This window comes from Brevundimonas sp. FV1ps31S (assembly GCF_058681265.1).
Genome location: NZ_CM178735.1, coordinates 392,175 through 619,572 on the forward strand (window position 1 = coordinate 392,175; position 227,398 = coordinate 619,572).

Below are 227,398 nucleotides of genomic sequence, written 5' to 3' on the forward strand. Positions count from 1 at the left end.
TTGGCGTAGCTGATGCTCTGGGCGCCGACGGTCAGGGCGCCCCAGACGAAGGCGGCGGCGTAGAAGGCCGGGAGGGTCGAGACGACGCCGGCGATGACCAGAAAGCCTGCGACCAACGCGAGGATCGAAGGCAGAAGGACGCGACGCACCCCGAACTGGTCCAGCAGCCATCCGACCGCCGGCGACGCGACGACGCCCGCGACGTTGAAGAAGGTCAGACTCAGCATGATCTCGCCGCGTCCCCAGCCATAGGCCTCGATCAGATGCGGCGCGAACAGGCCCAGCGATCCGAAGATGACCGGGCCCGGACTGAAGGCCATGCCGAGCACGGCTGCAAAGAGCACCCACCAGGCTTGGCGGGGCGTCGGGGCCCCTGGCAGGGCGGGTGACGGGGCGGGCGTCGCGGTCATGGGTTCGTCCTGGAGATGGGTCAGAGGTCGAGGATCAGCTTCGGGGTCTTCGACCGCGAACAGCAGATGGCCATTTCCTCGCCGGCCGCGTGCTCCTCCTCGCTGAGAAACATGTCGCGGTGGTCGGCTACGCCTTCGAGAATGGGGGTGATGCAGGTGCCGCAGACCCCCTGTTCGCACGAGAGCGGGACGTCGACGCCGCCGGCTTTGAGGGCCTGGGCGATGGTGTTGCCAGGGCGCACCTCTACGATCACGCCGCTGCGCCGCGCCTCGACCTGGAAGACGTCGCCCGCTACGTCCACGGCGGCGCCGAAATGTTCAAGGTGGATGTTCGTGTCGGACCAGCCGAGCGATTTCGCTGCAGCCAGCACGCCGTCGATGAAGCCGCTCGGCCCACAGATGTAGAGGTGCGTTCCATGCTGCGCCGGACCGAGCGCCGCTTCGAACGGCAGGCGCGACGGCGCGTCGTCAAGGTGGAGGGAGACACGGTCCGCAAAAGCCTCGGCGGACAGGTCCTCGGCGAAGGCTGCGCGGGCGCGGCTGCGGGCGTAGTAGTGAAGGCTGAACTGCGCTCCGGCCCGGTTCAGCCCGTGCGCCATGGCGTAGAGGGGGGTCAGGCCGATCCCGCCGGCCATGAGCACGGACCGTTCCGCCGGGGCGTGCAGCGCGAAATTGTTGCGCGGCCGTCCGATCCGGATGGTCGCGCCCTCATGGAAGCGCTCGTGGATCCCCGAGGATCCGCCTCGCGACGCGGGGTCTCGAAGGACCCCCAGGACATATCTGTGCGTCTCGGTCGGATCATTCAGCAGCGAGTAGTGGCGAATGCACCCGGGGGCGACCTCGACCTCGACATGGGCGCCGGCCTCGAACCGAGGCAGATCGCCGGAGGCGGCGTGGATCTCCAGGGAGATGATGTCGTCGGCGACGCGCCTGCGCGCGCCGATCACCACTTCGAGCCAGTCGTCCTGAGCCACGTCAGCATGTTCCAGATTTAGATCGTTGTCTCATATGCGAACAATATTTCCGCGCCTGTCAATCCGTGTTCCGATCTTCCGTCAGAGATTTCTGCACTTGACGGCCTGATCCTGGCGATCGAATATCTCAAAACTGAGACGGTGTTTCGTATATAAACCATTAGGTTGACGTATGGCCCTTGAATTGAACCCTTTCCTCACGCCGGCGGCCGCCGGATCAAAGGGGGGCGGCTTGTTCACAGAAGCGCCCTCTGCCGTGGAGAACATCATTTTCCAGACCCGCGGCGCGTCGCTCACGGCGTTCGAGGATCGTCTGGCTGATCAACTGATGTCCGCGTTCAGTCAGGGTGCGGTCGAACTGGCCGAGGTGGTCGAGACAATGAACCGCGAGGGGGGGCTGGACGATCAGGGGCGGGCCTGGACGGCCGACAGCCTCGAAGCGGTCCTGAAGACACTGGGCGGGCAACTGTTCGGAGTTACGGAAGTGCAGGCATGAACCCGGCGGCCCCGAACCCCATCGACGCCCGTCTGAATGCGGGCATCCGCGACCTCTGGTATCCCGTGTCGCCCAGCTGGATGGTGCGCGAGGCGCCGGTGGGCCTGACGCGCCTGGGCGAGCGTATCGTCCTTTGGCGCGACGAGGCCGGCCGGGTGCAGGCCATCGAGGATCGCTGTCCGCACCGCGGAGCGCGTCTGTCCATGGGCTGGAACGTCGGCGCGCGCGTCGCCTGCTGGTATCATGGCGTCGAGGTCGATGGCGAAGGCTGCATGGCCAAGGTTCCGGCGATCGAGAATTCGCCGACGGAAGGGCGCAAGCTCAATCGTCGATACGAGGTGATTGAACGGGCGGGAACCCTTTTCCTGTGGTTCGCCGGCGAGACCGGGGCGCCGCCCGCGCCGCTTGATCTGCCGGAAGAGCTCAACGGCGGGGACTGGGAGGCCATCCTCTGCACGGCGCAGTGGAACTGCAACTATCGGTACGCCGCAGAGAACGTGATGGACCCGATGCACGGGGCCTATCTTCACGCCGTGTCCCATTCCATGGCTGAGGGCGACAAGACCGCGACCATGCAGGCGCGCAACACCGCGTCAGGCTTCATCTTCGAAAAGACCAGTCAGAGCGGCGTCAATTTCGACTGGACGGAGTTCGGCGCGACCGGCGCCTATTGGCAACGGCTGTCGATCCCGTATCGCCAGTCCGCCGGCCCCGGCGGATCCTTCTTCATCGTCGGCATGGTGACGCCCGTCGATGAAACCCGTTGCCGGGTCTTTTTCTGGCGCTGCCGCAAAGTGCAGGGCTGGCGGCGGGACGCCTGGAAATTTCTCTATCGCGCCCGTCTGGAGAGCCTGCACTGGGACGTGCTCGAACAGGACCGGCTGATCCTGGAAGGCATGGCGGACGACGCGCGCGACCATGAATCTCTCTACGCCCATGACGCTGGACTGGTGCGCTTGCGCCGGATCATGCGGGCGGAGGCCAAGCGGCAGGTCGAAGCCGCTGCGGCGGAACCGGACCGGACGGCCGCGAGCGTCTGATGTCGGTTCCCGCGCTCAACCGAGGCATATCGATCCTGAAATTGTTCCGGCGCGGACGCCGGGCCCTGTCGGCGCCGGAGATCGCGAACGAATTGGCCATACCGCGATCCACCGTCCACAGACTGCTGGTCGAACTGGCCGCCCTTGGCCTGGTGCGGCGGGAGGACGAGGGCCGGTTCGCGCTCGACGCCGGGGTGCTGACCCTGGGATATGAATATCTCGCCGGCGCCGACCTGGCGCCTCTGGCGGAGCCCCTGCTGGAGCGGTTGAGGGACGAGACCAATTGGTCGGCTCACCTGGGCGTGCGTCAGGGGCGAGACGTCATCTATCTCAGCCGCTGTCCAAGCCGGGCGGCCTTGCAGCGCAACGTCGGGGTGGGCAGCGTCCTTCCGGCGCGACAGACCCTCATGGGGCGGATTCTGCTGTCGGATCTCGAACCCACGGAACTGCGCGCGCTCTACGCCGACGACGAGGATCGGCTGTCCGAAGCGCAGATCCACGACCTGCAGCACCTGATCGAGGACGATCTGAAGCGAGGCTTCGTCGCGGACACCGGCTATTTCGAGGCGGGCGTCCAGGCGGTGGCGGCCCCCGTCCGCGATGGTTCGTTGAAGATCGTGGCCGCGATCAACGCCGCCGCGCCGATCGGCCAGTCGGACGTCGGCGTCGCCAAAGCCGTATGCGCCGCGGCGGAGACCCTGTCTCGGATGCTGGGCGCTCCGGAGAATATTCACCAGACGGCGCCGATCGCGCCAGGAGAAGCAGTATGGCGATGACCGGCGTCGAGGCCGTGACCTTCGGGGTCGAGGACATGGATGCGGCCGAACGTTTCCTGATCGATTGGGGACTGGAGCCTGAAAAGTCGGCCCAGGGCGAGGCGCTTCTGTTCCGGACGCGGGATGGATCCGAGGTGCGGGTGCGGGCGATCGACGATCCCGCCCTGCCGCCAGCCATGCAGACGGGGCCGACCCTTCGCGAGGTCACCTGGGGCGTGGACGGGGTTGCGGTCGTCGAGGCCCTGGCCGCGCGTCTGGGCGAGGCGGGTCGGCGGGACTCCGACGGCGGGCTTCGGACCGTCGATCCCAACGGACTGACCCACGCCTTCCGTCCGACGCGGCGGATCGCGGTGGTGGCGGACCCGCAGGACGTGAACGGGCCGGGGCTGCCGCGTCGGCAGGACCAGAGGTCAAAGGTCTATGATCGCGCAAGGCCGATCTCGATCGGCCATGTGGTGCTTTTCGTCGACAATCTCGAGTCGAGCCTGGCATTCTTTGTGGACACGCTCGGCTTCAAGGTCAGCGACAGCTATCCGGGCCATGCGGCCTTCCTGCGCGCCCGCACGCCCGGCCCCCACCATGACGCCTTCGTACTGCAGCGGCCTGGCGCCCCCGGCCTCAATCACGTCGCCTTCACGGTCTCGAACATCAATGAGGTCTTCGGCGGCGGCCTGGCCATGAGCCGGGCCGGATGGGGGACGGACATCGGGCCGGGGCGCCATCCGATATCGTCCGCCTATTTCTGGTACCTCAAGAGCCCCTTCGGCGGTGCGCTTGAATACTACGCCGACGACGACTGGTGCACCGAACACTGGACGCCAAACGAGTTCGAGCGTCGCCCCGAACTGTTCGCCGAATGGGCGATCGCCGGCGGCATCGACGGCGTGACGCGCCGCCAGGCCCGCTCCGCCTGAATCTGATCCCATGAAGGACCCGACCCCATGACCACTGCAGAAACGGCGCCGCTCAAGAACCGGGTCGTCCCCGAGGGCAAGAGCCTGGCCGAATGGATTGAAGCGCGCACGGCCCGGTACGAGACGCGCAAGCTCGATTGGAACGCCCTGAAGTTCCAGGCCGACTTCGATCCGAAATATCGGAGGGCCCAGATGCGCTATGTCGGCACCGGCGCGACCGGCGTCGCCTCGGACGACGGCGCCGTACAGGCCGAACATTTCACCTTCTCGACCATGGTCCTGCCGGCCGGTTGCGAGGGGCCGCTGCACCTTCACGACGATGTCGAGGAGGTCTTCTTCATCCTCAAGGGATCGAAGGTGAAGCTGATGTTCGAGATCGACGGCGAATATCACGAGACCTATGTGCGCGAGCGCGACCTGGTGTCGGTGCCGGCGGGCGTCAATCGCGGCCTGGTCAACGAGGGGCTGGAAGAGGCCCTGATGATCGTCTGCCTCGGGACCAGCGTGCCGGAGACGCCGACCTATCCGGACTATCATCCGCTGTCCAAGGTCAAACGTCCGAGACCCGGCGCGTGAGCCGATGAGCGCCCCCTATCTCGTGCCGCCGTTGCAGACGGCGACGACCGCGGGGCGTCGCATGGCGTGGCGTGAGCTCGGACCTGAACACGGTCTGACGCCCCTCGTCCTGATGCACGGGATCGGGTCCAGCTCTCGCGCCTGGGGCGGTCAGTTCGCCGCCTTCGGAGGGGAGCGTCGGGTGATCGCCTGGAACGCGCCGGGCTACGCCGGCAGCGATCCGCTGGCTCAGCCGGCCCCCGGTCCTGCGGATTACGCGCAGGTCCTGCTCGGGTTGGTCGATCATCTCGGGCTGGACAGGATCGTTCTGGTGGGACAGTCGCTGGGTGCAATCATGGCGGCGGCGGCGGCCCTGGCGGCTCCGACCCGCGTCGAGTCTCTGGTCCTTGTCAGTCCGGCCGGCGGCTACGCGACTCCGTTCGGTCAGCCGCTTCCCGCCAGCGTTCAATCCCGTCTCGACGATCTGGCCGACCTTGGCCCCGCCGGACTGGCCGCCGCGCGATCCCATCGGCTGTTGACCGACAGGGCCGGCCCTCTTGCGCGGGACATCGTCCGGCAGGCCATGGCCGAGATCAGGCCCGACGGCTATGTTCAGGCGTCTCGGATGCTGGCGGGAGCGGACCTGCCGGCCATGATGCCTGACGTCAGGGCGCCGACCACCGTCATCTGGGCCGCCGAGGACGTCATCACCCCGCCGGCGGGGTGCCGCCGCGTCGCCGACAGTCTTCCGGGAGCGACGGCGGTGGAGCTTCCGCGGGGCGGTCATGCGGTGGCGACGGAATATCCCGGCATGTTCAACGCCGCTCTCCGCGCCGTCCTTGAGGCGGTCAAACCCGCCATGGAGTCGACATGGATCTGAAGCTTCGTGACCGCATCGCGGTCGTCACCGGCGGATCGTCGGGAATCGGTCTGGCCACGGTCCGGACCCTCCTTGAGGAAGGCGCGCATGTCCTGGCCTGCGCGCGCAACGAATCCGGGCTTGAGAAGGCGCGCGCCGAGCTGGCCGAGGGGGGCCTGACGGACCGGCTGGTCACCCAGGCCTGCGATGTGCTGGACACGGCAGGGATCGAGCGTCTGGCGACGACGGCGCGCGACCGGTTCGGCCGCGTCGATATTCTGGTCAACAATGCTGGGCAGGCGCGGCTCAGCACCTTCGCCACGACGACGGACGAAGACTGGGAGGCCGAGCTCAAGCTCAAATTCTTCAGCGTGGTCCGTCCCATCCGCGCTTTTCTGCCGCTGCTGCGCGACAGCGACGCGGCCTCGGTGGTGATCGTCAATTCGCTGCTCGCGCGTCAACCGGAGCCGCATATGGTCTGCACCTCGGCCGCCCGGGCAGGGGTGCAGAATCTCGCCAAGTCGCTGAGCGTCGAACTCGCGCCGGACATCCGCGTCAATTCCATCCTGCTGGGCACGGTCAACAGCGGTCAATGGGAACGGCGTTTCGAGGCGCGGGCCCAGCCCGGCGAGACCTTCGACGGCTGGATGGCGGATCTGGCGCGCGAAAAGAAAATTCCCCTGGCCCGCATGGGGCGCCCGGAAGAGCCGGCGGCGGCCATCGTCTTCCTCGCCTCGTCCGCCGCAGCCTATATCACCGGGGCGGCGCTGGAGGTGGCGGGCGGGGTGTCGCGCTTCGCCTGAGGTCGACACCGGCGTTCGACCGCTCTGACCTTGGCCGGTTTCAGCCGGCCCAGGGCAGGGGAGCGGACGCGAGGCCCCAGTAGAGGCTCTTCTGCTGCATATAGGCCCGGATGCCTTCGCGACCCTTTTCGCGGCCCAGGCCGCTTTCCTTGACGCCCCCGAACGGCGTCGAGATGCTGAACTGCTTGTAGGTGTTGATCCACACGGTTCCGGCCTGGATCCGCCGCGCCAGCCGGTAGGCGGCGGCGAAGTCGCGCGTCCAAATTCCGCAGGCCAGGCCGTAGACGCTGTCGTTGGCCATGGCGACCAGCTCGTCTTCGGTCTCGAACGGAAGGACCGCCAGGACGGGGCCGAACACCTCCTCCTGGCAGATGGCGTCCCCATTGCCGACCCGATCCAGGATCGTCGGCAGATAATAGGCGCCGGCGGCGTGTCCGGACGCCAGGTCGGGGCCGCCGCAGAGCAGACGGGCGCCGCCGTCCAACGCCCTGGCGACATGTTCGGCCACCTTGTCGCGATGCGCGAAGGCGACCATCGGCGCGACCTGGGTCGCGGGGTCGTCGCCGCGTCCGACGCGCAGCGCCCGCGTGCGTGCGACCAGGGCCTCGAGGAAGCGCGCGTGGATCGACGCGTGAACGAACAGGCGGGTTCCAGCGATGCAGGACTGTCCCGTGGAACTGAAGACACCGAAAAGAACGCCGGCGACGGCGTGGTCGATGTCCGCATCGGCCAGCACGATGGTCGGCGACTTGCCGCCCAATTCCAGAGACACCGGCATCAATTTTTCGGCGGCCGCGCGCGCGATGGCGCGTCCCGTGACGGTTCCTCCGGTGAAGGCGATCTTTCCGACACCGGGGTGTTTGACGATCGCATCGCCTATGATCCGGCCTGGTCCCGGAAGAACCGACAGAAGGCCCGCAGGCAGACCCGCGACCTCTGCGATGCGCGCGAACCGCAAGGAGACGAGAGAGGTCCATTCGGCGGGTTTGAGAATGACCGCGTTGCCGGCCGCTAGGGCGGGCGCCGCCTTCTGGGCGTCGCTGGCGATCGGGGAGTTCCAGGGCGTGATGGCGCCGACCACCCCTATGGGCTCGTGGACCGACAGGGTCAGATAGGGCCCCCGCGGCGTGGTCAGGCTCTCGTCCAGCGTCTCCAGCGCGGCGGCGGTGTATCGGAAGGTGTTGGCGGCGGACAGAGCCAGGGCGCGGGTCTCGTGGCGGGTCTTGCCCGTGTCGCTGGTCTGCAGCGCGGAGATGGCTTCGGCCTCGGCCTCGATCGCGTCCCCGATCCGGTACAGGATCCGGGCGCGCTCGTGCGGCAGGAGGGCCATCCAGGCCGGATCAGCCGCCGCCCGCGCGCCGGCCTCGACCGCTTCCTCGACGTCGGCGAGGTCAGCCAGTCCGAACTCCGCCACGGTCGAACCATCGGCCGGGTTGATGCTGACGGCGGTTCCTGCGCCGCCTGGACGCCAGCGGCCGCCGATGAAGATGTCCTGGAACATGACGCCTCTCAGATGACGACGGGCGAGGTCATGCCGATCAGCAGGCGCGAGACGCTGCGAGCGGTCAGAGCCGATGTCTTGGGATTCAGTCGCGACGGCTCTCCGGCCATCAGGATGTCGTAGCGCCCGTCTGGGCCCTCGAACGACAGTTCATGAAGGTTGCGGCTGACGGAGGGGTCGGCGATCAGTTCGACCTCGGTGCGGGCGAATCCCAGGCCGGCCAGGGCGATGGTGGCGGCGACATTGGCGTTCTTGGGATAGAGAAGCGCGGCCTCGCGCGCGTTCCCTCGATAGAAGACGGCGGGTTCGCTCAGGGCGTCGAGATCAAGCAGGGTCTCGGCCTGGGTGCCCCGCCAGGCCGAGGGCGGCTTGCGACCGGTATAGCGGACCTGGGTCAGGCCGCCGAGGCGGGCGGCGCTCAACGCATCGATCCCGGCCAGGGCGCCGGGGGCGAGGATGAGTCGGCTGTGGCCCTCGATCGCGGCCGACTTCAAGGAGTCAAAAAGGGCGTCGTCCGCCAGCGAACCGACGGAGACGAGAAGAACGGGCACCCCCGCGCGCAGCAGGGGCGGGCCGAACGCGCTGACTGCATGATGGCCGGCGCACTCCAGAACGACGTGCGGGCGCGCCTGGAGCATCTGCCCCACGTCATGGACGCGGGGCAGGGCGGGATCCATCTCGCCCTGGCTTAGGATGGCGACAAGTTCATAGGAGTCCGGCGCGGCCTGATCCAGGGTCGCGCGCACGTCGCGGGAGATGGCCCCGTCACCGATGACGCCGAGCCTCAGTTTCATTTCGTCAGTCTCGGAGGGCCGGCGAACCGTTGCGGATAATGACCGATTGCGACCATGTCGACTTCGATCACGGCCGCGCCGGGCGTGGCGCGAGCGCGCGACAGGGCCGCGCCGAAGTCGGCCAGGTCCGTCACCTTCTCATGCCGCAGGTTCAAGGCGGCGGCGACGCCGCCGAAGTCCGGGACCAGGATGTTGGAATAGTGTCGACGCCCCCCGTACTCGACGTCCTGGATGTTTCGGATCACGCCGTAACCCGCGTCGTTCATCAGGATCAGGGTCACGCCGGGCTGTTCTTCGGACAGGGTCGCCAGTTCGCCCAGGCACAGGTTCAGGCCGCCGTCGCCGCTCAGGGCGATGGCGCCCTCCGGGCTGGCCAGGGCCGCGCCGATGGCCATCGGAAGACCCTGGCCTATGCCGCCGCCGACGGCGTGTACGCCTGCGCGGGAGTTCCCGACCCGAAGATAGCGGTTGCCCCACATGGAGTTGGAGATGGTGACGTCGCGAACCCATGCGGTCTTCGGACCGATCTCGGCCTGGATCGCGTCCACCATGTCGGCATAGACGCCCAGACCAGCGCGCATGTCCGCGTGCATGACATCGCGGGCGGCGCCGATCTCTCGCCCGAAGGCCGGGTCGACGGAGAGGCCGCCCGCCGCCCGCCGCGCCAGCCCCGCGAGGACCGCCTTGACGTCGCCATGGAGGAACTGGTCGTTCCGGTAGGTGCGGCCATTGGCGGTCGCGTCGCAATCGATGACCGCCAGGGACGCGGGGAGACGCAACTTGTAGATCCAGGTCTCGTTGCCGCGCAGGCGCGATCCGGCGACGATCATCAGGTCGCTCTGATCATAGAGCGACTGAACCTGCGCCGTACAATTGAAGGCGCCCAAGGACATCGGGTGGGTTTCCGGCACGATGGCGCGGCCATTGGTCGTTGTCACGACAGCGACGCCCAGATTAGCCAGGGCTGTCGCTTCGGCCTCCGCGCCGCGTGCGCCGCCGCCGAGCATCAGAACAGGGCGTTTGGCGGCCTTGAGACGGGCGAACAGGGCGTCGATGTCGGCTTCGTCGGTGGCGGTCCTTTGCGGGGCCAGCGTCGGCAGGACGGCCGGCATGGCCATGGGCGCCGCCTGGACGTCGACGGGAATCTCGATGCTGACCGGGCCGGTCGGCGCCGACAGGGCGGCTTCGGCCGCCTGTTTGAGCACCTCGACCACCTGGTCGGGCGAGGTTATGCGGAAGGCCGCTTTCGAGATCGAGTTCAGCATGTCGAGCTGGGCGGGCGCCTCGTGAATATAGGCGCGGTTCTTGTCGAGGTGGGCGAGCTCGACCTGGCCGGTGATATGGAGAACTGGCGATCCCGCCGTCAGGGCTTCGACCATGCCGCCAGCGGCGTTGCCGGCCGCCGTGCCCGTGCTGGTGAAGGCGACGCCCAGATGGCCGGCGACGCGCGCATAGGCGTCCGCCATATTCAGAGCGCCTGCCTCGCCGCGTGCGGGAATGTAGCGAATGACGCCCCTTTCGCCCATTGGGTCCAGGATCGGCATGTTGTGGATGCTGATGACGCCGAAGGCGTGCGTCACACCCCAGTGCTCCAGCAGGGCGACAATCACTTCGCCGCTGGTCGAGTCGATCTGTGGCGCCGGGTCCGGCGCCGGGGCAGGGTGAGCCAAGGCGGGGGCCGAGGCGGCGAAGGCAGTCATGAGGAGGACTTTCTGGAGGTCAGCGGTAGGACAGGCCGAAGCCGTGTCGGAAAAGCGTGTGAGGGAAGTCGAACGGCGTGTCCGACTTCTGGGATTCGACGGACGCCTGATCTGCGGGGAGGTCGAACGGAAGCTTGGCCTGTGGCGCAGCGTCTCCGGTCAGGATCGCCGCGAGGGCGTCGTCGCCCGACCCGAAGGTCGCGAGGACCGCGGCCGTATCGTCGATGAACTCGGAGAGGACGGCCGGACGCTCCATGCTGACCGCAACGACGACGGGCTTGCCCGTGGCGACGGCCGCCTCGACGGCGCGAAGCTCGGCTTCGTTGTCCGAGCCCGTGTAGATCAACGGGCCTTCGTGCGTGTTTGTGAAGAAACTCTCGCCGGTCTTGTTCACGGTGTAGGGGGCGTTGATCTTGACGATTACGACGTCGGCGTCCGCCGCAGCCTCGACCGTTCGTCCGGCCAGGGCCGCCGGCGTCTGGCTGAAGCCGCGGAGCAGGACGCGGTCGGCCGGCTTGAGCGGAAGAACCGCATTCTCGTTGCGAAGCAGGACGATGGACCGGCGCTGGGCCTCTTCCCCCAGGGCGTTGAACGCCGGTGAGGCGACGATCCGCGCTGCGGCCTGAGGGTCGACATAAGGGTTCTCGAAAAGCCCGATCGCGAACATCGGCTTCAGGATGCGTCGTGCAGACTCGGTCAGCCGCGCCTGGGAGATTCGGCCGTCGTTGACGGCCTGGATCAGGTACGAGGTCTGATGCTCGCCGCCGAACTGGTCGACGCCCGCATCGACCATCAGAGCCTCGCGCTCGCCCTTGGACAGGGTCTCGACCCCCCAAGGCATGGCGTGCAGCCAATCGGAGACGACGATCCCGTCAAATCCCATCTGGTTGCGGAGCAGTCCGGTCACCACGGGTTTCGAAAAGGAGGACCCGACCGTGTCGATCCCGTCGGGGACGCCATAGCTGGTCATCACCGCCGCAGCGCCCGCCGCCAGCCCGTCGCGGAACGGTTGGAGATGGTAGTCCAGCTTGCCGCCCGGGAAGACCAGATGTTGGCCATAGACGTTGTGGGGGTCCAGGCCGTCTTTGACGGGGCCGTCTCCCGGGAAGTGCTTCAGCATTGTCAGGACGCTGCTGGAAGAGAGGCTTTCGCCCTGAAAGCCGCGTACATAGTCTGCCGCCAGGGCGCCGCTCGTCGAGGCGTCTTCGCCAAAAGTTCCCGGAATGCGGTTCCAACGTGGTTCGGTGGATAGGTCGACCATCGGGTTCAGGATCATCCGGAACCCGAGCGCGCGATATTCCGCCGCCGCGACCTCGCCGAACCGCCTGACGAGGCTTGGGTCGCCGGTCGCGGCGAGACCGATCTGATCGGGCCAACTGGACGTGATTTTGCGGCGATCCGGAGGGGGCAGGGCGCCGCCGGGCATCCTGTTCGTCGTCTGAACGGGGTCCGCGGTCAGCATCACCGGCACGCCCAGTCGAGTGTCGGCGGCCATGTCCTGTAGCGCATTGGCCCATCGCGCGGCGTCAGCGGGCGTTCCGCCCGGCGATGTGTTGATCCAGCGGACGTTCTGGATCTGGATCAGATTGCGGGGAGACGGCTTGTCGGACCTGTCGAACCCGGGCACGCCGGTGACGTTGACGGGCGAACGAAGCGCGCCGGGCGGCGGCGGCGCCAGCGCGTCGAGCACGACCCCGCCTGCGCCGAAGAAGCCGGAATGGGCGGCGTGCATCATCAGGCCGGCCTTTTCGGGCGTGGTCATGCGTCGCGCCAGGTCGCTTGCGCGCGCCTCTGCGGACAGACGCCAGTCCTCATAGGGAGTGAGGCGGCCGTCGCGGTCGAGGTCGCGGAAGCGTAATCCGTCTAAGGTGATTTCAGGGGCGCCGCGGCGAGGCAGATCGGGTTGAGCGGATGCTGCGGGCGCGCTCACCAGGCCGGCGACCATCGCCGAGGTCAGGAGGATGGATGTCATGGACGCCGCTCCGTCTGCATACGTCGCCTTCCAGGTGCAACGGCTGTTGGTTTTTATGTGAAGCAATGATTTATATACGCATCAAGACGTCTCGTTCAGCGAGAGTCAAGGTCGATGATCTAAGAGAAACGGCGCACCGCGTTTCGGCAGGCGCCTGGAGGGAAGTGAACCATGGCTGGTGGGATTCGTCTGGACGGACGCACGATCGTCATTACGGGGGGCGCACGGGGGTTGGGCGCCGCATTCTCCAAGGCCTGCTGCGACGCCGGCGCCCGGGTTCTGATCGGCGACGTGCTGGAAAGCGAGGGGCAGGCGACGCGCGACGCCCTGCGGCGGGAGGGAGCCCAGGTAGAGTTTCGTAGGGTCGATATCGCCGACCCCGCCTCCGTGCAGGCGTTCGCCGATTGGGCCGTATCCCTGGGCGAGGTCGATGGTCTGCTCAACAACGCGGCCCTGGCCACGGGCATCGGCGGCAAGGGCTTCGAAGACCTCGACGTGGAGACCTGGGATCGCGTCATGGCGATCAATGTGCGCGGGCCCTGGCTGGTGACTCGGGCTTTCGCACCGGCGTTGCGGCGATCAAGGGCGGGCGGCCGCGTCGTCAATCTCGCCTCCGATACGGCCCTCTGGGGGGCGCCCCGCCTTCTTCACTATGTCGCGAGCAAGGGCGCCGTGATCAGCATGACCCGTTCGCTGGCGCGAGAACTGGGCGTCGACGGCATCGCCGTTAACGCCATTGCGCCCGGTCTCGTGCGGGTCGAGGCGACCGAGTACGTGCCGGAAGAACGTAAGCAACTCTATGTGGATAGGGCCGCCATCAACCGGCCTCAGGCGCCGACGGACACGGTCGGCGCAGCGGTGTTCCTGCTCAGCGACGCCGCCGGCTTCATCTCCGGACAAATCCTGCCCATCAACGGCGGCTTCATCTGAAGTCGAGGCGATCGGCAAGCATCCCCATTGACAGGGGGGGTGAACGGAGCGTTTGTATTGAAAGCGACGATTTATATACGAACAATCGCATAGAGGGGATTTAAATATGATGCGTTCCAGACTGCTGCGTTTCACGTCCGCCCTGGCTATCGGGAGCTCGGCTCTTTACGCCTCGACCGCCCTTGCTCAGGCGGCTCCGCAACCGGCCCAGGACGCCGTCGCGCTCGATGAGGTCGTCGTCACCGCAGAGCGCCGGGAGACCAGTGCGCAGCGTACGCCGGTCGCCATGTCGGTCTTCAACCAGGAGACCCTGACCGAGAACGGCGTAGGGGATGTGGCCGGTCTGGCCACCATCTCGCCCAGCCTGAATATCGGCGCCTCCAGCGGGGCGACCTTCATCGCCGTTCGCGGCGTGGCCAGCCGCGACTTCACCGAGATCGGCGACTCGGCCATCGCGGTCAGCGTGGACGACATCTATCTCCAGCGTCCGACCGGCATCAATGCGGGGTTCTACGATCTGGAGCGGATCGAGGTCTTGCGCGGGCCGCAGGGCACGCTTTACGGCCGCAACGCCACCGGCGGCGCCGTCAACATCCTGACGAGGAAGCCGAGCTTCGAGCGTGGGGGCTATGTCAACGCCGACGTCGGCAACTATCAATCCGTGAACCTGGACGGCGCCGTCAACCTGCCGTTCGGCGACAAGCTGGCGGGGCGCGTCTCGGCGGTCCGTCGCTACAATGAAGGCTATCGGGACAATGGCGCGGCCGGTCGCGGCGACGACACCGACGTCTGGGGCGTGCGGGGGCAACTGCTCTACACGCCGACCGAACGCCTGACGTTGCACGGCGGTCTGGACTATATGACGCTGGGCGGCGTCGGCGCGGTCTACAACGGGGTGCCGATCACCACCGTGGGCGGCGTGGTGACCACGACGCCGCGCACCGACGCCGACGATACGGAAAGCTTCGCGCTCAGCTACGCCGGCAAGTACGACGTCGACATCCTGCGGGCGACGGGTCGGGCGACCTACGACTTCAACGGGGCGACCTTGACCTATATCGCCGGCTATGTGGAGCAGCAGCTCTATCACAGCTGGGACAACGACGGCCGTCCCGACCGGTTCTTTGTCTATACGCGCGACGAGGTTTCGAAGGACTACAGCCACGAACTACGGCTGGCCTCGAGCAACACCACGGGCTTCGTATGGCAGGTCGGCGCCTATTATTTCAAGGAAGACCTGGCGCTAAACAACTACTTCGACCTCAATCCGCTTGGCCCGCTGATCAATGTTCGTGAGTATCATTACGACGTCGAAACCGAGTCACAGGCGGTCTTCGGCCAGGCCTCCTATGACCTGACCGATGCACTGAAGCTCACCGGAGGCCTGCGCTACACCAAGGACAGCAAGAGCCGGATCGGAGACAGCTACGTCGGCGCCCTGAACCAGGACGTGACCGACGGTGTCGCCGAACGGACCTACGCCACGGACGATACCCAGGCCTCGTGGGAACAGACGACCTGGCATCTCGGCGCCGATTACCGCCTGAACGACGCCCAACTGCTCTACGGAAAAATCAGCACGGGCTACAAGTCCGGCGGCTTCAACAATTTCGGTCTCGGCGCCTATGACCCGGAAACCCTGACGGCCTACGAGATCGGCTCCAAGAACCGGTTCCTAGACAACGCGCTCCAGGTCAATCTGAGCGCATTCTTCTATCAGTACGACGATCAGCAGGTGTCCCAGTTCGACGCCGCGTCGGCGTCCACGGTCATCGTCAACGCCGGCGAATCCGAAATCAAGGGGATCGAACTCGAGACCATAGCGGCCTTGTCTTCGGCCGATCGCCTCGACTTCGCCGTCACCTATCTGGACGCCCAGTACACCAACTTCCAGGTTGCGAACGGCGCGTCGAACCTGGATCTATCGGGCAATTCGATGATCCAGACGCCGGAATGGGCTGTCATCGCCGGCTATGAGCATGTCTTCCGCCTGGCGGGCGGCGAGCTGACGCCGCGCATCCAGACCCAGTACCAGTCGGAACAGTGGATGTCGTTCTACAACCGGCCGTCGGAATATCAGGAAGCCTATACGCGCACCGACCTCAGTCTCGCCTATGCGCCTGACGCCTATCCGGTGAAGATCCAGGCCTATGTGCGCAATATCGAGAACAGCGTCGTCCTGACGGAAGCCAGCCTGAACACCGGCATCTATTCGGCGATCCGTTCGATGTATGCGCCGCCGCGCACCTATGGCCTGCGTCTGACCTATACCTGGTAGGCCGGCGATACCGTTCTCCCTGAAACGACTGGACCGGCGGGATGTTCTCCCGCCGGTCTTTTTTTGGATCATCCGGCGCGATAGCCCAGTCCGCGTGAGATCTCGGCGGCGGCGTTTTCGACCTGCTTCTTGATGCGGCCCTCAAAGACCGTCTTTTCGAAGGTGTTGATCGGGCAGCTGATGGAGATGGCCGCCTCGAGGCCGCCGGATGCGTTGCGAACCGGGGCGGCGATACTGGCCACGCCGGGGTCGTAGAAGCCCCAGCTGACGACCAGCGGCTGCTTGCGGTCCTGTTCGACCAGGCTGACCAGGGCGCCCATATTCGTCGGGGTATGTTCGGTATAGCTCTTGAACTCGAACCCGTCATACAGGGCGACGACGTCCGCCAGCGGAAGACCTGAGAGCAGCACGCGGCCCGGCGCCGTCGCATGCAAGGGCAGGCGCGACCCGACGCTGACCGCGCTGATCAAGCTGGTGTTGCCCTGGAAACGCGCGATGTAGACGGCGTTTCGTCCTTCGCGGATGATGAGGTGGGTCGAGGTGCTGGTCTCGTCTCTCAGACGGTCGAGCACCGGATTGGCGACCTCCGTGAGGTCCTTGCCCGCGAGGAAGCTGTAGCCCAGTTCGAGCACCCGGCTGCCCAGGCGGTAACGGCGCGTGTCCGGCACCTTGTGAAGGAACCCGGCGGATTCGAGCGTGTAGACGAGTCGGAAGGCCGTCGAGCGGTTGACGTCGACCAGACGCGCCAGATCCGCGACGGTGAGCTCCTGTCGATCCTGCGTGAACGCCTGGAGGATCTGAAGCCCGCGGATCAGTCCGGGGACGATGTACCGCGTTTCTGTCTCTGATGATTTGTCCAACTGCATCCTCGCAAACAGCCGCGCGTTTTGTATACGAAGCGCTGGTTTGCTGGACCTAGGTGAGTTGCAGACAACTATCAATACAGATCAGGTGCATCCCACCCCTCAGCCCGTCGACTGTCCTCTTCGTCGCCCCTTCGCAAGGAGATGTGGCAGCTGAAACAGAGCCATCGGAATCTGGCCTTGGTCATCTCCACGATCCCAGCGGAGGTTTACGATCCTCCCCTCAAGCTGTCGCAGACAGCGGGTATGCCGGGACCTACGTTATGAGCCAGCGCCTCCGAGGTTATGCCTTGAGAGCGTCTGTCGTAACGGCATCCAAGTTGCGCAGCACCAAGCGCTCAATTGGTTTGTAATATTCTAGGTTCAGGACGCACAGCCAGACGAGCACGTCCGCTTCTCTGCTGCGAACCAATGTCTGTTGTTGGCGCATTTCTGACGAGCGGCTCGACGCTTTATTGGGGAAGCGAACCCAAGCCCCGCAAATGACGGGGAGGGATGCCCGGTTTTGACTCAAACAAGCGGTTGGGAGTGTCTGCTTTCGGACAACCGGCCTCCGTGATCGCATCTCACAGAACCAACGACGATCTCCGACGACGATTTCGGTGCACACGCAGGTGCGCGTTCCGGGCTTTATTGGCTGATGGTGGCCGCTAGCCGTCGCCTGCTCTCAAGTCCGGCTCCTCGGCGCAGATCGCTGCGAGGAAATCGATGAAGTTCCGCACGCGTGAGGGCATGCGTCGGCCGGCAGCGGTGACGGCGTTGATCGGAAAAGCGTGCGGCGCGTGCTCTTCCAGAATTTGGATGACCTGACCGGAGGCCAGCTCATCCGTGAACAGCCAGCTCGCGTGGTGGGCGATGCCGAGGCCTGCCAAGACCGCGCCGCGGACATGCTCGGCGTCATTGGTTCGAAACGCGCCGCCGCCATCCACCGTCACCAGCCTGCCGTCTACATGGAACCCCCATCCGACGATGTCGCCCTGGTAAACATAGCCAATGCGTTGGTGGTTGCGGAGCTCGTCCAACGATCGCGGCGCGCCGTGCCGGGCGAGATAGCCGGCTGAGGCCAGGGTAATCATTCGCATGTCGCCGATGCGCCTGGCGACGAGGCTTGAATCCGAAAGCCGACCGATACGGATCGCGACGTCAATGCCTTCCTCGATAAGGTCGACATGCCGGCCGGAGACTTCCATCTCGATCGCGACGTCGGGAAAACGGGCACGGAAGTCGAGCAGCCGGGGAATGACGAACATCCTCCCGAAGGCCGGCGAGAGGGTCACGCGGACCAGACCTGAAGGGGCCGACTGACCCTCAAGGACTCGCTCTTCGACTGAGTCGAGATCCTGCAGGATCCGCACGGTGGCCTCGTAATAGTCCTGTCCTGCGGGCGTCACGGCGAGGGCGCGAGAGTTTCTCGCGAGCAGTTGCGTCCCAAGCCGCGCCTCAAGCGCGGCGAGCTGTTTGCTGACCGTCGGCTGGCTGACATTCAGGTCTCGCGCGGCTTGTGAAAAGCTCCCGCTTTCGACGACGCGCACGAACATTCGCATCGCATCCAACTTGTCCATCGCTGATATTCCTGGAGAGGATAGAAGGCATAGCGGGTCCCGGTCTTACCAGAACCTACCTATATTCTAGAGATGAGGCCGAAAGGACGGCGCTCGGAGCGCCCGGCCTGAACAGCGTTTGGACCTACGAGACGCCGCTGGACGCGGTCGCCGACATCGCGGGGCGCCTCGCCTTCTATTCCGATCGCGTTTCCATCAGCCTGCAAGACTAGCTAGCGCCAGCGCGGTGCGCCCCCACCGACATATGCCTCAGAAGAATATAAGTCATTCATTTTGGCTCAATAGCATTCCCAAATGGCATGCATCATCTTCGTTTCGAACGCTCCTCCCAAGGAGTCAAAACCAAGGTGTTGCTATGACAATGAAGATTTACGGCGATCCCGGCTCGGGCAGTCTGCGGCGCGTGACCACCGCCGCCAGGATCATGGGCGTCGACCTGGAACGCGTGAAGGTTGATCTGTTCAAGGGCGAAAGCCAGACGGACGACTTCAAGTCACGGCTCAATCCGCACGGTCTGACGCCGGTCCTGCAAGATGGAGATTTTGTTCTCTACGAGGCCAGCGCGATCAATCTGTATCTGGCCGGCAAGGTCAATTCCCCCCTCGCCGGAACCACGGAGAAGGAGCACTTCGAGGTCCTTCAATGGATGTTCTGGTCCGGCGAGCAGTGGCGCATTTTCGCGACGGCCCTCTTTGACGAGCGGGTCGGCAAGACGGTCATGGGCCTGCCGAAGGACGAAGCCGTCATCGCCTTCGCCGAGGGCAAGATGCGGGCCGCGGCCAAGGTGCTCGACCAGCACCTTGAGGGCCGCAGGTTCATGGTCGGCGATGCCTTGACCCTGGCCGACATCGATATCGCGGGTCCCTTCTCCCAGATCGATCGTTCAAGGCCTCCCCTGCGGGACTATCCGAACCTGATGGCCTGGCACGACAATCTCCTGGAGTCAGTCCCGGCCTGGGCCGAGACGAAGGCCGAGGTCGACAACCGCATCGACACCTTCCTGGCGGGCGTCGGCGTCACCCTCTGAACCGGAAACCGCCAGTCGGCCGAAGTCGCGGCCCCGTCAGGGGTACGCAGCGACAGAGCTGGCTGGCGCACGCATCCGCAGACTTCGCAATTCACCTGACGAAAAGTGGTCGAGACGATCAACCGCGTGCTGGCCGGCGGACAATGAAATCATGAGCGCGGATATGCCGACTGTGGAACACGAACTCTTCTGGATTAGCGGCAGCCCCTATGCGTGGCGGGTGCAACTGGCGCTCGGTTACAAGGACGTGCCCTATGTCTCCCGGCGCATGGACTCGGCCAGGCAGGAGAACCGCTCCCCTGAATTCCTCGAGCTCAATCCGCGGGGCAAGGCGCCGGTGCTGAAGACGGGCGAGACGGCCCTCTACGAATCCGTGGCGATCATCGCCTTCCTGGATCGCACCTATCCCGCCGTGCCGCTGTTCGGTCGGACAGGGGAGGAGCACGGCCGCATCTGGCAGCGGGTCAACGAGTTCGAGAACTATACTCGCGATCTCCTTGACGTGGAGATCATCCGCCCGCTCTTGCGCGGCCACGCCAAGGACGATCCCGAGGGGATGCGCGCGTCCGCCGCGCGTGCGATCGATGCGCTTGGCTGGATGGAGCAAGCCCTGTCGGTCGCGCCTTACCTGGCCGGAGAGGTCATCAGCGCGGCGGACATCGTGGCGCTGCCAAACATCCAGATGCTGCGGCGGGTCGGAATGCGTGCGGAAGCCGTCGAGATGGCGCTTGGCCTCGAAGACCTGGGCTCCCGTCTGCCGGCTTTGGGCGCGTGGCTCTCGAGAATGGAGACAATGCGGGGCTATGAGGCCGCTTATCCTCCGCATTGGCGGAGTTGAGCCGGGCGCCCCTTGATCAGACGTCGATCGTCATCTCTGCGGCTCTCTGAGTTCGCGCCGCGTCGCGTGTCGCAAGCCGGTCATCGGCAGGGTGTCATCCCCGGCGGACGCGAGCCCTGCCTGGCGACGGCCGCGAACAGCGGGATGCTGAAGCGCCCGACTCCGGCCGCCCCCACCAGTTCAACAGGAATTGCGTCTGACCGGACCCGTGGTCCGGGGTGTCCGCGCCCGGGGAGAAAGCTTCGCGCGATTGGGCCGTGGCCCGATAGAAGGTCGTCAACTGGACGGCCATCCCTTCAAGGCCTGCCGGGCCACCGCTTTTAGTGTCTCGACTTCGAATCCGGCCTTGGCCTGAACCGCGATGCCATGGGCCACGGCCAGGACGTAGGCGGCCAGGGCGCTACAGTCCGCGTCGGGGGGGAGGTCGCCTTCCTCCCTGGCCCGTTCGAATCTCTGCCGGAGCGAAGCTTCGCCCTCTGCTCGCCACGCGACCAACGCCAGGCGGGCATGCTCGGCGTCGTCGGAAGCCGCAAGCGCGCCGTTGATGCCAAGGCAGCCCGTCCGGTCAGCAAAGCGGGTGCTGAGTTCGACCGCGCCCAGGAGGACGTCCTCAGCGACCTCTCGCGCCGTGGCCCGTCCCAGCGCGGCAGGCACATAGTTGGCGTAGTGAGTGTCGTATCGCTGCAAAGCACTCCGGAACAACGCCTCCTTGTTGCCGAAGGCCGAATAGAGCGCCGGCCGCTCCACGCCGGTCGCGGCGACGAGGTCGGCATACGACGTTCCTTCGTAGCCCTTGCGCCAGAACACCGCGAGCGCCGCCTCGAGGGCCTCGTCCACGTCAAAGCTTCGCGCGCGTCCCATGAGGCGTCCCGGGTTCTTTCATAATGAGCATTATTAAACCGCTTGACCGCCCGGGTCCATGGCCATAATGATCGTTACGTAACAAGCGTTATGAAAAAGGATCCGCAGATGAGCACCTCAAACCGCCAGTTCACCCTGGCGAGACGGCCAGACGGCATGGCCAGGCTGAGTGACTTCAGCCTGGTGAGATCCCCGGTTCCGACGCCGAAAGACGGCGAGGTGCTGCTTCGCAACACGCTTTTCTCGATCGACCCCTACCAACGTAACCTTATGGGCAATGGCTCGTCCGAGTGGCCGACCATCGATCTCGGTGACCCGATGGGCGGGCCCACGGTCGCCGTGGTCGAGGATAGCCGCAATCCGGACTTCGCCGTGGGCGACCACGTACAGACATGGACCGGATGGCAGGACTACGCCGTGTCGGACGGGTCCGACCTGCGCAAGCTCGACCCCGACAACGTGCCGCTTTCCACCGCCCTGGGCCCGCTCGGCCTTCCCGGCTTCACCGCCTGGTATGGATTGACCAGGGTTCACGACTTCAAGCCGGGCGGTACGCTGCTTGTCACGGGGGCGGCGGGATCGGTCGGGTCGATGGTGGTGCAGTTGGCGAAACTGCGGGGCCACCGGGTGGTCGGCGTGGCCGGCGGTCCCGACAAGGCCGCCTGGCTGATCGACGTTCTCGGCGCGGATGCGGCGATCGACTACAAGGCCGAAGACGTCGAGGAACAGGTCAGGCGCGCGCTGCCCAACGGCATCGACTCCTTCTTCGAGAACGTCGGGGGGCCGATGTTCCCCATCCTCATGGAGCACTTCAACACCGACGCCAGGATGACGATCTGCGGCACAATCTCGGATTACAGCGACACCGGCTTGCCCTCGGGAACAAACTATCTGCCGCGGCTCATCACGCTGATCCACTATCGCTTCGTCAACATCAAAGCCTTCGCGACGCCCTACGTGATGGACACGCTGCCGGAGTTCCTCGCCGAGGTCACACCCCTGGTCGCCGAAGGCAGGATCAAATACGGCGAAGAGTTCGTCGACGGTTTCGAGAAACTGCCGGAGACGCTGCTCAGGCTCTTCGACGGCTCACACAGCGGCAAGAAGCTGATCGTTCGCGCGGACTGACCCCGGCGCCGTGCCGCGAACAACGCGCGGCGCGGCCGCCTCCCGGCGCGCCCCGGCGAACGCCCGCGCGCCCAACGGAGACCGACTTCATGAGCATCGAGGACAACAAGCGACTGGCCTCCACGCCGCGCTGGACGGCGGGCTGCGGATGGAGGTCGTCGGCATGACGGCGGAAGGCGAGCAGGTGGCCGCGGAACTGCGCGCCCATGCCGTCACAAAGGAAGGCCGCCTATACAACAACGACTACCACATGCTCTACACCATCCGGGGTGGCCTGATCGTCGCGGTCAGAGAGTATACTGACCTGTTGGCCGTCGCGGAGGCGTTCGCCCTTCCCGGCGTGGGGGGCGGGCCAGCCGAGGGCGGTTTCAGGAGTGAAGACGTCCGGCGGGCGTGGGAGGGCGGACTCGACCGCGCGCCGCTCACCGCCAACAAGCGCAGCGTCTTGGATTTTCTCGCCGTCTTCGAAAAATCGGACGTCGACGCCCTGCTCGACGCGATGACGGACGACGCGACCTGGTGGGTCAACGGACGCCCGGACCTCTTCCCGGACGCCGGCGTCAGGACCAGGGCCGAGATGGGGGAGGCATGGAGGCGCATGTTCGCCACCCTGGACCAACCCTTGCGGATTCAGGCCGAGGAGATGGTGGAGGAGGGGGATAGCGTCGTCGCCCAGGTCCGATCCCACGCCGTCACCCGCAGCGGCAAGATCTACCAGAACGGCTTCCTCATCCGTTTCACCCTCCGCTCCGGCAGGATGGCGGACGTGAGGGAATACACCGACCTGCTCACCGCAGCAGACGTCTTCGGCTGAATCGCCAATCGAACAGCCCTTCACTCCGCCGCCCCTCGGGACCCCGGCGCAACAAGGATTCCAACATGACCGACCTCACGGGCAAACGCGCGCTCATAACCGGCGGCTCTCGCGGCATTGGCGCCACGATCGCGCTGACGCTGGCGGCGCGCGGCGCCGATGTGGCGATCAGCTACGAACGCTCCGCGGATCGCGCCGAAGCGGTCGTCCGCGCCATCGAAGGCGAGCGCCGACGCGGCCTGGCGATTCAGGCCGATGGCGCCGATCCAGCCGCCGTAACGCGCATGGTGGACACGGCGGCGGAGGCGCTTGGCGGGCTGGACATACTGATCAACAACGCAGGCACGTTCCGCCACGGGCCCATCGCGGAGCTCAGTCTTGAGGACATCGACACGCTGCTTCATGTCAATATACGCGGCACGGTCCTGACCACGAAAGCGGCCATCCCCCATCTGAGCGATGGCGGCCGCATCATCACCATCGGGTCAAATCTGGCGGAGCGCGTGCCCTTTCCGGGTTTGACCCTGTATGCGCTGACCAAGTCAGCGCATCATGGCTTCACACGCGGCCTCGCGCGTGAGTTGGGGCCGCGGAACATCACCGTCAACCTGGTTCAGCCCGGGCCGATTGATACCGAGCTGAACCCCGCGAACGGCGGTTCCGCCGACATCAATCGTTCGATGATGTCGATCGCGCGCTACGGCGAATCCGAGGAGATTGCCTCTGTCGTCGCGTTCCTCGCCAGCCCGGCGACCGGCTTCATGACGGGCGCGATCATCACCGCCGATGGGGGCTTCAATGCCTGATCCAGGCTCGGACGCAGGTCAGGCGATGGAAATCGGGATCTGCCGCAGCCGAGATGGGGAGCACATAGGCACTCGGCAATACGCACGCCTGGTCAATGCTTGGGTGAGATAGTCGATCTGAACCCAAGCGCGTATGGCGCCAACAGCCTTCGACGGACAAAGGTGGCGTTGATCTACAAGAAGACCGGCAACCTTCGCGCCTGCCGGCTACTGCTCGGCCACGGAAAGTTAGAATGCACTGTTCCAGTATCTCGGCATCGAAGTGGACGACGCGTTGGAGCTCTCCGAGCAGATAGACCTGTAAGCTGGCTTGGGGCAGTCCGCCGAGAACGGGCTGCCCCAATGTCTCCGAGGGATGGTGAGCAGACCTCGTCGACACGATCGGCCGTCGATCAATGGCTGGTCGCCGAAAAAAGCGGCGATCTCAGCCCTTTGCGGCCGCGGCGTTGCCCCGAAACAAGCGCTGCGGTTCATCGAGGCCATGGCGAGGCGGCGGGGATGAGTGGCTCACTGTCTACTGGTCTGCGGAACTGTTGTCGTAGGCAAGCTGCGCCTGCTTGATCGCATGCAAGTGGCTGATGGCCCAATCATAGGCAGCACCGAGGGGCACCTGCAGCGTGCGCCCTAGGTCCGTGATCGAGTACTCGACCGCAACCGGCGACCTCGCTAGCACTCTCCGGACGATCAGGCCATTGCGCTCCAGGCGCCTGAGCGCCTGGGTGAGCGCCTTATGAGTGACACCCTGCAATCTGCGCCTGAGCTCATTGAAGCGCGTCGGCTTCTCGTTGAGCAGTGTCAGGATCATGACAGACCACTTGTTCGCGACCTGATCGAAGAACGATCGTGCTGCACAGTCCGCGAAGAACAGCGGTTCCACCCCGAGTCTCCCAGTTTCACCAGCTTGAGGAGGCATCCTGATATCCTGTCGTATATCTGCGCACCTGCAGGTGCGTAATTGATCCTAGATGGAAGATGTATACCTACGACCCTGTCTTCAACGTGAAGACGAGATCGGAATCGCGGTTTGGCTGAATGGCCGCGCGACCCACAGGCCTAGGAGAAGTCTAATGGGGTCCATGAAGTTTGATCTATCCCGACGCGGCCTGCTGAAGCTCGCTGGGGCAACCGCCGCCGTCACCACTGCGGCCGTGCCCGACCAGGGGACCGCGTCTGCCAGCTCGCGCACGGCAGAAATCTTCTACACCGAGACCGGAAGCGGCAAGAACGTCATGCTCCTGCATGGCTGGACATGCGATTCCAACGACTGGATCACCCAGTTGCCCGTGTTCGAGAGCAAGTACCGTGTAACCGCCCCTGACCTGCGCGGCCACGGCCGATCCGAAGTGATGCAGTCCGGTGCCTATATGCCGGCCGACTACGTTGCCGACATCGAAGCGTTGATCTTATCGAAGTCCCCCAGCGAGAAGTTCATCATTGTCGGTCACTCGATGGGCGCGCAAATCGCAGCGCGCCTCGCCTCGAAGAGGCCCGATCTCGTCAGCGCAGTTGTGTCAGTCGATGGCGCGCTCGGCTTTGACGGCAACGTGGGGCAAGCCTTTCATCAGTTCGCGGGCGAGCTCGACGTCGGCGATGTCGACGTCCTCGTCCCGGCGTTCTTCATGTCGGCGTACGACCCGGCGACCAATCCCATGTTCAAGCGTTGGCATGCACGCCGAGTCATGGGGATGCCCAAGCACGTCGTGCGTGAGTCCTTTGCCCCGCTGTTCTTCGGACCCGAACAGGTCGGCATTGGGGAACAAAGCGCCGAATTTCTCAAGTCTCTGAGCGTCCCATTTTACCACCTATGCCGCGATCAGGTGCAGGCCGCGCGCATGCGGCCATGGTTCTCACATCCGAAATCGAAGGTCGATGTGTGGTCCAACGCGGGCCACTGGATCATGCAGGACCGCCCGAACGACGTGACCGCGGCGATCTCCGGCTGGATCGACACAATCTGACCAGGCTGGCCGCGGAGGCGCAGCTCGTGGCAGGGGGCGGGGGCGGCGCGTGGTGGTAGTCATCTATGTTGGGATGCGGTGACCGGGATCAAACGTCTGCAACGGGTCGATACCGTTGAAAAAGTCCTGCAGGCGCTGAAGCCGCGCAAATTGCGTGCTGATCACGAAATCCGGATCCAACAAAATCAATCGGGTATTCGTTCATTGCGGCGCCAGATCGGGCCGAGAAGGCCGATCATGGCATGCCCACGGGCTTGTTCAACGGTAGTCATGCTAACGAAGCGCCCCCGCGAGCCTCAGCAGCATCTCGGTGACTACCTGAGGATCAAGCGGGGGCCACAGCGCGTTCGGCAAGATCGTGATCAACCTCCAGGCAAGGGGCTGAGAGTTTCGCGATCGGCTATGCACAGAAATGTCGTGCGATCAGCCGAGCGCGGCTCACGAGCAGGGCCGATGCGACGGATCACTGAATGTCGTGTCAGCGTCCGACACGACGAGTCCGGTCGTGACGCGTAGCCGCCGCTTCCGACCTTCAGTGCAGAAAACCAAAAGTGCGAGAGCCTAGTAATTTGAACCAGGGACGGACGCCCGACCGCTGTCGAAGTTCCTCTGAGCGACCCACCATGCGAGTTCAACTTGCGATGTTCGGCGACGTGCCCGAGCTCAGGACCGGCGAGAACGGAGCCCTCTACTACCGCACCCCGACCCCGGTGCTCCTGACCATCGACCAGCAGTACGGCACGAACTGGCTGCCGGTCGACGCCGCGATCCTGGCCCTGCCGCAGGCCGGGCCCGTCTCCTACATTCCGATGAACTCCGCCGCCTTCGTCCGCACGGCCAATGACGTCTCGTTCAGCGACGGCGTCATCGCGAGCTGGACCAATGAGCGTCCCAGCGAATTGCTGGAGTTTGTGCGCCTTCCGGTGAAGGTCGCGCAGGCGCTGATCTCCGTACCGGCCCAGCTCCAGCAGTTGCGGGTTAACTACAGCAGCCAAGCCGAGGCTTTGGCGTCCGGACAGCAGTCGGAGATCGCGGCCCGCGAGCAGCTTGTGGCCCTTCAGGCCTGCGTCGCCGCCGAGGGCGATGACGTGGTCGAACGCTGCATAGAGGAGAAATAGGCCGCCCGCCGCCGGACGGGGGCCGTCAGGCGGACTGGCCGCCGTTCGTCACGGGAACGCTGAACGTCCGTTGTTCGGCCGCCACTGAACGTCCGCTCCTGGCGCCGAACCGACCTCCTCGTCACGCCGGAACATCCATAGTTCCGCTTATACTACGGTAGCCGGTGCGAGCTCCCGCACCCAAGATTTAACCCGCTATTCCAATAGGATAGCGGGTTTTTCTTTGCCCAAATTCCGCGCCCCAAATCCTCCCTGACGTGACCCGCGTTTCTCATCCAGCCATAACGAGAGTCCTTTGGTGATCTGAACTGGGGTTGGTGGGGTTGGCAAGAGGCCGGTCAGCGCAGCCTTCAACCAGCGCAGCGGACCGGCCGATCTGTCCGGTGAGCGCATCTGCATAAGCCTGCGGCGTCAGCCACCCGAGCTTCGCGTGCGTACGCCGCTCGTTGTAATCGCGCCGCCAGGCCTCCAGCACCGCGCGGGCGTGCGGCAGGGATCGGAACAGCGTCTCGTTCAGCAACTCGTCCAGCAGGCGGCCGTTGAAGCTCTCGTTGAAGCCGTTCTGCTGAGCCTTGCCCGGCGCGATGTAGTGCCAGCCCACACCGGCGTCGTCGGCCCAGGCCAGGATGGCGTTGGACGTATATTCCGTGCCGTTGTCGCTGATGATCGTCTCGGGGCGCCCGCGTCGCAGGATGATGGCGTCCAACTCGCGCGCCACCCGTCGCCCTGACAGCGAGGTATCGGCGACGAGCCCGAGGCACTCGCGGGTGCAATTGTCGATCACCGTCAGTATGCGGAAGCGCCGCCCGTCGGTCATCTGATCGGACACGAAGTCCAGCGACCAGCGCTGGTTCGCGACCAGAGGGATCTCCAGCGGCCGCCTTATGCCCATCGCGCGTTTTCGCCCGCCGCGCCGGCGCACCGTCAGCTTCTCCTCACGGTAGATCCGCTGGACCCGCTTCTTGTTGACCGCATGGCCCTCGCGCCGGAGCATCACGTGCAGACGTCGATAGCCGAACCGCCGACGCTCCTGGGCCAGGGCCTTCAGCCGATCCCGCAGGGCGCCATCGTCCGGTCGCTTCGCCTGATAGCGCACGCTCGTCCGATCCACACCCAGCAACCGACAAGCCCGCCGCTCGCTCATCGCGTAGGCCGACTGCAGGTTCGCCGCCGCCGCTCGATGCGCTGCGGGCGTCACCACCTTTTTCCCAGCAAATCCTTCAGCGCGACGTTGTCCAGCATCGAGTCCGCCAGCATCCGCTTCAGCTTAGCGTTCTCCTCTTCCAGCGCCTTCAGACGCCGGGCCTCCGACACGTCCATGCCGCCATACTTGGCCTTCCACTTGTAGAAGGTCGGAGAGCTCAGCCCGTGCTTCTTGCACAGGTCCGCCACCGGAACACCGGCCTCCTGCTCGCGCAGGATCCCGATGATCTGCTCTTCCGTGAACCTTGATCGCTTCATTCTGTCCGTCCTTTCGAGGGGCGGACTCTAGCTATTCTTGGAGGAGTTTCAGGGGGGTCACGTCATGCCTCAGAGCCGCCGCTTCTTGGGACGAGAGCGGCAACAACCCCATGGCGTCGTTCAGATATTCGTCCAACGGCCCAGAGAACGGCCAGTCCGAGCCCGGCACAAAACGCTCAACGCCGATGCCCCTCATCGCCTCGACCAGTCGCGCCCGGCTTTCCGGCGTTGTCTCAGCATCGAAGACCTGAGCCAGGTCGAAAAAGAGATTTTGCGCCGTGTCAGGCCGTTCCGCCAGAATTTGCCGAAATCCCTCCAACGCGTCCCAGGTGTTCGCGTCCAGCCCGCCCCAGCCGCCGGAATGCGCGATAACGACGGGGATGTTGCGGGCGTGGGGCAGTATCTCTTCGACAAAGATATGGACGTCTCGCGCACCGTAGTCCTCTGCGCGGGTGCGCATGTGGATCATAATGGTCAGTCGGGCGTCGGACGCGGCGTCGAAGACGTCCGCTAGGCGACGGACGTGGGCGGGATTGCGCAGATCGACACCCGAGTTGGTCAGGTGCAACTTCAGTCCGTCGGCGAAAGGCTCGTCCCTCCACGCTTCGATCTCAGCCAGAGCATCGGGCGCCACCGGGTTGACCGACACGAAGGCGACCAGTCGCCCTGGATGCGCCGCCGCCGTGGCCACGGTGAAGGCGTTGGCGTCGTGAACCCGCGTCGCGGCGTCGGCCAGCGGGGGAACCATCATCGGGCTTTCAGCCAGATAGGCCGTGGACATCATCCAGGCCGTCTGCACTCCGGCTTCGTCCATGTCCGCCAGCAAATCTTCAGCCGTCCGCGGTTCGACGAAGGCCGGATCGCAAGCGCCGATACGCCCAGGACTGTGACAATAGGCCGGCAGGATCTCGAGAATGTCGGGGGAATGGACGTGGACGTGATGGTCGGTGTGAACTGGCGTGCTGACTTGCGCCGTCCCGTGAGTCGGCATGAGCGCAGCCAAGGCCGCGCTCGCCGCAACGATGCGCTTGAAATTCATGAATGACGCGCGGGGTTTAGCGCGAGGCTTCGCCGAGCAGCGTCTGTTCCCAGAACAGCAGGCTGGTCCAGAAATAGTAGTCTTCGTTTTCCTTCTTGTGGAAACCGTGGCCTTCATTCTGCGCCAGCAGATGCCAGGCCGTACCGCCGTTGCCGCGGACCGCGCTGACGATCTGGTCGGCTTCGGACGCCGGCACGCGTGGATCGTTGCCGCCTGTGGCGACCAGCAGCGGAATGGTGATCTTGTCCACGCTGGTCAGGGGCGAGATCGCCTGCAACTGGGCGCGCTGGACCGGATCACGCTCGTCGCCATATTCCACCCGACGCAGATCTCGGCGGTAGGACTGCGTGTTTTCCAGGAAGGTAACGAAGTTGGAGATGGCGACGTAGCAGTTCGCCCCCTTCAGCCGGTCGCTGTAATGCACCGCCGTGGCGTAGCACATATAGCCGCCGTACGAGACGCCGGTGACGGCGAAACGCCCGGCGTCCAGGGTCGGATCGACCTCCAGCGCGTCGAGGAAGGCGCCGATGTCCTTGACCGAATTCTCGCGCTGGAACGGGCCGTTGTCCAGGTTGACGAACCGCGTGCCGTAACCCGACGACCCCCGCACGTTCGGGAAGAATAGGGCCACGCCCAGTTCGCTCAGCAGATAGTTCTGAGGCCCCAGAAAGTCGGGGCGGGTCTGGCCTTCCGGCCCGCCGTGGATATCGACGATCAGCGGGCGCTTGCCGGGGAATTTGGTCGCGTCGGGCCGATAGAGGAAGCCGGAGACCGTCTCGCCGTCGAAGCTCTTAACCTCGACCAGCTGGGGCTCGATGTTGGCGACGGGATCCAGGCCGCCGGTCTCGCTGTGCGTCCATTGGGTGACCGCCAGGGTCGTCGGATCGATAGAGAAAGCGTCGCCGGACACACGTGCGGACGATAGGCTCAGGCCGATTGCGCCCCAGGGGGCGATGTCGATGGCCGGACCGATGCTGTAGGGGATGACACCCTGGGGCAGGCCGGTGACGACACGCACGGCGCCCGTGGCGATATCCATGACCTTGAGCCGCGAGACGCCCGCCTCGTTCACCGCATAGGCGATGAAGCCTCCGTCGGGCGACAGGGCGTAGTCGCTGACGTCCCATTGGGTCTCGATGCTGACAGGCATGAAGCCGCCTTGCCCGATCCGCCCCAGGCGCAGGAAATCTGAATCCTTGTTCGACGTCGCCCAGACCGTCCCGTCGGCCGCATATTTGGGGTCGACATAGGAGACCTGCGCCGCCGGATCGGTTAGCGGCTTCATACGGCCGGACGCCAGATCCAGTTCATAGACCACGGCGTTGTTGATCGACATCCGGTTCAGGACCAGGGCCTTCGTCCCGTCCTTGGAGAAATCGGCGATGTTCCAGCCGCCGCCGGAAACCTGTGCGACCAAGCGGTCGGTCGAAGGGTCTGCGGGATCGACGACATAGAGGTCCATGTCGGCGCCGTTGCGGCGCGACGAGGCATAGCCGACCCGCTTGCCGTCCGGGCTCCAGGCGCCGAACCAGTTTCGGCTCTTGCCATCGGTGATGCGCGTCAGCTGCCCGGCGGACAGGGTGTAGAGCTGATAGAATTCGTCCCCGCCATTGTCTTTCTGGACCAGAAGCGTCTCGCCGGAAGGCGACAGGGCCCCGGCCAGGATCGGCTCCGCCTCGAAACTGATCTGGGTGCGTGCGCCGTCCGGGCCGGCGACGACATGAAGCTGATCCGTGGCGCCGAACCGGGTCTTGACCAGCATAGACCGGTCGGCGGCGTTCCAGCCCAGGAAGGCGGCCCGGCGCGCCTGGAGATAGGGCTGGGTCGCGGCGACCAGGCCGTCCGGCACCGCCGGCAGGCCGTCCGCCACGATGGCGGCGGGCTTGGGCGCCTCAGCCAGGGCCGCAGGGGCGGCGCTCAGGGCGAGCAGGAGGGCCATCGGCAGACGGGTAATCATGGAACAGACCGTGTGGTGAATGGGGGAAGCAAAGGGAGGAGATCGCCGGCTCCCTTGGAGGAGCGGAGCCGGCGACCGGGAGCGCAGACCGAACTAGAAGCGGTACCGCGCGCCAACCGTGACGTACCGACCGATGACGTCGTAGTACGGCGAGTAGAGCGACCCGACCGGCGGATCCTTGTCGAACAGGTTGGTCGCGTTGGCGTACAGCTCGAGCCCATTCGCGCCGTAGTGCGCGAGATCGGCCGTCAGCCCCAGATCGACATAGGTGAAGGCGTCGATGTGGCCGTTGTCGATGCGGACGGTGCTGTTGTACTCGCCCGCCGAGATGTAGCGGGCCCGCAGGTTCGCGCCGAACACCTCGCCCTTCCAGCCGAGGCTGGCGTTGACGCGCAGCTTGGGCACGCCCAGGCCGAACGAATAGCCCTGGGATTCGACATATTCGATCTCGGTCATTCCGTCGTCGGTAGTCAGGCTGTTCACCCAGGTGCCGACCAGACGCATGGTCACCCGCCCCGTGGCGCCCGGCACCCAGAGGTCAGCGTCCGAGGCGTAGGACGCCTCAGCGTCGATCCCATCCGTGTGATACTCGGCCAGGTTCACATAGGTGGACAGGGTGCGGACCAGATTGCCCGCCGAGTCGCGCTCGACCTTGGAGCACAGGTCGAGGTTGCCCTTGAAGCAGCGGGTGACCAGGTCCTGGGCTGCGATGGTCGTGATCACGTCATCGATCTTGATGTCGTAATAGTCGAGCGACAGGTTGAGGCCGGGGATGGACGGCGGCGCATAGGTGACGCCCAGCGTCAGGGTGTCGGCCGTCTCCGGACGAAGATCGGGATTACCCCCGCCGTTGTTCAGCACATAGACCAGGGCGCCGTTCTTGGCCGGATCATTGAGGTTGTTCCATCCGGTCGTGGTCGTCGTGAACAGTTCAGACAGGTTGGCCGAACGGATGTCGCGCGACTGGGTCACCCGGCCCCGGAAGCCCGGGAAGAACTCGTTCGTCGCACCGACCTTCCACGACCAGATCGAACCGGTGGTGTCGTAGTCGGAGATGCGCGCGGCGGCGTTGAACTGCAGATCTTTCAGAACCGGCAGATCGCGGACGATGGGAACCAGGATCTCGCCGAAAGCCTCCTTGACGCTGAACTCACCGGACATGGCCGAGAAGCTGAAGGTCTTGAAGGCCTTGGCCGCGTCCAGTTCGCCGACGCGCTGGTCGGTCTGCTCCTTGCGGGCCTCAAGACCGACGGCGATCGAGACGTCGCCCGCCGGCAGGCTGAAGGGCTCGCCGCGCAGGCTGATCCCGGCCACGTCCAGCTTGGTCGTTGTGCGCTGCTGCGGGGTGCCGGTCACATAGTCGATGGCCTCCTGCGACGGCGCCCCGAGGCCGAACAGGTTAATAGGCACGCAGCCGGAGTTGGCGTTGGTCAGGGTCACGCGGCAGACGGCCTGGCCGGTCGATGGATCGATGACGGAATCGACGGCGTTGGCGAACTCGGTCTTCAGCAGGAAGCCAGGCGTGTCGATATTGTTCTCGAATTCGCCGTGGCTGTAATAGGCGCCCCAACGCCAGTTCTCGCCGAACTCACCGTCCACGGCCAGGGTCGCCTGGGTCGTCACCCGCTCGAAGTCGATCGTCGAATACGACAGATCGGAGTTGAAACGACCGAAGGTGAAAGACGTCTGGCCGGCGGCCGCCATCTGCTGCTTGATCGTGGAAGACAGGAAGGCGTTGTCAATGCCTATGGTCAGGTCGCCGCGATCATGGTCGCCGAACCACACATAGTTGTTCCACATGCGCGAATGACGGACATCGGCCGTGACCCGCAGCCTGTCGTTGATCTCGTAGACCGCACTGGCCAGACCCGTGTAACGCCTCTGTGGCGTGACCAGGGGGCTCAGGTCGTCATTTGACGGACCTTCGCCGCCGATCGAATTCGTGCCGCTGACCGTGCCGTAGTCGAAGGCGCGCAGCGTGCCGTCCGAGTTGAACACCTTGCCGGCGTTTACGCCCGACAGGATCAGGCCGCCATAGGCCGCGTTTGCGAAGCCGACGTCCGGCTGCAGGGCGTAGTTGACCGTGGCCCACCGGCCGATGTTCGGGCGCGAGGTCTTCGGAATGACGCCTTCGTTGTCGAGATATTCGCCGCCGATAACGAAGTGACCGCGGCCGTCGGCGAAGTCCGTGCCCCAGGCGCCTTCAAACCGTTCCTGCTCGGCATCGTCATAGGACGAGATGCCGTATTCGGCGCCCAGCTTGCCGCCGGTGAAATAGCGGTCGATGCCGATGTTGACGACGCCGGCTACGGCGCCCGATCCCCAGGCGGCGGAGGCGCCGCCGGTGACCACGTCGACGCTCTTCACCAGCACCGACGGCACGGCGTTGAGGTCGTTCTCGCTCGACACCCGACGTCCGTCGATCAGGACCAGGGTTCGGTTGATGCCCAGGCCCCGAAGATCCACGGGCGCATTGCCGGCGCCGGTGTTGGTGCCGGTCGTCTGGGCCGAGGTGGTGGCGCGGAACTGCGGCATGTCGTTCAGCGCGGCCGCGATATTGGGGCGCGCGCCGACCGACAGGTCTTCGGCGGACAGATGGATGGTCGGGGTCGGCGCCTCGAAACCGGCGCGGTCGATCCGCGAGGCGGTGACGACGATTTCATCGACCGAAGAGGCGGCGTCGGCAGAGCCTTCAGCCTCTTGAGCGTGAACCGAAGTGGCGCAGGCCAAGAGCGCAATAGCGCTGCAATAATGGGTCAAGTGGCGGTTAAGACGAGACAAAGCAAGATTCCTCATGGCGACGACGCCCCTCCCCAGGGATGCCCAATGCGACTGACGCTCTTCGGCGTCCGTTCGCCCCCGCTGTCATTGGGCCTGAGAGTTTCGGGCCGTCGCCGACCCTTTCTCCTTCGGCGAGGCCGCATCCCCCGGATCCGGCCTTCTCTCCAGCGTTCCTTCAGCAAGACGGTCCGTTTGCCTGAGCGTTTCCGGGGCGGTTGCGCCTTCGGCGTCGGCTGGAGCCGATCTCTCCCGCCTTGCTGAAGCCGAGTAAGATCGACCCTCTCGCTCGTGTCAAATACGCCGATTTTGCAATTTTATTGCCCAAATAGGCGCAATATTCGCCTATCGTTGCTATGCGCGCGTAGATCCCATCGTCCAGATCCGCCGCCCGCTTCGCGGCGCCGGCCGCCATGACGGCGTCGTGACAGAAAGTCGGGATTCGGATCTTTTGGAGTTATCCACAGGAACGATCACGGCGCGGCCGGATCTGAAGGCGCCCTGACGCCGTCCCGCATCGCTTCGCCCCATCGGGTAAGCAAGGTCGCGCGGCGCGCTTGATCCAGATTGGCCAGCAGGGCCGGCCCCACCCGGACAGGTCGAACACCCGGCGCGGCGGGACGCATGGGCGCATCCACATCGTCGCGGACTGGTCGAACCCCCAGGGCGCCGATCACCCGCTGCCCTTCTCTGGACAGAAGGAAATCCAGAAACAGCCTCGCCGCATTCGGATGGGCGGCGTTGCGCGGGATGAAGGCCACGCGCGAAACCGACAGGTGATAATCGTCCGGCGTGATCAGTCCGATCTCTGGCGCGCGCCCCGCCCAGGACGCACCGTAGGACTGGTTCATATTATAGGCGAACGCCATCCGCCCATCGGCGATCTGGCCCATCATTCTCTGTCCCGAAGTGTCCAGCCGCGGACGTTGGGCGCCCAGCGCCTCCATCAACGGCCAGGCGTCAGGATAGATCTGCACGTCCGCCGACAACTGCATGAGAGCGACGCCGCTCCGTTCGGCGTCATAGAGGGTCACACGACCGTCAAACACCTCTGGCCGGCTTCTCAGCAGCCGGAGCAGATCCGCATGACTGCGGGGCGCCAGATCGGGCGCGAGCCGGTTTCGATTATAGGCGAACACGATCGGCTCCGCCGTCAATCCATAGCCTTGATCACGCCATACCGACCCGTCGGGCATGGCCGCGCGGTGCGGCGATCTATAGGCTTGGGCATAGCCGTCGTTGATCAGCTTGACCTGCACGTCCATCGCCGTGCTCCAGACCAGATCCGGGCCATCCAACCCGCTGTCCGCAAGCCGCCGCACCTCCTCGGCGATCCGAGTGGAGTTTATGTCCTCAAGACGCACCCGGATCTCGGGCCAGCGACGACGAAAGGCCTCCAACACAGGGCCCATCAAGCTTGTGTTGGTCAGGATGTGCAGCGCCTCTTCTCGCCGCGCCAGCCAGCGCACCCGCGGCGCCGTCCCCGCGCCTTCCGGTTCCGGCGAACAGGCGGCGGCGCTTAACCCGGCCAAGCCGAGAAGCAGATGTCGTCGATCCGTTTTCACCGCTCCGGCTTTCTGGTTATGTGTCACGCATGATCCGTCGCCCCCTCTCGTCGCCATGAGAATACTCGTCGTCGAAGATGACAAGGCGTTGCGGCATTCGCTCGAAGCCAGTCTTCACGATGCGGGTTTCGACGCAAGGTGCGTCGAAAGCGGCGAACAGGCCCTGCAGCTCGAGAGCGCTGAGGTTTTCGACGCCGCCATCCTGGACATCGGCCTTCCCGACATCGACGGCTTCGAAGTGTTGAGGACCCTGAGGCTTCGGGGATCGTCGACGCCGGTGCTGATGCTGACAGCGCGCGATGGCCTCGGCGACCGGGTTGCGGGCCTGGACCTTGGGGCCGACGACTATCTGGTCAAGCCGTTCGCCCCGTCGGAGTTGGTCGCCCGTCTGCGCGCCATCGTGCGTCGACGCCAGGGGCAGGCGGCCGGCGCCGTTGTGATCGGAACCCTTTTCTGCGACTGGCGCACCGGCCGCGCCCACGTCAACGATCGCGACCTCGCCCTGCGTCCCCGCGAATGGGCGGCGCTGCGTGTTCTGGCGTCCCGGCCAGGACAGGTGGTCGACCGCGACCTGCTGGCCGCCGAAGTCTTTCCGCAGGACGAGGCGCCCTCGCTGAATGCGCTGGAAATCCATGTCGGCCGGTTGCGGCGCAAGCTTCAGCCTGACGGCCCCGCCGTGACCAACATCCGTGGCCGCGGATATCGTCTCGACCCATGAGCCGCGCGCCGCCTGCTCGTTCCCACAGTCTGGTCATACGCCTGTTGATCGCACAGGTGGTTCCACTGGCGATCTTGGCCATTGTCGTCCTGGCGGTCGGCGCTTGGACGGCCCAGCGGGTGGTGGCGAACAATGCTGACCGCCTTCTGGCGGGCGCACTTCAGACCATCCGCGAGACGGTGTCGGTCGCCGACGGCCGTATCACCGTGGACGTCGCGCCCTGGGCCCTGGCCCTGCTGGACGGCCCCGAACGCGACGCCGTCTTCTACAGCGTCCGCGAAGGCGACCGGCTGGTCACCGGCTACGCCGAACTGCCAAACCTTCCTCAGGCCCAGGCGGACCAACCCGTTTTTTCAGATCTGTCCGTCAGAGGGGTTTCGGTGCGCATGGCGCAACAGACCCTCATCATCCCCGGTCGCGACGCCCCCGTGCGCGTCTCGGTCGCACAGAGTTTGGATTCTCGCCGGGCCAGTCTACGCGAGCTTTACCGCAGCATGCTGCTTCTGCCGGCCCTGCTGGTGGTGCTCGCCGCGCTTCTGGTCTGGCCTGCCCTTCAGTGGGGCTTGAACTCGCTCAAGCGTCTGATTGACGACCTCACGCGCCGCCCCGGCCCCTCGGCCGACTTTGCACCGGCCAATGTCGATCTGGCGCCCCGCGAGCTCTGGCCGGTTCTGACCGCCTTCAATCATCTTCTTGCGCGGCTGGAGACCTCGACCTCCGGCATTCAGCGGTTCGCCGCCGACGCCTCGCATCAACTGCGCACGCCACTTTCGATCGTGTCCGCCAATCTCGAACTTCTGGCAGGCTCGCCACGAGCCTGGACTCCTCAGGAGAAGCGGCTGATCGCCGACTCTCGCGACGCCGTCAGCGGCATGACGCGCCTCGTCGGACAACTGCTTTCCACGGCCCGCGCCGACGGCGCACGGATCTCGTCCTCCGCCGACCTTGGCCGCGCCGCACGCCGCGCCTGTCAGGCCGCCAAAGAGCGCCGCGCCTTTCCCGACGGCGCCCTGCGCCTCCGCCTGCCGGCCGAGTCAGTCGCGGTTCTCGGCGCCGAAGACCTGATCGCCGAACAGATCCTCAATCTTATCGACAACGCCTTCCACCACGGCGCGCCGCCCGTGATGGTTCATGTGCAAACGACGGGTGCGGTCTGCGTCTGGGATCACGGGCCAGGCGTGGATGAGGCCACGCTTCCCCACCTCACGGACCGCTTCTTCCGCGCCAACTCATCCCAGGCGTCCGGCTCCGGCCTCGGCCTGGCGATCGTTCACACGCTGGCCGAAGCCCAAGGCGCGCAATTTAGAGTATCCAATCGCAGCGGAATACGAAGCGGCCTAGTTGGCCGAATTATTTTCCAACTTAGTGTGGAGGGGAAATTTGTTGAGGCGAGCCCTTCGTATGATTGACTTGGTTGACTAGGACTTGAAGCGGCTTTGTCCACATTCAGCCGATAAGCGGACATTCCTAACCGCCGCTTTGAGTCAAAAAGCGCTGTAGCGAAGCGGACCATCTCACAATGGCGAAGCTACATTTATGCTGGTGCTCAGACGCCGACTGTCAGAATGTGTGGACCTCGGACGGATCGCCCTCCCGCACCCAAGATTTAGCCCGCTATCCCAATAGGATAGCGGGTTTTTCTTTGACCAAATTCCGCGCCCCCAAATCGCCGTGGAAGCCTCGTGGAAGCACCCGGCGCGCAAACCCGGGCACAGCAGGGGTTTGGATCACGTAAGGGGAAGGTCCTCGGCGTTGGCGGTTGCCCCGTCGCAGGCGCGCCTTCCTATTGAAGCTCACATGAAGCGCAGCAATGGCGGCGGCCTCGAGCGCGACACGCGTCGCGGCTGAAGGTCCCTCCGGAGTGTTGTTGGGCTTATGGAAGGCGGCAGGGGACGCCGTCGGACGCTCGAATTCGGCGAGGGTCGGTGACACATCCCCGTCGCCTGCGCTCGTCACTGGCCTAGATCAGCCCCGCCGAGGCTGAACGCAGAGCGGCTTAACCCCGTCCACTTCTGCAGGGGGACGATCACTTTCGGCAATACGGGAGCTCAACGGATCGCGCCGTGACCGTAACCGGCATTAAATGCCTCGCGGCATCAGCCAACTGATCATGCCGTCTCGCCTACGGGACTTGAAAAGTTATAACTTCGGGGCTGTCAGTCGACGAGGAGAGAGTCTCCAAACAATCTTCAGGCGTAACAAATCCACGACCGGGCACCCAAGAGGGGTGTTCGTCGCCGTCTAGGATTAGCATTGCGTTGCGAAATGAGGCGGGGAGGCGCTCGATGAGCGCTTTGCGATCCTGCTCCCACCAAACGTCGGAGCTGTTGACACGAAAACGGCTCATCCACTGCGGCCCCACGATCAGTAGAGCGGGCCCACTTGGGGCGCATGCATAGTTCGTGCGCATCGCCAGTGTGCGCATCACTTCTGCGAAACGGGTTGCATAAGCCTCATCCTTATTGACGTCAGCGAAGTACTGGACTTCCGGGATCACAACGTCACGCACATGGGCTGAAAAATCGCGCTGAAAGCCGAAGAAGGTCTCAGGTTCAGCCATAAGTTGCTCTACCGTTTTGCCTGAGGCCACCCGGCGCGCTTCGATATATTCGAACAGGCCACGAGGTGGGGTGCCGTGAAGGACGATCACAGAGCCCTCGGTCACGTGCAGCTTACGGTGTCCCAGCGGCGCGAGATAGTTGCCGCAGGATGAAGAGCACTCCCCATCCACCACGATCTCAGCCTTATCGCGAAATAGTCGGCGACCAATCCTCATCGCGGCCGCCATATCTCCACCAGCCGTGTCCAAGACGACCACCTTGATCGGCTCCGAAGCGCCCTCGATCGATGCCGCTAAGTCGGGCGTAATCTCTTGCCTAAGGCACACCGTGCCTTCCGCGATCTCGAAGCCTTTGCCTTGACACTGTGCCACAGCGGTCGAGACTATAGAGGACACATCCTGGCCTCTCGCCTCGCCAGCAAACATTGGGGACGTTAAAACGCCGAGCGCAAACAGGGCGGCAGGTCTCAAGATCAACGGGATATCCTTTTAATCACGGTGAAGTTAGGAGGCGACCGAGATCGCCTCCCCCGATCACTCGATCACGAAGTGGTTTCTTGCTGAGGCGGCGGGGAGGTGTCGCGCGTGCACGACCAAGACCCCGATCCGCGTGAAGTACAAGTCCACGATCCGCCCATTAGGCCTTCCACATACTCTTCCATCACTCCTGGATCATCGGTGTTGGGCGGCCCATCAGCACCGGCGACAATTTCGATTTCATCTTGATTGAGATCACGCATGAGAAATCTCCCCTCTCCAAAGACGCCAGACCAGCGTCAGCTTAAGGTTGACATAAATCCCTCTTTGGTTGTCAAGCTCCTTCTGTAACGTCGTTTCCCGGCTGCGTCGCGATGACGCGATCGCACGGACCGGGCGCGTCAGGGGAATAAGAAGACCATGAGTTCGACAGAGGCGGCTCCGACAAGATCACGGCTGTTCCGAGATGAAGTGCTGAACATCGGAAGAGCTCGCCTTGAAGGTTCCGTCATTCTCAGGTCGCCGCCTCGGGTCCGAGTTTTCACAGCAATGATCGTGGCCTCGACTTTCTCAATCGGCACCCTGCTATTGTGCGCGCCGCTAGCGCAGAGAGTCACTGCGCAAGGCAGCCTCGTTCCTTCAGGCGGCCTGGTTCGGATCGCCGCAACCTCAGCTGGAGTGATAGACGCAGTCCATGTCGGTGAAGGTGATGATGTTAGAGCAGATCAGCCAATCGCGACATTCAGATCCACTACCGCAATCGATGGACGAGGTGTCTACGAGCAGGCCGCAACACTGATACGGACCCGTCAAGCAGCAGAGCAGGACCGCTCTGGTGGGGAGATCAGCGCTCTTGAGAACGAGCGCCAAGGCTTGAAGGAACGGCGCCGCTTGCTGGTGCTTTCAATGGATCAAGCGCGCGTGCGTCAGCAGGTGCATGCAGAACAAATGGCTGTCGCTCAGGAGGGATTGGATCGCGCTGAGCGCATCGCTGAAAGAGGCTTTCTTCCGCTATCCGATCTAGATGCTCGCAAGAACGCTGTCCTCGGCCTTAGGCAGACGGCGACGAACCTCAGAGAGCAACGTCTATCGCTCGACCGCGAACTTGTTGAAGTCGATTCGAGGCTGACGGCGATTCCAATGGAGATGGACGCTGTCAGGGCTGCGGCAGTCTCGACCTCAACTCAAACCGCACTTCAGGAAGTCGATTTAAAAAGCGCTTCAGCCTACGCTATCACTACGCCTGTCCCTGGACGAATAGCGGCGCTGTCGGTCAAGCCTGGCGAGGCAATCACGGCGAGTTCTGCATTGGCGTTCGTCGTGCCCGAGGGCGACGCTATGGAGGTCCAGCTTCTGGTGCCGAGCCGCTCTATTGGTCTGATTGAAAACGGACAGAAGGTGCGGATCCGATACCACGCCTTTCCCTTCCAGCGGTACGGATCAGGCGAGGGCGCGGTGTCCTCGATCTCCCGATCAGCTATTTCAGTCGCTGACCTTGGGCAGAACGTCGATGCTGGCGCCATGAACGACGAGCCCATGTTCCGCGTAACGGTGAAATTGAACAGCCAATCTATCCGCGTAGGAGAACGCGATATCGCCCTGCTGCCCGGCACTCTGCTTCAAGCAGACATCGAGGTTGAACGGTCATCGCTCATTCAACGACTGCTCCGGCCTAGCAAACTCGCGCAGGACTAGGCTTAATGACCGCAGAGAAGATCGGCCAAGCCACAAGACGTCTTCCAATAGTTCTGAGCAGCGAGGCCGCTGAGTGCGGTCTCGCCTGTATTGTCATGATCGCAAATGGTCTTGGCCATGACATCGATCTGGCGTGGCTTCGGCGGCGTAGACCCGTCTCACTCAGCGGCCTGACTTTGCGGGGTGCCATCGACATCGCAGCTGGGCTGGAACTTGCCGCTAGACCGGTGCGCGCTGATCTTGAAGAGCTAGTCGATCTGAAAACGCCAGCCATTCTGCATTGGGACCTCAATCATTTCGTTGTCTTGAAATCAGCCACACGCCGGGGGATTGTCATCCACGATCCGGCGCGGGGTGTTCGGCGGATGTCACTTTCAGAAGCCTCGCCTCACTTCACCGGAGTAGCGGTCGAGTTCAGTCGATCGGCGAACTTCAGCGCATTGTCTTCCCGCACGTCCATCCGATTTAAATCCTTGTGGTCGGATAGCCGAGGCATTGGTGCAGCCGCAGCCCAAATAATAGGACTCGCCGCTGTTCTTCAGGTGCTGACCTTCGCACTGCCCTTCCAAGTGCAACTCGCGGTCGATGAAGCGATCGGCAATGCGGACCTTAATTTTCTAACGGTGCTCGCTTTCGCCTTCATCGGCGTCGCCGTCATGAGAACTGGCGTGGATATACTCCGCTCTATGCTGCTCCAAGTATTCAGTGCCAGCGCAGGCTACCAAATCGTCGGAAACGTCGTCGCCCATATGATGCGACTTAGAACGGAGTGGTTTGAGAAGCGACATGTCGGCGATATCCTTTCCCGATTGCGGTCTGCTCAGGTTGTCCAGGACATCGCGACAACGACCGTCGTCATGTCGATCTTGGATGCGGCTATGGCGACCGTGGCCCTCGCATTGATCGCCCTGTACTCGCCCATGATCGCAGGGGTCGCGATAGGATTCACCGCCGTTAGCCTAGGGCTCAGTTGGTGGGTCGCTCGTCCTCTCGCGGAACGTGGCCGCATCGAGATTTCGGAACGCGCCCGTGAACAGACTCATCTGATGGAGACGATCCGAGCTGCCTCGACCTTGAAGTTGATGGGGCACGAGACAATCCGGGAGGTGGAGTGGCGTAATCTTTTTGTACGCGCCGTCAACGCTAGTCTTGGTGTTGGTCGTCTCCGCGTGATGCTAGCAGGCGCTCAAAATCTTCTGTCAGGTCTCCAACAGGTCGTCGTGGTGTGGTTTGCGGCCACACTTGTAATCGGAGGCAAGGGCCTGACAGTCGGGATGATGTTCGCGGTCCTGTCCTTTCGTCAAACCTTCTCAGATCGAATGGCCGCGCTTCTCTCCCAACTTGTTCAGATCAGGTTAGCAAACCTTCACCTCGACCGCTTATCGGACATCGTCACAGAACCCCGAGACGGGAACGCGGGCATGCTGATGACTGGGGCTACCGCTCCATTTCGAGGCGGGATCGCCTTTGACAAGGTATCTTTTGGATACGGCGCAGATCAGGAACCTGTCCTGCGGGATGTATCGTTCACTATCAGCCCTGGAGAATTTGTCGCGATCTCGGGCGCCTCAGGTTCGGGCAAATCCACCCTGCTCAAGCTTCTGCTCGGTCTGCTGCAGCCGACATCTGGCCAAATCCTTTTGGATGGCGCTCCAGCCAACGATGAGAGTTGGCGTCGTTTCCGTCAAGCTGCAGGGGTTGTCGTACAAGACGACCGACTGTTCTCAGGGAGCATCGCTGACAACATCAGCTTCTTTGATCCTGAAACCACCTTTGACAGCGTGGTCTCTGCCGCGCGCGCAGCCAGCATTCACGACGAAATTATGCATATGCCGATGCAGTACGAGAGCCTAGTTGGCGATATGGGTAGTTCGCTTTCTGGTGGGCAAAAGCAGAGGGTTTTGATCGCGCGGGCGATATATCGTCAGCCGAGCGTTCTGGTGCTTGATGAGGGTACAGCTAATCTAGACCCAACTAACGAGCGGGTTATCTCCGAAGCAGTCGCGGAAATGGGAGCGACTCGAATCGTCGTTTCTCATCGTTCTGAGCTCATCACATATGTGAACCGAATGCTTGTGGTTGCAGCCGGCGGGATCACTGACGTCGAGACGGTCGTGGCAGCGCGCATGCGGTCGCAAGCCGTTTCTGAACCACCAGAGCCTCCTGAACATACGCGCTACTCTCCGGGATTGAGTGCATAATTTTCAGCCTTATCAGACTTGAACGAGCCGCAACTTGATGGCCGCCTGAGGCGTTGGCTGCTGTTTGACATGACGTGCCCCCACCCCACTCGTCCCCAGATCCTCTGAGACCAGCCTGAGCCGACCTCTGCGTCGAGCTCGTAGTATTGCATGGACCGTTACGCGGCTGCTTCGAGCATCAGGATACGTGCGTGCGCCTTACGCGTAAGACGGAATAGTGTTATGATTTCACGAATACACCATCTAGGATGTATACGGTTAGTATTGCCGCCGTATTCGGGCTCGGCGATCCACCAGTGGCGGCCGGGTTTCAGCGGCCCGGTCGCGGCGCCAAACTCCCGCCAGCGGGCGAAGTCCCTCGTCCCGCCCTGCGCAGGAGGAGATCAGCCGTGGAGCATTTTGCCGGTCTGGACGTGTCGATGGAGGAGACGGCGGTGTGCGTCGTCGATACCGAGGGGACGGTGCTGATGCGCTGCTCCGTTCTTACCGATCCCGAAGCGATCGCGACGGTGCTGGCGCCGTTCGCGCGGACTTTGCGCCGCGTCGGGCACGAGGCGGGTTCGTTGTCGCCGTGGCTTCAGCCCGGTCTGAAGGCCCTGGGCGTGCCGGTGGTCTGTCTGGAAACCCGCCATGTCCGCGCGACAATGGCGGCCCAGCGCAACAAGACCGACGCCGCCGACGCGCTGGGCCTGGCCCATCTGATGCGCACCGGCTGGTTCCGCCAGGCCCATGTGAAGACCGACCAGGCCTACCGGCTGCGGCTGTTGCTGATCCAGCGCCGTAACCTGAAGCGCAAGTTCCTCGATCTGGAGAACACCATCCGCCACTCGTTGAAGAGCTTCGGCGTGCGGTTGAACAAGGTCGGTCGCGGCGGCTTCGATGCGGCGGTGCGCACGGCGTCGGCCGACGATCCGCTGACCGCCGAGTTGATGGACTGCATGCTCGAAGCCCGCGCCGCGCTGTGGAAACAGTACCTCAAACTGCACGATCTGGTGGTCAAGATCGTCGCTCAGGACGCCCTGTGCCGACGGCTTATGGCGATCCCCGGCGTAGGGCCGATCACCGCCCTGACCTTCGTCACGGCGATCGACGATCCGGCCCGGTTCCGCCGCTCGCGCAACGTCGCCGCCTACTTCGGACTGACGTCCAAACGTTGGCAGTCCGGCTCGTCGATCGACATCCAGGGCCGCATCAGCAAGGCCGGCGACCCCGATGTTCGACGCGCGCTCTACGAGGCCGCCAGCGCCATGCTGACGCGCTTCAAGGGCACGACGGCGCTCAAGACCTGGGGCATGAAGCTCGCCAAACGCTGCCACAAGAAGGCGGTCGTGGCGGTCGCCCGCAAGCTCGCGGTGATCATGCACGCCATGTGGCGCGACGGCACCGAGTACCTCGACCGACCTGCCGACAGCACCTCCACGACCACGACCTCGGCCAAGGACCGCAAGCTTCTCGGAGCCTGTGCATGACCGGGATCATCCCCATACGCGACGCGGCTGCGGCCGCCTGAACGCAAGGAGATCCGCTTCGGCGGAGAGAAAGGGCGCAGACCATGGAATGCGGGAAGCACGATATCTTGCCTGTGGCCGGAGTGATCCAGGACCACGCTCGAGTGCCTGTGACGATGCCCCGCGAGTCCGATAGCAGCATGTGCCTCGACGGCTCGACGACCGCTCAGACGGTCCCAAGCCCGCCGTCGATGAGCCCGGAAGAGTGCACGGCGCGCCTCGACTTCTCCCAAGAAACACGGATCCAACCTCAAAGCGTCGATTCTCGCGTCTACTCGTCCATCGGAGTACACTGGAGACCATCAGAGAAAGGAAGACGGTCATGCCGAAGAAGAAAGAGAAGAGCCCGATTAAGAGGGCAAGATAAAAGCCGCCTTCGCCCGCGCCGACCGCCTCCAAGCCGAGGCCAGAACGGCCCTCGCTCTAATCGACAGGCTCGAAGCCGCGATCCTGGCCAAGGCGTTCCGGGGCGAACTGGTCGCGCAGGACCCGAACGACGAACCGGCCGCGGTCCTGCTGGAGCGCATCCGCACCCGCCGCGCCGCCGAGCCCAAGGCCAAGCGCGGCCGACGACCGAAACTGACGTCCTGAGACGGCAAGGGGGAAGCATGAACGAGGCGGGTTTCAGAGAGATGCTGCTGGCGCGTGGAAACGCGCCGACCGGGGTCGAGACCCGGATCAGCTATCTCAAGACCATCGAGAAGAACCTGTCGGGCCTGGGCCTGCCCTTCGCCGATCTGGATGCGGCGTTCGAGGCCGACGGGCTGACCTCGGTCATTCACGCGGTGCGCGGCCTGATCGCCGACCACAAGGCGGGCGGGATGGATTATCGCCTGCTGTTTCCGCAGTCGATGAACCCTCGCAATCGTCTCGCGAACCTGCCCACTTTTCTGAAACACTATCGCGATTATCGATCGGGAGGCGGCATGGCCGACAGCGACGCCGGCCGCATTCGCCAATATGCGCTGAAAGACTTCGTCGAGCCGGCCCGTGAGCGGGGCGAGGCGAGCGTCACCATTCGGGCCGGCGACCTGCACAATGCGCTGGGCCTGAGCAACGCCCACGCCAATGTGTGCCAGGCTCTGCGCGGTCGCCTTTTTCGCAGTCTGGCGGGCGTCGGCGAGCCGACCGTGACCGGACCGGAGAACAGCTCGACCACGACCTTTGTCTTCAACCTGGCGTCACAGGTCGCTGCGCCGCCTCCGCAACCAAGGCCGTTAGCGAAAGTCATGAGCCAGACGACGCCCCCCACCAACCTGATCCTCTACGGCCCGCCCGGCACCGGAAAGACCTTCGCCACGGCGCGCGAAGCGGTGAAGCTGTGTTCGCCAGGCGTGAACCTGGATGACCGCGCCGCTGTCGAGGCCGAGTATCGGCGGCTGGTCGAGGCGCGACAGGTGGAGTTCGTCACCTTCCACCAGTCGTACAGCTATGAGGACTTCGTCGAGGGCCTGCGCCCGCCGGTCTCGAGCAAGGACGGGGAGGGGGACGAGGACAAGTCGGGCTTCCGCCTGGAGGTCAGCCCCGGCGTCTTCCACCGCATCGCCACCCGCGCCGCCGCCAGCAAGGGCTCGACCGGCAAGAGCTTCGACCTGACCGGACGGCAGGTGTTCAAGATGTCCATCGGCGAGGCGGCCAATCCCGAGGACGCCTATCTGTTCGAGGAGTCGCTGGAGAACGGCTACGCCCTTCTCGGCTTCGGCGAGATCGACTGGAGCGATGATCGGTTCGCCAAACGCGACGCCATGATCGAAGCCTGGAAGGAGGAACAGCCCGACGCCGAGCCGCCGACCCCGCGCAGCGCCTCGGTTCAATGCCCGGACATGTTCCGCAACTGGATCAAGCCGGGCGACATCGTCATCGTCTCCAAGGGCAACGGCAGTTTCCGCGCCATCGGCGAGGTCGCCGGACCCTACAAATATGCGCCCCGCGAGGATGGCGGCTATTTCCATCGACGCGCCGTCAACTGGCTCTGGAGCGACCGAACCGGCGTCCCCGTCGAGGAGATCTACGCCAAGCGGTTCAGCATGCGCACGCTGTACATGCTGACGCCGTCGGACCTGAATATGGTCGCCCTGGAACGTTACATCACCAGCCAGGAGCCCGGGGGTCCGCCCGAGCCCTTCGTCCTGATCATCGACGAGATCAACCGCGCCAACATCTCAAAGGTCTTCGGCGAACTGATCACTTTGCTGGAGCCGGATAAGCGGACCACGCCGGAGGGCGGTGGCCTGACGGTGCGTCTGCCCTATTCGAAACAGCCGTTCGGCGTGCCCGCCAACCTGCACGTCATCGGCACCATGAATACGGCGGACCGATCCATCGCTCTGCTCGACACGGCTCTACGTCGCCGCTTTGAGTTCCGCGAACTGATGCCGGACCCGGACCTGCCCGAACTGAGGGCGGCCAGCGCGCGGTGCGGCGTCGATCTGAGCAAGCTGCTTCGAACCCTGAATGACCGGATCGAGTATCTGTTCGATCGGGAACATCAGATCGGCCACGCCTATTTCATCAAATGCGCCTCGCGCGAGGACGTGGACGCCGTCATGCGTCACAAGGTGATCCCGCTGCTGGCGGAGTACTTCTACGAGGACTGGAGCAAGGTCGCTCTGGTGCTCGGTGATGCGGCCGCGAGCAAGCCAGGCCGGTTCCTGGATCGCACGGAGCTGAAGCCCCCGTCCGGTTCCGAATTTGAGGGCGGCGATACACGCTGGCGCTGGACGGTGCGGACTACTTTCGCAGCCGACGCCTACGCCGAATTTCAGTGATCCGCCGTACGATCCTCGAGTGGGGGTCGCTTCCGTACGGGGAGGGCGATGACGCAATCCCTGAGGGCGCGGCCGACCGCCTGATGGCCGTCGTCCGCGCCTCGCCCCTGGGCGGCAAGGACGGCGGCAGAATTCTGACGCATGGTCGTCGTGCCCTGGGCGCACGGCAGGTAGTTGGGGTGCTGGCCGCCGACGGCGTCGCTCTGGAGATCCTGCCCAAGATCGACGTACCTGGAGCGGACGGCGCCGCAGCTTACGGCCAAATTCGTCAACGCCTGGTCCATATGCTTGCGGTCGCCCTTGATCTCGACATCGCCGCCGGCGCCATGGCGGAATTGAGTTGGCAGAAGGAGACCTTGCTCGAGATCCTGATCGGGCTGTTCGCGCGCAAGCTGGCCGATGAGGTGCGCAAAGGTATGCCGCGTCGCTACCTGGCCCACGAAGACGATCTGACGTCCGTGCGGGGGCGACTGGACATCACGCGTCAGTTCACCGCTTTGACCGCGCGGCCGGACCGGCTCGCCTGCCGCTACGATGATCTGTCGCCCGACATCGTTTTGAACCAGATCATGAAGGCGGCGTTGGAGCGGCTGATCCGGGTTTCGGCGTCAGCTGAAAACCAGCGCCGCCTGCGGGAACTCGCTTTCTTTTATGCCGACATCAGCAGTGTGCCGCCTAGCGCCCTAGCCTGGGATAGTCTGATCCTGGATCGGACCAACCGTCGGTGGCGAGAGCTGGTCGAGCTCGCGCGCCTTCTGCTCGGCGACAGGTTCCAGACCACATCGAGCGGCGCCACACGGGGATTTTCCCTGACCTTCGACATGAGCCGCCTGTTTGAGTCGTATGTTGCGCGTAAGCTCAAGAAGGCCCTGGCGGGTACGGACCTGACCGTGCATCCGCAGGGCGGCCGGCTTTATTGTCTCGAAGAGTCTGAGACCGGGGCCAGTCGTTTCATGACCAAGCCCGACATACTGGTGAAGCGCAAAGGCGTGGTCGAGTTGATCATCGACACCAAATGGAAGCGCGTCGCTCGCCAGATAGATGACGCCAAGCGAGGCGTCAGCCAGAACGATATCTACCAGATGATTGCCTATGGGCAGCTGTATGACTGCGCGGATCTGGTGCTACTTTATCCGGACCACGTTGAACGGGGGGCGAGCGCCAGCGTGTTCGGAACCTACAGGATCACGGGCACTGCACGGCTCCTGCGAGGCGCGACCGTCGGCTTGCACGGGGATTGCAAGGCCGAGCTTCAGGCCCTCACGCATCTTACGGTTTGATTCAAGATCGGTCTTTGCCGAGAGGTGCTGTCAGGTTAAGCGCGCCGATGCAAAGCTTCCTCAGCCCGCATTGACTCAGATCGTAACCGCTGCCCACGCGGCGTCGGCGCGGAAACGCCGAAGAGTTGGGCGGCTACCCGGGGACGCCCTCACCTGGTGGCTTGACCTCGCCAGACCAAAGACGGGCGGGCCGACCCGACCCGACCCGACCCGACCCGACCCGACCCGTGACGGGGTGGTTGGGATCATCGGAATCTTGTTCGGCGCGACGTCATGCCTCGTCAAATAATGGCGTCCCGTGGACCGCCGAAGGCGGAGGTTGCGCTCGCTCTTTGAACGGCTAAGACAGTTGAATGATCAACGACGCCATCCTTAAGCTCGTCAAAGAGCACTACGCGCGCGAAGAACATGTTCTGCTCCTGTCCCATCTGGGCAAGGCTCTGAAAGATCTGAAGCTGTGGCCGATCGAGAGCGACGGGCGGTCGGCGCTGCACGATATCATCGCTGATGTCGAAGGCGTCACCGTCATCCGGGACGACGACGCGCCCTCTTTCATTCTCGTGACCTTGACGGGCGACGAGGCCCGCGGTCGGGCCGCTATCGAAGATCACAAGCGTCGCGTCTTCCTGAGAACCTTGCCGCGCGCCCTTCTCTTGGCCTTTACCCTTGACCTGGCCGAGGGGCAGGTGATGTCGGTTAATCTCGACGGACGGCTTTCCTACCAAGGCGGTCCCGAAGTGGCGGCGGGTCATACACCCGTCGATGAGGAGTTTCGGCGCCCAGGCCTTGATGTCCGCGAGATCCGGGACCTGCGTCCCTCGGATGTGGTTGACCTAGAGGCGAAGGTCCGGGGATGGTGCCGTCGATACGGAGTGGCTCCCGAGTCCCTCGCTAAGAAGCAAGTCGAGTGGGCGCGGCGCCTCCGGGAGGCGCGCACCGAACTCGCGCCGCCTCCGCCGGCTCCAGATCCAGGCAACGCCCTCGAACGTCTCTATGCGGCTCAGGATCCGGCGCAGGTCCAATTTCTGAGAATCCCGATGGATCTGGCGTTGACACTCAGTCGCCTGCCCTGAATGGCGAGAGACCGGCGTAAACACGTAAAAGCCAAGACCTCCAGTCACATGTACATAGTGGCCGGTTTGCCGCGCACTGTGCATCAGCGCGCCCTTGATGAAGTGGAGAAGAAGGGATCAGGACTGATCCTGAAAGGCGCACCCTCGCCGGACGACGGTGCCCTCTATTCGTCCGCCCTCGTCGAACAACTCATCAGAGCCTCCGGCGAGTTCGCCATCAAGCGGCGGCAAGCCAGCAAGGACGCACCGACGCCCGCGTCGATCACGTTGCTCTACGTTCCTTCGCCGGACCAGGAGCAGCTCCTGTCAGTCTTCGACTTTGCCGTGATGGCGGTTCCTTTGCCTCGCCTGAGCGCCTGGGGCGCGGACGGACGACAACTGCGACACAGGCTGGACGTCGTAATCGAGGAGATGGCCGCAGCGATCCGTCCGTCGGGACAGGCGCGCACCAATCTCGCCGCCGTACAACAGAGGCTGGATCGCCAATCCGATGATGAGGCGCTGCTGTTACCGCCCCGCAATTTTCTCACGCAGGACGGCGACCTCACACTTGTGATGCGGGACTACCGTTCCAGCATGCGGTTGTGGGACGACCGCCTCGCGGACCTCGGTCCCACCGCCCTGTCTCATGAGGATGTGCCGCTGAGGATCGATTCGCAGCAAACTCGGCGCCCGTTCGTCGATGCACGCGGCATGGCGTTCTTTATTGCCCATCCGAAGGCCTATGACGGCGAGGCCCGGGAGGTCGTCGATTCCAAGGATGTTGCAGGGACGCTCCAGGTGCTGCGAAGCCTGTATCGTTTCGGTGGCTCGCTTGCGCGCGGCCTGCACCATGATGCGCAACGCAGTGACGGGAGCGCTCTAGGCGGTGCCGAGTTCACCTGCAGTGAGAAGGGACGTGTTTCCAGCACGTCTGCATACGCCAACGTCTATCCGAACGATCGCGTCAGGGCAGCCGAACTGAAGGCTGTGAAATAGATAATGCGCCGACCACCCATATCGGGGGTACGGCGATTACCTAACAGCGCCTATCATCCATCAGCCGGTCGATGAGATTCCTCTCATCGTATCGCTCAAGCCGCAGCCGAAGCGATAGGCCCGAAGGCCGTCGGATCTCGAAGCCTCAGCTCCGGCGCTTTCTCCTAACTGCCGTTAGGATCGGCGCGATGCCCATAGGGCTCCAGATATGCTTCTTAAATGGCATTGCTCACCATTCTGTCAACATCGTACTTCCGCTGTCATGCGGCCTGCTGGCCGGGAACGGCGTCATGAATGGCTGCGGTGCTATGGAACTCACGAACAGGCGTGCGGGCCTCTCTAAGCCGGACTCTCTTGCGATCGCGCAATGCACAAAGATGTTGAAATGACACTAGGTTTGACGAACTCAGAGCGGTGGGGTGCAAGTGGGCGTAGTTGTTCAGACGGGCTCGTGCGCTTGTCGAAGAATCAGATCCAGCCCTACGCCAGTGGCGGCGAACTTACGAATCTGCCAGCGCTGGACGTCAGGTCTTGAGCGGTGAGCTACTGACTGCTGGTGGCGTGTTGCTGACGTCAGGGGCGTGCCCGAGCCCGCACTCTGCAGCTAAGCGCTGAATCTTAAAACAGGTGTGAGGTGAATCGGGGTGCGAGCTCCCGCACCCAACAATACCTCACACTCCGGCGTGAGGCTCTGATCTGAAGAAACCCCACGAGCTACGGCCGTGGGGTTTTCTGCGTTCTGGGCCGCACTAAGACCCAACAGGACGGCCAAGCTGTCGTGTGACCTGCCCCCCGCTGGTCCCGCGATCATAATGGGAGTCCGCAGGCTTCATAGCGGATCTTGGGCTCCGGTGGGAGCGGCCGGGCGGCGCAGCTATTCACGTCGCGCAGCCGACCGGCCGCGTGGTTCAGCCGCACGGTCTCCGGCGCGAGGCCATCATGGGCGGAATGCGGTCGGACGTAGTTGTAGTCGTGCCGCCACCGGTCGATCACGGCCCGGGCTTCCGCCAGGGTCGTGAACACCTCCTCGTTCAGGCACTCGTCCCGGAACTTGCCGTTGAAGCTTTCGACGAAGCCGTTCTGCGGGGGCTTGCCGGGATTGATGTAGCGCCAGCCGACTCCGGTCCGGTTGGACCATTCCAGCATCGCCCGTGATGTCATCTCCGTGCCATTGTCGCTGACGATCAGCGCAGGCTGGCCACGCCGGACGATCAGCGCATCCAGCTCGCGCGCCATGCGTCGGCCGCCGATCGAGGTGTCCACCACCAGCGCCAGGGCCTCGCGCGTGAAGTCGTCCACGATGTACAGAATGCGGAAGCGCCGACCCCACGACAGCGCGTCCGCCACGAAGTCCAGGCTCCAGCGCTGGTTCGGTCCGTCCGGCTCGGTCCATGGGCGTCCGTATCCCGGTCGCTCGCTTCCGCCCCCGCACTGCCAGACCCTCTTCCCGATAGAGTCGGAACAACTTCTTCTTATTCAGGCTGACGCCCTCCCGTTCCAACAGGATGCCCAAGGACGAGTAGCGTGTTGTGGTCACTGGTTGAGCCCACTCAGGACGGCCAATCAGGATGTCCGCTTGTCGCCAAGCAGCACTGCGGGTTTATGGCAGGCTTTTGCTTCGCGCTCCGCTCAGCTCAGAGTTCTGGGGTCCTGATGAACGTCCTGCTGCCTGAATATCTGGCTTGCTTTCGCGACAGCGGTCTTGATCACGGGGCCCGCCGCAGGGTCAGCCGCGATCGCCCGGCCGACCCCGGCGGTCCAGTGAGAGATGAGCAGGGCGTCCACCCGCGTCAAATGCGGCGCCTGGCCGCTAAGGAAGTTCAGGGTGCCTAGGCCCCGGCTGTAACGCACCCGGGCGGCGAAGTTCGACAAGGCGGGATCGCGCGTGGCCGCCAGGAAGAAGGCTTCCAGCGCACGGGACCGGGGTGCGGTGCGGCCGATCTCGATGAAGGACAGGATGTGCGCCCCGATGTCGCCATGGGCGGCTTGGCCGGCGCCGGCGCGGCGGGCGGACTGGACGATGCTGTCATAGAGCCAGGCGTAGCCGGCCTCAGCCAGCGCCGACCGCGTGGGAAAGTGATGGGTCACGGCCCCCAGGCTGACACCGGCTGCGGCGGCGACGGCGCGGTGGGTAAGAGCCGCCTCTCCCCCTTCATCCACCGCCTGAACGACCGCCTCTGCGATGCGGGCGGCGGCAGGCGCGAGGACCGGAAAGTCGACGGCCTGACGTGACAGGGTCTCGGCGCCTTCTCTCCAGGGCGTCGGACGCGCCAACAGGGCAGGCTCGCCGGTCAATCGCGCCGTCAGGCGCACGCACACCTCCTCCAGGCCGGCGCGGTCATGCATCGGACGCCAGCGCACGAGATGTCCCAGTCTTTCCGAGTGCAGGACGGCGGCGACGATCGGGGCCTGATCCGCCGGCAGCGAGAAAAGGGGCAGGGCGCGCGTCCAGAAATGTTCCCATAGCCGCAGCCAGGCTGCGGCGTCTTCGGAGGGGCCCCAGGCCGCCTGCAGGAAGGCCGAGGCCTCGGCCTGGGCCAGGACGCGCCCGTCGCTCCAGTGATCGATCAGGGCGGCGGCGAAGGCGGGAAAGGCTTCGAATGGCCAGGGTGGGGAGGCGTCGACATCGACGAGCCGTTGCTCGAGCCAGAGGGATGCGCGCGCGACAGCTTCGGCCTGCGCTACGCCGTACAGTCGTTCTATTGATTCAAAATGATAGTTGACCGCCGAGGCGGACACTCCGGCGCGTACCGCGACGCTGCGGGCTGTGGCGCCCGCCGGGCCAGCATCGGCCATCTGCAAAAGGAAGGCGTCCACAAGTTCACCCGCCCGCCCGGCGGGGGGCGGTGTAGAAGTAATGACGGGTTCGGACGACAGCGGCACGCCGTGTGTGTGCCCTGTTCCTAGGCCGACCGCAACGGCGGAGTGTCGCGTCATCGAGCTGTCGCAATAGGGTCTCAGATCGACAGAACAACTGTTCTAAATTTGCGAAACAAACCTTCTAAACGGCCTCATTCAATCGTCGACAGGGGGTGTCGCCATGTCTCTCATTCGTTCCTTCCATTCCTCGAAATCGGCGCTCGGCGCCGGCTCCGCCGCCCTGGCGCTGCTGGCGGCCGGAGCGGCCCAGGCCCAGACCGCAGCCGAAACCCAGGCGCAGGTTCAGGACGCCCAGGCGGTGGACGAGATCGTCGTCACCGCCTCGCCGATCGTCGGCAGTCAGCGGGCCGCGTTGAACCAGCAGCGCAACGCCGACAACCTGATCAACGTCATAGCCGCCGACACCGTCGGCCAATTTCCCGACCAGAACTCGGCCGCCGCCCTGGCTCGTCTGCCGGCCGTGGCTGTCCAGCGAGACCAGGGTCAGGAACGCTATCTGCAGGTGCGCGGCGGCCCTAACCGCTGGACCAGCGTGTCGGTGGACGGCGTCAACATCATTGGCGTCGATGAAGGTGGCGTGTCGCGCGCCTTCCGCTTCGACGCGGTCCCGGCCGTGATCCTGAGCGCGCTGGAGGTCAACAAGTCGCTGACCCCCGACCTGCCGGGCGAGGCCATCCTGGCGCGCGTCAACCTGCGCACCTTCTCGCCGTTTGAACGGAGCGGCTTCCATGCCTACGGCGACGTCGGTTACGGCCAGATGGAGCTGGGCGAGGGTCCCCAGGAACAGGCGGCCCTGCGCGGGTCTTGGTCGAATGACACCTTCGGCGTGATGGCGGCGGCCTCGCACTACGAGCGCGAGCAGATCACCGACAACCGCGAATTTTCCTACGACGCCGACACCGGCCTGCCTGAGGCGTTCGACATCCGCAACTATCGGGTCACCCGCTCCAGCGAGGCGGCCATGCTGGGCCTGGCCTTCCGCCCGGCCGACGGCCACGAGCTGTTCTTCAAGACCCTGTATTCGAACTTCAACGACGACGAAGAACGCAATCAGTATGTGCTGGAACTGGCCGACGCCGCCAGCGGGACGATCGGCGCGGACTCGGGCGATCTGGCCGGAGTGCCCGTCACCGGCGCCTTCAACTATGGTGAATACCGCAACGACAACTGGATCAGCACCTTGGGCGGCGACCATCATATGGCCGACTGGGACCTGACCTGGCGGATCAACTACACCGAGACTGAGAACACGACCTATCTGCCGCTAATGCGTCAGATGTGGGTCAATCCGCTGACCTCGCCGTCTCTGAGCTATGACCGGTCCAATCCGAATCTGCCGATTATAGATCTGTACGACACGGTGCTGGGGGCGACCGGCCTGACTCGCGGCCCAGCCCGAGACAGTCTTAGCCAGGGCAATCCCACACTGAACCTGCTGATCCCGATCGTCAGCGCGGTGAACACCGAAAGCTGGGTCTACAAGGCTGACGCCAGCCGCATCTTCCAAATCGGCGGGCGCGAGGTCGAGGTTTCGGGTGGTGTGGAATACGACACGCGGGACGTCACAGGCTCGGCCATCAGCACCACTTCGGTTCTGGTCTTCCCCGCCCTGCTGCCGCGGATCGGCGCGACGTTCAACGCCGCGGATTATGTCACCGACCAGCCCTGGCATACCGGCTTCCCGCTCGGCTTTGGCATCAACTGGGTAGACAACAAGGCGATGCGCCGCGACATCGACGACATCCTGAACCAGTTGCAGGACGCCGGCCTTTACGATCCCGCCGCCCTGACGCCGCCCAACAGCGTCTACAATATCCAGGAAGACCTGTTCGCCGGCTACGCCATGGCCAAGTTCCAGGCTGGCCCGGCCCAGATCGTAGCGGGGCTGCGGGTCGAACACCTGTCACAGGACATCGGCGGCTTCGTGCCTGACGCCACCGGCTTCACCGCCGTGAACGCCAGCCAGGACGACACCAGCCTGTTCCCCAGCATCAATGTGAAGTTTGATCTCACGGACGACATTCTGCTGCGTCTGTCGGCCCAGACCGGGATCGCCCGCCCATCCTTCTCGGTGGTGCGCACCAGCGCTTCGATCGACGACACCGGCGAGACGGTGACCGCAGGCAATCCCTATCTGGAGCCCGAACGCACCTGGGGCGGCGACGTCTCGCTGGAGTGGTACCTGCCGGGCGCTGGCCTGGCCTCGGTCGGCGGGTTCTACCGGAATGTCGACCACGTCCTGTTCGACAGCCAGACCGTGGTCGAGGACGACCTGTTCGACGCCCCAGGCCTGGATCGCACCGGCTATGACTACATCACCACCCTCAACGGCGGGGAGGGCAAGCTGTATGGTGTGGAGATCGCCTATCTGCAGCAGTTCGTCTTCCTGCCAGGCGCGTGGAGCGGCTTCGGCTTCCAAGGCAATCTGTCGCTGCTGAGCGGCGACTTCAAGGCGCCGGACGGCCGCACTGTCGACTTCCCCGGCGTGTCCGACACCATCGCCAACGCCTCGATCTTCTACGAGAACTACGGCCTGTCGGCGCGCGTCAGCTACCAGTGGCGTTCGGAGTGGATCGACACCCTCAGCTTCGCCGGCTTCGGCGACCAGATGCGCGACGCCTATGAAAACCTGGATCTGTCGGTCCGCTATGCGATCAACGACAACGTCTCGGTCTATTTCGACGCCAACAACCTCAGCGACGAGACCTATGTCGCCTATGAGGGCGACGCGCTCCATCCGACCGAGGTCGAGCAGGTGGGGCGTCGCTACCTAGCCGGGCTGCGCTTCCGCTTCTGATCCCCATCGAAAGAGGATATTCGAGATGAAGAGACTTCTTGTCTGCGTCGCCGCCCTGATCTTGGCGACCCAGCCAGCCCAGGCGGCGATCGCCCAGGCCGCTCCGGCTGAACAATCGACGCACCAGCGGCTGCTGCCGTTGCAAGGCGTGCAAAACGCCCGCGACATCGGCGGCTATCGCACCACCGATGGCCGCACGGTGAAGTGGGACGTGATCTACCGAACCGCCGAACTGTCGCACCTGACCGCTCAGGACAAGGCCCTGCTGGAGGCGCGCGGCCTTCGCTCCGTCCACGACCTGCGCTCTGTCGATGAACGCCGCGATCAGCCGACGGTCTGGACCGGCGAGGGCGCCCCGGCCGTCACCGCCTTCGACTATTCGATGGACCTGTCCGGTTTCGCCGCCCTGTTCCAGGGCGACGTCACGGCTGATCGGGCGCGGGATGTGTTCGCCGCCTCCTATCCCGAAATGCTGAAGATGCAGCGCCCTCAACAGCGCGCCCTGTTCGCCGACCTGCTGAAGGGTGAAGGCGTGGTCCTCTATCACTGCTCGGCGGGCAAGGACCGCACGGGCATCGCCACTGCCCTGATCTTGTCGGCCCTGGGCGTGCCGCGCGAGACCATTCTAGAGGACTATGAGTTGTCCAACCTATACTACCGTCCCGATCCGACCGGCGCGGACGCCAGCGACAATCCGCAGGCGGCGGCGTTCATGCGGCTCCCCGAGGACGTGCGCGCCATCTTTATGGGTGTCGATGCTCGTTACCTCCAGGCCGTCTTCGACCTCATCGACCGCGATTATGGGTCGGTCGAGATCTACCTGGACCGGGAACTGCAAGTCGACGCTGCCGACATCCAGCGCCTACGGTTGCTCTATACGGTTTGACCTGGATGGCCGCTCCACCTTCGGAGCGGCCGTGTCCGGCCATCTCGGCGGAATACCGCTCTTCGACCTCCCGTGCGGCAGATCCCGATCTGCCCGCCTGAAGTAAAAGCGACATCAACTCGTCGAGTTTCCGTTACGCGCTGCTTCTATATCCGCCCCTTCGGTAAGGGGCTGCCAGTTGAGTCACGAGCACGAGGTGGGGCAGGCGCTGGTGACGCACAATCGTGTGCTTCTCGCCTATGTCCGACGGAGACTGGCGTCGAGCGCTGATGCGGAAGATGTCGCGCAGGAGGCCATTCTGCGTGTTCTTTCCCGGGCGCGCGTGGCGCTGATCACCGATCCGCTGTCCTATGCGATGCGGGCCGCCCGCAATATTCTGATCGATCGCGCGCGCCGGTCGGACTCCACGCCCTTTGACGATTTTGGCGACGCGGACCATCAAGCCGACGACGCCGCGTCCCCTTTGGAAGCGCTGGACATGAGCCAACGACTGCGCCTGTGTCAGAAAGCCCTGGACGCTATGCCCGCCGTGCGCCGCGAGGTGTTCGTAAGACGCCGCGCCGGCGAGGAATCCTATGAACATATCGCCGGCGAATTGAACATGTCGGTCGAGGCGGTTCATAAACACTATAGTCGCGCCGCTCAGACGCTTCGCAAGACGGCGGAGGGGCGTCATGCCGATTGAAACTTTTGACGCTCGCGACGACCGGGCGGCGGCCCTTTGGGCGGATGAAAAACAGGGGGGCGGCTGGACCCCCGCGCGGCAGTCCGATCTGGACGCCTGGCTGGCGGGACGGCCTGATCGACAGCGGCTGCTGCAGCAGCACGAGGCCCTGATCGCCGATCCGGCCGTCCTGTGGGCGGCGCGGCGAGCGGCTCACAGCAGGGTGAAGCCGGGCCTGTTCGCCTCTACGCCGGTCTGGATGAAGGTCTGGGCGCCGGCGGGGCTGGCCGCCTGTGTCGCCTGCGCGGCTCTGTTCGGCGCAATCTCCTCCCTTCGGGGAGATCTGATCGTGGGGCGCCGCGGTGCTCCGCAAGCCGTGGCCCTGGCGGATGGGTCGGCGGTCCGGCTGAATGGCGCGAGCCAGGTGCGTGTTCTGCTGGGCGACACGGAACGGCGACTGCGACTGGACGGAGAAGGCTTCTTCGAAGTCGCCCACGACGCCGGACGCCCCTTCACTGTGGAAGCCGAAGGGGTTCGGGTCACCGCCGTCGGCACGCGGTTCAACGTGGACACGCTCGAGACCCCCGACGGCCCGATGGTCGAGGTCGTGGTGTTCGAAGGCGCCGTCGATGTGGCGCCGAACAAGGGGGCTGTTGTGAGAATCCGAGCCGGAGAGCGCGTGCGGGTGCTGAAGGCCGGTGTGCAACGCGCTCGCCTGCGACAAGCCGAGGCCGAGACGGACCTTCCATCCTGGACCAAGGGCTGGCTGGAACTGGACGAGACGACCCTGATCAGCGTGATCGACGATCTGAAGCGGACCACGGGGGTGGAGGTCTCGCTCTCTGATCCGCAACTTGGCCGCGCGCTCGTCAGCGGCCGCTTCTCTTACGAAAATCCCGAGAACGCCTTGGCCGCGATCGCCCGGCTTCATGGGCTCAGACTGATCCGAAAAGACGCCGGTCACTATCTGCTGTCTGAAGCTTAGGTGACGGATAGAGCAAGTTTTCAAGACGGGTGTCAGGACTGCGAAGTCGGTCGTCTTCCCCAATAGCGGCCAGGTTCGGCCGCGGGGGATCTATCATATGCGTATTTACAAGACTGGCCTCCTTGCGGCGGCCGCCGTCGCCGTCCTGACGTCCGCCGCCGCCCCGGCCCAGGCCTGGCAGGCCGCCAGCAGCGCCGAGGCGCGCGCCACCTTCAATATCCCGGCGCAGGACCTGGGGCGCGCGATCCAGACCCTGTCACGTCAGACCGGCCTGCAGATTGTCTTCGACCCTGAACTTACGCGCGGGCTGCGGGCGCAGGCCGTTTCCGGCTCGATGACGCCCCGCGAGGCGCTCCGTCGGATGATTGCGGGGTCCGGGGTTGAGGCGCGCGAGGTGCGCGGCGTTCTGACCCTGGTGCGTCAGTCGGCCGAGGCCTTGACGCCCAGCCCGGATGCGACGGTGTTGGAGGAGGTCCTGGTGGTCGGCTACGCCGCCGGCATGCGCCGCTCGCTGGACGCCAAGCGCGACGCCGACTTTATCTCTGACGTCATCAGCGCCGACGACATGGGCGACCTGCCGGCTAACAATGTGGCCGAGTCCCTGTCGCGCCTGCCTGGCGTCAACGCCGTGCGCAACCACACTACGGGCGAGGGCGACCGCATCACCATCCGCGGCCTGTCGACCGAGTTGAACAACTACACCATGAACGGCGTCCGCATCGGCGGCACCGGTTCGCCGGACGACAGCTTTTATCGCGGCGTGCGCCTCAGCTTTCTGCCGCCGGAAGGCATCGACTCCATCACTGTGGTCAAGAGCCTGACGCCGGACCGCGACGGCGACGCCCTGGGCGGCTCCATCGACATCCGCACCCCCACGGCCTTCGACCATAAGCCGACCTATGGCGTCCTGTCGGCCTCGGCCGGGTTTCTGGACAAGTTCGACGACAAGGCCTCGGGCGAAGTCTCAGGCTCCTTTGGGCGCCAGTTCAATGACCACTGGGGCGTGTTCGTCACCGCCAGCTGGTCGCGACGCAAGTCCCAGTTCGAACAGAACGGCGTCGATGGCGATAACCAGCCTCCGGTCTGGTACGAAGACAGCGAGAGCCTAGGCTGGGATACCAGTACTTTCGTTCTGCGCGGCATGAACTTGGCGTTCGGCGAGACCGAGGTCGAGCGCAAGGGGCTGAACGCCAGTCTCGACTATCGCGGCGATAACCACGACTTTCACTTTCGCGGCCAGTTCAATGAATACACTCAAGACGAGTTCGACAACCGCCTGAACTTCCGCAACGACACGTCGAAAAACTCGACGCGACTGACCCAGGTGGACAAGACCGCCACCGACCTGGCCAGTCCGGACGACGCCATCATAGGTTCGGGCGCCAAGGGCAATATCTATTCCTATACCACAGCCCAGATCGTTGACCGGGACGGCGACGGCGTCATCACCGACGCGGATCGATCGACCAAATCCTACTACACGCTGAACGGCGCCTCGGGGACCTGGGATCCGCAGGGCTTCCGCCTGCGTCGCTTCTGGGAAGGCTCGCGCGAGACCGGCTCGCTGATGTCGCTGAACCTGGGCGGCGTCAGCCGCTACGGCGATGTGAAGGTGGATTACGACCTGTCCTACGCCAAGTCCGAGGACAATATCGACGACAGCTACGAGATGGAGTTCCGCAGCGACAAATACGGCTGGCTGGGCAACGAGGGCGTCGATATCGTCAACTTCGGTGACAGCCGCTTCCCGAAATGGGTGTTGAATGACGCCGGCATGGCGGCGGTCCAGGACCCGTCCGAATATGACTACGCCGGCCTGTCCGGCGAGGTCGGCGGGGCGCAGGAGGATCTGTGGCAGGGTCAGTTCAACGCTGAATGGCGGCCCGTCTCTCCCTGGCTGGAGTCGGTGAAGGGTGGGGCAAAATTCTATTCCTCCAAACGCTCGACCTATAGCGGCGAATTCCTCGATCTGGACGCGGATGGGACCCTGGCGGACTTCTCGGCCTTCTACGGCAAGGAGGTCACGAACCTGTTCGACGGCGAATATACGGGCCTCTACCGCCTGGGCGTGGTGCTGGATAACCAGGCCATGTTGGCGGAACTGAGCCGGGCGATGAACGGCGACAGCAGCTTCTTCGAAGGCTTCGCCACCGACCCTTCCAGCGCCGAACTCAGTAACGAGGACAGTTTCGAGTTCAAGGAAGACATTCTCGCCGGCTATCTGATGGCCACGGCCCGCTTCGGCGACGCCCAGATCATCGGCGGCCTGCGGGTCGAGAGCACGCGCAATGACATCTCGGCCTATGTGCTGGACGAGGTTCAGGGCGAGCGGTTCACGACGGACAAGAGCGACTTCGTCAATGTCCTGCCCTCGATCCATCTGAACTATGCGCTGAACCGCAACACCAAGGTGCGCGCGGCGATCTGGACCAGCTTCGCCCGTCCCGACATCGCCCGCATGACGTCGGCGCGGGAATACAGCTACGACACCGATCCGGACGGCGACGGCGACGAAAACCCCACCTCGGACTGGGTGCTGATCGGCATCGAACAGGGCAACCCCGATCTGAAGCCGATGAAGGCGATCAACTACGACCTGTCGATCGAACGCTACAACGGCGACACCGGCGCCTATTCGCTGGGTCTGTTCTACAAGGATATCGAGAACTTCCTGTTCCGCTCGGCCTCCAGCAACATCCGCGACGGCACCGCAGGGGTGAACATCGGGCCGGACGGCGTCACCATCTCCATGCCCAACAACGGCAAATGGGCCGAGGTTTACGGGGTCGAGATGAGCGCCCAACAGATCTTCTACTGGTTGCCGGGCGCCCTGTCGGGCTTGGGCGCCAGCGTGAACGTGACGCTGCAGCGCTCGGAGGCCGAGACCGGGATTTCGTGGCACCCTGAGGGGTACACCCTGCCGCTGATGGAGACGCCCGAGGCCATCGCCAATGTGCAGCTGTTTTGGCAGTACAGCGGATGGGAAGCCTATGCCGCCTACAGCTACCAGTCGGAGTTCCTCGAAGGCATTCAGGACTTCGGAAATAATCCCTACGAGCAGGACTATGAGTTCGTGGACCTGAACGTGCGGCGCAAACTGTGGGGCGGCGCCACCGCCTCGCTGCAGGTGCAGAACCTCTTCGACAACCACACCTACTGGTACACGGCCGGTTCGAGCACGGCCTCCAGCCGGGCCTATATCAAGAACGGGCGGTCGATCTCGCTCGGCCTGACCTACGTCTTCTGAGGGTGACGAAAATGATGCTTGTTCGCACCCTCATGCTCGGGGCCGCTGTCGCGGCCCTGGGCGTCTCCACCTTCGTCCAGGCCCAGGCGCAGACGCAGCGTCCGGATCGACCCGAACCGGCGCCGGTCCAGGCGTCGGAACGTCCCATAGCCCCGGCTTCGGTCCAGCCGGAGCGGATCATTCTGAACCTGACCGCTGATCCGGCGCATCAGATGGCCGTCACCTGGCGCACCGCGCCGGGCCTGGACGGTCAGGTGGAGTTCGCCGAGGCCCTGGACGGGCCGGACTTCATCGCCTCAGCCGTTCGCATGACCGCAACCACCGACGACGCGGTCCTGGCAGTGCGCGAGGCGGCGGACTTCCGCGCCGCCTATCATTCGGCCGTGATGACGGGGCTGAAGCCGGCGACCGTCTATGTCTATCGCGTCGGTTCGGGCGGGGTCTGGTCGGAGTGGCTGCAGTTCAGGACGGCGGCTGCGACGCCCGAGCCCTTCACCTTCCTGTATTTCGGCGACATGCAGAACAATATCCTCAGCGAGGCGTCACGCACGCTGAGGATGGGCTTCCGCAAAGCCGGCGACGCGGCCTTCGTCATCCACGCCGGCGACCTGATCAACCGACACGACAGCGACAACGAGTGGGGCGAATGGTTCGCCTCGGGCGGCTTCCTGTACGCCCAGACCCCGCAGATGCCGACGCCGGGCAATCACGAATACGGCCGCGGCCCGATCCTGAACCCGCAATGGCGCCGGCAGTTCACCCTGCCGGAGACCGGACCGGCGGGCGTCGAGCGGCTGAAGGAAACCGCCTGGACCGTCGATTATCAGGGGCTGCGCCTGATCTCGATCGACGCCCCGCTGTTCCATGGCGACGAGGCCATGCGGGCCGAAATGGTGCGGTGGCTGGACCAGATTCTGGCCGATAATCCGAACCGCTGGACGGTGCTGTTCCTGCACTTCCCGCTGTTCTCGATCGATCCCGACCGCGACAACAGCCGGGTTCGCGACGCCTTGAAGCCTCTGATCGACAAATATGGCGTGGACCTGGTGCTTCAGGCCCATGACCATGGCTATGCGCGCGGCGCCATAGGCGAGGGCGCCATGAGCAACGCCGGGCCAGGGCACAGATCGGACCATGGCTCGACCTATGTCGTCTCTGTCGCCGGTCCGAAGATGTATCCGGTGGCGAACCTGACCTGGGCCGATCGGATGGCGGAGCGGACGCAGACGTTCCAGACCCTGGACGTGTCGCAGGAGGCGGTGGTCTATCGCGCCTTTACCGCGACGGGTCGGGAACTGGACGCTTTCCGACTGTCGAAGGGGGAGGACGGAGTGGGCAGGGTGGAAACACTCACCCTAGGGGGCGTCAACGCAGGACAGCGCTAGAGGCTGAGGCGCCTGATGTGAATCAATAAGGCTTTCCGCGGTGTGATGTTCTGCTTCAGGGCGCTGGCTGTTGGAGGTCGGCGTCCGGGCGGACGGATCGGGTGGGTAGGGGCGAGTACAGGCCGGGGCAGAATGCCGACAAACTGATCATTGCCGTCTTGGGTATGACAGCGACAGTCTTCGACGGACAAAGTTAGCCTTGATCTACAAGAAGACCGGAAACCTATCCGACCGCCCGCTTCCCGGAACGTTCATCGGGATGCCGGTTGTCTTTCTCAGGATGAATAATTTGAAACCTCAGACGCCATGGTCGTGACCTCGCGGATGCGCTTAGCTGTAGTTCATGCAGAGCGTGAGCCGTTGATGAATCTGACAACCATGGCCGGTGTTGGAAGGCGGTTGGACCGCATGGGGCTCCGTGACGTCCGGGCAATGTTGCTCGGTCTAAGCGTGCTGTTCACAGGATATCTGGTCGCGTTCGCGACGACCTTAGATCAGCCGCTGATCGCGTCGCTCGGCTTTGCCGGCATCAACACCCTGTCTGTCTGCGGCCCCGCGCTATTGTTTCGTCCGATCGTGTTTCGGCTTGCAGCTAGTTCGCGCGGCGAGCTTGCCATATTGCTTCTTCCGCTGCTCGCTGCGACCTTCTCGGTCGCGTGGTACTTCTGCAGTCTGGCCGGCTTCGCCTTGTCGCCGAACTGGCCGAGCGAGGGGCTCAGAGTCGCTCCTTTCGGGGCGGGCGCGCTGAGTTGGCAACTTTTTCAAGGTGTTACCGTCTACGGTGCGCTCGCGCTATTCGTCTATTGGCGCCAGGCGATCAGCGATCCGAAGCCCGCCGCAGACCCTCTTCCCGTCTCGGGCGCGGTTCCGATCGTTCTGAGGACGCCGCCCACATCTCTGATGGTCCGCTGCGACAAGGAAATGGCTCCAGTCATGATGTCGGAGCTTGTGAGGATCGCCGGCGTGGACGGCTACTCCGAGATTGTCACCACCGCTCGAAGCATTCTCTCCACCACGTCCCTGTCGCGCTTTGACGAAATCCTGCCGCAAGATCAGTTCGTGCGGGCTCATCGCTCGCACATTGTTCGTCTCGCCGCGATTCACCACGTCGAGTCCGCTGGGAACGCCCGACTGCTGTTGCGAATGAGCGATGGAATATCCATCACGACCAGCCGGGCCGGAGCAAGGCGGCTGCGCGAGCTGGCCGTCTAGGGTCGCACAGCGTCGATTGATCGCGACTCGCGTTGGTTCGCAGGATTTTTCTCCCCGCCCGGTCACAACGGCTAACGTCCTTCGCAGTCGATCAGGAAAGCGGGGCCCAAGGTGAACCAGTCAAAAGCCGCAATGTGGCGCCTCGCGCTTGCAGTCAGCAGCGTCCTGTCTCTCGGGGCGATCGCCTGCGCACCCCCGCCCGCGCCCGCCACTGTGGCTCAAGCGTCCGGCGACAGTCGAACAGCGGCGCCCAGTCGAGCCGCCGAGGCCGCGATCGCGGAGATTGTCCGGCGGCATGGCATCGTCACGGCGGGCATCGGCATCATTCGAGACGGGGAGTTGGTTTGGGAACGCTATCTGGGCGAACAGTCCCCCGGGATCCCGGCAGGACCCGAGACGCAGTTCAACGTCGCCTCGATCACGAAGACCGTGACAGCCGAAACGGTTCTGCGTTTGGCGGACCAAGGACAGTTGTCCCTCGATGAGCCGATGGTCGACTACTGGCTGGATCCGGACATCGCCGATGATCCCCGTCGGCTCGCCTTGACGCCGCGTACAGCGCTCAACCATTCAACCGGCTTTCCGAACTGGCGCTTCTTCCTGCCCGGCGGCCGGTTGGCCTTTCAGTCAGGGCCCGGGGAACGCTACAGTTATTCCGGCGAAGGGATGGAATATCTGGCGCGGTTCGCCGAGCGGAAGCTCGGCCGACCGTTCCCGGACCTCGTGCAGGAGGTCGTTTTCGGACCTGTCGGAATGACCCATACGAGCCTTCTCGCCAGGCGCGGGGAGGCTGCGACTTCCATCGCCCGGCCTGCCGATGAGGCCGGTCAGTTTCCGGGATATTATTGCCGGCCCGCCGAACAAGGCGGCGGCTGCCGCCCGGAGGGAAGCTATTCCGCCGCCGACGACATGGTCACCACGGTTCGCGACTACGCCCTGTTCTTGCGGGCCGTGGCGACGGCGGAGGGGTACAGCGCAGGAATGGCTGCGGATCGCGATCGTGTCCAGACCGACAAGGGAAATCAGGCGATCGTCGACTGCGCGGCGCCATCATCGACCCTCTGTCCTGATCATCAGGGTTACGGGCTGGGCTTCAATATCTTGAGGTTTGGCAATGCGGTCGTTCTCGAGCACGGTGGGGCGGACTGGTCCGAAGTGAGCCTCGCCTATATCGGGAACCCCTCGAAATCTGGGGTCATCATCTTCCTGAATGCGCCGAATGCGAAAGCGCTCGCTGCGATGCCGGAACTGATCGAGCAAATCGACCGGGGATCGCCCTTTCTTGGGGAATACCGCCGATGGCTGGCCAACGCACAACAGTCGTGATGACGGATTTCAGTTGGCCTGCACCAACTTGCGCAGGCATCGGGCGAAGTCGGAGTAGTCCGGCCCTTTATGGACCCTCGCGACGAACCAACCGACGTCAGCCAGGTCATCCGCATAGCTTGTATGTCGTTTTTCCGGCGCACAGCCGATGTCCGATTCTGGCGTATCTGCGGCATCAGCGAAATGACTTTGCCTGGCGCGTTTTCGGCCTACGCAGCCTATCCGACGGTAGCTGAATAATTCTCAGGATCATCCCGGCGGCGCTCAGGAGATCGCGCTCCACGCCGCCGAGGATCCCTTGACGGCGCGTGAGGTGCAGATCCTCGACTGCATCGCCGCCGGCGCGGCGAACAAGGTCATCGCCCGACGTTTGGCCGTCTCGGAAGATCCGGTGAAGACCCACATCAGGAGCATCTTTTCCAAGCTGGACGTCAGCGATCGCACCCAGGCCGTAACCACCGCCCTTCGCAGGGGGATCATCTCGTTGTGACAGATGTTGACGCCGCTTCGTCGGCGGTCAGCCAAGCCGCGTCCGCCATTGTCGCGTTCGGCCTTTTCCGGCTGGGCCGAACTGAGGCCGCGGCCTTCATGATCAAAACGCCCTGCCTGCGACTGCCGAATGGGGCCGTGTTTAGTCATCGCGGTTGCCCTCGCGCGCGACCGGCGTCGAGGGTTTCGGGGTTGTCGAGCGGGACTCGGTCCAGGTCTGGATGACCCGCACCCCTATCCGTTTGGCGACCGGCGTCGCCTGCTCGCCGAGGAGAATGCCGAGCAGGCCCAGCAGTGCGATCATCGGCGGAGCCGGCGACCTGACGTTCAGCAAGGCGTAGATCACGCCCACCAAAAGCCCGGCGCCGAGGGAGAGGATATAGGCCTGCATCCATTTTTTCCTTGGCAGCCGGGCAGATACGACCTGTCTCGTGTCGGAACCGTCGCCCTGACCCCGACCTGCGGAGGCGGCAGGTCCGGATGCGATGCGGGTCGCGCTCTCAGCGCGCGCCTTCCTGGGCGCGCTGGAAGCTCTCAATGACGGCGGCGTAGTTGGGCGCCGCCATACCATACAGACCTGCCAACTCGGCGGCCTCGGGCCGCGCCCAGGTCCGATGAAGTTCGGAGAGGACGGCATTGGTCGTGGTCGGCTTGACCCCCCCCTGAACCAGGCGGGCCAGGGTGGTGCGCGACGCCATTTCGCTGGGGTCGCCCGAAGCGTCCATCACGGCGTAGACGTCATAGCCGGCCGCCCTGGCGTCCAGGGCAGGGAAGGCGACGCAAACGCTCGTCCAGACGCCGGCCATGATCAGGGTGCGTCGTCCCGTCGAGCAGACCTGGGCGACGAAGTCCTCATTGTCCCAGGCGTTCACCTCGCCCTTGCGTGGGACGTAGACGGCATGGGGCGCGTGGGCGTGGATTTCCGGCATCAAGGGCCCGTTTGTGCCGCTCGGCTCCGAGGCGGTGGTGATGACCGGCAAGTTGAGGAGCGTCGCCAGCCGGGCGACCATCTCCACGTTGCGACGCAGATCGGCGACGGGAATGTCCTTCACGGTCTGGAACAGGCCGGACTGGTGATCGAGCAGCAGTATGACGGTGTCCGACGGATCCATCAGGGCCTGTCCGCCGCCCGTGGGCAGGACGCTCGACTTGGCGCGGGTTGTGTCTGTCATGGCGGGTCTTTCGTGGCTGTGGTGAGGAGGACGAGAAGCGATCAGCGGCGATCGGCGCCGGCCCGTTCGATGACGTCCGCGACCGCGGTCGGGTGGGAGATCATCACGGCATGACTCGCGGCGACTTCGGTGGTCGGTGCGTTGGCGCGCGCCGCCAACTGTTGCTGGGCGGCAGGCGGGATCATCCGATCCTCGGTGGCGACGAGGTAGTGGGTCGGCTTCGTCCTCCAGGCGGCCTGGCTGATGGGCCCCGCAAACGCGGCTCCGCCCCAGGGCAGCTGGGAGGCGGCCATGAAGCGAGCGTCTGCCGCAGGGACGTCTGCGCAAAACGCTTCGGCGAACTTGGTGCGATCGAGCGAGAGCCATCCGTTGTCGGCCACAATCGGAGCGGGGACGACGTCCGCCAGCGGATTGGCGACCAGGTCGGCCACGGACTCACCCGCATCCGGCACGAAGGCGGCGACATACACAAGGGCCTCCACCCTGGGATCGTTGCCGGCTTGGCTGACGACGGCGCCGCCGTAGGAATGGCCGACCAGAACCACAGGGTTCTTCGCCTGGGCGATCGAACGCGTCACGACCTCCACATCTCCGTCCAACGACTGGGTCGGGTGTTGGGTGATGAGAACTTTATGGCCTCGGCCGACCAGGATGTCATGCACCTGGCGCCAGCCCGAGCCGTCGACGAAGGCGCCGTGCACGAGGATGATCGAGAGGGGAGTTGGCATCGGGTTGGGTCCAGTTCGCGAAGCGGAAAGAGCTGCCGGTTCAGAAGATCGACGGGATCCGCCCGAAACGACGGGCGGTCCGGTTGCGTCTCGGAGCGGCACGGCGACCATCATGCCGAGCGGTCCAAACGCGAAGTAAGCTGAAGTAAAAATTCGTGCTGACCTTGAGCAGGCGCGCTTTGAGCCAAGCGCGAGGGCGTTTCGTCTGCCGTTGGTCGCTGATTTGCATCGCTTTTGACCGTTAAGGGGAGCGCACGTCTTCGGTCCGACAGCTGAGCGGCAGACGGCGGCGCTCCCAACAAGGCTTTACCCCGCTTTACGACCGCAAACGTCGCCTTTGGCCTAGGCTTCTGGGGTGCGGCGGGCCTCTCTCGGTCTCTCCGTCAGGCCTTTGACCCTTCAGAATGGACCCGCCACATGAAACGCCTTCTCCTCGCGACCGCAGCATTTGCAGCGCTTGCCCTTTCGACCCCGGCCATGGCCTTCCAGGCTGCGTCGGCGTCGTCCGCCGTCGTCCCTGCGCACACTATCCACTATCGGACCGCGACGGTGGACGGGGTGCGCATCTTCTATCGCGAAGCCGGCCCTGCGGACGCGCCTGTCGTGCTTCTCTTGCACGGCTTCCCGACCTCGTCGCACATGTTCCGCAACCTGATCCCGCTGCTGGCCGATCGCTACCATGTGATCGCCCCGGACTATCCGGGGTTCGGCCAAAGCGCGATGCCGGACCATACGGCGTTCGACTACAGCTTCGCCCACTTCGCGGACATCATCGACGGTCTGACTAACCAGATCGGCGTGACCCGCTATGCCCTGTATGTGATGGATTACGGTGCGCCCGTCGGCTATCGCCTCGCCCTCAAACGCCCCGAGCGGGTGAGCGCGCTGATCGTTCAGAACGGCAATGCCTATGAAGAGGGGCTCGGCGCCTTCTGGGACCCGGTCAAGCGGTACTGGGCGAACGAAACGCCGGCGAACCGCGCGGCCATGGGCGCCATGGTCACGCCCGAAATCACTGTCTTCCAGTACACCGACGGCATGGAAGACCGGTCGCGCATCAGTCCGGACAACTGGGTGATCGACCAAGCGCTTCTCGATCGCCCGGGCAATGACGAGATTCAGAAGGATCTGTTCCTCGACTATGGCACCAACCTTCCCCTCTATCCGCAATTCCAAGCCTATTTCCGCGAGCACCAGCCGCCGACGCTGATCGTCTGGGGCAAGAACGACAAGATCTTCCCGGAGCCGGGCGCTCATCCCTATCTGCGGGATCTCCCCAAGGCCGAAATGCACATCCTCGACTCGGGGCACTTCGTCCTTGAGGACCAACTCCATGTCGTCGGGCCGCTGATCGAGGACTTTCTGGATCGTTCGATCGGCGAGCGGCCGGGGCGCGACTAACCTCATTTATGAATACCGGACGTGACGCCCGCGTCGCCGTCCGGTCTAGGGTCCAGCCGTGCCCATGCCCCCCTTGCACGGTTGGGCCCTTCTTTTCCGATACCGGCCGCTTTACCGGTCGAGACAGTCCTGAAAGGCGACCTATGGCGACCCTGTCGCGCACTCAGTCGCTCCGTGGTTCCGTGGCTTGCGGCGTCGGTCGTTCAATGCGATCGAACCGGTCTCGGGCTCGCCACGCCGCGCTGAGCCTCATTCTGGTTTTGGGTCTGGTCGGTTGTGGAACGATATCCCGGGCTCCCGTCACGGCCGGCGAGATGGCGTCGTCGGCCTATACGGCCGAACTTGATCGTTACCGTTTCCCCTCGGCTGACGAAGGTCCGTTCTTTGTCTGGCTGGAGCGGTGGGCCGCCCAGCGTCAAGCGCTTGGCCTCGACGGGATCAAGGGACTGGCCCTGTCTGGCGGAGGGGCGAGCGGTGCGTTTGGAGCGGGGGTGTTGGTCGGCTGGAACCGGTATGGCGACCGTCCCCATTTCGACATTGTCACCGGGGTCAGCACCGGCGCCCTGGCCGCCCCGTTTGCCTTCGCCGGGGCGCGGTTTGACGAACGCCTGGCCACGGCCTACCAGGACAGGGACCTTCGCGCCCTGACCTCCGACCGTCTGGGGGTGTTGAGCAATCCCAGCCTATACCCAGCCGCCCCGCTGAAACGCCTGGTCGAGCGCTATGTCACCGACGATCTTCTGGAGGCTGTCGCCCGTGAGCACGCCGCCGGCCGTCGTCTTCTCGTCGCCACAACAAACCTCGATACGCGTGCTTCGGTCCTTTGGGATCTCGGGGCCATAGCGACCGATGCGGCGCATCCCTTGCACGGGGCCAAGGCCAAGGCGCTGTTCCGGAGGGTCTTGGTGGCGGCCGCCAGCATTCCTGGCGTGTTCCCGCCCGTCATGATGAGCGCAGATCCGAGCGGACGTATTGCGGAAATGCATGTCGACGGCGGGGTGACCGCGCCGTTCTTTCTTGTGCCGGAGACGCTGAACTTCTGGCGCCCCCAAGGGCCCATGCGACCGACCGAACTCTATCTCATCATCAACGGCCAGACCGGCTCGGAATTTGCGGCGACCCGCGGCGCCAGCGTGGCCATCATCGAACGGACCCTCGACACCCTGGGACGCGCCGACGCTCGCAGTCAGTTGCGCTTCGTCGCCGCCTTCGCCAGCCGGAACGGCGCTTCTGTCGTCTACGCCGCCATCCCCGACGGGGTGGACGCCCATCCCCTGATGTTCGACGTCCGGCACACCGCCAGCCTCTTCGCACTCGGCCGCGATCGCGCGATGGCGGGACAGGCTTTTGCGGAGCCCGGCGTGCTCGAATGGCTCGCCGGCGACGCCGTGGCGCCCGACTCCATGACGCCCGCCTTTCCAGGACCCGTCCCATGAACCTCATCACGGACCGCGGCGCTCAGATGTTTCCCGTGCTCAGCGGCGCCCAGCTGTTGGTCGCCATCGGCTTCGCGAGCGGTCCCGCTCGTGCGTTCGCGCCCGGCGAGGTGGTGTCCGCCATCGGCGCCCGGAACGCTCCGGTCTGGCTCATCGTCGAGGGCGAGGTGCGGATCATGCGGCGCGACGGCTTGGGTCATGAACGCCTCGTGACGACCTTGTCCGCCGGCCAATTCACCGGCGAGGTCAGCCAGCTCGCGGGCCGCGCCGCGATCGCGGAAGGATCGGCCGGAGCGGACGGCTGTCGCGCCTTCCCACTCGACGCCGTCCACCTTCGGGCGCTGCTGATCGGTGCGGCCGAGATCAGCGAACTCATGATGCGCGCCCTGATCCTCCGGCGCGCCGATCTGATCGAGGGCGGGGCGTCCGGGTCAATCCTCGTCGGCAGCGCCGACGAGTTCCACACACGCCGTCTGCAGAGCATGTTGATCCGCAACGGCTATCCGGTCACCCTTCTGGACGCCGATACGGATGCGGAGGGACGAGCCCTCGTTTCCCGCCTGGGCGTCGCCGTGACGGACCTTCCGCTCATGGTCTGCCCGAACGGGACAGTCCTGAGGCGCCCGACCGATCTTGAGGCCGCCACCTGTCTCGGCCTCACTCCGGAATTCGATCCCGCCGCCGTGTACGACGTCGCCATCGTCGGGGCCGGGCCGGCGGGCCTCGCCACCGCCGTTTACGCCGCATCCGAGGGCCTGTCCGTCGTCGTCCTGGATCAGCGCGCCATGGGCGGCCAGGCCGGCGCCTCGGCCCGGATCGAGAACTATCTCGGCTTCCCCACCGGGATCTCCGGCCACGCCCTAGCCGCGCGCGCCTTCAACCAGGCGCTCAAATTCGGCGCGGAGGTGGCCATTCCGATGCAGGTCGCCGCCCTTGTCTGTCCGCCGGCCGTCCGGGCCTCCGGCCTCGTAGAGCTCCGGCTGACGAACGGGGAGGTTCTGCGAGCACGGTCCGTCGTTATCGCCTCCGGCGCCCGCTATCGCCGTCCCGCCATCAAGCAACTGGACGTCTTCGAGGGGACCGGGATCTCATATTGGGCGACGCCGGTCGAAGCTGCGCTCTGCGCGGGAGAAGAAGTCGCTGTGGTCGGCGCCGGCAACTCGGCCGGCCAGGCCGTCGTCTTCCTCGCATCCAGGGTGTCCAGGCTCCGCCTGCTGGTGCGAGGCAAAAGCCTGCAGACTTCGATGTCCAAATATCTGATCGATCGAATCGCGGCCCTGCCCAATGTGGAGGTGCATCTGCGAACGGAGATCGTGTCTCTCGAAGGCGATTGTTCAACCGGCCTGCAAGGCGCGACCTGCCGCAATCGTGATACGGGCGCCGTGGAGGCCTTGGCGTTACGCCACCTGTTCCTGTTCATCGGCGCTGATCCGAACGCCGACTGGGCGCGGGACTGCGTGGCGACCGACGACCGAGGCTTCATCTTGACGGGAGCCTCCGACCTGCCGCTCGAGACCACCTGTCCGGGCGTGTTCGCAATCGGCGACGTTCGGGCAGGATCGACCAAGCGGGTGGCCGCAGCCGTCGGAGAGGGAGCGGCCGTGGTCTCCCAGCTTCACCGCCGGCTGGCTTCGCTCAAACGCGCCTGAAGGGATTTTCCGGCTCGTCCCCTGTCTCGCGGGGAATGTCATCGACCCCGGTCAGCTTGCGCAGCGATTCCACCAAGCCATGATGGCCCGGCGCCCTGCGCAGGGTCCGGCCGCGCCGGCGATACTGGATCAGATAGAAGCGCTTGCCCTTCGGCATCACCCGGACGCCGAATCCCGGCTGTTCGCCGTCGAACGATGTAGTCCTTGGCGCAGGCCCCCACACGGTCACCACGCGCTTGCTCAATTTCTCGCCAGCCATCTCCAAGACCTTTCCAGCATATCCGCCGCCTCCCGGGCCGGTCGATCCGTGGAAGCGAGACGGAAGCGTTCGGCCGAAAAACGGGGCGAAGCGGTTCGCCGGCGGCAGTTGGATGCAGGGATACGAGATCCCCGCATCCAACCGCGAGAGGCTCTATGCCTGAATGAACGCCAGCAGGTCGGCGTTGACGACGTCCGGATGGGTCGCGAACAGCCCATGGGACAGGCCGGGATAGGTCTTTAGCGTTCCGTTCGACAACAGTTTGATCGCCTGATGCGCGGAGGCGTCGATCGGCACGACCTGATCGTCCTCGCCGTGAAGCAGGAGCACCGGCAGCGAGACGGCTTTCAGGTCCGCGGTGAAGTCGGTCTCGGAGAAGGCGGTGATGCAGTCGTAGTGGGCCTTTGCGCCGCCCGCCATGCCCTGGCGCCACCAGTTGCGGATCAAGCCTTCGCTCACCTCCGCCCCTTCGCGGTTGAAGCCGTAGAAGGGACCCGACGGCACATCGAGGAAGAATTGCGCGCGGTTGTGCTTGAGCGCATCGCGGAACCCGTCGAACACCGACATCGGCAGTCCGCCGGGATAGTCCGCAGTGGCCAACATGATCGGCGGCACGGCGCCGATCAGCACGGCCTTGGCGACGCGGCCGGGCCGGCTGCGGGCGACGTAGCGGATCACCTCGCCCCCGCCGGTGGAGTGACCGATATGGACGGCGTTCTTCAGGTCGAGCGCCTCCGCCAGTCCCGCGACGTCCGCGGCGTAGGTGTCCATGTCATTACCGGTGTCGGTCTGGTCCGATCGGCCGTGGCCGCGGCGATCATGGGCGATGACGCGAAATCCCTTGTCCAGGAAGAACAGCATCTGGTTGTCCCAGTCGTCGGCGCTGAGGGGCCAGCCGTGGTGGAAGACGATCGGTTGTGCGTCCTTGGGGCCCCAGTCCTTGTAGAACAGGCGAGTGTCGTCGGAGAGGGTCAGGTAGGTCATGGCTATGTCCTTTGAGGGGGGAGACAAAGATCGATCGGTCTGAAGCGATCAGTTCGACTGGTCGCCGGTGCTTCTGGCGGCCTGGTCGATGACGTCGGCGACGGCGCGCGGTTGTGAGATCATCGGGACGTGGCTGGCGCGAATCTCGACCTTGACGGCGCCGATCTTCTCCGCTTGCTGACGCAGCATGGCCGGGGCGATGGCGGCGTCCTCGGTGGCGACGATGAACCAGCTCGGACGCGTTCTCCAGGCGGCCTGGGTGACCGGCGTAGCGAAGACCGACATGGCGATCGGAACCTGAGAGTCGCGCATGAAGGCGGCGTCGGCGTCGCTGACGTCGGCGGCGAACCCTTCCTGGAAGCGCTCGGCCTTGATGAAGCCGAACCCGTCGGCCTGTTCCTCGATCACGAAGGTCGAGGGGATGCCGAAGCCCTCGTACTGGTCGCCGGCCGTCTCGCCCACATCGGGCGTCAGGGCGGAGACATAGACCAGCCCCTTCACCTTTTCATCCACGCCGGCCTCGGTGATCACCACGCCGCCCCACGAGTGGCCGACAAGAATGGTTCCGCCGTCCTGGCGGGCGAGGGCGCGCCGCGTGGCGGCTACGTCGTCTGCCAGGGAGGTGAGGGGGTTCTGGACGATGGTCACCCGGTAGCCGCGAGCGGTCAGGTCGTCATAAACCACGCGCCAGCCCGAGCCGTCGGCGAAGGCGCCGTGAACCAGGACGACGTTGCGGACGGTCTGAGATGCGGGAATCGTCTGGACGGACTGAGCCTGAGCGGCTCCGCCAATGCTGGCGGCGCCGACGGCGGCGAGGAGGATGTTGCGGAACTTGATCATGGTCGTTTCTTTCAGAGCTGGCTTGGATGGAGCATGGTCGCGATAACAGTTATTGCGCTAATAGAAGATGTGTGAACTACGGGAGCTATGTCAAGCTAATATTTATCGCGATATATCAAATTCCAACTTTTCGGAGTCTGAGGCGGGGTGCCGGGCATGGAGTCAGCCGTCATGATGGTCGGAAGGAACGCCAAGTGGGCCTTGGGGGCGGGGGATCGCGGGGCTCTGATGTCAGACGTCTCCAGAGGGCCGATTATTCCCACCGGCTGGATTTTTCAGTGCGCCCGCTTCGAAGCGCGTTGCATCCAGTTCACCGATCCTCCTGCCATGAGACGGGCAGGACGAGGCGGACCCATCGGTCTTGTTAAGAGAATAATTATCGCGATATAACTCTCGTCCTGTGCAGGAGCGAGTAGGTCGGAATGTCCAAATCCAAAGGTCCCATCCCGATGGATGACCAGCTTTGTTTCACCGTCTATTCGACCGGCATGGCCATCCAGCGGGCGTACAAGCCCCTGCTGGACGCCTTGGGCGTCACCTATCCGCAGTATCTCGTGATGAACGTCCTGTGGCGGGAGGACGGCCGGACTGTCGGCGAAATCGCGGACGAATTGGCGCTGGAGCCCAGCACCATGACGCCCTTGTTGAAACGGCTGGAAGCCGCAGGCCTTGTCCGGCGGGCGCGCAACCCTGCGAATGAGCGGCAGGTGGTGATCACCCTGACCGGCGAGGGGCAAGCCTTGCGCGAGCGCGCAGGGTGTCTGGGCGAGGCCCTGTTGAACGCCTCAGGCCAGACCATGCCCGAGCTCGGCGACCTCAACATGCGCCTCAAGTCCCTGCGCGACGCCGTCTACGAAAGCCTGGGGTCGCGCAAGCCTTCGCACGGCTAGGGGAGAGCCGGAGATCCTCGGCGGATGCGGCCCGGGCTTCCGCCCTCGATCATGCCCCGGGCGTGATCGCTACCGGTCAGACGGTCGGGGTCGTTCCGCTGTCGATGATGAAATCGCCGCCAGTGATGGCGGCGATCTGTCCGACGCGAGCACGCTCGCGCGTCCTTGATGGCGCGCCGCCAGAGGTCGGGGCCGCCGTCGGATCAGGTTGGCGGGCGCCGTCACAGCCTAGGCGGAAGGGCTCAGGGGAAGGTTTGCCGGCGCACGTTTTCGGCGACAGGAAGCAGATCAGCCGAGGCGCGGGGCGCAACGACGCTGAAGCCGAGGCCGTTCTCCGACCAGGTCACGCCGTCGAGCGACCCATAGGACCGCTCGGACATGGGGCGGTTCCTGTCGATCTCCATCGGCCGCACCATCACCGTCAGCCGGTCGCCGAACGTCCCATCGTAGACGAACAGGGCGGCCGGGCCGTTGGGAGTCGTTACAAGTCGTCCGCCAAGGAAACTATAGCCGGCGCCCTGCAGATCAGGGGCCTGGACCGGCGCGTCGAGACGTTCGGACACCCAGCGCGTCAGCGTCGCGCGCTGGTCGGAAGCCAGCTCGACGGGACGGAGCGTGTCGGAGGCGTAGACGGTGTAGTTGTCGACGGCCTCGCGGCCCAGCGCATCGATCCCCCGCGCGGGCGGCGCGACCGCCGCCCGCCCAAACCAACCCGACAAGCCGCCGATGCAGAGGATGGCGACGGCCGCCGCGAACCGATGTCTTCCGGCCAGGGCCTTTCGGCGACGTTCGGCGAGGGCTTTCAGACTGAGTTCCGCAGGCAGGGCCTGGTCAGCGAGGGGCGCCAGGGCCTCTCGCAAAGCCTCGCCCTGTCGGCGGTAAGCCGCTAGGCGGGCCTGTTCTTCCGGGTGGGCGTCCAGATAGCGCTGCACTGCGGCGTGCCGGTCCTCTTCGAGCGCGCCGTCAAGAAAGGCATGAAGCTCGTCTTCGCCAATCGGGCGGTCGGCGGTCATTTGACCCTCCTGAGATGCGATTTGACGGGCGCGCCTTCGGCCAGGGCCGCGGCCAGGCGGGCGCGTCCGCGCGAGAGACGCGACATGACCGTGCCGAGCGGTACGCCCAGAACAGGGGCGGCTTCAGCATAGGGCAGGCCCTCGACCGTCACCAGCAGGATCACGCTGCGGTATTCATCTGGCAAACTATCCAAGGCGCGCAGAACATCGGCGCGGGCCAGCCCATGCTCCTGCGCCGGCGCCACGGACAGCGATCTTGGATCGACCGTGTCGATCGGCGCCATCACGCCCCGTCGACTCAGCTTGCGCCACCGGTTGACCGCCAGATTGTGCAGTATGGCGTAAAGCCAGCTGCGCGTGTCGTTGTCGGCGCGGCGCTGGCCCCAGCGGGCGACCGCACGCTCCAGACAGTCCTGGACAAGGTCGTCGGCCTCGGTCGGATCGCGAACCAGGGCGTTGGCGTAACGCCGCAGCCCTGGGATCACCGGTTCGATCAAATGCTCCATGTCCGTCATGCGTGCACCCTAGGGCTCCAGGACTTGGATCTGCACCGGGGCGCCGGGCAGGACCGCCGTGCCGGATGCGATCACCAGGTAGCGGCGGGGCGCGCCCTGTTCGGCGCGCACCTGTTGGCGGATGGGCCCCAGCGCATTGACTATGGCGCCGCCGGCGGGATTGGTCGTGAAGGCGGCGATCGGCTCAAGGGGGCCGGAGCCGTCCGGCGTCTGCGCCAGGGCCAGGACATAGGGCGAGCGCGGCCTCAGTCCGGACACCGCCCCCTGAACGACCTGAATCAGGCCCTGATCATACAGGCTGATGGTTGTGCCGGCCTCCGTCCCGTCGCTGACGCGCATGCGGATCAGGACCGAACCGCCCTCTGACCGGGGCTGCAGATTCTGGTCGCCTGCGCCGGTGGGGACCGCGCCGGGCACATAGACGAGCGCCTGGGGCGCCTGGCCGACGCCCACATTGGCCACGACCGTGTTGGAGGCGGTGTCGATCACCGCCAGTTCACCGGCGTTCTCCAGTCCGACATAAATCCGCGAACCGTCGGGCGACGCCCAGAGGCCATGGGGCAAGGCGCCGACGGGGATGGTCGCAACGGGGCTGAAGTCGTCGGTGCGGAAGACCTTGACGACGTTTTTCCCGCCCACGGTGACATAGGCGAACTGGCCGTGCTCAGTTCGGGCGAAGTTGACGTGGTTGGTGAGGGGGCCCGTGTCCAGCGTCGTAAGCACATCGAACGGCGGGCGGGCGTTGAAGGCCATCGCCTTGCCGATGTCCTTGAGGGTGAACCAGACCTGCGAGCCGTCCGGCGAGGCGGCGATATTGGGGCAGAAGGCGCTGGGCTGGGCGACTTCCCCGACGATCTCATGGGCCGCCACATCCACCACCACCGTCTTGGGATTGAACGATGAGCAGATGTAGCCGTAGCGGCCGTCCGGCGAGAAGATGGTCATGCCCGGTCCGCCCGGCGTCCTGATGCGGCGAATTTCTTCGTAGCTGACCGGGTCGATCACCGAAACATAGTCCTCGCCGCGCACCGTCACCCACAACTCCCTGCCGTCAGGCGTGAAGAAGGCCTCGTGCGGAGACCGGCCGATATAGGCGACATGCTTCACCACATTGGTCGCCGTGTCGATGAAGCTGACCGAGTTGGAGCCGATCGACACCACGGCCAGCGTCCTGCCGTCGGGCGAGAAGCCCAGGCCGTGGACAAGCAACTGCCCCCGGTACAGCGGGCTGAGGTTGGCGGGCGACGGATCGCCCAGCCTTATCAGGCCCACCAGCCGGTTGGTGGAGGGATCGGTCACCGACACGGTGTTCGAGAACTGCTCTGCGGCATAGATGCGGTCGCGGGCGGAGATCGGACTGATCGGGCTCGTCTGGGCTTGGGCGTTGGCGGCCAAGAGAACGGCTGAAAGACTGGTCGCGAGCAAGATCTGGCGCTGCATGGCATCAGCCTCCGTGATGATGGGCGGATGGAAGGCCAGGTTGAGCCGACGACGGGGGATTGGTCGGGGCGGGGTAGGCGGCGGGCAGCGGCTGGCCCACCGCCAGTCGCAGGGCGGCGATTTCCTGCTGCTGCTCGACGATGATCTCCTGGGCCAGCCGCCGGATCTGTTCGTTTCGGCTATGACGCAACACCGCCACGGCCATGTCGATGCCGCCCTGATGATGAGGGATCATCATTGCGACGAAGTCGCGATCGATATCGCCGGTGGGGGTGATCTCCATGGCGGCGTGCATATGGGCCATCGCCGCGTCGTTCTCGGCCATGAACTGCTCAGAAGGCGTGCTGGCGGCCAGCGGCGCGGCGAGGCCCAGCACGGTCAGGGCGGCGAGGGGCGCCACGGATTTGCGCAAGGAGATAGTCGGCATGGTCGGCCTCGGCTTGGATGGGGTGATGCCGACATAGACGTCGCCAGAGGGCCGATTATTCCCGCCCCCTGAATTTCCCCAGCCGGAGAGGGCTAAACGCTGATCAGAGCCCTGAATTTCACGCCTCAATCATAATGCGTCCGCGCCCCGGCGGCGTCTTCCCGGAAACGCGCTTTCTGGAAGACGCCATGTCCATGTCCGAGATTTCCACCACCCCTTCGCCTACGCCGCGAGGACGTCGGCTCGCCCAGGTTCATGCGCGAGATCCACGCGCGGAAGGGGTCTTCTGGTATTCTGTCGTGACGACAGGCGTCTATTGCCGGCCTACCTGTCCCTCGCGAAAAGCCAGGCCAGAACACATCCGTTTCCACGAGACGCTCGCGGAGGCGCGTCGAACGGGCTTTCGTCCTTGCCGCCGATGCCGGCCGGAAGAACCCGCCCTTTACGAGCGTCAACGCGCCCTGGTGGAGGCGGCCTGCGCCCAGGTCTCCGACGCGCGTCAGACGCCGACCCTGAAAACGCTGGCGCAGGCGGCGGGGATCAGCGCCTCCCATTTTCATCGACTGTTCAAGCGGGTGACAGGCGTCACCCCTGGTCGCTATTTCGATTCCGTCCGCACCAAGTCCTCCCCGCCACCGTGGTCGACGACGCGCGTCGTCGATATCGAAGGATACGGCCCGGGGCTCGGTCGTCTCATATAAGGAAGTGGCCGCCGCCTTTCGGCGGCGGCCTGCATCCCGCGTCGCGGACAGGGACGGGTGACACGCGCGGGATGAACGACGCGGGCGACGAGCGCCCGCGTCGAACGGTTCAGAAGCGGTAGCGCGCGCCCGCGCGGACGCCGCCGCCCAACTGATTCTCGCCGAAGCGGCCCTCGCCCTGAACAAAGGCCTGCAGGCCGCCGCCGGTCTGGAACTGGGCCACGAGCCGCGTTCGGGCGAAGGTCTTCTGGCCCTCCAGCGCGACGACGTCGGTCTGACCGCCGCTGACCAGGCGACCGGTCTGGTCGGCGTCGAGATCCTGAACCGCCTCGACGGCCAGGGAGACGATCACGGCGCGGTCGTCGGCCAGGTCTTTGCGGATGAAGCCTTGGGCGCCCACGCGCGCCGAGAAGCCGCCGCGATCATCGAACACGACCCGCTGTCCAAGAACCTCGAGATCGTCCATGCCGCTGCGGACATAATCGAGGCCGACGAGAGGTTCGAAACCGCCGCCCTCCAGAGCGATGCGATAGCCGGCCTCGATCTGTCCGCCCCAGCTCGTTCCATCCACATCCGCCTCGAAACCTGCGGCCGGGCTGCGGAGCTTGAGATGGTGGCGATCCGCCTTGATCAACGCGGTGGTGAAGAAGCCCAGTCTACGCCAGGCCGAATAGACGCCGGCGTTGACGGTTTCGATGTCCGCTCTCAGCCCGCTGTCGTCGAAGGCCAGCCGGGAATCGACGTAGCCGCCGGTGAGACCGACGATGGCCTGGCCGCCGGCAAAGTCGCGTGCGCCCAGCGAGGCGCCCATCTGACCACCCGCGGTGGTCTGGTCATAGGCGAGGTCGAAGCTTGCGTCGTCGCTCTTCCGGTCCAGTCGACCGCCGTGGGCCTGGGCCCAGACTCGGCTGGCGGCGCCGCCGGCGGCGCGCGCCATCGACTGTTCGGCCCCGAAGGCGTCGGCGGAGGCGCGCCAGGCGGTGGCGAGGCCTTCACCGGCCCGCACGGTCTGGTGGACGGCCAGGCCGGCCGAGGCGTTCAGCAAATAGGCGCGCGCCGACGAGTCATAGCTGACGGCGTAGCGGACCAGACCCTGGTCGGGATTGGCGACGTAGAAGGCGTTCGACGCGGAACTGGAGCCGACGGTGACCACGGTCAGACCCTTGGCCAGAAGGCGCGCATCGGTCGGGGCGACGTTCAGCAGAAGGCCCGTCCGGCCGGACGCGCCGCCGCCGATGACGAACCTGTCCGCCGCCGTGGCGCCGATGTCCAGGCCCAGGCGGGCGTCGCCCGAAGCGGCGTAGGAGCCGGAAAGGGAAAAGACGTCGCCGGCCCGTTCGTTTCGGAGATCCACAAGCCCGCCGTCGTTGGCGAACCGTTCCAGGCTGGTGAAGGCCAGGGTCAAGGGCGCGGCGCTCTTTGCGAACCGGAGCACGCCCTTGTTGGTGAACATGTCATCGCCCGCGCCGTAATCGCGTCCCTGGCTGATGACGAGGGTTCCGGTGTTTTCCTCCCTGTCGTCGCCGGGGCTTAGGGGCGCGACGTCCCATGACGCCTCGTCGGCCAAGGCTGGGCTTAAGCCGACGAGGCCGACGCCGGCCAGAACGGCGCCTGTTATGGCGAGGAGGTGAGCCGAACGGCGGCGCTGTGCGCTGTGACGAACAGATGATCGAACCGGCATCTATAGTTTCCCCAAGCGCCCTGCCTTGTGCGGAGCGCCGCCGCGGTGCGGCTGTCGGGGAGAAGACGCCGCCCGTCGGCGGAGACCTTACGGCGACCTGAAATCAGAAGGCGGCCTCAAAGCCGAGCCGCACGGTCAGGGGGCGCAGCGGGACCGCCTGGGGGTCGAAGAGCCGGTAGGGCGACCCGATGCCGTAGCGGGTCGCCTGGACGTCGAACGGATTGGAAATCCGCAGGCTGAAGGCGCGCTGGGCCGAGCCGAGCCGGGCGGTCAGCTCGGTGCGCACATAGCCTCCCTGGGGGACGTCGAGACCTGGCCCCAGCCCCAGCCGCGACTTGCCGACGTAGCGCAGGTTGGCGCCGAGCGTCAGGGGCAGGCCGGCCAGACGCAGGTCCCCCTGATCCACGGCCAGCTGGGCGCCGACGGGCGCGACGTTCGGGATCGGCGCGCGACTTACCCCGATGATCGTAGGCTGGTCGATCCGTACGAGACTGTCGTTGAGAAACAGTCCGCCCGAGAGTTGGAGCGCTGGGACTGGGGTCCAGGCCGCCCTTGCGGATACGAACCGAATCCGGCCGTCGCCGATATTCCCCGTCACGAGGTCGCCGCCCTGGGTCGCGACGTCGGCCTGGATGTCTCGCCAGTCCTGCCAGCCGATCGAGACCTGGGCCTGGATGTTTGACGAGGTCGGCGTCTGGACGCCGGTTTCCCACAGGGTGACATGGTCCGAGGCGAAGGTCTCCACGCCTCCATCGCTGTCGCTGACGCCGCCCGGCCGGACGGCCTGATCAAACCGCATAAAGGCCGACCAGCCGAACGGGGCCGTCCAGCGCGCCGAGACGGTCGGGGTCGCCGTCACGCTGACGCCGTCGTCGCGCGGGGAGGCGACCTTCACCACATTCGCCGAGATCGTTCGGATGTCGTAGACGAGACGAACCGCGGCCAGGCGACCGCCGAACGCCAGCCGCACGCCTTGGGCGGGACGAGCCACGGCCTCGCCGAACACGGCGGCCTCCGCAAAGGTCCGGTCGAGATCCGAGCCATAGATCGGGCCTGGCGCCTGGGACAGTTCAAACCGGCGTCGTTCGGCGCGGGTTTCACCGAGCGCCAGGGCGGCGCCGCCGGTCCAGGACCAGCGAGCCTCCCGGTCGGATTCGACGCGGAACTCGCTGGACAGGGCCCAGATCGACTGGTCGCGGTCCACGACGGCGGCCACCGCTCCGCCCGGTTCGGTGGCGTCGAACCGTTCCTTGAGGGTCTGGCGAGACAGACTGGTCGCGGACGTCAGCCGCATGGCGCCGACATCGCGGCTCGCTGTCACCCCCGCCAGCGCAAGCGTGCTTCGATAGGGTTCGGCGACCAGACGGTCCCGCGATAATCTCTGGTCCGCCGCCGGTATAGTCTGGGCGTCGTTTGCGACAATGTCCTGCCCGACCGCCGTGAGGTCGAAGGTCCAGCCGTCGCGAACCAGACGGATTGCGCCTCGGAGGCCCAATGTGTCGACGCTGTCGCCGTCCTCGACGCCTCGCGCCGGATTGTTCAGGAAACCGCCGTCTCGGCGGCCGTAGACGACGAACCGAGCTGCGGCGTCGTCGCCCCAGGGCTGGTTGAAGATCGCTGCGGCGTCCGCCCCATCTGCGCCGCCGGAGGTCGACGACAGACCGGCGACGAACCGCGCGCTTGTTTCGGCGAAGGACGGCGGAACGGGTTGCAGACGGACGACGCCGCCGATGGAGCCGGCGCCGAACCGCGCGCCCTGCGGCCCCTCGAACACCTCCACGCCCGCGATGTCGACCAGGGCCAGGTCCGGGTCGGGCGATCCGTAGGTCAGTCTCAGGTCGCCCAGATACTGGCCGATGGTGGACTGAAGCGGCCCGTTGAAGGCGGAATCGGCGAGGCCACGGACAAAGAGCTTGTTGCGGCCCGGACCCTGGCGGGTCGAGTCGACGGTGGCGGAGAGGTCGGCGACGACCTCGCTGGAGGCGACCCCCTCCGCCCTTTCCAGTCCTGTGGGAGGAATGCGGGTTCGTCCTGTCGCTTCGGACAGGCCGCCCCGTCGCACGGAGGCCGTGACGATCACCTCGTCCAGAACGGTCGGGGCGGCCGGGCGCGGCGGCGGAGGCGTAGGGCGGACAGGGGGAGCCGGCTCGATCCTGTAGACCCCGTCCGCCAGTCGCACGGCGCGGGCTCCGGTCGGTCGCAACAGCCGCTCGAAGGCCTGGTCCACGGTCAGCCGTCCGTTGACGCCCGCCGCAGCCCGGCCGCGAAGCGGGGCCTGGACGACCACATCCACCCCGGCTTGAGCCGCGATCGCCTGAGCCCCCTGGAGGAGGGAGCCCGGACGGACGTTGAAGTCATGCTGGCGAGCCGGCGTCTGAGCCGACATGTGGGCCAGTACGGCCGCGACGAGGACGACAGGGGCCGTCACGGAGCGGCGCGTCTCTCGATGCGCCAACCCGCGCCGTCGTTCGCCACCCGGGCGTCGAGGCTGAGTTCCAGCCGCCGCCGCACGGTCTCGGACGGGCCAGAAACCGAGAGGCTTCCCGAAATGCGGCGGTCCGCCAGTTCCGGCGCCACCCTGACCGGGCGGCCCAGCGCGATCGACAGATCGACGGCGACGACAGCGAGACGTTCATTGTCATAGACCAGCCGCCCGTCGCGCCAGGCGTCGACCGCAGCGGGGTCAACGGGGCGCCCTTCGAAGCCCCGGTCTCCGACGATGACGCCGTCGCCGGCGTTCAGAGTGGCGGAGCGCCCCTTCAGATCGACCCGCACCACGCCTTCGGAAACGGTCACGCGCGCGCCGTCGGGCAGACGGGTGACGTCGAAGACGGTCCCGAGGTCCGTGACCGCGATCTCGCCGACCTCGACCACGAAGGGGCGGCGGTCGTCGTGAGCGACCTCGAACAGGGCGCGGCCTGATTCCAGTTCGGCGTTCCGGGGCGTGCGTCGGTCCAGGCGCAGACGCGTGCCGCCGGCGACATGGATGGTCGTGCCGTCCGCCAGCTCCAGGGCCCTCTGTTCGCCGGGCGCGGTCTCCACCAGCCAGGGCTGAGGGCGCGCCAAACCGTACCAACCGATTCCGACCAGAGCGGCGACCAGGGTGGCGGCCGCCGCCGCGAACCATGTCCGGGACGCCAACCGACGAGCGCCGCCCGTGGCGCGCAGATCCGGCATTCTGACGCGCGCCGCCATGGCGTCGACGAGATCGGCCTCGGCCGTCGCCAGCCGCCAGTAGACGGTCGCGTTCAGTGGGTCTTCAGCAAGCCAAGCCTGCCAGTCGTCCCAGGCGTCGAAGGCGGGATCGTTGACGCGCACAAGCCAGTCCAGGGCGGCGCGTTCGACGGCGTTTGGAGTGTCGGTCATCTGCATATCCCCTGGACGCCGCGGTGGAGGGTTTGCCTCATGCCGGGTCTCCCTCAAGGCCCAGGAGCGCGGCGTAGGCGCGTCGCAGGTGTTTTTCGACCGTGCTCAAGCCCATACGCAGATCCTCGGCGATGCGGCGTTGGGTGTGGCCGTCGATTCGATGACGGCGGAAGATCATGGCGGCGGGGTCGCCCAGGGCTTCGAGCCGATCCTCGACGGCGGCCAGAGTCTCGCGTGCGATCAGGACACGCTCGGCCTCGGCGCCGGTCGCGAGGTCGGCCTCGCCGTCCCCGTCCCTGAGCCAGGCGGCCTCGCGGGCCGAGGTCCTGAGACGCCCACGGCGGCGGTCCAGAACGCTCGTGTAGACCATGCGGAGCAGATAGGCGCGGGGATTGGCGATTGGGCCATGTGATGAGGTCTGCAGCCGGATCCAGACGTCCTGGAGAACATCCTCCGCGTCGTCTGCCGCGCCCATGGCGCGGGCGCGCCGTTCGAGCTCCGGCCGCAATGCGCGAAACACCGCCTCTAGACCGGCGGCCTGTGTCGAAGGGGGTGGGCTCATCGGCGCCCTATACACCCGCTCGCGATGATCCCGGCAACTGATGAGATCGGAGGTCGCGGTGGAATCGATCGTCGATGATCGGACGTGTGGACCGCACCCGCTTACTCTCAAATTCGGCAAATCCGTCGCGCGCCGGGCGCCTCCGGCCTAAACGCCGCGCTGTTCTCAAGTCGGATCGTTCGCCGTGCGCACTGCAATCCTGATGCCCTCCGGATGCCGCTTCTCCGCATCCCAGCCCAATTCCATGGAGACTGTGGTTCGCACCCTGGTGCAGGCCGGCTCTGGCCAGGACGTCCGGATATTCTGCTGCGAAGGCGCCCAGGATCATGGGCTGTCGAATGTCGTCGTCCTGCCGTCCGAGGGCGCGCGTCGCCGCACGGCCTTGATCGAAGCCCTGCGAGCCTATCGACCTGACGTGATCGAACACCACCAGCAGGTCAAACAGGCCGTGTTCGTCTCCTCGATCCTGCCTGAGCCCGCCCATATACTCTATCGCCACAACGCGCTGAAAACGCCCCGGCATATGCTGGAGAACTGGCGATACAATCGGCGCTACGACTGGATGGACGGCTTCGTCTTCGTCAGCGACGCGGAAAGGGACGCCTTCGCGCGCGCCTATCCCCGCCAAGCGGATCGCGCCTTTTCAGTGCCCAATCCCATCGACGTGAGCCCCTGGCTGGCGCCCCTTGAACGCCGGGAGCCGATTATCGCCTTTGCGGGACGGGCCATGCCGGAAAAGGGCGTCGCCGCTGTTTGCGCCGCCCTCCCTGCGGTTCTGGATCGACATCCGGACTGGCGCGCGGTGCTGATGCTGAACGACTGGGACCATCATCATCGCTGGGCGAGCCCGCACGTGGCGCCGTTGGCGCGCTTCGGGGAGAGGGTCAAAATCCTGCGCTCCGCCCCGATCGGTCAGGTTCAAGATGTCATGAAGTCCGCCGCCATCGCCCTGACGCCCTCGATCTGGGACGAACCCTTCGGCCTCACCGCCGTGGAAGCCCACGCGGCCGGCGCCGCCCTGATCTCTTCGGGTCGTGGGGGGCTGCGCGAGGCCAGCGGCCCTCATGCCCTCTACTTGCGAGCCGTGACGCCGGACATGCTGATTGAGGCGATGGAGCGCCTGATCCTCGACCCGGGCGAGCGATTCCGGCTGGCGCGTGGCGGACAGCGCTATGTGTCCGAGGTTCACCAGCCGGGTCGCAGGGCGGCGCAGCTGCAGATGGTCCGCAGAACCGTTCTTGCCGGATGCCGGGCTGCCGCCGCCGTCGAACTGACTCATCCCGCCTTCGGCCATGCGGCACAGGTGATCCGGCCTGTATGTCGTGCAGACGCGCCGCGCTGAACCACACCCGTTGCGCCGGTGCGGTCGGGCCTCCACGCCGATAAGACCTCAGTTTCTCCCCGGGCTCAGAGCAGGGGCATGGCGTGCGCTCAGGCGGCGAATGCGGCCTTCATCGGCAGTATCGTCTGGCCTGGCCGTTGCGTGGGCAGGTCGAAACTGACCACGGTGCCGACGCCCGGCTCGCTTTCGATGCTCAGCTGGCCGCCGTGCATCTCAATCAACGCCTTGGTCAGGGCCAGACCCAGGCCGGTGCCCTGGGTGGTCTTCGAATGTTGGCCTTCGACCTGTTCGAAGGGCCGCGCCAGTCGAGTCAGGTCCTCGGGCGCGATGCCGATTCCGGTGTCGGCGCAGGCGATGCGGACGCGGTCCTCTCCCGCCGGCCCCTTGCACGGCGTCAACGACAGGGTCACGGTCCCGCCGGCAGGCGTGAACTTCACGGCGTTTGAAATCAGGTTCAGCATGATCTGTTTGACCCCGCGCTGGTCCGCCTCGATATCGGGCGTCTCGCCAGGCTGGATCGACAGTTTCAGGTCCGCTTCCTCCGCCTTTCCGCGCATCAGACGCACGGCGTCCTCGCACACGGTCCGAAGCGACACCGGCTCATAGTGCAGGGTCATCTTGCCGGCCTCGATCTTGGCCATGTCAAGAATATCATTGATCAGGCTGAGCAGGTGCTGGCCCGATTTCAGTATGTCTCCAGCGTAGCCCTTGTACTTGTCGCCGATTGGACCGAACAGCTCTGCAGCCATGATTTCGGAGAAGCCGTTGATGGCGTTCAGCGGCGTGCGGAGCTCATGGCTCATATTGGCCAGGAACTCGGACTTGGCCTGGTTGGCCGCCTCGGCCCGGGTCATCGCGATTTCGTATTTGCGGGCCAACTGGGACAGCATCTGCTGGCTGGCCTCCAGCTCGGCCACGGTCCGGCTCAGATCTTCTACGGCGCGGCGCCGTTCGGTCTCCTCGCGCTTGATCGCCGTGATGTCTGCGGCGGTGACGACCGACCCGCCTTCCGAGGTGAAGCGTTCGGACAGCTGCAGCCAGCGGCCGTCGTACAGTTCGACCTCGCGAAGCCCGGCCCGCCCGTCGGCCGGCGCGTGTTCGGCCTTGATGGCCAGGCCCGCAATTCGGTTCAACTCGTCCTTCGCCGCGCCCCGGCGCACCACGCCTTCTTTGAAGTCGAAAGCGTCCTCGAACGCCTGGTTCGACAGGATCAGCCGGCCGTGCCGATCGAACAGGACGAAGGCGTCCGAGATACTCTCGACGCCGTCACGAAGCCGGCTTTCAGCCGACTGTGCGGCCGCCTTGGCTCGACGGGCCTCGGTGATGTCCAGCGCCACGCCGAGAATGACCGAGAAGCCGGCATCGCTCCGCTCGCCTCGCGCCTGGCCGCGGGCGTCAAGCCAACGGGTGCGCCCGTGATCTCCCGGCACGGGGAAGGTCACTTCGAAAGCGCCATAGGCTGACGCTTGACGCAGGGCGTGCCCCACCTCGTCGCGAAAACGGGGATGGATGCGGCTCATGACTGCGGACGCCGACACGACTCCACCGCGCTCGAAGCCGAGCAGGGTCGCCATATAGTCGGACAGGGTGACTTCCTCAGCCTCGAGGTCCCATTCCCAGACGCCGCATCGTGCGGCCTCGACCGCGATGCGGAAGCGTCTTTCGGACGACGCCCATTCGCGGCTGGCGCGCGCCCGGCGCGCGCCTTGCCAAAGCAGCAGGCCTATGACGCCGAATCCCAGCGCCAGCGGAGCGCCGAGGACCCAGCCCTCGCTCATCAGGCCGGCGGCGCCCTTGACCTGGCCTTTCCCGACGGCCACCGCATAGGGCCCGCCGGGGGTGATCGGGGCGGCGACGATCGACGCTTCGCCCCGAGCGGTCTCCATGCCGCGGGGGCGGCCCAGGGCCGCGAGCTCGGCCGGCGCCAGCGCGGCGGGATCAAGACCGAGGACCGCCTGGATCGGTCGTCCGAGTTCGTCCGCATGGGGCGACGCCAGAACGACGCCGACGCCCGACACGATCCGGATCCCGCCGTCTGTCGGCAGCGGAGGCGTGATCCGCGCCTCCAGCCGCCGTCCTTCGACCTCCGGTCCGGGAACCGTCAGAACGCCGGCGCCCTGCGTCGCCAGCACGTCGCCGTTCGCGTCGATCAGGGTGAAGCCGATGGCGGGCGCGGCCTTGCGGGCCGACTCCACGGCGACAATCGGTGTGGCGTCCTGGCGGAGTGCGCCGGCGCCGGCGTCCAGCCCCGCGCGCGCGGACCGCATGAGCATGGAGGCCTCGCCGGCCGCAAGTCGCGCATTGAGGGTCAGGTTCTGATCCCGCAGCTCGTGGACCTCGCGGACGGGACGGGCGGCCTCACGCGACAGTAGCAGGGCGTATCCGCTTGTAACCAATGCGACGGCGAGCACGCCCATCCGCATCCAGGATGGGGTCCCGGAGGCGCGGTCGGCAGCGCGTCGGCCCCGTCCCTCTTGCCGCCGCTCAAGGCCCTGCAAGGCGTTCTCCCAACCAAATCACCTGCGAGGGAATCTAGGCTGCGTCGCGGATTCCTGTCGAGGCTTGGTTAATGCTTTCTGAAAGTTCAGGCCGCCGCCGCAGGGGATGAAATCCGGGTCGGCGCCGTTTCCAGCACATTGGTCACCGGTTGAAGCACCTCGCGCGCCTGGCGCGCCAGGCCCAGCACGGCCGGGGGCGCGTCATCCGGGCTTTCCGCCACCAGCTCCATGAGGCTCTCGGCGACCTGCATCAGGGCGGGCGCGGCGGCGATCAGCCGAGCCTGGAATTCGATCCGCTGGGGATCACGGTCATATTCCGCACCGGGAACCCGCCAGCCGCCCCAGTCCGCCGTGTCGGTGACGACAACGGGGTAGGTGCCGGGCTGGGGATGGTGCAGGCAGTCCTCTTCGGCCTGCCACTTGTTGCGGGCGCGCAGCACGCGCCAGTCGCCCAGCTCCGCACCGGCCGCATCCTCGACCGCCACCATCAGCTCAGCGGCGGTGAACTCGCGGCCCAGGCCGACGTCGTAGGTGACGCGCACGGGTTCGTCGAAACCCTTGGCCCAGACCGGCTGGACCTTCTCGATCGTCGCCCAGGCGCCGACGCACTCAACCCAAACTTTCTGACCCTTCTGGAACTGCGCCCGCGCCATTCCGACCTCCCAGCAACTTGGGGAAGGATAGCGAATGGACGTTAGCGTCCCGTGTGACGGTTAGGTTAACGCGAAAGGCGCTCCGGTCCGTCCGCCGCACGCCCGCCGGATGGTGACGGACATCGGGTCGCAGTGTCCAACGTCGCCGGCGACGGCATGACGCCGACGTCCTTGTCGGTGACCGGCGGGCGGCCTGGGATATCTTCTGGTCAGGTCCGAAAAGCGCCAGCCCTGGGCCTGGAGGTTCTGTCAGATGACACATCCATCAAGGAGATACGCATGACCGATCAGACGCGCCGCGCCCAGGTCTTCCGGGAACTGCATCGCCAAGGCGGTCTGATCCTGCCGAACGCCTGGGACGCCGCCAGCGCACGGGTGTTCCAGACCGCCGGGTTCCCGGCCGTGGCCACCACCAGCGCGGGGGTCGCCTGGGCGCGTGGCGAGCGTGACGGCGAGGGCCTGGGTCGCGCCGAAATGATACGCGAAATCGCGACGATCGCCCGCGCCCTCAATCTGCCGTTGAACGCCGATGTGGAGGCCGGCTACGGCCCAACCCCCGTCGATGCGGCGGAGACCGCGCGTCAGGTCTGGGCGGCCGGCGCGGTGGGGGTCAATTTCGAGGACGCGGACTATGCATCGCCCGGCGCCCTCATATCGATTTCAGACCAGCAGGCCCGGATCGCGGCGATGCGCGACGCCGCGCCCGAAATGGTGATCAACGCCCGCACGGACGTCTTCCTGTTCGGGCTCGGCGACAGCGAGGCCGTCAGGGTCGGGATGGCGATCGAGCGGGGCCGCGCCTGGCTGGCGGCGGGGGCGGATGTCGTCTTCTTGCCGGGCGTGACCGATCCCGCGGTGGTGGCGCGTCTGGCCGATGGCGTCGGCGGGCCGATCAGTGTGATGGCGGGGCCGGACGCGCCGCCTGCGACGGCGCTGTTTGCGGCGGGCGCCTGTCGGATCAGCACTGGCCCCTATCCGATGCTCGCCATTCTGGAGCATTTGAAAACCCTGGCCGACAGATTGGCCGCCGACTGGTCGGCTATGTCGCCTGCCGGAGACGGCCTGACGAAAATCGACGTCGTCTTTGGTTGATCACGACGTCGGCGTGCGCTGATAGGGCTCGCAATATCGAGTTCGCTTCCCCAATATTGTCGCTCGCATACCAGGGGACATGATGGCCGAGGCGACGACGGGACTGGATCTGGGCGCGGCCGCGGCCCTGTTGGCGGCCGGCGTCATCGCCGTGCCGGTGTTCAAGCGCGTGGGCCTGGGCTCGGTGCTTGGCTATCTGGCGGCCGGCCTGGCCATAGGCCCGTTCGGCCTGAAGCTGTTCCAGGAGCCTGAGACCATCCTGCATGTCGCCGAGTTCGGCGTGGTCATCTTCCTGTTCATCATCGGGCTGGAGATGCGGCCCAAACGCCTGTGGGGGCTGCGGAAGGAGATCTTCGGCCTGGGGGCGGCCCAGGTGCTGTTCTGCGGTCTGATCCTGACCCTGACGGCGATGCTGGCCGGCTTTTCCGCGCCGGTCGCCTTTGTCGGCGCCATGGGCTTCGTCCTGTCGTCCACCGCCGTCATCATGCAGATGCTGGAAGAGCGCGGCGAGGTCGCCGGCGCACCCGGCCAGCGGGCTGTCTCCATCCTGCTGCTGGAAGATCTGGCCATCGTGCCGCTTCTGGCCATCGTCGCCGTTCTCGCTTCGGTGCTGGGCGTGGCGAACGAACAGGCGCCGCCGTTGTGGCAGACCATCGGCTTCGCGGTCGCGGCGGTCGGCGGCGTGTTGCTGGCCGGCAAATATCTGGTCAATCCCATCTTCCGCCTGCTGGCCCGATACGGCGGCCGCGAGGTGATGACGGCGGCGGCCCTGCTGGTCGTGGTCGGCGCCGCCTGGGCCATGTCTCTGGGCGGTCTGTCGATGGCCATGGGCGCCTTCCTGGCGGGGGTGCTGCTGTCCGAGTCGACCTTCCGGCACCAGCTGGAGGCCGATGTCGAACCGTTCAGGGCCATTCTCCTGGGCCTGTTCTTCCTCAGCGTGGGCATGTCGCTGGACTTGTCGGTGGTGGTCGCCGACTGGCGTCTGGTGATCGGCGGGGTGATCGCCTTCATGGTGGTCAAGGCGCTGGGCATCTATGGCGTCGCCCGCTTCTTCAAGGCCTCGCATCACGAGGCGGTCGAACGCGCGGCCCTGTTTGCGCAAGGCGGGGAGTTCGCCTTTGTCCTCTATGGGGCCGCTGTGACGGCTGGACTATTCGACACCCAGATCGGGGCCATGCTGTCGGCCATCGTCATCCTGTCCATGGCCCTGACGCCGCTGACCAGCCTGTTGACCCAGCGCCTGCTGCCCAAGCCGGTCCTGTCGGCCGAAGGCGCCGACGGCGTCGAATTCGCCAAGGACCTGCGCGGCCAGGTGCTGATCATCGGTTTCGGCCGTTTCGCCCAGGTGGTGTCCCAGCCCCTGCTGGCGCGGGACGTAGATGTCTCGATCATCGAGAACGACGTCGAAATGATCCAGGCCGCCTCGCAGTTCGGGTTCAAGGTCTATTACGGCGACGGGGCCCAGTTGCACACGCTGCGGGCGTCCGGCGCCGACGAGGCCGAGATCGTCCTGGTCTGCGTCGACAAGCCGGAGGTCGCCGACCGTATCGTCGAACTGGTCAAGTCAGAGTTCCCGACCACCAAGATCATGGCCCGCGCCTTTGATCGGGGTCATTCGATGCGCCTGATCCAGGCGGGGGTCGACTACCAGATCCGCGAGACGTTCGAATCCGCGTTGAAGTTCGGCGAGCGCGCCTTGGTCGAACTGGGTCTGCCCGAAACCGAGGCCGCCGAGACCATTGGCGACGTTCGCCGCCGCGACGATTCGCGGCTGGATCTCCAGTTGACCGGAGGGATTTCGGCGGGGCGTCAGCTGATGCGCGGCAACATGCCGACGCCCCAGCCTGTGCCCTATATCAAGCCCCGTCGCGAGGGACGTCTGCTCAACGAGGACGAGGCGGGTCCGGCGGCGCCGGAGACTCTGCGCGAACCCGCCGACACCTGAGAGCTTACGGCTGGGCGGCTTCGCCATCGAGCCTGGCCCGCTCCAGGTTCGCGCGGGCCCGCAGGCCCGGGTTGGCGGCGACGGCGTCGGCGATGGCGCTGAAGCGCTGGGGATCCAGGCCGGACGCGCCCACCACATTGCCGATGGCGGTCTGCTGCTGCAGCGTCAGCTGGTCATTGGGGGTTCCCGCCGCGATATCGCGCATCTTGTTCATGGCGGTGACGTAGAGGCTCAGCTCCTCCGGCGTGATGCTGGCGGCGACCGAACCGGGCGCCGGGGGCGGGGCGGACAGGACCTTGATCCGCGCGGCCAACTGAGGATCGTTAGCCAAGGCGTTGGAAATGGCGTTGAAGCGCGTGACTTCGAGCCCGGAGTCCATCACCGCCCGCGCCATTTCGGCCTGCTGCTCCGGTGTGGGCTGAGCGCCGTTCAAGGTGTCGCTGACGGCGCGGACCTCGGTGATCGCGTCATTGAACTTCTTCAGTTCGGCGTCGGTGAAGGGCGCAGTGGTCGACGTCGCAGCCGGAGCAGGGGCGGCCGGCTGGGTCTGGGCCGGACTCTGGGCCGGGGTCGCCTGCCGCGCCTGGGCGCCGAAGGCGGTCGCCAGGGCGGCGGTGGAGACAATAAGGGCGAGACGGGGAGCGCGCATGGGCGTGTCCTTTCGATCTGGCGTCCACAGGGGGCCGTCCAGGACGGCGGCGGCGCAGTCACGCCGACGCTCCTCGCAGGATGTGGAGCCTGATGTTGGGCCAAAGGAACGAGGAGCCCCCTAAACCTAGGGGCGCGGGCGCAGGGGACAAGGCTTCACGCGCCATGACAGGCTGGAGAGCCGATCAACGATGCGTTAGACGAACGTGATCTCACCACAGGTTCCGCCATGAAACGTCTCGTCATCGCCGCCCTCGCGCTCGTCGCGCTTTCCGCGCCAGCCGTCACCGTCGACGCCTGGGGCAATACGGGACACAGGCTGATCGGCGTGGCGGCGATGCGGGCCCTGCCGGACGAACTGCCTGCCTTCCTGAAGACCCCCGGCGCCGTCGCCGACGTCGGCGAACTGGCGCGCGAGCCCGATCGCTGGAAGGGCGCAGGCCAGCCGCATGACCGCGAACGCGACACCGCCCACTTCATCGACCTGGACGACGGTGGCCACGTCTTTGACCAACGCGGCATGACCCTGGGCGAACTGCCGCGCCTGAAGTCTGAATATGACGCCGCCCTGACCAAGGCCGGGCTGGACGTCGATGACGCCGGCTATCTGCCCTACGCCATGATCGACGCCTGGCAGAACCTGGGCCGTGACTTCGCCTACTGGCGCGTGCTGAACGCCGCCGAGAAGCGCGAGACAAACATGGAGCGCCAGGCCTGGTACCGTGCCGATCGCCTGCGTCGCGAGGCGCTGATCCTGCGCGACATCGGGGTCATGGGCCATTATGTCGGCGACGGATCCCAGCCCCATCATACGACCATCCACTACAACGGCTGGGGCGACTTCCCGAACCCCGAAGGCTTCACCAATTCACGCCAGACCCACGCCCTGTTTGAAGGCGCCTTCACCAACCGCGTCGCCCGTCTGGATGCGGTCGAGGCCGCCATGCCGGCCGCCGATCTGGACGGTTTCGACGTCAAGGCGCGCACCGTCGCCTATCTGACCACGACCGTGGGCACAGTCATCCCCTTCTACCGGCTGGAGAAGGCGGGCGGCTTCCGCGACAGCGATCCGCGCGGCGCGGCCTTCGTCAATGAGCGCCTGGCGGCCGGCGCGGCCGAGCTGCGGGACTTCATCGCCGCCGCCTGGACCGCCTCGGGCAGCGCCTCCATCGGCTGGCCCGCCGTGAAGGTCGCCGAGGTCGAGGCCGGAACCGTCGATCCCTGGCTCGCCATGGTCGGTGAAGACTGATGTCCGACGCACACCAGGTCCGCCTCGCGCAAGGCGCGACCCTCGAGCGCCAAGGGCGCATCCCCGAGGCCGTGGTCCTCTATCAATCCGTCGTGGCCGAGCGACCGGAAATGGGCGACGTCTGGTACGATCTGGGCCGGCTTCTGCGGCGTATGCGTCGCCTCGACGACGCCCTGGCCGCCTATGACCAGGCCCTGGCCCAGGGCGCACGCGACCCTCAGGAGGTGCACCTGAACCGAGCGGTGATCTTCGCCGAGGATCTGAACCGGCCCGACGCGGCCGAAACGGAGTTGAAGACCGCGCTCGCCCTGGCGCCCGCCTATGCGCCCGCCTGGCTCAACCTGGGCAACCTGCATGAGGACGCCGGGCGACGCGACGAGGCGCGACAGGCTTACGAGACCGTGCTGACCGTCGAACCTGGCCATGGAATGGCCCTGGCGCGGCTGGCGGGGCTGCTGGTCGCGACGACGCTCGATGATCCTCTGATCGGTCGGCTGAAGTCCGCCCTCGCCGCCACGCCCGAGGGGCTGGAACAGGCCGATCTGGGTTTCGCCCTGGGGCGAATTCTGGACGCCGCGGGCGACTATGACGCCGCCTTCGACGCCTATGGCGCCGCCAACCGGGCCAGCGCCGCCCTGGCCCGCGCCAAGGGCGTGGTCTACGATCCGGCGCTGGCCGAAGCCTATGTCGATCGGTTGATCGCGGCGACGCCGGCCCCGGTGGCGGCGCTGGACGACGATGATCCCGAGGCGGCGCCGATCTTCATCTGCGGCATGTTCCGCTCCGGTTCGACCCTCGTCGAGCGTATCCTGGGCGGACACAGCGGCGTGCGCGCCGGCGGAGAGCTGGACCTGCTGCCGACCCTGGCCGCCAATGTCTTCAATCCCTTCCCTGAGGCCCTGGGCGTGTTCGACGACGCCAGCCGGCGCAAGATCCGCGACGTCTATCTGAACGCCGTGCGCGAGCGCGTGCCCGGCGTCGGCGTCGTCACGGACAAGCGGCCGGACAACATCCTCTATATCGGCCTGGCCAAGACCCTGTTCCCCAAGGCCCGGATCATCCACACCGTGCGCAATCCGATCGACAACGCCCTGTCGGTCTTCTTCCTGCACCTGTCCCACGACATGGCCTATGCGCTGGATCTGGAGCACGCCGCCCATTGGACGGCCCAGGAACGACGGCTGGCGGCGCACTGGAAGTCGGTCTGGCCCGACGACGTACACGAGGTCGACTACGACGACCTGGTGGCGCGGGGCGAGCCGGCCGTGCGCGATCTGGTGGCGGCCTGCGGCCTGGCGTGGGAGCCGTCGGTGATGGACTTCCATCAGCGCCAGGGCCCCGTCCGCACCGCCAGTGTCTGGCAGGTGCGCGAGCCCCTGTACGCTCGCGCATCGGGGCGGTGGAAGAATTATGCGCCGCACCTGGACGATCTGCGCGCTGCTCTGGCCCGCTACGGTCTGGACGGGTAGGGAGGCGGCCATGTCCGCTTCTTCCAAATTCGCCGCCCCCGACCTTACACCCCCCGCCGTCATCCTCGACAAGTCGCAGATGGCCGAGAACATCGGCGCCGTGGCGCGGGTGATGGCGAACTTCGGCCTGACCGACCTGCGCCTGGTCACGCCGCGCGACGGCTGGCCCCAGGAACGGGCCTGGGCCACCGCCTCGGGCGCCGACTGGGTGCTGGAGGGGGTGCGGGTGTTCGACAGCGTGGCCGAAGCCGTCGCCGATCTGAACACCGTCTTCGCCACCACAGCCCGCCCGCGCGAGACGCGCCAGCCGGTCCGCACCCCGCGCGAAGCCGGCCGCATCCTCTATGACGACACGGCGTCGGGCCTGAAGACAGGCCTGTTGTTCGGCGGCGAGCGGGCCGGGCTGGAGACGACCGACATCGCCCTGTGCGCCGGCATCGTCACCATTCCCATCGACCCGAAACACCATTCGCTGAACCTGGCCCAGGCGGTGGCGATCAACGCCTATGAGTGGCGCACCCTGATCCTGGACGCCCCGCCGCCCCGTTTCCGCGACAGCGAGCCGCCGGCGTCGAACGACCTGCTGGTCGGCATGTACGAACATCTGGAGGCGGAGCTGGAGCTCGGCGGCTTCTTCTATCCGCCCGAGAAGAAGCGTTCGATGAGCCAGAACCTGCGGGTCATGCTGGGCCGCGCCGCCTTCTCCGAACAGGAGGTCGCCACCATGCGCGGCGCCATCCACGCCCTGGCCAAGGGCCGGGGGCGCGTCCTGGCCAAGCTGGCGGCTGAACGGGCGGCCACGCCCTCAGCTGGCAAGCCTCCGAGCGGCGACCGCTAGGGGCTGAGCAATCGCGCCTCCCCAGGGGGCGGGTTTCACCCCCGCAGCTTGCGGGTCAGGGCCTCGACGTCGCGGGCGATCTGGTCGTCCTGACCCATCAGTTCCTCGATCTTGCGCACGCCGTGCAGGACGGTGGTGTGATCGCGACCGCCGAAGCGACGGCCGATGTCGGGGTAGGAGCGGGTCGTGTGCTGCTTGCACAGGTACATGGCCATCTGGCGCGGGCGGGCCACCGAACGGGTGCGGCGCTCGCTGAGCAGATCGGCCTGTTTCAGGTTGAAGTGGTCGGCGACCGTCTTCTGGATCTCGTCGACCGTGATGCGACGTTCCGGCCCGCCGCGCAGGGCGGCGCCCAGCAGGGTGGAGGCCTCGTCGACCGAGACGGTCGACAGACGCGATCCGGCGGCGGCGGCCAGGGTGTTCACGGCGCCTTCCAGTTCGCGCATCGAGCCCGGCGTCCGGTCGACCAGCTGGGCCAGAACCTCGGGATTGGCCTCGCCCTGGACGACGCCGAGGGCCGACAGGGCCTTCAGACGGTTCTGGGCTACGGCGATCTTCAGCTCGCGGTCGCCTGCCTCGACCGGGCAGGTCAGGCCGGCGGCCAGGTGGCTGCGCAGGCGCGGCTCGACCTCGGTCAGGGCCATGGGGGCGCGGTCGGCCGAGAAGACGATCCGTTTGCCGTCCTCGATCAAGGCGGTCAGGGTCGACAGCAGTTCTTCCTGGGTGCTCGTCTTGCCGCCGACGAACTGGACGTCGTCCAGCAGCAGCATGTCGGCCGAGCGCAGGCTTTCCTTGAAGGCCGCCGTCGAGCGGTCCTGCATCGCCTTGACGAAGGTGGACAGGAAGCGTTCGGCCGTCAGATAGACGACCTTGGCCTCGGGCCGCAGACGCTGGGCCTCCCAGGCGATGGCGTTCAGCAGGTGGGTCTTGCCGTAGCCGTAGGGGCCGCAGAAGAAGACCGGGTTGAAATGGCCGTCGGCCCAGCTGGCCACCTGTTTGGCGATGGCCAGGGCGAAGGCGTTGCCCTGACCCTCGACGAAGCTGTCGAAGGTCAGGCGCTCCTGCAGACCGGCGGCGCGCACGGCGCGGGCCCCGTCGGCGACCGGGGCGACGGTGGCGGCTGTGGTCAGGGTCGGCGACGAAAGGGCGGTGAGGCGCGGGGTCGCGTCCACGATATTGCCGGCGCGAATGGCGGAGGCGGGCGGGGCGGAGCCGACCTCGGCGCGGCAGCGGACGTCCAGACGGCGGTTCAGGCCGTCCAGCCCCAGCCACAGCTCGTTCATCCGTCGCAGGGCGTTCTTGCGGACCCAGTCACGCGCATAGGCGGTCGGGGTGACCAGGATCAGCTGGCCGGCTGAATCCACTCGGACAGCGGACGGCGCGATATAGGACGAAAAAGGTCCATCGCCGATTTCCGCGCGCAGGCGGACCGAGGCTTCAGTCCAGATACGGTCCGGATCCGTCATGTTCGATCCGCTGGCACCGCCCGCCATCGCCGTCGCACCCCCAACCATTGTTTCGCCACCCGCTTCAAAAACCATTCCGACCTTCGGCACTTCAGGAGGATGGTTCAGGGACGACTTCTCCTGCGCCGAAAAGCGATGCTTTTCGGACGGGGCCGAGCTCCTGAACAGACATCTCCCGCCGACGCGAAACTATCGTCCCGCGCCGTCTTCATCCGTGTTGGGATGGAAGTGCGTTAGAGGCCAAAACTTACGCTGCGAGCCGGTAGGGTCAACGCTGATTCGTTGGTCGATTCGCAGTTAAATTGTTTGACTCCGTCAAACGCTAATCCTGCTTGGGAAATTCATGATTTCCCCTGCCCGGAGTCCGTATTCGTGCGTAAAGAGAGTTAACGGAAAAACACAAAACGGCGAAGGAGCATTCGCCCCTTCGCCGTTGAGATCATAGTAAAATCCCATAACGAAACGACGAAAGCCGTTCCGTGGTCGGGAAATCCCGAAAGGGCTTAGGCGGCCGAAAGCTTCTTCAGCTGGGCGGCCAGACGCGACACCTTCCGCGAGCCGGTGTTCTTATGAACGACGCCCTTGGACACGGCGCGCATCAGTTCGGACTGGGCTTCCACGAAGGCGGTCTTGGCGGCGGCGGCGTCGCCGCCGGCCAGTGCTTCCTGGAACTTGCGCAGATAGGTGCGGACGCGCGAACGACGCGCCTTGTTCACTTCGGTCCGCGCTTCGATCTTGCGGATCGCCTTGCGGGCGCCGGGGTTGTTAGCCATTTCAAACCTTCGAACGGAAAACGCCGCGGAGCACACGTCCACGGCGCGGAAATCTCAAGAGGGCGGGCCTATAGCCGAAAGCCCGGGGGCGGTCAACGCGGAGTCTGACGTGGATCGCACAGGATCGCCTCCATGACACGATAAGGCTTATTCAACGAAGGGCATGTCAGCTTGCGGTCAAACCGGAAGCCGCATGTTCAGATCAGTCCTCCTCCTTGTCTTCGCCGTCTTGTCCTCGGGCGTTATCGCTCAGGCGGCCGCGGCGCAGACGGACGTTGCGCGCACGCCGCTCGACCTGGCCCGGGCTGTGGAGCAGCGGGCGGGCGCGACCGACTTCAGGTCCCTGGAGGTCTTCGGCCAGGAGGCGATGCGTCGCAACGATCGCGAGGGGTTGCAACGTCTCTATCATGTCGTCTGGATCTTCCTGAACCAGGGCGAGTTCGACACGGCCGAGGCATGGAACGACCGCCTGCTCGCCGCCGCACGCCATCAGGGCGACCGCCGCTATGTCCAGATCGCTCAGCTGAACGTGCTGACCTTGCGTTACGACCAGGGCGAGACCGCCGCCGCCGACGAAATGCGCCTGCGGGCGGCCATGGAGCCCGACTGGTTCGCTCGCGTCCACGCCATCCGCATCTGGGCGCTCGCGCTGATGGATCGGGACAGGATCGGCGAAGGCCTGCAGTTGCTGGCCGACGCCGACGCGCTGATCCCGGAAAAGGCCCCCTATGCCACGGTCGCGCGGGCGGGTCTGTGGGAGATGACCGGCATCGGCCTGATGAAGCTGAACGACATCGACGGGGCCACGGCCGCCTTCGGGCGGTTCGAGATCGACTTCGCCAATCCGGCCTATCCCCGGCCCGACTTCGACGCCCTCTACAATCTGTCGCGGCTTTCAATCCAGTTGGGCGACGTCGAACAGGCCCAGCGTCTGTATCAGGCCCATAACAGGCTGGTGATGCGCGCCAATCTGCCCAGCCTCACCGTTTACGACGCCCGGCTATGCGCGATGGTGGCGGAGGCCGCCGACGCGCCGCTCGAGGTGCTGGGGTGTCTGGAACCTTTTGGCGAAGGCCTGGGGGAGGCGTCGTTCCTGGCGGCCCAACTGCTTCCGACGCGCGCCCTCGCGCGCGCGCAGACGGGACAGATCGCGGCGGCGCGGCGGGACCTGGCGCGGATTCGCAGCCTCGCCGCCGCCGACCGCTTCCGCGAGGAGGGCCCCTCCGAGATCGCCCGGGTGGAGGCCGAACTGCTGCTCGCAGAGGGGCGGGCGCCGGAAGCCTATGCGAAGCTTCGCCAGTACAGCCGGGCGCAAACCGTGGCCGACGCCCGCCGCTTCAGCGCCGGCATCCGCCAGGTCACCGGCGACATGCAGCAAAAGCTCGCGGAACGCCGCCTTCAACTCGACACCGCGCGGTCGAACACGAAACTCCAGGGCCTGGTCCTGACCATCGCCGTCATCTTCGTCCTGTCCGCCGTCGCCGCCCTGGTGTGGATGTGGAGCCAGGCCCGGAGCTTGCGCGCCGCGCGGCGGCGTGCAGAGGAGGCCAATCGGTCCAAGTCGGAATTCCTGGCCAATATGAGCCACGAGATCCGCACGCCTCTGAACGGAGTCGTGGCCATGGCCGACGCCCTGTCCCGCGCTAGCCTGGCGGCGCGCGAGCGCGAGATGGTCGAAGTCATCCGGTCGTCTGGCGTGACCTTGGAACGCCTGCTGTCGGATATTCTGGACACGGCGAAGATCGAGGCGGGCCAGGTGGTGCTGGAGCGCTCGGTGTTCGATTTGGGCGATACGGTGCGCGGCGCTGCGGCCCTGTACCGGCCGCGCGCTGACGAAAAGGGCCTGGCGCTGCGTGTGCAGGTCGAGCCCGCCCTGGAGGCCGCCGTGGAGGGGGATGTGGTGCGCCTGCGTCAGGTTCTGTCGAACCTGATTTCCAATGCACTGAAGTTCACGGACGCCGGTGCGGTAACGGTCGCGGTCGAAACGGCCGGCGAGGGACGAGCGAGGTTTGTCGTCAGCGACACAGGCTGCGGGTTCGACGCGGAACAGAAGTCGCGCATCTTCACGCGCTTCCAGCAGGCGGACGGATCAATCACCCGCCGTTTCGGCGGCACCGGCCTGGGGCTGGCCATCTCACAGGATCTGGTCGCCCTGATGGGTGGCGTCCTGGACTGCGAAGGCTCTCCTGGAGACGGAGCGGAGTTCTGGTTCGAAATTCCCTTGCAGCCTGCGGGGCAGTCTGAGCGGGCGCCGAAGCAGGAAGACGAGGCCGACAGCGAGGAGGCCGCTTTTCCAGCGCGCACCCTGCTCGCCGATGATCACCCGGCGAACCGCAAGGTCATCGAGATCATGCTGGCCGGCATGACCGAACTGGTGGCGGTGGAGAACGGCCTCCAGGCGGTGGAGGCGTTTCGTGCGGGTGGCTTCGACCTGGTGCTGATGGACATGCAGATGCCCGTCATGGACGGTCTGACCGCCGCTGCGGCCATCCGTGCTCTGGAAGAGGAAGAGCAGCGTGAGCGCACGCCGATCATCATGCTGACTGCCAACGCCCTTCCGGAACATGTCGAGGCCGGGCGGTCCGCTGGAGCGGACGAGCATCTGTCTAAACCCGTCACCCTCGCCGCCTTGCTCGACGGCGTCGGAGCGGCCATGGCGGCGGTCGAGCGGTCGAAGAGGCCCGTCGCTGCTTGAAACCAGCAGTGGATCGGGTCGGCCACTTCGATGGAGAGGCGTCGCGGGCGCCAGCCGCCCGCCTACGACCTTTGCTGCTCAGCTGTTTCTCAGTTCAGCGCAACAGTCTTCAACGCGGCAAAAGATGATTTCCGTCGCGGATATTTGCAGGCTGTGTAATCGCCGCAACGCTGTACGAATTGTCATGAATTTGGCCGTTTTCCAGCCACGATTGTCCCGTCCCAAAGGGGGCTATATCCCCTCTCCGGAACGCCTTTTCATGACTCCGACCGCACTCATGCTGATCGCGCTGGCTTCGACGGCGGAACCCGCCGCCGCCCAACAGTCGCAAGAGGCGGAGCCTTCGGTCGTCCTCCCGGATCTCAACGTGACCGGGGTCAAGCGGGGGGTCGCTCTGGGCGGACAGGAGCCGATCGCTTCCTATGACTCGGCCCAGATCCAGGCGTTCGGCGCGACGAACATCGGCGAGCTTGTGACCCTTCTGGAGGCGCAGACCCGCAGCGCGCGCGGAGGGTCGCCGGTCTTCCTGGTGAACGGCCGCCGCATCTCCGGTTTCCGCGAGATCCGCGGCATTCCGCCCGAGGCGATCGAGCGTTTCGAAATCCTGCCGGAAGAGACCGCCCTTTCCTACGGCTACAGCGCCAACCAGCGCGTCGTGAACATCGTGCTGAAGGCCCAGTTCCGTTCGCTGACCGCCTCGGTCAATGTCAGCCGGTCCGATCAGGGCGGACGGACGACGACGGCGAGCGAAAACAATATTCTCAACATCGCCGGCGCAGAACGGTGGTCGCTGGACGTCAACGGCGAGAGCAGCAACGCCCTCTACGAGACCGAACGCAATATCGATCGCTCGGACTCGAACGAAGTCGACTCGGCGGGCGACAACGGCGAGCGGAACGCCTACCGCACCCTGCTACCGCGCGCGGCGGAGGCGTCGGTGGCGGGAACCTACAAGCACGACCTGAACGACAAGGTCGGCATGACCTTAAGCGGCAGCCTGGAGGACAGCAGCAGCCGCAGTTACCTGGGCCTGCCCAGCGTCAGTCTGAGCCTGCCGGCCGGCAATCCCTGGTCGCCCGACGGCGCGGCGGTCGATCTGTATCGCTATATCGGCCTACCTGACGCCCTGCAGCGCCAGACCAATACCCGCGCCGCTGAATTGGGCACGGTGTTCGACGGCTATCTGGGCGACTGGCGTTGGACGGCGACGGGCGAGTACAGCCGCACGGAGACGGACACCACCACCGGCGCCGGCGTCGATGACGCCGCCCTCAGGGCGGCGGTCACGGCTGGCGACACGAGCGTGAACCCCTACGGCGATCTGACCGGTGCGGTCACAACGGCCGCTCGCAACACCGCCAATTCGGTCTCGCAGTCGCTGGAGGGCGAGGTCGTGCTGAACGGCACGGCCTGGGAGCTGCCTGCTGGCGGCGTCACCACCACCTTCAAGCTCGGGGGCGAGCACCAATCGCTGGATTCTGAAAGCTTCCGGTCCGGCGTGGCGACCGATCGGTCGCAGTCGCGCGATCTGGGCAGTCTGCAGGCCAATTTCGACCTGCCGATCTCCAGCGTGGATCGCGGCGTCCTGCCGAAGATCGGCGATCTGTCCGCTAACATGAACCTGGCCTACCAGGAGCTGTCGGACTTCGGCGGCGTGTCGGCATTGGGCGGTGGTCTGAACTGGTCGCCAGTCGCCCGGCTGTCCCTGTCGGCCAACTATTCCGACGAGGACAAGGCGCCGACGATCCAGCAGCTGAATGACCCCACCATCTCGACGCCGAACACCGCCGTCTTCGACTATTCGACCGGCCAGACCGTCCAGGTCACCCAGATCACCGGCGGCGATCCAAACCTGAAGGCGGAAAACCGCCGAATCTTGAAACTGGGCGTCAACTGGCAACCGCTTTCGGCCACCGACCTGCGGCTGAACCTGGCCTATACCCGCACGGAGGCTGAGGATGAGATATCCAGCTTCCCCGCCATCACGCCCGACCTGGAGGCCGCCTTGCCGGAGCGTTTCGTGCGAGCGGAGCCCGAGCCCGGCGCAGATCCGAATGTGCCTGGCGTCCTGCTGTCCATCGACGCCCGCCCGCTGAACTTCGCCAGCCGCGAGCAGCAGGACGTGCAGTGGGGTTTCAACTTCTCCAGGCCTTTCGGCAAGCCTAATCCGGCCATGATGGGTCAACGACCGGGCGGACCGGGCGGCCCCGGCGCGGGCGGCCCGCCCCCGGGCGGCGCCGTGCGTATGGGCGGCGGTCCTGGCGGCCGAGGCGGTCCGGGAGGGCCTGGCGGCGGGCGGTTGCGCGGTTCCACCGCCCCCGGGATGCAACCGGGGCAGGGGATGTTCAACTTCTCGCTGACCCATACCTGGCGTGTCCAGGACGAGGTGGTGATCCGCGACGGCCTGGCGCCGCTGGACCTGCTGGATGGGGATTCCATCTCCGGATCAGGCGGTCAGTCGCGTCACGAGGTCCAGGTGCAGACCGGGGTGTTCAAGAACGGCTTCGGGACCTTCATCAACGCCAACTGGAAGTCGGGCACGACCGTCGAAGGCGACGGCGCGGGTTCGGCCGATCTGGATTTCTCGGACCGGATGACGGTGAACCTGTTCGCCTTCGCCGACCTGACCCAACGCACCTCCCTGGTCGAACGCCTGCCCTTCCTGAAGGGCGCGCGCGTCGGGATCGGAGTGCAGAACATCTTCGACGACCGGATTTCGGTGACCAGCAGCGATGGTTCGGCGCCGGTGAATTACCAGCGCGACTATCTGGACCCGCAAGGCCGGGTGTTCCGGATCAATCTGCGCAAGATCCTGTACTGATCATCCGGCGGGCGGGGCTATACGCCTCGCCCTTTCGTCGGCCGGCCAGAACCGTTCAGGGCCAGACGACCGCGAGGGCGATCAGGGCCGCGATGGCGGCCAGAGCCAGCGGATAGAAGAGGCGATCGGACATGGCGACAGCCTAACGGGCCGCCTGGACCGCGACAAGCCGGCGCTCCGTTCGGCCGCAGCACCTCGGTCTAAACCTTGACCCCTTCATGACGGCGGCCTACCCGAACAGACTATCTTGAAGAGGACCGACCGAATGCCGCGCCTGATCCTGCTCCGCCATGGCCAGAGCCAGTGGAACCTCGAGAACCGCTTCACCGGCTGGGTCGACGTCGACCTGACGGCGGAGGGCGAGGCCCAGGCGCGTCACGGCGGCGCGCTGATCGCCGAGGCGGGGTTCAAGCCCTCCGTCATGTTCACCTCGGTCCTGACGCGCGCAAAGCGCACCGGCGCTCTCGCCCTGCAGACGGCCGGTCTGACCGATGTGCCGGTGATCGAGGACTGGCGCCTGAACGAGCGTCACTACGGCGGTCTGACGGGGCTGAACAAGGCCGAGACCGCTGAAAAGCACGGCGAGGACCAGGTCAAGATCTGGCGCCGCAGCTACGACGTGCCGCCGCCGCCGCTGGCGCCGGGCGGCGAGTTCGACTTCGAGGCGGATCCCCGTTACGCGGGCAAGTCCATCCCGGACACCGAAAGCCTGAAGACCACGCTGGACCGGGTCAAACCCTATTGGGACGCCGAGATCGCGCCGCGGCTCAAGGCGGGCGAGGACGTGCTGATCGCGGCCCACGGCAATTCGCTGCGCGCCATCGTCAAACTGCTGTTCGGCGTGCCCGACGACAAGATCGTGGGCGTGGAGATTCCGACCGGCAATCCGCTGGAGATCGAGCTGGACGAGGCGCTCAAGCCGACGGCCGCCCGCTATCTCGACGCCGACCGCGCCGAAGAGCTGCCGACCGCCGCATGAACTGGACCGACGCCGACCGCGCCTTCATGGCCCAGGCCATCGGAATGGCGACCGGCCGCATGGGCGAGACCTGGCCCAATCCTGCGGTCGGCTGTGTGATCGTCAAGAACGGCCGGATCATCGCTCAGGCCGCCACGGCGCCGGGCGGGCGGCCCCATGCCGAGGAACAGGCCGTGCCTGCAGCCGGCGACGAGATCGAGGGCGCCACCGTCTATGTCACCCTGGAACCCTGCGGGGCCCGGTCTTCCGGTCGGCAGTCCTGCGCCCATTTCCTGACCGAGGCGAAGGTGGCGCGGGTCGTGATCGCCTGCCTCGATCCCTCTCCCTTCGCCGCCGGCCGCGGGACCGAGCGGCTGCGCGCCCAGGGGCTGACGGTGGAGACAGGCCTGATGTGCGACGAGGGGGCGACCCTTTGCGAAGGCTTCCTTCACCGGCTTGAGACGGGTCGGCCGATGGTGCGGATCAGTAAGGACGGCGCCGGTTTCGACGGCCGCTTCGTCGCCTCGCCCAAGGCCGATCTGGTGACCGAGCTGAAACGGCTGGGGGAGGCGGGCTACACCCGTCTTTGGACCTCTTCTGGAGAGCTCGCTGAGTCCCTCCGCGAGCAGGGTCTCCTGACCGACTGACAACCAGCTGTTGCTAAAGGCTTTCTTAAGCGGCCCGGGATTAGCTTGGTCGAATGGCCCAGGCAGCTGAACCCCTTGTGCGCAAGCGCCTGACCCAGGCGGAAGTGGACATCATCTGCGCCCGCCACGACCGATTGTTTCAGGCCCGCCCCGGCGGCGCCCGCGCGGTCTTCGCCTGGATGGACATCTCCGGCCTGAAACTGACGGGCCGCAACCTGGCCGACGCCGATTTCGCCGCCGCCTGTCTGGAAGGCTGCGACCTGACGGGGGCCAAGCTGGACAACGCCAATTTCTTCGGCGCGGACATGCAGGATGCGGTTTTGGCCGAGTCCAGTCTGCGTCGCGCCGATCTTCGCGGGGCCTGTCTGCGGGGCGCGGACCTGTCTGGCGCGGACCTGTTCGAGGCCGACCTGCGCGAGGGCACCATCGCCGCTGCTGACGCGAAACTGGGCTTCAAGGTCATCGAGCCCCGACATCGCCAGGAGACCGAGGCCACCGGCGCCTGTCTGGCCGGCGCCAATCTTCAGCGCTCCAAGATGTCGGGCGTCATCGCGATCAAGGCCGATTTTTCGGGCGCGGTGATGAAGGATTGCAAGATGATCCGCGCCAATCTCAAACAGGCCGACTTCCGGGGCGCAGACCTGGCCGGCGCGGACCTGTCGGGCGCCAACCTGTCCGGCGCGGACATGCGCGACGCCATTCTGGTCGGCTGTAAAATGACCATGTGGTGCGCCGACGGCGCCAATATGGAGGGCGCGCTGACGGACAAGAGCACCGTCGGCGAGTCCGTCAATGAAATGCCCGCAGCCGAGATGCTGCGCGTCCATGCCCGCTGGTGTGAGACGGGCGGGGCCGAGGGCCAGCCTTCAGTCTTTGACGGGGTCGATCTGCGTCCGCTGAAGTCGATTACGGGCCTGAACCTCACCGCCCTGTCGGCGAAGGGAGCAGTCTTCTATGGATTGGACATGGAGGGGGTGCAGTTGCAGGGCGCACACCTCGAAAACGCCGATCTGCGCTCGGCCAAGCTCTACCGCGCTGACATGCGGGGCGCACGGCTGAAGAACGCCAAGCTGAACGGGGCGGACATGCGCGGAGCCCAGCTGGGCCCCCTTTTGATCGGTGCGGATCGGCTGCTCTCCGCCGACATGAGCGGGGCGGTGCTGCGTGGCGCCGATCTGTCGGGCGCCGACTTGCGCCGCGCTGTCATGACGGGTGCTGACCTGGCGCGCGCGACGCTACACGGCGCCCAGACCCGTCAACTGGACCTGACGGACGCCAACCTGACGGGCGTGCGCGGCCTGGTCATCGACGACCAGGCCGCCTGATCGCTCAGGCCAGAGCCTTGAGCTGATCGACCAGATCGATCTTTTCCCAGCTGAAACCGCCGTCGGCGTCCGGCTCGCGGCCGAAATGGCCATAGGCCGTGGTCCGAGCATAGATCGGCTTGTTCAGGCCCAGGTGCTGGCGGATGGCGCGCGGCGTTGCGCCGCCGATCAGGTCCAGGACCTTGTCTTCCAGCACCGCCTCCGAAATCTTGCCCGTGCCGTGCAGGTCGACGTGGATCGACTGCGGCTTGGCCACGCCGATCGCGTAGGAAATCTGGATGGTGCAACGGTCGGCGAGACCGGCGGCGACCACGTTCTTGGCCAGGTAGCGGCAGGCGTAGGCGGCTGAACGGTCGACCTTGGTCGGATCCTTGCCGGAGAAGGCGCCGCCGCCGTGGGGCGCTGCGCCGCCATAGGTGTCGACGATGATCTTGCGACCGGTCACGCCGGCGTCGCCGTCCGGCCCACCGATCTCGAAGATGCCGGTCGGATTGATGTGCCAGACGGTTTCCTCGTCCGTGAAGCCTTCCGGCAGCACTTCGAGGATATAGGGTTTGACGATCTCGGCGACCTGTTCCGAGCTCAGCCCCTTGGCGTGCTGGGTCGACAGGACGATGGAGGTCGCCCGGACGGGCTTGCCGTCCCGGTATTCGATGGTGACCTGGCTCTTGGCGTCGGGCTCAAGCTGCGAGCCGCCGGCATGGCGGACCTCGGCCAGGCGCTTCAGGATGTTGTGGCTGTACTGCAGGGTGGCCGGCATCAGCTCCGGTGTCTCGTTCGAGGCATAGCCGAACATGATGCCCTGGTCGCCCGCGCCTTCGTCCTTCTCGTTGGTCGAGTCCACGCCGACGGCGATGTCGGCCGACTGGGCGTGCAGGTAGCAGGCGTAGTCGGCGGTTTCCCAATGGAAGCCGTCCTGCTCGTAGCCGATGTCCTTGACGGCGGCGCGGACCAGAGGCTCCAGGCTGTCGATGATGGCCTGGGTGAAGGCTTCGTTCTGTTCCTTGGTGTTGCCCGGCTGCGTGGCGCGCACCTCGCCGGCCAATACGATCCGCTGGGTGGTCACCAGGGTCTCGCACGCCACACGGGCCTCGGGATCCCGAGACAGGAAGGCGTCGACGACCGTGTCGGAGATACGGTCCGCGACCTTGTCGGGATGGCCCTCGGATACGCTTTCCGAGGTGAAGAAGAAGGAGGAACGAGCGGCCAAGAGAGGCTCCTGTCTGTGAACGCAGGGCAAACATATAAAGACATGCTTATATGTTCAAGCGATCATCCAGGTTCAGGCGCCGTCGGCCGAACTCGAAGTCTGGTCGAGGCAGAGAAATCGGCTATGACGAATCCGTGGGAGCGGATGAATGCCTGAAAGCCTGTCGCCAAGAGAAGTCGAGTGCGTCCGTCTGGCTGGGGTGGGCCTGGTGGACAAGGAAATCGCCGCGCGCCTGGGCATTTCTCCCCGGACGGTCGGCAATCACCTGCATCGCGCCTATGCCAAGCTGGGCGTTTCGGACCGCAGGCTGGCGGCGAAGCGGCTGAGTAACGGCTACTCAGGGACGTCGATACTCATTTCCGATCTGGGCGAAGACGCGCTTGTTGACCCGGCGTCGGTCGGACTTCCGGACGACGACGGCCCCTTCGCCGGGTCCGCCTGGTCCCTGCCGCCCCCGCCCAGGGGCGTCGCCGGACGACTGGCGGTCATAGCCGCGGGGGCCGCCGTCGCCCTGTTGCTCGCCATCGGAATCGTGACGGCAGGCATGGTGGTTCCCTCCTTGTTCGACCGCATCGCTCCCGAATGGGCCCGCTGACGCGGGGGACAATTTTTGAGGACTGCGCGATGAAAAACATGCACGTCGGGGTGAAGATCGCCCGTCAGGTCCGAACCGCGGAACACGCGATAGACCAGGCGATGATCGAGGTCTGCAAGCTGATACAGACGTCGCTCGAAGGGCGGGTCGAAGCGCGGCTGGCGGCGGAAGTCGGCCAGTCCGCGCTGGAGGATATCGTCGCGGGTCTCGACCATCTGGCCAAGGTCCGGGCGACAGTGGTCTCAGGTCACGCCGGACTGGCCGAGGTCGCTGAGGTTCACGCCATCGGCTGGCGCATGGAAGGGATGGGCGAAGACAAATCCACGCCGTCCACGCCGACCGCCGTATATCCGATCGCCGCCTGACCGTATCGGAGCCATGCCTTCGCCCCTCTGGATCTTCGGAACCTGCCTGACCATCGTGGCGCTGGGGATGCTGGTCTGGAAGGGCGGTTGGCCCGAACGGCAGGCGGCGGCGGGGCTGTTTTTCGCGCAACTTTTGTCGGGCTGGGTGGACCATCTCGTCCTGGGCCAGTTCCGATGGGCGGTGGCCCTGATCTCACTGGGGCTCCTGGTGCTGCTGGTTCGGTTGAGCCTCCGCTATGATCGCTGGTGGTTGATGCTCGCCGCCGGGGCCCAGTTTCTGGCGCTCGGCACCCACCTGTCCTCCCTGGTGGGGCCGGACGCCCTGACCTGGTCGATCGTGACCACCCGGATGGTGGCCTGGGTCGAAATCATGATTTTGGCGCTCTTTGGCGTCTGGGAAGCGAATGCCGCCCCCTACGCAAGATCAGAACGCCTGAAGACCGGTGCGCTTCTCAAATACAGGGATATTCAATCGTGACCGCTCAAGCCCTCACGAACTTTCTGCCGCTCTTCCGGTCCTGGTTCGAGACCGCGACCATGGCGGACAGGCTCGGCCTGTCCGGTCTCGGGGCGAGCGAAGATAATCTGTTGGTCGAGCTGGATCTCGGGCCGATGGTCGAGGCAGAGGCTCGGTTGTTGAATCACACGCCATCCAACGCCACCGAAGCGGCCTGCCTGCTGGAGATCGTAAGGCAGAATATCGCCGATTCCGGCCGTTCGGACAGTCTGGACGCGCGCGCCCTGGCGTCTGTCCAGACCTGGCTGGCCGATCTGACGATAGGGGGCGAGGGCCCGGCCGTTGAACGGCTCTTGCAGCCTCGCCCCAGACCTTAGCTGTACAGACCTTAGCTGTACGGACCTTAGCCGCGCAGGCCCTTGGCCACGACCAGCAGGGCGTCACGCTTCTCGGCGTCACGGATGCCGCGGAAGGCCGACAGCAGTTCAGCTACGCCGGGCGAGGCCAGAACCAGTTCGTCGCCTTCCGCCACGTCCAGCTCTCCCAGCAGGGCGGCGCCGGTGGATTTCAGTACGGCGGCGATTTGCAACAGGCGAGCCGCCGACACGCGATTGACGCCGCGTTCGTACTTCTGGATCTGCTGAAAGGTCACTCCTGCGCCCGCGGCCAGTTGAGCCTGGGTTATGCGGAGTTCTTCTCGACGGCTGCGGATGCGCGCGCCGATGGCGATATCGATGGGATCTACTGTGTCGCTCATCTTGGCCTTCGGGGGAACGATAATGCACGCCGTCAGGCCCCAAAACCTTCGGGGCGTCAAGCCAAAGCTCGACTTTAAGGGAATGCTACGTACTTAAAATGTGCAGAGCTGCAACTTCAAGTGGAAAACGGGGGTTGGCGTTCGGAGGCGTAGCCAGACGGGCCGCACCGCAGAAGGGCCCTGATCTGACTTTGACCCGAAAAATGGTGCCGCTTGCGTGACTCGAACACGCGACCCCCTCATTACGAATGAGGTGCTCTACCGGCTGAGCTAAAGCGGCCCGGTTGCGAAGGCGAAGCAGCCCGCGCGAGAGGGGCTCTTTATACGGGCGTATCGCGCTTGCCAAGCGCCGCTTTCAAGGTTGCGAGCAATGTCGCCTCGTCTGGCGTCGCCGACACGGCCGGGGTCAGGTCGAGGGCGATCAGGGGCGTTGCGGCGGCGGCCGAAATACAGGCGCAGACGACGTCGGCGAGGCCGCGAGGCGCAAGGGCGGCCCAGGACGCCAGCGCCTGTCCGGCGCGCGGAGAATGAACCAGGACGGCGTCAAAACGGGAGGGAGCGGCTGGAGAGGCCCAGATCGTCCGGTAAACGCTGAGCGGCGCAACGGTGATGTTGCGGGCGTCTGCGGCGTCCAGAGCGGCCGTCATGTCCCCGGCGGGCGTCTCGGCCTGGGGCGCCAGCAGGACCGCGTCGCTCAATTCGGCGGCGATCAGCAGGGCGAGGGCGTTCAGGTCGCCATCGGCGGAGCGGACGGCGACGAAGCCGGCCTGACGCGCGGCCTGGGCGGTGGCGTCCCCGACAGCGAAGACGGGACGGTCGCGGCGCGGCGTCAGGGCGGCGAAGGCGGCGACGCCGTTCGCGCTGGTGAAGGCCAGGGCGGCGAAGCGTTCAAGGTCGGGCAGGGGCGGCGTCAGGCGTTCCATCGCCAGCAGCGGGTGGACCAAGGGCTCGAACCCCATGTCGCGCAGTCGGGCGGCGGTGCGGGACGCCCCAGGCTCGGCGCGGGTGACCCAGACGCGCGGTTTCGGCGGGCTGTGGAGGCGAGGAGCGGTCATCCGTCCAGGCTCGCGGGATCGACCTCCTGGTCGCCGGCGAAGGCGTGAACCTCGCCGCCCAGTCTTTGACCCAGAGCGCGGGCGTCGGCCTCGGTGGGCTGAAACAGCTCGCCGGCGCGGCGCCAGCGGGCCGATCCGTCGGGGCTCAGCATTTCGGTGGTCAGGCGCAGGGTGTCGCCCTCGATCAGGGCGTAGGCGCCGACGGCGGTGCGGCACGACCCTTCCAGCGCGGTCATCGCCCCCCGTTCGGCGGCGACGGCGACGGCGGTGTCGGTATGGTTCAGGGCGGCGACCCAGGGGGCGTCGATGTCCTCGGCGCGAGTCTGGATGGCCAGGGCGCCCTGGCCCGGCGCCGGCAGGAAGGCGTCCAGCGACAGTTTCTCGCGGATATGTTCGGTCACGCCCAGCCGGGCCATGCCGGAGACGGCCAGCAGTATGGCGTCGAAATCCCCCTCGGCGGCGCGTCGCAGCCGGGTGTCGATATTGCCCCTCAGCATCTCGACCTTCAGGTCCGGCCGCAGCGCCAGGGCCTGGGCCTGGCGCCGCAGGCTGGCCGTTCCCAGCCGGGCGCCGAAGGGCAGTTGGTCGAAACTGTCGAAGTCGCGGCTGATGAAGGCGTCGCGGGCGTCCTCGCGTTCCGGGATGGCGGCGATGCATAGGCCCTCGGGCTGTTCAGCGGGGACATCCTTCATCGAATGGATGGCGATGTCGATCCGCCCGGCCAGCAGGGCCTCTTCGATCTCCTTGGTGAACAGGGCCTTGCCGCCCAGCTCCATCAGGCGGCGGTCCTGGATCCGGTCGCCGGTGGTGACGATCTCGACCAGGGGCACGGCGGCCTCGATCTCGGACTCGGCTATGCCCAGGGCCCGGCCGATGGCGCGTTGCATCATGCCCGATTGGGCCAGGGCCAGTTTGGACCGCCGGGTGCCGATGCGGAGAGGAAGGGTCATGAGCGTTGCTTACCGGACGCCGGATCGCTACCTCGACCCGATGGAGAGTTCCGCCGACTATAGCAGCGGCGCCGCAGCGGCAACTGGACGGGATGTCCCCCCCCTTCCTGGTGAAGCCCTGACGGTGCTGGGTCTCGAGACCAGCTGCGACGAAACCGCCGCCTCGGTGGTGCGCCTGCACCCGTCCGAGCGGGGCGGCCGGGCCGAGGTCCTGTCCTCGGTCGTTCACAGCCAGATCGACGATCACGCGGCCTATGGCGGCGTCGTCCCCGAAATCGCCGCCCGCAGCCATGTGGAGATGATCGCCGAAGTCACGCGCCGCGCCATGGCCGAATCCGGCCTGGGCTATGGCGGCCTGGACGGGATCGCCGCGACCGCCGGGCCGGGTCTGGTCGGCGGCGTCATGGTGGGTCTCAGCTTCGGCAAGGCCGCGGCCCTGGCGCGTGGCCTGCCCCTGGTGGCGGTCAATCACCTGGAGGGCCATGCGGTTTCGGCCCGATTGGGCGAGGAAGTCGCCTATCCCTTCCTGCTGCTGCTGGTGTCCGGCGGCCACTGCCAACTGCTCGAGGTGCGTGGCGTCGGCGACATGAGCCGGATCGGCGCCACCATCGACGACGCGGCCGGCGAGGCCTTCGACAAGATCGCCAAGGCCCTGGGCCTCGGTTATCCCGGCGGGCCGGCGCTGGAGCGGCTGGCGCAGCAAGGCGACGGGTCGAAGATCGACCTTCCGCGCGCCCTGTTGGGCCGCAAGGACTGCGACTTCTCCTTCTCGGGTCTGAAGACGGCCGCCTTCCGCATCGCCCAGACCTGCGAGACCGAGCAGGACAAGGCCGATCTGGCCGATGCGGTCCAGAGCGCCATCGCCCGCCAGCTATCGGATCGGTCCGAGCGGGCCCTGGCCGCCTATGCCGAGACCCATGATCACCGGCTGTTCGTGGTGGCGGGCGGCGTCGCGGCCAACAAGACCATTCGCGCCACCTTGCAGGCGACGGCGGCGAAACACGGCTTCGACTTCCTGGCGCCGCCCATGGCCTATTGCACCGACAACGCCGCCATGATCGCCCTGGCGGGGGCCGAGCGGCTGGCCCTGGGGCTGACCAGCGACATCGACGTGGTCGCCCGGCCGCGATGGCCGCTGGACGAAGCGCGCGCCCTGGCCGATCCTTCGCACAAGCCCGGCCGCAAGGGCGCGAAATCATGACCAACGAGACCGCCTCGGGAGGGCGCATGGAATTCCGCACCGCAGGGGTCATCGGCGCCGGCGCCTGGGGCACGGCCCTGGCCCAGGTCTGCGTCCGCGCCGGCCTGGAGGCGACGCTTCAGGCGCGCGAGCCCCAGCTGGTCGAGACCCTGGCGACGACGCGGGCCAATGACCTGTATCTGCCGGGCGTCACCCTAGCCGAGGACCTGAAATTCACCGCCGATCTGGCCGATCTGCGCGACTGCGACCTGATCCTGGCCGTGCCCCCGGCCCAGCATATGCGGGCGACCCTGACGGCCTTTGCGCCCCATCACCGCGCCGGCGTGCCGGTGGTGCTCTGCTCGAAGGGGGTCGAGCGCGGCACGATGAAACTGATGACCGAGGTGCTTGCCGAAACCCTGCCGGACGCCCCTGCGGCGGTCCTGTCCGGCCCCAGTTTCGCCGGCGAGGTGGCGCGCGGCCTGCCGACCGCCGTCACCCTGGCCTGCGCCGATCCGGTCCTGGGCCAGGCCCTGCTGAACACCCTGTCGGCGCCGGGCTTCAGGCCGTATCTGGCCACCGACCTGATCGGGGCCGAGGCGGGCGGAGCGTTGAAAAACGTCCTGGCCATCGCCTGCGGCGTGTCCGAGGGACGTCAGCTGGGGCGCAGCGCCCACGCCGCCCTGATCACGCGCGGCTTTGCGGAAATGACCCGCCTCGCCGTCGCCATGGGCGGACAGGCCGAGACGGTGGCGGGCCTGTGCGGCCTGGGCGACCTGGTCCTGACCTGTTCCAGCCCCCAGTCGCGCAACATGAGCCTGGGTCTGGCCCTGGGCCAGGGCCAGACGGTCGAACAGGCCCTGGCCGGCAAACGTTCAGTGGCCGAAGGCTACGAGAGCGCGCCGGCCGTGCGCGCCCTGGCCGCGCGGCTGGGGGTGGAGACTCCCATCGCCGAAGGCATCGCGGCCCTGCTGGCGGGCGAGATCACCGTGGACGGCCTGATCGACGGACTGTTGTCGCGCCCGCTGAAGGCCGAACGTGTCTGAAGAGGCGCCGATCGAGCGCAAACGGGTCTGGAAAACGCCGCCCGGCGTAGCCCTTTGCGCCGAGGACGACATCGCCGAGCCCGGCGCGCGCGGCTTCGTCTTGCAGATCGGCGAGGCCTTTTTTCATGGGTTTGTCGTGCGCAAGGACGGTACGGTCGCCGGCTGGATCGACCGGTGCCCCCACGCCGGCTTCCCCATCGCCATGGAACTGGACCGCTATCTGACGCCGGATGGGTCGCTGATCCTGTGCGGCTGGCACGGCGCGGTGTTCGAACCCCTGACCGGCGAATGCAAGGGCGGTCCCTGCGCCGGCGGACGGCTGACGCCCTGGCCGGTGACGACCAGCGGCGGAATCATCCGCACGGCCTAGCGGTTTCAGTCCAGCGGCTGGGGCCGGGTCACGACCGGGGCGTTCGGGTCAGTCTGGGCCGGGCGCGCGACGGTCGGCGCAGGTGCGACGACGACGACCGGGGCCGGCGTTTCAGGCTGGGGTGTCGCGACGGCCGCCGGGGTCTGAGCCGCCGGGGCACGGGGCGCCGGGGTTTGCGCGGTGGATTGCGCCGGAGTCTGGGGACGCGTCGTCGTCGCGGGTCGAGCAGACGAGGTCGGGGCGGCCGTCGGAGCCGCCGCAGGCCGGACGGCTGGAACAGCGGGTGTTTCCTCGACCGGCGCGGCTTCGACGGGCGTGGGCGCAGCGGTCTCGACCGGCGGGGGTTCCACAGGCGCAGCGGCCGGCGTCACGGCTTCGGGCGCCGCCGCCGGAGCGGGCGCGACCGGCGCGGTGACGGGGGCGGGACGCAGGGCGAACCACAGGCCGCCGCCGACCGCCAGCACCGCCAGGAGGCCGCCGCCGATATACAGCGGCAGGCGCGACGGCCGCCGGGTCGCGGCCCGCGCGAAACTGGGCGTGACCGACGGGGCGGCCTCAACAGCAGGAGACGGCTCAGCCGGGGCCAGGGCTGGGACCAGGGCTGGGGCCACGACCACAGGCGCCGATTGCGGCTCGGCCGATACGGGGGGCAGGGAGGCGGGCGCCGAAGGCGCGTCCGTCACAGCACCGCCGGGCAGGGGCCGCACGGTGGTGTCGGCGCTGGGCAAGGGTGTGGGCTCTGGCTGTGGCGCAGGCGTCGGCGTCAACGGACCGGCGCCCTGACGCGCCTGGGGGATCAGCGAGCCGCTCAGGATATCGCCGCCGGCGCGCGGCGCTGGGACACGGCGCGGCGGCTCCTGGGCCTGTCTCGAAACCGGGCCCGAAATCTGGCCCCCGCCCTGGCCTGTCTGGCCCAGCGGCGTCTTGCGCAGCGGGCGGTTGGGGATCCGGTCCAGCGGATTGGGCGCGATCGGCACGGGTCCGACGTGGAAGGTCGTCGCGGGCATACGCCCCCAGGTCACCTGTTTGCGCACGAACGGCTCCGGCGGTCTCCCAGATGGACCGTTCGAGGCGGGCGGCGTGGCGGGTGTGATCTTGGCGTCGTCGGACATAATACTCTAATCGCTGGGGATATGGCCGGTTTCGTGACGGTTCACGCCTTCAGCCGGTACCCGGTCTTGAACATCCACATGACCACGCCCAGGCACAGGGCGAAGAAGCCCAGGGTGGCGGCCACGCTGGTCCCGATCGCCACGTCGCCCGCGCCGTAGAAGGTCCAGCGGAAGCCCGAGATCAGATAGACCACTGGATTGAACAGGGCCACGGTGCGCCAGCCGTCGGGCAACATGTCGATCGAATAGAAGGATCCGCCCAGGAAGGTCAGGGGCGTCACGATCAGCATCGGAATGAAGTTCAGCTGTTCGAAACTGCCGGCCCAGATGCCGATGATGAAGCCGAACAGGCTGAAGGTCACCGAAATCAGCACCAGCATGGCCAGCATCATGACCGGGTGCAGCACCTGCAGCGGCACGAACAGGGCCGCAGTCGCCAGGATGATCAGGCCCAGCACCGCCGACTTGGTCGCCGCCGCTCCGACATAGGCCAGCACCACCTCCAGCGACGACACCGGCGCCGACAGGATTTCGTAGATGGTGCCGGTGAATTTCGGGAAATAGATGCCGAAGGAGGCGTTGAAGATCGACTGGGTGAACAGGCTCAGCATGATCAGGCCCGGCACGATGAAGGCGCCATAGGCGACCCCGTCGACCGCCTCCATCCGGCCGCCGATGGCGCTGCCGAAGACGACGAAATACAGGGCGGTGGTGATCACGGGCGTGACCACGCTCTGCCAGAGGGTGCGCAGGGCCCGCGCCATCTCGAACCGATAGATGGCCCAGACGCCATGTCCGTTGAAGTTCATCAGGCGGCCTCCCCGTCGCGGTGGACCAGGCTGACGAAGATGTCTTCCAGCGAGCTCTGGCGGGTGTTCAGATCCTTGAAGCCGATGTTCAGCCGTTCCAGCCGGCGGATCAGGCCGGGCACGCCGGTGTCGTCGGCGTTGGCGTCGAAACTGTATTCCAGCTCTCCGCCGTCGGGGCTCAGCGCCAAGTCCCATTCGGACAGGTCGGCCGGCAGGGCGGCCATGGGTTCGATCAGGTTCAGGGTCAGGGTCTTCTTGCCCAGTTTCTTCATCAGGGCGGTCTTTTCCTCGACCAGGATCAGTTCGCCCTTCAGGATCACGCCCACCCGGTCGGCCATCTCCTCGGCCTCCTCGATATAGTGGGTGGTCAGGATGATGGTGACGCCGCGCTCGCGCAGCTTGCGCACCATGGCCCACATGTCGCGGCGCAGTTCGACGTCGACCCCGGCGGTCGGTTCGTCCAGGAACAGGATGTCCGGCTCGTGGCTCAGGGCCTTGGCGATCATCACCCGGCGCTTCATCCCGCCCGACAGGGTCATGATCTTGGAGTCGCGCTTGTCCCACAGCGACAGGTCTTTCAGGATCTGCTCGATCAGGGCCGGGTTCCCGGGCTTGCCGAACAGGCCCCGGCTGAAGGTGACGGTGGCCAGCACCGTCTCGAAGGCGTCGGTGGTCAGCTCCTGCGGCACCAGGCCGATCTTGGTGCGGGCGGCGCGGAAATCCTTCCTGATGTCGTGACCGTCGGCGACCACCGTCCCCGTCGTGGCGTTGACGATGCCGCAGACGATGGAGATCAGGGTGGTCTTGCCGGCCCCGTTCGGACCCAGAAGGGCGAAGATCTCGCCCTTCTCTATGGTCAGATCGACGCGTTTCAGCGCCTGCAGCCCGGACTTGTAGGTCTTGGTCAGGCCTTGGATTTCGATAACCGGCATCGGCGCTTCCTGTCCCCTGGAGCGAATGCGCCGGGCGTCTTGGTGGCGCGAATATGGCGTGCCGTGGCTGCGGCTCAAGGGGGAGAGCGAACTGAGACGTCGAGAAGCCGTTGTTAACCTAACACCTGCACCTTAGCCGTTCCCATCGCCCGTCTTCGGGAGTGTTCTTTGTCTTCGCTGTCAGCAGCCCGTCGCGCCGCCCTTCAGGCGGTGGTCCAGGCCGCGCCGGACGCTGTCCTGGCGCAGCTCGGCGTCGCTGCGCCCTCGCTGGGAGGCGGAAAGGCGGCCGAATTCGCGTTGCTGGTGGCTGAGGAGGTCCGCGACCGCGTCCGGCGCGACACCGCCTTCGCGCCCCTTCTGCCGATGTTTCGGCCCCGCGCCGACGGCGTGCCGGCCCTGGTTTTTCCCAGCGCCGTCCTGACGCGGGTCTGGCGCGAGGCGAGAGCGGGGGAGGAGGCTTTCCTGGGACTGCTGGACGGGGCGGGCGCCGTCGAAGGCGAGTGGACCAAGGCGGCCGACCGGCTGTGCGCGCGCGCCGCTGCAGTGCTGCGGGATCGGCCGGGAGACGTCTGGCCGGGGGACATCTCCGGTCCGGCGTCGCCTGGCTCGGCGGTAACGGCGATACGCGCCACTTCAGCGGAACTGGCGGGCTGTTTCGACCTGGTGCCCCTCACGCGAACCGCCTTGCCGCGCTTGCCGGTCTGGCTGGAGCGACCTGATAGCAATCAGGCGGCCGGGCTTCGACTGCTGATCCAGGACTGTCTCGAGATATCGCCGGACGGCGGTCGGCGGATGATCGACATCCTTTTCGCCCACGTCGCCGACGCGGAACGTATGCTGAGAGTCGTGACGCGGACCAACCGTCTGGCCGACACCGAGGCTATTCTCAGCCATTCCGAAATGGGCGGCTTCGTCGAACGCCTGCTCGCCGCGGTCCAGACACGGGTCCGGCGCATCGCCGCCGGCCTGTCGCCGCGGAACGGAGCGGACATGGCGCCGGTGGTCGAGGACGCGGCCTGGTGCGCCGGCGTGCTGGCCGAAATGGACATGTGTCTTCAACTGCGGCCGGACTCGCCCTGGGGCAAGGCCGCGCGAATGGCGCGGATCGAGGTCGTGGGCCAGTTGTCGAGACTGATGAAGTCGACCTCGGCCGCGGTGCACGCCGCTCTGCCGATGAAACGCCAGGTGCTGGCCGGTCGCATGACGCGCCTGTGTCCCTGGCTGGAGGCTCCGGTCAAGGGCGAGTTGATCGAAGCGGCGGCCGTCCTGCTTTCGTCTGTCGCAAGGCTGCGGGGCGCGGCGGTCACCTTCGGCTGCGAGGCCGACCGCCAGGGCCTGAGGGCCGAGTTGACCGACTATCTGTCCACCTGGGCCAACGAGGCGCTGGACAGCATCGCCGACGGCGGCGTCGCCGACCCGGATCCGCCGCTGCGTCTGATCGGGACCGCTGCGCGATTCCTGACCCTGATCGAGGCGCTGGAAGCGGCCAGAGCCATCCGCCGCCGCGCCGCCGCCGCCGAGGCCGCCCAGGCGATGCGTCCAAAGGTCGCCGAGGCCGCCTTTGCGACAGCCGGCTTCACTGGGGCCTCGCCCGCCGCCGCCTGATGCGATAGACGGCGCAAATGATCGCCTTCTGGATAATGACCGGCCTGGCGGCGGCGATGGCCGCCCTGCTGGTGCTGGCCGGGGCGCGACGCGGGGCCGATCCGACGGCGGGCGTCGAAGCGGATATCGGCGCGCGCGAACTGGACGAGCTGGACCGGCTGAGAGCCCGCGGCCTGCTGGACGAAGCCGCATACGCCGCCGCGCGGGCCGAAGCGGGGCGCAGACTGTTGACCGGGCATGTCGCCGCGACGCCGACGGCCGGACGTCTGGACCGGTTCTGGACGCTTGGCGGCATCGCAGCAACCGTGGCCGCGGCCCTCGTCCTCTATGTCCTGACCGGATCGCCTGGCGCGGCGGACCAGGCCTATGAGCGGCGCGTCGATGACTGGGCGAACCGTTTGGACACGCTGGAGCCCGCCCAGCTGGCCGCAGTCACCGCGCGCGTGGTCGAACAGAGGCCCGGGGACCGTCAGGCCCTGGCCATGCTGGGCGCCGCCCGTTTCGCCGCCGACGATCCCTTGGGCGCCGCTTCGGCCTTCCGCCGGTTGATCGAACTGGACCCGATGGACGCCCAGGCCTGGGCGCGGCTGGGCGAGAGTCTGGTGCGGGCCAATGACGGCCAGATCGGCGGCGACGCCGAGGCCGCCTTCCGCGAGGCGCTGAGCAATGATCCCGACCAGTTGGGCGCTCGCTTCTTCCTGGGCGAGGCGGCCCTGCGTCGGGGCGATGCGGCGGCGACGCGGGCCCTGTGGTCGCCGCTGATCGCCGCCCTGGACCCGGCCGATCCGCGCCGGATCGATCTGGAGCGCCGACTGCCGGCGGGGACGCAATGACACGTTGGTCGCGCGGGTCGAGGCCGGTATATGCGGCCGGTCTGTCCTCCGAGCTCGGATGTTACGCCGCATGAGTTGGCTGCCGAAATCGCCGAAGGCGCGCCGTCGCCTGTGGGTGGTCATCGCCGTGGCCCCCATCCTGGCCCTCGCCGCGGGTCTGTCGCTGTGGGCCATGCAGGACAGCGTGACCTTCTTCTATTCGCCGTCCGAGGTGACCGCCGAAAAGGCGCCGGTCGGGCGCAACATCCGTCTGGGCGGCCTGGTGCAGACCGGCAGCGTGCAGAAATCCGGCGACGGCCTCGTCGTCTTCACGGTCACCGACAATATCGCTACGACCCGGGTCCAGTATCACGGCGACCTGCCAGACCTGTTCCGCGAAGGGCAGGGGATCGTGGCCCAGGGATCGTTCGGCGCCGACCGGGTCTTCCACGCCAGCCAGGTTCTGGCCAAGCACGACGAAAACTATATGCCGCGCGAGGTCGCCGACCGGATCAAGGCCAAGGGCGAATGGCGACCGGAGACGAAAGGGATCAATCCGCTGTGATTGTGGAACTGGGGGCCTTCGCCCTCTCTCTGGCCCTGGCCCTGTCGATTCTGCAGACGGCTCTGTCGGCGGGCGGGCGGGCGCGGCGCAGCCCGGTCCTGGCGGGCGCGGCGCAAGGGGCGGCCCTGGCGGCGGCCGGCGCCGTGGCCCTCAGTTTCGCGGCCCTGATCTACGCCTTCGTCGTGTCTGACTTCTCGGTCTCCAACGTCGCGGCCAACAGCCATACCGACAAGCCGATGCTGTACAAGGTCGCCGGCGCCTGGGGCAGTCACGAGGGGTCGCTGCTGCTGTGGTGCCTGGTCCTGACCGTCTTCGGCGGCGCCCTGGCCCGCGCGCGCGGCCTGCCGTTCGGGCTGAAGGCCTCGGCCGTGGCGGTGCAGGGCGCGCTCGGGTCGCTGTTCCTTGCCTTCGCCGTCTTCACCTCCAGCCCCTTCACCCGGCTGGACCCCGCGCCGTTCCAGGGGGCGTCGCTGAACCCGCTGTTGCAGGATCCGGCCCTGGCCGTGCATCCGCCGCTGCTCTACGCCGGCTATGTCGGCTTCTCCGTCTGCTTCTCCCTGGCCGTCGCCGCCCTGATCGAGGGCCGGGCGCAGACGGCCTTCTGGCCCGCCTGGGGCCGGTGGGTGCGGCCCTGGGCCCTGGCCAGCTGGGCCTTTCTGACCGTTGGCATCACCCTGGGGTCGTTCTGGGCCTATTATGAGCTGGGCTGGGGCGGCTGGTGGTTCTGGGATCCGGTCGAGAACGCCTCCTTCATGCCCTGGCTGGCCGGCGCGGCCCTGCTGCACAGCGCGGTGGTGACCGAGCGGCGGGGGGCGCTGGCGGGCTGGACGGTGTTTCTGGCCCTGCTGGCCTTCAGCTTCTCCATGCTGGGCGCCTTCCTGGTGCGCTCCGGCGTCCTGACCAGCGTCCACGCCTTCGCCGTCGATCCGCAGCGCGGCCTGATGCTGCTGGCCATTCTCGGGGTCACGGCGGGCGCCGCCTTCGCCCTGTTCGCCTGGCGCGCGCCCCAGCTGAAGGGCGGCGGCCTGTTCGCCCCCGTCAGCCGCGAGGGCGCCCTGGTGCTGAACAACCTGTTCCTGACCGCGGCGGCGGCGACCGTCCTGCTGGGCACCCTCTACCCGCTGATTCTGGAGGCGGCGTCCGGCGCCACCATCTCGGTCGGCCCCCCCTACTTCGCCGCCACCTTCGTGCCGCTGATGACGGTCGCCTTCATCATCCTGCCGGCCGGGCCGCTGCTGGCGTGGAAGCGCGGCGACCTGCCCGGGGCGATGCAGAGGCTGGCCGTCGCGGCGGGCCTGGCGCTGGTCAGCGCCCTCGCGGCCTACGCCCTTTGGGAGCCGAAAAGGGCCTTTGCCGCCGCCGGCATCGGCCTGGGCGCCTGGTTGATCCTGGGCTCGCTGGCTGAGGTCGCCGAACGGGCGCGCCTGTTCCGCGCCTCGGGCGCCGAGACGATGCGTCGTCTGAAAGGTCTGCCGCTGGGCGCCTGGGGCATGAGCCTGGCCCACCTGGGCCTGGGCGTCTTCATCCTGGGGGCGGTGGTCGAGACCGGCTTCAAGGCCGAGGCCGCGCGCGCCCTGTCCCTGGGCTCGAGCGTCTCCGCCGGCCCCTGGACCGTGACCCTGGACCAGATACGCGTGGTCGAAGGCCCCAACTATCTGGCCGAGCAGGGCCGTCTGACCGTGCGGCCGGCGAACGACCGGGGCCGGGCGACGACGGTGACGGCTGAGCGCCGCTTCTTCCCTGCCGGTGGCCAGACGACGACCGAGGTCGGTCTGGATTTCCGGGGTCTGGACGACGTCTATGTGGTGATGGGCGAGCGGGCGGGGACGCCGGACGCCCCGGCCTGGGTCGTGCGGCTGTACTGGAATCCGTGGGCGCGACTGATCTTCCTGGGACCGATGATCATGGCGTTCGGAGGGCTGCTGTCCCTGCTGGACCGTCGCCTGCGGCTGGGCGTCGGCGCGCGGCGGAGGACGGCGGCGTGAGGCGGTTGTCGATCCTGCTCGCCGCGCCGGTCCTGGCGCTGATGCTGACGGCGGCCGAGCCCCCGGCTGCGCCTGACCGTCCGCTGAACGATCCGGCCCAGGAGGCCCGCGCCCAGGCCCTGTTCAAGGACGTCCGCTGCGTGGTGTGCCAGCATGAGGCCATCGCCGACAGTCCGGCGGGCGTGGCCGGCGACATGCGCCGCCTGATCCGCGAGGAGATCGCGTCCGGCGCCTCCGACCAGGCGGTGCGCGACGACCTGGTGCGCCGGTTCGGCGACTATGTGCTGTTCACCCCGCCGGTGCGGGCCGGGACCTGGCTGTTGTGGTTTGGCCCCTTCGCTCTGGCGGCGCTGGCGGCGCTGGTTCTGGCGCTGCGCGCACGCCGCCCGACGCCCGACGCCGCACCGCTTTCGCCGGACGAGGAACGGCGGCTGGACGAAGTTCTCCGAAATGAGAAGCTTCGCCGCGATCTGGACGCAACCTCGCCTCACGACGGGCGCTAGTCGAGATCATCCATCGAACGCCGGAATTGGCGTCACGGCCGTTCCGCCTATATCAATCGCGAAGACGGGGTGGTTTCGCCTCGACAAAGGATCGCAAGGACCACGATGCTGAAGCGTAAAGAGTTCATTCTCGGGGCCGCGGCCGGCCTCACCCTCGCGGCGGCGGCGACGGCGGGCGGGGTCATCAACTGGCCCGGCGCCCACGCGGAACCGCAGGCGGTGAACCGGATCACTCCGCTGCCGGCCAATGGCGACAGCTTCTCGCCCCCACCCGGCGCGCCCAACAGTTTCGCCAACATCTTCGATCAGGTCGCGCCGGCCGTCGTCCAGATCGACGTGACGGTCAAGGTCGACCAGCCCCAGGGCGGCGCCTTCCAGATCCCCGGCCTGCCGTTCCAGTTCGTCCCGCCTCAGGGCCGGGGCGGTCAAGGCGAAGAGGCCGAGCCCAAGACGACCCAGGGCGCCGGTTCCGGCTTCTTCATCTCGCAGGACGGTTTCATCGTCACCAACAACCACGTCGTCGCCGACGCCACCGAGATCAAGGTCAAGATGTCGGACGGTCGCGAACTGCCGGCGCGGCTGATCGGTCGTGATGAAGGCACCGACCTGGCGGTGATCAAGGTCGATGGTGACAACTTCAAATACGTCAGCTTTGAAGAGACGGCCCAGCCCCGCGTCGGCGACTGGGTCATCGCGGTGGGCAATCCCTTCGGCCTGGGCGGCACGGCGACGGCGGGTATTGTCTCGGCCAAGGCCCGCGACATCGACCCGTCCGGCTACAACGACTACATCCAGATCGACGCCGCCATCAATCGGGGCAACTCGGGCGGACCGACCTTCGATATCTACGGCCGCGTTATCGGCGTGAACTCGGCCATCTATTCGCCGACCGGCGCCTCTGTCGGCATTGGCTTCGCTATCCCGGCTGAGGTCGCCAAGACCGTCACCTCGCGTCTGATGCAGGGCCAGACGATCGAGCGCGGCTATGTCGGCGTGGGCATTCAGGACCTGCCGCCGGGCGGAGCCGAGGCCTTGGGCCTGCCGGAGGGTGTCAAAGGCGCCCTGGTCGGCGACGTCACGTCGGACGGACCGGCCGAAAAGGCGGGCGTCCAGGTCGGCGACATCGTAATTCAGGTCAACGGCCGCGATATCGACGGGTCGAGCGAGCTGCGGCGCTTGGTGGCGGCGACGCCTGCGGGGCAGACGGTCCGCTTCGTGGTGCTTCGCGACGGTCGCCGCCAGGAACTCGCCATCCGCGCCGCCAAACGACCGTCCGAAGCCGAGCTGAATGCGGCTGACGGTGGATCGGGGGGCTCAGCTTCTCCGTCGAACCCCTCCGCTTCGGACACGGTCGAGGGCATCCGGGTCGCCCCTCTGTCCGCCGCGGTTCGCCAGCGCTACGGATTGTCGGCCGATGTTCAGGGCGTGGTCGTCCTCGAAACCGCTCCGGGCTCGAAAGCGGCTCAGCTCGATATTCCCGCCGGCGCGGTCATCCAGCGCGCCAACAACCAGGTGGTTACATCCCCCGCCGATCTCTCGCGCGCCATAGCCGCCGCGCGGGCTGCAGGTCGGCCGGGCGTGCTTCTGCTGGTTCGCACGCCGAGAGGCGCGCGATCGGTGGTGCTCGAACTGCCGAAAAACTGATCGGCAATCTGACTAAGCCGTAACTCACTGAATCGCCGCCGATGCGCTACCATCGGCGGCGATTTTGATTCCGGGAGGGGTTCCATGCGGATTTTGGTGGTCGAGGACGACGCAGAGGCGGCGACGGCCATGGTGCGGGGGCTGTCCGAAGCGGGGCATGACGTGACCCACGCCGTGGACGGGGCCTTCGGCCTGCTGGAAACCCAGAAGGGCGGCTATGACGTCTATGTGGTCGACCGGATGATGCCGCGCCTCGACGGCGTCGGCATGGTCGAGACCGTCCGCAAGGGCGGCGACCAGACCCCGGTCCTGTTCCTGTCGGCCCTGGGCGAGGTCGAGGACCGGGTGACGGGCCTGAAGGCCGGAGCCGACGACTATCTGGTCAAGCCCTACGCCTTTGCCGAACTGATCGCCCGCGTCGAGGCCCTGTCGCGCCGTCGTGAGACCGGCGGCGTCCAGACGGTGCTGAAGGTCGGCGACCTGGAAATGAACCTGATCGCCCGCACCGTTCATCGCGGCGCGACCGAGATCGACCTCCAACCCCGCGAGTTCCAGCTTCTGGAGTTCCTGATGCGCCACGCCGGCCAGTCGGTGACCCGCACCATGCTGCTGGAGAAGGTGTGGGAATATCATTTCGACCCTCAGACCAACGTCATCGACGTCCACATCAGCCGCCTGCGCTCCAAGATCGACAAAGGCTTCGACCGCGCCATGCTCCAGACCGTGCGCGGCGCCGGCTATCGGTTGGAGGCGTAGCCATAATTCTCCCTCCCCTTTATGGGGAGGGACGATCGCGCAGCGATCAGGGTGGGGAAGTTTCCATGTCCTCCGAAACCGAACGCGCCCGCACGATGCGCAAGACCATGACCCCGCCGGAAGCGCGGATGTGGGCGAACCTGAAACTACTGCGGCCGGCGGGTTTTCACTTCCGCCGACAGGCTCCTTTCAAGGCTATTATCTGGATTTCGTCTGTTTTCAGCGCCGGTTGGTGATCGAAGTGGACGGACAGACCCACCTCAGCGATGAACAGATACGCCGTGACCGGATCAGGGACGCAGTGCTGGCGCGGGAAGGCTTCGTCACCCTGCGGTTCGACAACGCGGCGATCCGCGACAATATCAGCGACGTGATGACCTATATCAGGGCCAGACTAGAGGACTCCCCCACCCTGGCGTCGCTTCGCGCCGCCGTCCCTCCCCATAAAGGGGAGGGAGAATAGGTGCGTCTTCCCTCCCTCCTTCGCCGCACGCCCTTCCGGCTGACGCTGCTGTTCCTGGCCCTGTTCGTGGCGGCGGCGGGGGCGATCCTGGCCTATGTCTATTTCGCCTCGGCGTCAGAGGCCCAGACCCGCGCCCGCACCGATGTGGAGACCGAGTTCGAGGCCCTGACCGCGATCCACCGCACCCGAGGGGTGGACGCCCTGAACCAGGCCCTGGTGGAGCGGACGATCCGGGGCGGGCCCTATCTGTATCTGCTGACCGGGCCTGACGGCCAGATCGTCACCGGCAACCTGTCGGTCATGCCGTTCGACCTTCAGGAACCCCGCCAGGTGGGCAGGGGCGAATGGAGCACCTTCCGCCTCACCAGCACCGATCCGGACGGCCGGGTCCAGAACCGGCGCTCCATCGGCGTGATCATGCCCCTGGCGGGCGGCGACACCCTGTTCGTCGGCGAGGATATCGGCGGGATCGAGGAATATCTGTCGCGCCTGACCCAGGCCCTGTGGGGCGCCATGGGCCTGGTCATGCTGCTGGGGCTGGCGGGCGGCCTCTACATCAGCCGCCGGGTCGAAAGCGCCATGGGCGGGCTGAACCGCGTGGTTCAGGCCGTGCAGGACGGCGACCTGAAACAGCGGGCCGTCATCCGCCACACCGGTGACGAGCTGGACGAACTGGGCCAGGGGCTGAACACCATGCTGGATCGGCTGGAGGGGTCGATGGCCTCGATCCGCCACGCCGGCGACGCCATCGCCCACGACCTGCGTTCGCCCCTGACGCGGATGCGGGCCAAGCTGGAGGTGGCCCTGATCGACGCCGAGGCGGGCAAGATCGACGGGGTCGACGCCCTGGGCATCGCCCTGGACGAGGCCGACCATCTGCTGAAGACCTTCAACACCGTTCTGGCCATCGCCCGGCTTCAGGCCGGCGGCGCCCCGGATCCCAAGCTCATGGACGCCGCCGAACTGGCCGCCGACATGGCCGAGCTCTACGAACCGGCGGCCGAGGACAAGTCGATCGACTTTTCGTCCGAGGTCGAGACCGGCCTGATGATCGAGGGCAACCAGCCCTTCCTGGCCCAGGCCCTGGCCAATCTGATCGACAACGCCATCAAATACACCCCGGCCGGCGGGGCGGTGAAGCTGAGGGCGCGGCGGCGGTCGTCCGGCGAGATCGAATATTCCGTCACCGACACCGGCCCCGGCGTGCCGGAAGAGGACCGCGAACGCGTGGTCCAGCGCTTCGTCCGCCTGGACAACAGCCGCACCGAACCGGGCTCGGGCCTGGGCCTGTCCCTGGTCACGGCGGTGGCCGAGGCCCACGGCGGCCGCGTGGTGCTGGACGAAGGCCCCGGCGCCTATGACGGCTTTGGACCCGGCCTTCGGGTCGCGCTGGTCCTGCCGCCGGCGGGGCAGGGCCAGGTCTTCGGCCCGGTTCCAGGCATGGCGGACAGGGCCGGCTAGGTCCGGGCCTTCAGCATCCCCAGCGACGCCCTCAGCACCCGCTCCCACGGCAGGTCCATCATGTGCTGGATCGCCTGGTTCAGCCGGGGGTCCAGGGTCTTGAACTCGTCGAACGACCGCGGGCCTCGCACGGCGACGCCCTTCCAGGGGCCGCGCGTCGTCTCGTCGGAAGGACCGAACACCGCCACCACCGGCGCGCCCGAGGCCGTGGCCAGATGGGTCCAGATTGAATCCGCCCCGATATAGAGCCGAGCCTTCGACAGGGCCGCCACGGTCTGGAGCCGCGTCAGCTTGCCCTGCAGCTCGATCACCCGCGCACGCGGCACGGCGTAGCGGATGGTATGGGCCGCCTCGCGGTCGATCTCTTCGCCGACCAGCATCAGCCGTCCGCCCGCGAGCGGTCCGTCGTCCGCCAGCAGTTTGGTCGCCACCTTGGCGTAGCGTTCGGCGGGCCAACGCCGGCCCATCCATTCGACGCCGGGGCCGATGGCCAGAATGGGCCGATCCCTTTCAGAATTGGCGCCGCCGTCGCTCGGGATCAGGGCCTCGACCTGGGCCATAGTCAGATCCGAGACGTGGATGCGCGGCGTCGGCGCCTCGTGCGGCTCCATCTGCAGGACGGCGGCCGCCGCCTCGACGGCGTGGAGGCCTGGCGCATCGACGCCGCGCACCGCCCGCTTGTGGCGTCTCAGCCGGCCCGACAGGGTCGAGCCGCGCATGTCGACGACCAGACCCCATTTGGTCCCGCGCACCTGGTTCCACAGGGCGATCCAGTCGAAACGCCCCTCGCGCTCCAGCACCAGAAGCCGGTCCAGACGCGGCGTGTCGGCGAACAGGGGGGCGCTGGCGGCCGAACCGACGATGGTGAAGGCGGCGTTCGGCAGGCTCTCGACCAGATGCGCCAGAACGCCCGAGGACAGCACGGCGTCCTCGGCGTCGGCCTCGGCGATATAGAGGATGGGAAAGCGCCCGATCATCCGTGAACCTCATACAGGGATTCTGGACGGGGTTCAGCGCCAAAAGCCGCATCCACAGCCTGGTTTCCCCGCCGGACGCCATGGGCTAGAGCCTGACCCATGACCGACGCCTCCGATCCCGCCGCCGCCGCCGCCCTCGAACGCTTCAAGGCCCAGCGTGTGACGGCCATCTATCGCCTCGATCTGATCGCCCAGGGGGCGACCATCGCCTATGAGGACGGCACGCCGGTGGACATGGCCTCGGAAAAGGCGCGGCTCGAGGCCGTGGTCGCCGACATGGATCGGCGCATCACCCGTCTGGAGCGGGCGGGCGGGTGAGCCTGCCCCTGCTGCCCGGCCGGACCTGCGGGGCTTGCGTCGAATGCTGCCGGGCCATTCCGCTGGACCTGCCGGAACTGGCCAAGCCGACCGGCGAACTGTGCGCCTATTGCGTCGAGGCCGCCGGCTGCTCGGTCCATGCGATCCGGCCGAACACCTGCCGCATCTGGTTCTGCCTGTGGCGGGTGGTCGAACTGTCGGACGACTGGCGGCCCGATCTCAGCGGGGTGATCGTGCGGCCCGACGGGATCGAGGACGGGGTCATCACCCTCTATGTGATCCGTCCGTCGGACTTCCTGGCCTCGCCCGACTTCTTCGCCACGGTCGCGGGCTGGATCGCCGAGGGTGTCGAGGTGGCGCTGAGCATTCCCGGCCCGGTGGGGACCTATCCGGCCCGCGCTGTCGTCACCGACTGGCTGCGCCCGGCGGTGGAGGCGGGCGATCCCGCCGCCTTCCTCGAGCGCGTGCTGCGATCGTTGAGCAAGTTGGGGGAGCACGCGTTCCAGCCCGACGGCGTTGAGGCGCGATACGCCGTGGTGTGACGTTCCGCCGCGCCGGATCAGCCGTCGCGACGTCCCGACTAAGCGCGTTCCCCTATAGGGCGCTTAGCTGCTCATTAGCCCATTTCCCTCGATAACGATGGTTGTTGTTAGACGTCCAGAAGGGACGCGCCGTGCCTATGCAGGACTGGGACGCTCTGCGTCGCCCGATATGGTTGTTCGACCCCGCCAACCGGCGTGGCGTCTATGCCAACCCGGCGGCGCTGGAACTGTGGGAGGCGGACAGCCTCGAAGCCTTGCAGGCGCGTGACTTCGGCCAGCTTTCACCCGCCGCCGAGGCGCGAGTCGAAAGAATGGTGCGTGAAACCGCCGACGGCGCCGCCGTCTGCGAGCAGTGGACCTTTTATCCGAACGGCCATCCGGTGTCGGTCTCGGCGGTGATTTCGACCTATCACCTGGAAGACGGCGCGCCCGTGCTTCTGGTCGAAGCGTCTCCGCTCGTTGCGGACGGCGACGAGAACCGCGCCACCGAGGCCCTGCGCCACACCTCCACCCTCATCAGCCTGTTTGACCCCGAGGGGCGACCGATCTTCTCCAACCCTGCGGCGTTCGCGGCCTATGGCGCGGCTGACGACTTCGCGGCGCGCTTCGCCGAGCCGGGGCGCGCCCAGCCGTTTCTGAGCGCCGCCACGGCAGGAAACGCCTTCAGCGACGTCTGCCAGGTGGTCACGCGCGACGGCCTGCGCTGGCATCAGCTCGACGTTCGTCCCACCCTGGATCCGGCGACCGGCCAGGCCGCCGTTCTTCTGGACGAGCACGATGTGACGGCGCGGATCGAGGCCGAAAAGGCTCGCGTCGCCGCCGAGCAGAAGGCCGCTATGGCCGAGGCCCGCCAGGTCTTTCTGACCGAAATGTCGCACGAGTTGCGCACGCCGCTGAACACGGTGATCGGCTTCTCGGACCTGCTCGCGACGACTGTTCTGGATGAGGAACAGGCCGCCCGCGTGGCGAGCATCAACTGCGCGGGCCAACGGCTGTTGTCGGTGGTCAACGAGATGATCGAGCAATCGGTTCGCGATGGCGGCGACGCGGACGAGGCGGTTTCTCCGGAACCCTTGCCGGCTGCCTCCAACGCCGCATGCACGCTGGTTCCCCGGGAGACCGAGGCTAGGCCCGGCGGGCCGCGCGTCCTGTATGTCGATGATCACGACTGCAACCGCGCCCTGGTCGTCGCTGTCCTGGACGTCCAGGGCATTGTCTGCGCCACCGCCGAGAACGGCGCCCAGGGGCTGGAGGCGGCGCGCACCGGCGACTGGGATCTGATCCTGATGGACATCCAGATGCCGGTCATGGACGGTGTGGCGGCCACCCGCGCCATCCGCGCCCTGCCGGGGCATCGCGGGGCGGTCCCGATCGTCGCCCTGACCGCCAACACCCTGGCGGAACAGAAGGCTGAATACGCCGCTGCGGGGATGGACGATTGCATGGCCAAGCCGATCAATATCGTCGAACTGACCCATATGGTGCTCAGCTGGGTCGGCAGCGACTGGCGCAAGAGCGGCCCGCCGCTGATCGCCGCCGTCGCCTGAAGGGGCGTCGCGAGGCGCGCTTGTTTCAGGCGGTCTTCAGGTCTGAAGGACGGTCTGGATGCCCGCCAGCAGACTGGCGGCGGTGATGGGCTTGGGCACATGGATATCAGCGCCGGCCTGGATCGCCTGCTCGCGGTGCTGGGCCATGGCGTTGGCGCTCAGCATGATTATCGGCGTGTGGATGTTGGCGGCCCGCGCCGCTTCCAGTTCGCGGATCGTGCGGGTCGCCGTCAGCCCGTCCATGCCGGGCATCTGCATGTCCATCAGGATCACGTCGAAGCTGCCGGCCTGGAAAGCGGCGACGGCCTGGGCGCCGTCCTCGACCGTGATCAGTTCGACGGGGTGTCCGGCCAGGATCAGCTGAACCACGCGCTGGTTGGTCGGATGATCTTCCGCCAGCAGGACCCGGATCGTGTTCATCGGCGCGGGGACCTCGGCCGCCCGGGCGCGTTCGCCGGCGACATAGTCGGACAGGGAGGCGCTTCGGGCCAAAGGGATCTCGACTCTGAAGCGGCTGCCCTGTCCGGGCGTTGATTCGGCCGTGATCCGCCCCCCCATCATCTCCACCAGGGCGCGGCAGATCGACAGGCCCAGGCCCGTGCCGCCGAAGCGCCGGGTGATGGTGGCGTCGGCCTGGCTGAAGCGGTCGAACAGGCGGGGGGCGTGTTCGGCGTCGAAGCCGACGCCGGTGTCCTGGATGTCCACGATCAGATGGGTCAGGCTGTCGTGGTCTTCGTCCAGGACGATGCGGGCGGTGACGCCGCCCTGGTGGGTGAATTTCACCGCGTTGGACAGGAGGTTGCCGATCACCTGGCGGATGCGGGTGCTGTCGCCGACGAAGACGCCGCGCGCCTCATCGTCGCGGATGACGTCGAATCTCAGGCCCTTTTCTTCGGCGCGGACACGCATGACGTCCAGCGACGCGTCCAGGGCCTCGTCCAGGTCGAAGGGGCGGGTCTCCAGCGTCAGCTCGCCCGCCTCGATCTTGGAGACGTCGAGGATGTCGGACACCAGCCGTTCCAGGGTGACGCCGGACGCCCGGATAAGGTTGACCATCTCGGTCTGGGCGGGATCCAGGGTGGTGCGGGACAGCGCATCGACAATGCCGATCACCCCGTTTAGGGGCGTTCGCACCTCGTGGCTCATATTGGCCAGGAAGTCGGACTTGGCGCGGCTGGCGGCCTCGGCGGCGGCCTTGGCCTCGATCAGGGCCTTTTCGGCGGCGACCTTGGCCGTCACGTCGCGCGCGACCGCATAGATCCGGTCGCCGAACCTCTGGGCGCGCCATTCCAGGGTGACGTAGTGGCCAGCCTTGTGCCGATAGCGATTGGTCTGACCCAGAACCGGGTCGCCGGGGCGGCGGTTGGTGACCTCCAGGATGGACATCTGTGTGGCGGACAGGTCGTCGGGATGCACGAGACGGGGCAGGACCTGACCCACCAGTTCATCGGGCCGATACCCCAGGACCGAGAACCAGGAGGCGCTGGCCTTGACCACAGGCCCGTCCAGCTCGCGCACCACCAGCAGATCCAGGGACACGTCGAAGAAGGTGTCCAGATCCACCTCGGAGGCGGCGGCGCTTGAGGGCGAGGCTGCAGTCGGCAGGCTGATCATTCGGGCTTATCCTTACGGGGCTCACCTTACGGCCCCTGGGTTAAGGACGCCTTGTCTTCAGTATGCGAAGTCTGCGTAGATTCGCTTCACATCGCCGCACCAGGCCCCGTGGTAAAGGTCTAGCAGCCGCTCGGCCGGGGTGACGCCGCTGTCGGCTATATCTTCCAGTTCGGACAGATAGCCGCGCTCGTCCACCATGCCGCCCGAGAAGCGCGCGCGGTTCTTCAGCCCCTGTTTGGCGATGTCGACCAGGTCCACGGCGATGTCGCGCACGCTGCGGCCCGCCACCTCGGCCTTCAGGCCCAGGCGGGTGACGTCGCGGCGCAGGCGCTCGTGATCGGCGATGTCCCAGTCCTTGACCAGATCCCAGGCGGCGGCCAGCGACGGGGCGTCATACAGGACGCCGGCCCATAGGGCGGGCAGGGCGCAGATCCGGCTCCACGGGCCGCCGTCGGCGCCGCGCATTTCCAGATAGGCCTTCAGCCGCACCTCGGGGAAGAGGGTGGTCAGATGGTCGTTCCAGTCCTTGAGGGTCGGATATTCGCCGGGCAGGGCGGGCAGTTTGCCGGCCTGGAAGTCGCGGAACGACTGGCCCGAGGCGTCGACATATTTGCCGTCGCGCTTGGCGAAATACATCGGCGTGTCCAGCGCATAGTCGGCATAGCGCTCGAACCCGAACCCGTCCTCGAACACAAAGCCCAGCATCCCCGTGCGGTCGGCGTCGGTGTCGGTCCAGACATTGGCGCGCGCCGACAGGAAACCGTTCGGGCGGCCCTCGGTGAAGGGCGAACAGGCGAACAGGGCGGTGGCGATCGGCTGCAGCGCCAGGGAGGTGCGGAACTTGGCCACCATGTCGGCTTCGGAATCGAAGTCCAGATTGGCCTGGATGGTGCAGGTGCGCAGCATCATGTCCAGGCCCAGGCTCCCGACCTTGGGCATATAGGCGCGCATGATGTCGTAACGGCCCTTGGGCATGACGGGCACCTGTTCGCGGGTCCACAGCGGATCGAAGCCGGCGCCCAGGAAGCCGACGCCCAGCTGGTCGGCCACCTGTTTGACCTCCATCAGATGCTGGCCGGTCTCGTTGCAGATGTCGTGGATGGTCTTCAGCGGGGCGCCGGACAGCTCGAACTGGCCGCCGGGCTCCAGGCTGACCGAGGCGATGAAGCCCTCGTCGTTCTTGCGCTCGAGCCCGATCAGGACGCCGTTCTCCTCGACGGGCGCCCAGCCGAACCTTTGCAGGCCCTCCAGCATGGCCTTGATGCCGTTCGGCCCCTCATAGGCGGGGCGGGCCAGGCTGGTCTTGTCGAAGCCGAACTTCTCGTGCTCGGCGCCGATCCGCCACTGGTCCTTGGGCTTGGCGCCCCTGGACATGGCTTCGATGAGGATGTCCCGGCTCAGCGGCGCGTTGTCGGTCATGCGTCAGATCCCCTCCGGCGCATCGCGAGCAACCGTGTGTCGCGGCTAGATGGGCGAGGTTTGGGCCCGGCTCAAGGGGCTTGCAAAAATCAGCGCTCCCAATCCCCCACAGCCGCCTGCCACAGGGTCATGGCGGCGATGGCGGCGGTGTCGGCGCGCAGGATGCGCGGACCGAGCGACACGGCGGTGGTGAACGGCAGCGACCGCAGCCGCTCGCCTTCTTCCGGCGAGAAACCACCCTCGGGACCGATCAGGATGGACCACGGGCCCTGACCCGCTGCGGTCATCGCCGCCACAGCCGGCGCCCCTCCTGTTTCGTCGCAGAACATCAGCCGGCGCCCCGCCTCCCAGCCGTCCAGCAGGGCGTCCAGCTTCACCGGGTCGTCGACGGCGGGCACGTCCATGCGGCCGGTCTGTTCGGCGGCTTCCTCGGCGATGGCGTCCAGCCGGTCCAGGCGGATACGATCGGCGTTGGTCCGTTTGGTCAGCACCAGCCGAACCCGGCGTGCGCCCAGTTCGGCCGCCTTTTCCACGATGGTCTCGACGCGCGCCTTTTTCACCACCGCGATGATCAGTTCCAGATCGGGGCCAAGGGTCTGGGGCCTGACCTGTTCCTCGGCGCGCAGGATGACGCCCTTCTTCAGGACCTCCGCGACGGTGCAGCGCCATTCGCCGTCCCGCCCGTTGAACACCAGCAGTTCGTCACCGAGCTTCAGCCGCATGACCTGGGTCAGATAGCGGGACTGGTCGAGGGTGGGGGCGACGGGGGTTCCGGACAGCAAGGCCCCATTCACGTGCAAACGTATCATCTCAAATCCGCTATCCCGCGGAAGCGGGAGTTCAGTCAAAGCGTCGGTGCGGCGCAGCCATACTTCGCGTTGAAACCTTTGAACAGTTCGTCCGCGGCGGGGCGGTGCGGAGCATGATGTTCGATCGAGGCGGGCAGGGGGTCCCTTGCGCTGGCCCGCAATGATGTATGTGAAGTCACTGCGTTCTCTTCGAACGCAAGCCTCCCCGCCTTGGCGGGGACAAGCGGAAGAGTTGAATGCCCGATTCCAAGCCCCAGCCTCTGTTCAAGATTCTGACGCCCGCCGGACCGGTCGCCAACCCCGCCGCCGCCGAACGTCTGCTGGAGACGCTGGTCGAGGCCGCAGAGGCCGACGGCTGGCGCGAGACCCTGGACGCCGCCTGGCCGGCCCTGGCGCCGGTGGCCGGCGCCTCGCCCTATCTCGCCGGCCTGATGCGTCGCCGCCCCGCCCACCTTCGCCGCCTGCTGGAGACCCACCCGACCTCGGGCCTGATCCGCATCCTCGCCGACACCGACGCCCTGGACGCTGAACCCGATGATGTCCGCGCCCCGCTGCGGGTGTTGAAGGCCGACCTGCACCTGCTGACGGCCCTGGCCGATCTGGGCGGGGTCTGGGATCTGGATCAGGTCACCGGCGCCCTGTCCAGCTTCGCTGACGCCGCCTGCCGCGCCGCCCTGCGCGCTGTCGCGGCGGAGCAGCGCGCGCGGGGCCGTCTGGTCTCGCCCCCCGACGATGCGCGCGGCCCCATCCCCGGCCTGTTCGGCCTGGCCATGGGCAAACATGGCGCGAACGAGCTGAACTATTCGTCCGACATCGACATCTCGCTCTTCTTCGAACCGCGCCTGATGGGCCTGGCTCTGCGCGAGGGTGAAGAGATGCAGGACTTCGCCAATCGCGTCGGCAAGGGGATCGCCACCCTGCTGACCGAACGGACGGCCGACGGCTATGTCTTCCGCGTCGATCTGCGGCTGAGGCCCGACCCGTCCTCGACCCCGCCGGTCGTCGCCGGACCGATGGCCCTGGCCTATTACGAGAGCGTCGGCCAGAACTGGGAGCGGGCGGCCTTCATCAAGGCCCGGCCGGTGCTGGGCGACCCGCGCGCCGCCGTCCGGTTCGTGAAAGCCCTGCGCCCCTTCATCTGGCGTCGCAGCCTCGACTACGCCGCCGTCCTCGACATTCAGGCCATCAAACGCCAGATCCATGTCCACAAGACCGGCGAGGGGCTGCAGGCGGCCGGGGCCAATCTGAAACTGGGCCGGGGCGGCATCCGCGAGATCGAATTCTACGCCCAGACCCAGCAGCTGATTCTGGCCGGTCGCGACCCCGCCCTGCGCGCCACGCGCACCCTTGACGCCCTGACGGCCCTGGCCCAGGCCGACCACATCCCCGTCGCCGTCGCCGAGGAGATGTCGGCCGCCTATGTCGAACTGCGCGGCCTGGAGCACCGGATCCAGATGCTGGACGACGAGCAGACCCACCGCCTGCCCGAGGACGCCCAGGCGCGCGCCGCCGTCGCCGCCCTGGCCGGCTGGACCGACCTTGCCGCCTTCGACGCCCATGTCGAGGCCCTGCTGGTCCGGGTCAACACCCGCTACGGCGAGCTGTTCGAAGGCGGCGAGGAGCTGGATTCCAGCTATGGCAGCCTGGTCTTCACCGGGGTCGAAAACGATCCCGAGACGCTCGAGACCCTGCGCCGGATGGGGTTTTCGGAGGCGCCGTCGGTCGCCGACACCATCCGCTCCTGGCACCATGGCCGCATCCCCGCGACCCGGACCGAGCGGGGGCGGGAACTGTTCACCCGCCTGGCGCCCCGCCTGCTGGAGGCCTTGGCGAGGTCCGGCGCGCCCGATGACGCCTTCCGCCGGTTCGCCGTCTTCTTCTCGGGCTTGGCGGCGGGGGTTCAGGTCCAGGCCCTGTTCCTGAACCAGCCGAAACTGTTCGAGATGGTGCTGGGCGTCATGGCCTTCGCGCCGCGTCTGGCCCGGACCCTGGGGCGTCAGCCGGCGGCCCTGGACGGGGTGCTGGACGCCCGCTTCCTGGCGGACCTGTCGGACGAGACCGGCCTGACCGAACAGATGCTGCGCGAAGCGGATGAGACGGAAGATTTCGAAGGGGCGATGAACGCCGTGCGCCGCCTGCACCGCGAACAGATGTTCCGCATCGGCATCCACGCCCTGACCGGTCGGGCGGGACCCGAAGCGGCCGGCCGCGCCTACGCCGCCCTGGCCGACGCCGCCATGCGGACCCTGTCGCCGGCGGCTTTGGCCGAAACCGAGCGGCTGGGCGGCGGCTTCCCCGGCGCGGTGGCGGTGGTGGCCCTGGGCAAGGCCGGGTCGCGCGAGATGACGGCCGGGTCCGACCTGGACCTGATGACCCTGTACGACGCCCCGCCCGAGACCGTGTCCGAGATCAAGGGCTGGACCGCCGACGTCTTCTACGCCCGTTTCACCCAGCGGCTGATCGCGGCCCTGTCGGCCCATACGGCCGAGGGCGGCCTTTACGAGGTGGACATGCGGCTGCGCCCCACCGGATCCAAGGGGCCGGTCTCGGTGCGGCTGTCGGCTTTCGACGACTATTACGCCGGCGAGGCCGAGACCTGGGAGTTCATGGTTTTAACCCGCGCTCGCGTCGTCTGGGCCAGCGATCCGGTCTTCGGCGACCGGGTCTCGGCGGCCATCGAGGCGGCCTTGCGCCGGCCCCGCCCCGGCGTCGATGTGCCCGCCGACATCCGCAAGATGCGCGCCCTGATGGATCGGGAGCGCCGCCCGCACGGCTTCTGGGATCTGAAACTGTGGCCCGGCGGCCAGGTGGACGCCGAGTTCGCGGCCCAATACCGCCAGCTCCAGGCCGCCGTTGCGGGCGAGGCCCTGACCCTGTCCACCCTGGAGGCCCTGCACGACGATCCGGTCCTGGCCGAGGCCTGGCGGGTGCAACAGCGGCTGGCCCATCTGCTGGCCGCCGCCTTCGAAGGCCGGGTCGATCCCGAGGCGGAGCCGGGGGTCTTCCAACTGCGGCTGGCCGAGGCGGCGGGGGCGCAGGACTTCGCGGCGCTGAAGACCGAACTGACCGAACTGCGGGCGCGGGCGCGCAAGGCCTTCGAACGGGCGGTGCCGGCCGGCCGCGACGAAACGGCCCGCGACGGAGATGAGGCGGGGCCGCGTTCAATCTCCTGACAGGGCATGTCGAAGGCCGCGACAAGCGGCCCCAAGGAGATATCGAGATGAGAAAGATCTTTCTGAATAGCCTCAGCGCCGTCGTGCTGGCTGCGGCCATGGGCGCCGTGGCCGGCGCCGCCACCGCTCAGGTTCCGCCGCCCCCTCCGCCTCCGGCCGATGCGCCGCCGCCCAATGATATGGACGGTCCCTTTGAGGACGCTCCGGACCGGAACGCCGACCTGACCCGCGCCGCTTTCGTCGATGCGCGCGTCGACCGCCTGACCGCCCTGGACGACAACCGCGACGGCACGGTCAGCGTCGCCGAGCGTGAGGCCGCCATGCAGGCCAGGCGCGCCGAACGGGCCAATGAACATTTCGCCAAGCTGGACGCGAACAGCGACGGCGCCATCAGCCGCGCCGAGTTCGACGCCGGCCGTGCCGGCCGTCCCGAACGGGCCGACGGCGACGACCGCGCTCCCCGTGGCGAACGTGTTCCGGGTCGCGGCGGCCCTCGCCATGCGATGCGCGGTCCCGGCGGTCCTGAAGGTCCTGGCGGTCCCGGTGGTCGCGAACCCGGCCCCGTGGTGATCGCTGAAGTCGCCGCCAAGCTGGGCGAGCGTTTCGACAAGATGGATGCGGACAAGAACGGCGTCGTCACCGCCGAGGAACGCCGCGCCGCCATGCCGGCGCGTCGGGGCGAGCGTCCGCATCACCGTCGCCATCAAGGTCCGGGCCAAGAACCGGCTTTCCCGCCCCCCGCTTCGGAGTAAGAACAGTGTCGGGGTCGGCCTTCGCTTGCGAATCGGTCCCTTTCGTCAGCAGCGGAAGAGGCGGGTTTGGTCGCGATCGTCGACCCCGACGAGGATCTGGTGCGCCGCGTGGGTCAGGGCGACCCGGCGGCCGCGCAGACGCTTGTCGCGCGCAAGCTGCCGCGCATCCTGGCCCTGGCCCAACGGATGCTGGGCGATGCGGCCGAGGCCGAGGACGTGGCCCAGGAAACGATGCTGAAGGCCTGGCGTCAGGCGCCGAAATGGACTCCCGGCAAGGCCCGGTTCGACACCTGGCTGCACCGGGTGGCGCTGAACCTCTGCTACGATCGGCTGCGGCGACGGCGCGAGATTCCCACGGACACGCCGCCCGACCGCCCCGACGAGGGACCCGCGCCGGATCGGGGTCTGCTGGCGGCCGAAACGGGGGTGCGGGTCGATGCGGCGCTGAAACGTCTGCCGGACCGACAGCGCGAGGCGCTGGTCCTGTGCCATTATCAGGAGCTGTCCAATATCGAGGCGGCCGCCCTGATGGAGATCAGCGTCGAGGCGCTGGAGAGTTTATTGTCGCGCGGACGCCGCGCACTGCGTCTGGCCCTGGCGGATATAGCTCCAGGGGCGAGTGAAGGAGACGGACGATGAAGGCGGAACGGTTGCACGCCCTGGCGGAGGCTTACGGCGCCGACATGCGTCGGTGGCCTGCGTCCGAACGCGTCTTCGCCGAGACCCTGATCGCAGCCGACCCTTCGCTTCGGGCCCTGCTGGACCAGGCGGCGGCTCTGGACGCCCTGCTGGACGCCTCGCCCGCCCCGACGCCCTCGGCCGATTTGGCGGCGCGTATTCTGGCCGCCGCCCCGAAGACCAAGGCTCGTCGCTTTCATCTGGACCGGATCGCCCTCTATCTCGGCGCCGGCTGGGCGGCGGCGGCCTGCGCCGGCGTGGTCGCCGGCGTGGGCCTGACCACCCATGTCACGGCTAACGAGCGGGCCGATGCGGTCCTGTATCAATCCACACTGGTCGCAGTGGACGACACGGAGGTTCTGGGATGAGTGGCCGCACGCTGAAGATTGTCCTCGCGGTGTCGGTGGCTCTGAACCTGTTCGCTCTGGGCGCAGGGACGGCCTTTCTGATCAGCCGCGCCAAGGTGGACGAACGGGTCGCCGAACAACGCCGACCCGGCCGCGAAGGCGGCTTCCCCCAACTGATCAGCCGTCTCAGCCCTGAGGCCCGCCGCGAGGTTCGCACCTCGATGCGCGTCGTCGCCCTGTCAGCCCGCCCCGATTTCGAAGCGGCCCGCGAGGCGCGGCGCCAGGCGGTCGAGGCGGCCAAGCAGCCGCAGATGGATCCGGCGCGGGTCCAGGCCCTGCTGGACCAGTCCCGCACGGCCGAGCTGCGCGGCCGGGCGCGCCTCGAGGGCGGGACCATCGCCATGCTGGAAAAGCTGGACGTCCAGGACCGGACGGCCCTGGCCGAACTGCTGGCGCGCAAGGGGCCGGGCGGCGCGCGTCGGGACGTGCGGGGCGACGGAAAGTCTCTGCCGCCGCCGCCCTTGGACGCGCCTCCGCCGCCCTGACGTCTTAGCTCTTCGACGCCCGGAACGCCGCCACGGCGTCCACGGTGGCGCGGACCTTGGCCTCGATGGCGGCCCAGTCGCCCGACTTGACCGCCTCGTCGGTCACCAGTTTCGAGCCCATGCCCGCCGCCACGATCCCGGCGCCGAACCATTTGGCGATCGAGGCTTCATCCGGATCGACCCCGCCCGTGGGCATGATCTTGACCCAGGGCATCGGTCCCTTGACCGCCTTGACGAAGTCCGGGCCGCCGACCGACGAACCGGGGAACAGTTTGACGATGTCGCAGCCCAGCTCGTGCGCCTCGCCGATGTCCGTCACCGAGCCGCAGCCGGGGAAATAGGCGACCATGCGTCGGTTGCAGACCCTGGCCACGTCGGGAACCAGGCAGGGGCTTACGACGAAGCGCGCGCCCCGGTTCAGGTAAAGCGCCGCCGTGCCGTTATCGACCACCGAGCCGATGCCCAGCACCACCTCCGGGTCGGTCCTGATCAGTTCGCGATTGATCTCGCCGAACAGGTCGCAGGCGAAGTCGCCGCGATTGGTGAACTCGACCACCGGCGCCCCGCCGCGCGCACAGGCGCGGATGACGTTCAGGCTGATCTCGGGATCGGGATGATAGAAGACCGGGCAGACGCCCTGGGTCTCGAGCGCCTGAAGCACGCTGACGCGATCATGGGCCATGTCTTAATCTCCGCCTGTCCCGGCCCGCGCCGGAACGCCTGTGTTGCACCGACCGGTAGCCCGGTCTCGCCCCCTGCTTATCCCAGCCGTCGCCGAAAACGAAAGCCGCGCGGCAGGGTTCGGCGAGCGACGGCGGAACATATTGTTTCACCGGTGTCAGGGGCGCGGGGTCGCGGCCCAGTAGGATGTGGGCTTGTGAGTCGGCGCGCAGCGCGAGCTAGAGACAACGCGTACGCGCGACGAAACGGCCGCTTAACCGGCGTTATCTAGAACCAAACGCAGGAGGGTCCATGATCCAGCTGCCGAGCGCCAAGGACGAAGTCCGCAGGTTAGCCATGCTTCAGTCCTTGGGGCTGAGCGATTGCGCGCCGGACGCCAGTCTTCAGGCGCTGGCCCGACTGGGCGCCGATCTGGCTCGGACGCAGATCGGCCTGGTGAATCTGATCGAGAGCGATCATGTCCGCGTCGTCGGGGCCGCAGGCTTCCCCGCATCTCCGATCTGTCGGTGGGACTCCTTCTGCAATCATGCCCTGTTGACGCCCCGAGACCTGTTGTGGGTGTCGGACGCGCGCGCCGATCCGCGCTTCAGCGCCGGCCGTTATGTCGTCGGGGAGCCGTACATCCGCTTCTATGTCGGCGTGCCGCTTCTGGTGAACGACTGCATGGTCGGCACCCTGTGCGTCCTTGATCCTGAGCCCCGCGCCTTCGACGCCGACCTCGCCGCGCGGCTCAGGCTGATCGGGGACGCCTGCGCGGCTGAACTCGCCGAGCGGCACCGCACCAGCGCCATGCGACAGGCGCTGGCGGCTTCGGCCGACGCCCTGGTGGACTGTGACGGCGACGGCCGCATCATCGGCTGGTCAGACGGCGCCGAGCGGCTGTTCGGCTTCAGTCGTGACGAAGCCCTGAACGCCGAAGTCTCGATCATCATCCCTGCGGAACACCAGGAGGGGCATCGGCAAGGCATGCGTCGCTGGCGGGACAGCGGGGCCGCCAGACTGGGCCGTCGTCTCGAGCTTCCCGCAATCCGCCGCGACGGCGCGCCCATCGACATCGAACTCTGGATGTCGGTGTCGCACGAGGACGGGCGGCCGCAGGTGCATGCCAACATCCGCGATATCTCCGAACGCCGCGCCCAGGCGCGCGAACTGGCCGCCGCCGTCGCCAAGGCCGAAGAAGCCAACCGAGCCAAGACGGCCTTTCTGGCCAATATGAGCCACGAACTGCGAACACCGCTGAACGGCGTGACCGCCTGCGCCGGGCTTCTGTCCAGTTCCGTCCTGACGCCGGATCAACAGCGTCTGGTCGGCATCATCACCGGGGCCGCAGACCATTTGAGCGGCCTGATCGCCGACATTCTTGACCTGGCGCGCATCGAATCCGGTGAGCTGAAGCTCAATCCGGTCCCGGTTGACCTGGAGGCCTTGGTTAGGGGCGCCGCCGACCTGTGCCGACTGAAGGCCGATGAAAAGGGCGTGGGCTTGAGGCTGGATATGAGCGACGTCCTCGGCGAACAGGTTTGGCTGGATTCGGCGCGCTTCAAACAGGTGCTGGTCAACTTGTTGGCCAACGCCATCAAATTCACCGACTCGGGCGAGGTTCGCCTTAATGTCACTCGCAAGGGAGACAGGTTCCGGTTCGAGGTCCGAGACACCGGAATCGGCTTCAGCCCGGAACAGCGAGGCGCCATCTTCGACCGGTTTCAGCAAGCCGACGCGACGATCACGCGCCGGTTCGGCGGCACGGGTCTGGGCCTGGCGATCTGCCGCGACATCGTGCAGGCCATGGACGGGATCATGGACTGCCGCTCGACCCCCGGCAAAGGTTCGGTCTTCTGGGTCGAGCTGGACCTGCCGGCGGTTATTCGGGCCGAACAGGTGGTTCGCTCCGCCGATGAAGGCGCCGGGACAGCGGCGGGGACGGAGCTTGCCGGATTGCGGGTCCTGGTCACGGACGACAATGACACCAATCGGCAGGTGGTGGGCATGATTCTCGGAGCCGCAGGTCTGAGCCCGCAGTTCGCCGAAAATGGACGCGAGGCGCTGGAGGCCGTGGCGCGGCAAGATTTCGACCTCATCCTGATGGACATGATGATGCCGGAGATGGACGGCGTGGAGGCCACCCGTCGATTGAGAGCGGGGGAGGCGGGAGAAGCGGCTCGCCACATCCCCCTGATCATGCTGACCGCGAACACCCTGCCCGAACATATCGCCGAAAGCGTCGCCGCCGGCGCAAACGGCCATCTGGCCAAGCCGATCACGCCGGCGATCCTGCTGCAGCGCGTCCTCGACGTGCTGGACGATGGGGCCGCCGAGGCGGCGGACCCTCGCCCTGAGCGACGCTTTGGGTCCGCCGCCTGAGTTGAAGCGGGCCTGAGTCGAAGCGGAAGGGTGGAGCCGCGCCCACTGATGATGGGACGGTGCGTGCGGCTCCATCGGGTCCCTGTCCGGGTTACGCCAGCATGCGCACCTTCGGCTCGCGATCCCACTGACGGGTGCTGGCCGGCGTCAGGAAGGCGTCGGCGCCCGACGACAGGTCGATCACCCCCTCGTCCGGCTCGACCCCGGCCTTGTCCAGCAGCGGCTGGGCCTCGGCGGTGAAGCCGACGGCCTTCAGGTGGCCAAAGGCGTCCTTGGCGAAATCGACGGCCGCGCCTTCCTTCATCAGCTGGGCGCAACCGTCCGCCGACAGGACGATGGCCACGGCGTCGAACAGCACCGAGGGACTGCCGGCCAGCTGCCCGTCGGCCGCCAGGGTCGAACCGTCCGCCAGTTTGGCCCCGCCGATCTTGGGCGCGACGACGAAGACCGAACCCCCGTCGCCCTCCACCGCCTTGCGGACCTGGCCGACCACCGCCCCGTCCGACCCGTCGGCGACCAGGATGGCCACCTTGCGACCCTTCAGCGTGTCCGGATATTTGCCGATGATCCGCAGCGACGGCGACGGCTCCAGATCGATCGGCGCGACCGCCGGCTTGGACGCCTTGGGCTGGGGCAGGTTCAGACCCTCCGCCACCCGCTGGGCCAGGGTCTCATCGACGTTGATCAGGTTGGACAGAACCCGCTCGCGCACGTGCGGCAGCGACACCTTGGACAGTTCGAACACGATGGCGCTGGCCAGGTGGGCCTGTTCGGGCGCGGTCTGCGACTGGAAGAACAGCCGCGCCTGGCTGTAGTGGTCGGCGAAGCTTTCGGCCCTCAACCGCACCTTTTCGCCCTCGACCGGGATGGGCGCCGTGCGGAAGCCGCCCTTGGGATCCTCGCGCGGGCCGCCGTCCTCGCCCGCCTCGGCCAGGCTGTTGGGCTCGTAGTTGGCGCGACCCTTGAAGACCTGGGTCTGCATCTGGCCGTCGCGCTGGAAGTTCTGGAAGGGGCAACCCTTGGCCTGGTTGATCGGGATCTGGTGGAAGTTGACCGTGCCCAGGCGCGACAACTGGGTGTCCTGATAGGAGAACAGCCGCCCCTGCAGCAGCGGGTCTTCGGAAAAGTCGATGCCGGGCACGATATTGGTCGGCAGGAAGGCCGCCTGTTCGGTCTCGGCGAAGAAGTTGTCCGGGTTCCGGTCCAGCACCATCCGCCCGATCACCCGGATCGGATAATCCTCTTCGGGCACCAGTTTGGTGGCGTCCAGAATGTCGAAGGGCAGGGCGTCGGCTTCTTCCTGGGTGAACAGCTGAACCCCGAACTCCCACTCCGGGAAGTCGCCCTGGGCGATGGCCTCATACAGGTCGCGGCGGTGATAGTCCGGGTCGGCCCCGGCGATCTTGACCGCCTCGTCCCAGCAGGTCGACTGGGTCCCCAACTTGGGCCGCCAGTGGAACTTGACCAGGGTCGCCACGCCCTCGGCGTTGACCAGCCGGAAGGTGTTGACCCCGAACCCTTCGATCATCCGGTACGACCGGGGAATGGCCCTGTCCGACATGGCCCACATGATCATATGGGTGCTTTCCGGCATCAGGCCGATGAAGTCCCAGAAGGTGTCGTGCGCGCTGGCGGCCTGGGGATAGCCCTTGTCGGCCTCCATTTTGACCGCATGGATCAGGTCGGGGAATTTGATCGCGTCCTGGATGAAGAAGACGGGGATGTTGTTTCCGACCAGGTCCCAATTGCCCTCGGTCGTATAGAATTTGACCGCAAACCCGCGCACGTCGCGCGGCGTATCCACTGACCCGGCGCCGCCCGCCACGGTCGAGAATCGCGTGAACAGTTCGGTCTTCTTGCCGACCTCGGTCAGGATCTTGGCGGTGGTGAAGTCCGACAGACTATCGGTCAGTTCGAAGAAGCCGTGGGCGGCAGAGCCGCGCGCGTGGACGATCCGCTCGGGGATCCGCTCATGGTCGAAATGCTGGATCTTCTCGCGCAGGATGAAGTCTTCCAGCAGGGTCGAACCGCGCGGCCCCGCCTTCAGCGAATTCTGGTTGTCGCTGATCGGCGTCCCGTGGTTCGTCGTGGTGCGGGTCTGCGGCGTCGAAGCGGTCTGATGCAGTTCGGCGGTGGCACTCAAGGCGCTCGGCCCGGCGTTGGTTGGGGTCTTGGCCATGTCGGTGTCCTGTGTTTGGGGGAGCCAGGTCCGTGTCTCGGCTCGCATCGCCCGACCAACGCCGTGCGGCTGCAAACGTTCTGAGCGGTTGCGCACGTCCGTGTTCAGGTGTCCGTTTTTCGCCGTCGAATGAGAATCCCGCCTCGGCTTGTCGACCGCCATCCGCTACGAAAGCCGCGACCTGCCCCCAAGGACGACCGCCATGATGACCGCCATCTTCGTCTTCATCAAAACCGAGCTGGGCTACGCCAACGACGTGGCCGCCGACATCGTCGACAATGTCGAGAATGTCTCCGAGGTCTATTCCACCTCGGGCCAGCACGACCTGCTGGCCAAGTTCAACCTGCCGCGCGACGCCGACATCGGGACCTTCGTGACGAAACAGGTCCAGACCCGGCCGCACGTCCGCGACACCTTCACCGTCATCACCTTCTCGCCCTTCCTGCCCAAGTCGGCCTAGGTCTTGCGGGCGTCGGCCTTGCGCTTGACCTCGTCCTTGCGCTCCTCTTCCTCGTCGTCGTCGCCGACCTTCTCCTCAACCGTCGCCGAGAAGCGCTGGAAGGCGCCCAGGCCGACCAGCACCAGGACGGCGGCGACCAGCAGCGCGGCGGGATAGATCAGCTGCGTGACATTCTCGCGCGCGGTCTTGAACACCACCACCAGGGCCTCGAGGAACAGGGCGATGACGATGGTGGACAGGAATTTCGTCAGGCTGCGCCGGGCCTCGGCCGCGCTGCGCCGCTCGTTGCCGCGCCGCACCTCGTCCTCGAAGATGTATTTGGCCACGTCGAAGACGGCGATGGCGACGATGACATAGCCCAGCATGTCCAGCACGGCGTCCGCCCCGGACTGGTCTGGCCGACCGATCCCCTCCAGCGCGTCCTTCACGCCGAACCCGATCAGGGCCATGGCCGAAAGCAGCAGGAGAAGACTGGCGAAGCCGAAGACGGCGCGGGTCAGATAGGTCATGACAGTGCAACTCCCTGGCGGCTGTCAACGCGCAAACGGCCAAGCTGTTGCAGGGGTGAAAGGGTGACGATCGCCGCCGCCCCCGCTAAACGGAAGGGATAGGGAGACCCCACATGACGCGATCCAACGCGCCCGCCTACCAAACCGGCTTCGGCAATCATTTCGCGACCGAGGCCGCGCCCGGCGCCCTGCCGCAGGGCCAGAATTCGCCGCAGAAGACGCCGATGGGCCTGTATGCCGAACAGCTGTCCGGCACGGCCTTCACCGCCCCGCGCGCCGAGAACCGGCGCAGCTGGCTGTACCGCCTGCGTCCCTCCGCCCAGCACGGCCCCTATGTGGCCTTCGACCAGGGGGGGGGGCGCTCCGGCCCGTTCGACGAGACCCCGCCCAATCCCAACCGGATGCGCTGGGACCCTCTGCCCATCCCGGAGAACCCGACCGACTGGGTCGAAGGTCTGGCGACCTATGGCGGCAACGGCGAGCCCGACGCCGGAACGGGCGCGGGCGTTCACCTGTATGTCGCCAACCGCTCGATGGTGGACCGCGTCTTCTACGACGCCGACGGCGAACTGCTGATCGTGCCCCAGCAAGGCGCCCATCGCTTCGTCACCGAGATGGGCGTGATCGAGGCCGAACCCGGCCACGTGGTCCTGATCCCGCGCGGCGTCCGCTTCCGCGTCGAGATCGACGGACCCGTTCGGGGCTATGTCTGCGAAAACTACGGCAGTCCGTTCCGCCTGCCGGACCTGGGCCCGATCGGCGCCAACGGCCTGGCCAATCCGCGCGACTTCGAAACCCCGGTCGCGGCCTTCGAGGACGTGGATCGCCCGACCCAGTGCGTCCAGAAATACGGCGGCCGTCTGTGGGCGACGACCTTCGATCACAGCCCGCTGGACGTGGTGGCCTGGCACGGTAATCTGGCCCCCTGCCGCTATGACACGGCGCGGTTCAACACGATCAACACGGTCAGCTACGACCACCCGGACCCTTCGATCTTCACCGTCCTGACCAGCCCGTCCGAGACGCCGGGCACGGCCAATATCGACTTCGTCATCTTCCCGCCGCGCTGGATGGTGGCCGAGCATACGTTCCGCCCGCCCTGGTTCCACCGCAACGTCATGAGCGAGTTCATGGGCCTGGTGACCGGCGCCTATGACGCCAAGGCCGGCGGTTTCGCCCCCGGCGGCGCCAGCCTGCACAACCGGATGAGCGGCCACGGCCCGGATCAGGCCAGCTACGAGGGCGCGATCAATGCGGAACTGAAACCGCACAAGATCACTGACACCCTGGCCTTCATGTTCGAGACCCGGGCGCCGATCCGTGTCACGAAATGGGCGTCAGAATCACCCCAGATGCAGCTCGACTATGACGATGTCTGGTCGGGCTTCACCAAAGGACAGGTCAAATGATCCGTATCGCCCTCATCGCCGCCGCCGCCCTGATGGCTTCGGCCTGCACGCCTCAGACGACAGGCGTCGGCTCCGACGCCCCGATGCAGAGCGCCGAGGCCTCGGCCTGCGCCACGCGCGGCGGCACGATGAAACAGGTCGGACGGATGCAGAGCTGGCAGTGCGTGATCTCTTACGCCGACGCCGGCAAGCGCTGCACCGACGGCGACCAGTGCCAGGGCGATTGCCGCGTCGAGGGCAATACCGGCATCGAGGCCGGCGCGACCACGGCCGGCGTCTGCCAGGCCACAAGCGACCGCTTCGGCTGCAATACCCCGGTCGAGGACGGCAAGGCTGGCCCGACCCTCTGCATCGACTAGGCGCAAAAGTTTAGGGTCGAGTACGCCCCACCCCTAAGACCGTCATCCTCGCCCTTGTGGCGAGGATCCATACTCCCGGTGCATCCGCAGGGCGCTTCCTCGTTGAGACCGGGATTATGGATCCTAGGGACAAGCCCTAGGATGACGGCGTGAGAGGGGGCCGCCCCTCAATCCCCGTGCTTGCCGTTGCTGGAAAACTCCGGCGGCGCGGCCTTGTGCACATACTGCTCCGCCACCAGCCAGGCCTTGAACGGCCGCAGACAGCCCATGCACATGGCCACGAGGATCGGCAGGGTCACGACGGCGTGCACCCAGATCGGCGGCTTCACCGTGAAGTCGAACGCCATCAGCAGGATCATGCCGACCAGGCCCACCGCCGTCATGACGAAGAAGGCCGGGCCGTCGGCTGGATCGGCGAACCCGTAGTTCAGCCCGCATTTCGGACAGGCTTCGCGCAGGGTCAGATAGCCCTTGAACAGCGGGCCTTCGCCACAGCGGGGGCAACGGCAGGCCAGGCCGGTCTTGAGCGTGTTTAGCCGGGGATAGTCAGTCATGCCCCATCATGCGCGTTTCGTCTCGATCTGTCGCGTGGACGAACGGTCCACATCGGGTAACGCGGTTAACCGCGATTAAAGGGCTTGTGAGGCAAGGCTCGACGGATATGTCCGGGACCCCGCACGCAAAGCGCATCTTGAAGTCGACCGTGGCCGCCGCCGCGGCCGGCGCCGTCGCCTTTGCGCCCCTGTCCGCGCCGGCCCAGGAAGGGCGTCCGTCTGATCCCCTGTCGATCAGCATCGGCGAGTCCAGCCAGTTCACCCGGGTCGAGTTCGGCGGCGTCGTCGGCGTCCGCAGCCAGGTCCGGCGCGAGGCCGACAAGATCATCGTGCGGCTGGGCGTCTCGGCCGCGCCCGATATCTCGCGCCTGCGCGTCGATCCGCCTCAGGGGGTCAAGGCCGTCGAGACCCGCATGGCGCGGGGCGGGGCGACAGACCTGGTGCTGACCCTGGCCGAGGGCGCCGAGGCGCGCTACGGCGTCGCCGACGGCGCCGTCTGGCTGAACCTCTATGCGCCGGGCAAGGCGCCCGCTCCGACGGCCGAAGAGCGCGCCTCGATCGTCAATTCGGTCGTGCCCGTCCGCGCCGTCTCCACGCCTGACAAGACGGTGCTGACCTTCCAGTGGGGCGCGCCGGTCGGCGCCGCCGTCTTCCGCCGGGGCGAGGCCGTCTGGGTCGTATTCGACGCCGCCGCCAAGATGGACATGGCCGGGGCCAAGGCGCTGGGGCCGGCCAAGGACGCGCGCTGGGCCGCCGGTCCCGACTATACCGCCGTGCGCATCGCCGCTGCGGACGGCCTGCCGGTCTCGGCGGAGGGCCAGGGCGGGACCTGGACCGTGACCATCGGCGGTCCGCCGGCGGGCGCCTCGGGCGTCGAGGTCGATCGTTCCGACGACGGCTCGGCGACCCTGGTGGCGCGGATGGCGGGGGCGACCAAGACCGTCTGGCTGACCGATCCCCTGGTCGGCGACCGTTTCGCCGCCGTCACCGCCCTGGCGCCCGGCAAGGGGTTTGCGGGCGCGCGCAGCACCGTCGATCTCAGCCTGATCCCCACGGCCCAGGGCCTGGCGGTCGAGACAACGACCGACGACCTCAAGATCGAGGCGGCCGGCGATCTGGTCACGCTCAGCCGTCCGGAAGGTCTGACGCTGTCGCCGCCGTCGGCGATGCTGGAGGCGGCCGGCGCGGAGGACGACACGCCGAAACGCGCGGCCCATCCCGCCTTGATCCTGGAGGAATGGGCGACGGCTGGCGAGGAGGGCTTTTCCGCCCGCTATCGCCGTCTGCAGGATGCGGCCGCCGAAGAGACCATAGCCGGGACCGACAATCCGCGCGCGCCGATCGCGGCCCGGATGGCCCTGACCCGTTTCCTGATCGGCTCGGGGCTGAACTACGAGGCGATCGGCGTCCTCGACGCCCTGATCGCCAAGGCCCCCAACATGCAGGGCGAGCCCGAGGTTCGCGGCCTGCGCGGCGCCGCCCGCGTCGGCGTGGGCCGGCTGGAAGAGGCCCAGGTCGACTTCGCCGGCGGCTCGCTGTCCAATGATCCGGCGACCAAGGTCTGGCAGGGTTATCTGGCCGCGCAACAGGGCGACTGGGAGGGGGCGCGCCGCGCCTTCGCCGCGGGGGCCTCGGTCATCGACGACTTCCCCAAGGAATGGCGCGCCCGCTTCGGCGCCGCTCACGCCCTGGCGGCGATCGAGACCAACGACCTGCCGGCCGCGCGCCAGCTGCTGGACTATGTCTTCAGTCAGAACGCCTCGGCCGCCGACCAGTTGACGGCGCGGGTGGTCCAGGCCCGCCTGTTCGACCTGACCGGCGACAAGGAGCGGGCGCTGAAGGTCTACAAGGCCGTGGCCCGCGCGCCGCTGGACGGCATCGCCACCCCCGCCAAACTGGGCGCCATCAGTCTGGAAATGGAAAAGGGCGTGCTGACGCCCGACCAGGCGGCTCAGCAGCTGGAGCAGTTGAAGTGGCGCTGGCGCGGCGACGCGACCGAGCTGGCCGTCATCCGCAAACTGGCGAACCTGTATTTGCAGCAGGGGCGTTACCGCGAGGCCCTGGACGCCCTGCGCGGCGCCGGCAAACGGATGGCGGGCGTGCCGGGCGCGGCCGAGATCCAGGCCGACCAGTCCAACGCCTTCCGCGCCCTGTTCCTGGAGGGCGCCGCCGACGGGCTGCAGCCGGTCCAGGCCCTGGGCCTCTTCTATGATTTCCGCGAACTGACCCCCATCGGCGCCGACGGCGACGAGATGGTGCGCCGCCTGTCGCGCCGCCTGATCGACGTCGATCTGCTGGATCAGGCCGCCGAACTGCTGAAGCACCAGGTCGACGAGCGCCTGGACGGCGTGGCCAAGGCCCAGGTCGCCACCAACCTGGCCACCGTCTATCTGATGGATCGCCAGCCGGAGAAGGCTCTGCAGGCCATCTGGAGCTCGCGCACGACCCTTCTGCCCAACGCCGTCAACGCCGAGCGCCGGGCGCTGGAGGGGCGCGCCCTGATGGACCTGGGCCGCTATGACCATGCACTGGAGGTGTTGGACCGCGATCAGTCCGCCCCGGCGCGCGAGGTGCGCGGCGACATCTTCTGGAAACAGCAGAAATGGGCCGAAGCCGCGCCCCTGTACGAGGCCCGCCTGGGGGACCGCTACAAGCAGGCGACGACGCCGCTGACGCCTTCAGAGGAAAGTCTGCTGATTCGCGCCGGCGTGGGGTATTCGCTCAGCGGAAACCGCGCGGCGCTGGATCGGCTGCGCGGCCAGTATACGCCCTTCATCGCCAAGGCCCGTTCGGCCAATGCGATCCGTGTTGCGCTCGACGACAATCTGTCCGGCGTGGCCGGAGCCGGGGATTTCGCCGGTCTGGCGTCCAGTGCGGACACCTTCGTCGGCTGGGTCAATGCGGCGAAACAGGATTTCAGAAGTGAAACGGGCGGGAATCGCCCCGCGACCCCCGCCCGTTAAATCAGCTTGCCGGTCCCGGTCGGGACCGAAAAACCTTAGCCGTTGACGGCGTCCTTCAGGGGCTTGGACACGCGGAAACGGACGGCCTTGGAGGCGGCGATCTTGATGGTCGCGCCCGTGGCGGGGTTGCGGCCTTCACGCTCGGCGCGGGCGGCGGTGTCGAAGACGCCCAGGTTCGAGATGCGGACGTCGCCGCCGGCCTTCAGGCTGGCGTGGATGTTTTCGACGATCGCCGTCAGCACCTTGCCGGCGTCGGCCTGCGAGACACCGGCGTCCTTGGCGACGGCGGCGATCAGTTCGGCTTGAGTGGTCATAAGAAACATTTCCAGTGTTAGTCGCCCGATTCAGGGCGAGGACTGGGGGATCAACACGGATTTCGTCCGGTATTGCAAGCGTGTAAAAGGCGCAAAGCCTTATGGGGCGGGGATTATCCGGTTCCGGACGCCTTCTGGAAGCTCTCGACCAGGCTTCCCGCGACCAGTCTCCAGCCGTCGACCAGCACGAAGAAGATCAGTTTGAACGGCAGGGAAACCACCACCGGCGGTAGCATCATCATACCCATGGACATCAGCACGCTGGCGACCACCAGGTCGATGACAAGGAACGGAACGAAAAGGAGAAATCCGATTTCGAACGCCTTCTTCAGCTCGCTGATCATGAAGGCCGGAGTGACCACCCGCAGGGGCAGATCCTGCAGGTTGGTCGGCGCCTCGACGCGGCTCAGCCGGGTGAAAAGCGCCAGGTCCGAACGGTCGACCTGGGCCAGCATGAAGGTTTTCACAGGTTCCGCCGCCGCATCGAAGGCCTGGGGCAATTCCATCTGCTGATCCAGCAGCGGACGGATGCCCGAATCATAGGCGTCCTGCCAGGTCGGGGCCATGACGATGGCGCTCAGGAACAGGGCCAGCGACACCAGAACCGCGTTCGGCGGCGACTGCTGCATGCCCAGGGCCGTCCGCAACAGCGACAGGACCACGACGATTCGCACGAAACTGGTGGTCATGATGACGATCGACGGCGCCAGCGACAGCACGGTCATCAGACCGATCAGTTGCACCACCCGCTGCGTGAGGCCCGCGCCGCTGCCCAGGTCGATGTTGACGGCCGATCCCCCCGCCGCCGCATCCTGGGCGAAGGCCGCCAGGGGCCAGGCCAGGCAGACCAGGGTGGTGAACAAGGACAGCAGGGCTGCGCGCTTCAGCTCCGACGCGGCGGGGACGGCAAACACCTTCTCCCTCCCCCTGCGGGGGAGGGGCGTCGCGCAGCGACGGGGTGGGGGCGGCAAGGCGACGTCGCACTGAACTGAGACAGGACCGGTGCGTGTTTGGCCCAACCGTTCCCACCCGGCTTCGGCTACGCCTCCGCCCCCCTCCCCCGCAGGGGGAGGGAGAAGGTCACTCCCGCCCCTTGGCCCCTTCACTTGAAGATCTCCGTCTGGCGCGGCTCGATCAGTTCGCGGCCTTCACCCAGCAGGATCAGCCGCTCTTCCTCGTCGATCCGCACCAGCACCAGCCGCCGCGCCGGATCCAGCACCAGGGTCTCGACCACCTGCATCCGCCGCTCGCCGCGCTGGGCGTTCAGCCTGGCCATCAGCTGCGGCGCATAGCGGCGCGCCGCATAGGCGGCCAGGCCGATCAGACCCAGGGTGAAGGCCAGGCCGAAGACGGCGCGGGCGAGATCGAGGAAATTCATACGCTTGGGGCCCCGCGCTGTCGGCGCTGTTCCCATGAGTCTTAACCACCACGGTTAACGACCGGTTTAGATAACGGCCTGTTAACCATGCAGGCGGCATTTTCTGCCCATCGCGCGCATCCGCGCCACGGGAGATCGCCATGGGCGTCGCCGACATTCCGCTGCTGGGGCAGATCAAGGGCCGGCTGGGCTGGCTGGACGAGCGTCAGCGGGTCATCGCCGAGAATGTGGCCAACGCCGACACTCCCGGCTTCGTCGGACGCGACCTGAAACAGCCGACCGACTTCGCCGCCGCCCTGCGCAGGGGCGGGGGCCTGCAGATGGTCCGCACCAACGCCGCCCACCTCGCGCCCGCCGTCAGCCCGCCGCGGTTCGATGCGTCCAAGTCGCCCGATTCGGAAACCACGCTCGACGGCAACTCCGTGGTGGTCGAGGAGCAGATGCTGAAGATGGCCGAGAGCCGCATGGCCTATGACGCCGCCATCGGCTTCTACCAGAAGTCCATGTCGATGATCCGCATGGCCGCCAAGAAGCCCGGCGCGGGCTGAGACAAGGACTGATCCATGCCCGAGCCCATTCCCCCCTCGAACAGCGCCATGGCCGTGGCGGCCTCGGCCCTCAAGGCCCAGCAGTCGCGGATGCGCGTCATCGCCGAGAACATCGCCAACGCCCAGTCCACGGCGCGCACGCCCGGCGGCGAGCCCTATCGCCGTCAGGTGCCGGTGTTCCAGGCGCGAGAAGTGGACGGCGCCACCGGCGTCGCCCTGGCCGAGGTCCGGCCCGACGACAGCGATTTCAAGATGGACTACGACCCCTCGCACCCGGCCGCGAACGAGCAGGGCTATGTGATGCGGCCGAACGTCGACACCCTGGTCGAGGCCATGGACATGCGCGAGGCCCAGCGCGCCTACGAGGCCAATCTGAACGTCATCGAGACGGCGCGGTCGATGGACAGCCGCACCCTCGACATCATCAAACGCTGAGGACTAGGCCATGAACCCGATGATGGCCGCTCGCGCCTACGCCGCCGTCCAGGGCTCCGCCATGCCCACGGCGGCGCAACCGCCCGCCTCCGGCGACAACGGCTTCGCCGACCTGGTCAAGAACGCCATGACCGACATGACCCAGCAGTCGCGGGCGGCCGAGACCCAGATGAACCAGTCGATCCAGGGCAACGGCAATCTGATCGACGTCGTCACGGCCCTGAGTTCGGCCGAGGCCTCGCTGGAAACCGTCATCTCCGTCCGCGACCAGGTGATTTCCGCCTACAAGGAAATCATGGCGATGCCGATCTGATCCTCTGGCCTCCCGCAGGGGCGCTGCACTCATCGCTCTGAAGCCGTCGCGCCTCACCGGATCGATGGAGCCGAGGCCCTGCGCCGCGTCGAGCGCAGATCGCGGAGAACCAGGGGCGCCAGGGTCCAGGGCTCGATACAGTACCGGCGGAACAGGCGACGCGGGTCCTGCGCCAGACGATAGGCCCACTCCAGTCCGGCGCGGCCCATCCAGCGCGGCGCCGACTTCTGGACGCCCGCCTCGTAGTCGAAGGCCGCGCCGACCGACAGGATCGCGCAGTCGGGCAGGTCGTCCAGCACGGCCAGGATCCACAGCTCCTGGCGCGGCATCCCCATGCCGACGAACAGGACGTGCGGCTGGAAGGCCCGGATATCGGCCAGGATTTCCGCATTGTCGGCCGAGCCGGCGCGGGCGTCGAAGAAGCCGTGGCGGGTGCGGATGTCCGCCCCGGGATAGCGACGGCCCAGGCGTCCGGCGGCCTCTTCGCCGACCCCCGGCGCGCCGCCGACCGACATGACCCGCCAGCCCCTGCGGTCGGCCAGGCTCCAGAAATGGTCGCGCCAGTCCAGATAGGTGCAGCGGTGAAAGCCCCGGCTGTGCAGGCCCAGGGCCCGCGAGACCCAGATCATCGGCGTCGAATCAACCTCGATCAGGTCGGCCCTGTCGTAGAAGGCCGCCATCTCGGGATGTTTCTGGATCAGATGCAGGCTGTGCAGATTATGATTGGCGATCAGGCTCTTTCGCCCTTCGTCCACCGCACCCTGGACGTGATGCAGCACCTCTTCGGGCCTGACCAGATCAACCAGCTGCCCGAACATGAGCACGCGTTCGCGGCGGCGCCGGCGCTTGCGGAAGGCCGCGCGCGGGGTCGTGCGCCGCTCGGGCGTGTCGGACGTGCGGGCGGGGGCCGTCATGCCGCTTCAATAGGCGAAAACCTCTCAAGGCGCGGTAAGCGAACAGGCTTAACATCGCCCCCGGGCGCAGCGCGTCCCGGCCTGCGGCGCCGCTTGGGAAATAAAACCGACCGCCGACGAAAAAACTCTGTTGACCCCGCCCGGACGCTCCCTTAGAGGTCCGCGCCTTCCCGATGGAAACGCCGCAAGGCGCTGCCGACGGGGCCCAGATGGCGGAATTGGTAGACGCGCTGGCTTCAGGTGCCAGTGGCTTAACGGCCGTGGAGGTTCGAGTCCTCTTCTGGGCACCATATTATGAACGGCGTCGTGTTTTCGGACACGGCGCCGTTTGCTTTTGGGGCCTATCGCCTCGCGCGCGGCGCTCTGCTGCTTGACGCCGTTTTGTGAATGCGGGCGGCCCCTGCCTGAGGCGGTTCGCGATGCTGTAAGCCGTTTCGTCCCGTCCCCCACCCGTGTAAGAACCAGACCATGACCGTTTACCTGCACGAGGGCGACCTGCCCGACGACCTGGACCTGGGTTCCGACGTCGCCATCGATTCCGAGACCATGGGCCTGCGCTTCCGCCGCGACCCCCTGTGCGTGGTCCAGCTGTCGTCCGGCGACGGCGACGCCCATGTCGTGCGCCTGAACCGTCCCGCCTACGACTGCCCGAACCTGAAGCGGCTGCTGACCGATCCGGCGGTGACCAAGATCTTCCACTTCGGCCGTTTCGACATCGGCATGTTCCTGCTGCACCTCGGGGTCGAGACGCGGCCGGTCTATTGCACCAAGATCGCCTCCAAACTGGCCCGCACCTACACCGACCGCCACGGCCTGAAGGACGTGGTGCGTGAGACGGTCGGCGTCGACCTGTCCAAGGCCCAGCAGTCGTCCGACTGGGGCGCGGCCGAACTGACCCAGGCCCAGCTGGACTACGCCGCCTCGGACGTCCTCTATCTGCACGCCGCCCGCGCCAAGCTGGACATGATGCTGGCGCGCGAAGGCCGCACCGAACTGGCGGCCCGCTGCTTCGACTTCCTGCCGGACCGTTCGGCGCTCGATCTCGCCGGCTGGGACGAGATCGACATCTTCGCCCACAGCTGAGGCGCGCTTGACCGAACCCGGCGAACAGTCCCGCATCGAGGCCGACGAGGCCAGGGTGGCCCTGGCCGGCGCCCGCTGGCGCGCGCGGTCGCGGCGCGTCAAACTGTATCGTCGCGTCCTGCCGATCATCATTCTGGTGCTGGCGGGGGGCGCCCTGACCTGGACCGTGTTCCGCACCGTGATGTCGGGCGTCGAGCGCAAGGCCAGCCAGGGCCAGGAGGTGCGGCTGGACAAGCCCCTGTTCCACGGCCAGGACGCTCAGGGCCGCGCCTTCACCGTCGGCGCCCAGGGCGCCGTCCGCGACCCGGCCACCGGCCATTTCCGCCTGGTCGGCCCGGCGCTGAAGCTGAACCTGGGCGGCCGCAAGGTCACCGAAATGACCGCCGACGGCGGGACCTACAACGAACAGGCCAAGACCGTGACCATCGGTCCGAACGTGCGGATTTCGGACGGCGGATCGGGCTTCGTCCTGACCACGCCCGAGGCTGTGGTCGACACCAGCACGGGAATCATCACGGGTTCACGGGGCGTTCAGGGCGCGGGCCCTATTGGAACCATCAACGCTTCGTCCTATGCGATCTATGATCAGGGCGAGCGCGTGGTGTTCAAGGGCTCTGGCGACACCAAGATAAGCGGGACCATCAATCCCTCGGGATCAGGCGAATGACGGCGATGACATCCAAACTTCTCGGCGCCAGGGCTTTCGGCTTCAAGGCGGCCGCCACCCTGGGGGCTCTGGTCCTGCTGGCTTTGCCGGCCGTGGGCGACGCCCAGAGCGTCGGCGCGACCTCGCGCCAGCCGATCGCCTTCGGCGCCGACGACGGCGAACAGACGACCGACCGGATCAGTCTTCGCGGCCGGGCGGAAATCACCCAGGGGCAGAACCGCCTGCGGGCCGAGACCATCACCGCCTTCCGCGACGCCCAGGGCGATTTCACCCGGATCGAGGCTGCCGGGACGGTCTATTTCGTCACCCCCAGCCAATCGATGCGCGGCGACCGCGCCGTCTACACGATCTCGAGCGGCGAACTGGTGGTGACCGGAAATGTCATCCTCAACCAGGGCAAGAACGTCCTGACGGGCGGGCGATTGACCTATGACGTCAACAGCGACGCGGCGACCATGTCGGGCGCCCCGAGCGGCCAGGGCGCCGGCAGCCGCATCCAGGGCGTCTTCTATCCCGACCGGACGAACTGAGGCCCTCGGGCCCCGGCCTGTCAGAACGGACAAAAGCATTTGGCGCGCAAGGAACTCTCCGCTCTCAATCTGGACGACCGGCCGGCGGCCACGCCCGAGCCCGAGATCGCGACGCCTGAAAAAGGTCTGCGGGTGCGCAACATCGCCCGCGCCTTCGGCCAGCGCCAGGTGGTGCGCGACGTCTCCCTGACGGTCCAGCGCGGCGAGGTCGCGGGTCTGCTCGGCCCCAACGGCGCCGGCAAGACCACCTGTTTCTACATGATCACCGGCCTGATCCCGCCGGACTCGGGCTCCATCTGGCTGGACGGCGAGGACATCACCGGCCAGCCCATGTACCAGCGCAGCCGCATGGGCCTGGGCTATCTGGCCCAGGAGGCCTCGATCTTCCGCGGCATGACGGTCGAGCAGAACATCAAGGCGGTGGTCGAACTCAACTATCCGCGCGACCAGCTGGACGCCGAGACCGACCGCCTGCTGAACGAGCTTCACATCGACCACCTGCGCCACGCGCCCGCCACCGGTCTCTCCGGCGGTGAACGCCGCCGGGTCGAGATCGCCCGCGCCCTGGCCGGCCGGCCCTCCTTCATCCTGCTGGACGAACCCTTCGCCGGCATCGACCCCCTGGCCATCGCCGATATCCGCTCGGTCATCCGCTATCTGGCGGGCCAGGGCATCGGCGTCCTGATCACCGACCACAATGTCCGCGAAACCCTGGACATCACCGACCGCGTCTCGATCATCTCGGGCGGCTCGGTCCTGTTCGAAGGCACCGCCGACGAAGCCGTCGCCGACCCCGAGGTCCGCCGCGTCTACCTGGGCGAAAACTACGCCTGACGCGCCCCCTCCGTCACGGCGCTCCGCGCCGCGCCACCTCCCCCAAGGGGGGAGGATCTCCGTCATCCCACTCCTCCCCCCCTGGGGGAGGTGGATCGCCGCGCAGCGGCGAGACGGAGGGGGCCCGAACGTGATCAACTATCCTAATGACGCTGGTCTCACTTCAATGATTCCAATGGCTTGTTAGATTCTCACCCCCTCCAACCAACCACCCTTCCCACCCCCCTCATAATACCCCCAGTCTCGTCGCTAGGAGGGCTCGTAAGGCCTGCGACCTTGCGGCGGCGGGAGCGTAGGGATCAGGGGCGGGGGTGGGATCCCCCCGCGCCGCATGACGGTGCATCGGTGGGCTCATCCCGCGCAGAAACGTCGGCGGAGGACTCGGGGTTAGGAACCCGGTCGCACTCGGGACGATCCTTCGCAGGGATCGCCGACCTGACGCAGGCCTTGGGGAAGAGGCATCACAACTGCCGCTTCAATATCCCCGGCCGGCAGAAACACCCTGCGCGCGGAGCGTCTGTCTTCGTCGAAACGGTAAAAACTATTCACCCCGGGCGAGGCCCGGCGCTCCGTCCTGCCCTCCACTCGCGATGGGCCTCCAACTTCGCAGCTGAGGCGCGAGGGGGCTTCTGCACACCCGTGTTCCCGCGCCCGTGTTCCGGCGTTTGTCGGGCGTTAACCAATAGGCCGCCATTCTGCACAGCAAGTTCCGGGCCAGTTCGGCGCGCCGGGGGGATTTTTCGAACGTGATCGGGCAACGTCTAGAGATCAGACAGGGGCAGGGGCTGGTCATCACGCCCCAGCTGCAGCAGGCGATCAAGCTGCTGCAACTGTCGAACCTCGAGCTCGAGGAGTTCGTCGAGGCCGAGCTGGAACGCAATCCCCTGCTGCAACGCGACGAGCCCGAGGGCGACGGCCCCGAGGCCCCTGACAAGGTCTCAGACGCCGCGTCCGACGGCGAAATGTCCTTCGGCGACGGGGTCGGTCAGGATTCCGTGGCCTCGATGGACGCCGGGTCTGACGACGTCTACGGCGACGCCGCCCCGGGCGAACGCACCAGCGACCGCATGACCGACGAGGCCCAGCCCGGCCTGTCCGACTGGTCCAGCGCGGGCAAGGGCGGTCAGGTCTTCGAAGGCGACGGCGAACGCCCGGACGCCCACGAGCTGACCCTGTGGGAGCATCTGCAGGCCCAGGCCTCCTCGGCCGGCCTGTCGCCCGCCGACCACGCCATCGCCCTGACCCTGATCGACGCCACCGACGAAGGCGGCTATCTGCGCGGCGAAATGGCCGAGTTCGCGGATCGCCTCGGCGTCGGCCTGGATCGGATCGAGGCGGTCGTGGCCGTCTGCCAGGGGTTCGAGCCGACCGGGATCATGGCCCGTTCGGTGCCCGAATGTCTGAAGCTGCAACTGATCGAGCGCAATCGTTTCGACCCGGCCATGGGCGCCCTGCTCGACAATCTGGACCTGCTGGCCCGGCGCGACCTGGCGGGCCTGAAGAAGGTCTGCGGCGTCGACGGCGAAGATCTGACCGATATGATCGCCGAGTTGAAAGCCCTGACGCCGCGCCCCGGCGCCGGCTTCGGCGGCGAACCGGCCCAGACGGTCGTGCCCGACGTCCATGTGCGGCCCGATCCCGCCGGCGGCTGGCGGGTCGAACTCAACGCCGACACCCTGCCGCGCCTGTTGATCGACAAACGCTATCACGGCCTGGTCCAGGCCGGCGCGCGGTCCGACACCGAAAAGACCTTCGTCGCCGAATGCGCCGCCCAGGCCAGCTGGCTGGTCAAGTCGCTGGACCAGCGCGCCAAGACCATTCTGAAAGTCTCGTCCGAGATCGTGCGCCAGCAGGACGCCTTCCTGGCCTTCGGGGTCGAGTTCCTGCGGCCGCTCAATCTGAAGACCGTCGCCGACGCCATCGGCATGCACGAATCGACGGTCAGCCGCGTCACCTCGAACAAATATGTCTCGACCCCGCGCGGCGTGTTCGAGCTGAAATTCTTCTTCACCGCCTCCATCCAGTCGGTCGACGGCGTCTCGACCCACTCCGCCGAAGCCGTCCGTCACCGGATCAAGGCGATGATCGAGGGGGAGGGCCTGGGGGGGGACGTTTTGTCCGACGACCGGATCGTCGAAATCCTTAAGGAGACGGGCATAGATATAGCCCGTAGGACCGTCGCCAAGTACCGGGAAGCCTTGAGGATTCCGTCCTCGGTCGAACGCCGCAGGATGCTTAAGACCGCCTGAAGCGTGACCACAAATCGGTGATCTTGATTGACACCAAAAGCGGGCGGGAGCGTTCTATCCATATGCAAGTCCAAGTCAGCGGCAAGCAAGTGGATGTCGGCGAAGCGTTAGGCTCGCGCATCTCCCAGGAACTCGAAGACGGGGTCGGAAAATACTTCGCCCGCGGCGGTGACGACGCCGAGGTCGTGGTGTCCAAGGACGGCCACAACTTCAAGGTGGACTGTTGGGTCCGCCTCGCGTCGGGCCAGACCCTGGTGACGACCGGAATGGGCGGCGACGCCCATTCGGCCTTCACCGAGGCGCTGGACCGTCTCGAAAAGCGCGTCCGTCGCTACAAGCGCCGGCTCAAGGATCACCACATCGGGCCCAAGGGGCTGTCGCCTGAAAAGACTGAAAACGCCGCCCGCGAAGTCGCTCGCAGCATCGTGCTGCGGGATCCCGACAGCGTGGAGGACGAGGTCTTCGGCGACGCCAACGACGCCGATGGCCCTCCGCCGGTTGGCATGGTCATCGCCGAGACCGAGCACGAGATCCGCACCATCACTGTGGGTCGCGCAGTCGCCGAACTCGACATGACCGGCTATCCGGTCGTCCTGTTCCGCAACGCCGCGCATGGCGGCCTTGCGGTCGTCTATCGTCGCCCGGACGGCAATGTCGGCTGGATCGATCCGGAACGTACGCGCAAGACGAATGGTCATTAAGACTTACGGCTTAGTTTGACTTTGTCGCGGGAGCCTCTAAAGGGGCGCCCGCGACCGCCAGTCGCTTGTCTGGAGTTGGGTTGCCCATGGACATCGCGGATTTGCTCGCCCCCGACGGCGTGGTGCTGCGTGGGGGCGCGTCATCCAAGCGTCAGGCGCTTCACGCCGTCGCCGAGGCGGCTTCGCACGCCCTGGGCGTGGACCAGGGCCGCATCTTCGAGGCCCTGCTGGAGCGCGAAGCCCTGGGATCGACGGGTCTTGGGTCCGGCGTCGCCGTTCCCCATGCCCGGTTGAAGGAAATCGACCGTGTTACGGCCGTCTTCGTGCGTCTCGATACGCCCGTGGCCTATGATGCGGTGGATGACCGCCCTGTCGATCTGCTGTTCGCCCTGTTCGCCCCGCCCAAGGACGGGGCTGAACATCTGAGGGCTCTGGCGGCGGTGTCGCGGGCCCTGCGTTCGCCGAACCTGCGCGAACAGCTGCGCCAAGCCGGCGCTGTCGACGCGATCAAGGCCCTGTTCGTCCGCGACACGGCGCCGGCGACAGCGGCCTAGGACGGCCACGCCGGCCCGCAAGTGCGTGGCGAACCGGCGCGCTCAACTCAGTGAACCGACACCGGCTCCAGCTCGTGGGCCACGGCGGCGGCGAAAGCGGTGTCGCGGTCCAGCATCACGGCCAGACGTTCACCGTCGGCGCTATGAACCGCATACAGCGACTGGTCGGGGTCGAAGGCCATGTCCTTCATCTCGACCGCGTCCTCGAGCAGATCGGAGGCCTTGACCTCGCGCACATAGACGAGGTCGGGTGCGCCCAGCCCGGCGAAATCTTCCTTGGTCATCATCATCGGCGTCATAGGACCGCCTCCTTCAACTTGACAACGCCCGGATCGCCGGGCGGTTCGAACGGTCGCGCTTTTCAGCCGGCCGTGATGGGAATGCGCCGCACCTGGCGTTCCGCTTCGGGCCGGATCAGGTCGACGTGCAACAGGCCGTGCTCCAGCCGCGCGCCCTGGACCTCGAGCCCGTCGGCGAGGACGAAACTCCGGACGAAACCGCGTGCGGCTATGCCGCGATGCAGGAAGGCCTGCTCGCCCTTGCCCGCGTCGTCGCGTTTGCCGCCGATGGTCAGCTGCCGCCCTTCCAGGGTGATCGCCAGTTCGTCCGGTGCGAAACCGGCGACGGCCAGACTGATGCGGACCCCCGCCTCGCCGATCTGTTCGACATTGTAGGGCGGATAGCTCTCGGCTGCAGCCTTTGCGGCGCGGTCGATCAGGGCGCGGGTGTGGTCGAAGCCCAGCAGGAACGGGCTGTCGAACAGGATGGTGCGGGTCGTCGTCATCTGGGTCCTCGAAAAAGCGACCGACCGTCGGCCTCCCGCAATCGGCAAGGCTCCCGGTCACAGATGAAGATGGGGGCGGACAGGGACGGGATCAACCGCCCCTGTCTGTGACCTCAGTGGATGGCTTCGCCATGCTGGGTATAGTCCAGTCCCTCGACTTCTTCGTCCCTGGTGACGCGCAGGCCCGTGGTGAACTTGCAGATCATCAGCACCGCGAAGGTGCCCACCGCGCTCCAGACAATGGCCCCGCCCAGGCCGATGGCCTGTTTCCACACGGTCGCGCCTTCGGACAGGGCGTTGACGCTGGTGGTGGCGAAGACGCCGGTCAGCAGGGCGCCGACAATGCCGCCGATTCCGTGCACCCCGAAGGCGTCCAGACTGTCGTCGTACTTCAGCGCGTGCTTGAGCCAGACGGCCCCGGCGTAGCAGGCCGGACCGGCGATCAGGCCGATGAAGAAGGCGCCCTTGGGATCGACGAATCCGGCGGCGGGGGTGATGGCGACAAGACCGCCGACGATGCCCGACAGTAGGCCCAGCAGGGTCGGACGCTTGCGGTCGAACCATTCGATGGTCATCCAGCCCAGGGCGGCCGCTGCGGCGGCCAGGATGGTGTTGAAGGCGGCGGTGGCGGCCAGGGCGTCGGCGGCGCCGGCCGATCCGGCGTTGAAGCCGATCCAGCCGACCAGCAGCAGGCCGGTGCCGATGGCGCTGTAGACCAGATTGGCGGGGGCCATGTTGTCGCGGCCGAAGCCGTGGCGCGGGCCCAGCACCAGGGCGCAGACCAGGCCGGCGACGCCGGCATTGACGTGGACCACCGCTCCGCCCGCGAAGTCCAGAACCCCCAGCCCGCCCAGATAGCCGCCGCCCCAGACCTGATGGCAGATCGGCGCATAGACGATCAGGTGCCACAGGGCGAAGAACAGCAGGCTGGCTGAGAATTTCATCCGCTCGGCGAAGGCGCCGGCGATCAGGGCCGGGGTGATGATGGCGAAGGTCATCTGGAAGCTGACGAACAGCAGCTCCGGCAGGCCGGGCAGCAGGCTGTGCGCCGTCTGCATCGTCACGCCATTCAGGAAGGCGGCCTGCACCCCGCCGATCAGGCCGTTGACCGCATCGGGACCGGCGCCGAACGACAGCGAATAGCCGACCAGGAACCACAGCACCGAGACGATGGCGAAGGCCGCCGCCGACTGGGCGATGACGCTGATGATGTTCTTCTTGCGCACCATGCCGCCGTAGAACAGCGCCAGACCCGGCAGGGTCATCAGCAGCACCAGGGCGGTGGACGTCAGGATCCAGGCCGTCGCCGCATTGTCGATGGCCAGGGGCGCCTGATGCGCCAGCAGGGCGGGGGCCGCCAACGCCGGTGAGGCGAGCGACGCCGCCCCTGCAACGACAATGGCGGAAAGGGCGGCGGTTCGGGTCATTTCAGGCGTCTCGGGGAGGAGAGGTAAGGAACGGCTCAGCCAAGTCTCAGGCTGAAGTCTTAAGCCGTTCCTCCGTCCTGACAATGTCCGTGAGCGGCAGGATGCGCACGAAACGGTCAAGCGTGGTTTCCCAGTCGCCCAACAGGCGCCGCGCCAGGGGCGAAGCCGTCGCCGCAAAATGGGCCTCGACCAATCCGCGCACCCGTTCGGCCGCCGCCGCATCCATGTCGGCCACGCCCGCCAGGTCGCCGTTCAGGGCCCGCTCGGCATGACCCGGCTGGTCCAGCACGAACAGCTCGCCGCCGCTCATGCCCGCCGCCAGGTTCCAGCCGACCGAGCCCAGCACCACCACCCGACCCCCGGTCATATACTCGCAGCCATGCGCGCCCAGGCCCTCGACCACGGCCTCGGCCCCCGAGTTGCGGACCGCGAACCGCTCGCCCGCCGCGCCGGCGACGAACAGTCGACCCGAGGTCGCGCCGTACAGGGTGGTGTTGCCGCAGATCAGCTGATCCTCGCGCCATTCGGGCGTGCGGACCGAGATCTCGGCGCCCGACAGACCCTTGCCGACATAGTCGTTGGCCTCGCCGGTCAGGTGCAGTTCCAGACCCTTGGCGGCGAAGGCGCCGAAGCTCTGGCCGGCGATGCCTTCAAGACGCAGCTTCAGGCGACCCGCGGGCCCTTGGGCGCCGAAGCGCCGCACGATGGCGGAGGACACGGCGGCGCCGACGGTCCGCTGGGTGTTGTTCAGCGGATAGGACAGCTCCAGCGTCTGGCCGCGATCCAGGAACCGCACCGCGTCCTTCAGCACCCGGGCGTCCAGGCTGTCGGCGATGGGCTTGCGCACCTTGTCAGCCCACTTGCCGGCCGCGCCTTCGTCCACCCGAACCAGCAGGGGGTTCAGGTCCAGGTCGTCCAGGTGCGACCCGCCGCGCCGGACCTGACGCAACAGGTCGGTGCGGCCGATGATCTCGTCCATCGTCCGCGCCCCGATGGAGGCCAGGATTTCGCGCGTTTCCTCGGCGATGAAGGTGAACAGGTTGACCACCTTGTCGGGCGTGCCGGTGAACTTCTCGCGCAGCCGATCGTCCTGGGAACAGACGCCGACGGGGCAGGTGTTCGAATGGCACTGGCGCACCATCAGACAGCCCATGGCGATCAGTGCGGCGGTGCCGACGCCGTACTCCTCGGCGCCCAGCATGGCGGCGATGACGACGTCGCGACCGGTGCGCACCCCGCCGTCGGTGCGCAACGTCACCGAGCCGCGCAGATTGTTCAGCGTCAGCACCTGGTGGGCTTCGGCGAGGCCGATCTCCCACGGCAGACCGGCGTGCTTGATCGAGGTCTGGGGCGAGGCGCCGGTGCCGCCATTGTGGCCGGCGATCAGGATGGCGTCGGCGTTGGCCTTGGCCACCCCCGAGGCGATGGCCCCGATGCCCGAGGCGGACACCAGTTTCACCGTCACCTTGGCGTCGGGGTTGATGGCCTTCAGATCATAGATCAGCTGGGCCAGGTCCTCGATCGAATAGATGTCGTGGTGCGGCGGCGGGCTGATCAGGGTGGTGCCGGGCACGGCGTGGCGCATCCGGGCGATGAACTCGGTCACCTTGAAGCCGGGCAGTTGCCCGCCCTCCCCGGGCTTGGCGCCCTGGGCCACCTTGATCTCGATCTCGCGGCACTGGTTCAGATATTCGGCTGTAACGCCGAACCGGCCCGAGGCCACCTGTTTCACCGCCGAGTTGGCGTCGTCGCCGTTGGGGCGCGGGTGATAGCGTTCCGGATCCTCGCCGCCCTCGCCCGAGACAGAGCGGGCGCCGATGCGGTTCATGGCGATGTTCAGCGTCTCGTGCGCCTCGGGGCCAAGCGCGCCCAGGGACATGGCCTGGGTCAGGAAGCGGCGGCGGATGTCCGACACGCTCTCGACCTGATCGACCGGAATGGCGACGCCGTCGCGGAAGTCCAGCAGGTCGCGCAGGCTCAGGTCCGGCTGGTTGCGAACAGCCTCGGAGAACTGCTTGAAGCGGCGATAGTCGCCCCGGTTGCAGGCGTCCTGCAGCAGGTGGATGGTCTTGGCTTCGTGGGCATGGGCCTCGCCGCCCGAACGGATCTTGAAGAAGCCGCCGATGGCGGGCGAGGGCTGGGCCTCGCCCCAGGCCACCTTGTGCCGCTTCATCGCCGCCTGTTCTAGACCGGCTAAACCGATGCCGGAGATGCGCGACGGGGCGCCGGGGAAGAACTCGGCCGTCAGGGCGCGCGACAGGCCTAGCACCTCGAACTCGCAGCCGCCGCGATAGGCGGAGATGACGCTGATCCCCTTGCGCGCCAGCGTCTTCAGCAAGCCCGCCTCGATGCCGTGCTTGTAGTTCAGGCAGGCGTCGCGCAGCGTCAGGCCGGGATACAGGCCCCGATCCAGACGTTCCTGGAACAGGTCCTGGGCCAGCCAGGCGTTGACGGTGGTGGCGCCCACTCCGACCAGGACCGCGAAGCCATGCGGATCAAGCGTTTCGGCCGTGCGGACGACGATCGAGCAATAGGTGCGCAGGCCCGCGCTGGTCAGGCGGCCGTGAACTCCGGCGGTGGCCAGGATCATCGGCGCGGCCAGACGGCTTGCAGAACCCTGCTGATCCGTCAGGACGATCAGGGCGGCGCCGTCGCGGGCGGCGGCCTCGGCCTCGTCCATGATCCGGTCCAGGGCGGCGCGCAGGCCGGTGCCTGAACGGGCGTCGTCGGACGGCACGTGATAGCTGCAGTCGATGACCACGGTCGAACCGGCGCCGACTGTCTCGACCATCCGCTCGTACATGCCGTTGGTCAGGACCGGGCTGTCCAGCACGAAGACGTCGGTCTGGGCCGCTTCCTGGGCCAGGATATTGCCCAGGTTCTTGAACCGGGTCTTCAGGCTCATCGCCCCCGCTTCACGCAAGGGGTCGATGGGCGGGTTGGTGACCTGGCTGAAGTTCTGGCGGAAATAGTGGCTCAGCGGGCGCGGCAGGGCCGACAGCACCGCCGGCGGGGCGTCGTCGCCCATAGAGCCGACGGCCTCCTTGCCATCGCGCACCAGGGCGTCCAGCAGCAGGTCCAGGTCCTCTCGGCTGTAACCGGCGGCGATCTGGCGACGGGTCAGATCCTCGCCCGAGGTCGAGCGGGGCTCCGGTCCGGGGCCGATGATCGGCTCCAGATCCACCATATTGTCCAGCCACTCCGTATAGGGGTGGGCGGCGGCCAGGGCGTCGATGGCCTCATGCTCGTCGTACAGACGGCCGTGCTTCATATCGACGGCGATCAGCTTGCCCGGGCCGATGTGCAGACGGCGCTTCACCCGGCTTTCGGGGATCGGCACCAGACCGGCTTCCGACCCGGCCATCAGCAAACCGTCGACCGTCTCGACCGCGCGCAGGGGGCGCAGGCCGTTGCGGTCCTTGCCCGCCACGATCCAGCGGCCGTCGGCGGCGCAGATGGCGGCCGGGCCGTCCCACGGCTCCATCACCGCATTGCAATAGGCGTAGAAGGCCCGGTGCTCGGGCGGCATGACCACGTCGTCCTTGGCCCAGGCCTCGGGGATCAGCAGGGCCTTGGCCATCGGCGCGGGGCGCCCGGCGTGGACCAGCACCTCCATGACATTGTCCAGTGCGGCGGAGTCCGACCCGCCCGGTTGGACCACCGGCTTCACCTCGCGGTCGCGATTCCCGAAGGCCTGTGCGGCCATGCGGATCTCGTGCGACTTCATCCAGTTGAGGTTGCCCTTCAGCGTGTTGATCTCGCCGTTGTGGGCCAGCATGCGGAAGGGCTGAGCCAGCTTCCATTCGGGGAAGGTGTTGGTCGAATAGCGCTGGTGGAAGACGGCGTAGGCCGAGACGAAGCGCGGGTCTTCCAGGTCGGGGTACAGGTTCCCCAGCAGTTCGGCTCGCACCATGCCCTTGTAGGCGATGGAGCGTGCGGACAGGGTGCAGATGTAGACGGCGGCCAGGTTCTCGGTCTTGACCGTCTTCTCGATGCGGCGGCGGCACAGGTACAGCTCGCGCTCCAGCGCCTCGCCGTCCAGCGGCTGTCCGGCATCGTCCAGCGGTGGAGCCAGCATGATCTGTTCGATCTCGGGCCGGGTGGCGCCGGCCTTGGTTCCGACGACCGACAGGTCGATGGGCGTCTGGCGCCAGCCGTAGATCCAGAAGCCGGCGCGCAGGGCCTCGGTCTCGACGATGGCGCGGGCGCGGTCCTGGGCGCCCAGATCGGTGCGCGGCAGGAAGACCTGGCCGACGCAGATCGGGCCGGGACGCAGGGACTGACCGATCAAGGCCACCTGGTCGGCGAAGAAGCCCTGGGGAAGTTCGCACATGACGCCGGCGCCATCGCCGGACAGGCCGTCGGGATCGACGGCGCCACGGTGGGCCACGGCCTTCAGGCTGCGGATCGCATATTCGACCACGTCGCGGCGCGGCGTGCCGTCGATGGAGCAGACCAGGCCCACGCCGCAGGCGTCGCGCTCGGACGCGCGATCATAGGCGTTGCTCGCTTCCAGTCGGTCGCGGGTCTCTTCGTACTTATCCAGCCATTGGGTCATGCCGCGACCTCCTCGGTGCGGGTCTTCAGATAACGGTCGATCTCGGCGGCGGCGTCCTGGCCTTCCCGAACGGCCCAGACGACCAGCGAGGCGCCGCGCACCGCGTCGCCGGCGGCGAACACGCCGGGCAGGCTTGTGGCGAAGCTGACGGAGCCGACCTTGATGGTGCCGTCGTCGCGCAGACGCAGATCGGGCTCATGCGCCGCGAACGGCTCGGGCGAGAAGCCCAGGGCTTCGATGACGATGTCGGCCGGAATGTCGAAGTCGGCGCCGGGGACGGGTACGATGTCGCGCCGCTCGCCGGGAGCGGCTTCGGTCAGTTGCATCCGCGCGGCGCGAACGCCGGTGACGACATCACCTTGCGACAGCAGCGCCTTGGGCGCGCCCAACCATTCGAAGACGACGCCTTCCTCTTCGGCGTTCACGACTTCGCGGGCCGAGCCGGGCATGTTCTCGCGGTCGCGACGATACAGGCAGGTGACGGACGCCGCGCCCTGACGGACAGCGGTGCGGACGCAGTCCATGGCGGTGTCGCCGCCGCCGATCACCACAACCCGCTTGCCGCGCGCCTCGTGCCAGCCGTCTTCCTCGGCGTCGCCCAGGTCGCGCCGGTTCTGATGCGTCAGATAGGACAGGGCCGCCACGGTCGAGTCCGGCCCGCGGCCCGGCGCCGACAGGATGCGCGGCTGGTAGACGCCCATGGCCAGCAGGACCACGTCATGGCGCTCGCGCAGTTCAGTCAGGGTCACGTCCTTGCCGACCTCGCAGCCCAGCACGAACTGGACCCCGCCTTCAGCCAGACGGTCCACGCGCCGCTGGACGACATGCTTCTCCAGCTTGAAGCCGGGGATGCCGTAGATCAGCAGGCCGCCTGCCCGGTCGTGGCGGTCATAGACGGTGACCTGATAGCCTTCGCTGCGCAGACGGTCTGCGGCGGCCAGGCCGGCAGGGCCCGCGCCGACGATGCCGACGCTCTCGCCGCGTTCGGCCGCCGGACGGATGGGCTCGACCCAGCCATTGGCGAAAGCCTGATCGCCCAGCCAGGCCTCGACCGAGCCGATGGTCACGGCGTCCCAGCCGGACTGGTTCAGGGTGCAGGCGCCCTCGCACAGCCGGTCCTGCGGACAGATGCGGCCGCAGATCTCGGGCATGGTCGAGGTCAGAGAGGCGACGCGCCAAGCTTCACGCGGCTCGTTCTCGGCCGACAGGCGCAGCCAGTCGGGGATGTTGTTCTGAAGCGGACAGGCGTTCTGGCAGAAGGGCACGCCGCAGTCGGTGCAGCGCGACGCCTGTTTCTCCGCCGTCTCGGTCGAGGGCGGAATCGTAATCTCTCCGAACCCGCGTGCGCGCAGTTCGGCCGAGGCCTTGGATAGGCGGCGTGGTTCGACGACGAAAGTCCCGCCTTGCTTCAGGGTCTTATGCATAAGGCGCATATGCCGCAATCGGACCAGTTGAGGCAAATATTATTGCTGTGAGCCGTTCGCAGCTGTGAAATTCGCAAAGAACATCCGGTCTAGGACGGTTCAGGGACAGAAAGATGTGAGGCGCGGGCCGTTGATGGAACGGTTTAAGGTCGCCGCTATGGCGAAATCAGGAACCTCCTAGTTCGCGGCTCGTTGGTGGAACCTCATCCAAAGTTGAAGCGGGGGCCCCGATGCCACGATGGACGACGCCAAATGGCTTGGGAGGGTGGCTGACGCTGCTTCTGGGCCTTCTGATCGCGGTGATCGGACTTGTGCTCGCTGTGGGCGGGCTTCAGCTCGTGATCCTGGGGGGCTCCTGGTATTACCTCGTGGTCGGACTGATGTTGATCGCGGCGGGCGTGCTGTTGGTGTTCCGCGACATAAAGGGCGCTTGGATCTATGGCGCGGCATTCATCTTCACCCTGGTTTGGGCGCTTTGGGAAAAGGGACTAGACGGCTGGGCCCAAGTGCCTCGGCTCGTGGGGCCCTTGGTTCTCATGTTCCTCGTCCTGGCTACCCTGCCCGTCTTGAAGGGACGAGGCGGGGGCAAGCTGGCGGGTGGGGGCGCTCTGGGTCTGGCGGTGCTGACGGTCGTCTTCGGCGTCATGATCGCCCAGGCCAACCGCGCCCATCTCGATCGTCCGCTTCCGGGCCCGCGCGGCGCGTACAAAGATCCGGCCCTGCTCAAGACGGGGGCCGACTGGCCGGCCTGGGGCGGCACGGACAGCGCCCAGCGCTATTCGCCTCTGACCCAGATCAATAAGGACAATGTGGGCCGGCTCGAGCGGGCCTGGACCTTCCGTACTGGTGATCTGCCTAAAGAGCGTTGGGGCGCCGAGACAACGCCGCTGAAGATCGGCGATACCGTCTATTTATGCTCGGCACGCAACAAGCTGTTCGCCCTCAACGCCAGCAACGGCGAGCTGAAATGGGCCTATGATCCCCAGGTCGCCGACGAGAATATTCCCTATACGGCCGCCTGCCGGGGTGTGACCTATCATGCGCGCGCAGATGCGAATCCGGCTGAACCCTGCGCGACCAAGATCATCGAAGGCACGTTGGACGGACGGATCGTCGCGGTCGACGCCCGCAACGGACGGCCCTGCACGGCCTTCGGTCAGGACGGCGTCGTGGACATCAAACAGGGCATGGGCGATCCCTACCCCGGCATGGTCTCGATCACCTCGCCGCCCGTCATCGTTCGCGGCGTGATCGTCACCGGCCACCAGGTGCTGGACGGGCAGAAACGCTGGAACGCGTCGGGCGTCATCCAGGGCTTCGACGTCGAAACGGGCGAACTCAGCTTCGCTTGGGACATGATGCGCCCGGATCGCAACGGCCGGCCGCCGGAAGGCCAGACTTACACCTTGGGAACGCCCAACATGTGGACGACGGCCACGGGCGACGAGGCCTTGGGTCTGGTCTATCTGCCGATGGGCAATTCCTCGGCCGACTACTGGTCCAGTTTGCGGCGGCCGCAGGAGAAGCAATACTCCACCTCCATCGTCGCCTTGGATGTGACCACCGGCAAGCCGCGCTGGCATTTCCAGACTGTGCACAACGACGTCTGGGACTTCGACCTGGGCTCTCAGCCGACGTTGATCGACTATCCGACGGCAGGCGGCGTCGTGCCGGCCCTGCTGCTGCCTACTAAACAGGGCGACATGTACGTCTTCAATCGCGCCACGGGCCAGCTGCTGCACGGGGTGGAGGAACGTCCGGTTCCCACCACTGGGGGGACCGAAGAGGGCGAGCGCGCGCCCACCCAGCCCTTCTCGCTGTTCGCCACCCTGCGTAAGCCGAACCTGAAGGAGCGGGACATGTGGGGCATGTCCCCCATCGACCAGATGTTCTGCCGCATCAACTTCAAGAAGGCGGACTATCAGGGCTACTACACTCCGCCTTCGACCAACCACTACATCAACTATCCGGGCTATAACGGCGGTTCGGACTGGGGCAGCGTGGCGGTTGATCCGGTGCGGGGCGTGATCATCGCCAACTATAACGACATGCCCAACTACAACCGCCTGGTGCCGCGCGAAGAGGCCAACGAGAAGGGCTGGTTCCCGCGTGACGACCCTCGCTACATCGCCCAGCAGGAGGAGGTGACGGTACGTGGCGGCAGCCTGTCCAAGGGTGAAGGCGCGGGGGACCCGCAGATTGGCGTGCCCTACGCCATCGACGTCAACGCCGGTTGGCGTGTGAAATGGACGGGGCTGCTGTGCAAGGAGCCTCCGTATGGAGGCATCACTGCCGTCGATATGCGCTCGGGCCAGACTCTGTGGGACCGTCCGTTCGGCACAGCACGCAAGAACGGGCCGTGGGGCATTCCCTCGCACCTGCCGCTGGAGATCGGCACGCCGAACAACGGCGGATCGGTGATCACGGCCAGCGGTCTGGTCTTTATCGCCGCAGCCACCGACGACCTGATCCGGGCCATCGATATCGAGACCGGTGATACGGTCTGGTCCGACGTCCTGCCGGCAGGCGGCCAGGCCAATCCGATGATCTATGAGCAGAACGGCCGTCAGTATCTCGTCATCACGGCCGGCGGCCACCACTTCATGGAGACGCCGCGCGGCGACTACGTCATCGCCTATGCCCTGCCGCAACGCGGTTGAGGCGTTTTCTCCCTCCCCCGGCGGGGGAGGGGGGCGCGCCAGCGATCGGGTGGGGGCGGCTCGGAAACGAGCCGCCTCTTTCGTTCAGGGATGCTTTGCCGGGCCGCCCCACCCGGCTTCGCCTGCGGCTCGGCCACCCTCCCCGGACGGGAAGGGAGAAGGTCAGGGTCTGATCTGGTCCTGGCCGCGCACGACGTATTTGTAGGTGGTCAACTGTTCGGCGCCGACGGGGCCGCGGGCGTGCAGGCGGGCGGTGGAGATGCCGATCTCGCCGCCGAAGCCGAACTCGCCGCCGTCGGCGAACTGGGTCGAGGCGTTGATCAGGACGATGGCGCTATCGACCTTGGCGGCGAACCGTTCGGCGGCCTGGGCGTCGGTGGTGACGATGGCCTCGGTATGGCCTGAGCCATAACGGGCGATGTGCGCTGTCGCCGCCTCCAGGTCATCGACGATCCGCACCGCCAAAATCGGCGCCAGATATTCGGTGGTCCAGTCAGCTTCAACCGCAGGCTCCATCTGGGGAACTAGGGCGACGGCCTCGGCGTCGCCGCGCAGTTCGCACCCGGCCGCGATCAGATCTGCGGCGACTAGGGGAAGCAGACGTTCGGCAGCCGCACGATCCACCAACAAGGTCTCGGTCGCGCCGCAGACGGACACCCGCCGCATCTTGGCGTTCAGCACAATGGCGCGGGCCGCGTCCAGATCGGCGGCCTCATGCAGATAGGTGTGGTTCAGGCCCTCCAGATGGCTGAGCACCGCCGTCTTGGCCTCGGCCTGGACGCGCGCGACCAGGCTCTTGCCGCCGCGCGGGATGATGACGTCGATGGCGCCGTCCAGCCCGCCCAGCATCAGGCCTACAGCCTCGCGGTCCGGCGTATCGACCAGTTGCACCGCATCGGCGGGCAGGCCGGCCTCGTCCAGGGCTTCGGCGATCAGGCCCGCGATGGCCAGCGAAGACTGCAGACAGTCCGAGCCGCAGCGCAGGATCGCCGCATTGCCCGAGCGGATGCACAGGGCGGCCGCGTCGGCGGTGACATTAGGCCGGCTCTCATAGATGACGCCCAGCACGCCGATGGGGGTGCGGACGCGGGCGATGTCCAGACCGTTGGCGGGGGTCCAGCGTTCGGTCTCGACGCCCAGGGGATCGGGCACGGCGGCGATGGTCCCTACCGCTTGCGCCATGCCGGCGACACGCGCGGTCGTCAGCGACAGCCGGTCGATCAGGGCCTCGCTCATGCCGTTGGCGCGGGCGGCGTCCACATCGCGCGCGTTGGCAGCCAGGATGTTGGCTTCGGCGGCCGTCAGCTTCTCGGACAGGATTTCCAGCGCGCGGGTGCGGGCGGCGGTCGTGGCGTCCCGCAGGTCAGCGGCGGCGGCGCGGGCGCGGCGGCCCCTTTCCAGCATTCGGGTGTCGAGCATTCGGGTTTCAAGATCGGTCATCGGTCGTCCAGAACCATGTCGTCGCGGTGGATCAGAACCGAGGGTCCGCGATAGCCGAGGGTCGTCTCGATCTCGTCGCTGCGCCGCCCCCGGATGCGGGCGGCCTCATCGGCGGCATAGGCGGCCAAGCCGACGCCCACGGCCCGGCCGTCGGCGTCGATCAAGCGCACGCAGTCGCCCTTTTCGAAATCGCCGGCGACGGCTGTCACCCCGGCGGGCAGCAGGCTTTTTCCCGCCCTCAACGCCGTGACGGCGCCGGGGTCCAGCGTCAGGGCGCCGGCCGGCGAGAGGCTGCCTGCGATCCACTGTTTGTAAGCAGCCATGGGTCCGTCAGGGGCGGTGATCAGGGTGGAGCGCGCGCCGTCCGCGATGGCCGCCAAGGGCGACAGGGTCTGGCCTGAGGCGATGATGGTGGCGCATCCGGCCGACCGGGCGATCTGGGCCGCCGCCAGCTTGGTCGCCATGCCGCCGGTCCCGACCCCGGCCTGGGCGTTGGCGCCCCCCCCCATGGCCATGACGTCGGGACTTAGAGCCTCGATCAGCGGCAGGTGGGTGGCGTTGGCGTCGCGGCGCGGATCGGCGGTGTACAGGCCGTCCACATCCGACAGCAGGATCAACAGATCGGCCCGCGCCAACTGGGCCGTCCGCGCCGCCAGCCGGTCGTTGTCGCCATAGCGGATTTCTTCCGTCGCTACGGTGTCGTTCTCATTGACGATGGGGATGACGCCGTGGCCCAGCAGAGCCTCGACGGTGGCGCGACCGTTCAGCCAGCGACGGCGGCGTTCCGTGTCGTCGCGGGTGAGCAGCACTTGGCCTACGACCAGATCGTGCGGCGCCAGGGCCTCGGACCAGGCGGCCATCAGCAGGGACTGACCGACCGAGGCCGCCGCCTGTTTGTCCTCCAGTCGGGTCCCCAGATTCGGCAGACGGCCCCGCCCCAGGGCGATGGAGCCCGACGAGACGACGATGACCTCGCGTCCCTGCGCCTTCAAGGTCGCCAGGTCACGAGCCACGGCCGCCAGCCAGTCATGCGTCGGCCGCCGCGTCTCGGCGTCGATCAGCAGCGAGGATCCAATCTTGACCACGACCCGGCGCGCCGCCGCCAGGGCGGAAGCGGCGTCGGTTGCAGAGTCTGGACGCGGGGCAGGGGAGGCGACCTGGGACATGAAGGTTTCTCTAACGCGGCTGTTCGGGCTTGTCTCTTGCCGTATCGACCGCCACAGCAGGCGAATGATGGAATCCCTTTCCCCGATCGCGGCCGGCGCCCTGGGCAGTCTGGCGGCCGGCATGATGACGGCGGTCGGCGCCGTGCCCATGCTGTTCCTGAAGAAGCCGAGCGAGCAGACACAGAGCGTCCTGCTGGGTTTCGCCGCCGGGGTCATGCTGGCGGCGTCCTTCTTCTCGCTGATCATACCCGGCGTGGACGTGCTTCAGACTGGCGGCGCGTCCCAGGCCTGGGCGGCGGGAACAATGGCGGCTGCGGTGCTGATCGGGGCGACGGCCATCGGTCTGATGAACCGGTTTGCGCCGGTGGACATGTTGGCGATCGGCCCGGCCCAGTCGAAACATCTGGCGCGGCGCATCTGGTTGTTCATCATCGCCATCACCCTGCACAACTTCCCCGAAGGCGCGGCCGTGGGCGTCAGCTTCGGCGGCGGCGATATGCACCAGGGGCTGGCGACGGCCCTGGGGATCGGCATCCAGAACATGCCCGAAGGCCTGGCGGTCTCGGCCGCCATGGCCTCGCTGGGCTATGGTCGCGGGCCCGCCTTCCTGGGCGCGCTGGCGTCCGGCCTGGTCGAGCCGGTCGGCGGGCTGATCGGGGCCGGCGTCGTCGGTATGCTGCCGGGCGCCCTGCCGTGGGGGCTGGGTTTGGCCGCCGGCGCGATGATCTATGTCGTTACCGCCGAGATCATTCCGCAGACGCGCCAACAGTCCAAGGGCGACAGTTCGATGATCGGGCTGATGATCGGCCTGGTGGGCATGATGTTCCTGGATATCGCCCTGGGTTGAGCCGTTTGTCGTGGTCGCCGAGGGGACAGTTACATCATTTACATCCGGCGCGGGTCTGGACGGCGCCCGTCGCCAGAGGTTAGGCCACCAAACTCGCAGTCCGGTCTTCCCCGCCTGAACTTCCCGAAGGAGCGCCCCATTAAGACGCGACCTATAAAGCCTTCGGCTTCCCGTCGAAACTTCTTGTCTGGCCTGGGGCTTCTCGCCCTGATGGGCGCCGGAGTCTTCCCCATGCCTGTTTCCGCTGAAATCTCCCGCACCGTTCAACGTCACCGCCAGAGGATAGAGGATCTGATCGCGGCGATGACGGTCGAGGAGAAAGCGGGACAACTGAACCTGTTGGCCGATCCGTTCCGCTGGATGCCCACCGCGGTCAACCCGCTGGACGGCACGGGCGATCCCGCGCGCGTCACCGCCATGATCCGCGAGGGCAAGGTGGGCTCCCTGTTCAACGGCATCGGCGCTGATACCGGCCGCCGTATCCAGCAGGTGGCGATGGAAGAAAGCCGGCTGAAGATCCCGCTGCTGTTCGCGGCGGACGTGATCCACGGCCTGTCCACCATCTTCCCCGTGCCGCTGGCCGAGGCTGCGGCATTCGACACCGACCTGGCGCGCCGCACGGCCCGTGCGGCGGCGGTCGAGACGGCGGCGTCCGCCGTGCACCAGACCTACGCCCCCATGGTGGACGTGGCCCGCGATCAGCGCTGGGGCCGCAATGTCGAAGGCGCCGGCGAGGACGTGCTGCTTAACAATCTGCTGGCCGCCGCCCGGGTGCACGGCTTCCAGGGCGACAAGGGTCTGGACGATCGCGACGCCGTCCTGGCCACCGCCAAACACATGGCCGCCTATTCGGGCGCCATCGGCGGGGTCGAGTACAATACCACCGACATGAGCGAACAGACGCTGCGCGGGGTCTATCTGCCGCCGTTCAAGGCGGCGGTGGACGCCGGCGCCCTGTCGATCATGAGCGCCTTCAACGACGTCAACGGCGTGCCCGCCTCGGGCAGCCGCAAGCTGCTGACCGACATCCTGCGCGGCGAATGGGGTTTCGAGGGCTTCGTCGTCTCCGACTACACCTCCGAACAGGAACTGGTGGCCCACGGCTTTGCCGAGGACGGCCGCGACGCGGCGCGCATCGCCTTCAACGCCGGGGTCGATGTCTCGATGGTGTCGGGCCTCTATCTCGAACACCTGCCCAGCCTGGTGGCCAGCGGCGAAGTGTCGATGGCTCGGCTGGACGAGGCTGTGCGTCGTCTTCTGACCACCAAGGCGGCCCTGGGCCTGTTCGACGACCCGTATCGGGGCACGGATCCGGCGCGTGAAAAGGCCGTGGTCGGTTCGCGCGAGCACATTGAGCTGTCGCGCGAGGCCGGTCGCAAGGCTGTGGTGCTGCTGAAGAACGACAACCAGCTTCTGCCGCTGAACAAGAGCCAGAAGATCGCCCTGATCGGCCCGTTCGCCGATGACGTGGACAATGTCTGGGGACCGTGGACCATCTGGGGCGCGCCCGAGCGTCGCGTGTCGCTGGAAGCCGGTTTCCGCGCCGCTATGACCGATCCGCAAGGCCTGACCGTCGCGCGCGGTTCGGGCATTGAGACCCCGCTGGACGGCGGGATCGAAGAGGCTGTGCGCGCCGCCGCAAACGCCGACGTCATCGTTCTGGCCATCGGCGAGAGCCAGAAGATGTCGGGCGAGGCGCAGTCGCGCACCGAGATCGTCGTCCCGGCCCCGCAACAGGCCTTGGTCGACGCCATGGCCGCCACCGGCAAGCCCATGGTCATCCTGCTGCGCAACGGCCGGGCCCTGGCGCTGGAGGGCAATGTCAAGAACGCCCAGGCCATCGTCGTCACCTGGTTCCTGGGCGAGCAGATGGGCAACGCCGTGGCTGACGTGATCTTCGGTTCGCACGGCCCGTCGGCCCGCCTGCCGGTCAGCTTCCCGCACAAGTCCGGTCAGCAGCCCTATTCGTACGACCACAAGAACACCGGCCGCCCGGCCAATCCTGCCCTGCCGGTCGAGGAATACAAGGCCCGCTATCGCGAGACGACCAATACGGCCCTCTATCCGTTCGGCTACGGCCTGACCTATGGCGAGGTGGTCTATGGTCCCGTCGAGATGGCGAGCAATGAACTGGCCTGGGCCGGCACGCTGGATGTCGCCGTGACCGTCACCAACAAGGGCGCCCATGTCGCCGAGGAACTGGTCCAGCTCTATACCCACGACCGGGTCGCCAGCCTGACCCAGCCGGGTCGGTTGCTGAAGGACTTCAAGCGGGTGACGCTGCGGCCGGGCCAGAGCGAGACGGTGCGCTTCACCCTGAACGCCCGCCAACTGGGCTTCATCGGCGAGGACAACACCTATCGGATCGAGCCGGGCCTGTTCGATCTGTGGCTGGCGCCCCATGCTCAGGGCGGTTCGGCGGCCCAGTTCCGTCTGGTCGGCCCGGCTTAGAATGCGGATGGTCGTTGACCCGGCGCACGGCAGGGCTTAACGACCCCGCCGTTTGTCTTCCGCCTCCATATGGGCGGGATTCGTGTGTAGGAGCGCGCCCATGACGACCAAGATTCTTCCGGGCGCTACGGGCGTCCTCGCGCTCGCCGACGGCACGATCCTGCAAGGGATCGGCGTCGGCGCTGTCGGATCGGCCCTGGGCGAGGTGGTCTTCAACACCGCCATGACCGGCTATCAGGAGATCCTGACCGACCCGTCCTACATGAGCCAGATTCTGGCCTTCACCTTCCCGCACGTCGGCAACACCGGCACCAATGTCGAAGACATCGAACAGATGGGCGGAGGTTCGGACACCTCGGCGCGGGGCGCCATCTTCCGCGACGTGCCGACCGATCCGGCCAACTATCGGTCGGACGCCAGCTTCGACGACTGGATGAAGCGGCGCGGCGTCGTCGGTCTGGCCGGCGTGGACACCCGCGCCCTGACCAAGATCATCCGCGACAAGGGCGCCCCCCATGCGGTCATCGCCCATAATCCGGACGGCCAGTTCGACCTGGACGCCCTGATCGCTCAGGCGCGCGCCTGGACCGGCCTGGTCGGCCTGGACCTGGCCAAGCCCGCCTCTACGCTGCAGGCGTTCGAATGGGACGAGGGCCTGTGGGAATGGCCGGAAGGCCACCCCAAGACCCAGGGCCGCAAGGCGGTGGTCGTCATCGACTATGGGGTGAAGCGCAACATCCTGCGCGCCCTGGCCTCGACCGGCGCCAAGATCACCGTGGTCCCGGCCACGACGACGGCGGAAGAGGTTCTGGCCCGCAATCCCGACGGCGTCGTCTTGTCGAACGGGCCGGGCGATCCGGCCGCGACCGGCGAATACGCTGTGCCTGAAATCCAGAAGCTGGTCGCCAGCGGCAAGCCCCTGATGGGCATCTGCCTGGGTCACCAGATGCTGGCCCTGGCCCTGGGCGCCAAGACGGTGAAGATGGAACAGGGCCACCATGGCGCCAACCATCCGGTCAAGGATCTGACCACCGGCAAGGTCGAGATCGTGTCGATGAACCACGGCTTCACCGTGGATCGCGACAGCCTGCCCGACGCCGTGACCGAAACCCACGTCAGCCTGTTCGACGGCACCAACTGTGGCATCGCGGTCAAGGACAAGCCGATCTTCAGCGTTCAGCACCATCCCGAGGCCTCGCCGGGGCCGGCCGACAGCCTGTATCTGTTTGACCGGTTCGCCGACCTGATGGGTCCGCGCTGACGCCATGAAACAGGGGGCGGTCCGGTCGGACTATCTGGACTGGCTGGCCCAGGCGCTGGAGGTCGGACGCCGGACCGAACCCCTGCCTGACGGGGATGCGGTGGTCGGCTACGCCACCGGCTATGACGCGGCCGACATCGCCCCATTCGTGTTGTCTCTGCGCGCTGTGTTTGACGGTTCTGTCGCCCTGGTGGTGGACGCAGACCCTGAGCTGCGCGGCTTTCTGGACCGATACGACGTCACCGCCGTCGACGCCCCCGCTTGGCGGGGCTGGGCGCCTCATCCCGTGATGCAGAGGTTTGTCGCCTTTGCCGGCCTGCTGGGCGACCGACCGGGCGCGGCGCTGGCCTGCGACGTGCGCGACGTCATCTTCCAGGCCGCGCCGTTTGCGCCCGCTCCGGTCGGGCTGGAGGCCTTTGTCGAGGCCGAGGCGCACCTGGGGGAGCACGCCTTCAACATGAAACATCTCCGCGCCCTGTTTGGCCAAGGGCTCGCGGCGTCGCTGGCGGACCGCGCCTGTCTGTGCGTTGGCACCGTCATGGGACCGCGCGCCGAGGTCACCCGGCTGTCGCGGCTGATCCTATCGCTGGCGGCGACGCCCCGTTCCGAGATCGGCGGGGCCTTCGGCGCCGACCAGGCCGGCTTCAATCTGGCCGTCCATCAAGGACTGATCGACGCGCGGATCCAGCCGAATTACGGGCGGGTGGCGACGCTGGGCCTGACCGCCGGCGAGGGCCTGGCCTTCGAAGAGGGGCGGGTGATCAATCCAGACGGCGGTTTCAGCGCCATCGTACACCAGCACGACCGCCATCCGCATCTCGACGCGGCGGTCCACACCCTGTGGGGCGGCGGGCTTGAGCATCGCAAACGCGTGCGGCCCAAGTCGGCGAGCCAGAGGCTCGAGAAGCTGAAGACGTCCCTGCGGCGAAGGACGCCGGAGCTGCGTTAGGCCCTTTATCTAGGGCGGGGGCGATCTAGGGCAGGGGCGCGAAACTCTTGTCCTCGCGCAGGGCACTGGCTTTCTGCACCGCCATGGGGGCGGCGTGCAGCCAATAGTCGGCGTCGTCGAGCCTTTGCTCGCGGCGCCGTTCCTGGCCGCGCATCCGTCTCAGGGCGGCGTTTTCCAGAAGGCGGGCGTGCAGGGCGCGGGGCGTCGGTTCGGGGATGGCGGAAGAGCCGGGGACAGCGACGAGATCGGGGCCTTGGGGCTCCACCGCCGGACGGGCGATGGCGATGAACATGAACCACTCATGGGATGGGGAGAAGGGGCGCTTCTGCACCAGGGGGTCTGTGGATGAACCACTCCCTCTGTGGATAGTTCCCGAGCGTGTCCGAAAAAAGGTCCGCGAATCGAAAGGCTTGCTGCCGCAATCCGGTCAAAAGGGTTGTGGGTTGATTAACCGTGGTCGGAGGGATTGTCGGCGGCGGCGATGGGATCCGCCGGGCGATCACGCCTCGCCTAAAACCCGGTGGCAGTCCCTAGGGGAGTCGAACCCCTCTTTTCAGGTTGAAAACCTGACGTCCTAACCGATAGACGAAGGGACCGCAGCCGGGGCGGCGCATTTGCCCCGGATCGGTCCCTGCTGCAAGCAAAAACTTACGCCGCTTCCGCCTTGGCCGGGACGACGGCGTCCAGGGCGGGGAAGAGGTCGGCGACAAGGTCCTCGACATGCTCCAGCCCGACCGACAGCCGCACCAGGCCGTCGCTTATGCCGGCGGTGGCGCGCTGCTCGGGGGTCATGGCGGCGTGGGTCATGGTGGCGGGGTGGGCGATCAGGCTTTCGACCCCGCCCAGGGACTCGGCCAGGGTGAAGATCTCCAGCGTTTCGACCAGGGCGCGGACGGCGTCGGTTCCGCCTTCCAGCTCAAAGCTGAGCATGGCGCCGGGTCCGGCCTGTTGCGTGGCGACCAGGGCGTGGTTGGGGTGCGACTTAAGGCCGGGATAGTGAACCACCTTGACCGCCGGGTGGGCGGCCAGTCGTTCGGCGATCTTGCCCGCGGTGGCCTGTTGCCGCTCGATCCGGGCGAACAGGGTCCGCACGCCGCGCAGGGTCAGATAGGCGTCGAAGGGCGAGCCGGTCACGCCGGTGCAGTTGGCCCACCAGGCCAGGGTCTGATGATCCTCGGCGTCGGCCGAGACGACGGCGCCGCCGACCACGTCGGAATGGCCGTTGATGAACTTCGTCGTCGAGTGGACGACGAAGTCGGCGCCCAGCTTGATCGGGTTCTGCAGCGCCGGCGACAGGAAGGTGTTGTCGCAGACGACCTTGGCGCCGGCGGCGTGGGCGCGGGTGCAGATGTCGGCGACGTCGACCAGGCGCAGCAGGGGGTTGGACGGGGTTTCGACCAGAACCAGTTTCGGCTTCAGCGCCAGGGCGGCTTCAAGGGCTTGGGGATCGCCCTGGTCGACCAGCAGCAGTTCGAAATGGCCCTTCTTGGCGCGGGCGTTCAGCAGGCGACAGGTGCCGCCGTAGCAGTCGTGCGGGGCAATCAGCAGGTCGCCCGGCTCCAGCAGAGCCAGGGGCAGATCGACGGCGGCCATGCCGGTGGCGGTGATGACGCAGCCGGCGCCGCCTTCGAGCTCGGCCAGGGTCTCGGCCAGGACGTCGCGCGTGGGGTTGCCCGAGCGGCTGTAGTCGTATTTCCGCTTCTGTTCGAAGCCGGCGAAGGAATAGTTGGACGACAGATAGAGCGGCGGCATGACCGCGCCATGGGCCGTGTCCGAATCCACGCCCGTACGGGCGGCGATGGTGTGTGGATCAGCGGGGCGGCGGGTCATGCTTTGATGTCCTTGAAAGCGGCGCGGAGGATGTCGCCGACGAAGGCGTCCTCCTTCAGAAAGGCGTCGTGGCCATACAGGGAGGGGGCTTCGACGAAGCGCCACAGGGTCGGCAACCGCGCGGCCAGTTCGCGGATGTCGTCGATCGGCACCAGCCGGTCGGAGGTGAAGCCGATCAGGGTGACGGGGGTGGTGATGGCCTCGGGCGTCACGCTGTGGCGGTCCAGCGAATCGGACATCGAAAGCCAGCGGGCCGGGGTGGTGTGGGTGCGGTAGGCCTGGCCTCGCGCCGTCAGATAGTCGCAGACGGGATAGGCGCCGCCGACGGCGTCCGGCGCGGTGGTCTCGAACCGGTCGTTGAACTCTTCGGCCGTACGATAGGTGGTCATGGCCAATTCGCGAGCCAGGGCGACGCCTTCTTCCGGCCGGCCGGCAGCGACGGCGAATTGGAGGATGCGGCGCTGGATGCCGCGCCAGGCGGTGGCCTGCGGATGGGCGCGGTGGGCGGCCGAGACGACGATCAGCTGCTCGGCCCAGTCAGGATACAGTTCGGCGAAGGCCAGGCCGACCATTCCGCCGTAGGAGCAGCCGACGAAGGCGGCGACCCGCTCGATCTTCAGATGGTTCAGCACCAGGGCCAGCAGACGCGCCTGGTCGTGGGTGGTGATGGTGACGGGCGTGTCGGAGAACTCGGCGCCGGGCGCGAAATCGACGGCCAGAACCTGGAGCCGGCTCAGGTCGGTCGGGCCGCGCACCGACACTGCGCCGGACCACCAGCCCAGGCCGTTGGTCTCCGTCCGATGGACGAAACGGCCGGCCGAGATGCCGCCGGCGACGACGACGACCGGGGCGCCGGCGCGGCCGTGGATGCGGCCCACGATATTGGGCTGGCTCAGTTTTTCGCCCGAGGCCAGGCGGAAGTCGGCGGGAATGGAGACGATGACGTCGCGGGCGCCGCCGCGTTCACGGGGCGTCTGAATCGGCTGTGGCCGACAGGCGGGCTCTTCGAGCAGGGATGTTTCAGCCAAGGTCATCTATCTTCGTCCGCATCGTTCTCGCCTCAGCAAGGCTCGATGCGGTGACAGATCGTGGAGCGTCGCCTCGTCGATGCTCCACTCATCTCTCGCGGCCCGAAGGACCCCGCAGGAGTTGGCACCGTTTCGGGCGGAAACCCGATGGTTGCCCCGGCGTCAAAGGGCCTAATCCCTCAGCCGGTCTTGATGAGTGACCTTACGTTGATCAAAGCCAGGGTGCCGGTCAAGCGAAAAATTCGACCCTATGGAGCGGGCGCTGCGGTTCGAATGGGCCTGAAACGGACCAAAAGCGCGTTGTCGTGAAAAAATCATCCAACGCGGCTTGACACTGCGGGGGTGATCCAAGCACTCTAGCCTCAGATTTGAACCGGACCAGCCCTGTGCAACAGCGCCTGATCATCGCCGAAGTTTCGACCGTCGCCGGCCTTGCCGCGACGCGTCTCGGCATGACCCTTGGCGGCTCGATTATTGGCGGCACCACCGGCACCACCACCACCATGCCCTCACGGGCGGGACGAGTTTAGCGCGCCGGACCCCGGCAACCGCAGAACCCGAACCCCGCCCGGTCCGCCTGGCGGGGTTTTTCTTTTTCACCCCACCCCCCTTCCGAACATTCCCGAGAAACCCCAATGTCCGCCTCCCTCGCCGTCGTAGAGAAATCCGAGAACCCCGATCCCAGCAGTCGGCCCGCCCAGGCCGCCGCTGAGGTGGTGGTGCTGAAGTTCGGGTCGTCGATCCTGCGCAGCCCGGCGGAGGCGCCGCTGGTGGCCTCGGCCGTCTATGGCCATGTGCGGGCGGGGCGCAAGGTGGTGGCGGTGGTCTCGGCCTTCGGCGGGGCGACGGACCAGATGCTGGGCGAGGCGCGGGCGCTGGGCCTAGCCCATTCCAACGATCTGCTGCCCGGCTATGTGGCCCTGGGTGAGGAGAAGTCGGCGGCCCTGGTCGCCATCGCCTGCGACCGGATCGGCCTGGACGCCTGCGCCCTGTCGGTGCGCGAACTGGGCATCGTCGCCGAGGGCGAGCCGGAGCATTCGCGCCCCTGCGGCCTGCGGCCCGACCATCTGAAGCAGGCGCTGGACCGGCATGAGGTGGTGGTGGTGCCTGGTTTCGGGGCAGTGCGGCCGGACGGGCGGATCGCCCTGCTGGGCCGGGGCGGATCGGACCTGACGGCGGTCTTCCTCGCGGCCGAGCTGGGCCTGAAGAAGGTGCGGTTGGTGAAGGACGTCGACGGCCTGTACGACCATGATCCGAACGACCGCACCGCCCCGGCCCTGCGCTATCGCCGCGCGTCTTGGGACGTCGCGCGCAAACTGGGCGGGGCGCTGGTCCAGCACGACGCCATCGACCTGGGCGAGAGCCGGGGCGTGGAGATCGAGGTCGCGGCTCTGGACCGGGCCGACGGCACGGTCATCGGCAAGAAGTCGGCCCCCCCTGGACCGGCCCCGGCCCTGCCGCCGCTGAAGGTGGCGGTCGCGGGCTGCGGCGTGGTGGGCGGCGGGGTCCTGGCCCGGCTGCTCAGCGACCCGCGCTATGACGTGGTCGGGGTGCTGGTCCGCGATCCGAAGAAGGTCCGCGACGTCGCCTGTCCCCAGTCCCTGTTCACCGCCGACCCGGCCGTCCTCTGGGCCAAGAAGCCGGACATCGTGCTGGAGGCCCTGTCGGAAGGCGAGGCGGGCCATGCGGTCATCCGCGCCGCGCTGGAGGCCGGCTGCGACGTGGCCAGCGCCAATAAACAGGCGGTCAGCCGCGATCCCGGCGGACTTCAGGAGCTGGCCAGGGCCCATGGCCGGCGGATCTTCTGGTCGGCCTCGGTTGGGGGCGGTTCGCCGATGATCGAGACGGTGCGGGCGGCCCGCGCCGCCGGCGAGGTGGTCGGGTTCGAGGCGGTGCTGAACGGCACGGTCAACTTCATGCTGGAGCGGCTGGGCGACGGCGCGGCCTTCGCCGAGGCCCTGGCCGACGCCCGGGCGGCGGGCTTTGCCGAGGAGGATCCGTCGGCGGACCTGGAGGGTCTGGACGCCGCCGCCAAGGTGCGGCTGCTGTGCCACGAGGCCTTCGGCCGCTCGCCCGACGGCGAGGTTCCGCGCGACCATCTGACCGAAGCCACATCGGCCGACGGCGGGGTGCGCCAGATCGGCGCCGCCCATCTGAAGGACGGGGTCATCGCGCCCTCGGTCAAGCTGACAGCCGAGCACGGCGATCCGCTGTTCTCCAGCCTTTGCGGCGAGGGCAATGCGCTGAAGGTTTATGGCGCCGACGGTCGGGTGTGGCGCTGCCGGGGCCGGGGCGCCGGCCGCTGGGCCACGACCGAGAGCATCATGGCGGACTTGGCCGAGATCGTGCGTGCGCGGCGCGCCGACGCGGGCCTGAACTAGGTCATGGCCGTCTTCACCCCTGTATCGCTGGACGAGGCCAGGCGGTTCCTGGCCGGCTACGACCTGGGCGAGGTGGTCGAACTGACCGCCATCGCCGAGGGGGTGGAGAACACCAACTACCGGCTGGAGACCCGGCAGGGGGCAGCCCGGCGGCGGTTCGTCCTGACCCTGTTCGAGGCGCGGACGGACGAGGCGTCGCTGCCCTTCTGCCTGGGGCTGACGGCCCATCTGGCGGGGCGGGGCTTTCCGTGCCCGACGCCGATCGAAGACCGGTCGGGCGGCTGGCTGGGGCGGCTGAACGGCCGGGCCGCGGCGGTGATCGAATGGAAGACCGGCGCCTGGCTGCGCAACCCGTCAGAAGCCGATCAGGCGGCGGCGGGGGCGGTGCTGGCGCGGCTGCACCAGACGGCGTCCGGCTTCGCCGGGCGGCGGGACAACCCGGTCGGGCCGGCCATGTGGCGGCGGCTGGCGGACCGGTGCACGGCGGGCGCCTCGGGCGAGGACCGGGTGCTGCTGGATCAGGTGGAGGCGGCGCTGGCGCGGCTGGGTGATCCGTTTGCGGATGATCTGCCGGTCGGGGCCATTCATGCCGACTATTTCCCCGACAATATCCTCTTCGAAGAGGGGGCGGTGTCGGCGGTGATCGACTTCTATTTCGGCTGCACCGGCCCCCTGGTTTACGACCTGGCCATCGCCCTGTCGGCCTGGGGGTTCGACGCCGAGGGGCGGGCGATGCCCGAGGCCCTGGCCGCCTTCCAGCGCGGCTATGAGGCGGTGCGGCCGCTGAGCGAAGCCGAGCGCGCGGCCCTGCCGCGACTGGGCGAGGCGGCGGCCCTGAGGTTCACCGTCACCCGCCTGCACGACCGCATCTTCCACGACCCGTCCAAACTGGTCACGCCCAAGGACCCGGCGGTCTTCCTGCGCCGCATGGACCACTGGCGGGCGCTGGAGACGGCCTGAAGGTCGGCCTTGCGTGAAAAACAGAGTGTAGAGGGTGCGGTGGCCAAGCGGATGGCGGGACTGTCAGCCGAGCGGGAGAGGCGGACATGAAAACGGCTCCGCCGCAACCGGCGGAGCCGCTCTGACTTCGGCGATCAGCCTCAGGCGAACATTCGCCGACGTTGAATGTAGAGCGCCGCGCCGCCGGCCATCAGCAGGCCGAACAGGATCATCGCCCATTCCGCCATTGTGGGAACCGGCGCAGGCGCAACTGCTGTCGGGGTTAGGATGAGCTGCCGCAGCGTACCGTCGCTCGAGGCGGAAAACACGGCGTCTTCGGTGGGGGGAGCCGTTGGTGAACTGACAAACCCGAACGAGATTTCGCCGCCTCGGGCCGCGTTCACGGCCGCGAGGCCGTCGGCGTTCAGCGTGATGTCGACCGTCGCGTTCGAGGTGTTGAGACCGGTGATCGTGCCGAAGACCGTGCCGCTGCCGAAGTCGGCATAGAGGTCCGTCCCCGCCGCGGTCGAGATGTCAGAGGAAACATCATACACAGTCAGGTCGTTAGGCCCGTTGGAGACGCCCTCGATATTGACCCGGATCACCGCCGACGTGAACGCGCTGGCGCTGGCCGGAATGGCGTAGCTGATATAGCTCCGGTAATCGTCGCCGCCAGTGTAACCCGTGAAACTGTTGGAATTCGAGTCCCTGGACGCCACGGTCCCTGTCTGGTTGACCCAGGCGGCTCGGCTTGAAGTCACGGTTGTTTGGGCCAGCGCGGCATTCGGCAAAGCAACGACAGCAAACGCCCCGACAAGGGCGCAGAAAATTTTAAGCACTGGGTTCCCCAAGGTCAACAAAACTGAATATGGTTAGGCCCATGCCATTGGGCGATAACCATAAATAGGGACTCGATCAACGGTTTCCGAACCGGAACGCCATCTGGCGGCGTGCTGTACGGTCCTGCCACAGCGACCGGCGGGCCGCAGCAACTGGGCGCTGTAACGCCGATAACCGCTCCGGCGAACGAGCCGGTGAATATCGGCTCAAACAGCCAACTGACGGCGTTGGAGATAGAGGGTTGCGCCGCCGGCCATCAGCAGGCCGAACAGGATCATCGCCCATTCGGACAACGTCGGCACAGGGGCAGGCGCCGGGGCGGCTGCGCAGGTGTAGCTGACGCTCGCGTACTGGTCGTCGAAAGGCCCAGCGCGCGAGGCGGTGAAGTTGTAATTCGCCGATGCCGTGGCGGCGACATAGGTGGCCACGCCGCTCACCGGACCGGTGGTCAAGGGAACAATGTCTTCGACTGCGCCGGGAGCCGACTTGGACACGCCGAAGGAGACGGAGCCGGGGCTGCTGTAGGTCACCGTGACTACATCGCCTGCGTCCAGGCTGAGGTTGAACCGGGTGCTCGATCCCAGGCCGGGGCCTTGCGAGAACGGGAAGCCGCCGCACGCCGAGGCGGAGCCGGAAGCGATCACGGTGAATAGTCCAGCGAGTGCAATCACGCTTTTGATTTTAAGCATTTTAATTCCCCTTCGACCCCGACAGGGGACGCCCCACGGCCCGGGGTTGTTCTAGCTGTGCTGGCTGCGGGGCAGGAGATTGTCTCTTGTATCGCCTGCTGAAGAATTGGACGCAGGTCCGGTCTTGACCTCGCGCGGGGCGGGGAGGCGGCTCCACCGTCGCCCGCCGTGCGCACCAGGTCGACGCCGCCGGTCCTCAGGCGAACCTTCCACGCCGTCCCTGGACATACAGCGCTGCGCCGGCGGCCAGAGCGAAGCCCAACAGGATCATCGCCCACTCGCCCAGCGTCGGGACAGGGGCCGGCGGGGTCGCGACGGTGACGCGTACCGACACATCGTCCAGGTACGAGTTGAAATACTGGCTGACGTGGTCGTGGGTGACCCGCAGTCGGATGGTCTGTCCGGCATAGGGCGCGATGCTTACCGGGGTGCGAGCCGCCAGGGTCTCGGCGGGCGAGGTTCCCGCCCAGCTATAGACGGTCACCGGCGATCCGACCGTCGGCACGATCTCGAACTTCAGCGTGCTCGCGGACGCCGCCGTTGCGTTCACCCCGATGGCGTAGGTGAGGTCGCCCGTCGCACCGGCTGGAATGGCGATGTCCTGATAGACCGTACAGGTTATGGTGTAGGATCCCGTCGCCAGTTCGAGAACCTGGGCGCCGGCGGTGGCGGCGGGCCGAGAGCTCGCGCCGCCGATTCGTGCGGTATAGCCGCAAGGACCGGGGTCACCGGTCCAGCCCGGCACGTCGTTGAAGCTGTCGAGGTTGCCTTCAAACGAACCGTTCGTAACGAGTTCGGTCTGGGCGGCCGCGGGCCCGGCGGCCAGGAACAGGCCGAAGAGGGCCAGAGGGAACAGCCGCCAAGCAGACGTGAACCCGCGCCCGCCCCTGCGCGTGTTGTGGATATTGAACATGTTCGCCCCGCGTCGGCGCCTGGGCGATGCGCCTGGCAGGCCGCTAATCTAAGCTGGGCCTTAATCGTTGGGCCGATGATTTCTTGGATCGTGAGCTCAGAGAATTGAACGAAAACCGTCTATTCCCCTCCAGGGGGCGACATTTCGCGATCCGCACGAAGCAGGTCGCGATATTGCCGGGGCGTCATGCCGTAGCGGTGGCGAAACGCGCGACTGAGGTGCGCGGCGTCGGAAAAGCCCAGGCGGTGGGCGACGGCGCCGACGGGTTCGTTCCGCTCCAGGTCGGCCAAGGCGAGGCGGCTGCGTTCCAGTCGCCGGATCAGTATGTAGGCGCGCACGCCGCCGTCGGCCGAAAAGGCGGCGAGCAGCCGGGCCCGCGTGGCGCCGAGGGCGTCGCACAGATATTCGACCGTCAGCTCGCCGGTGGTCAGTCGCTGTTCGATCCTCTCTTCCGCGCGCCGACGCAGCAGCGCCCGGGCGCTGGGCGGCGGGGGCCGATTGGGCCGCACGGCGGCCAGGGCGACGGCCAAGGCCTCGAGGAACATCCGCCCCAGCCGTTCGGCCTGTTCGGCCTCAAGGGTGGGCAAGAGATCGCTGACCTGTTCAGCCAGGGCGAAGACCAGCTTCGCCTGGTCCGCCGGCACGACCAGCCCATGCAGGTCTCCCAAGGGGCCGAACCAATGGTCGGCCAGCGCGCGCGGCAGCACCAGATTATAGGTCAGGCTGGCCGTTGAGACATGAAGCGAGGTCCGGCCAAGATCGTGGAAATGGAACGTGCCCGGCGTCTCGTGGAAGGGGCGGCCGTCGAAGTCGCCCTGGGCCTCGCCCGACTTCATCAGGCTGACGACGACCGGATCGAAATCCGAGTTTCGAACATCGGCCAGGCGCCGCTCCCAGCGCATGGCCGTGATCTCGACGCGGGCGAAGGTCACGGGCCCCAGTTGGGCCGACACCCAGCGGGTGTCGAACGGCTCTATCGGCTTGGTGCGATAGATCGGCTGGGCGCGCGGCCAGTCCCGCATATACCAGGCGCGGTAACGGTCGTCGGCGGGCAGGTCGTCGGTCGAGAACCTGAGAACCTCGATCCTCGCGTGCGCGTGTGCAGCCTGGTCGACTGTAGCGTCAGTCAAAATGCAACTCACGAAAACGCGGGCCTCGTCTCTGATACAGGGTCAGGAGGATCGCCCGTTAAGCATACGCGCGCGCCATGAGGCCTCCGTCAAGAGCCGGTCTCTTCGGCGGGGCGGCGGTCGTGGCCGGCACCGACCCGGACCGGTGAGGCGGCTGCGCCGCCTTGTCGCTGGAACTGAACGGCGGTCTGGGGTTTGATGGTTGATGCGGCCACGGCCGCACTCCCCGAGAATGAGATTTCATCATGACTGACGAACGGATCGAGGGCGCCGCTTCCCAGGCGACCGGCAAGACAAAAAAGGGTTTCGGCAAGCTGGTCGGCGACCAGAAGTTGCAGGTCGAGGGGGCGTTCGAGGACGCCAAGGGCCGGTCGCTGGACACCTTCGGCAAGGCGATGGACGCCGTGGATCGGCTGGTCGAAAAGGCCCCGGTCGATTATCGCGACAAGGCGCGGGCCGTGGCCGGCGAGGCGCGCAAGCGGCCGCTGGTGACGACGCTGTCGGTGGCGGGCGTGGGGTTGATGCTGGTCGGGATGCTGACGCGGCGGCGGTAGAAAGTTCTCCCTCCCCTTCATGGGGGGGGACGATCGCGAAACGATCAGGGTGGGGCCCGTAAGGGCGTGATCGAGATATCCTGACGGCCCCACCCCGGCTTCGCCGCCCCTCCCCATGAAGGGGAGGGAGAGTTAGCGGATCGCGGCCAGGGCCGCGTCCAGAGTTCCGTCGATGATGGTCATCCGCTCCGCCTGGTCGCCGAGGGCGGCGATGACCGGCGCCGGCTCGGGTTCGAAGCCGAGGACGTCGGAGACGAAGGCGCCGAACTTGGACGGGTGGGCGGTGGACAGGGCGACGACCGGGCCGGTCGAGCGGTCGACGCGGCGGGCGGCGGCCAGCGCAACAGCTGTGTGCGGACAGACGACGCGGCCCCAGGCCTCGTACGCGTGGGTGATCTCGGCCTGGGTTTCTCTCTCGTCGATGGAGACGGCCGAGACGGCGGCGCGCAGGGCGGCCAGCAGGTCCGGATCGAAGGCGACGGCGCCGTCGCGGGCGAAGGTTTCGAACACCGCGCGGGTGCGGTCGCCGTCGCGGCCGGTGGCTTCATAGACCAGGCGTTCGAAGTTGGACGGGGCCTGGACGTCCATGGAGACGCTGCCGCTTTCGACCGCGGGACGGCGTGAGTAAATTCCGTCGTTGACGGCGCGGGCGAGGGCGTCGTTCTGGTTCACGGCGGCGACGAAGCCGTTCGATGGAAGACCCATCTTGGTGGCGGCTATGCCGGCGAAGGCGTCGCCGAAATTGCCGGTCGGGACGACGAAGGTCGCCGGGCCGCCCAGCTGGGCCGTGGCCGAGACATAATAGGGGATCTGGCCCGCCAGCCGCGCCCAGTTGATCGAATTGACCGAGGACAGACGGCCGCGTTCGCGCAGGGTCTCCTCGGCCAGCAGCCCCTTAACCAGACGCTGGCAATCGTCGAAATCGCCACGCACGGCCAGGTTCAGCACATTGTCGGCCTGGACCGTGGTCATCTGCTTGCGCTGCACCGGCGAGACGCGGTCCAGTGGGTGGAGGACCACCAGATCGACCGACTTGGCGCCGGCGAAGGCGCGGACGGCGGCTGCGCCCGTGTCGCCCGAGGTGGCGGTCAGGATGGTCAGACGCTCGCCGGACGCCGCCAGGGCCTCGTCCGTCAGGGTGGCGACCAGTTGCATCGCCAGGTCCTTGAAGGCGGCGGTCGGGCCGTGGAACAGTTCGAGCACGAACAGGCCGGGCTCAAGCTCGACCAGGGGGGTGACAGCCGGGTGGGCGAAGCCGGTGGTCAGCCGATCCAGCGCCCGGTCGAGCGCGCCGGCGGGCAGGGCGTCGCCGATGAAGGGGGCGACGGCTTGCAGGGCTATCGACTTGTAGTCGGCGGTCTTGGCCCAGGCGGAGGGCGACAGCGTGGGCCAGGCGGTCGGCATATAGAGGCCGCCGTCGGGGGCGATGCCGCGCAGCAGGGCGTCGGTGAAGTCGGTCTCGGGGGCTTGGCCGCGGGTGGAGACGTAACGGGCGCTGGAGGTGCTCATAATGGTCTGGTCGTAACCAGCCGGGGCGGCGGCGTCATCCGGTTTCTGGGGGTTTGGGGGAGGAAATTGTCGGGTGGGCGAGGGCGATGCGTTTGTGCGACAAATTCGTGCCGCCCGGAGCGCGCGACGGGGACTGCGACCATCGTCCCCGCTGGCGCCTGAGCAGCGGACGGTCCATGTCTGGGGGATGAGACGACGCGATCTTCTGATCCGGCTGGGCCTGGTCGCCGGGGCTGTGGGCGGGGCCTGGTGGCTGCGAGACCATGTGCTGTGGAAGGGGCCGAGCCTGGGGTTTGGGGCCGACGGTTCGTCCGGCTGGCTGGGCTATGCCGAGCGACGGGCGCCGACCCCGACGGTGGAGGTGCAGGTCAATGGCTTGAGCGTGCGGGCCCTGGTGGATTCCGGGGCCCAGTATTCGGTGATCGACCGGTCCCTGGTGCAGAGGCTGGGCCTGACCGACGTCTTCAGCATTCCGATGGTGGCTTACGGCGTCGGGGGCGAGCCGCAGGTCGGGCGGGGCGCCGCGATGGACGTGGCGGTCGGGGAGCTGAGGCTGGACGGGTTGCGGGCGGCGATCCTGGATCTGGGGCCGCTGGCGGGGGAACAGGGGCTGGGAGCGCCGCTGATCCTGGGGCAGGACATGCTGCGCGAACTGGTGCTGGAGCTGGACACGGGGCGACGGCGGATGCGGTTTGTGGCTGCCGAGGCCTGGGCGCCGACGCCGGATATGGCTTCGGTGGCGGTGACGCGGGCGGGCAAGGCCTTGCAGGCGGGGATCACGGTCGAAGGGGCGACGGTGGAGGCGGTGATCGACACCGGCGCCTCGGCCGTTCTGGCCGTGACGCGCGAGACGGCCCAGGCGGCCGGCCTGCTGGACGGACGCGAGCGGCGGCCGGGACAGAGCCTGGTGCTGGGCGGGGTGGTGCGGGCCGAGGCGGTCACGGTCCGTACGCTGACGTTCGGCGACGCGCTGTACCGGAACGCGGAGGTGGCCATCTATGACGACGTGCCTGTGCCGGGCTTCCCCAGGGCCCTGATCGGCATGGGGGCGTTCGAGGATCGGCGGCTGGCGCTGGACCTGGGCGGGGTGCGGCTGTTCATGTCGCGACCGCTGGAGATCACGGTGGGAGCGTAATTCTCCCTCCCCTTCATGGGGAGGGACGATCGCGCAGCGATCAGGGTGGGGTCCGAATGGGCGTGAGCGAGGCGCTGACTGCCCCACCCCGGCTGCGCTCCGCTCCGCCGCCCCTCCCCTCCCCATGAAGGGGAGGGAGAAAGCCTCAGCCGTTCAGCCTCTCGAACATGGCTTCGTAGCCGTTGACCTCGGCGAAGCGGAGCGGCTTGACCCGTTCGACCAGGATTTCGCCGCGCGGGGTGTTTCCGCGCTCGATCAGGCCGATCACCTCGGCCGTATAGTCGGCCAGGGGCATGGAGTTGGGATTCTCGGCATGGCCCGGCATCAGGTCGGTGGCGACGGCGGGCGGGGCCAGTTCCAGCACCTCGACGGCGGTGTCCCGCAGCTGATGGCGCAGGGACTCGGTCCAGGAGTGGGTGGCCGCCTTGGTGGCGTTATAGGTTGGGGTCGCAGCCAGTGGGATGAAGGCCAGACCGGAGGTGACGGTCATGATCGTCGCGGCGGGCTGGGCCTGGAGGTGCGGCAGCAGGGCCGCCGTCAGTCGGATCGGGCCCAGCAGATTGGTGGCGATGGTCGCCTCGACCGTGGCGAAGTCGAACGGGCGGGCCGTCAGGTCTTCGGGCTTCATGATCCCGGCGTTCAGGATGACGGCGTTCAGGGCGGGATGGTCCTTGACGATCTGTTCCCCGAAGGCGGCGACGGCGGCGGGGTCGGCGACGTCCAGGGTCGCCCAGGCCATGCCGGGGTTGGCGGCGGCGACGTCTTTCAGCACGTCTTCGCGACGGCCGGTGATGATGATCTGATTGCCGCGCGCGTGCAGGGCTTCGGCCAGGGCGCGGCCGATGCCTGTGCCGCCGCCGGTGATCAGGATGGTGTTTCCGCCGATGTTCATGGGCCTCTCCTCAGGGGTGCGTCAGTGCGGAAACTCAGTTATGACGGTCGCTCTCCATTGGAAAGTAGGCACTGGAAACCGCCATACTTACTGCAAAGGAAGAAATGGATATGACGGCTGTTCCCCCCGCAAGAATTTCGCATCCCGAGACCGGGGAGGTCGCCGATCCGCGTGTCGAGGCCCTGGTCAACGAGGTGATCGGCCGGGTCGCGGACAAGTGGACCATGCTGATCCTGGAGGTTCTGGCCGAACACGGCGAGACGCGGTTCACGCGCGTGGGCGAGCTGGTCGGCGGCATCAGCCAGAAGATGCTGACCCAGACCCTGCGCCAGATGGAGCGCGACGGCCTGGTGGTGCGCACGGTGCATCCGGTCATCCCGCCCAAGGTGGAATACAGACTGACCGACCTGGGCTTCACCCTGGCCGAGGCGTTTTGCGGGGTGTGGACCTGGGCGGAGACGAACATCGACCGGATCGAGACGGCGCGGGCGGCGTTCGACGGGCGCAAGGGGTAGGGGGCCGTCAGTCGTCCGAGAGGCCCAACCAGTGTTCCAGACCTTCGAAGGAGGAGGTCATCGGGAAGGCCCGCAGGAAGGGCAGGGGGATGTGGCCGTAGAGCGGGGACAGCTGCAGCTCGGAGCGGAAGTGTCCCTGATGGGCGATGGCGGCGAGATAGAGCGCCGAGGCGAGGCCGCTGCGGTCTGCGCCGCCGTTGCAGTGGATCAGGACGGGCTTGGGCGCCGCCCGCATGACGGCGATCAGTTCGGCCGCCTGCGCAGGGTTGAACCGGTCCTTGGCGCTCATCCGATAGTCGATGTGGACGAGGCCCAGGCGACGGCTGGCGGCCACCTCCTTGTCGTACCAGGTGGACCCGGTGTTTTCGCCCCTGAGGTTGATCACGCTGCGAACGCCGTAGGTCGCCTGGATGGCTTCCAAACGTTCCGGAGTGGGTTGGGCGGATCGGACGGCCTGGGCGTCAAGCCGGTGGATATTGCCGGAGCTGAACAGCCCGACCTCGTACCCGAGCGTCAGGGCAAGAAAGGCGGCGCCCGCCGCCAGCGCCGAAAGCAGCCAGGTCTTCAACGCTCGATCTCCCGACCCTGAGGGCCTGTTTTCTGGCTTGAACCTTAGCTAGTCCCGTCGCCGATCGCGTACAAGTCGGGAGAACTCCTGAGCCCGCCCTACCCCTGCACCTTCTCCGTGATGAAATGCCGGCCCTGGCGGTCTTCGATTTCGACGACCCAGAGGTCGGGGTCGTAGCCGCGCTGGCGGGCGATATAGGCGTCCAGCTCGGCCTCGCTGTCGCTGGATACCGGCTGGATCCACAGGCGTTCGCCGTCCTGACCAAAGGCCTCGGTGTAGAGTTTGGCGGTGCGGTTGGAGGTGTCGTAGGCCTTGACGATGACCGAGCCGGCGCGGTCGTCGCCCTTCTTGACCACGGTCGCATAGGCGCCCTCGATCTCGGCCCGGCGGATCAGGGCGCTGACCCAAAGGTCGCTGGAAAGAAGCAATTCGCTAACCCTGTACGGAAACCAGACCCAAAGGCGGGACGTGCCAGGGTCGGGGCATGAGGATAGGCTCTTACACCCGGCGAACCCAAGCCCCGATCTCGGCCCCGATCTCGGCCCTGATCGCGGCCGTGCTGATCGGCGGCCCGATCCTGGCGACGCCGGTCATGGCCGCCGCCTCGCCGGCGGACCGCTATTACGAACGCAGTTTCGTCCTGGCCGCCAGCGCCCGCTGCGGCCTGTTCCAGCCGCAGTTGACCGCCGCCCTGACCGCGGCGACCTGGCAGGCGCGGGGCGCCGCCCTGCGCGCGGGCGGCAATGAGCGCGACTTGGCCGAGGCGGCGGGCCGGGCCCGGTCGCGCGCGGCCGCCACGCCTTGTGATTCCCAGGACCTGAAGACGGTCGGCGGCCGGGTCCGCGCCGCCTTCGCCGGCTGGTCGCGCACCGCGCGGATGGATTTCCCCGGCGAGCGGGCGGGCTGGAGCGCCGACCGCGCCGCCTATGCGCGCCCGACCTGGCGGCTGATGCAAGGGACCGTGACCGGGGCCTCGCCCGTGCGGTTCGGCGTGGTCGGCGGTCTCAATCGGCCGGATCAGCTGACGGCGGTGGTGTCCTGGCGCGGCCGGTCGCGGCCGACCGGCGCGCGGATCGTCATGCGCGATTCCACGGTGGCGACGCGGCCGTGGCTGGCCCGCGAACTGCCGCCTTTGGCGCAGCGTCGCTCCGTCTGGGCCTCGGGCGTCACGGCGTCCGACGCGGGGTTGCTGGTCAAGGGGCGCTCGGCCGGCCAGGCCTGGGTCTTCCCGGCGACGGCGGCTGACGCCCTATCGACCCTGGACCCGCGCGAGATATTCACCGTCGAATTCCAGTTCCGGGACGGCAGCGTGGCGCGGTCGATCTTCGAGGTCGGCGATTTCGCCGCCGGTCGCGCTTTCCTGTCCATGGGACAGGTCTAGAGGGCTAGGCCTCTACGGGTCCGGCCGGCGGTTCGGCTGGAACGACCTCGATCACCGGCAGGCGCACCATGACGGCCGCGCCCTCGCCCAGGGTGCTGTCGATGCTCATCCGGCCGCCGTGCAGTTCGGTCAGGGAGCGGACCAGCGACAGGCCCAGGCCGGTGCCCTGGGCCTTCTGGTCGGCGTCGCCGGCCTGTTCGAACGGACGGCCGATCCGCTGCAGATCCTCCGGCGCAATGCCGACGCCGGTATCCGACACGATCAGCTCCAGATAGGGGCCGACCCCATCCAGGGTCAGGGTGACGGACCCGCCCGCCGGCGTGAATTTCACCGCATTCGACAACAGGTTCAGCGCCATCTGTTTCAGCGCGCGCGGGTCGGCCTGGACCGTCAGGGGCGTGGACGGAAGGACGGGGGCCAGATCGACCCCCTTGTCGTCGGCCTGGACGCGGATCAGAGCCACGGCGGCCGAGACGGGATCGCGGGCGTCCAGGGTCTCGATGGCCAGTTCGTAGCGTTCGGCCTCGATCTTGGACAGGTCCAGCACGTCGTTGATCAGGTCCAGCAGATGGCCGCCAGCCTGGTGAATCGAGTCGGCGTAGCCGGCGTAGCGGTCGGGCAGGGGGCCGAACAGCCGTTGGCGCATGATGTCTGCGAAGCCGATGACGGCGTTCAGCGGGGTGCGCAACTCGTGACTCATATTGGCCAGGAACCGGGTCTTGCCCGCGCTCTGGGCCTCGGCCTCGACCCGGGCGGTCTCCAGCCCCAATTCGCGGGCGAACTGGGCGGTGCCGTCGAAGGCCTGGGCGATCAGGCGGGGCTGGTCGCCCAGATGGTCGAAGCGGCGCAGTATCATGACCACGCGACGGTCCAGGGCGAGGCGGGGGCTGAACAGGACCTCGGCGGTCTGGCCGGCCGCGGCCCTTTGCAGGGCGGCGCCGATGGCGGGACGGTCGGGGGCGTGGACGGCGGCGATCAGGCCCTGGTCGATCAGCGCCTCGACCGACAGGGACGGCGGCGGGCTGCCCCAGGCGGCGACGGCCCGGCCCGTCAGGTCGAGCAGAAGGGTCAGTCCAGGCTGGGCGTTCAGCACCGCCTCGACCCGGCGGGTCTCCGCCTCGGCCGCGATCAGCCGGCGCTGGCGTTCGCCCCAGGTCAGTCGAATGGCGGCGGCGGTCGCCGCCAGGGCCAGCAGGCCCGAGACCGCGGCCAGGACCGGCGGCTGTGCGCTTGCGCCGTTCAGAGCGGACGAGATCAGGCCCGAGACCAGCGGTAGAACCAGGGCGGCGATCCCCACCTGGGTCAGGCGACCGTCGCCGATGCGTGGATGATCCAGCACGATCCCCGCCGCCAGGGGCATGACCAGCAGGCCAGGAACCGCGCCGGTCGCGCCGCCCGTCAGGCCGGCGGCCGCCACCGAGGCCAGCAGCCAGGCCGCCATCAAGGCGAAGCGCAGCGCCACCGAGTCCCAGGCCATCAGGGCCACGCCGCCAATGCCGGGCAGGGCCATGATCAGCAGCGCCCCCAGCACTTCGCCGCCCTCGCCGCCGAGGGTCTGGCGGCCGAAGGTTTGGGTCGCGAAAGCGGTCACGGTGACCGCCACCGCCCAGCAGGCGTGCCATAGGGCCAGCAGCGACGGCGCCGCCGTCGATGCACGCCCGGCGTCCGTCGCGGGCAGGGTCGGCCGGAGTTGTGGCGGATGGACGTACAAGAGATCAGCCGTTGCTTTCTTGCCCCGAACCTAAACCGGGCGGCGAGTCGGTGCGAGGCCGCTCCCGTTCCAGGCGATAAGCAGACGTCCGTTCACCATGAATAGCGGGGGACAAATCGGCCGGTTGTCGTTAACGGCGGCGCGGCCTATCTGGCGACCATGACCGATCGCGCCCCCCCGACCGACAGCCTGGACCAGACCCTGGCCGAACTGGTCGAGGATTTCGACCTGCTGGGCGACTGGGAACAGCGCATCGAATATGTGATCGAATTGGGCAAGGGGCTGGCGCTCCTGGACGAGGCCGACCGCCTGGAGGCCAACAAGGTGCCCGGCTGCGCCGCCCAGGTCTGGTTGGCGACGACGGCAGCCGGGGGGCGGCTGTGGTTCGCCGCCGACAGCGACAGCGCCCTGTCCAAGGGCAATATCGCCCTGCTGTTGAAACTCTATTCCGGCCGCACCCCGGCCGAGATCCTAGCCTTCGACGCGCGGGCCGCCCTGGACCGGCTGGGCCTGCCCTCGGCCCTGACCCGCCAGCGCGCCAACGGCCTGAACAGCATGGTGGGGCGGATCCGGGAGGCGGCGCTGGCGGCGGACGGTGCGGCGGGCTGAGGATCCCTCCTCGTCCTGATTTGGAGCACGCCGCCTGGGTCCAGAGTGAAGGAACTACAACGCGAGCCTCAGTGAGGCGCGGATGCTGCGTGGGGCGCCCGGGAAGATCCACAGGGCGCTGTACGAGCTGGCGGCGTAGCGCTCGTCGAACAGGTTGTCGACCTCGACCCGCGCCGTGACCTGAGGCGTGATCCCGTATTCGACCGCCGCCTTGGCCTTCCAGTAGTCCGGCAGGCGCACCGGGTTGACGGTCAGGGCGCCGGCCCGGTCTCCGACGTACGCGGCGCCCGCCATCAGCGACCAGTCCGTGCCGTGCGGCGTGGCGAACCGGCCGATCATGAACAGCGAACCCGAGTGCTCGGGCACGTTCAAGACCGCGTCTGTGGCGAAGGCGCTGTCGTCGGCCTTGGCGTCAGTCCAGCCGTAGTTGGCGACCACCTGCCACGTCTCGCCGATCCGCACCGACCCGTCCAACTCGATCCCGCGCGAGGTCAGTTTGCCGACCGGGGCCAGATAGTTGGCGTCCACCGGGTCGCTGGTCAGGATGTTGGTCTTCTCGATGTCGAAGACGGTGGCGGCCAGGTCGATCCCCTCCCAGGCACCGGACAGGCCGATCTCGTAGCCCTTGCCCTCTTCCGGGGCGAAGCCGGCGCCGGTCCGGCCCGTGCCGGAGTTCAGCACGAAGGACTCGCCATAGCTGGCGTGGGCGGTCAGGGCGTCGGTCAGGCGATAGCGGGCGGCGAAGCGGTAATCGACCGGGCTGTCCTTGTTTTCGCCCACGGCGCCGGTGCGGTTGTTGCGGATGGTCTGGCTGTAGTCGTCCCAGCGCAGGCCGGCGACCAGGCTGAGGCGGTCGTTCACCTCCCACAGATCTTGGGCGTACAGGGTGACGACCTCGCGCGTCTCCAGATTGTCGGTGAAGGGCAGGGGCGTGGGGCTGGGGACCGCGCCATAGACGGGATTGAACAGGTCGATCGGATAGGGATTGGCCGCCGTCGGATTGATCCGCAGCCATTTCTCGCCATAGGTCAGCTGATAGGCCTTCACCCCGAAGCCCAGAGTGTGAACGCCCAGGCCGGTCGCCACCACGCCGTTCAGCTCCAGCCGGGCCGACAGGTCTTCGACGGTGAAGTCGCGGCCTCGACGCTGGCGCCACAGACTGTCGCCGACCAGGCGCGAATGGTCGCTGGACAGGCCCTTCAGCGAGCCGCCGCGCCAGGCCACGCCGCCGTTCAGGCTCCAGTTGTCGCTGATCTGGTATTCGCCGGTGATCTGGTGGCGTTCGTTGCGGAACCGGGTCGGACCGTCGCTGGGTTCGCCGTAATAGTTGGATTCCGGCAGGGCCAGGGCGTCGCCGTTCACCGCCGGCATGCCCCGGTCGAACAGGGTCGAGAAGACGGTGAACTCGCCCACATAGGTCAGGCGCAGATCATCATTGGGCCGCCAGGTCAGGGACGGGGCGACCGAGGTGCGGTCCATCCCCACATGGTCGCGCCAGCCCTCGCTGGTCTCGCCCGCCAGCACCAGTCGGCCTGCCAGGGCCTCCGAGATCGGGCCAGTCACATCCAGCTCGCCGCGGCGCAGACCGAAGGAGCCGACCGTGCCGGTGAAGACGGCGTCCGGGGTAAAGCGTGGAGTTTTCGAGACAATATTGATCCGGCCGGCCGGGTCGATGTCGCCGAACAGGGCGCCGGCCGGCCCCTTCAGCACTTCGATCCGCTCGGCCGTGGCGGGGTCGCGCGGCGGGGCCATGCCCCGATTGGCCAGGAAGCCGTCGACGTAATATTCCGCCCCGCCGTCGGGCGTGCCGAGGAAGCCGCGAACGGCGAAATTGTCCATGACGCCCCCTCGGTTGTTCTGCTGGCTGACGCCGCTGACCAGTTCCAGGGCGTCGGACAGGCGCGTGGCGCCCACGGCGTGCAGCAGGTCGGTCTCGATCGAGCGGCTGGACGGCGACATCCGCTCGGTCACCCCCCCCGACGCCCAGGGTTCGGTCGTGCGGTGCTGTGCGACGACCCAGAACCACGATCTCGCCGACGGTTGCGGTCTCGCTTGGCTCCAGGGCCGACTGCAGCACGGCTGGGGATTCGGCATTGGCGGCGGCCAGAAGGCACAGGCTGGCGCAGCTCGAAAGCAGGGACACGTGATACTCCGTTGAAACGTTATAAAGTATCGGCTATCCGCTTCCGCCTGATGATGTCAACCGCTGCAACGCTTGCGCCCGCCTCCGTCGCCCCGCCCGAACAGGTCCGTTCGGCCGGTCGCATCCGCTCGATCGACGCCCTGCGCGGCCTGGTCATCCTGCTGATGCTGGTGGACCATGCGCGGGAGTTCTTCTTCATCCACGCCCAGGTCTCGGACCCGATGAACCTGGAAACGACCTCTCCGGCCCTGTTCTTCACCCGGCTGTCGGCCCATCTGTGCGCGCCGGTGTTCGTGGCCCTGACGGGACTGGGCGCCTGGCTTTACGGCAACGGCAGGGGTGGAGGCGTGGCCGGCGCCCGGGCGGCGTCCGACTTCCTGCTGAAACGCGGCCTGTTTCTGGTGGCGCTGGAGCTGACCTTGGTCGGTTTCGCCTGGAGTTTCTCCTTCACGCCCCAGATCATCTATCTTCAGGTCATATGGGCCATCGGTCTGTCGATGATCGCCCTGTCCGCGCTGGTCCGCCTGCCGCGCCCGGTCCTGATCGCCGTGGGTCTGATCATCATCCTGGGCCACAATCTGCTGGATCCCATCACCATTGCAGCGGGTCAGCCGGGTCATGTCCTGTGGGCGGTGCTGCACGACCGCACCCTGATCGACCTGCCCTGGGGTGGTCATGTGCGGACCTCCTATCCCCTGCTGCCCTGGATCGGCATAGCGGCCTTGGGGTACGGCATCGGGCCATGGTTCATCGGTGATCGGTCGGAGCGTCTGCGCCGTCTGATCCTGACCGGCTTGGCCGCTCTGACGCTGCTGGTGGTTCTCCGTGCCCTCAATGTCTACGGCGATCCGACGCCGTGGGCCGTCCAGACCACGCCGGGTCAAACCGTGATGAGCGTGCTGAACCTGACCAAATATCCGCCCTCGGCCGATTTCGTTTTGCTGACCCTGGGGGTCGGCGCCCTGCTTCTCGCAGCTCTGGAACATAGGCCGGCCCGGTTGACGGACGTTCTGACTGTCTTCGGCGGGGCGCCGCTGTTCTTCTATCTGATCCACATCTACGGGCTGCACCTGCTGTACCTGTCGGCCCTGGCGCTGTTCGGCGCCAATCAGGGGGACAGCTTCGGCGTGCCTGGCGTCGGCTGGCTATGGCTATTGGCGAGCGTGGTCGCCATCCCCTGCTGGTACGCCTGCCGTTGGTTCGCCGGGGTCAAAAGGCGCAGCCCCCACGCCTGGATGAAATACCTCTGACCTTTCATCCGATTCCGTAGTGATCGGCCAGCGCCTGAAGCGCCTGTTTGAGCAGGGTCTTGCCCTGTCGGCGGCGCAGGCCGAGGCCGGTTTCGGCGAGTTTCAGACTGTCGCCGTGGACGCAGATCCGGGTCAGCATGGGACGGAGACGGGGGCCGACCGCGAGCAGGGCCTCCTCGACCCGGCGGCCGGCCGACAGGGCGCGGTCGCTGGGCTCGACCCGCGCGGACGATCCTCCGCCGGCGCGCGGCAGGGCGTCCCAGCGCATGGTCAGGGACGGGCCGGCCCCGGCCTGTTCCACCTCGGACCGCAACCGTTCGCCGGCCGCGGCCTCGGCCGGGGTCAGCCAAGGGCGACCCGTCGCATCCTTGCGCCGCGCCAGCCAGGCGATGGGGCTTTCACCCAGATTGGCGGCGTGCCGGATCATGTGGCCGTCGGAGCCGATCAGGTGGCGTTCGCCGTCGATGACGCCGGGGCGTCCGGGCTGCGGCCCTGAGCCTGTGTCAGACGCGGCGGGGCGGGCGACCCAACCGCCCTGGGGCCGGCGGCGCAGGCCGGGGCGGTCGATGAGGGCGCGGAACTCGGGCTCGGCCAGGGTCAGGCTGATGCGGCCGCGCCGGTCGGCGCCCAGTCGCAGGGCGTAGACCCCGTTCTCGGCCGCCAGCCAGGCGCCGGAGCGGACCAGCAGGGCGCGGGCGCGCTCGACGGAGCGGTTCATGTCTGCGGCTCCGCGTGCGCGGCGTAGAGGCCCGAGATACAGGCCTCCAACTGGTTCAGCAGGTCGTCGACGGCACGCGCGTCTCGCTCGTCCTCGGCCCAGCGGCAGGCGAGCCCTGCGGTGGCCCGATTGACGCCGAAGACATGGCCGACCCGCTCCAGCGTCCAGCCGAAGGCCACATGGGACAGGTACATGGCCATGCGGCGCGCACGCAGGCTGAGCGGGTCCAGCCGGCCGCGCGCCGTCATCCGCTCGGGCAGGGCTCCTGTGCGTACGGCCACCAGATGGATGGCCAGTCCCGCCTTGCGCCGATCGTCGTCGCCGACCGGCGCCCTGTATTCCTCCAGCATCACATATCTCCCGTCACAAACTTTCGATGCGTCATCCTAAGGTCGGCGGGCATCGGTGATAGGAATATCATCCTATGTAACGTCAGAAGCGGACGTGCGGCCGTTGTGGACTTGAGGTTGTGGTGTCGCGACTATGAGCGTCGGACGGGCGGGCCGGGCGGCAGGTGAGGGGCGTCGCAAGCAAACATGGTTAATAAATTTCGAATCATTGACTCCGGACTCTCGACGGCGATTCGCAAATCAGCTTAGGAACGACTCAATCGCCCGGCATTAACCCTTCTTAAGGTTTTCGGGTCTTAACTTGCGAACAAGGTTACCCGGTCGTGCGGTCGGGTGGTTACCGCAAAGCTTTTGCCTGGAGGGGCATCAATGCGCGTCCTGCTGATTGAAGACGATCACGCAACTGCCCAAAGCATCGAGCTGATGCTCAAGTCGGAAGGCTTTAACGTCTATACGACCGACTTGGGAGAAGAAGGCATCGATCTGGGCAAGATTTATGACTACGATCTCATTCTGCTTGATCTGAACCTGCCTGACATGAGCGGCCTTGAGGTCCTGCGTCAGCTGCGCGTCGGCAAGATCAATACGCCGGTCATGATTCTGTCGGGCACCCACGAGATCGAGACCAAGGTGAAGACCTTCGGCGGTGGCGCCGACGACTATCTGACCAAGCCCTTCCACAAGGACGAGCTGATCGCGCGCACCCACGCCGTGGTCCGCCGCTCGAAGGGTCACGCCCAGGCGGTGATCCACACCGGCGAGATCGCCGTGAACCTGGACGCCAAGACGGTCGAGGTGAACGGTCACCGCGTCCACCTGACGGGCAAGGAATACCAGATGCTGGAGCTGCTCTCGCTCCGCAAGGGCACGACCCTGACCAAGGAAATGTTCCTGAACCACCTGTATGGCGGCATGGACGAGCCCGAGCTGAAGATCATCGACGTCTTCATCTGCAAGCTGCGCAAGAAGCTGGCCACCGCCGCCGACGGCAAACACTATATCGAGACCGTCTGGGGCCGCGGCTATGTGCTGCGCGACCCGGCCGAGGCCGCGAACAGCGTCGCCGCCTGATCCTTCGAGGTTCTGCAAGTTTGAAACGCCCGCCGGAAACGGCGGGCGTTTTGCGTTTCTCCCTCCCCCTCGTGTGGAGGGGGATCGCGCAGCGATCGGGCTGGGGTTCGAATGGGCGTGAGCGAGGCTTTGACTGCCCCACGCGGGCTCGGCTGCCTCGCCGTCCTTCCCCATGAAGGGAGGGGGATTTCTTATCCAGCGAACGCCGTCGCCAGGGCGGCCGCCATCGGATTGGGGCGGCTGAAGCTGTCGAAGGGCAGGGGTTTGTCGCGGCCGTCGTCCTTGTCGCCCTGGCGATACCAGCTGTCAGTGTCCCGCAGGCCCCAGACGGTGAAGGCGAACCGCTGCGCCGGGGGCAGGGCGGTGAAGGCGTCGGCCAGTTCTGTGACACGGGCGGTCTGGCGGGCCAGGCGGTCGGCCTGGGAGCGCAGATCCAGCCGGTTGTCGGTGCGCAGGGTGCAGTCCAGTTCGGAGATGTGGATCGGCAGGCCGAACTGGGCGATCTCGCGCATATAGGCGGCGATGACGCCCTCGGGGATGTCGATCCAAAGGTGGGACTGAAGCCCCAGGCCCTGGAGCGGGCAGCCGGCCTTCAGCAGGCGTTCGACCAGTTTCAGGAACTGGGCGCCCTTAGCCGGCACGCTCTCCTGATTGTACTCGTTCAGGAACAGGACGGCGTCGGGATCGGCGATCCGGGCTTTCTCGAAGGCGCGCAGAATATAGCCGTCATGGCCGTAGCGGGCGCTCCAGTGGCAGTCGCGAAGGCTAGAGCCGTCGTCGACGATCGGTTCATTGACCACGTCCCAGCTGCGGACCTTGCCGCGATACCGGCCGGCCATGGCGGCGATATAGCCGTCGAAGGCGCGGTCGAAGGCGGCGCCGGACAGGCCCTCGAACACCTCTTTGCCTTGGGCGTACCAGATCAGGGTGTGGCCGTGCAGGGCCATGCCCTCGGCGGCGGCGAAGGCGGCGATACGGTCAGTGCGGTCGAAGCGGGGCCGGTCCAGGCCGTCGGCCAGGACGTATTCCATCTTCATCTCCCACTCGGGCGTCAGCTGGGAGACATTGGCGCGGGCCAGGGCGACCCAGTCGGGGTCGTCGATCTGCATCGCCTTGATCGCCGTGCCGAAGGGGCAGGGGGCGACGGATTTCAGCGGGGGGACGACAAAGGGCGCGGGTTCGGCTGAGGTGCGGTCGCAGGCGGCCAAGGGCGCGGCCAGAGGAAGGGCGAGCGACGAGGCGAGCACGGTGCGGCGGGAGATCGACATTCTATTCTCCCTCCCCCTGCGGGGGAGGGGCGTCGCGCAGCGACGGGGTGGGGGCGGCAAGGCGACGTCGCACGGATAGGCGGCCAGACAGGTCTGTGGGATTTAGCCCAGCCGTTCCCACCCGGCTTCGGCTGCGCCTCCGCCCCCCTCCCCCGCAGGGGGAGGGAGAGGTTTGTGTCTGGCTAGACCGCACGTTTCCGCAGGCCCAGCTCGTCGAAGGCGGCGGTTTCGCGCTTGGCGACGGCGATGAGCTTGTTCAGGCGGGTGGTTTCGGCGACGTGTTCGAACTTCTTCAGCTCTTCGAAGGCGCCGGTCAGGGCGTCGCGGGCGCCGGCTTCCTCGGCGTCGACCACGGTCAGATCGCCCTCGGCGGCGGCCTTGCGGGCCTTCCAGCCGTTCAGATAGGCGCCCAGCATCATGCCGGCGTCGGCGTCCATCCGGGCGCGCTCGCGTTCGATCTCGACCTCGGCGTCCAGCACGGCCAGGCGCATTTCGGCGGTGGCGCGGCGGCTGGTGATCTCGGCCAGGCGCTTTTGCAGCGTCTCGACCTCGTAATTGGAGATGCGGATCAGGGATTGGGCCCAAGCGGTCATTTCGTCACTCTCTGATCATGCCTTGGTTCAGGATTTGCTCCAGGCGGGTAAAGGAATCGGTAAGACGCGTGGCGTCGTCCTTGTCCTGGGTCAAAAAATCTTCCAGCGCGGGGTTCAGCGCGATGGCGCGGTCCACGATGGGGTCGGCCCCGGTGCGATAGGCGCCGATCTTGATCAGCTCTTCCATGTTCGCATAGGCCGACAGCGACTGGCGGGCGCGCTTGTTCAGCTCGCGCTCGGGCGGGGTCTGGCAGCCGGGCATGGTCCGGCTGACGGATTTCAGCACGTCGATGGCGGGGAAACGCCCGCGCTCGGCGATCTTGCGGTCCATCACGATATGGCCGTCCAGAATACCACGCACGGCGTCGGCGATGGGCTCATCATGGTCGCCGCCGTCCACCAGGACGGTGAACAGGGCGGTGATGGGCGCCGCCGTCGTGCCGTCGGGCCGCACCGGACCCGGCCCCGCCCGCTCCAGCAGCTTGGGCAGTTCGGTGAAGACGGTGGGGGTATAGCCCTTGGTCGTCGGCGGTTCGCCCGCCGCCAGCCCGATCTCGCGCTGGGCCATGGCGAAGCGGGTGACGCTGTCCATCAGGCACAGGACCTCAAGGTCCTGGTCGCGCAGATATTCGGCGATGGCCATGGTCATGTATGCCGACTGGCGGCGTTTCAGGGCCGGCTCGTCCGAGGTCGCCACCACCACGACGGCGCGTTTCAGCCCTTCTTCGCCCAGGGTCTCCTCGACGAACTCGCGCACCTCGCGGCCCCGTTCGCCAATCAGGCCCACCACAACGGCGTCGCAGGTGGCCTGGCGGGCCAGCATGGACAGCAGCACCGACTTGCCCACGCCCGAGCCGGCGAAGATGCCCAGGCGCTGGCCCCGGCAGGTGGTGGTGAAGACGTCCATGGCCCGCACGCCCAGGTCCAGCCGCTCGCCCACCCGGCCGCGCGAATGGGCCGGGGGCGGGGGCGCGCGCAGGGGATAGGGGGCCTGGCCCTGGGGCAGGGGGCCCTTGCCGTCGATGGGTTGGCCGAAGGCGTCGATGATCCGGCCCAGCCAGGCGGTGGTCGGGCGCACGCTGGCGGCCTGGTCGATGATGCGGATCTCGGCGCCGGGCGCGACGCCCTCGACCGGGCCGAACGGCATCAGCAGGGCCTTAGCGTCGCGGAACCCCACGACCTCGGCCGGCAGGGCCGCCAGCCCGCGCCGACTGATCTCGGCCCGCGCCCCGACCGCCAGACGCGACAGACCGCCGCGTGACTCGATCAGCAGACCTGAGACGCCCGCGACCTTGCCGGTGACGACCAGCGGGTCGATCGCTTCGACGGCGGCGACGAGATTGTGCAAAACAGACCCCAGGAACAGGTGTTAACCAAATGGGCCATCATGGTTAACGGCGTGTTGACGCAGGCCAAAGACCCGGCCGGATCACCGCGCCGGCGATGGAAATGCGCTTAGCCCCTTATGGGGGTGTAGTGGCAGGTGAAGGGCGGGTCCTGCGTCAGGGGCGCGGGAGTCAGGTGGATATAGAGCCGTTCGGCGGCTGCGGCGTCGTCGAGGGCGAAGGCCTGTTCAGCCTCGAACATCTCGTCACGGTGGGGGGCTTCCCAACCCTTGGCCCGTTTGATCGCGCGTGTCTTGGCGTCCGCTAAAGTGTCGGCGACGACGAAGACGTTGCGGTGCTTCTCCGCAAAATCGATCCCGTCATAGCCGCCCAGATTGACGTAGTAGAGGCGCGCGTCACCCTGAAAGGGCTTGGACCGCAAGGTGACCTCATGGCCGTCGGCGTGGCTGATTTCGGACCAGCAGTCGATGTGGAGGCTGCCCGGCTTGCCCCACCATTGGCTCAGCAAGACGTCGTAGGTGTCCTCTATGGAGGGCGCGACCACGAAGCGCATGTCGTGGACCTCGATGTTGGCGCCGGGATGTTCGCCGCCGATGTAGATTGCAAACAGTTTCATCAGGCCGCCTCTACCGTGAGGGGGCCGAACACGCCAATCCCGGCGCCGATATGGCCGGTGTCTGGGACGACGCCCGCGATGATCGTGGCGAGCGTCGCCCCGACGATCTGGCCGATGTGGTGAGAACTGGTGACGCCCTGAACAAAGGGATGACGACCCATGATGAAGGGCAGGCTCAGGCAGAACAGGCGGTCGACAGGTCCAGACTCCGCGACGGGATGGAAATGGGCGTCGATGCGGATCCCGCGCGTCTCCTGCGAGCCGTCGTCGGCGACCTGATCCTGAACCACGCCCTGTTCCAGAAGGGTCAGGAAGGGGAATTGGATGCCGGACAGCGCCCTTTGGCCGGTGGCCTCGATGAAGGCCGGGAAATGGCGTCGCTCGCCGTCGCCCCGCGTCAGCACGGCGCCGCCTTGGGGCGGGCGGGTGTCGATGTGGTGGTTGTCGCCCAGGGCCAGGACCTCCAGCCGGCCGGCGCGGTGGAGCGCCAGCATACGCTCGATCGATTCATGGGGAACCGAACTGTAGTTGTCGACAAAGACCGGCTTCAGGTGGCTGTTGAACCGCTCGAAGGTGACGCCGGTCAGATGCGGCGCTATGGCGGCCATTACCTCGTGCATGCGCAAGATAGCGTCGCGCCAGGCCACGGTGATGCGGTTCGCGTGGTTGAACCGCGCCTCCTCCAGGTTCGTCTCGGCCCACTGGAAAGGATCGACGGCGGTTCTGCGTTGGAAATAGCGTTCGGCGAAGGTTTCGAGATCCGCGTCGGGCAGGCCGATGTCCCTGGCATATGCGGGGTCCGCCAGCATCAGCTCGCGCTTGAACAGGTCGAAGGCCCGATCCAGCAGTCCTTCGTCGGCCTGCGCCGTCAGAGTGTTGACCGCCTGTGGCGTCAGGATCGACAGCGGCGCATGCGGCAGGGGGAAGAAGAAGTCGGCTTCGGGCAGCAGTCCCTTTCGTGACATCATGGTGACGCCGAAACCCTTGGCGCTCGCCTTGGACGTATAGACCAGACGGTCGCCGCTGCGTTCGAACTGTCCATGAGCGGCGGCGACCGCGATGACGGCGTCGATGGCGGTCAAAGACGAGCCGCGGACGCCGACGGCGACAGGACCGATCTGCGACAAGCCGGCGGCGGGCCAGGGGCTGGTGAAATAGCCCGGTCGCGCCTGCTGGCGGCTGGGCCACTGATGTCCTGTCGCGAGAACGGCGTAGTCGAACACGCGGTCCTGGGCGGGCGACTGAGGCGTAGCGACCGTCAGGCGGATCCCGGCCTCGAGGATGGCTGCGTCGATGACGCGGGCCCCCGTCAAAATCTCGACCTCAGCGCCTCGCGCCCGCAGTCCTTCGACCAAGACGGCGAATTGGTCGCGGAAATAGGCGCCCAGGGCCACGCGCGGGACAAACGTCCGCTCATCGGCCGTGTCGGGGTCCAGGCCGAGGGCGTCGCACTCGAGCTGAGGCAGACGACGCAGCCAGGATAGCAGGGTTTCACCGACGGGAGGGATTTCGATGCTGGCGATGTTCGACAGCATGGCGGGATCGTTCCAACCGGGGCGATAGGGGCTGCCCAGCCCGGCCGTCGCCGACTCTTCAAAGACCGTTATCTCCAGTCCCGGCCGGGCCGCAGGCAGCAGCGCCGCCAGGGTGTAGAGGGTAGTCGGACCGGCGCCGACGAACGCAATCGATAACGTCATTCGACCCAAATGCGCTTGCCGGAATATGGCGCCGCGCTCGTCGTGTTTTATTTCAAACAGGCGGACCCAGGAGCCGGATTTGTTTGAGGAAACCTCAGGCCGGTTCGAGACGAACCCGATCCTCTCGCGTCGTCGCGATGGCCCCAACCGAGGCGATGACGATGGCGGCGATGGCGAGCCACTGCTGGCCGGTCAGATGTTCGTGCAGCACGATCAGACCCGCCAGGGCGCCGACCGCCGGCTCTGCGCTGAGCACCACGCCAAAGGTGCGTTTGGGGATGCCGCGCAAGGCCACCATCTCCAGCGAATAGGGCAGGGCGCTGGAGAAGATCGCCACCGCCAGACCGGCTGCGATGATGGCCGGGTTCAGCAGGGCCGCGCCCGCATGGGCCACGCCGAAAGGCACGACGACCAGGGCCGCCACGCTCATGCCCAAGGCGACGGACTGGCCCGCATGGATATGCGACAGCCGCTTGCCGAAGACAATGTAGAGGGTCCAGCACAGGCCTGCGAAGGCGGCCAGGGCCATGCCGACCGGATCCAGCGCCCCCACTCCGGCCTTAAGCGGCAGCAGCAGGCCCAGGCCCAGGACCGCAAAGCCGACGCAGACGAAATGGATCGGCTTTCTGGAATGGATCAGGGCCAGGCTCAGCGGCCCCATGAACTCGATGGCGATGGCCAGGCCCAGCGGAATGGTCCGCAGCGACATGTAGAAGCTGAGGTTCATCGCCCCCAGCACGACGCCGTACAGCGCGATGGCCCCCAGATCCGCGCGGCTCAGCCGGAATCGCCAGGGGCGGAACACCGCCACCAGCAGAACCGCTGAAATCCCGACGCGATAGGCCGATGTCCCCTGCGCCCCGATGAGCGGGAACAGGGTCTTGGCGAAAGAGGTGCCGCCCGCCAGCGTCACCATGCCCGCGAACAGCGCCAGATAGGGGATCAGGCGCATCGCCAGCGGCGAGGTCAGATGCTGTTTCAGGGCCACGGCGGTCATGGCGTGAACCTATTATAATCCGGCTTGCGCTTCCCGGCGAATTTCCGCTTGAGTGCGCCGGAAATCGTCACGAAGGGGCGTGCAATGACGAATTTCGTCACTCTGGACGATTTTGACCATCGGCTGCTGGCAAGGGTCCGGCGCAACAATCTGGAGCCGGCGCGGGTGACGGCCGAGGCGGTGGGCCTTTCGGAATCCGCCGTGCTGCGCCGCCTGCGTCGGCTCCGGGCAGAGGGCGTCATCGCCGCCGATGTCGCCGTGATCGACCCCGCCCGCGTAGAGCCGCGCATCGTCCTGCACGTCCAGGTCGAGATGAACACCCAGGACCGCAAGGTGATGGACGCTTTCCAGCGCGCCATGAGGGCCAGTCCCGAGGTCCAGGGCGCCTGGGACGTCACGGGCGAGACCGACTATCTGCTGACCGTCGCTGTCCGTTCGATGCAAGACTACGAAGCCTTCGGCATCCGCGAACTGATCCCCGAAAAGGGCGTGCGCGGCTTCAGGAGCATGATCGTGATCCGCGAGGTCGTCGGCTTCGATCCCGCCCGCGTGGTGCTGGAACGCTAGAGGCTCAAAACAGCGGCGTGATCACCCGCAGGGACACCACCACCACGTCGTCGGCGTCCTTCAGGCCGCCGGGATAGCGGATCAGCTGGATGTCCGGCTGGATCGTGAAACGGCCGATGCGGTCGGCGTAGGTCAGCTCCAGCCCTTCTTCGTAGCGGTCAGGGGCGGCGCCCGTGTCGGCCAGGTTGGCGCGGGCCTTGGCGGACAGCCAGCCCTGGTGAACGCCGAAGGACAGCTGGCTGTCCGGACGGGCGGCGAAGACCTGGCGCACCAACAGGCCGGCCTGCCAGCCGCCCTTGAAGTCTGTGGTGTCGCCGTCTGACACGCCCAGGCGGGCGAAGGCGTCGATCTGGGGGCCGTCGGGGGCGGCGGCGCCCCAGACCTGACCCTCGGCCAGGGCGTAGGCACCCTGGGCGATGCTGTGGGCCGGGTCGCCGTAGGGCGTCAGGTCGCGGATGTTGTCCTGACGCTGGTTGTAGCGCCACAGGCCGACCGCGTAGCGGATCGGGGCGGCGCCGACCGGGGCGTGGCTTCCGACCTCGGCGATGGCCAGGACGCCGTGGTCCAGGTCGGTGTCCACCCCGCCGTGATCGCCGATTGTGCGGGCGTCGGCGTTGACGACGGCGAACTGGACATAGGTCTTGTCCGTGTCGCCGACCCGCAGGCGCGCCGCCAGGGACGAGGAGGGGAAGATGGCCGGGCCGTTCGGGCCGGTCGAGGCCAGTTCGGAGCCGATGCCGAACGGCGGCGAGATCAGCAGGCCTGAGGCCTCGGTGGCGTAGAATTCGCTGTTGAGGTCGTAAAGGCCGGCCAGAAGCGTGGCCGATCCGCCCAAATCCTGTTCGATCCAGGCCTCGAACAGGCGGGCGCCCTGGGCCCCGACCTCGATATTGTCGACGCCTTGAAGCGTGCCGGCCAGGGCGTTGGGCTCGCCTCCGCCGTTATACAGGCCCGACATATGCAGCCGCGCGCCGCGCCAGCCCCAGGCCCGTGCCAGGTCGCCGTCCAGTTCGACGCCCAGATTGTCCAGATACCGGCCCGCGCGTTTCGCGCCGCCGGAAACGACGCCCGAGACGTCGGACGTATATTCGGCCGACAGGGTCCAGGTCGGCTCCGGCTCGGGCGCCGGGTCGGCCGCCTGGGCTGCGGCGGGGAGGGCGAGAAGCGCTGCGCCGACCATGGCGGCGGCGAGGGTCTTCAGTGTTTCCGGCTGGGCGTTCTGCATGGCCATATCCGTTCTGTTCGAGAACGGACCTAGTCCGGGACGGGTGAAAATCGTCCTTAGGGCGCCAGGGGAAAACGACGTACGCGGTCGCAAATGTTGCATTAACCGTGTTCGTCTATCGCTGTTCTAATAATTAGGGGGAAACCGCGGATGCGCCTGACGATTGGCAAGAAGGTGGCGGCGACCGGGATCGCCGTATTGCTGCTGTCGGTCGGCACGGCGGGCGTAGGCCTTTTGATGAACCAGCAACTGGGGGACGCTCTCAATCGCGCTTCGGTGTCGTCGTCGATCCTGCGCAATCATATGCAGGCAGACATGATGCATGACGCCCTGAGGTCGGACGTCTTCGGCGCTATGCTTGCCCCCGACCCCGCCAACGGCGTGTCGATCGAGGCGGTGAAGGGCGATCTGGCCGAACACCGCGAAATCTTTGAGAAATCCATCGCCGAAAACAAGGTCCTGGCGACGGACCCGGAGATGCAGGCGGCCCTGAGCGCGGTCGAGGCCCCGCTTCAGGCCTATATTGCGGCGGCGGGCGAGATCGTCGATCTGGCGGGAGGGGACATTGTCGCGGCCCAGGCCAAGATGGCGGACTTCCAGGTTCAATTCACCGCGCTGGAAACAGCCATGAGCGCGGCCGCCGATAAGATCGAGGCCGCCGCCGATGACAACCGCGCCGCCGCCACCACCGCCGCGGCGAACGGCCGAATGGTGATGATCGCCGCCATACTGGCCGCCCTGGCTGTTAGCATAGGGGTTATGGTCGCCGGCGCCCGCGGCGTGGTCGGTCCGATCCGTCGCCTGACCGGCGACCTGCGCGCCATGGCCCAGGGCCAGACCGAGGTGAAGCTGGGCGAGGCCCGCCGCCAGGACGAGGTGGGCGACATCGCCCGCGCCGTGGTCGATATCCAGGCCCTGATCGTCGCCCGCGCCCAGGCCGAGGCGACCGAGGCCGACCGTCGACGCGCCAAGGAGGAGGAGGACCGCACCGCCAGCGACCAGTCGCGAGAGGTCGCCGCGCGCGAACAGGCCGCCGTCGTCACCGGGCTTACCCGCGGGCTGGACGCTCTGGCTCAGGCCGATCTGACGGTCCGCATCACCGACGCCTTCCCCCCTGCCTACGAACAGCTGCGGACCAATTTCAACGCCGCCGTCGAGGGGCTGCAGGAGGCCATCGTCACGATCGCGGCCAATACGGGCGCCATCAACGCCGGGGCGTCCGAGATCGCCAAGGCCGCCGACGACCTGTCGCGCCGCACCGAGCAACAGGCCGCCAGCCTGGAAGAGACGGCCGCCGCGCTCGATGAAGTCACGGCCACCGTCAAGGCCACCGCCGCAGGCGCGGTCCAGGCCGCGGGCGCGGTCCAGGCGGCCCGTGGCGACGCCGACAAGAGCGGCTCGGTGGTGCGCGAGGCCGTCGCGGCCATGGGCGAGATCGAAAAGTCTTCCAGCCAGATCAACCAGATCATCGGCGTGATCGACGAGATCGCCTTCCAGACCAATCTGCTGGCCCTGAACGCCGGGGTCGAGGCGGCGCGGGCCGGCGATTCCGGTCGCGGTTTCGCGGTCGTCGCTTCGGAAGTTCGCGCCCTGGCCGAACGGTCCGCCGACGCGGCCAAGGAGATCAAGGCCCTGATCAGCCAGTCGACGGTGCAAGTCGGGTCGGGGGTGAAACTGGTGACGGAGACCGGGCAGGCGCTGGACCGGATCGTCGCCCACGTCGCCCAGATCGAGGGCCTGGTGACGGAGATCTCGTCCTCGGCAGCCGAACAGGCGACGGGGCTTCAGCAGGTCAATACGGCGGTCAACCAGATGGACCAGATGACCCAGCAGAACGCCGCCATGGTCGAGCAGTCCACCGCCGCCAGCCACTCGCTGTCGCAGGAGGCCGACGGCCTCAACGCCGCCGTCGCCCGGTTCCAGGTGGGCGCCGCCAGGCCGACCCGCGCCGCCGTCCCCCCTGCGCCCAAGCATCGCCCCGTCGTCGCCCTGAAGACCGCCGGCCGCGGCGGTGCGGCCTTGGCCCCGGTCTCGGCTCCGGACGCTGACGGGTGGGAGTCCTTCTAGGTCGCGCTCTTAGGGCGTGACGGTCTCGCAGCCTTGGTTCGCCTCGACGCGTGCCGATCTCGCCGTTAGGCTGGACGAATGGCAAGGAAGTCCGACCGTCTGCTTATGATCGTGCTCGGGCTCGGTGCGATCGCCGCAGCGGTGTCTTTCGTCAGCATCTTCGTCTTGTTCGCCATCGCGATGTTCGGGGTCTTCTTCGGCTAGGCGCCGGATCTGAAGGCGGGGGACAGAAATGATCGCCGTCACCCCCTTGCGGATCGACTTCGCCGCCTATCTGTTACGCACCCTGAACGAGCCGACCTTACCGGAGCCCCCATGTCCGACTTCAGCTACGACGCGTCCCGCCATCTGAAGAAGGGGCGGGGCAAGGTGTATGACTCGATCATCGACACCATCGGCGACACCCCCCTGGTGCGGTTGCCGCGTCTGTCGGCCGAATACGGGGCGAAAGCGACCGTGCTGGCCAAGCTGGAGTTCTTCAACCCGATCGCCTCGGTCAAGGACCGGATCGGTGTGGCCATGGTCGAGGCGCTGGAGGATGCGGGCAAGATCAACGCCGACACGGTGCTGATCGAACCGACCAGCGGCAACACCGGCATCGCCCTGGCCTTCGTCGCCGCCGCCAAGGGGCTGAAGCTGATCCTGTGTATGCCGGAGAGCATGTCAATCGAGCGGCGCAAGATGCTGGCCCTGCTGGGCGCGCAGCTGGAGCTGACGCCGGCCGAGAAGGGGATGAAGGGCGCCATCGCTCGCGCCGAGGAACTGCTGGCCTCGACGCCGAACGCCGTCAGCCCGTCGCAGTTCGAGAACCTGGCCAATCCGGCCATTCACCGCGCGACCACGGCCGAGGAAATCTGGAACGACACCGACGGCGCCGTGGACATGATCGTGGCCGGCGTCGGCACGGGCGGCACCATCTCGGGCGTCGGCCAGGCGCTGAAGGCCCGCAAGTCTTCGATCCAGATGATCGCGGTGGAGCCAGAGGCCTCGCCGGTCCTGTCGGGCGGCGCGCCCGGTCCGCACAAGATCCAGGGCATAGGCGCCGGCTTCACCCCGGCCATCTACGATCCCTCGGTCGTGGACGGGATCGAGCAGGTGTCGAACGACGACAGTTTCGACACGGCCCGCAAGGCGGCCAGGGTCGAAGGCATCCCCGTCGGCATCAGTTCCGGCGCGGCCCTGACCGCCGCCTTCCGACTGGCGAGCCGTGACGAGAACGCCGGCAAAACGATTGTGGTGATCATTCCGTCCTTCGCCGAACGCTATCTGTCCACCGCCCTGTTCGAAGGTTTGTGAGCGGCTTCGTGACGCGAAGCCGCTCCGATACGCGGAGTTAACCCTGCGCCGTCTAGGCTGAAGCCATGACCCAGGCGTCTGCCCTGAATGACGAAGAGGCGGCGCGCCCGGCGTTGAAGGCGCGCCATGCCTTGTTGAAGCGTCTCGCCGACGTCGTCTCCCTGCCGGGAAGCCGGGTCAACGCCTTCGAGCGAGCGGTCACTGGCGATTTGCTGGTCGAGATGCTGCGCAAGGCCTCGCACGAGGAACGGCGGCGGGTCGCGGCCCGCCTGGCGCCCCTGGCCGAACTGCCGGACAGCGTGGCGCGACTGCTGTTGCGCGACGATCCCGAGATCGCCCGCCTGCTGATCGAACAATGCGCGGCCCTGACCGATGCGGATCTGGCGGGGTGCGCGCGCGACGCCGGGCCGGAGCACCGACTGATCATGGCCGGGCGAAGGGGGCTTTCCGAAATCGTCACCGAGACCCTGTTCGGGTTCGCCGAGGTCGAGGTGATCGAGGCGGTGCTGCGCAACGGCGCGGCCCGCCTGTCCCAGGTCGGGATCGAGATGGTGGTGGGACTGAGCCGCACGCATCCGAAACTGTGCGGGCCGCTGCTGAAACGGCCAGAGCTGAGGCCGTCGGGCGCCTATGTGATGTTCTGGTGGTGTGGGCCGGATGATCGCCGCACCATTCTTCAACGGTTCGCCGTGTCGCGCGAGGTCATGCAGGAGGTGTCCGAGGACGTCTTCGCCCTTGCGGCGGCGGAGAACTGGTCGGATCCCGTGGCGCGAAAGGCCCTGCAGTTCATCGAGCGCCGCCAACGCAACCGCGCCGCCATCGAGAAGAGCCCCTACGACGGACTGGAGCATGCGCTGACCGTAGCTGCGCGCGACGGCCTGTCGCGCGAGATCGCCTCGGAGATTGCCTTCCTGGCGGGGGTAAAGCCCCTGACCGGAGCCAAGATCCTGGGCGACACGGGCGGCGAGCCCGTGGCCATCCTGTGCAAGGCGACGGGGCTGTCGCGCGTGGATCTATTGAATTTGTGGCGTTCGATGCGTCGCCCGGAGGTGACGACCGCAGGCGAGGTGCATCCGGATCTCGACCGTGTGCAGATCACCTATGAAATGCTGGCGGTGGATCGCGCCCAGACGGTATTGCGTTATTGGAACTGGTCTCTCTCTTCAGCGCTGACGCCCAGTCTTCTGCGAGCGATCCGGGAGGGCGAGGATGACGCGATCGACGAATATTCGGCGCCTGAGCGCGCGGCCATGATGGCCTTGGCTGAAGACTTTGGGCGCTAGATCAGCACTACCTTAAGTGTTGCAATGTTCACGTGGATTGCGACGTTTCATCTGGATTGCGTTTAAGCGCAAATAATCTTAAGAGCCGATGGAGTGAATTCGACTGGCGTTTCAGTCGAATCGGATAGATCACGAAAGAGACGCTGCGCATGGAAGAGAAACCCGAACTGCTCGAAATGACGGCCGACATTGTGTCGGCCTATGTGGGCAACAACACCGTGACGGCCGAGGCTCTGCCGGCGTTGATCGCCAACATCCACGCAGCGCTCTCTGGGGTTTCGAACGGTCCTGTCGAGGTCGAGCCGGAACCCAAGGAACCGGCTGTGCCTATCCGCAAGTCCATCAGCCCCGATTTCTTGATCTGCCTGGAAGATGGTCGCAAGTTCAAGTCGTTGAAGCGTCACCTGCGCACCAAGTACGACATGAGCCCCGAAGAATACCGCGCCAAATGGGGCCTGCCGAAGGACTATCCGATGGTCGCCCCGAACTACGCGAAGGCGCGTTCTGAACTGGCCAAGCAGATGGGTCTTGGGCAGGGCGGCCGGAAGCCGGCCCGCGCGGCCCGCGCCAAGAAGTAGGATCGGTCTTTACCGGTTGAAAACGCCCGCCTCCGCAGGGAGGCGGGCGTTCTTGTCTCAGGCCGCCTGGGCGCCGCGGCGCATCCGCCAGAAGCGCAGCGTGCGCAGGGCGACGTCCCGGGTCAGCTCGCCGTACATGCGGCCGTAGGCGGCCGCCTTGCCCATCGGATTGGAATCGGCCCCCAGTAAGGACACCGCATAGGTCAGGAAGATGGCCCGGTCGATATCGGCTGCCTTGCAGATGATGGACAGGGCGTCTAGATCACGGCGATCGACAATACTGCGCGCCGTCTGGAAATCGACGTCCGACAGTCGCGACAGGGCGACCAGGAAGGGGGTGCGCCCCTTGGAACGCAGGAAGCGGACCAGCATTTGCGGCGTCAGCTGGCCGGCGGCGTGGAGTTCGTCGACATAGGCCTGGCTCTCGGCGAAGTCGGACGGCAGGGCGCCGTCGTCGGTTGCGACCCGGGTGCGGCCGGCGGCCAGCGCCGCCTCCAGCAGCTCAGGATCCATCTGGGCGTTCTGTTCGAGAATCTGCTGACGCAGCCGGACCTCGACGACGAAATACATCTCGTTCAGCAGGTCGGCAGGCAGGCCCTTGCGTTCGACTGTAGCGACATGGAGGCCGGGATTGACCTTGGCGCGCTCGACCGCAGTCTCGGACGCGGTGCGCGACAACTGGGCGCCGTCGTTGCGCAGCAGGACGCCCAGGGTGTCGTCATCGCCCCGTTCGACGATGATCTCCGACACGGCCTCGGATACGGCGACGCGGCCGGAGACGGCCCGCATATGTTCCTGGCCCTGGCGGCTGACCACGCCGATCAGGTCGGCGTCGGTCAAGACAGTGGAGGTGCGCAGCACCGGTCCGGCGACGTCGATCTGATCCTCGGCGAGACGCCGGATCAGATTGCCGGGCGCGTTGGGCGCATCGGCGAGCCGCGCCGCCAGTTCGGTGCGGACGGCCGTCTCCATCTCGTCCGACAGGGTTTCGAGCACAGAGCCGTAAAGCTCGGTCTCGGCCGCGCTGTGTTCGGGGGCGCCGAGGAAATGATCCGTCAATTCACGCAGCAGCAGGCGGCGCTTTTCGCTGGAAGCCTCGCCAGCCAGGGCGATCAGCTCGGGCAGGCGCGACGACTGGATGGCCTTTTCTTCGTCGGAGGGAGTGGTGGTCATGGCAGATCTTCGCCCTCGGTCTGGGGCATGGCGCGGACTGTGCCGTCGCTGTTGCGCAGGAGGGCGGGCGGGCCGTCGGGCCGGGCCAGGTCGGTTGAGGACGGGGTCGCGGTCATTTCGACCGGCAACCCGTCGAGATAGATCGGCTGGACCGCCTGGATCGGATCGGGCTGTCGGCCGGCCTGGCGATGAACCGAATAGAAACGGGCGCCCAGGACGGGGGGCGGCGTCGTCGCCAGGGCGGTCTGGACCGTCCGGGGCTGGGCGGCGACCGGCGCGTCCGGGTTTGCCGAAGCCGGGGCGGGGGCGGGGGCTTCGTCCGACAGCGGCGGCTCGGCTGCGGTCTGTTGGCGCAGACGGAAGATGGGGGCGTCGCGACGCGGCGCCATCGGGTCGAAGCCGGCCTCGACCTTTGGGCTGTCGGAGGGCTCGACCGCCGGGGGGGCGGCGACGAGCGCGGGGGTGGGCGCGGGCTCTGGCTCCGCTGCTGCGACATGCGCCGCAGGTGAGACCAGCGGGGCGGGTGCGGGCGAGATCCAGGCGCTGGCCGGCGTCAGGCCCCGGCGCGGAGTGGTCGACCGGACCGCCGGCGCGTCCAGACGCGCCAGGGCGCCAAGGTCAGGACCAGGGCTAGGGACTGTGGCCGTGGCGGCGACGCGGCGCGGCGCGGGCGGGACCATCGTCGGGCGCTGCACGGGCGGCTTGCCGGCCCAGGAGAGGTAGCGCAGACCGTCCGCAGTCGTGGCGGACCGCGCCTGCTGAGCCATGGCGGCGCCACCGGCCGCGCAGGCGGCGATCAGGGCGGTCGACAGGATCAGGGGGTGTCGCAATGGGCGGGTCTCACGCGGTGTGAAAAGCAATCCCAAGCCTAGTCGGAGATCGCTTAACTCGCCGCTAACGGCCTGACGGAAAACCGCGTACGGTCGGCGTCAGCCCCGGCCCGGCAGATAATCGTCTGTAAAGGCCTCGCGCCAGTTCAGACCGGGATCGAAGACGCCCGCCTGGCTGGCGACCTCGAAGAAGGCCCGCCAGCGCTCGGCGGTCATGGCCCCAAGGCCATAGAGGGCGGCGTCTCCTCCGTCGACGACGCCGTTTTCCCGCAGCTTCTCACGGGCCTGATCCAGAACGGCCTGGGTCATTTCCGGATTGTCCTTGCGGATCAGGGCGTCGCCCGGCGCCGGATCGCCCCGCAGATAGTCGCGCCAGCCCTCCGCTGAGGCGGCGATGAAGCTGCGCAGGGCCGTGGCGTTGTCCCGCGCGAAGGCGTTGGGCGCCAGGACCATGGCCGCGTAGGAGGGATAGCCCTCGTCGGCCAGCAGGAAGACCCTTGGTTCGAACCCGCCCGCCTGTTCGACGGCGTAGGGGTCGCTGGCCAGATCGCCCTGCATCACCGCGCGCGGCTCCGCCAGGAAGGGCGCCAGATCGGGGCCGTAGGGGCGCGCCTGATCGTCTGTGAAGCCGTATTCTGCCTTCAGCCAGACCCAGACGCTATTCATCGCGGCGTCCGCCAGCAGGAAGGGATGGCCCTCCAGATCCGCGATGGTGTCCAGCGCCGGATCAGGGTGGGCGATCAGGACCTGGGGGTCCTTCTGGAAGAAGGCGGCGACGGCTTTCACCGGGGCGCCGGCCGCGACAAGGTTCATCGGGATGAAGCTGTTGGAGCCCATGCCCAGTTCGACGGCGCCCGAGGCCAGCAGCTGCGGCACGTTCACGTCCGGTTCGCCCTGAACGATCTGGACGTTCAGGCCCCGTTTCTCATAGGCGCCGGTCGCCAGGGCCTGGTAGAATCCGCCTTGTTCGGCCTGGGCGCGCCCGTCGGTGGCGAAGCGCAGCCGCACCCGGCCCTGTTCGTCCACGGGCGCCTCGGACCGCGTGCAGGTCTGCAGGCCGAACGCCGCCGCCCCGACCACGGCCGCGCCGCCCGCGAGCAGGGCGCGGCGTCGGGTCAGCAGGCGATTCCCACGCTGGATCATGGGCCTGCTTTACGAGCCGATGGGGGCCTTGGGAAGGCGGAGCTTCAGTCCGGGGCGCCCTCGGCCTCCTCGGCGGGGGCGGGCGTGTCCCCTATCCGGTAGCGCACCGGGACTACGCAGCGCACCCCGGCAGTGAAGCCCGGATCGGCGCGGCCCGACAGGACCGTCCGACCGGCCGACTCCGCGAAGGCGGACGCCGGCTGAGCCTCGATCACCGAGAGGTTGCCGACCTGGCCCCAGGTGGCGAAGTCGAACCGCACCAGAGCCCAGCCCTCGATCACGCGGTCGCGGAACGCGCGGGGATAGGTCTCGGCGGCGCCCCGGGCGTGGAAGCGCGAATCGACCTCGGGCGGGCATTGTTGCAGCGGGTCTTCGCGCTGGCTTTCGGGGGGCATGGGCGGCGCCGGCAGGGTCTCGCCGATGCGATAGAAGTTGTAGACGCAGCCCGTCCGGGCCGGGCCGGGCTGCATCCGGCTCTCGGCGGTCGCGCGGCGCGCCTCGGCGTCCAGGTCCGTGTCGCCAGAGGAGCCAAGGGTCTCGATGTCGGTCGTGCGGCCCTCGGCGTCGATGTTCCAGCGGACCACTGTCCAACTGCGGCCGCCAGGCGGCGGGCGACGCCCCTGCTTGAAGTCCGGATAGGCCATGACGGCGGGTCGGCGGCCGCCGAAACGCTCGCCACAGTCGGCGACGGGTCCGCCCAGACGTTTCACCACGGCGTCTCGCACCGCGCCACGATCGCGGTTGACGGCGAAATAGTTCAGCAGGTCAGGCGTTTCGGCTTCCGCCAGGGACGTATTGCGCCAGCGAACGGTCAGGCGGCAGTCCTTTCGGGCCTGGGCGGGAAAGCTCCAGGCGGCGAGACCGGCCTGGAGGATGTCGAGGGCGGCAGGTGCGGAGCCGGCGGGGCGGATATCCATCGTTCGACCATCGGCCGCGATCGAGAAGGTGAGGACGGTGTCGCCGTCCAGCGGCCCCCATCCCTGAACCTGCGCCGGCAGGATTTCGCTGTAGACGGGGGTGACCGCGCCGTCTTCACAGGTCGTTTCGGGGTCGGGCAGGCGCAGGACGCTGTCTTCGACCGGCAGAGGCTGACGCCCGGGCCTCACGCTGACGGGCGACGAGGTCGGAACAATCACAGGCAGCCCGACCGCTTCCGGCCGTTGGTCCGCCTGGGCCGAGTCGGCTGGGATCACTGCGCCGGCCAGGACGCAGAGGGCGATCTGTACTGCACGCATGACTAGCTCCTACTGCACGGTGCAGATGGAGCAGCGTCTGTCTAGCGCAATACTGTGATTTTTCGCGCGAATTGAGCGAGGGTCCAATTGAGCGAGGGGACGAAGCGTCCGGGCGAACCCTTGTTCTTCGTCCCCTCGCCAAGTCCGGGTTGGACTTGGCCGGTTGGGTCAGGACCTCGGCCTGGGCGTCGTCACGGGCGAACCCGCGAGGAAGGTCGGCTGTATCCTGTCGCGCTCCGGGTCTCGGGCGTCCCGCGGCATTGCGTCCGCGTCGTCCGTCAATCCCGATCCGGTTCCCCTGCTGACGTCGATCCGGAGACCGTCGAAAGCCGGGGCCGTGGATCCCGCCCGTCGCCCGTTACGATCCGAAGACCGCCCGTTTGCGCCGGGTCGTAGAGCCGGGCCGGTTCGCTTGACGCCGGGGTCTCCCCCGATTTCCGCGCCGCCGTGTCCCTTGGCCTGTTGACGTTCTCGCGAAACCCGCTATGAGGCAAGCGCTCGAACTCGCCCCGATGTGCATGATTGGCCCGGCGGCGGTGGACAAGCCTGTGAACATCGGTGGACGGATTGAATTCGCTTTTGCGGATCAGCGTTTTGTCTTGTCCACAGAAACGCGATGTCAGGGCTCCGGCTGCCTGGGATAGCTGAGAACGCAGAGCGCGCCGGGGGCGGCGTGGCTGATGCTGAAGCGGCCGTGCAACTGTTCGGCGAGGCCCAGGACGATCCGCAGGCCCAGGCTGCGCCCCTTTGCGGGATCGAAGTTCGGGGGCGGTCCGGCGCCGTCGTCGCGCACCTCCAGCCGACGTTCGGAGCCGTCTTCGTACAGGCGGACGTCGATGCGGCCGGGCCGGTCGGGGAAGGCGTGCTCCAGGGCGTTGTTGACGCATTCGAGCAGGATCAGGACGACCGGCGTCGCCTCTTCCGCCGTCAGGGCGTGGCGGGCGTCTTCGACCATGACGATCACGTCCGAGCGGCCGGCGGCGTTCAAGGCGTCGCAGACCAGTCGACGCGCCAGGTCGTCGAAGGGCGCGGCCGCCCCGTCGGCGTCGAGCAGGCTGCGCTGGACATTGGCGATCATGGCGGTGCGGGCCGAGGCCTCGGACAGGGCGCGACGGGCGGCGGGATCCTTCGTCATTCCGGCCTCGAGGCGCAGCAGGCTGCTGACCACCTGGATATTGTTGGAGACGCGGTGCTGGACCTCTTTCAGCAGCAGGTCGCGGCTTTCGGCCAGGGCGGCATTGCGCGCCACCTCACGCCGCAGATTGTCGGTCGCGGAGTTCATGCCGATGATGAAGAAGATGTCGACGGCGACGACAAAGACATAGAAGGCGAGGGCCAAGCCGGTCTCCGTGCTCCAGTCGAAACCGGGAGCGCCGATCCAGAACCACCAGGCGCTCAGGCCAGAAAGGACGGCGGTCAGCGTCGCCGGCCACAGACCCGCGAAATAGGCGACCACCACCACGGCTGGGAAGAAGGTCAAGAAGGGAAAGCCAGGCGGGAAAGAGTCGGCCAGCGCCATCCGGACGCACAAGGCTGTCAGCCAGGCGCAGATCGCCAAGCCGTGGCCACGGACCGGGCTGCTGCGAAACCACGCTGGATTCAAGAACCGCCTCCTCTTCTCCCTGCGTATAGACTGCGCGGCGGTGAAGGTTTCGGAGGTAAGGGAAATCCGTCGTTGCGACAATCGTGAAATGGTTCAGCTTGTGAGCCGGCTGCTCAACCAGGCGCGAACGGCGCCCCGCGCGCCGCGAGCGGCGGGGCCGCCGAAGTGCAGGAAGCCGTGAGGCGTCTCGGGGACGCGGATCAGATCAGCCTCGGCGACCTCGCCCCAACGGGCGGCCATCAGCAGACTGTCCTCGAACAGGGGGTCGTATTCGCCGGCCAGGAACAGGGCGGGGGGCAGGCCGGTCAGGTCGGCGTAGAGGGGCGAGACGTCCGGCTGACGCAGGCCCGCCTCGTCGCGGTCGGGCGCCAGCCGGGCCAGGTCGGCCTGCATGGTGGGGCCGTTGAACAACAGGGTGTCCGGGCCGGCGGAACGGACACTTTCGGTCCCCGACAGGTCGAAGACGCCGTAGGTGAAGACGCAGCCGCGAACCAGGTCGATCAGCCCCTGGTCGCGCAGGGCCACGGCGGTCAGGGCGGCGAGATGCCCGCCGGCGGACTCTCCCGTCAGGAAGACGGTCGCGGCGCCCAGGCGGTCGATATTGGCCAAGGTCCAGTGGGCGGCGGCCAGGCAGTCGGCGATGGCGGCGTCGATATAGACTTGGCGCCGCTCGGACAGCAGGCGGTAGTCGACCGAGACGACGCAGAAGCCATGGCGGGCCAGGTGGGCGTTGAGCCGGTCGTTCAGGCCGGCGCTGCCCAGAACCCAACCGCCGCCGTGGATGTCCAGGATAACGGCGCGGGGCGGGCCCTCCGGGCGGAGGATGCGCAAGGGAACGGGATGGTCGCCGTCGGTCTGGATGATCTCGACCGTGACGCCCCGCTTGCGCAGACGCGGGACGGTGACGGCGCCGGCGGCGGCGTCGAGCCACAGCGATAACCGCTGACCCGCATCTATCCGCCAGCCGTCGGTGCGCAGACGTGGCGCACGAGCTAGGACGGCGTTGATTCGTCGCACCGCC

General features: G+C 66.9%; 201 protein-coding genes, 3 tRNA genes, 3 pseudogenes and 2 riboswitches (2 of these 209 only partly in view). Of the genes and pseudogenes, 113 read left to right on the plus strand and 94 right to left on the minus strand.

Annotated features, from left to right (window positions below; translation table 11 throughout):
- Together ACVPT3_RS01870 and ACVPT3_RS01875 are read right to left on the minus strand one after the other, a co-directional pair.
- Positions 1-410, minus strand: the start of a protein-coding gene (locus ACVPT3_RS01870) for an MFS transporter (RefSeq protein ID WP_492042525.1). Its footprint begins 868 nt before the window's first position; the window shows 410 of its 1,278 coding nt (coding positions 1-410); the start codon lies at positions 408-410; its stop codon lies beyond the left edge, outside the window.
- 20 nt (positions 411-430) lie between these two features.
- Positions 431-1,384 (minus strand): PDR/VanB family oxidoreductase, encoded by a 954-nt coding sequence (locus ACVPT3_RS01875; RefSeq protein WP_492042526.1) that lies wholly within the window; start codon positions 1,382-1,384, stop codon positions 431-433.
- 256 nt (positions 1,385-1,640) lie between these two features.
- On the opposite strand from ACVPT3_RS01875, the gene ACVPT3_RS01880 reads away from it, so the two are divergent.
- From ACVPT3_RS01880 to ACVPT3_RS01910, 7 genes are read left to right on the plus strand one after another with little or no spacing between them, the layout of a single operon-like run.
- Positions 1,641-1,880, plus strand: a complete 240-nt coding sequence (locus tag ACVPT3_RS01880) for a recombinase-like helix-turn-helix domain-containing protein (protein WP_492042527.1) — start codon at positions 1,641-1,643, stop codon at positions 1,878-1,880.
- Entirely contained in the window at positions 1,877-2,920 is a 1,044-nt protein-coding gene (locus tag ACVPT3_RS01885; protein WP_492042528.1) for a Rieske 2Fe-2S domain-containing protein, read from the plus strand. Before ACVPT3_RS01880 ends, ACVPT3_RS01885 begins: the two co-directional genes overlap by 4 nt.
- Positions 2,920-3,696 carry an IclR family transcriptional regulator gene (locus ACVPT3_RS01890; RefSeq protein ID WP_492042529.1) on the plus strand — a complete coding sequence of 259 codons (777 nt, stop codon included), beginning with the start codon at positions 2,920-2,922 and terminating at the stop codon, positions 3,694-3,696. The genes ACVPT3_RS01885 and ACVPT3_RS01890 overlap by 1 nt, the downstream gene beginning before the upstream one ends.
- The gene (locus ACVPT3_RS01895) at positions 3,687-4,610 is read left to right on the plus strand and encodes a VOC family protein (protein ID WP_492042530.1); all 924 of its coding nucleotides are present in this window, start codon (positions 3,687-3,689) and stop codon (positions 4,608-4,610) included. Before ACVPT3_RS01890 ends, ACVPT3_RS01895 begins: the two co-directional genes overlap by 10 nt.
- Positions 4,611-4,637: 27 nt before the next feature.
- Positions 4,638-5,186 (plus strand): cupin domain-containing protein, encoded by a 549-nt coding sequence (locus ACVPT3_RS01900; RefSeq protein ID WP_492042531.1) that lies wholly within the window; start codon positions 4,638-4,640, stop codon positions 5,184-5,186.
- A 4-nt stretch (positions 5,187-5,190) separates the two neighbouring features.
- Positions 5,191-6,045 carry an alpha/beta fold hydrolase gene (locus tag ACVPT3_RS01905; protein ID WP_492042532.1) on the plus strand — a complete coding sequence of 285 codons (855 nt, stop codon included), beginning with the start codon at positions 5,191-5,193 and terminating at the stop codon, positions 6,043-6,045.
- Positions 6,036-6,827: an SDR family oxidoreductase gene (locus ACVPT3_RS01910; protein ID WP_492042533.1), complete on the plus strand. Its 792-nt coding sequence runs from the start codon at positions 6,036-6,038 to the stop codon at positions 6,825-6,827. The genes ACVPT3_RS01905 and ACVPT3_RS01910 overlap by 10 nt, the downstream gene beginning before the upstream one ends.
- Positions 6,828-6,867: 40 nt before the next feature.
- On the opposite strand, the gene ACVPT3_RS01915 is transcribed toward ACVPT3_RS01910, so the two are convergent.
- From ACVPT3_RS01915 to ACVPT3_RS01930, 4 genes are read right to left on the minus strand one after another with little or no spacing between them, the layout of a single operon-like run.
- Positions 6,868-8,328 carry an aldehyde dehydrogenase family protein gene (locus ACVPT3_RS01915; RefSeq protein ID WP_492042534.1) on the minus strand — a complete coding sequence of 487 codons (1,461 nt, stop codon included), beginning with the start codon at positions 8,326-8,328 and terminating at the stop codon, positions 6,868-6,870.
- 8 nt (positions 8,329-8,336) lie between these two features.
- The gene (locus tag ACVPT3_RS01920) at positions 8,337-9,122 is read right to left on the minus strand and encodes an aspartate dehydrogenase (protein WP_492042535.1); all 786 of its coding nucleotides are present in this window, start codon (positions 9,120-9,122) and stop codon (positions 8,337-8,339) included.
- Positions 9,119-10,822, minus strand: a complete 1,704-nt coding sequence (locus ACVPT3_RS01925; RefSeq protein ID WP_492042536.1) for a thiamine pyrophosphate-binding protein — start codon at positions 10,820-10,822, stop codon at positions 9,119-9,121. Before ACVPT3_RS01925 ends, ACVPT3_RS01920 begins: the two co-directional genes overlap by 4 nt.
- Before the next feature lie 19 nt (positions 10,823-10,841).
- Positions 10,842-12,794, minus strand: coding sequence for a glycoside hydrolase family 3 protein (locus ACVPT3_RS01930; RefSeq protein ID WP_492042537.1), 1,953 nt, complete (start codon positions 12,792-12,794; stop codon positions 10,842-10,844).
- 171 nt (positions 12,795-12,965) lie between these two features.
- Here ACVPT3_RS01930 and ACVPT3_RS01935 point away from each other — a divergent pair, with 171 nt between their 5' ends.
- A complete protein-coding gene (locus ACVPT3_RS01935; RefSeq protein WP_492042538.1) occupies positions 12,966-13,724 on the plus strand; it encodes an SDR family oxidoreductase in 759 nt (252 codons plus the stop codon).
- Positions 13,725-13,830: 106 nt separating this feature from the next.
- Positions 13,831-16,002 carry a TonB-dependent receptor gene (locus ACVPT3_RS01940; protein WP_492042539.1) on the plus strand — a complete coding sequence of 724 codons (2,172 nt, stop codon included), beginning with the start codon at positions 13,831-13,833 and terminating at the stop codon, positions 16,000-16,002.
- 68 nt (positions 16,003-16,070) lie between these two features.
- On the opposite strand, the gene ACVPT3_RS01945 is transcribed toward ACVPT3_RS01940, so the two are convergent.
- Both ACVPT3_RS01945 and ACVPT3_RS01950 read right to left on the minus strand, forming a co-directional pair.
- Positions 16,071-16,862 (minus strand): IclR family transcriptional regulator, encoded by a 792-nt coding sequence (locus tag ACVPT3_RS01945; protein ID WP_492042540.1) that lies wholly within the window; start codon positions 16,860-16,862, stop codon positions 16,071-16,073.
- A gap of 653 nt (positions 16,863-17,515) precedes the next feature.
- Complete coding sequence (locus ACVPT3_RS01950) at positions 17,516-18,427, minus strand: LysR family transcriptional regulator (protein WP_492042541.1); 912 nt, start codon at positions 18,425-18,427, stop codon at positions 17,516-17,518.
- Here ACVPT3_RS01950 and ACVPT3_RS01955 point away from each other — a divergent pair.
- From ACVPT3_RS01955 to ACVPT3_RS01965, 3 genes are all read left to right on the plus strand, one after another.
- A complete protein-coding gene (locus ACVPT3_RS01955) occupies positions 18,367-18,639 on the plus strand; it encodes a DUF427 domain-containing protein (RefSeq protein WP_426024975.1) in 273 nt (90 codons plus the stop codon). The two genes, ACVPT3_RS01950 and ACVPT3_RS01955, sit on opposite strands and share 61 nt — an antisense overlap.
- A 143-nt stretch (positions 18,640-18,782) precedes the next feature.
- Positions 18,783-19,454 (plus strand): glutathione S-transferase family protein, encoded by a 672-nt coding sequence (locus tag ACVPT3_RS01960; protein WP_492042542.1) that lies wholly within the window; start codon positions 18,783-18,785, stop codon positions 19,452-19,454.
- Between the two features lie 151 nt (positions 19,455-19,605).
- Positions 19,606-20,292: a glutathione S-transferase family protein gene (locus tag ACVPT3_RS01965; protein WP_492042543.1), complete on the plus strand. Its 687-nt coding sequence runs from the start codon at positions 19,606-19,608 to the stop codon at positions 20,290-20,292.
- 276 nt (positions 20,293-20,568) lie between these two features.
- Here the strand turns inward: ACVPT3_RS01965 and ACVPT3_RS01970 are convergent, their stop codons facing one another.
- A complete protein-coding gene (locus ACVPT3_RS01970; RefSeq protein WP_492042544.1) occupies positions 20,569-21,129 on the minus strand; it encodes a TetR/AcrR family transcriptional regulator in 561 nt (186 codons plus the stop codon).
- 132 nt (positions 21,130-21,261) lie between these two features.
- On the opposite strand from ACVPT3_RS01970, the gene ACVPT3_RS01975 reads away from it, so the two are divergent.
- The 4 genes and pseudogenes from ACVPT3_RS01975 to ACVPT3_RS01990 form a co-directional block, all read left to right on the plus strand.
- Positions 21,262-22,281 (plus strand): NADP-dependent oxidoreductase, encoded by a 1,020-nt coding sequence (locus tag ACVPT3_RS01975; protein ID WP_492042545.1) that lies wholly within the window; start codon positions 21,262-21,264, stop codon positions 22,279-22,281.
- Positions 22,282-22,291: 10 nt separating this feature from the next.
- Positions 22,292-23,095: a nuclear transport factor 2 family protein gene (locus ACVPT3_RS01980; protein ID WP_492042546.1), complete on the plus strand. Its 804-nt coding sequence runs from the start codon at positions 22,292-22,294 to the stop codon at positions 23,093-23,095.
- A gap of 65 nt (positions 23,096-23,160) precedes the next feature.
- Positions 23,161-23,901 (plus strand): SDR family NAD(P)-dependent oxidoreductase, encoded by a 741-nt coding sequence (locus ACVPT3_RS01985; protein ID WP_492042547.1) that lies wholly within the window; start codon positions 23,161-23,163, stop codon positions 23,899-23,901.
- A 43-nt stretch (positions 23,902-23,944) separates the two neighbouring features.
- Positions 23,945-24,205: pseudogene (locus ACVPT3_RS01990) on the plus strand (site-specific integrase); the annotation flags it as partial.
- Between the two features lie 210 nt (positions 24,206-24,415).
- On the opposite strand, the gene ACVPT3_RS01995 reads toward ACVPT3_RS01990, so the two are convergent.
- Entirely contained in the window at positions 24,416-24,778 is a 363-nt protein-coding gene (locus tag ACVPT3_RS01995) for a winged helix-turn-helix transcriptional regulator (RefSeq protein ID WP_492042548.1), read from the minus strand.
- A 190-nt stretch (positions 24,779-24,968) separates the two neighbouring features.
- On the opposite strand from ACVPT3_RS01995, the gene ACVPT3_RS02000 reads away from it, so the two are divergent.
- Positions 24,969-25,859 (plus strand): alpha/beta fold hydrolase, encoded by an 891-nt coding sequence (locus tag ACVPT3_RS02000; protein ID WP_492042549.1) that lies wholly within the window; start codon positions 24,969-24,971, stop codon positions 25,857-25,859.
- A gap of 623 nt (positions 25,860-26,482) precedes the next feature.
- On the plus strand, positions 26,483-26,977 hold the full coding sequence (locus tag ACVPT3_RS02005) for a hypothetical protein (RefSeq protein ID WP_492042550.1): 495 nt from the start codon (positions 26,483-26,485) through the stop codon (positions 26,975-26,977).
- Positions 26,978-27,248: 271 nt separating this feature from the next.
- On the opposite strand, the gene ACVPT3_RS02010 is transcribed toward ACVPT3_RS02005, so the two are convergent.
- From ACVPT3_RS02010 to ACVPT3_RS02030, 5 genes are all read right to left on the minus strand, one after another.
- Positions 27,249-28,438 (minus strand): IS3 family transposase gene (locus ACVPT3_RS02010; RefSeq protein WP_492042551.1). Its coding sequence is split into 2 segments (ribosomal slippage): positions 27,249-28,180 and positions 28,180-28,438, totalling 1,191 coding nucleotides; the frame shifts between segments, so codons are not numbered across the junction.
- Positions 28,439-28,469: 31 nt separating this feature from the next.
- The gene (locus ACVPT3_RS02015) at positions 28,470-29,429 is read right to left on the minus strand and encodes an amidohydrolase family protein (protein WP_492042552.1); all 960 of its coding nucleotides are present in this window, start codon (positions 29,427-29,429) and stop codon (positions 28,470-28,472) included.
- Between the two features lie 64 nt (positions 29,430-29,493).
- A complete protein-coding gene (locus tag ACVPT3_RS02020) occupies positions 29,494-31,434 on the minus strand; it encodes a S9 family peptidase (protein WP_492042553.1) in 1,941 nt (646 codons plus the stop codon).
- A 93-nt stretch (positions 31,435-31,527) separates the two neighbouring features.
- The gene (locus tag ACVPT3_RS02025) at positions 31,528-34,164 is read right to left on the minus strand and encodes a TonB-dependent receptor domain-containing protein (RefSeq protein ID WP_492042554.1); all 2,637 of its coding nucleotides are present in this window, start codon (positions 34,162-34,164) and stop codon (positions 31,528-31,530) included.
- A gap of 225 nt (positions 34,165-34,389) precedes the next feature.
- Positions 34,390-34,477: riboswitch (glycine riboswitch) on the minus strand.
- A gap of 208 nt (positions 34,478-34,685) precedes the next feature.
- Positions 34,686-35,777: an ABC transporter substrate-binding protein gene (locus ACVPT3_RS02030; RefSeq protein ID WP_492042555.1), complete on the minus strand. Its 1,092-nt coding sequence runs from the start codon at positions 35,775-35,777 to the stop codon at positions 34,686-34,688.
- Positions 35,778-35,832: 55 nt separating this feature from the next.
- On the opposite strand from ACVPT3_RS02030, the gene ACVPT3_RS02035 reads away from it, so the two are divergent.
- On the plus strand, positions 35,833-36,495 hold the full coding sequence (locus ACVPT3_RS02035; protein WP_492042556.1) for a response regulator transcription factor: 663 nt from the start codon (positions 35,833-35,835) through the stop codon (positions 36,493-36,495).
- Positions 36,492-37,904, plus strand: coding sequence for a sensor histidine kinase (locus tag ACVPT3_RS02040; protein ID WP_492042557.1), 1,413 nt, complete (start codon positions 36,492-36,494; stop codon positions 37,902-37,904). Before ACVPT3_RS02035 ends, ACVPT3_RS02040 begins: the two co-directional genes overlap by 4 nt.
- 713 nt (positions 37,905-38,617) lie before the next feature.
- Here the strand turns inward: ACVPT3_RS02040 and ACVPT3_RS02045 are convergent.
- On the minus strand, positions 38,618-39,526 hold the full coding sequence (locus ACVPT3_RS02045; RefSeq protein ID WP_492042558.1) for a hypothetical protein: 909 nt from the start codon (positions 39,524-39,526) through the stop codon (positions 38,618-38,620).
- 561 nt (positions 39,527-40,087) lie between these two features.
- On the opposite strand from ACVPT3_RS02045, the gene ACVPT3_RS02050 reads away from it, so the two are divergent.
- The 7 genes from ACVPT3_RS02050 to ACVPT3_RS02080 all read left to right on the plus strand — a co-directional run bounded on the left by ACVPT3_RS02050 (position 40,088) and on the right by ACVPT3_RS02080 (position 51,035).
- On the plus strand, positions 40,088-41,227 hold the full coding sequence (locus ACVPT3_RS02050) for a beta-barrel domain-containing protein (protein ID WP_492042559.1): 1,140 nt from the start codon (positions 40,088-40,090) through the stop codon (positions 41,225-41,227).
- A 5-nt stretch (positions 41,228-41,232) separates the two neighbouring features.
- The gene (locus tag ACVPT3_RS02055) at positions 41,233-43,428 is read left to right on the plus strand and encodes a peptidase domain-containing ABC transporter (RefSeq protein WP_492042560.1); all 2,196 of its coding nucleotides are present in this window, start codon (positions 41,233-41,235) and stop codon (positions 43,426-43,428) included.
- 389 nt (positions 43,429-43,817) lie between these two features.
- Positions 43,818-44,897, plus strand: a complete 1,080-nt coding sequence (locus ACVPT3_RS02060; protein ID WP_492040729.1) for an IS110 family RNA-guided transposase — start codon at positions 43,818-43,820, stop codon at positions 44,895-44,897.
- 647 nt (positions 44,898-45,544) lie between these two features.
- Complete coding sequence (locus tag ACVPT3_RS02065; protein WP_492042561.1) at positions 45,545-47,704, plus strand: DUF8426 domain-containing protein; 2,160 nt, start codon at positions 45,545-45,547, stop codon at positions 47,702-47,704.
- Positions 47,701-48,984 (plus strand): McrC family protein, encoded by a 1,284-nt coding sequence (locus ACVPT3_RS02070; RefSeq protein WP_492042562.1) that lies wholly within the window; start codon positions 47,701-47,703, stop codon positions 48,982-48,984. The genes ACVPT3_RS02065 and ACVPT3_RS02070 overlap by 4 nt, the downstream gene beginning before the upstream one ends.
- A 353-nt stretch (positions 48,985-49,337) precedes the next feature.
- A complete protein-coding gene (locus tag ACVPT3_RS02075) occupies positions 49,338-50,057 on the plus strand; it encodes a hypothetical protein (protein ID WP_492042563.1) in 720 nt (239 codons plus the stop codon).
- A gap of 48 nt (positions 50,058-50,105) precedes the next feature.
- Entirely contained in the window at positions 50,106-51,035 is a 930-nt protein-coding gene (locus ACVPT3_RS02080; RefSeq protein ID WP_492042564.1) for a hypothetical protein, read from the plus strand.
- Between the two features lie 807 nt (positions 51,036-51,842).
- Here the strand turns inward: ACVPT3_RS02080 and ACVPT3_RS02085 are convergent.
- Positions 51,843-52,557 (minus strand): annotated as a pseudogene (locus ACVPT3_RS02085) (IS3 family transposase); the annotation flags it as partial.
- 107 nt (positions 52,558-52,664) lie between these two features.
- A complete protein-coding gene (locus tag ACVPT3_RS02090) occupies positions 52,665-53,852 on the minus strand; it encodes a TetR/AcrR family transcriptional regulator (protein ID WP_492042565.1) in 1,188 nt (395 codons plus the stop codon).
- Between the two features lie 223 nt (positions 53,853-54,075).
- Between ACVPT3_RS02090 and ACVPT3_RS02095 the strand changes: the two genes are divergently transcribed.
- The 9 genes from ACVPT3_RS02095 to ACVPT3_RS02135 all read left to right on the plus strand — a co-directional run bounded on the left by ACVPT3_RS02095 (position 54,076) and on the right by ACVPT3_RS02135 (position 66,907).
- A complete protein-coding gene (locus ACVPT3_RS02095) occupies positions 54,076-56,712 on the plus strand; it encodes a TonB-dependent receptor (protein WP_492042566.1) in 2,637 nt (878 codons plus the stop codon).
- 25 nt (positions 56,713-56,737) lie between these two features.
- Complete coding sequence (locus tag ACVPT3_RS02100) at positions 56,738-57,598, plus strand: tyrosine-protein phosphatase (protein WP_492042567.1); 861 nt, start codon at positions 56,738-56,740, stop codon at positions 57,596-57,598.
- Positions 57,599-57,776: 178 nt separating this feature from the next.
- Positions 57,777-58,283, plus strand: a complete 507-nt coding sequence (locus tag ACVPT3_RS02105) for an RNA polymerase sigma factor (protein ID WP_492042568.1) — start codon at positions 57,777-57,779, stop codon at positions 58,281-58,283.
- Positions 58,273-59,247 carry a FecR family protein gene (locus ACVPT3_RS02110; RefSeq protein WP_492042569.1) on the plus strand — a complete coding sequence of 325 codons (975 nt, stop codon included), beginning with the start codon at positions 58,273-58,275 and terminating at the stop codon, positions 59,245-59,247. Before ACVPT3_RS02105 ends, ACVPT3_RS02110 begins: the two co-directional genes overlap by 11 nt.
- 97 nt (positions 59,248-59,344) lie before the next feature.
- Positions 59,345-62,494, plus strand: coding sequence for a TonB-dependent receptor (locus tag ACVPT3_RS02115; protein ID WP_492042570.1), 3,150 nt, complete (start codon positions 59,345-59,347; stop codon positions 62,492-62,494).
- A gap of 11 nt (positions 62,495-62,505) precedes the next feature.
- A complete protein-coding gene (locus ACVPT3_RS02120) occupies positions 62,506-63,879 on the plus strand; it encodes a purple acid phosphatase family protein (protein ID WP_492042571.1) in 1,374 nt (457 codons plus the stop codon).
- A gap of 363 nt (positions 63,880-64,242) precedes the next feature.
- On the plus strand, positions 64,243-65,091 hold the full coding sequence (locus ACVPT3_RS02125) for a LytTR family DNA-binding domain-containing protein (RefSeq protein WP_492042572.1): 849 nt from the start codon (positions 64,243-64,245) through the stop codon (positions 65,089-65,091).
- Positions 65,092-65,223: 132 nt separating this feature from the next.
- Positions 65,224-66,417: a serine hydrolase domain-containing protein gene (locus tag ACVPT3_RS02130; RefSeq protein ID WP_492042573.1), complete on the plus strand. Its 1,194-nt coding sequence runs from the start codon at positions 65,224-65,226 to the stop codon at positions 66,415-66,417.
- A 298-nt stretch (positions 66,418-66,715) separates the two neighbouring features.
- The gene (locus tag ACVPT3_RS02135) at positions 66,716-66,907 is read left to right on the plus strand and encodes a response regulator transcription factor (RefSeq protein WP_492042574.1); all 192 of its coding nucleotides are present in this window, start codon (positions 66,716-66,718) and stop codon (positions 66,905-66,907) included.
- A gap of 141 nt (positions 66,908-67,048) precedes the next feature.
- Here the strand turns inward: ACVPT3_RS02135 and ACVPT3_RS02140 are convergent, their stop codons facing one another.
- The 3 genes from ACVPT3_RS02140 to ACVPT3_RS02150 all read right to left on the minus strand — a co-directional run bounded on the left by ACVPT3_RS02140 (position 67,049) and on the right by ACVPT3_RS02150 (position 68,806).
- Positions 67,049-67,297 carry a DUF1427 family protein gene (locus ACVPT3_RS02140; protein WP_492042575.1) on the minus strand — a complete coding sequence of 83 codons (249 nt, stop codon included), beginning with the start codon at positions 67,295-67,297 and terminating at the stop codon, positions 67,049-67,051.
- A 109-nt stretch (positions 67,298-67,406) separates the two neighbouring features.
- The gene (locus tag ACVPT3_RS02145; RefSeq protein ID WP_492042576.1) at positions 67,407-68,078 is read right to left on the minus strand and encodes an isochorismatase family protein; all 672 of its coding nucleotides are present in this window, start codon (positions 68,076-68,078) and stop codon (positions 67,407-67,409) included.
- A 41-nt stretch (positions 68,079-68,119) separates the two neighbouring features.
- Positions 68,120-68,806 carry an alpha/beta hydrolase gene (locus tag ACVPT3_RS02150; RefSeq protein ID WP_492042577.1) on the minus strand — a complete coding sequence of 229 codons (687 nt, stop codon included), beginning with the start codon at positions 68,804-68,806 and terminating at the stop codon, positions 68,120-68,122.
- 417 nt (positions 68,807-69,223) lie between these two features.
- Here ACVPT3_RS02150 and ACVPT3_RS02155 point away from each other — a divergent pair, with 417 nt between their 5' ends.
- The 3 genes from ACVPT3_RS02155 (at position 69,224) to ACVPT3_RS02165 (ending at position 73,292) form a co-directional block, all read left to right on the plus strand.
- Positions 69,224-70,207 carry an alpha/beta fold hydrolase gene (locus ACVPT3_RS02155; RefSeq protein ID WP_492042578.1) on the plus strand — a complete coding sequence of 328 codons (984 nt, stop codon included), beginning with the start codon at positions 69,224-69,226 and terminating at the stop codon, positions 70,205-70,207.
- Positions 70,208-70,521: 314 nt separating this feature from the next.
- Positions 70,522-71,643 (plus strand): patatin-like phospholipase family protein, encoded by a 1,122-nt coding sequence (locus ACVPT3_RS02160; RefSeq protein WP_492042579.1) that lies wholly within the window; start codon positions 70,522-70,524, stop codon positions 71,641-71,643.
- Complete coding sequence (locus ACVPT3_RS02165; protein WP_492042580.1) at positions 71,640-73,292, plus strand: FAD-dependent oxidoreductase; 1,653 nt, start codon at positions 71,640-71,642, stop codon at positions 73,290-73,292. Before ACVPT3_RS02160 ends, ACVPT3_RS02165 begins: the two co-directional genes overlap by 4 nt.
- Here the strand turns inward: ACVPT3_RS02165 and ACVPT3_RS02170 are convergent.
- The 3 genes from ACVPT3_RS02170 to ACVPT3_RS02180 form a co-directional block, all read right to left on the minus strand.
- Positions 73,279-73,536 carry a hypothetical protein gene (locus tag ACVPT3_RS02170; RefSeq protein WP_492042581.1) on the minus strand — a complete coding sequence of 86 codons (258 nt, stop codon included), beginning with the start codon at positions 73,534-73,536 and terminating at the stop codon, positions 73,279-73,281. The two genes, ACVPT3_RS02165 and ACVPT3_RS02170, sit on opposite strands and share 14 nt — an antisense overlap.
- Positions 73,537-73,704: 168 nt before the next feature.
- Positions 73,705-74,535, minus strand: coding sequence for an alpha/beta fold hydrolase (locus tag ACVPT3_RS02175; protein ID WP_492042582.1), 831 nt, complete (start codon positions 74,533-74,535; stop codon positions 73,705-73,707).
- A 48-nt stretch (positions 74,536-74,583) separates the two neighbouring features.
- Positions 74,584-75,375 (minus strand): alpha/beta fold hydrolase, encoded by a 792-nt coding sequence (locus ACVPT3_RS02180; protein ID WP_492042583.1) that lies wholly within the window; start codon positions 75,373-75,375, stop codon positions 74,584-74,586.
- A gap of 422 nt (positions 75,376-75,797) precedes the next feature.
- Between ACVPT3_RS02180 and ACVPT3_RS02185 the strand changes: the two genes are divergently transcribed.
- Positions 75,798-76,265, plus strand: coding sequence for a MarR family winged helix-turn-helix transcriptional regulator (locus tag ACVPT3_RS02185; RefSeq protein ID WP_492042584.1), 468 nt, complete (start codon positions 75,798-75,800; stop codon positions 76,263-76,265).
- A gap of 242 nt (positions 76,266-76,507) precedes the next feature.
- Here ACVPT3_RS02185 and ACVPT3_RS02190 read toward each other — a convergent pair whose 3' ends face one another.
- Genes ACVPT3_RS02190 through ACVPT3_RS02205 form a run of 4 tightly spaced genes read right to left on the minus strand, consistent with a single transcriptional unit; the run spans position 76,508 to position 79,660 of the window.
- Positions 76,508-77,278, minus strand: coding sequence for an anti-sigma factor family protein (locus ACVPT3_RS02190; RefSeq protein WP_492042585.1), 771 nt, complete (start codon positions 77,276-77,278; stop codon positions 76,508-76,510).
- Positions 77,275-77,793, minus strand: a complete 519-nt coding sequence (locus tag ACVPT3_RS02195; RefSeq protein WP_492042586.1) for a sigma-70 family RNA polymerase sigma factor — start codon at positions 77,791-77,793, stop codon at positions 77,275-77,277. The genes ACVPT3_RS02190 and ACVPT3_RS02195 overlap by 4 nt, the downstream gene beginning before the upstream one ends.
- A 9-nt stretch (positions 77,794-77,802) precedes the next feature.
- Positions 77,803-79,233 carry a YncE family protein gene (locus tag ACVPT3_RS02200; protein ID WP_492042587.1) on the minus strand — a complete coding sequence of 477 codons (1,431 nt, stop codon included), beginning with the start codon at positions 79,231-79,233 and terminating at the stop codon, positions 77,803-77,805.
- Between the two features lie 4 nt (positions 79,234-79,237).
- Positions 79,238-79,660: a DUF305 domain-containing protein gene (locus ACVPT3_RS02205; protein WP_492042588.1), complete on the minus strand. Its 423-nt coding sequence runs from the start codon at positions 79,658-79,660 to the stop codon at positions 79,238-79,240.
- Positions 79,661-79,848: 188 nt separating this feature from the next.
- On the opposite strand from ACVPT3_RS02205, the gene ACVPT3_RS02210 reads away from it, so the two are divergent.
- Positions 79,849-80,361 carry an Ada metal-binding domain-containing protein gene (locus tag ACVPT3_RS02210; RefSeq protein ID WP_492042589.1) on the plus strand — a complete coding sequence of 171 codons (513 nt, stop codon included), beginning with the start codon at positions 79,849-79,851 and terminating at the stop codon, positions 80,359-80,361.
- 109 nt (positions 80,362-80,470) lie between these two features.
- On the opposite strand, the gene ACVPT3_RS02215 is transcribed toward ACVPT3_RS02210, so the two are convergent.
- From ACVPT3_RS02215 to ACVPT3_RS02230, 4 genes are all read right to left on the minus strand, one after another.
- The gene (locus tag ACVPT3_RS02215; RefSeq protein WP_492042590.1) at positions 80,471-82,042 is read right to left on the minus strand and encodes an autotransporter domain-containing protein; all 1,572 of its coding nucleotides are present in this window, start codon (positions 82,040-82,042) and stop codon (positions 80,471-80,473) included.
- A gap of 103 nt (positions 82,043-82,145) precedes the next feature.
- Positions 82,146-84,470, minus strand: coding sequence for a TonB-dependent receptor plug domain-containing protein (locus tag ACVPT3_RS02220; protein ID WP_492042591.1), 2,325 nt, complete (start codon positions 84,468-84,470; stop codon positions 82,146-82,148).
- Positions 84,467-85,408, minus strand: coding sequence for a FecR family protein (locus ACVPT3_RS02225; RefSeq protein WP_492042592.1), 942 nt, complete (start codon positions 85,406-85,408; stop codon positions 84,467-84,469). The genes ACVPT3_RS02220 and ACVPT3_RS02225 overlap by 4 nt, the downstream gene beginning before the upstream one ends.
- A gap of 37 nt (positions 85,409-85,445) precedes the next feature.
- Positions 85,446-85,970 (minus strand): RNA polymerase sigma factor, encoded by a 525-nt coding sequence (locus ACVPT3_RS02230; protein WP_492042593.1) that lies wholly within the window; start codon positions 85,968-85,970, stop codon positions 85,446-85,448.
- Positions 85,971-86,214: 244 nt separating this feature from the next.
- On the opposite strand from ACVPT3_RS02230, the gene ACVPT3_RS02235 reads away from it, so the two are divergent.
- Positions 86,215-87,312: a glycosyltransferase family 4 protein gene (locus tag ACVPT3_RS02235; protein WP_492042594.1), complete on the plus strand. Its 1,098-nt coding sequence runs from the start codon at positions 86,215-86,217 to the stop codon at positions 87,310-87,312.
- A gap of 89 nt (positions 87,313-87,401) precedes the next feature.
- Here ACVPT3_RS02235 and ACVPT3_RS02240 read toward each other — a convergent pair whose 3' ends face one another.
- Positions 87,402-89,729 (minus strand): PAS domain-containing sensor histidine kinase, encoded by a 2,328-nt coding sequence (locus ACVPT3_RS02240; RefSeq protein ID WP_492042595.1) that lies wholly within the window; start codon positions 89,727-89,729, stop codon positions 87,402-87,404.
- A 167-nt stretch (positions 89,730-89,896) separates the two neighbouring features.
- The gene (locus tag ACVPT3_RS02245; protein WP_492042596.1) at positions 89,897-90,463 is read right to left on the minus strand and encodes a hypothetical protein; all 567 of its coding nucleotides are present in this window, start codon (positions 90,461-90,463) and stop codon (positions 89,897-89,899) included.
- A 279-nt stretch (positions 90,464-90,742) separates the two neighbouring features.
- Between ACVPT3_RS02245 and ACVPT3_RS02250 the strand changes: the two genes are divergently transcribed.
- Both ACVPT3_RS02250 and ACVPT3_RS02255 read left to right on the plus strand, forming a co-directional pair.
- Positions 90,743-91,555, plus strand: coding sequence for an isocitrate lyase/PEP mutase family protein (locus tag ACVPT3_RS02250; protein ID WP_492042597.1), 813 nt, complete (start codon positions 90,743-90,745; stop codon positions 91,553-91,555).
- Between the two features lie 79 nt (positions 91,556-91,634).
- Complete coding sequence (locus tag ACVPT3_RS02255; protein ID WP_492042598.1) at positions 91,635-93,500, plus strand: monovalent cation:proton antiporter-2 (CPA2) family protein; 1,866 nt, start codon at positions 91,635-91,637, stop codon at positions 93,498-93,500.
- Positions 93,501-93,504: 4 nt separating this feature from the next.
- Here ACVPT3_RS02255 and ACVPT3_RS02260 read toward each other — a convergent pair whose 3' ends face one another.
- The gene (locus tag ACVPT3_RS02260) at positions 93,505-94,149 is read right to left on the minus strand and encodes a DUF4168 domain-containing protein (RefSeq protein WP_492042599.1); all 645 of its coding nucleotides are present in this window, start codon (positions 94,147-94,149) and stop codon (positions 93,505-93,507) included.
- Positions 94,150-94,377: 228 nt separating this feature from the next.
- On the opposite strand from ACVPT3_RS02260, the gene ACVPT3_RS02265 reads away from it, so the two are divergent.
- The 3 genes from ACVPT3_RS02265 to ACVPT3_RS02275 are packed head-to-tail and all read left to right on the plus strand — an operon-like array spanning position 94,378 to position 97,704.
- Complete coding sequence (locus tag ACVPT3_RS02265; protein WP_492042600.1) at positions 94,378-95,397, plus strand: phospholipase C/P1 nuclease family protein; 1,020 nt, start codon at positions 94,378-94,380, stop codon at positions 95,395-95,397.
- The gene (locus tag ACVPT3_RS02270) at positions 95,397-96,866 is read left to right on the plus strand and encodes a tetratricopeptide repeat-containing sulfotransferase family protein (RefSeq protein WP_492042601.1); all 1,470 of its coding nucleotides are present in this window, start codon (positions 95,397-95,399) and stop codon (positions 96,864-96,866) included. The genes ACVPT3_RS02265 and ACVPT3_RS02270 overlap by 1 nt, the downstream gene beginning before the upstream one ends.
- 10 nt (positions 96,867-96,876) lie before the next feature.
- The gene (locus ACVPT3_RS02275; RefSeq protein ID WP_492042602.1) at positions 96,877-97,704 is read left to right on the plus strand and encodes an RNA methyltransferase; all 828 of its coding nucleotides are present in this window, start codon (positions 96,877-96,879) and stop codon (positions 97,702-97,704) included.
- A gap of 35 nt (positions 97,705-97,739) precedes the next feature.
- On the opposite strand, the gene dnaA is transcribed toward ACVPT3_RS02275, so the two are convergent.
- Positions 97,740-99,197, minus strand: a complete 1,458-nt coding sequence (gene dnaA / locus ACVPT3_RS02280) for a chromosomal replication initiator protein DnaA (RefSeq protein WP_492042603.1) — start codon at positions 99,195-99,197, stop codon at positions 97,740-97,742.
- A 476-nt stretch (positions 99,198-99,673) separates the two neighbouring features.
- Positions 99,674-99,943 carry a 30S ribosomal protein S20 gene (rpsT, locus tag ACVPT3_RS02285; RefSeq protein ID WP_492042604.1) on the minus strand — a complete coding sequence of 90 codons (270 nt, stop codon included), beginning with the start codon at positions 99,941-99,943 and terminating at the stop codon, positions 99,674-99,676.
- A gap of 193 nt (positions 99,944-100,136) precedes the next feature.
- Here rpsT and ACVPT3_RS02290 point away from each other — a divergent pair, with 193 nt between their 5' ends.
- The 5 genes from ACVPT3_RS02290 to ACVPT3_RS02310 all read left to right on the plus strand — a co-directional run bounded on the left by ACVPT3_RS02290 (position 100,137) and on the right by ACVPT3_RS02310 (position 108,389).
- A complete protein-coding gene (locus ACVPT3_RS02290; protein ID WP_492042605.1) occupies positions 100,137-102,638 on the plus strand; it encodes a hybrid sensor histidine kinase/response regulator in 2,502 nt (833 codons plus the stop codon).
- Positions 102,639-102,897: 259 nt separating this feature from the next.
- Positions 102,898-105,459 carry a TonB-dependent receptor gene (locus ACVPT3_RS02295; RefSeq protein WP_492042606.1) on the plus strand — a complete coding sequence of 854 codons (2,562 nt, stop codon included), beginning with the start codon at positions 102,898-102,900 and terminating at the stop codon, positions 105,457-105,459.
- 265 nt (positions 105,460-105,724) lie between these two features.
- Positions 105,725-106,438, plus strand: a complete 714-nt coding sequence (gene gpmA / locus ACVPT3_RS02300; protein WP_492042607.1) for a 2,3-diphosphoglycerate-dependent phosphoglycerate mutase — start codon at positions 105,725-105,727, stop codon at positions 106,436-106,438.
- Positions 106,435-107,064, plus strand: a complete 630-nt coding sequence (locus ACVPT3_RS02305) for a bifunctional diaminohydroxyphosphoribosylaminopyrimidine deaminase/5-amino-6-(5-phosphoribosylamino)uracil reductase RibD (RefSeq protein WP_492042608.1) — start codon at positions 106,435-106,437, stop codon at positions 107,062-107,064. The genes gpmA and ACVPT3_RS02305 overlap by 4 nt, the downstream gene beginning before the upstream one ends.
- Positions 107,065-107,117: 53 nt before the next feature.
- Positions 107,118-108,389 carry a pentapeptide repeat-containing protein gene (locus ACVPT3_RS02310; protein ID WP_492042609.1) on the plus strand — a complete coding sequence of 424 codons (1,272 nt, stop codon included), beginning with the start codon at positions 107,118-107,120 and terminating at the stop codon, positions 108,387-108,389.
- Positions 108,390-108,393: 4 nt separating this feature from the next.
- On the opposite strand, the gene metK is transcribed toward ACVPT3_RS02310, so the two are convergent.
- Positions 108,394-109,599, minus strand: a complete 1,206-nt coding sequence (gene metK / locus ACVPT3_RS02315; protein WP_492042610.1) for a methionine adenosyltransferase — start codon at positions 109,597-109,599, stop codon at positions 108,394-108,396.
- A 148-nt stretch (positions 109,600-109,747) separates the two neighbouring features.
- Here metK and ACVPT3_RS02320 point away from each other — a divergent pair, with 148 nt between their 5' ends.
- Genes ACVPT3_RS02320 through ACVPT3_RS02335 form a run of 4 tightly spaced genes read left to right on the plus strand, consistent with a single transcriptional unit; the run spans position 109,748 to position 111,393 of the window.
- Complete coding sequence (locus ACVPT3_RS02320; RefSeq protein ID WP_492042611.1) at positions 109,748-110,194, plus strand: helix-turn-helix domain-containing protein; 447 nt, start codon at positions 109,748-109,750, stop codon at positions 110,192-110,194.
- A gap of 29 nt (positions 110,195-110,223) precedes the next feature.
- The gene (locus ACVPT3_RS02325; protein WP_492042612.1) at positions 110,224-110,559 is read left to right on the plus strand and encodes a hypothetical protein; all 336 of its coding nucleotides are present in this window, start codon (positions 110,224-110,226) and stop codon (positions 110,557-110,559) included.
- Positions 110,560-110,572: 13 nt separating this feature from the next.
- Positions 110,573-111,037, plus strand: a complete 465-nt coding sequence (locus ACVPT3_RS02330) for a hypothetical protein (protein ID WP_492042613.1) — start codon at positions 110,573-110,575, stop codon at positions 111,035-111,037.
- On the plus strand, positions 111,034-111,393 hold the full coding sequence (locus ACVPT3_RS02335; protein ID WP_492042614.1) for a hypothetical protein: 360 nt from the start codon (positions 111,034-111,036) through the stop codon (positions 111,391-111,393). Before ACVPT3_RS02330 ends, ACVPT3_RS02335 begins: the two co-directional genes overlap by 4 nt.
- 26 nt (positions 111,394-111,419) lie before the next feature.
- On the opposite strand, the gene ACVPT3_RS02340 is transcribed toward ACVPT3_RS02335, so the two are convergent.
- From ACVPT3_RS02340 to hemC, 4 genes are all read right to left on the minus strand, one after another.
- Complete coding sequence (locus ACVPT3_RS02340; RefSeq protein WP_292121304.1) at positions 111,420-111,773, minus strand: helix-turn-helix domain-containing protein; 354 nt, start codon at positions 111,771-111,773, stop codon at positions 111,420-111,422.
- Positions 111,774-111,977: 204 nt separating this feature from the next.
- Positions 111,978-112,053: transfer RNA gene (locus ACVPT3_RS02345), tRNA-Thr, on the minus strand.
- Between the two features lie 40 nt (positions 112,054-112,093).
- Complete coding sequence (locus ACVPT3_RS02350; RefSeq protein ID WP_492042615.1) at positions 112,094-112,828, minus strand: uroporphyrinogen-III synthase; 735 nt, start codon at positions 112,826-112,828, stop codon at positions 112,094-112,096.
- Positions 112,825-113,778, minus strand: coding sequence for a hydroxymethylbilane synthase (gene hemC / locus ACVPT3_RS02355; RefSeq protein WP_492042616.1), 954 nt, complete (start codon positions 113,776-113,778; stop codon positions 112,825-112,827). Before hemC ends, ACVPT3_RS02350 begins: the two co-directional genes overlap by 4 nt.
- Here hemC and tsaD point away from each other — a divergent pair.
- From tsaD to ACVPT3_RS02370, 3 genes are read left to right on the plus strand one after another with little or no spacing between them, the layout of a single operon-like run.
- Positions 113,777-114,979, plus strand: a complete 1,203-nt coding sequence (gene tsaD, locus ACVPT3_RS02360) for a tRNA (adenosine(37)-N6)-threonylcarbamoyltransferase complex transferase subunit TsaD (RefSeq protein ID WP_492042617.1) — start codon at positions 113,777-113,779, stop codon at positions 114,977-114,979. The two genes, hemC and tsaD, sit on opposite strands and share 2 nt — an antisense overlap.
- A gap of 26 nt (positions 114,980-115,005) precedes the next feature.
- Positions 115,006-116,004: an NAD(P)H-dependent glycerol-3-phosphate dehydrogenase gene (locus tag ACVPT3_RS02365; RefSeq protein ID WP_492043774.1), complete on the plus strand. Its 999-nt coding sequence runs from the start codon at positions 115,006-115,008 to the stop codon at positions 116,002-116,004.
- The gene (locus ACVPT3_RS02370; RefSeq protein ID WP_492042618.1) at positions 115,997-116,374 is read left to right on the plus strand and encodes a Rieske (2Fe-2S) protein; all 378 of its coding nucleotides are present in this window, start codon (positions 115,997-115,999) and stop codon (positions 116,372-116,374) included. Before ACVPT3_RS02365 ends, ACVPT3_RS02370 begins: the two co-directional genes overlap by 8 nt.
- A gap of 5 nt (positions 116,375-116,379) precedes the next feature.
- On the opposite strand, the gene ACVPT3_RS02375 is transcribed toward ACVPT3_RS02370, so the two are convergent.
- Genes ACVPT3_RS02375 through ACVPT3_RS02385 form a run of 3 tightly spaced genes read right to left on the minus strand, consistent with a single transcriptional unit; the run spans position 116,380 to position 119,227 of the window.
- Positions 116,380-117,486, minus strand: coding sequence for a hypothetical protein (locus tag ACVPT3_RS02375; RefSeq protein WP_492042619.1), 1,107 nt, complete (start codon positions 117,484-117,486; stop codon positions 116,380-116,382).
- A gap of 41 nt (positions 117,487-117,527) precedes the next feature.
- Positions 117,528-118,295, minus strand: a complete 768-nt coding sequence (locus tag ACVPT3_RS02380; protein WP_492042620.1) for an ABC transporter permease — start codon at positions 118,293-118,295, stop codon at positions 117,528-117,530.
- Complete coding sequence (locus tag ACVPT3_RS02385) at positions 118,295-119,227, minus strand: ABC transporter ATP-binding protein (RefSeq protein WP_492042621.1); 933 nt, start codon at positions 119,225-119,227, stop codon at positions 118,295-118,297. Before ACVPT3_RS02385 ends, ACVPT3_RS02380 begins: the two co-directional genes overlap by 1 nt.
- Positions 119,228-119,395: 168 nt before the next feature.
- On the opposite strand from ACVPT3_RS02385, the gene ACVPT3_RS02390 reads away from it, so the two are divergent.
- The 9 genes and pseudogenes from ACVPT3_RS02390 to ACVPT3_RS02430 all read left to right on the plus strand — a co-directional run bounded on the left by ACVPT3_RS02390 (position 119,396) and on the right by ACVPT3_RS02430 (position 129,021).
- Positions 119,396-120,832 (plus strand): hypothetical protein, encoded by a 1,437-nt coding sequence (locus ACVPT3_RS02390; RefSeq protein ID WP_492042622.1) that lies wholly within the window; start codon positions 119,396-119,398, stop codon positions 120,830-120,832.
- Between the two features lie 17 nt (positions 120,833-120,849).
- A complete protein-coding gene (gene ccmI, locus ACVPT3_RS02395) occupies positions 120,850-121,665 on the plus strand; it encodes a c-type cytochrome biogenesis protein CcmI (protein ID WP_492042623.1) in 816 nt (271 codons plus the stop codon).
- Positions 121,666-121,735: 70 nt separating this feature from the next.
- On the plus strand, positions 121,736-122,209 hold the full coding sequence (gene ccmE / locus ACVPT3_RS02400; RefSeq protein WP_492043775.1) for a cytochrome c maturation protein CcmE: 474 nt from the start codon (positions 121,736-121,738) through the stop codon (positions 122,207-122,209).
- The gene (locus tag ACVPT3_RS02405) at positions 122,206-124,194 is read left to right on the plus strand and encodes a heme lyase CcmF/NrfE family subunit (protein ID WP_492042624.1); all 1,989 of its coding nucleotides are present in this window, start codon (positions 122,206-122,208) and stop codon (positions 124,192-124,194) included. Before ccmE ends, ACVPT3_RS02405 begins: the two co-directional genes overlap by 4 nt.
- A complete protein-coding gene (locus tag ACVPT3_RS02410) occupies positions 124,191-124,697 on the plus strand; it encodes a cytochrome c-type biogenesis protein (RefSeq protein WP_492042625.1) in 507 nt (168 codons plus the stop codon). Before ACVPT3_RS02405 ends, ACVPT3_RS02410 begins: the two co-directional genes overlap by 4 nt.
- 105 nt (positions 124,698-124,802) lie before the next feature.
- Positions 124,803-126,341, plus strand: coding sequence for a Do family serine endopeptidase (locus tag ACVPT3_RS02415; RefSeq protein WP_492042626.1), 1,539 nt, complete (start codon positions 124,803-124,805; stop codon positions 126,339-126,341).
- 84 nt (positions 126,342-126,425) lie between these two features.
- A complete protein-coding gene (locus ACVPT3_RS02420) occupies positions 126,426-127,097 on the plus strand; it encodes a response regulator transcription factor (RefSeq protein WP_492042627.1) in 672 nt (223 codons plus the stop codon).
- Between the two features lie 128 nt (positions 127,098-127,225).
- Positions 127,226-127,560: pseudogene (locus ACVPT3_RS02425) on the plus strand (endonuclease domain-containing protein).
- Positions 127,561-129,021 carry a sensor histidine kinase gene (locus tag ACVPT3_RS02430; protein WP_492042628.1) on the plus strand — a complete coding sequence of 487 codons (1,461 nt, stop codon included), beginning with the start codon at positions 127,561-127,563 and terminating at the stop codon, positions 129,019-129,021.
- Here ACVPT3_RS02430 and ACVPT3_RS02435 read toward each other — a convergent pair.
- Entirely contained in the window at positions 129,018-129,998 is a 981-nt protein-coding gene (locus tag ACVPT3_RS02435) for a glycosyltransferase family 9 protein (protein ID WP_492042629.1), read from the minus strand. The two genes, ACVPT3_RS02430 and ACVPT3_RS02435, sit on opposite strands and share 4 nt — an antisense overlap.
- 99 nt (positions 129,999-130,097) lie before the next feature.
- On the opposite strand from ACVPT3_RS02435, the gene ACVPT3_RS02440 reads away from it, so the two are divergent.
- The 3 genes from ACVPT3_RS02440 to ACVPT3_RS02450 all read left to right on the plus strand — a co-directional run bounded on the left by ACVPT3_RS02440 (position 130,098) and on the right by ACVPT3_RS02450 (position 132,405).
- Positions 130,098-130,316 (plus strand): hypothetical protein, encoded by a 219-nt coding sequence (locus ACVPT3_RS02440; RefSeq protein WP_492042630.1) that lies wholly within the window; start codon positions 130,098-130,100, stop codon positions 130,314-130,316.
- On the plus strand, positions 130,313-130,858 hold the full coding sequence (locus ACVPT3_RS02445; RefSeq protein WP_492042631.1) for a hypothetical protein: 546 nt from the start codon (positions 130,313-130,315) through the stop codon (positions 130,856-130,858). Before ACVPT3_RS02440 ends, ACVPT3_RS02445 begins: the two co-directional genes overlap by 4 nt.
- A 104-nt stretch (positions 130,859-130,962) precedes the next feature.
- Positions 130,963-132,405, plus strand: coding sequence for a response regulator (locus tag ACVPT3_RS02450; protein ID WP_492042632.1), 1,443 nt, complete (start codon positions 130,963-130,965; stop codon positions 132,403-132,405).
- Between the two features lie 36 nt (positions 132,406-132,441).
- Here ACVPT3_RS02450 and ACVPT3_RS02455 read toward each other — a convergent pair whose 3' ends face one another.
- From ACVPT3_RS02455 to ACVPT3_RS02465, 3 genes are all read right to left on the minus strand, one after another.
- Entirely contained in the window at positions 132,442-134,019 is a 1,578-nt protein-coding gene (locus ACVPT3_RS02455) for an ATP-binding protein (RefSeq protein WP_492042633.1), read from the minus strand.
- A gap of 57 nt (positions 134,020-134,076) precedes the next feature.
- Positions 134,077-135,438: a glutamate--cysteine ligase gene (locus ACVPT3_RS02460; RefSeq protein WP_492042634.1), complete on the minus strand. Its 1,362-nt coding sequence runs from the start codon at positions 135,436-135,438 to the stop codon at positions 134,077-134,079.
- An 89-nt stretch (positions 135,439-135,527) separates the two neighbouring features.
- A complete protein-coding gene (locus ACVPT3_RS02465; RefSeq protein WP_492042635.1) occupies positions 135,528-136,247 on the minus strand; it encodes a 16S rRNA (uracil(1498)-N(3))-methyltransferase in 720 nt (239 codons plus the stop codon).
- A gap of 236 nt (positions 136,248-136,483) precedes the next feature.
- Here ACVPT3_RS02465 and ACVPT3_RS02470 point away from each other — a divergent pair, with 236 nt between their 5' ends.
- The 5 genes from ACVPT3_RS02470 to ACVPT3_RS02490 all read left to right on the plus strand — a co-directional run bounded on the left by ACVPT3_RS02470 (position 136,484) and on the right by ACVPT3_RS02490 (position 141,742).
- The gene (locus tag ACVPT3_RS02470; protein ID WP_492042636.1) at positions 136,484-139,420 is read left to right on the plus strand and encodes a bifunctional [glutamine synthetase] adenylyltransferase/[glutamine synthetase]-adenylyl-L-tyrosine phosphorylase; all 2,937 of its coding nucleotides are present in this window, start codon (positions 136,484-136,486) and stop codon (positions 139,418-139,420) included.
- Positions 139,421-139,467: 47 nt separating this feature from the next.
- Positions 139,468-140,172 carry an EF-hand domain-containing protein gene (locus ACVPT3_RS02475; RefSeq protein ID WP_492042637.1) on the plus strand — a complete coding sequence of 235 codons (705 nt, stop codon included), beginning with the start codon at positions 139,468-139,470 and terminating at the stop codon, positions 140,170-140,172.
- A 66-nt stretch (positions 140,173-140,238) separates the two neighbouring features.
- The gene (locus ACVPT3_RS02480; protein ID WP_492026442.1) at positions 140,239-140,811 is read left to right on the plus strand and encodes an RNA polymerase sigma factor; all 573 of its coding nucleotides are present in this window, start codon (positions 140,239-140,241) and stop codon (positions 140,809-140,811) included.
- Positions 140,808-141,218, plus strand: coding sequence for a hypothetical protein (locus ACVPT3_RS02485; RefSeq protein ID WP_492042638.1), 411 nt, complete (start codon positions 140,808-140,810; stop codon positions 141,216-141,218). Before ACVPT3_RS02480 ends, ACVPT3_RS02485 begins: the two co-directional genes overlap by 4 nt.
- On the plus strand, positions 141,215-141,742 hold the full coding sequence (locus tag ACVPT3_RS02490) for a periplasmic heavy metal sensor (protein ID WP_492042639.1): 528 nt from the start codon (positions 141,215-141,217) through the stop codon (positions 141,740-141,742). Before ACVPT3_RS02485 ends, ACVPT3_RS02490 begins: the two co-directional genes overlap by 4 nt.
- A 4-nt stretch (positions 141,743-141,746) precedes the next feature.
- Here ACVPT3_RS02490 and ACVPT3_RS02495 read toward each other — a convergent pair whose 3' ends face one another.
- Positions 141,747-142,424: a bifunctional 4-hydroxy-2-oxoglutarate aldolase/2-dehydro-3-deoxy-phosphogluconate aldolase gene (locus ACVPT3_RS02495; protein ID WP_492042640.1), complete on the minus strand. Its 678-nt coding sequence runs from the start codon at positions 142,422-142,424 to the stop codon at positions 141,747-141,749.
- Between the two features lie 290 nt (positions 142,425-142,714).
- On the opposite strand from ACVPT3_RS02495, the gene ACVPT3_RS02500 reads away from it, so the two are divergent.
- Positions 142,715-144,784: a hybrid sensor histidine kinase/response regulator gene (locus tag ACVPT3_RS02500; protein ID WP_492042641.1), complete on the plus strand. Its 2,070-nt coding sequence runs from the start codon at positions 142,715-142,717 to the stop codon at positions 144,782-144,784.
- Between the two features lie 91 nt (positions 144,785-144,875).
- Here ACVPT3_RS02500 and ACVPT3_RS02505 read toward each other — a convergent pair whose 3' ends face one another.
- On the minus strand, positions 144,876-146,963 hold the full coding sequence (locus ACVPT3_RS02505; RefSeq protein WP_492042642.1) for a catalase: 2,088 nt from the start codon (positions 146,961-146,963) through the stop codon (positions 144,876-144,878).
- 148 nt (positions 146,964-147,111) lie between these two features.
- Here ACVPT3_RS02505 and ACVPT3_RS02510 point away from each other — a divergent pair, with 148 nt between their 5' ends.
- A complete protein-coding gene (locus tag ACVPT3_RS02510) occupies positions 147,112-147,423 on the plus strand; it encodes an Lrp/AsnC ligand binding domain-containing protein (RefSeq protein ID WP_492042643.1) in 312 nt (103 codons plus the stop codon).
- On the opposite strand, the gene ACVPT3_RS02515 is transcribed toward ACVPT3_RS02510, so the two are convergent.
- A complete protein-coding gene (locus tag ACVPT3_RS02515; RefSeq protein WP_492042644.1) occupies positions 147,420-147,932 on the minus strand; it encodes a GNAT family acetyltransferase in 513 nt (170 codons plus the stop codon). The genes ACVPT3_RS02510 and ACVPT3_RS02515 overlap by 4 nt on opposite strands.
- A 113-nt stretch (positions 147,933-148,045) precedes the next feature.
- On the opposite strand from ACVPT3_RS02515, the gene hmgA reads away from it, so the two are divergent.
- Positions 148,046-149,341, plus strand: coding sequence for a homogentisate 1,2-dioxygenase (gene hmgA / locus ACVPT3_RS02520; RefSeq protein WP_492042645.1), 1,296 nt, complete (start codon positions 148,046-148,048; stop codon positions 149,339-149,341).
- Positions 149,338-149,700, plus strand: coding sequence for a hypothetical protein (locus tag ACVPT3_RS02525; RefSeq protein WP_492042646.1), 363 nt, complete (start codon positions 149,338-149,340; stop codon positions 149,698-149,700). Before hmgA ends, ACVPT3_RS02525 begins: the two co-directional genes overlap by 4 nt.
- Positions 149,701-149,867: 167 nt before the next feature.
- On the opposite strand, the gene ACVPT3_RS02530 is transcribed toward ACVPT3_RS02525, so the two are convergent.
- On the minus strand, positions 149,868-150,254 hold the full coding sequence (locus ACVPT3_RS02530) for a DUF983 domain-containing protein (RefSeq protein WP_492042647.1): 387 nt from the start codon (positions 150,252-150,254) through the stop codon (positions 149,868-149,870).
- Positions 150,255-150,391: 137 nt separating this feature from the next.
- On the opposite strand from ACVPT3_RS02530, the gene ACVPT3_RS02535 reads away from it, so the two are divergent.
- Entirely contained in the window at positions 150,392-153,217 is a 2,826-nt protein-coding gene (locus tag ACVPT3_RS02535) for a hypothetical protein (protein ID WP_492042648.1), read from the plus strand.
- Between the two features lie 35 nt (positions 153,218-153,252).
- On the opposite strand, the gene ACVPT3_RS02540 is transcribed toward ACVPT3_RS02535, so the two are convergent.
- From ACVPT3_RS02540 to ACVPT3_RS02550, 3 genes are all read right to left on the minus strand, one after another.
- Positions 153,253-153,531, minus strand: a complete 279-nt coding sequence (locus ACVPT3_RS02540; protein WP_008263548.1) for an HU family DNA-binding protein — start codon at positions 153,529-153,531, stop codon at positions 153,253-153,255.
- A gap of 113 nt (positions 153,532-153,644) precedes the next feature.
- Positions 153,645-154,445, minus strand: a complete 801-nt coding sequence (fliP, locus tag ACVPT3_RS02545) for a flagellar type III secretion system pore protein FliP (RefSeq protein WP_492042649.1) — start codon at positions 154,443-154,445, stop codon at positions 153,645-153,647.
- A 188-nt stretch (positions 154,446-154,633) separates the two neighbouring features.
- Positions 154,634-154,909: a flagellar biosynthetic protein FliO gene (locus ACVPT3_RS02550; protein WP_271163761.1), complete on the minus strand. Its 276-nt coding sequence runs from the start codon at positions 154,907-154,909 to the stop codon at positions 154,634-154,636.
- 140 nt (positions 154,910-155,049) lie between these two features.
- Between ACVPT3_RS02550 and flgB the strand changes: the two genes are divergently transcribed.
- From flgB to fliE, 3 genes are read left to right on the plus strand one after another with little or no spacing between them, the layout of a single operon-like run.
- On the plus strand, positions 155,050-155,457 hold the full coding sequence (gene flgB, locus ACVPT3_RS02555) for a flagellar basal body rod protein FlgB (protein WP_492042650.1): 408 nt from the start codon (positions 155,050-155,052) through the stop codon (positions 155,455-155,457).
- 15 nt (positions 155,458-155,472) lie between these two features.
- Positions 155,473-155,892 (plus strand): flagellar basal body rod protein FlgC, encoded by a 420-nt coding sequence (gene flgC, locus ACVPT3_RS02560; protein ID WP_492042651.1) that lies wholly within the window; start codon positions 155,473-155,475, stop codon positions 155,890-155,892.
- Between the two features lie 10 nt (positions 155,893-155,902).
- Complete coding sequence (gene fliE / locus ACVPT3_RS02565; protein WP_492042652.1) at positions 155,903-156,205, plus strand: flagellar hook-basal body complex protein FliE; 303 nt, start codon at positions 155,903-155,905, stop codon at positions 156,203-156,205.
- A 53-nt stretch (positions 156,206-156,258) separates the two neighbouring features.
- On the opposite strand, the gene ACVPT3_RS02570 is transcribed toward fliE, so the two are convergent.
- Complete coding sequence (locus ACVPT3_RS02570) at positions 156,259-157,119, minus strand: WecB/TagA/CpsF family glycosyltransferase (protein ID WP_492042653.1); 861 nt, start codon at positions 157,117-157,119, stop codon at positions 156,259-156,261.
- A gap of 203 nt (positions 157,120-157,322) precedes the next feature.
- On the opposite strand from ACVPT3_RS02570, the gene ACVPT3_RS02575 reads away from it, so the two are divergent.
- From ACVPT3_RS02575 to ACVPT3_RS02610, 8 genes are all read left to right on the plus strand, one after another.
- Positions 157,323-157,409: transfer RNA gene (locus tag ACVPT3_RS02575), tRNA-Leu, on the plus strand.
- Positions 157,410-157,587: 178 nt separating this feature from the next.
- Positions 157,588-158,202 (plus strand): ribonuclease D, encoded by a 615-nt coding sequence (locus ACVPT3_RS02580; RefSeq protein ID WP_492042654.1) that lies wholly within the window; start codon positions 157,588-157,590, stop codon positions 158,200-158,202.
- A 7-nt stretch (positions 158,203-158,209) separates the two neighbouring features.
- Positions 158,210-158,869: an LPS export ABC transporter periplasmic protein LptC gene (gene lptC / locus ACVPT3_RS02585; RefSeq protein WP_492042655.1), complete on the plus strand. Its 660-nt coding sequence runs from the start codon at positions 158,210-158,212 to the stop codon at positions 158,867-158,869.
- A 5-nt stretch (positions 158,870-158,874) separates the two neighbouring features.
- Entirely contained in the window at positions 158,875-159,399 is a 525-nt protein-coding gene (locus ACVPT3_RS02590; protein ID WP_492042656.1) for an LptA/OstA family protein, read from the plus strand.
- 39 nt (positions 159,400-159,438) lie between these two features.
- On the plus strand, positions 159,439-160,233 hold the full coding sequence (gene lptB, locus ACVPT3_RS02595; RefSeq protein ID WP_492042657.1) for an LPS export ABC transporter ATP-binding protein: 795 nt from the start codon (positions 159,439-159,441) through the stop codon (positions 160,231-160,233).
- A gap of 746 nt (positions 160,234-160,979) precedes the next feature.
- On the plus strand, positions 160,980-162,482 hold the full coding sequence (rpoN, locus tag ACVPT3_RS02600; RefSeq protein WP_492042658.1) for an RNA polymerase factor sigma-54: 1,503 nt from the start codon (positions 160,980-160,982) through the stop codon (positions 162,480-162,482).
- Between the two features lie 62 nt (positions 162,483-162,544).
- Positions 162,545-163,183, plus strand: coding sequence for a ribosome hibernation-promoting factor, HPF/YfiA family (hpf, locus tag ACVPT3_RS02605; protein ID WP_492042659.1), 639 nt, complete (start codon positions 162,545-162,547; stop codon positions 163,181-163,183).
- Positions 163,184-163,269: 86 nt separating this feature from the next.
- Positions 163,270-163,737: a PTS sugar transporter subunit IIA gene (locus tag ACVPT3_RS02610; protein WP_492042660.1), complete on the plus strand. Its 468-nt coding sequence runs from the start codon at positions 163,270-163,272 to the stop codon at positions 163,735-163,737.
- A 47-nt stretch (positions 163,738-163,784) separates the two neighbouring features.
- Here the strand turns inward: ACVPT3_RS02610 and ACVPT3_RS02615 are convergent, their stop codons facing one another.
- From ACVPT3_RS02615 to ACVPT3_RS02635, 5 genes are all read right to left on the minus strand, one after another.
- Positions 163,785-164,036 carry a DUF1150 family protein gene (locus ACVPT3_RS02615; protein WP_492042661.1) on the minus strand — a complete coding sequence of 84 codons (252 nt, stop codon included), beginning with the start codon at positions 164,034-164,036 and terminating at the stop codon, positions 163,785-163,787.
- Positions 164,037-164,098: 62 nt separating this feature from the next.
- Positions 164,099-164,521, minus strand: coding sequence for an Hsp20 family protein (locus tag ACVPT3_RS02620; protein WP_492042662.1), 423 nt, complete (start codon positions 164,519-164,521; stop codon positions 164,099-164,101).
- A gap of 113 nt (positions 164,522-164,634) precedes the next feature.
- On the minus strand, positions 164,635-165,948 hold the full coding sequence (locus ACVPT3_RS02625) for an ammonium transporter (RefSeq protein ID WP_492042663.1): 1,314 nt from the start codon (positions 165,946-165,948) through the stop codon (positions 164,635-164,637).
- Between the two features lie 46 nt (positions 165,949-165,994).
- Positions 165,995-170,506, minus strand: coding sequence for a glutamate synthase large subunit (gene gltB / locus ACVPT3_RS02630; protein WP_492042664.1), 4,512 nt, complete (start codon positions 170,504-170,506; stop codon positions 165,995-165,997).
- Positions 170,503-171,930 carry an NAD(P)-dependent oxidoreductase gene (locus ACVPT3_RS02635; protein WP_492043776.1) on the minus strand — a complete coding sequence of 476 codons (1,428 nt, stop codon included), beginning with the start codon at positions 171,928-171,930 and terminating at the stop codon, positions 170,503-170,505. The genes gltB and ACVPT3_RS02635 overlap by 4 nt, the downstream gene beginning before the upstream one ends.
- A 230-nt stretch (positions 171,931-172,160) precedes the next feature.
- Between ACVPT3_RS02635 and ACVPT3_RS02640 the strand changes: the two genes are divergently transcribed.
- Positions 172,161-174,590, plus strand: a complete 2,430-nt coding sequence (locus ACVPT3_RS02640; RefSeq protein WP_492042665.1) for a membrane-bound PQQ-dependent dehydrogenase, glucose/quinate/shikimate family — start codon at positions 172,161-172,163, stop codon at positions 174,588-174,590.
- A 162-nt stretch (positions 174,591-174,752) separates the two neighbouring features.
- Here the strand turns inward: ACVPT3_RS02640 and ACVPT3_RS02645 are convergent, their stop codons facing one another.
- Together ACVPT3_RS02645 and proB are read right to left on the minus strand one after the other, a co-directional pair.
- The gene (locus tag ACVPT3_RS02645) at positions 174,753-176,030 is read right to left on the minus strand and encodes a glutamate-5-semialdehyde dehydrogenase (protein ID WP_492042666.1); all 1,278 of its coding nucleotides are present in this window, start codon (positions 176,028-176,030) and stop codon (positions 174,753-174,755) included.
- Positions 176,027-177,196 (minus strand): glutamate 5-kinase, encoded by a 1,170-nt coding sequence (gene proB / locus ACVPT3_RS02650; protein ID WP_492042667.1) that lies wholly within the window; start codon positions 177,194-177,196, stop codon positions 176,027-176,029. Before proB ends, ACVPT3_RS02645 begins: the two co-directional genes overlap by 4 nt.
- 64 nt (positions 177,197-177,260) lie before the next feature.
- On the opposite strand from proB, the gene ACVPT3_RS02655 reads away from it, so the two are divergent.
- The 4 genes from ACVPT3_RS02655 to ACVPT3_RS02670 all read left to right on the plus strand — a co-directional run bounded on the left by ACVPT3_RS02655 (position 177,261) and on the right by ACVPT3_RS02670 (position 182,704).
- Positions 177,261-178,043, plus strand: a complete 783-nt coding sequence (locus ACVPT3_RS02655; RefSeq protein WP_492042668.1) for a ZIP family metal transporter — start codon at positions 177,261-177,263, stop codon at positions 178,041-178,043.
- Positions 178,044-178,274: 231 nt separating this feature from the next.
- The gene (locus ACVPT3_RS02660; protein ID WP_492042669.1) at positions 178,275-180,494 is read left to right on the plus strand and encodes a glycoside hydrolase family 3 N-terminal domain-containing protein; all 2,220 of its coding nucleotides are present in this window, start codon (positions 178,275-178,277) and stop codon (positions 180,492-180,494) included.
- Between the two features lie 100 nt (positions 180,495-180,594).
- Positions 180,595-181,755, plus strand: coding sequence for a glutamine-hydrolyzing carbamoyl-phosphate synthase small subunit (gene carA, locus ACVPT3_RS02665; protein ID WP_492042670.1), 1,161 nt, complete (start codon positions 180,595-180,597; stop codon positions 181,753-181,755).
- A gap of 4 nt (positions 181,756-181,759) precedes the next feature.
- Entirely contained in the window at positions 181,760-182,704 is a 945-nt protein-coding gene (locus tag ACVPT3_RS02670) for a hypothetical protein (RefSeq protein WP_492042671.1), read from the plus strand.
- Positions 182,705-182,729: 25 nt separating this feature from the next.
- On the opposite strand, the gene ACVPT3_RS02675 is transcribed toward ACVPT3_RS02670, so the two are convergent.
- The 4 genes from ACVPT3_RS02675 to metX form a co-directional block, all read right to left on the minus strand.
- Entirely contained in the window at positions 182,730-182,996 is a 267-nt protein-coding gene (locus tag ACVPT3_RS02675) for a hypothetical protein (RefSeq protein WP_008262121.1), read from the minus strand.
- A 229-nt stretch (positions 182,997-183,225) separates the two neighbouring features.
- Positions 183,226-183,300: transfer RNA gene (locus ACVPT3_RS02680), tRNA-Glu, on the minus strand.
- A 52-nt stretch (positions 183,301-183,352) separates the two neighbouring features.
- The gene (gene metB / locus ACVPT3_RS02685) at positions 183,353-184,534 is read right to left on the minus strand and encodes a cystathionine gamma-synthase (protein ID WP_492042672.1); all 1,182 of its coding nucleotides are present in this window, start codon (positions 184,532-184,534) and stop codon (positions 183,353-183,355) included.
- Positions 184,531-185,568 carry a homoserine O-succinyltransferase MetX gene (gene metX, locus ACVPT3_RS02690; RefSeq protein WP_492042673.1) on the minus strand — a complete coding sequence of 346 codons (1,038 nt, stop codon included), beginning with the start codon at positions 185,566-185,568 and terminating at the stop codon, positions 184,531-184,533. The genes metB and metX overlap by 4 nt, the downstream gene beginning before the upstream one ends.
- 79 nt (positions 185,569-185,647) lie before the next feature.
- A riboswitch (SAM riboswitch) is annotated at positions 185,648-185,761 on the minus strand.
- Between the two features lie 169 nt (positions 185,762-185,930).
- Between metX and ACVPT3_RS02695 the strand changes: the two genes are divergently transcribed.
- From ACVPT3_RS02695 to thrB, 3 genes are all read left to right on the plus strand, one after another.
- Entirely contained in the window at positions 185,931-186,092 is a 162-nt protein-coding gene (locus ACVPT3_RS02695; protein WP_492042674.1) for a hypothetical protein, read from the plus strand.
- 105 nt (positions 186,093-186,197) lie between these two features.
- Positions 186,198-187,943 (plus strand): amino acid kinase family protein, encoded by a 1,746-nt coding sequence (locus ACVPT3_RS02700; protein ID WP_492042675.1) that lies wholly within the window; start codon positions 186,198-186,200, stop codon positions 187,941-187,943.
- 3 nt (positions 187,944-187,946) lie between these two features.
- Entirely contained in the window at positions 187,947-188,903 is a 957-nt protein-coding gene (gene thrB / locus ACVPT3_RS02705; protein ID WP_492042676.1) for a homoserine kinase, read from the plus strand.
- Between the two features lie 140 nt (positions 188,904-189,043).
- On the opposite strand, the gene ACVPT3_RS02710 is transcribed toward thrB, so the two are convergent.
- From ACVPT3_RS02710 to ACVPT3_RS02730, 5 genes are all read right to left on the minus strand, one after another.
- Positions 189,044-189,721 (minus strand): IPTL-CTERM sorting domain-containing protein, encoded by a 678-nt coding sequence (locus tag ACVPT3_RS02710; protein ID WP_492042677.1) that lies wholly within the window; start codon positions 189,719-189,721, stop codon positions 189,044-189,046.
- A 207-nt stretch (positions 189,722-189,928) separates the two neighbouring features.
- Positions 189,929-190,411 (minus strand): IPTL-CTERM sorting domain-containing protein, encoded by a 483-nt coding sequence (locus tag ACVPT3_RS02715; RefSeq protein WP_492042678.1) that lies wholly within the window; start codon positions 190,409-190,411, stop codon positions 189,929-189,931.
- 196 nt (positions 190,412-190,607) lie between these two features.
- Positions 190,608-191,324, minus strand: a complete 717-nt coding sequence (locus tag ACVPT3_RS02720; RefSeq protein ID WP_492042679.1) for an IPTL-CTERM sorting domain-containing protein — start codon at positions 191,322-191,324, stop codon at positions 190,608-190,610.
- A gap of 119 nt (positions 191,325-191,443) precedes the next feature.
- The gene (locus tag ACVPT3_RS02725; protein ID WP_492042680.1) at positions 191,444-192,454 is read right to left on the minus strand and encodes a helix-turn-helix transcriptional regulator; all 1,011 of its coding nucleotides are present in this window, start codon (positions 192,452-192,454) and stop codon (positions 191,444-191,446) included.
- 89 nt (positions 192,455-192,543) lie between these two features.
- Positions 192,544-192,669, minus strand: coding sequence for a hypothetical protein (locus tag ACVPT3_RS02730; protein WP_492042681.1), 126 nt, complete (start codon positions 192,667-192,669; stop codon positions 192,544-192,546).
- 30 nt (positions 192,670-192,699) lie between these two features.
- Here ACVPT3_RS02730 and ACVPT3_RS02735 point away from each other — a divergent pair, with 30 nt between their 5' ends.
- Positions 192,700-193,008, plus strand: a complete 309-nt coding sequence (locus ACVPT3_RS02735) for a CsbD family protein (RefSeq protein WP_492042682.1) — start codon at positions 192,700-192,702, stop codon at positions 193,006-193,008.
- A 132-nt stretch (positions 193,009-193,140) separates the two neighbouring features.
- Here ACVPT3_RS02735 and thrC read toward each other — a convergent pair whose 3' ends face one another.
- Entirely contained in the window at positions 193,141-194,517 is a 1,377-nt protein-coding gene (thrC, locus tag ACVPT3_RS02740; protein ID WP_492042683.1) for a threonine synthase, read from the minus strand.
- Between the two features lie 187 nt (positions 194,518-194,704).
- Between thrC and ACVPT3_RS02745 the strand changes: the two genes are divergently transcribed.
- Positions 194,705-195,652, plus strand: a complete 948-nt coding sequence (locus ACVPT3_RS02745; protein WP_492042684.1) for an aspartyl protease family protein — start codon at positions 194,705-194,707, stop codon at positions 195,650-195,652.
- Between the two features lie 145 nt (positions 195,653-195,797).
- On the opposite strand, the gene ACVPT3_RS02750 is transcribed toward ACVPT3_RS02745, so the two are convergent.
- On the minus strand, positions 195,798-196,544 hold the full coding sequence (locus ACVPT3_RS02750; RefSeq protein WP_492042685.1) for an SDR family oxidoreductase: 747 nt from the start codon (positions 196,542-196,544) through the stop codon (positions 195,798-195,800).
- A gap of 110 nt (positions 196,545-196,654) precedes the next feature.
- On the opposite strand from ACVPT3_RS02750, the gene ACVPT3_RS02755 reads away from it, so the two are divergent.
- On the plus strand, positions 196,655-197,059 hold the full coding sequence (locus ACVPT3_RS02755; protein WP_492042686.1) for a winged helix-turn-helix transcriptional regulator: 405 nt from the start codon (positions 196,655-196,657) through the stop codon (positions 197,057-197,059).
- A gap of 7 nt (positions 197,060-197,066) precedes the next feature.
- Here the strand turns inward: ACVPT3_RS02755 and ACVPT3_RS02760 are convergent, their stop codons facing one another.
- Positions 197,067-197,627, minus strand: a complete 561-nt coding sequence (locus ACVPT3_RS02760) for a phosphatase domain-containing protein (protein WP_492042687.1) — start codon at positions 197,625-197,627, stop codon at positions 197,067-197,069.
- A gap of 98 nt (positions 197,628-197,725) precedes the next feature.
- Entirely contained in the window at positions 197,726-198,055 is a 330-nt protein-coding gene (locus ACVPT3_RS02765) for a DUF1491 family protein (protein ID WP_492042688.1), read from the minus strand.
- Between the two features lie 56 nt (positions 198,056-198,111).
- Here ACVPT3_RS02765 and ACVPT3_RS02770 point away from each other — a divergent pair, with 56 nt between their 5' ends.
- Positions 198,112-199,008, plus strand: coding sequence for a hypothetical protein (locus tag ACVPT3_RS02770; protein ID WP_492042689.1), 897 nt, complete (start codon positions 198,112-198,114; stop codon positions 199,006-199,008).
- Between the two features lie 4 nt (positions 199,009-199,012).
- Here the strand turns inward: ACVPT3_RS02770 and ACVPT3_RS02775 are convergent, their stop codons facing one another.
- Entirely contained in the window at positions 199,013-200,719 is a 1,707-nt protein-coding gene (locus ACVPT3_RS02775) for a sensor histidine kinase (protein ID WP_492042690.1), read from the minus strand.
- Positions 200,720-200,878: 159 nt separating this feature from the next.
- Here ACVPT3_RS02775 and ACVPT3_RS02780 point away from each other — a divergent pair, with 159 nt between their 5' ends.
- Positions 200,879-201,328: a SufE family protein gene (locus tag ACVPT3_RS02780; protein WP_492042691.1), complete on the plus strand. Its 450-nt coding sequence runs from the start codon at positions 200,879-200,881 to the stop codon at positions 201,326-201,328.
- Positions 201,329-201,382: 54 nt separating this feature from the next.
- On the opposite strand, the gene ACVPT3_RS02785 is transcribed toward ACVPT3_RS02780, so the two are convergent.
- On the minus strand, positions 201,383-203,287 hold the full coding sequence (locus tag ACVPT3_RS02785) for a TonB-dependent receptor (protein WP_492042692.1): 1,905 nt from the start codon (positions 203,285-203,287) through the stop codon (positions 201,383-201,385).
- Positions 203,288-203,521: 234 nt separating this feature from the next.
- Between ACVPT3_RS02785 and ACVPT3_RS02790 the strand changes: the two genes are divergently transcribed.
- The gene (locus ACVPT3_RS02790) at positions 203,522-204,721 is read left to right on the plus strand and encodes an acetyltransferase domain-containing protein (protein ID WP_492042693.1); all 1,200 of its coding nucleotides are present in this window, start codon (positions 203,522-203,524) and stop codon (positions 204,719-204,721) included.
- A gap of 4 nt (positions 204,722-204,725) precedes the next feature.
- Here ACVPT3_RS02790 and ACVPT3_RS02795 read toward each other — a convergent pair whose 3' ends face one another.
- Both ACVPT3_RS02795 and ACVPT3_RS02800 read right to left on the minus strand, forming a co-directional pair.
- Positions 204,726-205,439, minus strand: a complete 714-nt coding sequence (locus ACVPT3_RS02795; protein WP_492042694.1) for a DUF6456 domain-containing protein — start codon at positions 205,437-205,439, stop codon at positions 204,726-204,728.
- Complete coding sequence (locus tag ACVPT3_RS02800; RefSeq protein WP_492042695.1) at positions 205,436-205,789, minus strand: chromosomal replication initiator DnaA; 354 nt, start codon at positions 205,787-205,789, stop codon at positions 205,436-205,438. The genes ACVPT3_RS02795 and ACVPT3_RS02800 overlap by 4 nt, the downstream gene beginning before the upstream one ends.
- 369 nt (positions 205,790-206,158) lie before the next feature.
- Here ACVPT3_RS02800 and ctrA point away from each other — a divergent pair, with 369 nt between their 5' ends.
- On the plus strand, positions 206,159-206,860 hold the full coding sequence (gene ctrA / locus ACVPT3_RS02805; protein ID WP_492042696.1) for a response regulator transcription factor CtrA: 702 nt from the start codon (positions 206,159-206,161) through the stop codon (positions 206,858-206,860).
- 191 nt (positions 206,861-207,051) lie between these two features.
- Here ctrA and ACVPT3_RS02810 read toward each other — a convergent pair whose 3' ends face one another.
- The 6 genes from ACVPT3_RS02810 to ACVPT3_RS02835 all read right to left on the minus strand — a co-directional run bounded on the left by ACVPT3_RS02810 (position 207,052) and on the right by ACVPT3_RS02835 (position 213,377).
- On the minus strand, positions 207,052-208,128 hold the full coding sequence (locus tag ACVPT3_RS02810) for an endo-1,4-beta-xylanase (protein ID WP_492042697.1): 1,077 nt from the start codon (positions 208,126-208,128) through the stop codon (positions 207,052-207,054).
- Between the two features lie 182 nt (positions 208,129-208,310).
- Positions 208,311-208,721, minus strand: coding sequence for a flagellar export protein FliJ (locus tag ACVPT3_RS02815; protein WP_492042698.1), 411 nt, complete (start codon positions 208,719-208,721; stop codon positions 208,311-208,313).
- A gap of 4 nt (positions 208,722-208,725) precedes the next feature.
- Positions 208,726-210,069, minus strand: coding sequence for a flagellar protein export ATPase FliI (gene fliI, locus ACVPT3_RS02820; RefSeq protein WP_492042699.1), 1,344 nt, complete (start codon positions 210,067-210,069; stop codon positions 208,726-208,728).
- A gap of 107 nt (positions 210,070-210,176) precedes the next feature.
- On the minus strand, positions 210,177-210,683 hold the full coding sequence (locus ACVPT3_RS02825) for a DUF1543 domain-containing protein (RefSeq protein WP_492042700.1): 507 nt from the start codon (positions 210,681-210,683) through the stop codon (positions 210,177-210,179).
- Positions 210,683-212,380, minus strand: coding sequence for an FAD/NAD(P)-binding protein (locus ACVPT3_RS02830; protein ID WP_492042701.1), 1,698 nt, complete (start codon positions 212,378-212,380; stop codon positions 210,683-210,685). Before ACVPT3_RS02830 ends, ACVPT3_RS02825 begins: the two co-directional genes overlap by 1 nt.
- Before the next feature lie 94 nt (positions 212,381-212,474).
- A complete protein-coding gene (locus ACVPT3_RS02835) occupies positions 212,475-213,377 on the minus strand; it encodes an EamA family transporter (protein ID WP_492042702.1) in 903 nt (300 codons plus the stop codon).
- Between the two features lie 84 nt (positions 213,378-213,461).
- Here ACVPT3_RS02835 and ACVPT3_RS02840 point away from each other — a divergent pair, with 84 nt between their 5' ends.
- Positions 213,462-213,944, plus strand: a complete 483-nt coding sequence (locus ACVPT3_RS02840) for an Lrp/AsnC family transcriptional regulator (RefSeq protein WP_492042703.1) — start codon at positions 213,462-213,464, stop codon at positions 213,942-213,944.
- Between the two features lie 4 nt (positions 213,945-213,948).
- Here ACVPT3_RS02840 and ACVPT3_RS02845 read toward each other — a convergent pair whose 3' ends face one another.
- Positions 213,949-215,175 (minus strand): carbohydrate porin, encoded by a 1,227-nt coding sequence (locus ACVPT3_RS02845; protein ID WP_492042704.1) that lies wholly within the window; start codon positions 215,173-215,175, stop codon positions 213,949-213,951.
- Positions 215,176-215,319: 144 nt separating this feature from the next.
- On the opposite strand from ACVPT3_RS02845, the gene ACVPT3_RS02850 reads away from it, so the two are divergent.
- From ACVPT3_RS02850 to ACVPT3_RS02870, 5 genes are all read left to right on the plus strand, one after another.
- On the plus strand, positions 215,320-217,236 hold the full coding sequence (locus tag ACVPT3_RS02850) for a HAMP domain-containing methyl-accepting chemotaxis protein (protein ID WP_492042705.1): 1,917 nt from the start codon (positions 215,320-215,322) through the stop codon (positions 217,234-217,236).
- Positions 217,237-217,314: 78 nt separating this feature from the next.
- A complete protein-coding gene (locus ACVPT3_RS02855) occupies positions 217,315-217,440 on the plus strand; it encodes a hypothetical protein (RefSeq protein WP_492042706.1) in 126 nt (41 codons plus the stop codon).
- Between the two features lie 111 nt (positions 217,441-217,551).
- Complete coding sequence (cysK, locus tag ACVPT3_RS02860; RefSeq protein WP_492042707.1) at positions 217,552-218,532, plus strand: cysteine synthase A; 981 nt, start codon at positions 217,552-217,554, stop codon at positions 218,530-218,532.
- A gap of 65 nt (positions 218,533-218,597) precedes the next feature.
- Positions 218,598-219,815: a DUF2336 domain-containing protein gene (locus ACVPT3_RS02865; protein WP_492042708.1), complete on the plus strand. Its 1,218-nt coding sequence runs from the start codon at positions 218,598-218,600 to the stop codon at positions 219,813-219,815.
- A 149-nt stretch (positions 219,816-219,964) separates the two neighbouring features.
- A complete protein-coding gene (locus tag ACVPT3_RS02870) occupies positions 219,965-220,393 on the plus strand; it encodes a Ros/MucR family transcriptional regulator (RefSeq protein WP_492042709.1) in 429 nt (142 codons plus the stop codon).
- A gap of 57 nt (positions 220,394-220,450) precedes the next feature.
- On the opposite strand, the gene ACVPT3_RS02875 is transcribed toward ACVPT3_RS02870, so the two are convergent.
- The 6 genes from ACVPT3_RS02875 to ACVPT3_RS02900 all read right to left on the minus strand — a co-directional run.
- Positions 220,451-221,566, minus strand: a complete 1,116-nt coding sequence (locus ACVPT3_RS02875) for a DUF2336 domain-containing protein (RefSeq protein ID WP_492042710.1) — start codon at positions 221,564-221,566, stop codon at positions 220,451-220,453.
- Positions 221,563-222,396, minus strand: a complete 834-nt coding sequence (locus tag ACVPT3_RS02880; protein WP_492042711.1) for a hypothetical protein — start codon at positions 222,394-222,396, stop codon at positions 221,563-221,565. The genes ACVPT3_RS02875 and ACVPT3_RS02880 overlap by 4 nt, the downstream gene beginning before the upstream one ends.
- 99 nt (positions 222,397-222,495) lie before the next feature.
- The gene (locus ACVPT3_RS02885; protein ID WP_492042712.1) at positions 222,496-223,539 is read right to left on the minus strand and encodes an ABC transporter substrate-binding protein; all 1,044 of its coding nucleotides are present in this window, start codon (positions 223,537-223,539) and stop codon (positions 222,496-222,498) included.
- 44 nt (positions 223,540-223,583) lie between these two features.
- Entirely contained in the window at positions 223,584-224,774 is a 1,191-nt protein-coding gene (locus ACVPT3_RS02890; protein WP_492042713.1) for a TonB family protein, read from the minus strand.
- 619 nt (positions 224,775-225,393) lie between these two features.
- Positions 225,394-226,377 carry a sensor histidine kinase gene (locus ACVPT3_RS02895; RefSeq protein WP_492042714.1) on the minus strand — a complete coding sequence of 328 codons (984 nt, stop codon included), beginning with the start codon at positions 226,375-226,377 and terminating at the stop codon, positions 225,394-225,396.
- A 93-nt stretch (positions 226,378-226,470) separates the two neighbouring features.
- Positions 226,471-227,398: the 3' portion of an alpha/beta hydrolase gene (locus ACVPT3_RS02900; protein ID WP_492042715.1), read on the minus strand. 47 nt of this gene lie beyond the right edge of the window; the window shows 928 of its 975 coding nt (coding positions 48-975); its start codon lies beyond the right edge, outside the window; the stop codon is at positions 226,471-226,473.

Excerpts from the sequence above, each read along its gene's own strand:
- ACVPT3_RS01885 (WP_492042528.1), top strand. The coding sequence starts at position 1,877 with ATGAACCCGGCGGCCCCGAACCCCATCGACGCCCGTCTGAATGCGGGC.
- ACVPT3_RS01890 (WP_492042529.1), top strand. The coding sequence starts at position 2,920 with ATGTCGGTTCCCGCGCTCAACCGAGGCATATCGATCCTGAAATTGTTC.
- ACVPT3_RS01895 (WP_492042530.1), top strand. The coding sequence starts at position 3,687 with ATGGCGATGACCGGCGTCGAGGCCGTGACCTTCGGGGTCGAGGACATG.
- ACVPT3_RS01900 (WP_492042531.1), top strand. The coding sequence starts at position 4,638 with ATGACCACTGCAGAAACGGCGCCGCTCAAGAACCGGGTCGTCCCCGAG.
- ACVPT3_RS01905 (WP_492042532.1), top strand. The coding sequence starts at position 5,191 with ATGAGCGCCCCCTATCTCGTGCCGCCGTTGCAGACGGCGACGACCGCG.
- ACVPT3_RS01910 (WP_492042533.1), top strand. The coding sequence starts at position 6,036 with ATGGATCTGAAGCTTCGTGACCGCATCGCGGTCGTCACCGGCGGATCG.
- ACVPT3_RS01915 (WP_492042534.1), bottom strand. The coding sequence starts at position 8,328 with ATGTTCCAGGACATCTTCATCGGCGGCCGCTGGCGTCCAGGCGGCGCA.
- ACVPT3_RS01920 (WP_492042535.1), bottom strand. The coding sequence starts at position 9,122 with ATGAAACTGAGGCTCGGCGTCATCGGTGACGGGGCCATCTCCCGCGAC.
- ACVPT3_RS01925 (WP_492042536.1), bottom strand. The coding sequence starts at position 10,822 with ATGACTGCCTTCGCCGCCTCGGCCCCCGCCTTGGCTCACCCTGCCCCG.
- ACVPT3_RS01930 (WP_492042537.1), bottom strand. The coding sequence starts at position 12,794 with ATGACATCCATCCTCCTGACCTCGGCGATGGTCGCCGGCCTGGTGAGC.
- ACVPT3_RS01935 (WP_492042538.1), top strand. The coding sequence starts at position 12,966 with ATGGCTGGTGGGATTCGTCTGGACGGACGCACGATCGTCATTACGGGG.
- ACVPT3_RS01940 (WP_492042539.1), top strand. The coding sequence starts at position 13,831 with ATGATGCGTTCCAGACTGCTGCGTTTCACGTCCGCCCTGGCTATCGGG.
- ACVPT3_RS01950 (WP_492042541.1), bottom strand. The coding sequence starts at position 18,427 with ATGGACAAGTTGGATGCGATGCGAATGTTCGTGCGCGTCGTCGAAAGC.
- ACVPT3_RS01960 (WP_492042542.1), top strand. The coding sequence starts at position 18,783 with ATGACAATGAAGATTTACGGCGATCCCGGCTCGGGCAGTCTGCGGCGC.
- ACVPT3_RS01965 (WP_492042543.1), top strand. The coding sequence starts at position 19,606 with ATGAGCGCGGATATGCCGACTGTGGAACACGAACTCTTCTGGATTAGC.
- ACVPT3_RS01975 (WP_492042545.1), top strand. The coding sequence starts at position 21,262 with ATGAGCACCTCAAACCGCCAGTTCACCCTGGCGAGACGGCCAGACGGC.
- ACVPT3_RS01985 (WP_492042547.1), top strand. The coding sequence starts at position 23,161 with ATGACCGACCTCACGGGCAAACGCGCGCTCATAACCGGCGGCTCTCGC.
- ACVPT3_RS02000 (WP_492042549.1), top strand. The coding sequence starts at position 24,969 with ATGGGGTCCATGAAGTTTGATCTATCCCGACGCGGCCTGCTGAAGCTC.
- ACVPT3_RS02005 (WP_492042550.1), top strand. The coding sequence starts at position 26,483 with ATGCGAGTTCAACTTGCGATGTTCGGCGACGTGCCCGAGCTCAGGACC.
- ACVPT3_RS02015 (WP_492042552.1), bottom strand. The coding sequence starts at position 29,429 with ATGCCGACTCACGGGACGGCGCAAGTCAGCACGCCAGTTCACACCGAC.
- ACVPT3_RS02020 (WP_492042553.1), bottom strand. The coding sequence starts at position 31,434 with ATGATTACCCGTCTGCCGATGGCCCTCCTGCTCGCCCTGAGCGCCGCC.
- ACVPT3_RS02035 (WP_492042556.1), top strand. The coding sequence starts at position 35,833 with ATGAGAATACTCGTCGTCGAAGATGACAAGGCGTTGCGGCATTCGCTC.
- ACVPT3_RS02040 (WP_492042557.1), top strand. The coding sequence starts at position 36,492 with ATGAGCCGCGCGCCGCCTGCTCGTTCCCACAGTCTGGTCATACGCCTG.
- ACVPT3_RS02055 (WP_492042560.1), top strand. The coding sequence starts at position 41,233 with ATGACCGCAGAGAAGATCGGCCAAGCCACAAGACGTCTTCCAATAGTT.
- ACVPT3_RS02065 (WP_492042561.1), top strand. The coding sequence starts at position 45,545 with ATGAACGAGGCGGGTTTCAGAGAGATGCTGCTGGCGCGTGGAAACGCG.
- ACVPT3_RS02075 (WP_492042563.1), top strand. The coding sequence starts at position 49,338 with ATGATCAACGACGCCATCCTTAAGCTCGTCAAAGAGCACTACGCGCGC.
- ACVPT3_RS02080 (WP_492042564.1), top strand. The coding sequence starts at position 50,106 with ATGTACATAGTGGCCGGTTTGCCGCGCACTGTGCATCAGCGCGCCCTT.
- ACVPT3_RS02095 (WP_492042566.1), top strand. The coding sequence starts at position 54,076 with ATGTCTCTCATTCGTTCCTTCCATTCCTCGAAATCGGCGCTCGGCGCC.
- ACVPT3_RS02100 (WP_492042567.1), top strand. The coding sequence starts at position 56,738 with ATGAAGAGACTTCTTGTCTGCGTCGCCGCCCTGATCTTGGCGACCCAG.
- ACVPT3_RS02110 (WP_492042569.1), top strand. The coding sequence starts at position 58,273 with ATGCCGATTGAAACTTTTGACGCTCGCGACGACCGGGCGGCGGCCCTT.
- ACVPT3_RS02115 (WP_492042570.1), top strand. The coding sequence starts at position 59,345 with ATGCGTATTTACAAGACTGGCCTCCTTGCGGCGGCCGCCGTCGCCGTC.
- ACVPT3_RS02120 (WP_492042571.1), top strand. The coding sequence starts at position 62,506 with ATGATGCTTGTTCGCACCCTCATGCTCGGGGCCGCTGTCGCGGCCCTG.
- ACVPT3_RS02125 (WP_492042572.1), top strand. The coding sequence starts at position 64,243 with ATGAATCTGACAACCATGGCCGGTGTTGGAAGGCGGTTGGACCGCATG.
- ACVPT3_RS02130 (WP_492042573.1), top strand. The coding sequence starts at position 65,224 with ATGTGGCGCCTCGCGCTTGCAGTCAGCAGCGTCCTGTCTCTCGGGGCG.
- ACVPT3_RS02140 (WP_492042575.1), bottom strand. The coding sequence starts at position 67,297 with ATGCAGGCCTATATCCTCTCCCTCGGCGCCGGGCTTTTGGTGGGCGTG.
- ACVPT3_RS02145 (WP_492042576.1), bottom strand. The coding sequence starts at position 68,078 with ATGACAGACACAACCCGCGCCAAGTCGAGCGTCCTGCCCACGGGCGGC.
- ACVPT3_RS02150 (WP_492042577.1), bottom strand. The coding sequence starts at position 68,806 with ATGCCAACTCCCCTCTCGATCATCCTCGTGCACGGCGCCTTCGTCGAC.
- ACVPT3_RS02155 (WP_492042578.1), top strand. The coding sequence starts at position 69,224 with ATGAAACGCCTTCTCCTCGCGACCGCAGCATTTGCAGCGCTTGCCCTT.
- ACVPT3_RS02160 (WP_492042579.1), top strand. The coding sequence starts at position 70,522 with ATGGCGTCGTCGGCCTATACGGCCGAACTTGATCGTTACCGTTTCCCC.
- ACVPT3_RS02165 (WP_492042580.1), top strand. The coding sequence starts at position 71,640 with ATGAACCTCATCACGGACCGCGGCGCTCAGATGTTTCCCGTGCTCAGC.
- ACVPT3_RS02175 (WP_492042582.1), bottom strand. The coding sequence starts at position 74,535 with ATGACCTACCTGACCCTCTCCGACGACACTCGCCTGTTCTACAAGGAC.
- ACVPT3_RS02180 (WP_492042583.1), bottom strand. The coding sequence starts at position 75,375 with ATGATCAAGTTCCGCAACATCCTCCTCGCCGCCGTCGGCGCCGCCAGC.
- ACVPT3_RS02185 (WP_492042584.1), top strand. The coding sequence starts at position 75,798 with ATGTCCAAATCCAAAGGTCCCATCCCGATGGATGACCAGCTTTGTTTC.
- ACVPT3_RS02190 (WP_492042585.1), bottom strand. The coding sequence starts at position 77,278 with ATGACCGCCGACCGCCCGATTGGCGAAGACGAGCTTCATGCCTTTCTT.
- ACVPT3_RS02195 (WP_492042586.1), bottom strand. The coding sequence starts at position 77,793 with ATGACGGACATGGAGCATTTGATCGAACCGGTGATCCCAGGGCTGCGG.
- ACVPT3_RS02200 (WP_492042587.1), bottom strand. The coding sequence starts at position 79,233 with ATGCAGCGCCAGATCTTGCTCGCGACCAGTCTTTCAGCCGTTCTCTTG.
- ACVPT3_RS02205 (WP_492042588.1), bottom strand. The coding sequence starts at position 79,660 with ATGCCGACTATCTCCTTGCGCAAATCCGTGGCGCCCCTCGCCGCCCTG.
- ACVPT3_RS02210 (WP_492042589.1), top strand. The coding sequence starts at position 79,849 with ATGTCCATGTCCGAGATTTCCACCACCCCTTCGCCTACGCCGCGAGGA.
- ACVPT3_RS02215 (WP_492042590.1), bottom strand. The coding sequence starts at position 82,042 with ATGCCGGTTCGATCATCTGTTCGTCACAGCGCACAGCGCCGCCGTTCG.
- ACVPT3_RS02225 (WP_492042592.1), bottom strand. The coding sequence starts at position 85,408 with ATGACCGACACTCCAAACGCCGTCGAACGCGCCGCCCTGGACTGGCTT.
- ACVPT3_RS02230 (WP_492042593.1), bottom strand. The coding sequence starts at position 85,970 with ATGAGCCCACCCCCTTCGACACAGGCCGCCGGTCTAGAGGCGGTGTTT.
- ACVPT3_RS02235 (WP_492042594.1), top strand. The coding sequence starts at position 86,215 with ATGGAGACTGTGGTTCGCACCCTGGTGCAGGCCGGCTCTGGCCAGGAC.
- ACVPT3_RS02240 (WP_492042595.1), bottom strand. The coding sequence starts at position 89,729 with ATGGGCGTGCTCGCCGTCGCATTGGTTACAAGCGGATACGCCCTGCTA.
- ACVPT3_RS02245 (WP_492042596.1), bottom strand. The coding sequence starts at position 90,463 with ATGGCGCGGGCGCAGTTCCAGAAGGGTCAGAAAGTTTGGGTTGAGTGC.
- ACVPT3_RS02250 (WP_492042597.1), top strand. The coding sequence starts at position 90,743 with ATGACCGATCAGACGCGCCGCGCCCAGGTCTTCCGGGAACTGCATCGC.
- ACVPT3_RS02255 (WP_492042598.1), top strand. The coding sequence starts at position 91,635 with ATGATGGCCGAGGCGACGACGGGACTGGATCTGGGCGCGGCCGCGGCC.
- ACVPT3_RS02260 (WP_492042599.1), bottom strand. The coding sequence starts at position 94,149 with ATGCGCGCTCCCCGTCTCGCCCTTATTGTCTCCACCGCCGCCCTGGCG.
- ACVPT3_RS02265 (WP_492042600.1), top strand. The coding sequence starts at position 94,378 with ATGAAACGTCTCGTCATCGCCGCCCTCGCGCTCGTCGCGCTTTCCGCG.
- ACVPT3_RS02270 (WP_492042601.1), top strand. The coding sequence starts at position 95,397 with ATGTCCGACGCACACCAGGTCCGCCTCGCGCAAGGCGCGACCCTCGAG.
- ACVPT3_RS02275 (WP_492042602.1), top strand. The coding sequence starts at position 96,877 with ATGTCCGCTTCTTCCAAATTCGCCGCCCCCGACCTTACACCCCCCGCC.
- dnaA (WP_492042603.1), bottom strand. The coding sequence starts at position 99,197 with ATGGCGGGCGGTGCCAGCGGATCGAACATGACGGATCCGGACCGTATC.
- rpsT (WP_492042604.1), bottom strand. The coding sequence starts at position 99,943 with ATGGCTAACAACCCCGGCGCCCGCAAGGCGATCCGCAAGATCGAAGCG.
- ACVPT3_RS02290 (WP_492042605.1), top strand. The coding sequence starts at position 100,137 with ATGTTCAGATCAGTCCTCCTCCTTGTCTTCGCCGTCTTGTCCTCGGGC.
- ACVPT3_RS02295 (WP_492042606.1), top strand. The coding sequence starts at position 102,898 with ATGACTCCGACCGCACTCATGCTGATCGCGCTGGCTTCGACGGCGGAA.
- gpmA (WP_492042607.1), top strand. The coding sequence starts at position 105,725 with ATGCCGCGCCTGATCCTGCTCCGCCATGGCCAGAGCCAGTGGAACCTC.
- ACVPT3_RS02305 (WP_492042608.1), top strand. The coding sequence starts at position 106,435 with ATGAACTGGACCGACGCCGACCGCGCCTTCATGGCCCAGGCCATCGGA.
- ACVPT3_RS02310 (WP_492042609.1), top strand. The coding sequence starts at position 107,118 with ATGGCCCAGGCAGCTGAACCCCTTGTGCGCAAGCGCCTGACCCAGGCG.
- ACVPT3_RS02320 (WP_492042611.1), top strand. The coding sequence starts at position 109,748 with ATGCCTGAAAGCCTGTCGCCAAGAGAAGTCGAGTGCGTCCGTCTGGCT.
- ACVPT3_RS02325 (WP_492042612.1), top strand. The coding sequence starts at position 110,224 with ATGAAAAACATGCACGTCGGGGTGAAGATCGCCCGTCAGGTCCGAACC.
- ACVPT3_RS02330 (WP_492042613.1), top strand. The coding sequence starts at position 110,573 with ATGCCTTCGCCCCTCTGGATCTTCGGAACCTGCCTGACCATCGTGGCG.
- ACVPT3_RS02340 (WP_292121304.1), bottom strand. The coding sequence starts at position 111,773 with ATGAGCGACACAGTAGATCCCATCGATATCGCCATCGGCGCGCGCATC.
- ACVPT3_RS02350 (WP_492042615.1), bottom strand. The coding sequence starts at position 112,828 with ATGACCGCTCCTCGCCTCCACAGCCCGCCGAAACCGCGCGTCTGGGTC.
- tsaD (WP_492042617.1), top strand. The coding sequence starts at position 113,777 with ATGAGCGTTGCTTACCGGACGCCGGATCGCTACCTCGACCCGATGGAG.
- hemC (WP_492042616.1), bottom strand. The coding sequence starts at position 113,778 with ATGACCCTTCCTCTCCGCATCGGCACCCGGCGGTCCAAACTGGCCCTG.
- ACVPT3_RS02365 (WP_492043774.1), top strand. The coding sequence starts at position 115,006 with ATGGAATTCCGCACCGCAGGGGTCATCGGCGCCGGCGCCTGGGGCACG.
- ACVPT3_RS02375 (WP_492042619.1), bottom strand. The coding sequence starts at position 117,486 with ATGTCCGACGACGCCAAGATCACACCCGCCACGCCGCCCGCCTCGAAC.
- ACVPT3_RS02380 (WP_492042620.1), bottom strand. The coding sequence starts at position 118,295 with ATGAACTTCAACGGACATGGCGTCTGGGCCATCTATCGGTTCGAGATG.
- ACVPT3_RS02385 (WP_492042621.1), bottom strand. The coding sequence starts at position 119,227 with ATGCCGGTTATCGAAATCCAAGGCCTGACCAAGACCTACAAGTCCGGG.
- ccmI (WP_492042623.1), top strand. The coding sequence starts at position 120,850 with ATGATCGCCTTCTGGATAATGACCGGCCTGGCGGCGGCGATGGCCGCC.
- ccmE (WP_492043775.1), top strand. The coding sequence starts at position 121,736 with ATGAGTTGGCTGCCGAAATCGCCGAAGGCGCGCCGTCGCCTGTGGGTG.
- ACVPT3_RS02415 (WP_492042626.1), top strand. The coding sequence starts at position 124,803 with ATGCTGAAGCGTAAAGAGTTCATTCTCGGGGCCGCGGCCGGCCTCACC.
- ACVPT3_RS02420 (WP_492042627.1), top strand. The coding sequence starts at position 126,426 with ATGCGGATTTTGGTGGTCGAGGACGACGCAGAGGCGGCGACGGCCATG.
- ACVPT3_RS02435 (WP_492042629.1), bottom strand. The coding sequence starts at position 129,998 with ATGATCGGGCGCTTTCCCATCCTCTATATCGCCGAGGCCGACGCCGAG.
- ACVPT3_RS02440 (WP_492042630.1), top strand. The coding sequence starts at position 130,098 with ATGACCGACGCCTCCGATCCCGCCGCCGCCGCCGCCCTCGAACGCTTC.
- ACVPT3_RS02455 (WP_492042633.1), bottom strand. The coding sequence starts at position 134,019 with ATGATCAGCCTGCCGACTGCAGCCTCGCCCTCAAGCGCCGCCGCCTCC.
- ACVPT3_RS02460 (WP_492042634.1), bottom strand. The coding sequence starts at position 135,438 with ATGACCGACAACGCGCCGCTGAGCCGGGACATCCTCATCGAAGCCATG.
- ACVPT3_RS02465 (WP_492042635.1), bottom strand. The coding sequence starts at position 136,247 with ATGATACGTTTGCACGTGAATGGGGCCTTGCTGTCCGGAACCCCCGTC.
- ACVPT3_RS02470 (WP_492042636.1), top strand. The coding sequence starts at position 136,484 with ATGCCCGATTCCAAGCCCCAGCCTCTGTTCAAGATTCTGACGCCCGCC.
- ACVPT3_RS02475 (WP_492042637.1), top strand. The coding sequence starts at position 139,468 with ATGAGAAAGATCTTTCTGAATAGCCTCAGCGCCGTCGTGCTGGCTGCG.
- ACVPT3_RS02485 (WP_492042638.1), top strand. The coding sequence starts at position 140,808 with ATGAAGGCGGAACGGTTGCACGCCCTGGCGGAGGCTTACGGCGCCGAC.
- ACVPT3_RS02490 (WP_492042639.1), top strand. The coding sequence starts at position 141,215 with ATGAGTGGCCGCACGCTGAAGATTGTCCTCGCGGTGTCGGTGGCTCTG.
- ACVPT3_RS02495 (WP_492042640.1), bottom strand. The coding sequence starts at position 142,424 with ATGGCCCATGATCGCGTCAGCGTGCTTCAGGCGCTCGAGACCCAGGGC.
- ACVPT3_RS02500 (WP_492042641.1), top strand. The coding sequence starts at position 142,715 with ATGATCCAGCTGCCGAGCGCCAAGGACGAAGTCCGCAGGTTAGCCATG.
- ACVPT3_RS02505 (WP_492042642.1), bottom strand. The coding sequence starts at position 146,963 with ATGGCCAAGACCCCAACCAACGCCGGGCCGAGCGCCTTGAGTGCCACC.
- ACVPT3_RS02515 (WP_492042644.1), bottom strand. The coding sequence starts at position 147,932 with ATGACCTATCTGACCCGCGCCGTCTTCGGCTTCGCCAGTCTTCTCCTG.
- hmgA (WP_492042645.1), top strand. The coding sequence starts at position 148,046 with ATGACGCGATCCAACGCGCCCGCCTACCAAACCGGCTTCGGCAATCAT.
- ACVPT3_RS02525 (WP_492042646.1), top strand. The coding sequence starts at position 149,338 with ATGATCCGTATCGCCCTCATCGCCGCCGCCGCCCTGATGGCTTCGGCC.
- ACVPT3_RS02530 (WP_492042647.1), bottom strand. The coding sequence starts at position 150,254 with ATGACTGACTATCCCCGGCTAAACACGCTCAAGACCGGCCTGGCCTGC.
- ACVPT3_RS02540 (WP_008263548.1), bottom strand. The coding sequence starts at position 153,531 with ATGACCACTCAAGCCGAACTGATCGCCGCCGTCGCCAAGGACGCCGGT.
- ACVPT3_RS02550 (WP_271163761.1), bottom strand. The coding sequence starts at position 154,909 with ATGAATTTCCTCGATCTCGCCCGCGCCGTCTTCGGCCTGGCCTTCACC.
- flgB (WP_492042650.1), top strand. The coding sequence starts at position 155,050 with ATGGGCGTCGCCGACATTCCGCTGCTGGGGCAGATCAAGGGCCGGCTG.
- flgC (WP_492042651.1), top strand. The coding sequence starts at position 155,473 with ATGCCCGAGCCCATTCCCCCCTCGAACAGCGCCATGGCCGTGGCGGCC.
- fliE (WP_492042652.1), top strand. The coding sequence starts at position 155,903 with ATGAACCCGATGATGGCCGCTCGCGCCTACGCCGCCGTCCAGGGCTCC.
- ACVPT3_RS02570 (WP_492042653.1), bottom strand. The coding sequence starts at position 157,119 with ATGACGGCCCCCGCCCGCACGTCCGACACGCCCGAGCGGCGCACGACC.
- ACVPT3_RS02580 (WP_492042654.1), top strand. The coding sequence starts at position 157,588 with ATGACCGTTTACCTGCACGAGGGCGACCTGCCCGACGACCTGGACCTG.
- ACVPT3_RS02590 (WP_492042656.1), top strand. The coding sequence starts at position 158,875 with ATGACATCCAAACTTCTCGGCGCCAGGGCTTTCGGCTTCAAGGCGGCC.
- hpf (WP_492042659.1), top strand. The coding sequence starts at position 162,545 with ATGCAAGTCCAAGTCAGCGGCAAGCAAGTGGATGTCGGCGAAGCGTTA.
- ACVPT3_RS02610 (WP_492042660.1), top strand. The coding sequence starts at position 163,270 with ATGGACATCGCGGATTTGCTCGCCCCCGACGGCGTGGTGCTGCGTGGG.
- ACVPT3_RS02615 (WP_492042661.1), bottom strand. The coding sequence starts at position 164,036 with ATGACGCCGATGATGATGACCAAGGAAGATTTCGCCGGGCTGGGCGCA.
- ACVPT3_RS02620 (WP_492042662.1), bottom strand. The coding sequence starts at position 164,521 with ATGACGACGACCCGCACCATCCTGTTCGACAGCCCGTTCCTGCTGGGC.
- ACVPT3_RS02625 (WP_492042663.1), bottom strand. The coding sequence starts at position 165,948 with ATGACCCGAACCGCCGCCCTTTCCGCCATTGTCGTTGCAGGGGCGGCG.
- gltB (WP_492042664.1), bottom strand. The coding sequence starts at position 170,506 with ATGACCCAATGGCTGGATAAGTACGAAGAGACCCGCGACCGACTGGAA.
- ACVPT3_RS02635 (WP_492043776.1), bottom strand. The coding sequence starts at position 171,930 with ATGCATAAGACCCTGAAGCAAGGCGGGACTTTCGTCGTCGAACCACGC.
- ACVPT3_RS02640 (WP_492042665.1), top strand. The coding sequence starts at position 172,161 with ATGCCACGATGGACGACGCCAAATGGCTTGGGAGGGTGGCTGACGCTG.
- ACVPT3_RS02645 (WP_492042666.1), bottom strand. The coding sequence starts at position 176,030 with ATGACCGATCTTGAAACCCGAATGCTCGACACCCGAATGCTGGAAAGG.
- proB (WP_492042667.1), bottom strand. The coding sequence starts at position 177,196 with ATGTCCCAGGTCGCCTCCCCTGCCCCGCGTCCAGACTCTGCAACCGAC.
- ACVPT3_RS02655 (WP_492042668.1), top strand. The coding sequence starts at position 177,261 with ATGATGGAATCCCTTTCCCCGATCGCGGCCGGCGCCCTGGGCAGTCTG.
- ACVPT3_RS02660 (WP_492042669.1), top strand. The coding sequence starts at position 178,275 with ATGCCTGTTTCCGCTGAAATCTCCCGCACCGTTCAACGTCACCGCCAG.
- carA (WP_492042670.1), top strand. The coding sequence starts at position 180,595 with ATGACGACCAAGATTCTTCCGGGCGCTACGGGCGTCCTCGCGCTCGCC.
- ACVPT3_RS02670 (WP_492042671.1), top strand. The coding sequence starts at position 181,760 with ATGAAACAGGGGGCGGTCCGGTCGGACTATCTGGACTGGCTGGCCCAG.
- ACVPT3_RS02675 (WP_008262121.1), bottom strand. The coding sequence starts at position 182,996 with ATGTTCATCGCCATCGCCCGTCCGGCGGTGGAGCCCCAAGGCCCCGAT.
- metB (WP_492042672.1), bottom strand. The coding sequence starts at position 184,534 with ATGACCCGCCGCCCCGCTGATCCACACACCATCGCCGCCCGTACGGGC.
- metX (WP_492042673.1), bottom strand. The coding sequence starts at position 185,568 with ATGACCTTGGCTGAAACATCCCTGCTCGAAGAGCCCGCCTGTCGGCCA.
- ACVPT3_RS02700 (WP_492042675.1), top strand. The coding sequence starts at position 186,198 with ATGTCCGCCTCCCTCGCCGTCGTAGAGAAATCCGAGAACCCCGATCCC.
- thrB (WP_492042676.1), top strand. The coding sequence starts at position 187,947 with ATGGCCGTCTTCACCCCTGTATCGCTGGACGAGGCCAGGCGGTTCCTG.
- ACVPT3_RS02715 (WP_492042678.1), bottom strand. The coding sequence starts at position 190,411 with ATGCTTAAAATCAAAAGCGTGATTGCACTCGCTGGACTATTCACCGTG.
- ACVPT3_RS02720 (WP_492042679.1), bottom strand. The coding sequence starts at position 191,324 with ATGTTCAATATCCACAACACGCGCAGGGGCGGGCGCGGGTTCACGTCT.
- ACVPT3_RS02735 (WP_492042682.1), top strand. The coding sequence starts at position 192,700 with ATGACTGACGAACGGATCGAGGGCGCCGCTTCCCAGGCGACCGGCAAG.
- thrC (WP_492042683.1), bottom strand. The coding sequence starts at position 194,517 with ATGAGCACCTCCAGCGCCCGTTACGTCTCCACCCGCGGCCAAGCCCCC.
- ACVPT3_RS02745 (WP_492042684.1), top strand. The coding sequence starts at position 194,705 with ATGAGACGACGCGATCTTCTGATCCGGCTGGGCCTGGTCGCCGGGGCT.
- ACVPT3_RS02750 (WP_492042685.1), bottom strand. The coding sequence starts at position 196,544 with ATGAACATCGGCGGAAACACCATCCTGATCACCGGCGGCGGCACAGGC.
- ACVPT3_RS02755 (WP_492042686.1), top strand. The coding sequence starts at position 196,655 with ATGACGGCTGTTCCCCCCGCAAGAATTTCGCATCCCGAGACCGGGGAG.
- ACVPT3_RS02770 (WP_492042689.1), top strand. The coding sequence starts at position 198,112 with ATGAGGATAGGCTCTTACACCCGGCGAACCCAAGCCCCGATCTCGGCC.
- ACVPT3_RS02780 (WP_492042691.1), top strand. The coding sequence starts at position 200,879 with ATGACCGATCGCGCCCCCCCGACCGACAGCCTGGACCAGACCCTGGCC.
- ACVPT3_RS02785 (WP_492042692.1), bottom strand. The coding sequence starts at position 203,287 with ATGTCGCCGTCCAGCCGCTCGATCGAGACCGACCTGCTGCACGCCGTG.
- ACVPT3_RS02790 (WP_492042693.1), top strand. The coding sequence starts at position 203,522 with ATGATGTCAACCGCTGCAACGCTTGCGCCCGCCTCCGTCGCCCCGCCC.
- ACVPT3_RS02795 (WP_492042694.1), bottom strand. The coding sequence starts at position 205,439 with ATGAACCGCTCCGTCGAGCGCGCCCGCGCCCTGCTGGTCCGCTCCGGC.
- ACVPT3_RS02800 (WP_492042695.1), bottom strand. The coding sequence starts at position 205,789 with ATGCTGGAGGAATACAGGGCGCCGGTCGGCGACGACGATCGGCGCAAG.
- ctrA (WP_492042696.1), top strand. The coding sequence starts at position 206,159 with ATGCGCGTCCTGCTGATTGAAGACGATCACGCAACTGCCCAAAGCATC.
- ACVPT3_RS02810 (WP_492042697.1), bottom strand. The coding sequence starts at position 208,128 with ATGTCGATCTCCCGCCGCACCGTGCTCGCCTCGTCGCTCGCCCTTCCT.
- ACVPT3_RS02815 (WP_492042698.1), bottom strand. The coding sequence starts at position 208,721 with ATGACCGCTTGGGCCCAATCCCTGATCCGCATCTCCAATTACGAGGTC.
- ACVPT3_RS02825 (WP_492042700.1), bottom strand. The coding sequence starts at position 210,683 with ATGAAACTGTTTGCAATCTACATCGGCGGCGAACATCCCGGCGCCAAC.
- ACVPT3_RS02830 (WP_492042701.1), bottom strand. The coding sequence starts at position 212,380 with ATGACGTTATCGATTGCGTTCGTCGGCGCCGGTCCGACTACCCTCTAC.
- ACVPT3_RS02835 (WP_492042702.1), bottom strand. The coding sequence starts at position 213,377 with ATGACCGCCGTGGCCCTGAAACAGCATCTGACCTCGCCGCTGGCGATG.
- ACVPT3_RS02840 (WP_492042703.1), top strand. The coding sequence starts at position 213,462 with ATGACGAATTTCGTCACTCTGGACGATTTTGACCATCGGCTGCTGGCA.
- ACVPT3_RS02845 (WP_492042704.1), bottom strand. The coding sequence starts at position 215,175 with ATGGCCATGCAGAACGCCCAGCCGGAAACACTGAAGACCCTCGCCGCC.
- ACVPT3_RS02850 (WP_492042705.1), top strand. The coding sequence starts at position 215,320 with ATGCGCCTGACGATTGGCAAGAAGGTGGCGGCGACCGGGATCGCCGTA.
- ACVPT3_RS02855 (WP_492042706.1), top strand. The coding sequence starts at position 217,315 with ATGGCAAGGAAGTCCGACCGTCTGCTTATGATCGTGCTCGGGCTCGGT.
- cysK (WP_492042707.1), top strand. The coding sequence starts at position 217,552 with ATGTCCGACTTCAGCTACGACGCGTCCCGCCATCTGAAGAAGGGGCGG.
- ACVPT3_RS02865 (WP_492042708.1), top strand. The coding sequence starts at position 218,598 with ATGACCCAGGCGTCTGCCCTGAATGACGAAGAGGCGGCGCGCCCGGCG.
- ACVPT3_RS02870 (WP_492042709.1), top strand. The coding sequence starts at position 219,965 with ATGGAAGAGAAACCCGAACTGCTCGAAATGACGGCCGACATTGTGTCG.
- ACVPT3_RS02875 (WP_492042710.1), bottom strand. The coding sequence starts at position 221,566 with ATGACCACCACTCCCTCCGACGAAGAAAAGGCCATCCAGTCGTCGCGC.
- ACVPT3_RS02885 (WP_492042712.1), bottom strand. The coding sequence starts at position 223,539 with ATGATCCAGCGTGGGAATCGCCTGCTGACCCGACGCCGCGCCCTGCTC.
- ACVPT3_RS02890 (WP_492042713.1), bottom strand. The coding sequence starts at position 224,774 with ATGCGTGCAGTACAGATCGCCCTCTGCGTCCTGGCCGGCGCAGTGATC.